The organism is Methyloparacoccus sp. NF-16, from assembly GCF_056880625.1.
On record NZ_CP174130.1, the window covers coordinates 2,725,344 to 2,952,646 of the forward strand.

A 227,303-nucleotide genomic window follows, 5' to 3' on the forward strand; every position below is an offset into this window, starting at 1 on the left:
TTACGTGTACGGGTGGGCCCATGCGTCCGGGCTCGATGGTCGGCGGGATCTGCAAGCCCGCGGCCTGAGCGCGGGACCCTAGATTTCTGGGCCATGTTGAAAGAGGTCTACGCCGGGACCCGCTATCAGCGCTGTTGGTTTTACAAGATAGGCAACGTCCCGAGCCGCCTGCCGAAAGCCTGACAGAGCCAGGCCAAGGCAGCGCTCCAAGGGATCGGGACGGCACCCGGGCCGAGGCCGGCAACGCGCTGATCTGGTCGGGCGAGGACGACCCGAGGGATACCCTGGCGCCCCGCCTGCTGGCCTGCGGGGCGGACATGCGTCGCCTCTACTTCGTGGGCGACGTGCGGGACGGCGACGAGGAGCTTACCTTCGATCCGGCCCGGCACATGGACGCGCTGACCCGGGCAGCGGCCCGGATCGGCGGCTGGAACAAGTCGAGCTGGAGAACCATCCCGGGGTGTTCCCGTCGCGGCTGGTCTGGGGCGAGGCGCTGCCGCCGGAGGAAGACAACGGCGACGACGAGCCGGAAGCGCCCAAGTGCGCCATCTGGCTGCGGGACTTTCTCGCCAGCGGACCCAGGACCGCCAAGGATGAGGGTTGCGGGCGCTGTGCGGAGGGCAATGGGCCGGCAGCGTGCCAGTTGACGGTACAGGGGGCGACCCATAAAAATTATGGGTATGAGCGTGTTAACCTTCCCCATGTCCCCCTTGCATGTGCTGGAGCTGATCCAGCAAGCCGCCCAGGCGGGTCGGATCGTCTACCCCACCTTCGAGCAGGCTGCTGGCTGGTATGCCATGGTGACGCGACGACAGATTCAGAAGTGTCTGCGCGAGGGGCAGCTGGTTGGCAATCCCGCCACCGACCCGAATGGACACATCGACTTCAGCATGAGCGCCTGGTGTGCCGGCCTTGACGTGCGGGTGACAGGGCAGCTACAGGATCAGGGCGGCTGGTACATCATCGTCATCACTGTGGAGAACGTGCTGTGAACGGCTATCACTACCGGGAATGTGGGCTGGATAACGTCTGGCTGCTGAACGGTTACGAGCTGCACGACACGCCCTATGGCAAGGGCGTGTCATTCGTGGATGTGGAGGGCCTGGATGCGGCCATCGCCAAAGCCCTCACGGAGAAGCCCGCGCCGCTGACCGGCCGGGAACTGCGGTTCCTGCGCATCATGCTGGATATGTCCCAGAAGAGTCTCGGGGAACTGTTCAGCAAGAGCGCCCAGACCGTGGCGCTGTGGGAGAAGTCGGAAGCGCTCAATCCCGAGGTGGAGTACCTGATCCGCCACGTCTATCGCCAGACGGCCATCGACAAGAGTGACAGCTACGTGGAGCTGGTCCAGCGACTGAACCAGCGTGACATCCAGGACAATGCCCCCATGCACTTCCAGGCGACTGGGCGGGGATGGGACAAAGCAGCTTGAGGAGGAGGAGGCGGAGATGCTCCACTGGCGGCAGCTGCACGGCAGCGCGGTGCTGAGCGACGAGACGCCGGCCAGGTTGACCATTTTCTGATCTATCCTCCCGCGCCCTTGCCGAATCGGGCAGGCGCCGAGGTTGTCCACAAGGTCATCCACCACAACGGTGGATAACGGGCGTCACCCCAAAAAATGGCCACACTTCGATTTTGTGTGTACCACCAAACTAAAAAGTGCCATGTATGGCCTGATTTCATTGGCTACTTGATATTCATGGCAATATCGAACTGGCAGTCATCGACCCGGTGCTGGCCATTGCCTCGCTGGCGATTCTCGCCGGCGCGATCCTCATGACGATCCTGTTTGCCAGATCGGGCCGGAAGACTGCGGACAACGGATAAGCCTTTGGCCCCTGACCCCGCCTGTCTCAAGACGAACGCGTTCCGGCGACCCTGCCCCATGCCCCCATGAAAACACCGCTCGACCTGCCAGCCCTCGACCCCGCGAACGTACCCGTTCGGACCGCCTCCATCTACCCGACGGAGGCGCAGCGCCAGCGGCTCGCCGGCCGCGCCAAGCAGGCCCTGGGCGATGCCCTGGGATTGCAGAACTTCGGCGTCAATCTGGTCCGCCTGGAGCCCGGCGCGATCTCCGCCCTGCGCCACTGGCACACCCGGCAGGACGAGTTCATCTACGTGCTGGAAGGCGAGCTCACCCTGGTCACCGAGGCCGGCGAGCAAAACCTGCCGGCAGGTGCCTGCGCCGGCTTCCCGGCCGGCCAGGCCGACGGGCATCAACTGGTCAACCGGAGCGACCATGTCGTGGTCTACCTGGAAGTCGGCGACCGGCTGCCGGGAGACCGGTCGCATTATCCCGACGAGGATCTGGAAGCCAGGGCAGGACGGGGCAGCTACGAGTTCCTGCACCGGGACGACACGCCCTACTGAAACCGCCCTGGCGCATGCCCGCACTCCGGCACGGGTTCAGGGCACCGGACCCGGCGCCAGCCCGGGACCGGAACCCCGGCGGGGCATCGCTTCCGTCCGCGCCCTTTCCTGAGCCGGCCCCCCCCCCGGGACAAGCGCCAGCCTGCAGTCAGGGCCGCCAAGCCGGGGCCGCCATGACCATCCCTGCTCCCCTCCCCTCGCCCGTACTCAGGCAGGGCAATGCTGGCGCAGCATCGCGGCCATCCGGTCGATGTTGATCGGCTTGGGCAGGAAGTCGTTGAGGCCGGCGGCCAGCGCGGCCTGCCGCTCTTCCGGCAGGACACCGGCACTCAGGGCGATGACGGGGAGTCCGGCCAGGGCAGGGTTCCGGCGAATCTCACGGGTGGCCGTGAGGCCGTCCATGACCGGCATCTGGATGTCCATGAGCACGATATCGAAACCATCGGGCGTGGCCCGCAGCCGCTCCAGGGCCTGCTGGCCGTCACGGGCGGTGCCGACATGGGCACCTTCGTGTTCGAGGGCTTTCTGTCCGACCAGCAGGTTGATGCGGTTGTCGTCCACCAGCAGGACCCGCAGCCCGGCCAGTCGTGGCTCGGCGGTCGCGGCGGGTGTCGGCGTGGCGCGTACCGGGGACACGCCGGTGGCGGGGTTCACGCGGGCGAAGGGGATTTCGCACCAGAAGGTGCTGCCCTGGCCCGGGGTGCTCTCGGCGCCGAGCGTGCCGCCCATCAGTTCGACCAGACGGCGGCTGATGACCAGGCCCAGGCCGGTGCCGCCAAACCGGCGGGTGATGGAACTGTCGCCCTGGCTGAAGGGCTGGAACAGCCGGCTCAGCGCGTCGGGTTCGATGCCGATGCCGGTATCGCGCACGGCGAAGCGCAGCCGCACCGGCCCGGCCCCGGATGTCACGGGCGTCACGGTGAGCGTCACGCCGCCATGCTCGGTGAACTTGATGGCATTGCCCAGGAGATTGAGGAGTATCTGCTCCAGCCGCATGGCATCGCCGATCAGCCGCCCCGGCAGCTCGGCAGCGGCGACCGTCAGGTCGAGCCCCTTGAGGCGGGCGGCCGGGCGGAGCAGGTTTTCCACCTGCCGCAGGGTTGCCGCAGGCTGAAACGCCTGCTGCTCGACGCGCAGTTCGCCGGCTTCGATCTTGGAGAAGTCGAGGATGTCGTCGATGATGCGCAGCAGCGATTCGCCGGCTTCGCCGATGTGGCGAACCATGACGGCCTGCCCGGGGCTGAGCGGTTCCTGGGCCAGCAGCTGCGCCATGCCGAGCACGCCGTTCATGGGCGTGCGGATTTCGTGGCTCATGTGGGCCAGAAACTGGCTCTTGGCGGCATTGGCCCGCTCCAGCTCGACGACTTTGCCTGCCAGTTCCTCGTTCAGCGACTGGATGGCCCGCTCGGCCTGCTTGCGGGACGTGATGTCGCGGAGGAAGGCGATCATGGTGCGCTGATCGGCATCCGGCAGCGTGCTGACCTCGACATCGATGATCCGGTCGGACTTGGTGCGGTGGCGGGTCTCGATCACCCCCCAGCCCTCGGCCAGGATGCCCCCGACACGCTCGCGGAACGCATCCGGGTCATGCAGGATGTCGATGTCGGATACCCGCAGCCGGAGCAATTCCTCGCGGCTGTAGCCGCTCTGGGTCTCCGCCGCGCGATTGACATCGACGATGCGTCCGGTGCCCGCCTCGACCAGCCAGAAGGCATCCTTGGTGGCGCGCAGCATCCGTTCATAGCGGTCGGCCGCCGCCGCCAGTCGCTGCTCGAATTGCTTGCGCTCGGTAACGTCCTGCATCGCCCCGACCAGACGCAGCGGCTTGCTGGCGGCATCCCGCTGGATGACGCCGCGGGCATAGACGACCGCATACGCGCCGGAGTGGTGGCGGAACCGGTACTGGCTGGTCCAGAGGCCGGCCGTGCTGGCCAGGTCCCCGGTCAACGACGCCAGCACCCCGGCACGGTCCGCCGGATGAATATGCCGCACCCAGTTGTCGTAGGACGGTGGGGTTTCGTTGCGGCGGTAACCGTAGTGCGAGTAGAAGTTATCGTTCCACCACACCTCGTGGGTCTCGATGTTCCAGTCCCAGATGACCTCCGAGGTGGCCTGATTGGCCATGGCGTAGCGCTGTTCGCTGAGCGCCAGCGCGGCGCGGGCGCGGTGACGCTCGATCGCGATCGCCGCCAGCTTGGCCGCCTGCTCGATCAGCTGGATTTCAGCCTCGTTCGGCGTGGCGGGGGCGCGATGGTAGATGGCGAAGGTGCCGAGCACGGCGCCATCCGCGCCGAGAACGGGTTCGGACCAGCAGGCGCCCAGCTGCGCCTGCTGGATCAGCGCGCGGAAGGCCGACCAGTTGGGATGGGTCTGCAAATCGGCGGCGATGACCCGCTGGCCGGTATGGGCCGCCTCACCGCAGGCGCCCGCGCCCGGGCCGATGGCCAGGCCATCGACGGCCCGGTTGTAGAAGTCCGGCAGGCTGGGTGCCGCGCCGGTGGCCAGTCGACGACCACTGCTGTCGAGCAGCAGGATGCTGCACAGCATGCCGGGCTGGGCGCTCTCGACGCCACGGGTGATGGCTTCGAGGATGTCCTTGAGTGGCGCACCGCCGGCCAGCAGTTCCAGCACGGCCGAGCGGGTGGCTTCCTGACGTTCCAGCCGCTGCTGCTCGGTAATGTCGCGCAGGATGGCGAAGTAACTGTCGGCGGTCAGCAGCTGGGCGGTCACATCGGCCACGAATCTGGAACCGTCCTTGCGGACATGCACCCACGGCTCATGATGTCGCCGACTGCCCATGATGTCGCCCACGGCATCGGCGAGGCGGGGATGTTCCTCGGGTGCCAGGATGCTGATCAGCGGTATCTGGCGCAGCGCCTCCAGCTCGTAGCCCAGCAGCCGCAGCGCGGCCGGGTTGGCGTCCAGGAAACGGTCGTTGCCCGTGAGCAGGAGGATGCCGTCCTGCGATTGCTCGAACAGGTGGCGGAACCTCGCCAGGCTGATCCGCTCCGCATCCGCGGCCTGACGCAAGCTGCGCGCATGCTGGTACTGCAGCCCCTTGACCAGGCCTCTCAGAATGGCCGACAGCAGCCCCAGGAACGCGAGCAGCCAGCCGCCCCACAGCCAGGCCTCACGCCGGACGCCGCTCAGGATTTCCTCCATGTCCTGCTTGACGATCAGCATCCAGGGAGTGCCGGCCACGGGGACGGTCGCAACCGCCACGGCGATGCCGCGGTAATCGCGGCCCTCGGTGAGGCCGGTTTCGCCCAGGAGTGCCCGCACGGCGGGCAGGTCGGTCTCGCTCAGCGGGCGCGAGAAGTTCAAGGCGGCATTCGGTCGGTGCCTGAGCTCGCTGAGGCATAGGACGGCGTCACCCTGGCGGCGCACGATGAACGCCTCGCCGCTGCGGCTCGGCAGAGGCAGGGATGCCAGCAGCGGGTAGAGCGCATCGCTGGCGCGGATCAGCAACACGATGGCACCGACCGGCCGGTTTCCGACAAACAGCGGGGCGATGAGGTGCAGGTGCGGATAATCGATGTTATCGTCGCGATGGAGATCGGACAGGATGGCCTGATGGGTCCGCCAGGACTCGGCCAGGTGGGCGCGATCCTGGTCATTCTGGGCAGGAAAGCCGGGCGAGCCCGAGCTGTATCGCGGACGGGCTTCGGCATCGACGATCGTGGCTGCGGCGTAACCATAGTGGCGTAACAGGGCCTCAAGCTGGTCACGGATGGCGGCGGGCAGTGGCCGTCCCTTGTCGCTGGCCATCCACTCGGCCAGGTGATCGGCCAGCAGCGCGTTATGCACCAACACCTCACCGTCGCCCAGGCGTTCATGCCGCCAGAGGGCGAGCTGCTCTGCCTTGATACGCGCGCTGGCGAGCAACGTCGTCTGCGCCTGGGTCTGGGCGCGGCGCAGCCAGCCCTCGTAGACATGCTGCCCGCCCAGCAACAAGGCCAGCGCGATTGCGATGCCACCCAGTCCGATCAAGAGATTACGCATGAAGAAAAGCCATGAGCTGGGCCGCGGGGGAAACCGCCCCGGCCGGATGGGAGCGTCATTGTTCCACTGGATTACCGTCGTTCCGGCCGGCGGCGGGCAACGCCTGCGTGCGGGGCATCGTCCTGAGACCCCGGGCAATGGCGCCCTAGCCGGGTTTCAGGTAGGCGGCCAGCACGCGATGCATCTGTCGCAGGTCGACCGGCTTACCGAGAAAATTGTTCATGCCCGCGGCCAGGGCAGCCTGGCATTCGTCCGGGGTGACGCCGGCGGTCAGGGCGATGATCGGCAACCCCGACAACCGTTCATCCCGGCGGATTGCGCGGGTCACGCTGAGGCCGTCCAGTTCGGGCATCTGCACGTCCAGCAGCATCACATCGAAATCTGCCGGCGCGGCACTCAGGCGGTCCAGGGCCGCCCGCCCGCCCTGCACTGGCGTCACCGAGGCGCCAAGATAGAGGAGCACCTGTTCGATCATCTGCAGATTGGCCGGGTTGTCATCCACCGAGAGCACCCGCAGACCCTCCAGCGAGTGCCGGTTCAGCGGCTCGGGAGAGACCGCGGCGACGGTCTCGCGGGCAGCCGGCGCGAAAGGCACCTCGACCCAGAACAGGCTGCCCTGATCGACCACGCTGGAAACCCCCATGCGTCCCGCCATGGCCTCGACGATGCGTTTGCTGATGACGAGTCCCAGACCCGTGCCGCCAAAACGGCGGGTGATGCTGGGGTCGCCCTGGCTGAACGGCTGGAACAGGCGATCCAGGATATCCGCGGATATCCCGATGCCGGTGTCGCGGACCTCGAATCGCAGCCAGACCGCCGCGCCATCGGCGGGCAGGCGCCGTACCGAGAGGCTCACGATTCCCTGCTCGGTGAACTTGATGGCATTGCCCAGGAGGTTCAGCAGGACCTGCTTCAACCGCTGCGGGTCGCCTGTCAGCTGTCCGAGCTCGGCACCAACGTCCTGGATCTGCAGCGACAACCCCTTGTGGCTGGCCTGATTGCGCAGGATCGACCGCAACTGATCGAACAGGGTCTCCAGTTGAAACCGTTCACTGTCCAGCACCAACTGGCCGGCCTCGATTCTGGTCAGGTCCAGCAGGTCGTTGATCATGCGCAAAAGATCGACGCTTGCCTGGTTGATCGACTGCACCATATCCCGCTGCTCGGGCGAGATGCTGTCCATTTCGAGAATCTGGCCATACCCCATGATGGAGTTCAACGGCGTTCGCAACTCATGACTCATATGGGCCAGAAATTGGGTCTTGGCGGCGTTCGCAGCCTTCAATTGCGATAGCTTCTCGTCGAGCTCGATATTGAGTTCGGAAATGCGGGTCTCGAAGTCATGGCGTTCGGTGATGTCGACCAGGATGCAATGGGTGCGTTCGAAGCGGCCGTCCTTGTCCCGCTGGATTCGCCCGGCGATCAGCACGCTGATCCTGCGCCCGTCCCGCCGGACCAATTGCAATTCCCCCTCCACGTTGTGGGTACGTTTGAATTCATCGAACTTGGCGTTGAAGCCATCGCATCCCGCGATCCAGAAGTCGCCGAAATCGTGGCCCAGCATGTCGGCGGGCGTGGCAAAACCCAACAGATCGGCCATTTGCTGGTTGGCGTCCAGCCAATGGCCCCGGATGTCCAGGGATTGATAGGGAATGGGCAAGTGCTCGAACAGCAGGCGGAAACGTTTCTCGCTGTCCTGCAGGCGGATGTCCGCCAGTTTCCGCTCGGAAATATCGATGACGACCCCCACCAGCAGGCGCCTGCCGTTGCTATCCACCCGGGGCTGGCCACAGGCGTGAATCCAGCGGATGTCTCCGTCCATCCGACGGATGCGGCATTCGACATCCCACATGGCCTGAGTGGAAAGCACCTGTTGAAAGCTTGCGCTCACCCGCTCGCGGTCTTCCGCGACCACATGCTTCATGAAAACCGCGTAGCTCCAGCCGGGATGAGGGCGCTCGTAACCGAAGATCTGGTCATGACGCAATGAGCAGACGGCGGTCAACTGCTCCAGGTCGAGTTGCCATTCGCCGGCCTGCAGGGAATCCAGCGCGAAACGCAGGCGCTCCTCGTTGTGCCGCAGCGTCTCCTGGGCCGCCTTGATGTCATGGATGTCCGTGCAGGTGCCGAACCATTTGTAGATCTTTCCCTCCCGGTCGAAGGCCGGCACGCCGCGCACCAGCCACCAACGGTAGCTGCCATCCGCGCGCCGAAGCTGGCATTCCAGGGCATAGGTGCCATTGTGGTGAAGCGCGTTCTGCCAGGCATCCCAGGCACGCCGGCGATCGTCCGGGTGAAAGGGTATGTTCCAGCCATGACCATGGCTTTGCGCGAGGGTCATGCCGGTATAGTCCACCCACTTCTGATTGAAGAAGATATTCTCGCCCTCGGGATTGGTGATCCACACGATCTGGGGAACGGCCTCGGCCAACAGGCGGAACTCCCGCTCGGGGATGTACTGCGGCAGAGCCTCCCCGGCGGATGGAGGCGTTGTCGGCGCCTTTGGCGGAAACGAGAATGCGTGGCCCTCCGCGGTCTCGAACATGGCCCGATAATGTTGCGCCACATCCGAGGATTTCCGCAGCGCATGGCGCAACTGGACGCGCACCCGGTGATAGTTGTGATGCACGAGGGAGATCAGCCCGCCCATGATGGCAAACATCGCCATGACCACCACCTGAGGCCACTCGGAGACCGCCAGGGTATGGATCGGGTCCATGAAAAAATAGTTGGCCAGCCCGACGGAAAGCAGTGTGGCCGGCAAGCCCCCCATGAGGCCACCATGATGGGCGCTGAAAAAGACGGCCGGGTAGAAGAAAAACCAGATGAACGGCTGCACCAGGGGCCAGAGCAGCAGTTGCAGGATCAGGGCGGCGCCGGGCAGCAGCAGGGCCACCAGCAGGACAGAACCGATAGTGCGGTCGGGGAAAGTGTTGGATGTATCCATTACCGTGTGGCCGCCGAACGGCGAAGCTAACATCATGCTTGGATTTTGGGGGATTTCGGGGAGATTAACCACTCTTGCCTGCGCGACCCAGCCGGTAATTGACAAGCAAACCGTGGAGGCGGATAAACTCCGCCTATAGCGCGAATTATTGGTTTCGATACGGATATTCGAATGCCTTATCCGCCACGACAGATACCACGATCCGGGCTTGCCATAACCGGGTATTGGTTCATCCTGGCCACCGGCGCCCATTCCCCCGTCGGCGGGCCGTCCACGGCGATCAGATCCCGGTGCTTCCGGTCATTGGCTGGCAATCCGGCCGGGTGTTGTTCGGGCATGCTCTCGCGTCTCCTTGCCGAAGGGCGATGCCGGGCAAAGCGACAAGCGCCCGGCATCTATCCGACCGCAGCCGACCGGCTGGCGGAACGGCCCCGCCCCGGGCCCGCACCGATGATGGCCTACGCCCATGAGATCAGCGCCGGCTTGGGCGTACACTATTCCGGTGTGAACGGGGCCGCGCACCAGCCGGAATGGCGGCCCCAAGATAGCCTGATGGCAAGACCCGACTCCGCTTTGTTCTTCCCATGCATAGCAGAACCCTCCTGATCTCGGCAGCCCTCGCGGGGTTGCTGGCCGTCGCCCTTGGCGCCTTCGGCGCCCACGGCCTGAAGGGCCGCCTTGACGAGGCCGACCTGACCCTCTATCGCACGGCGGTCGATTACCACATGTGGCATGCGCTGGGACTGGGCTGGATCGGCCTGCTGGCGGAGCGTCGCCCCGGATCGCGCCTGCTGGCCTGGGCGGGCGGGCTGATGCTGGGGGGCATCGCGGTCTTTTCCGGCAGCCTCTATCTGCTCAGCGCCGGCGGCCTGCGCTGGCTGGGCATGGTCACGCCGCTGGGCGGGCTGGCCCTCATGGCCGCCTGGTTGCTGACGGCGCTGGCGCTGTACCGGCACCGCCCATGAACATCCTGCATGTGCTGCGGCGGGAGTTCGGGCGGGCGCTGCCGCCCACCCTGTTCTTCCTGATCAGCTTCCACATCGGCGTGCTGATCCGTCACCTGGACGAAGAAGGCTACGGCATCACACCCGGCCGCTCGATGATGGCGACGATCAGCGCCCTGGTGCTGGGCAAGCTCTACCTGCTGCTCGACGAGCGGCGGCTGGCCAACCTGTTTGCCGACCGCCCGCTGATCCTGGCGGTGCTCTGGAAAACCCTGCTGTACGGCGGCCTCGCCTCGCTGGCGATCGTGGCCGAGGACGTGCTGCCGCCGATCGTCCGTGAACATGCCTCGCCGGGCACCGCCTGGCGGCAGTACACCGCCGCGATCGTCTGGCCGCTCTTCTGGAGCAACCACCTGTTCATGGCGCTGACGGTGTTCGCGTTTTCGACGGCATCCGAACTGGCGCGGGTCATCGGTCGCCGGCAGATTCTCGCCCTGTTCTTCGGCCCCCGCCGGGCCGGCCACGCCCCGCCGGCGGCGCCGGCGCGGGACCCGTTCCAGGCATCTGCCGGAATAGCCGCCGACGCGCCCCGCCCGCCCGGGCGCCAGCCGCGACGTCCATGAGCGTTCTTCCGATCCCTCGCCCCTTTCCCGATGCGCGTCTTCGTCTGGCAACTGCTGGCGCCCCTGGCCGCGAGCCTGCGGGACCTGGCTCCCATCATCCTGGTCATTGCCGTCTTCCAGCTGCTGGTGTTGAAACAGCCCCTGCCCAACCTGCTCGACCTGCTGTGGGGACTGACCCTGGTGGTGGCGGGGCTGGCCCTGTTCGTGCAGGGGCTCAAACTGGGGCTGTTTCCCATCGGTGAATCGCTGGCCTGGAGCTTCGCCGCCAAGGGCAGTCTCGGCTGGCTGTTGCTGTTCGCCTTTGCCCTCGGCTTCGGCACCACGGTGGCGGAACCCGCCCTGATCGCGGTGGCCGGCGAAGCCGCCGGCGTCGCCGCCAGTGGCGGCTGGATCGCGGATACGCAAGCGGCCCGCCAGGACTACGCGGAAGGGTTGCGCTACACCGTGGCGCTGTCGGTGGGCCTGGCGGTTGTCATCGGCGTGCTGCGCATCCTGCGCGGCTGGCCCATCCAGAACCTCATCATCCTGGGCTATCTCGGCGTGGTCGTGATGACCCTCTTCGCCCCGCCGGAGATCGTCGGCATCGCCTACGACTCCGGCGGTGTCACCACCTCCACCATCACGGTGCCGCTGGTGACGGCGCTGGGCGTCGGGCTGGCCTCCAGCATCGAGGGCCGCAATCCCATGACCGACGGGTTCGGCCTGATCGCGCTGGCCTCGCTGACACCCATGATTTTCGTCATGGCCTACGGAGCGCTGCGGTGACGGCCGGCGACCGGCTTCATGGCCTGTGGCAGACACTACAGCTCACCAGCATCGACGTGCTGCCGATCGCCGGCATCCTGCTGAGCTTCCAGCTCTTGGTGCTGCGCCGCCGGATCGCCAACCTGCCCCAGGTGCTGATGGGTTTTCTGTTGGTGCTGGCGGGCCTGACGTTTTTCCTGGAAGGGCTGGAGCGCGCCCTGTTTCCGCTGGGCAAGCTGATGGCCCAGCAACTCACCGAGCCGGGCTTCATCGGGCCGCGCCAACTCGCCGGGGCAGCGGCCTGGTGGCATTACGGCTGGGTCTATCTTTTCGCCTTTGCCATCGGGTTCGCCACCACCATTGCCGAACCCTCGCTGCTGGCGGTCGCCCTGAAGGCCAGCCAGGTTTCCGGTGGCTCGATCCAGCCCTGGGGACTCCGTATCGCCGTCGCCCTGGGCGTTGCCATCGGCATCACCCTGGGGGTGTTCCGCATCGTCACCGGCACGCCCCTGCACTACTACATCATCGCCGGCTACGTCCTGGTGCTGGCACAGACCTGGTGGGCGCCCCGCAGCATCGTGGCGCTCGCCTACGATTCCGGCGGCGTCACCACCTCGACGGTCACCGTGCCGCTGGTGGCCGCCCTCGGCCTCGGTCTCGCCAGCCACATACCCGGCCGCCATCCCATGCTGGACGGCTTTGGCCTCATCGCCTTCGCCAGCCTGTTTCCGATCATGACCGTGCTCAGCTACGCCCAGCTGAGCCAATGGCGCAGCCGCCGGTCGAAGACATCCGCGGAGACCGGCGAGCCATAACCGCCCCACCCGAGACTCCGGCCCGCGCCGGGCTGGCCATCCCACCCCGAGGAGGACAACCATGCACTTCAAGCTCATCCTGGCCTGTGTCGAGGACCAGGCCACCCAGGCCGTGCTCGACGCCGCGCGCAAGGCCGGCGCCACCGGCTCCACCATCATCGGCCAGGCCCGCGGCGAGGGCCTGGAGAAGACCCGCACCTTCTTCGGCCTGGCCCTGGAGGCGCAGCGGGACGTGATCCTGCTGCTGGTGGAGGAACATCTCAGCCGCCACATCCTGGAAACCATTGCCGAGGTGGCCGGCTTCAAGAGCAAGCCCGGCAGCGGCATCGCCTTCCAGGTCGATGTCGAGGATGCTGTCGGCATTGACCATCAGGTGCGCAGGCTCAGCGGCCGCGTCGAGGAGGAGATCTGAACCATGGGCAGCAAACCGCTGATCCGCGTGCGCGACGTGATGAAGACCCACTTCGACCTGGTGGAGGGCATGGCCACCGTCGCCGCCGCCCTGGAAACCATGCAGCACGTCGAGACCAAGACGCTGATCGTCAGGCCGCGCAATGACCACGACGAGATCGGCATCGTCTCGCTGTCGGACATCTCGCGCGAGGTGCTGGCCAGGGACCGGGCGCCGGACCGGGTCAATATCTACGAGATCATGGTCAAGCCGGCCTTCACCGTGCACCCGGACATGGACATCCGCTACTGCGCCCGCCTGTTCGACCGCTTCGGCCTGAGCCGGGCGCCGGTGGTCAAGGACCGCGAAGTCCTGGGGGTGGTCAGCCTGACCGACCTGGTCATGAAGGGCCTGCTGCCGAACCTCTGACGACCGGCTCCGGCGACCCGCGCGGACTATCGGAATCCGGGTCGGCCGGGGCCGGCAGGGTTTCCAGCAGCCGCTCGGCAAGCTCGATGCCGGCCTCGGTGAAGGGGTGGAACACCACATCGGCCCCGGCACGGTAGAGGGCGGGGTCCTCCTGCGGGCTGAAGGACGTGGTGCCCACCCGTCCCGTGTAGCCCTTCGAGCGCAGCTGCCTGAGGGAAAGGCAGCGGGCGTTGAAGTCCGGCAGCGCCAGGATGATGCCGCTCAGGTTCTCCAGCACCGCCTGCCGCCAGAGCTCCGGGTCCTCGCTGTCGCCGTAGACCACCCGCAACCCCTCCGCCTGCAGGCGGCTGACGCGGGTGGGGTCGGCATCCAGGCCCTGCACCTTGTGGCGGGCACGCGCCAGCGTCTCGTAGGCGGCCCGGCCGGTGCGCCCCATGCCGACCACCAGCCAGGTGGCATTGCCGAAATCGGCCGGCACCTGGTCAGGGTGTGGCACCCGCCGCTCGAAGCGGACCAGCCAGGGCTCCAGGCTGCCGAAGAGGTGGTGCGAATGCCGGTTCAGCAGCGCCGCGATGGCCAGGGAGGCCGCCACGGTGAAGCCCAGCACGGCGCTCCAGGAGCGATCCAGGAGGCCGGACTCGATCACCGGATAGGTCGCGATCAGCGCGAACTCGCTGTAGGTCATCAGCGCCAGCGAGGCGACGAACGCGGTGCGCGCGCGCAGCCCGGTCAGCAGCAGCAGGGTGAAGAACAGCCAGCCCTGCAGGGGCAGCACCAGCAGCAGCTTGAGCGAGGTGACAAGCTCGCCCGCCGTGGGTGTGCCATGCAGGCCGATCTCCAGAAAGAACGCGACCAGCAGCACCTCCTTCAGGCCCCACAGCTTGCGGCCGAGATCGTTGGCATCCGGATGCCCCGCCAGCAGCAACCCCATCAGTAGCGCGCCGAGATCGTCGGCCACGCCGACCGCCTGCGCCAGCTTGCCGCCGGCGAAGGCCAGCAGCACACCCAGCAGCAGCCGCAGTTCGCTGGCCTGGGTTGCCTCGAACAGCCAGGCGGCCAGCGGCCGCAACAGGGGCAGCAGCAGCAGTCCGAGCGCCCAGGGCGACGGCGTCTTGGCGCCGGCGACGGCCAGCAGGCCCACGGCAATCAGATCCTGCAGGATCAGGATGCCCATGACGATGCGGCCGTGGAAGCTCTCCAGTTCCCGGTTGTCCTCCAGCACCTTCACCGCCAGCACCGTGCTGGAGAAGGCAAGGCTTACGCCCAGCATCAGCCCGCCGGTGATGTGCTGATGCTCGACGAAGAACCACAGCCCGGAAAAGACCGCCACCACGAACAGGTGCAGCCCGCCGACGCCCATCACCTCGCGCCGGAAGATGGTGCCGATCTTCAGCTTCAGGCCGACGGTGAACAGCAGCAGGAGTATGCCGATGTGCGACAGCTGCCCGAGCAGCGCTTCGGCATGCACGCCGGCGAGGTTCAGGCCGTAGCCCGCCACCAGATACCCGACCAGCGGCGGCAGGCCCAGCCGGCTGGCCAGCAGGCCGGCAAAGTACGCGCTGGCGATCCATACGATTTCCATCCTTCAGCTCCATGCCTTGAGAAACGTTGCGAGAGACGTTGCGCCGCCGCGCCCGCATCAGCCGTCCAGCACCCGCTGCACCAGCACCCAGGGCGCCACCACGACGGCGCGGAACGCCGGGTTCGCCGGCGCCCACTGACGGGCCAGGGCATCGTCCACCCGTCTCACCTGCCCGGCGGCCAGCCAGTCCCGCAGCCGGGCCGTCTCGTCCCGGGCCATGGCCTCCGCCACCGCCAGCAGGTCCAGGCCCTCCTGCACCACGATCACCGCGCCGCGGGCAAAATGCCGTTGCAGCTCCGTCCAGGCGAGGACGCCGCTCTCGGCGGCGAGTTTTTGCCGGATATCGTTCCCGGCGACTGGCGCGTTCATTCCGTTATTTCCTGTCATGGTGTCTATCCATTGAATCATGGCGGGGGCAGCACGCGGGTGCTGCCCCCGCCTGCGCATGCCGCTCAGCGCGTGACCCGGGCCTGGGCCTCGACGATCTGACCGAAGCTGATGGCGGCGTCGTTGACCGGCAACCGCTCCGGAATCGACACCGCGAAGCCCGCCCGCACCAGCAGCTGCTGCGCCCGGGCCAGCAGGCGGCGGTTCTGGAACACGCCGCCGGTCAGGCCGACCCGGCGGATGCCGTGTTCCTCGCGTACGCGCAGCACCACCGCGCGGATGGCCGTCGCCAGGCTGGCATGGAACTGGCCGGCGCGCATCGCCGGCGGTATGTCCCCGGCCATCAGCCGGGGCAACAGCGGCGACCAGTCGATCCGCCAGAGTCCGTCCTGCCGCATCAGCGGCAGCTCGACGGTGGCGGCCGGCAGATCACAGGCCAGCGCCTCCAGCCGCGCGGCGGCATGGCCCTCGTGGCTCTGCGTCCGGCACAGCCCGATCAGGGCCGCGGCCCCGTCGAACAGGCGCCCCGCCGAACTGCTCACCGGCGCATTCAGGCCACGCCGCCAGGCCGATCGCGCCAGCGCCGCCGCCGTCGGCGCCGCTGGCCAATCGAGGTCTGCCTCCAGGCACAGTGCCAACGCGCAACGCCAGGGTTCACGGCTGGCCTTGTCGCCGCCGATCAGGCGGAAGGGTCGCAGACTGGCCACCCGCTGCCAGGCGCCCGGCTGCCCCAGCAGCGCCTCGCCGCCCCAGAGCGTGCCATCCTCGCCATAACCCAGCCCGTCCCAGGCGAACACCAGCAGCGGCTCGTCCAGCCCGAACTCGCCGCTCACCGCCGCCGCATGGGCCAGATGGTGGTGCACCGTCACCCGCTGCGGCCAGGTGGCGCTGCCCCAGCGGGTGGACACGTAGTCCGGATGGGCGTCGGCGACCACCAGCTCGGGCCGTACCGCAAACAGGCGGCACAGGTCCTCGATCACCTGCCCGAGGACCTGGAGACTCCGCGGCGCGCCAAGATCGCCCAGATGCGGCGAGACGATCACGCGGTCGTCCTGGGCCAGGGCGATGGTGTTCTTGAGATCGGCGCCCAGCGCCAGCATCGGGCACGGTACCGGCCGCCGCAGCCGCAGCTCGACCGGCGCCAGCCCCCTGCCCAGCCGCAGCGGTCGCTGCCGGCCGGCCAGCCGCCGGAACACCGCATCGTCGGCCGGCCGCCGGATGGGCCGGTCATGATGGAGAAAGGCGTCGGCCACGACACCCAGCCGGCTCTCCACGCTGCCCGCATCGGTCAGGACCGGCTCGCCGCTGAGGTTGGCCGAGGTCGCGACCAGGGGACCGCCGAAGTCCGCCAGCAGCAGATGGTGCAGCGGGCTGTAGGGCAGCATCAGGCCGATCTCGTCCAGCCCCGGGGCAATCGCCGCCGACAGGGCAAACTCGCGGGCTTTCGGCAGCAGCACGATGGGGCGCAGCGGCGATCGCAGCAGGCCGAGATCACCGGGCACCGGCACGGCGATGCCCGCCAGGCGATCATCGCCGTCCAGGCCGTCCCCGGGCAGCATGACCGCGAGCGGCTTGTCGGGCCGGCGCTTGCGCGCCCGCAGCCGCCGCACGGCGGCATCCGCGCGCGCGTCGCACAGCAGATGATAACCGCCCACCCCCTTGGCGGCGACGATGCCGCCGGCCCGCAGCAACGCGACGCAGGCCGCCAGGGCCGCCTCGTTGCCGCGCACGGGCGGCGCCCCCGGCACCTGCCAGGTCAGCGTCGGACCGCAGCGCGGACAGGCCAGCGGCTGGGCGTGATAGCGCCGGTCGGCGGGATTCCCGTACTCGGCCCGGCAGTCGTCGCACAGCGGAAAATCCGCCATGGCCGTGTTGGGACGGTCGTAGGGCAGCCGATCGATGAGGGTGTAGCGCGGCCCGCACTGGGTGCAATTGGTGAACGGGTAGCGATGGCGGCGGGCGGCGGGATCGCGCATTTCCGCCAGGCAATCGGCGCAGACGAAATGGTCGGGCGGGATGACGATGGCGTCCCGGTCGGCCGCCGCGCTGGCAAGGATGACGAACCCCCGGCAGCCCTGTGGCGGCACGGCCCGCGTCTCGGGTGTCTCCGGCCGCGCCAGCGGTGGTGCCTCGGCCAGCAGCGCCCGCGCGAAGCGGTCGAGCCCTGCCGAGGGACCCTCGGCCTGAATCTCGACCGCGCCGCCCACGTTCCGGACCCAGCCCTGCACCCCGAGCGTCAGCGCCAGCCGCAGCACGAACGGCCGGTAGCCGACCCCCTGAACCCGGCCGCGCACCCGGATGCGGCGGGCGCTCGCGGGCGCCGCGGTTTCGGCCGGCGTCACCGCGCGCCCCCGGGCAGCAACCTGGCCCGGTTCCGGCCGGCGGGTCTCAGGCGCCGGCGCCCGCGACGGGCCGGAAGGTCACCACCGGCGGCCGGGCATGCAGGCGGCGCCCCGCCGCCTCGACCCGGGGCCGCAGGGTCTGCCGGTCGGCCAGCAACTGCCGGTAGTGCCGGCGCTCGCCTTGCAGCCAGTCGATCCAGGCGTCCAGCCCCTCGCCGGTCCTGGCGGACAGGCGCAGCACCGATGCGCGGGTGGCGAGACGGCGCAGGCAGGCTTCCGCCCGCTCGGGCGAGAACTCCTCCAGGTGGGGCAGCAGGTCGGTCTTGCTCACCAGCATCAGGTCGGCGGCGCGGAACATGACCGGATACTTGGCCGGCTTGTCGTCGCCCTCGGTGACCGACAGCAGGGTGACGTTGCGATGGTGGCCGAGATCGAAGCTGGCGGGACAGACCAGGTTGCCGACATTCTCGATGAACAGGATGTCGAGCTGGCCGAGATCCAGCCGGTCCAGGCCACCCTGCACCAGGTGGGCATCCAGATGGCAGGCGGTGCCGGTGGTGATCTGGTGTGCCGGGGCGCCCAGGGCACGGATGCGGGCGGCATCGTTCTCGGTTTCGAGATCGCCCTCGATGACGCCGATCCGCAGGCGGCCCTGCAAGTGCCGGATGGTGGCCTCCAGCAGCGCGGTCTTGCCGGAGCCGGGCGAGGACATCAGGTTGATCGTCAACACCCCGTGCCCATCCAGGCGCGCCCGGTTCCGCTCCGCCTGGCGGTCATTGTGGGTCATCAGCCCCTCGAGGATCGCCGCCGGACTGTCGCCCGCCACCCGCGCCCTCGGCGCCGGCGCCAGCAGGTGCCGATTGCCGTCGGTAATGTTGCAGCCACAGGTATCGCACATGGATGGTTAGCCTCGTTCTCGGGGAAAGGCCGGCCCGCCGGGGCCGCCGGCCGTCAGGTGTCCGGCTGGAGCAGCTCCACGCGGGCCAGGATCAATTCATCGCCGCCGATCAGTTCCGTGGCCAGGCTGCGGCAATGCGGGCAAGCAAGGTCGCCGGGCGGCGCCTCGGCTTCGGCGCCGCAATCCCCGCAACGCACGCGGGGCGGGGCACTGCGCATGACCAGCTCGGCCTGCGCCGCCACGGTACCCTCGCGCGCCAGCAGGAAGGCGGTCTCCAGCAGTTGCGGCTCGACCCCGGACAGCAGGCCGGCCTGCACCTCGACCCGGCTGACGGCCCGGGCGCCGTGCCGATGGGCCAGTGTCGTCAGCTGTTCGAGCAGATCCTGGCAGAGCGACAGCTCATGCACGCCGGTTACCCGCCGCCGGCATCAGAGCCCGGCCAGCAGATAGACACCGGTCGCGGCAATCGCCGCCCCGCCCAGGCGCGGCAACAGGTGCCAGCGCCGGCTGGAGAGGCCGAGCGCCAGGCCCAGGCCATGCAGGGCGGCCGTCGCCAGCAGGAATCCCGCGGCGTAGGCCAGCGGAGCGGCGGCCTCGGGAATCTCCGTGCCATGGGCGTAGCCGTGGAACAGCGCGAACAGCGCCACCAGCGCCACGCCGGCCGCGCCGGAAAACGCCGTGCGACTGGCCACCAGGAGCCCCAGCACGACCACCGAGAGGGCGATCAGCGGCTCGACCTGGCCCCAGCCCAAGCCCTCGAGCCCCAGCCAGCCGCCGAGGGACATCGCCGCCACGAAGGCCAGCGGCAACTGCCAGAGCGAACGCCCGCCCTGCAGCGCGGACCAGATCCCCACGGCCAGCATGGCCAGCAGGTGATCCGCGCCCAGGAAGGGATGCGCAAAGCCCTGGGCCAGGCCGGCGCCGACGGCGCCGAAGGTATGGGCAGCGGCGCTGCCGCTGGCGATCAGCAGACAGGCCGCGAGCGCGGCCGATGGCATCGAGAGCTTATGCATGGCGTTTTCCTGGCTGCGAGCATGAACCGGTGATCGCGCGACGACGTGGCGCCGTCCGCTTCCGTCGATGGTACCTGCAATGCGGTGACACGACCATGCATTCGGCCGGCACCCGCGTCGAACAGTCCGTTTTTGCCAGGCGATGGCGCGCCGGGGCGAGTTCGGCTAACCTGCCCCGGCACAAGCCGACCCGACCGCGGCAGCGGCCCGGAACCGCCCGGGCTGGCCGCGCACCCATCGCACCGGACATTCCCATCATGCTGGCCCTGCCTCTCAGCTCCCGCCCGGCCCGGCTCGCGGGACAGCGCTTTCAGCCCTGCCCCGACACCCGGCCGCGGCTGGTGTGGACCATCTGCCTGGCGCTCGGCGCCAGCGGAGAGCCCCGGGCGCAGACACCACTCCCGCCGCCCGTCGACGAACCGGCCTCAGCCGCCGCCACCCCGCCCTTGCTGGAAGAGCCCGTCAGCCTGGAAACGATCGAGGTCCAGGGGCGGGAGAGCGACCTGCTGGGCCAGGCGGGCTCGGCGTCCCAGGGCGTGGTCGGCCGCAACCAGTTCCGCACCCGCCCGCTGCTGCGGGTCGGCGAGCTGGTCGAGGTGATCCCGGGCATGATCGCCACCCAGCACAGCGGCACGGGCAAGGCCAACCAGTATTTCCTGCGCGGCTTCAATCTCGACCATGGCACCGACTTCGCGACCTGGATCGACGGCGTGCCGATGAACCTGCCGACCAACGCCCACGGCCAGGGCTACCTCGATCTCAACAGCGTCATTCCCGAGCTGGTGGAGCGGGTCGAGTACGGCAAGGGACCCTATTACGCCGAGATGGGCGACTTCGCCTCGGCGGGCTATGCCCAGATACATACCCGGACGCGGCTGGACGCGGGCTTCGTCAACCTCACCGGCGGCGAATTCGACTACTACCGCGGCGTCGCCGCCAACTCCAGCCGGCTGGGATCGGGCGATCTCCTGTACGGTCTCGCCGTCAACTTCTACGACGGGCCCTGGCAGCAGCCCATGCAGCTGGATCAGTACAACGGCCTGCTGCGCTACACCCTCGACCGCCAGGACTGGGGCCTGTCCTTCATCGGCCAGGGCTACGGCTCCAACTGGATCGCGACCAACCAGATCCCCGAGGCGCTGGTCAAGACCCGTCAGCTGCCGCTCTATGGCACCCTGAACGACACCGACGGCGGCAACACCGACCGCTACACGGGCTCGCTCAACCTCTGGAGCCGGGGCGACGGCTACCGGAACGAGGCCAGCCTCTATCTGGCCTACTACCAGCTCGACCTGTATTCCGATTTCACCTTCTACCTGACCCATCCGACGCTTGGCGACCAGATCTTCCAGGGCGAGAACCGCCTGTATTACGGCGGCAACGCCTCGCAGACCTGGTTCAACCAGCTGTTCGGCCTGCCGATGGACAACACCCTCGGCATCCAGCTGCGCCGCGACCGGATCCGGGGCCTGGAACTGGCCAACAGCTTCCGCCGCGACATCTTCGCGATCACCAGCATCGATGACGTCGACGAGACCAGTATCGGCCTGTACGGCAAGAGCGAAAACCACTGGCTGCCCTGGTTGCGCACCGAGGCGGGTCTCCGGCAAGACATCTTCGTGTTCGAGAACACGGTGGTGGCCGGCGAACGCAACGGCGGCCAGACCGCCGCCAGCCTGGCCAGCCCCAAGCTGAGCCTGATTCTCGGGCCTTGGGCGGAGACCGAGTTCTATCTCAACCTCGGCTACGGCTTCCACTCCAACGACGCCCGCGGTGCCGTCGCCCGGCAGGATCCCGGCGTCCAGCCCATCATCAACCCGGTGTCGCCGCTGTCGCGCACCCGGGGCGCCGAACTGGGCACCCGTTCGCAGTATCTGCCCGGCCTCAATACCACACTGGCCCTCTGGTACCTGCACAGCGACAGCGAACTGGTGTTCGTCGGCGACGAGGGCACCACCGAGCCGACCGGCGCCGGCAACCGCTATGGCGTCGAGTGGACCAACTACTACCGGCCCAGCGACACCGTGACCCTGGACGCCGACGTCGCCTTCACCCGGTCGCGCTATACCGATGCGCCCGGCGATGCCGACCGCATCCCGCAGTCGGTCGGCCAGGTGATCAGCGCCGGCGCCCTGTACGAGGACCCGCAGGGCTGGTTCGCCACCGCCCGCCTGCGGCACTTCGGTGACGTGCCCCTGAACGAGTCCGGCAGCGTCACCCTGGGCCGTACCACGCTGGTCAACCTGGGGGGCGGCTATCAGGCCGGGCCGTTGCGGCTGAGCCTGGATCTCTTCAACCTGTTCGACGCGCGGGCCAACGATATCGCCTATTACTACACCTACCGCCTGCAGGACCAGCCGCGCGAGGGCGTCGACGGCAAGCTCATCCACCCGGTGGAGCCGAGAATGCTGCGCGGAACGATCTCGCTCCGCTTCTGAGACGCACTGCCCCATCCCTGAGGCAGTCCGGCGAGGTGGCGCTATTCCACCCCCGGCAAACCCTGTAACATCCTCTCGACAGCGCCCTGCCACGGGACTTGTTCACCCGTGGCCGTTCCAGGCCCGAACCGGAATAGCTCCCCGATGATCATCCGCGCATTCGCGATCGCCCTGTTGCTGCTGCTGGGCGCCGGCGGCTTCCATTACCTGCTCGACGCCGAACAGCAGGAAGCGCGCCGACAGGCCAGCCGGCACCTGGCCAGCGTGGCCAGCCTCAAGGTCGACCAGCTGACCGGCTGGCGCGGCGAACGCCTGAGCGATGCGATCGTGCTCATGCACAACCCCGGCTTCGCCGACGACCGCGCCATCGCCAGGCTGATGCAAGGGGATGCGCAGGCGCGCGCGGCCATCCGCGAGTTTTTCCGCAGCCTGGTCGATCAGTACGGCTACGAGGACGTGATGCTGGTGAACGCGCAGGGCGACATCCTGCCCGGACTCGGCAACCGGCTCCAGGCGCTGCCGACAGGCACCCGGCCGCTGCTGGAACAGGCCTGGCGCAGCCGGCAGGCGGTCCTGTCCGATCCGCTCGAGGACCAGGCAGGCGCCCCCCCGCGCATGAGCCTGATCGCGCCGCTGCTGGCCGACGGGCAGCCGCAGGGTGCGGTCATCCTGGTCATCGACGCCCGGCGGGCGCTGTTTCCCCTGCTGGAGGCGTGGCCGGTGTACAGCCGGTCCGCGGAGATCCTGCTGGTGCGGCAGCTGGGCGATGAGCTCCTCTATCTCAGCCCGCTGCGGCACCGCCCCGGCGGCGGGTCCGCCCCGCTGCGCATTTCCTTGTCGCGCACGGACACGCTGGCGGTACGGGCGGCCTCGGGCCAGCGGGGCATTCACGAGGGTCCGGATTACCGTGGCGCCCAAGTCATCGCGGCAGCCCTGCCCGTGCCGGGCTCGTCCTGGCTGCTGATCGCCAAGATGGACAGCGGGGAGCTCCATCGCGATGCCTGGCAGCGGCTGCTGCAGAAAACCGGCTGGCTGCTGGCGACGCTGGCCTCGCTCGGCGCCTTGGCCGCCCTGGTCTGGCAACGCCAGCAGGCCCGGGCGCGGGACCGCATGGAGCGCCTGCAAGCCTCCGAGCGCCGTAGCCTCGCGCAGTTCCTGAACCTGTTCCAGCAATCCCAGGACGGCATCTTCCTGCTCACCGACGACCATCGCTTCCACGACGTCAATCCGGCCGCGCTCCGGCTGCTGGGGTATCGGCGGGAGGAGCTGCTGGACCTGCGCCTGCCGGACATCCTCGCGCAGACCGAACACCGGCGGCTGGAAAGCGCCGTCGCGTCGGTGATGGCCGGTATCCCGGCGCACGATGAATGGCTGCACGCGCGCAAGGATGGCTCGACCTTCGTGGGCGATGTGACCGCCATGCAGCTGGATGACACGCACTACTTCGCCACGCTGCGGGACATCACCCAGATCCGCGAGGCCCGGCTGCGGCTAGCCGAAAGCGAGGAACGCCTGCGCCTGGCGCTGGATGCCGCCCAGATGGGCACCTTCGACTGGAACCTGCGCGCCCGCAAGCTGAACTGGTCGCCGCACCACGAATGGTTATGGGGCTTCGCGCCCGGCGAATTTCCCGGCACCTACGAAGCCTTCGCCAGCCGCGTGCATCCCGACGATCTGGCCGGCATCGAGGCGCTGGTGCGGCACTGCATCACCGGCCACGCGCGTTTCGAGCACGAGTTTCGCGTCATCTGGCCGGACCAGAGCCAGCACTGGATACTGGCGCTGGGCGAATTCTGCCTAGACGACGAGGGTCAGCCAATCCAGATGCGCGGCACGGTGCAGGAGATCACCCTGCGCAAGACCCTGGAAAAATCCCTGGCCCTCAACCAGCACTTGGTCGAGCATGCCACCGACGGCATCTTCCTGATGCGCGACAACGGCGGCATCCTGGCGGTCAACCGGGCGGCCTGCCAGAGCCTGGAGTACAGCCGCGAGCAACTCCAGCGGCTGTCGGTATGGGACATCGATCCCGATCTCGACCAGGCCGCCTGGCAGCAGCGCTGGCAGCAGATGGAACATGGCCCGCTGCCCGCCTTCGAGTCGCGCCACTGCAGCCGCACCGGCGCCACCTTCCCGGTCGAGATCAGCGCCACCCGCTTCGCCTTCGGCGGCGAGTCCTATGTCTGCGCCTTCGTCCGCAACATCAGCGAACGCCGGCAGACAGAGCGCACGCTGCGCGAGCTCAACGACCGGCTGGAGCAGCACGTCGCCGAGCGCACGGCCGAGCTGCTGGACAAGACCGCGGAGCTGTCCGAAGCGTCTCGCTACGCCCGCAGCCTGATCGAGGCCAGCATCGATCCGCTGGTGACCATCGGCGCCGACGGACGGATCATGGACGTCAACCATGCCACCGAAAAGGTCACGGGACGGCCCCGTGCCGAGCTGATCGGCAGCGACTTCCCCGCCCTGTTCACCGACCCGGAACGGGCGCGGCTGGGCTACCGGCGCATCTTTGCCGAAGGCGAGGTGCACGACTATCCGCTGGATATCCATCATGTCTCCGGCACGGTGACCCATGTGCTCTACAACGCCTGCGTCTACCGCAACGCCCAGGGCGAAGTGGCCGGCGTCTTCGCGGCGGCGCGGGATCTGACCGACCTCAAGCGCGCCGAGGCGGCGGTCCGCGAGCTGAACCGGACGCTGGAACGCAAGGTCGAGGAGCGCACCGCCCAGCTGGCCGCCGCCAGCGCCGCCAAGAGCCAGTTCCTGGCCCACATGAGCCACGAGATCCGCACCCCCATGAACGCCATCCTCGGCATGGCCCAGGTGCTGGGTCGCAACGCCCTGTCGCCCGAACTGCGCGAGATGGTCGACCACATCACCGAGGCCGGCGACACCCTGCTGCGGATTATCAACGACATCCTCGATCTCTCGAAAATCGAGGCCGGCCAGCTGAGCATGGAATTCCAGGCGTTCCGGCTGGACGCACTGCTGGAACAGGTCGACCGCATGCTGCGCGGCGCCGCCACGGCCAAGAACATCGCACTGGTGATCCACCCGCCGGCGGAAACGCTCGGCGGACTGGTCGGCGACAACCTGCGGCTGGAGCAGGTGCTCATCAACCTCGGCAGCAACGCCATCAAGTTCACCGCCCGAGGCGGGGTCGACATCGCGGTGGAGACGCTGGCGACGAACGCCCGCCGCGTCCGGCTCCGTTTCGTGGTCCGCGATACCGGCATGGGCATCGCCCCGACGGCGCTCGAACGCCTGTTCCAGCCCTTCAGCCAGGCCGACAGCGGCATTACCCGCCGCTTCGGCGGCACCGGCCTGGGGCTGGCCATCAGCCAGCGGCTGGTCGGACTGATGGGCGGACAGATCCGCGTGGAGAGCGAACCGGGGCGGGGCAGCCGGTTCTGGTTCGAGCTGGACTTCGAACGGACGATCGCCGCCATACCGCCGCACCGCATCGCGGCCCCCGGAGAAACGCCGCCGTCGGGGCCGCGACTGGGCGGCCTGCGCGTGCTGGCGGTGGACGACAACCGCATCAACCTCAGGGTGTTGCAGCAGGCCCTGCAACTGGAAGGCGCCGAAGTGGCGCTGGCAACCGACGGCCGCGAGGCGCTGCGGATACTGGAGGCCGATCCCGCCCGCTTCGAGATGGTGCTGATGGATGTGCAGATGCCGGTCATGGACGGGCTGACCGCGACCCGCCGGATTCGCGAGAATCCCGCCCTCGCCTACCTGCCGGTCATCGCCCTGTCGGCGGGGGTATTGGCGGAGGAGCGCAGCGCGGCGCAGGCCGCGGGCATGACCGACTTTCTCCCCAAGCCGATGAACCTGGAGCAGATGGCCAGCCTGCTGGCGGAACTCAGGCGGGCGGAGGCCTGAGCCGGCATGCCGGCTCTGCCCGGTACCCCGGCGGCGGACGACCGCCGGGATGGGAAGCGTCAGCGATTCAATCGTCGCGCTCGATCTTCAGGATCTTGCCATCGGCGCTGTACTCGGCCTCCATCTTCTGGCCGTCCAGCCGGAATTCGACCTCATAGGTCATGCTGCCGTTTTCCGTTTCCTGCTCGTAGCGGGCCTCCGCCGCGTTCGGATAGGCCGCCCTGAACGCCGACAGGACGGCGGCCGGCACCTGGGATTCGTTGAGCGACTGCCCGGCCTGCACCGCCGGCAGCGCCAGCAGCAGGGCCGTGAAACCTGCAAGGCAGGTGGTCAGGTATGTCTTCATGCGCGTTCCTCCGTCTGAATGGAAAAACCAGCCCGCCGGCTGGCGGATTCAGAATTAGGCCAGGACATTTCCACCGGCAATGGAAAAAACGGGGGACGCCGGCAGAGCGGGGCAAGACGGCGCCCCGGCTGGCGCGGCGAGGCTCAGAAATGCCGCGCGCCGCGCGCCTGGCCCGCCGTCGCCAGCAGCTTGGACAGGCTCCAGACCTTGGCGCCATCCCAGCTGGTGGAGACCACGCGGCCTTCCGCGCCGCAGGACAGCGCCTCGATCGGTCCCTCGTGGGCGGCCACATGCGCCAGCGGAACCGGCGAAAGCGCCGGATTCCACAGATACATGCGTCCCGCCTTGGTGCCGACCAGCAGCCGGCCGGTCTCGGTCTCGCGGCAGAAGGCGCTGATGTCTCCTTCCAGGTCGCGCAGCGCGGCCACCTGGCGCAGGGTCACCGGGTCCCAGGTTTCCAGCACCCGGCCGTCGGTATAGGCCAGGACCCGGCCATCGCGGCTGAAGCCCAGCAGCGCGCGATCGGTGTTCACCATGCGCTCCCGGAGCAGCTCGAGGGTGCTGGCATCCCAGTACACCAGGCTTCTGCCGGCTGCCGTCATGAAGAGCGGGCGACCATCCTCGGCCATGCCGAAGGCGATGGACTGGACCTCGGCATGGGTGCTGCGCAGGAATCGTCCGTTGGCCGGGTTCCAGAGGCCGACCGGCCCGTCGCCGCGCCAGCCCAGCCAGGCCCCGTCCGGCGAGAACAGGACGGCCTTGATGTCGACGCCCTCCAGCTCACGATCGGCGATCAGGGTCTCGGTGGTCAGGTCCCACACCAGCAGGTGGCCGTATTCGCGCCCCGCCGTACCCGCGGCAATCCGGCGGCCATCCGGCGCGAAGTCGAGCGCGTCGACCTGAAGCCGGTCGCCGCGCTGGGCGAAGGTTTTCGCGCCATGGGCGATGCGGGTCCCGGCATCGGCATGCCAGAAATCGGGGCCGCGGCCGCCGCTGGCGAGGACGGTCTTGCCGTCGGGAGAGAAAACCGGCAGGGTGATGCTGGCCATCTCGGGAAGGTGCTGCTGGTTGAGCCGGGACAACAGGCCACTGACACGCTGCAACTCGTCCAGCGCCTTCTTGGCGGCCTTCTCCTGCGGACATTTCTGGCACTGGCGCAGGAAGGCAAGATAGGCATCGACCGTGTTCAGCTTCTGCGCCCGCTGCCAGGGATCGCTGTCGTCCTGGCGATGGTTGTTCCAGCGCCAGCCGAGGTAGAGCAGCAGCATCCCGAAGGCCAGGGCGAAAAACCAGGTCAAGATTTTTTCCAGCCAGTCCAGAAAAGCGCTCATAAGCCAAACAGGTTCGATGGGGAGTCGTGCGGCCCGCCGGGGAGCCACCGGATCAATCCTCCCACTGGTAGAGAATGTCGCCGCCGCTGAATTCGCCGGTCTCGGTCTGCACTTTCCAGCGTTGCGTCAAATCATAGCGCAAGCGGAAGACATAAGCGTTCTGGAACAGGCCCATGCCGTACTGGACATAGATCTTCGGCGTCAGGTACTTGCCCAGGAACAGGGCAGTGCTCTGGGTTCCGCCCCAGGGTCCGGAACCGCCATAGCCCTGGGCTATGCCGCCCGCGCCGAGGGAGCCCTGCATGCTGATGTCGACGAAGCCGCCCAGCCCCAGCCGGCTTGACAGCTCCCGGGCCAGCAGGCTGCCGGCGGTGCCGCCAAGGGCGTTGGCCGCCGCCATCATGGCCGAGCCGCTCTGCTGGCCCAGGGGATCGAAGGGCTTACCCATCATCAGATAGGCGAGGATGTCGCTCTGCGACATCGGCCGGTCGGCGAACAGGGTGATGCTCGGCTTGCTGAGCGTGCCCAGCAGCTTGGCGCCGACCCGCACGTCGTCCGACTTGCGCACCGCCTCGATATCCAGGCTGGGGTTGTCCATGGGTGAGCGGGCGAACACCAGCCGCCCGCCGTCGATGTCCAGATCGACGCCATAGAGCGAATACAGGCCCTGATGCAGGCGGATCTCGCCGCTGCCGATGGGGTCCGCGCCGGGCGACTGCTCGATCGTCACCGCCCCGTCGACGCGGCTGCGATAGCCCGGCCCGGTCACCTGGATGCGGTCGCCCAGCCGCACCTCGACCCGCGTCGCCAGCGGGTTGTCGCGCGCCTGCGGCGGAGCCTCGGCGTCGACGATGACGACATCGCGCGAGGGCCGGACCGCCCCCGACTCGTCCGGGATCCGGATGTCCGCCTCGGGGATGTCCAGCCTGCCGCCGAGACGCAGGCCCGCGGCGTCGCGCTCGACCACGAGATCCGGCGACAGATAGACCTTGGCCTCGGGAATGTCGGCCGCGAGGAAACGCTTGCCGCTCAGGTTCAGCCGCAGCGGCCAGCCCTCGCCCGGCTTCAGGGACAGCGAGCCGTCCAGCCGCAGTTCGCCGTTGCCGGAGACTGTCCGGCCGGTCAGCGCCAGGCGGTCGTCGTCGCGGCTGCTGGCGTCGATGTTCAGGCTGCGGACCTGGATGCCCAGGCGCGGAACGCCGAAACCGGCCTCGAGCAGGGCCCCATGCACCTGCAGGCGGGGCGCGCCCACGCTACCGGCGAACCGGACACCGGCCTCGACACGTCCCTGGAGCCGGTCGAGATCGGGCAGCAGCGGCGCCAGCGCCCCCAGGTGCCCGAGCGACAGGCGCGCCTCGCCGGCCCCGGCCAGTTGCCGCCAGTGGCCCCACAGCAGCGGCCCGTCCAGGCGCAGTTCGGCATCGAACCCGGCCAAGGCCGGATCCTCGGCGATCAGTCGCAACTCGCCGCCGCGTGGCGTCAGATCGCCGCGCAGATGCAAGGGCTGCGGCTGCCAGCGCCAGGCCGGGCGCGGGTCGCGCGGCTCCAGCCGGGCCCCGTCCGCCGTCAGTGCCAGGCGCCCCTCGTCGACCCGTTCGCCCCGCCCGGCGAACCGGGCCTCGCCATCCAGCCGGCCCAAGAGCCGCAGCCGGGCGGGCAGCCAGGACTCAAAACGCTCCAGGGGCAGGGCCGCGAGGCGGGTGGCAGCCTGCCACTGCCCGTCGGCAGCCTTGCCTTGCAGGCAGATTTCCGCCGGCGGCAAGGCCCAGCAAGCCGGGCCCAGTTCGGCGGCGGTCCCGCTCAGCCGCAAGGCGGCAGGGGCTTGCAGATACCACTCGCCGAAATCCCGCAGGCTGCCGTCGAACTGCTGCAGCCGGCCGCTCCAGGCGGCCGCGTCCCAGCCGCCCTCGGCCCGGAAAACCAGCTGGCCCGGCCGGCCGCCGGCCTGCAGGCGGGTGTCGATGCGACCGCTCAGGACATGCCGCGCCCGGCTGCCCTGGGCGTCGATGGCTATTCTCACGCCGACGCCCGCCAGCTGCAGATCGGGCACCGCGAGACTCAGGCGCAGCGGTGCGTCCGGCGTCTCGCCCGCCTGCAGCGTCAGCCGCAGCTCGCGTGCCTGCCTCTCGCCCTGTCGCAGCCGCTGGGCCAGCAGTTCCAGCTCCAGCGGCTCGCCATGCAGCTGCCATTCGCCGTGGCGATGGACCATCCCGCCGCGTAAATCCAGCCCGAGCACCTCGACCGCCGCCTCGCCAACCGCCAGGCCGCGCACCGTGACGCGACCAGCCAGTGGCGGCGCGCCCGGCAGCAAGCCGCCACGCGCCTGTCCCTCGATCTCGCGCAGGGCGGCCTCCCGGTAACGCAGCCCGGTTCCGCTCAGATTCAGGTCGATCGTGGCCGCGCCCGGCTCCAGACGGCCGTTGCGCCAGACCACGGCGCCCTGGCAGGCGAGCCTGAGCCGGCCGGCCCGGTTGTCGCCCACCTGCAGGTCCTGCACCATCAGCTCGGCCCGCAGCGGCGGCGCGTCCGGCGTCAGCCCGCCGCTGAGGCGCACGCTCAGTTCCCGGACGCCATCCGCGCGCAGGCGGAGATCCCGCGCCAGCAGCTCGGCCGTGCCCACGGGCCTGTCCCTGGGCCCCTGCAGCCGGCCGCGGCTGCTCAGCTGTCCCTTCATGCCGGGGAACCAGAGTCCCGGGGCATCCGCCCGCAGGCTCCAGCCGACATCCAGTTGCGGCCCCCAGGTTCCGGCCAGCGTCAGCGCGAGTCCGGCCCCCTGGGCGCGGACATCGCGGAACTCGACACGCTCCGGATACAGACCGAGGCGGCCGCCGGCCGTGACCGCCTGATCGGCCAGCCGCGCCGCCAGCTCGATGCGCAGATCGGCGGGCTCGCCCTGGACCGACAGACGCCCCTCCGGACTGCGCCATTCCGGCGGTCCGCGCAGCGGCCAGGCCAGATTTTCCCAGCGCGCCGCGAGATCCAGCCGTGGCCGATCGGGAAGCCCCTCGGCCATGCCGTTCATGGTGAAGCGGGCGCTTGTCGCAGGCAGACCGACGGTCAGCCGCTCGAGCCGCCAGGCGCCCGGCGCCCCGTGGAGCAGCCGGGCATCCGCCTGCACTTCGCCGAGCTCGGCGATGCGGCCCTCCAGGTGACCGTCGATCGTGGCAGCCCGGTCGGTGCCTTCGCCGCGGAGATCAAGCGCCAGCGGCCCGTCCGGCCAGGCGGGATCGATCGAGCGGGGCCGCAGGGCCGGCACCGTCAGCTGCGCCGTCCAGGCCAGCCGGTCGAGCGGATCCTGCGCCACCAGCGACAGCTCGGCGGCGGTCGGCGCCTGCAATCGCTGATGGACCAGGACACGCCCCGGATGGCCGCCCAGCTGGCCTTCGCCGCGGAACACCGGCCGTCCCGCGGGGTGCCAGTACCAGCGGGTCCGCAGGGCGATGCCCGCCAGTCCCCCCAGCGTCACGTGGCCATCAAGCGCCAGGCCCAGGTCGGGCAGGGTCACGTCCAGTTGGCGGATGTCGAGCCCGTCGCGGGTCAGCTCCAGCGCGGCATCGAGGGCCGACAGCGGAATCGGCGCACTGGCGGAAGCCGGCTGCACGGTGCCATCGCGCAGGCTGAGCGCATCGATCGCCAGCGCGAACGGCAGGCGCAGACTCGGCCATGCGATCGGCGAGGAATCGCTGCTCGCGTAGCGCGGCCCGTGCAGGTCGATGCGGTGGAAATGCAGTCGGCCGCGCCAGAGATCGTCGACCGCGAGCCGATATTCCAGGCGGTCGAGATGCAGCCGCTCGGTCGCACCGCGATAATCCAGCCCCTGCACCGCGAAGCGCCCGAGCACGACGCCCTCGACCCGAGCCAGGCTGAACCCGGGCACCCAGGCCCGCGCCTGACGGGCCAGCCAGCGGCCACCGGGCTCGGTCGCCAGGCTCCACCAGCATCCGGCCAGCAGCGTCAGCGCCAGCAGGCAGGCCAGCGCCAGAACATTGGCAAGCGCCCGCATCACAGGTCCGGACCCAGAATCAGGTAGACCTGCACCGGGTCCAGCGCCTTCGACAGCGGCACACCGACATCCAGCCGCACCGGCCCCACCGGCGACCGCCAGCGGGCGCCGATGCCCACCCCGGTACTGACCGGGCCCTCGAAGTCGTTGCCGACATAGCCGACATCGGAGAAGGCCGCCACGCCCCAGTCGCCGAACAGCACGCGATCGTACTCCAGGCTGCCGACCGCCAGATGCTGGCCACCGGTCCGCTTGCCGTAGACATTGACCGGGCTGATCTCGAACAGGCGGTAGCCGCGCACGGTCGGCGCGCCGCCGGCGTAGAAACGCTCGGTGATCGGCATGCGGTCGAAATCGTTGGTGAGCATCTCGCCGAACTGCCCGCGCAGGATCAGGCGGTTGTCGTCATTGAGGCTGTAGACGCCCTTGCCGTAGAGCCGGAAGCGGGCGAAGGACAGCTGCGAGCCCAGCCCCTGGACGCTGCCGGCAAGGTTGGCGTCCAGTCGCACGCCTTGGCGGGGAAAGATGGCGTCGTCGGAGCTGAGCCAGGTGTAGTTGACGCTGGGAATCAGCAGATCGGTGGTCTGGTTGCCCAGGCCGATGTTGAAGGTTTCCCGCAGATAGTCGAGCGAGAGAATCTCGCGCAGGTCCCAGCGGGTCGTGCCATGGCGGATGCCGCCGCGGATCACCTTGGCGCGGCCGGCGACGGTATCCTCCAGGCCCAGCTTGGAGGTAAAGGCCAGCTGGTCCTTCTCCGGATCGTTCAGCGGGATGGCGTAGATGGCATCCAGCTGGTTCCAGATCAGCGACAGCTTGGCACTGGCCTGGAAGGTATGGCCGAGGCTGTTGAGGTAGCGGTTGCGGTAGCCGACGCTGAGGCGGGGTCCGGTATCGGTGCCGTAGCCGCCGCCGAGGTCGATGCGGTTGCGGGGCACCATGTCCAGCGCCACGTCGACGGGCATGCGGCCATCCCTGGCCTGTTCGAGCCGGGGCGTGATGTCGGCACGGGCGAAGTAGCCGCTGTTCAGCAGGCTTTTCTGCAGCGCCAGCACCGCCGAGGCGCGATAGGGCTCATCGGGACTGAAGCGCGCGAAGCGGCGCAGCAGTTCGGGATCCAGCGGGGTCTGGCTGAAGCTCAGCTCGCCGAAGCGGTAGCGCCGGCCCGAGGCCAGGTGCAGGACGATGTCCGCCCGCTGGTCCTTGACATCGACGCGCACCTCGCGGGTGGTGAAACGGGCATCGAAGAACCCCATTTCGGCGGCCTGATCCTGCAGGGCATCGCGGCCCTTTTCGTACTGCCGGTGCTCCAGCACGTCGCCGGGGCGGACTGGAAAGCGTTCCACCAGCGCCCGCATCCCGGGTTCCTGGGCCGCCTCGCCCTCCAGCCGCACATCGACATGCGCCACCCGGACCGGCGGCCCCGGGTCGATGCGGTATTCCGCCAGCCAGTTGGCCTTCTGCCGCTTGAGCGTAGCGGCGATACGCGGCTGGTAGTAGCCATAGGGCTGCAGGGCGGTGCGGATCTCGTCCGCGGCGCGGGCCGCCGCCAGGTCGATGACCGCCTGGCGGGCATCCGCGGTCTGGCGGGCCATGGTCAGGAGGGCGCGGACGTTTTTCTCCAGCGGCTCGTCGAGTCCCGTGATCCGGAGTTCGACCGGCGACGGTTCCGCCGGCGCCGGCCGCGGCAGGCCGGCCAGGCCGACGCACAGGCAGATGGCTGTCCAGGCGCGGCGGCTCCGCTGGTGGACACCCGGCCGGCCCTGGCTGGTGTGGCGCGTGGCGTGACCGTGCGACCCCACCGGGCTGCGGCATCCGCCGGGCTCAGGCCGCCAGCCGCTCGGCGATGGCCTGGCGCCAGTCCTCGAACAAGGGCGCAGCCACTGCCGCGACGATGGAACGCGACAGGGCGCCCGGCGCATAGACCGGCTCGCCTGCCAGCGTGGCGGCGATCCCGCCCGCCTCGGCGAGAATCAGCGCGCCGGCGGCATAGTCCCAGAGCTTCTGCTCGCCGTGGAGATAGACGTGGAAACGCCCCGCCGCCAGCCAGCACCACTCCAGCGAGCCGGAGCCGGTATAGCGCAGCGAGCTGAACGGCGGCCGCGCGACCAGCGCCATGGCCAGCGGCTTGCCGAGACGCTTGAAGTCGACCATCGCCAGGCAGCGGCGCAGCGGCAGGGCGGCAGACGGACAGTCAAGGCGGCGGCCGTTGAGCCAAGCGCCCTGCCCGCGCACGGCGCTGTAGCATTCGTCGGTGTTGGGATCGTAGACCACGCCGAACTGCGCCTCATGGCCGCGCATGAGGGCCAGCGACAGGGAAAAGAACGGCAGCCCCGCGGCGAAGTTGCTGGTTCCGTCGACCGGGTCCAGGCACCAATAAAGATCCGGATGCCTGTCCAGGAAGGCCCGCTGCGCGGCAGGCGCCATCTCCTCGCCCAGCAACGGGATGGCGGGATGGCGCTCCGCCAGCAGCCGGCCGAGCCGGGCCTGGGCCGCCAGGTCGGCCTCGGTCACGATGCTGCCGTCGGGCTTGTAGCGGCGCTCCGCGTGGCGGAAGCGCGGCATCAGTTCCTCGCGCGCCACCGCTTTCACCAGCGGGACGATGTCCTCCAGCGCCGGGACCATGGACCGTCTCCCCCGGGACTCAGCGACCCGGCAATCCGAACAGCTCGGCCAGCCGGGCGCCCGGGTCCTCGGCGCGCATGAAGCTCTCGCCGACCAGGAAGGCGTCGACCCGGTGGCGCCGCATCAGGGCGACATCGGCCGGCGCGAGGATGCCGCTTTCGGTCACCACCAGGCGGTCGGCGGGTATGCCGGGCAGGAGGTCCAGGGTCGTCGCGAGGCTGACTTCGAAGGTGCGGAGATTGCGATTGTTGATGCCGATCAGGGGCAGGTCCAGCGTCAGCGCGCGCGCCAGTTCCCCGGCGTCGTGCACCTCCACCAGGACATCCATGCCCAGCTCGCCGGCCAGGTCCGACAATTGCCGGAGACCGGCGTCGTCGAGAGCGGCGGCGATCAGCAGGATGCAGTCGGCGCCGATCGCCCGGGCCTCGGCGACCTGATAGGGGTCGACGATGAAATCCTTGCGGATGACGGGCAGCTCACAGGCGGCACGGGCCTCCTTCAGGTAGCGCTCGCAGCCCTGGAAGAAATCCCGGTCGGTCAGCACCGACAGACAGGCGGCGCCATGGGCCGCGTAGCTCTCGGCGATCGCCGCCGGCCGGAAATCGGGCCGCATGACGCCCTTGCTGGGCGAGGCCTTCTTGATTTCGGCAATCACGCCCGGCTGGCCCGCCGCGATCCTCTCGCGCAGGGCGCGCACGAAGCCGCGGGGCGAATCGGCCATGGCGGCACGCCGCAGCTGGTCCTCGTAGGAGGTCTGCGCCATGCGCTCGGCGACCTCCTCGGTCTTGCGGTGGAGAATCTTCTTCAGGATGTCCGGCGTGGAAGTCTGCATGCGTCTTTGCGTGAGAAGGTGTGCGGGCGGATGGATTCAGCGGGATGGTTCGAATTGGCGGGCAAAGTCGATCAGCTGGTCGAGCTTGCGGCGGGCGGTGCCGGCATCGATGGCTCCGGCGGCCCTGGCGACGCCCTCCTCCAGGCTGGCGGCGATACCGGACACGTAGATGGCCGCGCCGGCGTTGAGCAGCACGATATCGCGGGCGGGACCGATGCCGCCGGCCAGGACGCCATGGATCATCGCCAGGCTCTCCTCGGCCGAGTCCACCGCCAGCCAGCTGAGCGGCTCGCGGGTCAGGCCGAACTGTTCGGGCGTCAACTGGCGCACGTCGATGCGGCCGTCGCGGAGCTCGGCCACCCGGGTCGGCGCGCCGATGCTGATCTCGTCCAGGCCGTCCTCGGCATGCACCACCAGCACATGGCGGCTGCCGAGCTGCTGCAGGGCCTCGGCCAGCGGCTCCAGCCACTGCTCGCTGTAGACGCCGACGACCTGGCAAGGTGCCGAGGCGGGGTTGGTCAGCGGCCCCAGGAGATTGAAGATGGTCCGGATGCCCAGCTCGCGGCGCGGCCCGATGGCGTGCTGCATGGCGACGTGATGGTTCTGGGCGAAGAGAAAGCCGAGCCCGACCTGCTCGATGCAGTCCTTCACCTGCGCGGGCGTCAGGGACAGGTTGAGTCCCGCCGCCGCCAGCACGTCGGCGCTGCCGGACTTGCTGGAGACCGAACGGTTGCCATGCTTGGCGACCCGGGCGCCGGCCGCCGCCGCGACGAAGGCGGACGCGGTGCTGATGTTGAAGGTATGGGCACCGTCACCGCCGGTGCCGCAGGTGTCGACCAGATGCTCGCCGTGCACCGGCACCCGGGTGGCCATCTCGCGCAGGACCTGCGCCGCGGCGACCACTTCGTCGACCGTCTCGCCCTTGGCCCGCAGCGCGACCAGGAAACCGCCGATCTGGGCCGGGGTCGCCTGCCCGGTCATGATGCCGCGCATGAGCTCGCGCATGGCAGCGGGCGCGAGATCCTGGCCGTCGAGGAGATGGTTGATGGCGGAGGAAATCTTCATCGTGAGAGCAGCGGGCTGAGCGGGAAAGGTGCCAAGGGTCACTCGGAAAGGGCGGGATCGCTGTCGAGAAGCTGGTACAGCTTTTCCTCCTCCTGCACGGAATCCAGGCCAATCATGACTTCCGACAGGTAGTGGAACATGCCGATCAGCATCGACAGCACCGATAGCACGAAGAGCAGCACGGCCACGATCAGCGCGTTCGCCACATACAGGCTGAGCCCCAACACCAGGCAGGTGACCATGACGCCCATGACGCCGACCAGCGTGAAGATGAAGGCGTTGCGCATCTTGGCGGCGCGTATCTCGATCGACTCGATCTGCGACTGCAACACCCGCGCCTCCAGCCGGTTGCCGGTCTTGATGGCGACATGCTTGTCCTTGTGGAAGGCTCGCAGGCGGGTGACGATGCCCATCAGGCGGGTATTGATCGACAGCACCAGCAGGCCGGCGCCGGAAATGAAGATCGCCGGTGCCACGAAGGCTTGAAACAGTTCCAGGTCGGTCATGGGATTGGACGGGTCGCAGCGGGAGTTAACCCGACACGGCAGCAGCCGGCTGGCGGGCCCATTTGCGTGCCAGCAGACCGCGCAGAGCGTCGAGCAGCGGTGCCTCAATCATAAGGTGGACCAGTATCCCTGCCAACACCGACAGGCCTGCCAGCCAGACGGTCAGCAGATTGGCCGCCCAGACAGCCGGCAGTTCCGACCACAGCGGCTGCAAGGGCCGGGACAGGCTCCAGGCCAGCTTGCCGAACGACAGATGCACCAGATAGATCGCATAGGAGGCATTGCCGACCAGCAGCCAGAGGCGCCGGCGAGCCAGCAGGCGGTTGAGCTCCGGGGCCATGCAGGCTGCCAGCATCAGCGCGCTGGAAAATCCGAAACCCAGCAGTGTCAGGGGGTGCGCCGGCCAGGCATCGGACGGCAGGCCTAGCCACGCGTAGATCCGTCCGGTGGCCACGAAACCGGTCGCGCCGAGGGTGAGGCAGGCCAGGCCAATCCGGTTCCGCCTGGCGGGATCCCAGACGCTGGCCTTGAGGTGCACCACGCCGGCGGCCATGCCCATGAAGAACAGCAGGTTCAACGGATCCGCCCAGGGACCGGGGATGATCGCGGTTCCCGGCAGCAACAGCGCCAGCCAGCCGGCAAAAACCAGCAAGCCCCAGCTGCGGCGCAGCAGAAACGCCGCGAACAGCGCATAGAAAAGCATCTCGTAGGCCAGCGTCCAGCTGACGGCAATCAGCGGTGTCGGCCGCCCGCTGAACAGCCAGGCGTTCGACAGGAACTCCGGCACGGCCAGGCCACCGGTAAACACCCGCCAGCCGCCCCACGACAAGAGGACCAGCCAGTACAGGGGATAGATGCGGATGAAACGGCGCGACAGGTAATAGCCGATGCGGCCGGGCCGGCCGATATCGCGTGCATGGGCGATCAGGATGATGAAGCCGCTGAGGACAAAGAACAGGAAGACGCCGGAGAAACCGGTAAGAAAGACGTCGCCGAACGGCGCCTCACCGAGCTTTCGCTTGATGAACTCGCTGGAGTGGAACAGCACCACCAGCAGGACCGCAATGCCGCGGTAGGCCTGGACGCTGGGCAACATGGGCAGTGGCCGTCAGTGGCGGCGTCGGACGGCAGGCAGGGCGGACGCCGCGCCGTCCCCGGCCCTCACCGGCGCAGGAAGTTGGCGAGCAGTTCGTGACCCTGCTCGGTCAGGATGGACTCGGGGTGAAACTGCACGCCCTCGACATCCAGGGTCCGGTGGCGGACGCCCATGATCTCCTCGATGCCGCCATCCCTGTCCTCGGTCCAGGCGGTGATCTCCAGACACGCCGGCAGGCTTTGCTGCTCGATGACCAGCGAGTGGTAGCGGGTGGCCTGGAACGGGTTGTTGAGGCCGTGAAACACACCCGTGTCGCGGTGGTACACCATCGAGGTCTTGCCGTGCATGATCCGCTTGGCGTGGATGATGTTGCCGCCGAAGGCATAGCCGATGCTCTGGTGCCCCAGGCATACCCCGAGGATCGGGTAGCGGCCGGCATAGCGACGGATGGTTTCCACCGAGATGCCCGCCTCCTTGGGCGTGCAGGGACCCGGCGAGATCACGATCTTCTGGGGATCGAGCCGGGCGATGTCCTCGACGGCGATCTGGTCGTTGCGCACCACCTCCACCTCGGCCCCCAGCTCGGCAAAATACTGCACGAGGTTGTAGGTGAAGGAATCGTAGTTGTCGATCATCAGGATCATGGCGGCTTGGAGACCTGGATTTGTCTGGCTTTGCCCACGACCGCAGCCGCTACGACTCCGGTCCTGGTACGGTTTTCTGGCATGCTCGGCCGCTGGCCTCGCGCGGGCGGGAATGGTAGCACGGGTCGGCAGCGGCGCTGGCCCCTCCCCGGAGCGGGCGCCCCGCCCTCACGCCGGGGGCGTGTCGAGGTTGGCCACGCCATGCGGAACATGGCCGGTGGCGACGTGCTGGCTGGCGGAATCGCAATGGCCCTGCTGGTCGTCGAAGAAGATGTCGGCGCCGAAGGCGCTGAGGAAAGGACCCTTGGCCTTGCCACCGAGGAACAGCGCCTCGTCGATGCGGATGTTCCAGGCCCTGAGGGTTCTGACCACCCGCTCGTGCGCCGGCGCCGCCCGGGCCGTGACCAGCGCCGTGCGGATCGGCGACTCGTCGGCGTCGAACAGGGTCTGCACATGGTGCAGGGTCGCCAGGAAGGCCTTGAACGGACCGCCGGACAGCGGCTTGCGCGCCTCGGCGGCCTCGTACTCGGCAAAGGCTTCGAGGCCCTGCTCCCGGTAGATGCGCTCCGACTCGTCGGAGAACAGCACGGCATCGCCGTCGAAGGCGATGCGCAGCTGGCCGGAATCCGTGGCCGGCTTGGCCGAAGCCAGGATGGTGGCGGCGGCATGCCCCGCCGCCAGGGCCTTTTTCACATCCTCGGCGTTGCTCGAGAGGAACAGGTCAGCCCCGAAGGCGGCGATGTAGCCGAACGGCGATGCCCCGCTGGTGAAGGCGGCGCGGACGATGTCGAGTCCATGATGGCGAATGGAATTGAACACCCGCAATCCGGTATCGGCGCTGTTGCGCGACAGCAGGATCACCTCGACGGTCGGCTGGCGCAGGGTATCGTTGATCGCCAGCAGTTTCCTGACCAGGGTAAAGGCGACCCCGGGCGCGAGGGTTTCCTCCTCGTGCTCGATCTGATAGCGACAGAAGGCTTCCTTGCCGCCTTCCTCGAAAATGCGGTGGGATTCGTCCAGGTCGAACAGGGCCCGGGAGGAAATGGCCACGACCAGTTTTCTGGCATCCGTCATGTCTGTGTCTCCCGACTGCTCATCCTGCTGTCCCGACGGCCTCGGGACGGGCGGAAACCAATGGAAAACTCGCTGGTCTGACGGCCCGCGTCCGCACGGTTCGGTGTAACCTAACGAATCCGGCCCGGCCACCGCCCGCGGCGGTCGGGCCACCCATCTGCCCACTGATCATCCAGATAACGAATAAAGGCAAGCAAATGAAAGACTTCATCACCAAAATGATCCGCAGCAAATATTCCGTGCTGTACCTGATCCTCTTCATCGGTGGCCTCTACATGCTGCAGGAGAAGGCCATCATGCCGCTGGTCATGAGCGTGGTGAAGTCAGAGGTTTTCTTCGAGAAGCCGATCGAGGAAAACGAACCGCTTGGCAAGCTGGATGCCAAGACCGAGCGTACAGGATACGCCTTGGCCCATTGTCGCAAGGAGGTCAAGGACAAGGGCGATCTGCCCGACAACGTCGAATTCCTGGATGACCAGTACGAGGCCTGGGCCCTTGGCAACCGCCAGTACCTGATCCGCTCCAGCGTGCGGCTGGTCGAGCCCGGGAAGGGCCCGGTGGTCAAGCTCTACGCCTGCACGGTCCGCATGACCGGCGAGGATCAGGCCAGCCCCGACAGCTGGACGACCCTTGGCCTGGATTTCAATCCCGAGGCGGAGTAAGACCTGCCACCCGATGGGCCGGCCCCTCGCGGGCGGAAACCGGCCCGTCGGGACATGCCGGCGTCACACGACCCCGCTCAGGCTCACCGGCTGATCAGACGCCAGTCACCGTGATCGGCCAGCCCCCCGGACCGCCTGACCACAGCCCTCAGCGCCCGCCCTGCCCGAACAGCCGATAGCCTGCCGCGCGCAGCAGGAACAGCGGATTGCCGAGCACATAGCGCTTCATCATGCGCCGAGGCTCCAGCCAGAGGCGGTAAAGCCACTCCAGCCGGCAACGGCGAAGCCAGCGCGGCGCGCGGGGAATGCTCTCGCTCAGGAAGTCGAGCAATGCCCCGACACCGCAGGCGATGCCAACCTGCAACTGCGCTTGGTGATCGGCGATCCAGTGCTCCTGCAGGGGATTGCCGAGCGCAACCAGCAGCAGGTGCGGGCGGGCGTCGTTGATGGCCTCGAGCAGTTCCGCCTGATCATGGTCCGAGGAATAGCCATCGCGGACCCCCACCACCCGCACGGCGGGATAGCGGGCCTCGATGCTGCGGGCGGCCAGGGCCGCCACGCCGGGCCTGGCACCAAACAGGAACACCCGCAATGCGTCCCGCGCCGCGGTGCGGTGCGCGAAAACGCGGGGAAACAGGTCCGTGCCGTTGAAATTCTCGAGAAACGGGCGGCCAGCCAGGTGCCCGTAGATTTCCAGCCCGACGCCGTCGTTGAGCACCAGGGAAAACCCGTTGAGGACCTCGCGGAACCCGCGGTCGGCATAGGCCAGATTGACGGTATGGGCATTCACCAGGGCCAGCGTGACGGCGGGACCGCCCGGCCGGGTATGGGCGTCGAACCATGCCAGGAATGCCTCGAAGCCGAGGCGGGCAACCCCGATGCCCAAGCAGTCGACGGCCGCGAGCTGCTGTTTGTCCGGCATGGCTCACCCTCCGCAAACGCTATGGATGGATACCCGATGCGGCAGCGGATGCCTGGCACTGCGCCCCATCGCAGCCATCCGGCGGACCGGCACGCCTGTCAGCGCCGCTTCAGCCTGGCGGCCATGTGAGGCGCCGGCCACCAAGCACGTGCAGGTGCAGGTGATAGACCTCCTGACCGGCATCGCCGCGGCAGTTGATCACGGTGCGGTAACCGCCGGCGGCGAGCCCCTCGCGCCGGGCGACCTCCTGGACGGCACCGAGCAGTTGCCCCGCCAGGCCCGGTTCGTCGGCCGGGAAATCGTCCAGGGTCGGAATGTGCCGCTTGGGAATCACCAGCACATGCACCTTGGCCTGTGGGCGGATGTCGCGGAAGGCCAGCACGTGCTCGTCCTCGTAAACGACATCCGGCTGTATCTGGCCAGCCACCATCTTGCAGAAGAGACAATCCGTCATCGCGACCTCGCTGTCGACAAGGAAAACAGGCCCGCTGGCCAATCTACCGCAGGCGGTTCAGAAAACCTTGCGGCCATTGAAGGCATGGGACAGAGTGGCGCTGTCAACGTATTCGAGCTCGCCACCAAGCGGCATGCCGTAGGCCAGACGGGTGGCGGTGATGCCATGCCGCTGCGCCATTTCATGAATGTAATGCGCGGTGGCTTCACCTTCGACGGTGGTATTGGTGGCCAGAATGATTTCGGCAATTTCGCCCGATTGCAATCGCCGCTCGAGCAGATCCAGCCGCAGCTCCGCCGGGCCGATCCCGTCCAGCGGCGACAGCCGGCCGTTGAGCACGAAAAACAGGCCCCGGAATGCGGTGGCCTGCTCGATCGCCTGCGCCTCCGCCGGCGTCTCGACGACGCAGAGCAGCGATCGCTCGCGGCGCGGGCTGGCACAGAGCGGGCAGAGTTCGCCCTCCGTGAGGGTCCGGCACTGGGCGCAGTGGCCGATGGCGTCGAGAGCATGCAGCAACGACTCGGCCAGCTGCCGCGCGCCCACCCGATCCCGTTGCAGCAGGTGGAAGGTCATCCGCTGGGCGGATTTGGGACCGACCCCCGGCAGGCAACGCAAGGACCGCATCAGTCGCGCCAGGGCGCCGGCGGGTGGCATGCGGCACGCCTCCGGTTACGACTCAGAACGGCAGCTTGAATCCCGGCGGGAACTCGATGCCGCCAGTCAGGCCGGCCATCTTTTCCTGCTTGAGATGGCTGACCTTGTTGACCGCATCGTTGAAGGCGGCGGCCACCAGATCCTCCAGCATGTCGCGGTCGTCATGGAGCAGGCTGTCATCGATCTGTACCTGGCTGACCTGGCGCTTGCCGTTCATGGTGATCCTGACCAGCCCGCCGCCCGACTCGCCGGTGATCTGTGCAGCCGCAATCTCGTCCTGGACCTGCTTCAGGTTTTCCTGCATTTTCTGGGCTTGCTGCATCAGGCCTGCCAGGGGACTCTTCATGATCGGTCTACTCCGTTACGTGGGTCGTTCAGGGAATGGGTTTGGTGCTGCCGGGCACGATACGCGCGTCGAACAGTTCCCGAAAGGCACGCACGCTCTCGTCCTGCTCGATCTCCGCCTCCGCCGCCTGCTGGCGCTCGTCCCGCTCGCGCTGCAACTGGATCGCAGGCGTTTCGGCAGCCGCCGCCTCGAGGCGAATCTGCAATCGCAGCGGCCGGTTGAAATGGGCCTGCAGGGCCTTTTCCAGCGCGGCTTCCGAACGCGGGCTGCGGAGATGCTGCAACCTGGGGTCGAGGCTGAGCTCGCACTGCTGCCCTTCGAGGCGCAGCAGCACGGCATTGTTGGCCAGTTCCCGCGTCATCGCCGTCAGGCCCATGGCCCGGATCAGCGCCGGCCAGTCCGGCGCCGCCCCGGGACCGGGCGGTGCCGGCGGAGCCGCTGGCGGCGACCGGGACGCTGCCGGGTTGCCGTCGTCCGGAACGGCCATGGATGCCGGTGCCGGTGGCGGCGCAGACGCCGGTTTGGCCAGTTGGGGCATGGCGGGCGCAGCAGCGACCTCGGCCGGCCTGGCGGGCGCGGCGGACGACGGCTTGCGGGGCGACTCCGGGGAAGCGGAGCGAACGGCGGCAGCCAGCGGCCGGAAGGCCAGCATGCGCAACAGCACCATCTCGAAGCCCAGACGCGGTTCCGGCGCCAACGGCAGATCGCGCTGGCCGATCAGGGCGATCTGGTACAGCAGCTGCAGATCCTCGGCCGGCACGCTGGCGGCGATGCCGAGGAGACGCTCGGCCTCCTCGTCCCGCCGCACGGCATCCGGCACCCACTGGCCGAGCGCGGCGTGATGGAGAATGATCAGCAGTTGCTGGAGCACATCGGCGTAATCGGGCGCGTGCTGATCCATGGCATCGATCAGACCGAGCAGCGCCTCGGCATCGCGGGCCAGGATGGCATCCAGCATCTCGAATACCGGTCGCCGCGCCACAGTGCCGAGCATGGCGGCCACGGTGGCCTCGGCCAGGCTGCCGCCACCATGCACGATGGCCTGATCCATCAGGCTCAGGGCGTCGCGCAGCGAGCCATCGGCGGCCCGCGCCAGGGACTTGACCGCATTGGCGTCAAACGTCACCGACTCCCGGTGCAGGATGTCCTCCAGCTGGCCGCGGATCTGCTCGGGCGTCAACCGCTTGAGGTTGAACTGCAGGCAGCGCGACAGCACGGTGACCGGGATCTTCTGCGGATCGGTGGTGGCCAGCAGGAACTTGATGTGCGGCGGCGGCTCCTCCAGCGTCTTCAACAGGGCGTTGAAGCTGTGCGTGGAGAGCATGTGTACCTCGTCGATGAGGTAGATCTTGTAGCGCCCCTGGGTCGGCGCGTAGAGCACGTTGTCGAGCAGTTCGCGGGTATCCTCGACCTTGGTCCGCGAGGCCGCGTCCACCTCGACGAGATCGACGAAGCGTCCCTCGTCGACATCGCGACAGACCGCGCATTGACCGCAGGGCTCGGCGCTGGCGCCGCGGGACTCGCAGTTCATGGCCTTGGCCAGGATCCGCGCCACGGTGGTCTTGCCCACGCCGCGGGTACCGGTAAAGAGATAGGCGTGATGCAGGCGCTCGAAGCTCAGCGCATGGGTCAAGGCGCGAACGACGTGGTCCTGACCGACGATTTCACCGAACTGACGGGGACGCCACTTGCGGGCCAGTGCCTGATAGGCCATCGCGGTTCAGGGAGAAGAGGGGCCGGGAAAGGCCGCGTGAGGGGTGGCAAGTCGCGCCAGCCACACCCCGGCACACGAATCCGCTGCTACCGTTGCTCCCTTCCGGGCCTGGCGGGGTTTGCAGCGTATCATTGCGAGGGGACCGACACGACTCGCCATTGAACTCTGGCCGGCACCCGCGGAAGCGGGATGCCAAAGGAGGCATTATGCGGGAAGCCGCCCTCCGGTTCAACCCTGCATGCTGTCGGCGACACGGCTCAAGCCGCGGGTGCCAGCCGCTCCACCAGGGCTTCCACGAAGGCGATGCGCGACTCGGGCGTGTCCATGACCTGGACGAAGCGCAGCCTGTCCTGCCCATCCAGCTTGTAGGTCTGCGGCTGGGACTGGATCAGGGTGATCACCTGCAAGGGATCGACGGCGGGAGCCGGACCGAACAGGAAGCGCCCGCCGCCGGGCCCCGCCTCGATCTTGCGGATGCCGAGCCGCTCGGCGTGCAGCTTGAGTCCGGTGATGGCGAACAGCGTCTTGGCGGCGGGTGGCAACAGCCCGAAACGGTCGATCATTTCGACCTGCAAGGCGCGCAGTTCCTCCTCGCCGCGGGCATTGGCGATGCGCTTGTAGAGCACCAGCCGGGCATGGACATCGGGCAGATAGGTTTCCGGAATCAGCGCCGGCGCCTGCAGGTCGATCTCCGGACCCGCATCGTGCGGCAGCAGGTCCAGCGCTGGCTGCTGGCCCGCTTGCAGGGCCTTGACGGCCCTCTCGAGCAGTTCGGTATAGAGGCTCAGGCCGATCTCCTGAATCTGGCCGCTCTGCTCGTCGCCCAGCAGTTCGCCGGCACCGCGGATTTCCAGGTCGTGCGACGACAGCATGAAACCGGCGCCCAGTTCGCCCGAAGCCTCGATCGCCTCCAGACGCTTGACGGCGTCGACTGTCATCAGGCTTTTCGGCGGCACGATGAGGTAGGCATAGGCGCGATGATGCGAGCGCCCTACCCGGCCGCGAATCTGGTGCAGCTGCGACAGGCCCAGCCGGTCGGCCCGATTGATGATGATGGTGTTGGCGCTGGGCACGTCGATGCCGCTTTCGATGATGGTGGTGCACAGCAGCAGGTTGAATCGCTGGTGGTAGAAATCCAGCATGATCTGCTCCAGCTCCCGCTCGGGCATCTGGCCGTGGGCGATGCGGATGCGGGCCTGCGGCACTAGCGTGCCGAGATCGCGGGCCATCTTCTCCATGGTCTCGATCTGGTTGTGCAGGAAATACACCAGCCCGCCGCGCTTGATTTCGCGCAGCACCGCCTCCTCGACCAGCCCGCTGTCCCACTCGCTGACAAAGGTCTTGATGGCGTGCCGGTTGGGCGGTGGCGTCGCGATGATGGAGATATCGCGCAGGCCCGACATGGCCATGTTGAGCGTGCGCGGAATCGGCGTCGCGGTCAGGGTCAGGAAGTCCAGCTCGCTGCGGAGCTTCTTGAAGTACTCCTTCTGCGCCACGCCGAAGCGTTGTTCCTCGTCGATGATGGCCAGGCCGAGCGCCTTGAAGACCACATCCTTCTGCAGGATCTTGTGGGTGCCGATGAGGATGTCGATGCGGCCCTCGGCGACCTCCCGCAGCACGGCTTCCTGCTGCTTCTTGCCGACGAAGCGCGACAGCGTCTCGACCCGTATCGGCCAGTCCGCATAGCGGTCGCGGAAATTCTGGAAATGCTGCTGGGCCAGGAGCGTGGTCGGCACCAGCACCGCCACCTGCCTGCCGTTCTGGACGGCGATGAAGGCGGCGCGCATGGCCACCTCGGTCTTGCCGAAGCCCACGTCGCCGCACACCACCCGGTCCATGGGCTGCGGCGAGGCCAAATCCCGGATGACATCGAGAATGGCGGTTTCCTGATCCGGCGTTTCCTCGAACGGGAAGCCGGCGGCGAAGTTCGCGTATTCCTCGGTCACCGTCGAATAGCTGTGCCCCTGGCGCGCGGCGCGCTTGGCATAGATATCCAGCAGCTCCGCCGCGACGTCGCGCACGCGCTCCAGGGCCTTGCGGCGGGCCTTTTGCCACTGCTCGCCCCCCAGCCGGTGCAGGGGCGCGGTTTCGGGGCTGGCGCCGCTGTAGCGGCCAATCAGGTGCAGGGAGGAAACCGGCACGTACAGGGTGTCCTGATGGGCGTATTCCAGCGTCAGGAATTCCCCCTCGATGCCGCCGACCGTCAACCGGGTCAGCCCCATGAAGCGGCCGACCCCATGATCCTGATGCACCACCGGCGCACCGATTTCCAGCTCCTCCAGGTTGCGCAGCAGCTGGTCGATCTTGTGGCCACCGCTCACCCGCCGCCGGCGCCGCTGCTGGACCCGTTCACCCGACAGCTGGGTTTCGGTGATGATGGCGATATCCGGCTCGGCCAGCCAGAGTCCGTGATCCATGGGCGCCACGACCAGTCCCAGCGCGTCCGCCCCATCGATGAACTGGCGCCAGCCATCGAGCACCCTGGGCTTGATGCGGTAGCGCCCCAGCGTTTCCAGCAAGGCCTCGCGGTGACCGGCGGTTTCGGCTGTCAGCAGCGTGCGCCGGCCCGGCGCCTGCAGGAAGGCGATCAACGCCTCCGCAGGCGTCTTGAGCCGCGCATTCAGGGCGAGATCGGGCAAGGCCCGGCAGCCGTCATCGGTGCTTTCGTCAGCCGCGCCGTCACTGGTCTGCGGAGACAGCACGACCACGGGGCAGCGGGCCAGATGCTCGCCGAGCGCCGAGGGCGGCAGAAACAGCCGCGCCGGAGGCAGGGGCGGACGATCGGGATACTGGCGTCGCAGCTGGTAGCGGGCCTCGGTATCGGCGAAGAACCGTTCCGCCGCGGATTCAATCGCGCCATGCAGCACCACATGGGTGTCGGAGGGCAGGTAATCGAACAGCGTTTCGGTTTGCTCGACGAACAAAGGCAGGTAATAGTCGGTACCCCCCCCGGCGATACCCTTGCTGATCTCCTGATACAGGGCATGCGTGGTGGACGCTTCCGGGAAGGCCTCCCGAAACGCCTGCCGAAAACGCTTGATGGCGGCCTCATCGAACGGATACTCGCGGGCCGGAAACAGGTTGATGGCATCCACCCGCTCGCTGGAGCGCTGCGATTCCGGATCGAAGATGCGGATGGATTCCACCTCGTCGTCGAACAGCTCGATACGGTAAGGCACCTGGCTGCCCATGGGAAACAAATCCAGAATCGAGCCGCGTATCGCAAATTCGCCGTGCTCCAGCACCTGCTGGACGCAGTGATAACTGACGCTTTCCAGCCGCCGGCGGGTTTCCTCCAGACTCAGGCGGCTGCCGGGCTTGAGCACGAAGGTATTGCCCAGAACGTGCTGCCGGGGCGCCAGCCGCTGCATGAGGGTGGCGACCGGCGTCAGCAATACCCCGCGCCGGATGCGGACGAGCTCGGCGAGGGTTTTCAGGCGCTCGGAGACGATTTCCGGCAAGGGCGAGAAGGTATCGTAGGGCAGGGTTTCCCAGTCGGGAAAGTGCAATACCGGCGCGGAACCCCCCAGGAAAAAACCTATCTCATGCTCAAGCCGGACAGCCGTCTGGGTATCCTCGGTGACCACCACATAGAGGCAATCCTCCCGCTGGATGGCCTGGGCCAGGGCCAGGGCGTCGCCGCATCCGGAAAGTCCTGTCCAGGCAATGCGGTGACCGGGACGCCCGGGGGTTAGGGGGGTGAAGACTCGGGACATGGAACTTAACCTGTGCGTTGTCGGTATGGGGCCGTAATGCCTGTGTGGACGACTTACCAAGGGGTGGACCCGCGCTTGGCGCCGAAGCAAGATATACAAGCCTGCCGCGACGGGTTTATCCACCCGGATTTTTTGTTTATACTAGCTGCCGATAAATCGGATATTTATCAGCGAAATACAGTCACAGCCACATTTACAGAGGTAACACATGAACATCGACCTGGAAACGCTATCGGAAACCGAACTGGCCAGCATGATTGCCAATGCCCAGCGGGCCCTCAAGGAAAAGCAGCATGGCAAGCGCCGGGAAGTGATTGCGAAAATCAAGGAACTGGCAGCCTCCATCGGCTGCACCGTCGATATCCACGAGGGAGACAAACCTGCCGCCACGAAGCGCGGCGGCAAGGTGGCGGCAAAATATCGCAACCCGCACAACCCCGAGCAAACCTGGACCGGCCGGGGCATGAAACCGCGCTGGCTGCAGGCCCTGCTCAGCCAGGGTCGCGACATCAGCGAATTCCATATCTGATCTGATCGTCGGAACGACACCGGGGGGGCCGACCCAGGGTTACCCCCCTTTCGCTGCACCCACCGTATCCCCCGGATGCCGCGCGCACGGCGGGATTCCATCTGCCGGGCAAATCCACCCCGAAACCCGCTCCGGGCCGAAAACGCGAGGAACCGGCATTACCGGTTCTGCCACGACCGCATGGCACACGACCGATCGCCGGGCCGCACCGGCCTGTCCGGTCGCAGGCTCAATCGATAAACCTCCGCGTCAAGGCCGCATAGGCATCGATGCGGCGATCCCTGAGGAAAGGCCAGATACGGCGCACGTCCTCCGAGCGCTGCCGATCAATCTCGACCAGCAAGACCTGCTCGTCAGCGACCCCGGCCTGCGCCAGATATTCCCCCTGCGGCCCCACTGCGAAACTGCTGCCCCAGAAGCGGATGCCCCGGGTCTGGCCACCGGGATCGGGCTCCAGCCCAATGCGGTTGCAGGCGATCACCGGCAGCCCGTTGGCAACCGCATGGCCACGCTGGACCGTGATCCAGGCATTCCGCTGGCGCTCCTGCTCCTCGCCGTCATCGTCGGGATTCCAGCCGATGGCCGTCGGATACAGCAACAGGTCGGCACCTGCCAGCGCCATGAGACGGGCGGCCTCCGGGTACCACTGATCCCAGCAGACCAGGATACCCAGCTTGCCGACCGAGGTGGCAATCGGAGCAAACCCCAGATCCCCGGGGGTAAAGTAGAACTTTTCGTAATAACCGGGATCGTCCGGAATGTGCATCTTGCGATACTTGCCCGCCAGACACCCATCGCTTTCCAGCACCACCGCCGTATTGTGATAAAGCCCCGGCGCCCGCCGCTCGAACAGGGAGGCCACGATTACCACTCCGAGTTCGGCGGCGACTTTTCCGAGTTTATCGGTGGTCGGGCCCGGAATCGGTTCCGCCAGGTCGAAGCGCTGCGTATCCTCGGTCTGGCAGAAATAGGGGCCGAGATGCAACTCGGGCAGCAGGATCAGGCTGGCCCCGCGAGCGGCCGCCTCGCGGATGCCGCGCAGGGAAACGTCGAGGTTCACCCGGGGATCAGGGTCCCCGCAGGCCTGCTGGATGAAGGCAAGGGTCAGTTTCGATGACATGGGCGTTCGCTCGGGACAATGGCGGCCGGAAACTGCATGGTCATGCAGTGCAGGCTCCCGTATTGGCGAATCAGCGGCAGGCAGTCGATGGCGATCCGTTCGCGATCCGGGAAGCAGTCGGCCAGACGCTCCAGCGCCACCTCGTCGGCGGGATCGCCGTAGACCGGTATCAGGACCGCGCCGTTGACGATCAGGAAGTTGGCGTAGGTGGCGGGCAGACGGTCGCCCGTCTCGCTGCGGATCGGCCGCGGCATGGGCAGCGGCACCAGCCGGTATGGCCGGCCCTGGCGATTCCTGAAGGTCGCCAACTGCTCGGCCATGGCGGCGAATTCGCCGAACAGGGGGTCGTCCGGCTGATCGCAGGTCGTGTAGGCGATGGTGTCGGGCGAGCAGAAGCGCGCCAGCGTGTCGATGTGGGCATCGGTATCGTCGCCCTCGGCATGGCCGTGTTCCAACCACAGCACGTGATCGGCGCCCAGGTATTCCCGGAGCCGGGCCGCGATCTGTTCCTGCATGCAGGCCGGATTGCGGTTGGGATTGAGCAGGCAGCGGGCGGTGGTCATCACCGTGCCGGCACCGTCGCTTTCGACGCTGCCCCCCTCCAGGACGAAATCCACCGCCCGCAGCGGCGTCGTGCCGAGCACACCGGCGTCGTGCAGACGACGGGCCAGCGCGGCATCGTCGGCATGCTCGTACTTGCCGCCCCAGCCATTGAAGCGGAAATCCAGCAGTTGGGGGCCGGCCGAACCCATCACGCCGAGCGGGGCGGTATCCCGCACCCAGACATCGTTGTAGGGCAGTTCAACGCAACGGACCCGATCGAGATCCACCCCACGCGCCCGCAAGGCAGCCTCGATATTCAGCCGATGCGACGCGGATCGGCAGGCCACGATCAGCGTTTCCCGGGCCGCGACGGCCTCGGCGATGCAGCAATAGGTCGCTTCGACCTCGGTCAGCCAGGGGCTGAAATCCCCATCGGCATAGGGCCATGCCAACAGCACGGCGGATTGTGGCGCCCATTCGGGCACGAGCCGGGTACGCGCGTCTTCTGAAATCACGATCAGGGTCACAACGGGTTGCAAAAGCGGCGAATTCTACCCGAAAAGACGATTCCGGCCGGTCGGGCGGTGGCAACCCCTCAATCCCGGACCCAGTCCTCCACCAGCCGGCTGGGGATATGCGGCGACTCGCTGGACGGCGGATGCGGACGTTTGGCGACGATGGCGGCGCAGACGCGCAGGGTCTCGAACGCCAGAATCCAGGACACGGCGATGAACAGCGCCGTCAGGCCGGCATCCAGATAATCGTTGAAGATGAGCTGCGGCGCCTTGGCGGCCTGCTCGGCGGGCAGCGCGCCGGTCGCCAGTTTGTCGGACAGGTCGCGCGCATGGGCCAGGAAGCCGATGCGCAACTCCGGGCTGAACAGCTTCTGCCAGGCGGCGGAACTGGTGACGATCAGCAGCCAGACCAGCGGCACGCCGGTGACCCAGGCGTAACGGAGTTTGCCGCTCTTGACGATGATGGTGGTCGCCACGCACAGGGCGATGCCGGCTAGCATCTGGTTGGCGATGCCGAATAGCGGCCACAGGCTGTTGATGCCGCCCAGGGGATCGATGACGCCGGTGTAGAGCAGCCAGCCCCAGCCCGTCACCACCAGGCCGCTGGTGAAAATCACCCCGGGATACCAGGACGTCCGGCCCAGCGCCGGCACGTAGTTGCCGAGCAGGTCCTGCAGCATGAACCGCGCCACGCGGGTGCCGGCGTCCAGCGTGGTCAGGATGAACAGCGCCTCGAACATGATGGCGAAGTGGTACCAGAGCGACAGCAGCGTGTCGCCGAAGGCGCTGGCGAACAGCGTGGCCATGCCCACCGCCAGCGAGGGCGCGCCGCCGGTGCGGGCGAACAGCGTGGTTTCGCCCATTTCCCGGGCCAGCGCGTTCATCTGGTCCACCGTAACCGGGAAGCCCCAGCCCGAAATTTTCGCCACGGCGGCGGCCGCGTCCGCACCGACCACGCCGGCCGGGCTGTTGATGGCGAAGTACACGCCCGGGTCCAAGACGGTCGCCGCCACCATCGCCATGATGGCGACGAAGGATTCCATCATCATCGCGCCGTAGCCGATGAAGCGGGCGTCCGCCTCGTTGGCCAGCAGCTTGGGCGTGGTGCCGGAGGAAATCAGCGCATGGAAGCCGGAAATCGCCCCGCAGGCGATGGTGATGAAGACGAAGGGAAACAGCTTGCCGCCGAAGATCGGCCCGGTGCCATCGACGAAGCGCGTCACCGCCGGCATCTTGATCTCGGGATGCAGGACGATGATGGCCACCGCCAGCGCGGCGATGGTGCCCAGCTTCATGAAGGTCGACAGATAATCACGCGGCGCCAGCAGCAGCCACACCGGCAGCACCGCCGCCGCGAAGCCATAGCCGATGACCATGTAGGCCAGCGGTTCCGCGCCGTAGTCGAACACGGCCCGCCAGGCCGGATGATGATCGATGAACCCGCCACCCCAGACCGCCAGCAACAGCAGGCTCACGCCCAGCGCAGTCGATTCGATCACCCGCCCCGGCCGGAGCTTGGTCATGTAGACGCCGACGATCATGGCAATGGGAATGGTCGCGCCCACCGTCGAGGTCGCCCAGGGGCTGTGCTTCATGGCATTGACCACCACCAACCCCAACACCGCGATGAGAATGATCATGATGCACATCACACCCAGCATGGCCGTGTTGCCGCCGACAGGGCCCAATTCGTCACGCGCCATCTGCCCCAGCGAGCGCCCGTCACGACGGATCGAGCAGAACAAGATAACGAAATCCTGCACGCAGCCGCCGATCACTGCGCCGATCAGAATCCACAGCGTGCCCGGCAGATAACCGAACTGCGCCGCCAGCGTCGGCCCGATCAGCGGTCCCGGCCCGGCGATGGCGGCGAAGTGATGACCGAAGACGACCCACTTGTTGGTCGGCACGAAGTCACGCCCATCGTCGAGGCGCTCAGCCGGCGTCGCCCGGGTTCCATCCAGTACCAGCACCCTGGCCGCGACGAAGGCGCTGTAGAAGCGGTAACCCAGCGCGTACACGCACACCGCGGCCGTCACGAACCAGAGGCTGTTGACCGGCTCGCCCCGGTTGAGGGCGATGCCGCCCAGCGAGGCGGCACCCAGCAGGGCCACACCCAGCCAGGCAAGGAGTCTGCGCATATCCATCATGGGTTACTCTGGAGGTCTTTACACGGAATCCGGACAACCGGAACGAAGCGGATCACGGCCACGCGCCACGCGCCACGAACGCGAGACGCCAGTGGCGCGGGCCAGTCGCGGGAAAAACGATCCGTCAGCCGCGGTTCTCGTCCCGCCCGCCCCGCGCCAGGGTATGCAACCGTACCAGGGTCTCCGGATCGGAGATCAGGCTGCGCTTCTCCGCATTGGTCAGATTTTCCGGCCCCTCTTCGATCAGCTGGTAAACCAGCGCCCGCAGCTGATGCCGTTGCCGCTTCCGCACCGGCCGGTTGGGCAGCAGCGCCAGATGCAGGGCGCAGATGCCGGGGTCGGCCACATGCCGGCCTTCGCCGTCGGCCAGGGTCGCGGTCGCGGCTTCCACACGGGCAAGGTTTTCATCGAGCAGTTCAAGGACGCGGGGGGGGCGGTATTCCTCCGGCGTCAGGAACAGGCCCAGACGGCGCGCCGCCTGCCCCACCCAGGCGCTGCTGGAGAGCATGGAAATCGGTATCGACAGCACCAGTCCGGCCAGTACCGGCACCAGCCACAGGAAAAAGCCGGGCACGTAGCGATAGCTGACCCAGCCGGCCACCAGGCCGATCAAGGTATGCTCGCCGTGCGCCTGGATCGCTTCCCACAGGCTGAGCCGGTGATCGTCGCGGTTCTGGGGCGGCCAGCCCACGCTGCGCCGCATCAGGATCGCAAACACGAACTTGCTCTGGTAGATCATCAGCACCGGCGCGGTCAGCATGGAAAAGACGCTTTCCAGGAAAACGCTGAGGCTGGCCCGGATCAGTCCGCCGTACCCCTTGAGCCGGCGCCAGTGCAACAGCCCCAGGATCAGGCTCCAGATCTTGGGCAGGAACAGCATGGCCAGCGTGACCAGGAGGACGGTGGTCATTTCCACCGCGTAGGACTCCGGCCATACCGGGAACAGGTTGTCGCCGAAGAAGTACACCGGCATGGTCTGGCTCATGACGTAGGCTTCAAAGCCCGTCAGCACCAGGAACAGCAGCCAGAGCGGCGAGGACACATAGGACATGATGCCCATCAGGAAATACAGACGGCTCAGGCCGGAAAATCCCTTGGCAAACACCATGCGCAGGTGCTGCAGATTGCCCTGGCACCAGCGACGGTCGCGCTTGGCATAGTCGATCAGGGTCGGCGGCAGTTCCTCGTAGCTGCCCTTGAGCTCGGGGGCGATCCAGACCTCCCATCCGGCCTCGCGCAACAGTGCGGCCTCGACGGTGTCATGGCTGAAGATTTCCCCGCCGAAGGGCTCGCGTCCGGGCAGCTTGGGCAGACCGCAGTGCCTGACGAAAGGCTCGATGCGGATGATGGCGTTGTGCCCCCAGTAGCCGCTGCTCGACAGCTGCCAGTAATTGATGCCCCAGATGAAGATGTCGCCGTAAAAATTGCTGGCAAACTGGAGGATGCGGGAAAACAGCGAGCGATGGTTGGCCGGCAACGGTGGCGACTGGATCAAGGCCACGCCGGGGTGGGCCTCCATCAGGCCGACCATGCTCACCAGCGTTTCGCCGGCCATGATGCTGTCGGCGTCCAGCACCACCAGGTAGCGGTAATGCCCGCCCCAGCGGTGGCAGAAATCCTCGAGATTGCCACTCTTGCGGGCGATGTTCTTCTCGCGGTTGCGATAGAAGATGCGGCCATGGGCATCGAAATCGACGCACATCCGGTACCAGTTGGCCTCCTCCTGCATCCAGCAATCGGCATCCCGGGTGTCGCTGAGGATGAACAGGTCGAAGGCATCGCCCTGCCCGGTCTCCTGCAGGGATTGCCAGATGGCGCGCAGGCCGGCCGTAACCCGCGTCGGGTCTTCGTTGTAGATCGGCATGACCAGAGCGGTGCGGGTCAAGCCGTCGCCCCCGGCCGCCGCTTCAGGGGGCATGCGCCCGATGGAATACCTGTCACCGCCCCGGAGGAGCACCCAGAATCCCAGCGTGGCCGTCCAGAAAGACGTGCTGACCCAGAGGATCAGCAGCGTATAGAGCAGCAGCAGAAGGAGTTCGGTGGGCGTGAGGCCATTCTGCTGGAAGGCGCTGGTGATCATGACCAGCGCGAGGAACGTCGTCAGCACCACCAGCACGAGAAACAGGATGCGCCGGTAGGCGACCACACCCGCGGGCAGAATGTTGGCAGCAGGGGACATAGGTTTTCGGCCGCGACTCATGCGTCGGTGGATTGGAACAGCCAGAAGCGCAGGGGCACCGGCTGCATGGCCACCCGCGCCTCCGGCGGGATAGCCCGGGGCAGGCGGGCCTCCAGGATGGCCTTGAGTTCGCGGGTCGAGTCGTCGTGCCGGAACAGGCAGTCGGCGCACAGGCCCGGTGTCAGCAACAAGGCTGCCCGCGCGGCGGCCAGGGGGTGCGGATCGTTGGAGGGCGGCATGCCGATGGCGGCCGCCAGGGCATGATCGAAGCGTCGCTGGGCCTCCTCGATGGCGCGCCGCGTCAGCTCGGCTGTCGTCCCCCGCCCCAGCAGGCGACGGGCGCGCGTCAGGCAGTCGGCGGTCAGGGCGGCAATCAGCGCCTCGTCGGTCAGCCTCAACGAACGCCAGTAATCGGCGACGGTGTCACGCGCCGCCGCAGCCGCTTCCTCCATATCCGTACCCGCATCGACCGCGGGCGCCGCCCCGGCAACGGTGGCGCTCACGGGGCGTTCCACTGGTAAACCCAGGACTCGGTCAGGATATCCCGGCCACTGCGCAGGATCGCGCGCATCTCGGTAGGGTTCTTGCCCTTTTCCGGCTCCAGCTCGAAGCTGAGGCGCCAGGTGCCATTGCCCTCGTTCTTGTGCACCACGACATTCGAGACCGTGCCCGCCGCGCTGACCTCGGCATCCACCTTGGCCTTCGGGCTCATCAGCCTGAGGGTGGGGCTGGTGAAGTCGACCACGAACTGGCGCCGGCCGCTCTTGCCATCGACCGCACCGACCCGGGTGGCGACAACCTTGCCGCCACCGGGCGCCGTGAATTCGTCGGCGGTGAAATGGAGCCGGTAGTCGAACCGCATGTCCACGCCTTCGCCGGCGGGTCGGTCCGGTACCCAGAAGGCGACGATGTTGTCGTATTTCTCGGCGTCACTGGGAATCTCGATCAGATAGACCCCGCCGGCGCCCCAGTCGCCCAGGGGTTCCACCCAGAGGCTGGGCCGGCGGTGATACTCGGCCTCGAGATCCTGGTAATGATCGAAGTTGCGATCCCGGGCCATCAGGCCGAAGCCGGAGGGCTTGCTGTCCTTGAAAACGCTGATGCGCAGCTGGCGCGGGTTGTTCAGCGGCCGCCACATCCATTCGCCGGTGCTCTTGCCGATCAGGAGGCCATCGGAGTCATGCACTTCCGGGCGGAAATCGTCGATGAAGCGATCGGTGTTCTCGCCGTGCAGGAACATGCTGGTCAGGGGCGCGATGCCGAGGCGTTCGACCGACTGGCGGAAATACAGGTGACTGTAGACGTCGATCCCGAGATCCAGCCCCGGACGGATCACGAAACGATAGGCGCCCGCCACGCTGGGGCTGTCGAGCAGGGCATAGACGGTGAGGGAATTGGCATCCAGGGCCGGTTTTTCCACCCAGAATTCACGAAAGATCGGGAATTCCTCGGCCTTGGCCAGCCCCGTGTCGATCGCCAGCCCGCGCGCGGACAGGCCGTAAACCTGACCCAGCCCCACCGCGCGAAAATAGCTGGCGCCGAGGAATACGGCGAGTTCGTCGTATGTCTCGTCGCGCTTGAGGGGATAATGAAAACGCAGGCCGGCGAAACCCAGGTCCTCCGGCAGCGGCGTCTGGAACGCGTTCTTGCCGTAATCGAACAGGTCCGGCGAATAGCCGATGCGGGTGCTGGAACCGTTTTCCAGCACATTGATGAAAACGCGGTCCTTGAACATGAAGCCGCGATGAAAGGCCTGTATCTGGAAAGGCAGTCCCTCGTCCCGCCAGATGGAGCGTTCGGTCTTGTAGCGAATATCGCGATACTGGTCATAACTCAGCCCGAGCAGGGATTCGGGCATGTCCGCGTCGTCGCGCTGGTAGGCCCGGCCGGCCAGCTCCTTGGCCTTGGCCTCCACCACGGAGAAATCGAAGGTCTGCGGTATGCTCGGCAGCGGCGGCACCGCTTCCGGCGGCGGTGATGCCGGCGCCGGAGGGGGCGCGACCTTGGCGGGCGACGCCAGCAATGTGGTGGATACGAGCAGCGGGGCCATGATCAGGCCGAGCAATGTTCTGATTGTTGTCACTCGATGCATACCACTGGAAGTTGACGGACGGCCGCAGGCGCCAGCCGGACGCGAGATAAATTCCGGCTCATGGGGCAAACTAGTATAACGCGGTGACCCACTTCGCAGAATGATCGTCCCCTGCCGGTGATTGCCATGCTCACACCACTGAAAACCGAGACCGATGCGGCCCGCCGCCGGAACCTGCTCATCGTCCGCCACGCCAAATCGAGCTGGAACGAAGCGGGTCTGCCCGACCATGAGCGCCCCCTCAACCGGCGCGGCGAACGCGATGCGCCATTCATGGGCGCTGTCCTGAGACAGCGCGGGTTCCGGCCCGAGGCCATTGTCAGCAGTCCGGCCCGGCGGGCACGGATGACGGCGGAACGGCTCGCCGAGGCGCTGGGCTACGCCGAGGCGGATATCGCCATCCGTGCGGCGATGTACGAACAGGGGCTGGAGGGCGCATTCAGCGTGGTCCAGTCGCTGGACGACCGCTGGCACCGCGTCATCCTGGTCGGTCACAACCCGGATCTGCTGCGCCTGATCAACCTGCTCGGCGGCGAGACGCTCACTCACCTGCCCACCTGTGGAATGGCCGCGCTCGAATTCGAGCTGGACAGCTGGACCCATGTCTACGAGGGCTCCGGCCGTCTGGCCTATTTCGACTACCCCAAGCGCCACCCGGAACTGCGCTGATCCCGGATCGCCTGGCGGCTATCGGCCCAGGTAATCCTGCTTGATGGCCTGCCCCAGCTGGTGTACCGCCATCGCGTAATAGGTGCTGTGGTTGTAGCGGGTGATGACATAAAAGTTCGGGTAGCCGATGTAGTAGACGTCGCCGGCGGTGGCGCTCAGCTTCAGCAGGCTCACCTCGTCCACCGCGACATCGGACTTGGGCCGGATGCCGTAGCTGGCCAGCTCGGCCAGCGTGTAGCGGGTATCGAATCCCGTCTTCAGGCCCTCCGCCTGGCTGCCGGCCACCTCGGCCGGGCTGGTGACGGGTTGGCCCGGCCGCCAGCCGAATCCGGCAAAGTAGTTGGCGATACTGCCGATCGCATCCTCGGGATCCCACAGGTCCTTGCGGCCGTCGCCATTGAAGTCGACAGCGTACTTGAGGAAGCTGCTGGGCATGAATTGCCCAAGCCCCATGGCACCCGCGAACGAACCCACGGGCCGCGAGGGGTCCTGGTGCTGCTGGCGGGCCATCAGCAGCAGATTCTCCAGTTCGCCCTCGAAATATGCGGCCCGGCGTGGGTAGTCGAAGGCCAGCGTGGTCAGGGCGTCGATGACCCGGTGATTGCCGAGGTTGGCGCCATAGACGGTCTCGACGCCCATGATCCCGAGGATATGCTCGGGACTGACCCCGTATTGCTGGCTGGCGCGCTGCAGGGCCGCCGCATGTCGCGACCAGAAATCGACACCGGCACCGATGTGCCGCTCGTCCAGGAACTTGGCCCGGTAACGGGTCCAGCCACCAGGCCTGGGCGTGACCGTGGGCTTCTCCCGATTCATGTACTCGATGGTCCACGCCTTGCGCCTGGCCTGCGAGAAAAGCCCGTACAGGTATTCGCGACTGAAGCCGTGCCGGGACACCATCCTGTCGATGAACCGCTCGAGGCCGGGGTAGCCGGCATAGTCTCCGCCCAGGCGCAGGGCGTGATAGGCACCCGCGGCATCGCCGACCGCGTCCCGGGTAGGCGGCGGTGCCGGCCTGACGACAGTACCGGTACCGGCCTTCATCTCATGTTCGGCGCAGCCTGAGAGCAGAGTCAGCGAGGTGGCGGCAAGCAGCGTGAGCGGGAGTCTTGACATGATCCATTACCTGGGTGAAAGCCTGTGAAAAGCGGGCCCGTACCGATGCGGTACGGGCCGTTCGGCCGGCATCCTTCGCCGGCCTGGCAGGACGCCCGTCATGCCGCGAGCCACCGATCCAGGCTGGCTCGATCCGGCAGCCCCGGGCGGGCGCCCAGTACCGCGCAGCAGGCCGCGCCGGCCGCCGAGGCGAACCGCAGCAGCTCGCTCCACGCCATGCCCATGGCAAGCCCGGCGGCATAGGCGCCATGAAAGGCATCGCCGGCCCCCGTCGTGTCCACCGGCGCCACGGGAAAAGCCGGCAGTTGGCCGGTCTCGCTGCCGCGCCGCCAGATCAGGCCGCGCGCGCCCAGGGTGATGACGACCGCGGGCGATTGCTCGGCCAGCACCGCCAGCGCCCGCCGCGGATCATCCCCCCCGAGCCACTGGGCAGCGAACGTCTCCGAGCAGACCAGGTGGTCCACGCGGAACATCAGGGTCTCGGTACCCGCATGCAGGGATCCCGCATCCAGCACCCTGGGCACAGCCTGATCCAGCAGCGACTCCGCCAGCAAGGGCTCGTGGCCATCGAACAGCAGCACGCGGGCACCGGGCTTTCCGCCTTCGAGCGAGGCCGGCTTCAGGAACTCCGTCCCGGCCCTGTGGTTGACCAGCGCCCGGGAGCCATCCGGCTTGACCAGGACGACCGATACCGGGGTCGGCCACTCGGCGCGGATGACGTGGCGGACATCCACGCCTTCCCGCACCAGTTCATCGAAGTGCAGCTGGCCATGCAGATCATGCCCGAGATACCCCATGAAACCGGTCCGGCAACCCAGCCGGGCCGCCGTGACCGCCGCGTTCGCCGCCGGGCCGCCGCCACAACCGATACGGACGCTGGCGACAAGCTTTTCATCCGGTCCCGGATGGTGGGGAACAACGAACACATGATCGTAGGAGGCGTGTCCCACGCACAGCACATCCATGGCGCCTACTCCTCCAGGCCGATGAACTTCCAGACCTTCTCGACGGCCGAGGGATCGTAGTTGACGTCCTTGGCCGCCTGGCCGGGCGCGCCCTCGGCATAGTTGAGCTCGTAGATGCGCCGGGCGTCATCCGCCAGCTGCGTCATGCCCAGCTTGCGGTAGGCCTGCTCCATGATCTCCAGCGCCACCGGCACTGCCTGGGTGCGCTGGTACTTGCGGATGACCTCGGCGCTGCGCCGCGCCGCCGCCAGATAGGCCTCCCGGCGCATGTAGAAATCGGCCACGTGGATCTCGTGCATGGCAAGATTGTTGCGCAGGGCGATGATGCGCTTGCGGGAGTCCTCGGCATAGCGGCTGTTAGGGAAGCGCCGCAGCAATTCCTCGAAATCCTTGAAGGAATCCATGGTCGACCCGGGGTCGCGCTGGGACGAGTCGGTCGGCAGGAACCGGTCTACGAAACCTATGCCTCGGTTATAATTCACCAGCCCCTTGATGTAATAGGCATAATCGACATTGGGGTGAGCCGGGTTCAGCTTGATGAAGCGATCGGCGGCGGCGATGGCGGAATCCGGCTCGTCGTTCTTGTAGTAGGCGTATGCCACGTCCAGCTGGGCCTGGGTCGCATATTTCCCGAAGGGGTAGCGGGCCTCGAGCTTTTCGTAGAGCTTGGCCGCCTTGTCGTATTTTTTGTCGTTCAGCGCATCGCGCGCCTCGCGGTAGAACTGCTCCGCCGTCCAATCCGAGTATTCATCCGTCGTTTCGTCCTTGGTGTCGCTGCACGCGCCCAGCAGCAGCCCAATGAGGACGAGTACTCCGATCAGGATACGGCGAAGGGGCAGATGAGACATGGGGCGGCGGCTTGCGGAGGGCGGGGACGGTGACTTTGAAGTATAACGTGATCGATTTGACGGACTGAAGTGAATTCCACCCGCACATTGACGGCGGTCATTCCGGCCGGACTGGCTGGCCAGCGACTGGATCAGGCACTGGGCCAGGTGTTCCCGGACTACTCGCGGAACCGGCTGCAGGGCTGGATTCGCACCGGCTCGGTGCGCCTGGATGGCGCCATCGTTCCCATCCGGCACCGGGTCTGGGGCGGCGAGGCGGTCGCGCTGCAACCGACGCCCGACGCCAGTACCGAGGTGACGCCGGAGGCCATCCCCCTGGCGATAGCGTTCGAAGACGATCACGTGCTGGTGGTCGACAAGCCGGCGGGCCTGGTGGTCCATCCCGCCGCCGGCAACTGGCACGGCACGCTGCAGAACGCCCTGCTGGGCCACTGCCCGGCACTCGCCCACATCCCGCGCTGCGGTATCGTGCACCGCCTGGACAAGGACACCAGCGGCCTGCTGATGGTGGCCAAGACCCTGGAGGCCCACAGGCAGCTGGTGGCGCAATTGCAGGCCCGCAGCGTGCACCGCGAGTATCTCGCCCTGACCCATGGCGCCATGACCGCCGGCGGCACGATCGACGCGGCCATCGGCCGCCACCCGGTTGATCGCAAGCGCTTTGCCGTCCGCCCTGACGGCAAGCCGGCCATCACCCACTACCGGGTCGCCGAACGCTTCCCGCAGCACACGCTGATCCGGGTGCAACTGGAAACCGGCCGCACCCACCAAATCCGCGTGCACATGAGCCATATCCATCACCCGCTCGTCGGCGATCCGGTCTACGGCGGCCGGGCCCGCGTGCCGCTGGGCGCGGACGAGGGGCTGCTGCACACGCTGCGGGACTTCCGCCGCCAGGCACTGCATGCCGCCTGTCTCGGCATCGTCCATCCCGCCAGCGGCGCCGATCTCGAATGGCGCGCGGAACTTCCGGCGGACTTCGCCAAGCTCCTCGACGCGCTACGGAATCCGGCGCCATGAAGTTGCCGGTCATGGTGCCCGACTGGCCTGCGCCGCCGCGGGTCAGGGCGATCAGCACCCTGCGCCGCGGCGGCGTCAGCCAGGGGCCTTACGCCAGCCTCAACTTGGGCGCCCATGTGGGCGACAGACCCGGGCATGTCGCCGCAAACCGCCGGCGCCTGAGTGACGAGCTGGGCGTGCCGCCGGGCATCCAGTGGCTGGAGCAGGTGCATGGCACCCTGACCGTCGCGGCGAACCCCGGGCCCACGCCCGCGGCCGATGCCACCTATACCGCCACGCCCGGCCTGGTCTGCGCCGTGATGACGGCGGACTGCCTGCCCATACTGCTCTGCGCACGGGATGGCTCGGCCGTCGCGGCCATCCATGCCGGCTGGCGCGGCCTGGCAGCCGGGATCGTGGCGAGCTGCGTCTCCGCGCTGCCCGCCACACCGCTGCTGGCCTGGTTCGGCCCCGCCATCGGTCCCGACGCCTTCGCCGTCGGCCCCGAGGTGTGCGAAACCTTCGCGCTGCGGGATCCCGAGACCGAAACCGCCTTCCGGCCGCTGGACGGCCAGACCTTCCTGGCCGATATCTATGCCCTCGGACGCCTGGCGCTGGAGCGCGCCGGCCTCGCCCCACAGGACATCCACGGCGGCGGCCACTGCACCTACCGGCATCCCGCCGACTTCTTTTCCTATCGCCGCGACCGCACCACCGGCCGCATGGCGACCCTCATCTGGCTTGAGTGAACCCGCATGGCCCTGCTGATATGGATCGTCGTCTTTACCCTGATCGGGGGTATCCTGAGCGTGGCCTGCGCCGCCCTGCTGCTGCTGGTGCCGGAGAACCATCACCCGCGGATCCTGCCGCATGGCATCAGCTTCGCGCTGGGCGCGCTGCTCAGCGTGGCGTTCCTGGATCTTCTGCCGGATGCGCTGACCACCGCCGGCAGCGAAGCGAGTGGGGCCATCATGGGTACCGTGCTGGCGGGCATACTGAGCTTTTTCCTGCTGGAAAAGCTGCTGCTCTGGCGCCATTGCCACGCCGACCGCTGCGAGACCCACTCCGAGGAACATTACCACCAGCCCGCCGGCACGCTCATCGTGGTCGGCGACGCCATCCACAATTTCGTGGACGGCATCCTGATCGCCGCAGCCTTCATGACCGACGTGCATCTGGGGATCATCACCAGCCTGGCGGTCGCCGCACACGAGATTCCGCAGGAAGTCGGCGACTTCGCGATCCTGCTGCAAAGCGGCTACGGCAAATGGCGGGCCCTAGCCTTCAACCTGCTGTCCAGCCTGGCCACGCTGGTGGGCGGCATCCTGGCCTATTTCAGCCTGGAGCACCTGCACGGGCTGCTGCCCTACATTCTGGCGCTGGCCGCCTCCAGCTTCGTCTACATTGCCGTGGCCGACCTGATTCCCAGCCTGCACCAGAAGACGTCGGCACGCGCGGCGCTGCAGCAGATCGCACTGATTCTCGCTGGCGTGACGATGATCTACTGGGCCCACGAACAGGCGGAACCGCCCCAGCCGAGCGCGACCCACCACCACAGCAACCTTGCCACACCGTAAGACCACCGACATGACAACCCATCCGATGCTCGAACTCTGCCGGAACCGGCTGGATGCGACGCTGATCCAGACCCTAGATATCGAGGCGCCCGACTTCCGTGAGCGACTCCAGCAGGCGGCCAAGGAGCTGCCGGACGAACTGGCCCGACCCCTGCGGGAGATTGCCACCGCTCACGAGGCGCTGCTGGCGGCAGACAACCCGGACAGCGAGGCCATGGCCGGTTTCTGCTTTGCCTGCGGCATCCTGCACGAGCAGCTGCGCGCGCATGCGCAGGCCCGGCTGGAAGTGGAAAACACGATCATGGGTCCCGCCAGCGTCAGCCCCTCGGCACTGCAACCCGGACAGTCCGACGTGCTGTCGCGCTTCATCGAAACCCGCGACCGCCTGTTCCGCAAGACGGCGGACTGGACGCTGAAATTCCTGCTGATCGGCCTGGCGCTGCTGGCGTTGGGACTCGCCATCGGCGTGATCTAGCCGCCACCCAAGATACGCCGGGGACCGGTCGAATGGCGGTTGCCCGGCACTATTCGGTTGACGATCGCCGAAACATCAGGATAAGATTCTTGGTTTACTGAATTTCTCTCCACTGGAGACGCTCAAATCATGTACGCGGTAATTCAAACGGGTGGCAAACAGTACCGGGTCAAGCCTGGCGAACTGCTCAAGGTAGAAACGCTGGTCGCCGAGGCTGGCCAGGAAATCCACTTCGACAAGGTGCTGATGGTCCAGACCGATGGCGGCATCAAGGTCGGCAAGCCCTATGTCGAGGGCGGCAAGGTCACCGCCACCGTTACCGCGCATGGGCGGCACCCCAAGATCAAGATCCTGAAGTTCCGTCGCCGCAAGCACCACATGAAGCAAGCCGGTCACCGGCAGAACTTCACCGAAGTCAAGATCACCGGCATTTCGGCCTAATTTTCGAGAGACAGCAAGATGGCTCACAAGAAAGCAGGCGGCAGCTCACGCAACGGCCGCGATTCCAATGCCCAGCGACTGGGCGTCAAGCGCTTCGGCGGCCAGCTGGTTTCCGCTGGCAGCATCATCGTCCGCCAGCGCGGCACCCAGTTCCACCCGGGTGAAAACGTCGGCGTCGGCAAGGATTACACCCTCTTCGCACTGACCGACGGTCGGGTAAGCTTCAAGATCAAGGGCCCCCAGGGCAGAAGGTACGTCAGCATCGTCCAGGCGAGCTAGGCGCGAGAGCCAAGGCACCTGCGCCCTCCCTCGAACCAGGAAAAGCCCCGTCCGATACGGGGCTTTTTTGTCAGGACTCCGATGAAATTTGTCGATGAGGCGGACATCCGCGTCGAGGCCGGTGACGGCGGCAATGGCTGCGTCGGCTTTCGGCGGGAAAAATACATCCCCTTCGGTGGCCCCGATGGTGGCGATGGTGGCGATGGCGGCAGCGTCTATCTGGTGGCGTCGGCCAACCTGAACACGCTGGTCGATTTCCGCTACCACGCGGTCTACCGGGCCGAACGCGGCCAGAACGGCTCGGGCGGCAACTGCACCGGCCGCGCCGGACAGGACTGCATCGTGCACGTGCCGACCGGCACCCAGGTCACGGATGCCGAAACCGGCGAGAAGCTGGGCGATCTGACCGTCGAGGGGCAAACGTTGCGGGTCGCCCGCGGTGGCTGGCACGGCCTCGGCAATACGCGCTTCAAGAGCAGCACCAACCGCGCCCCCCGGCAGGCCACGCCGGGCAAGCCAGGCGAGAGGCGGCTGCTGCACCTGGAATTGAAGGTGATCGCCGATGTCGGCCTGCTGGGGCTGCCGAATGCCGGCAAGTCCAGCCTGATCCGGGCCGTTTCCGCCGCGCGCCCCAAGGTCGCAGACTATCCCTTCACTACCCTGCATCCCAATCTGGGTGTCGTCCGCGTCGACGACCAGCGCAGCTTCGTGATGGCCGACATCCCGGGACTCATCGAGGGTGCCGCCGAAGGCGCCGGGCTCGGCATCCAGTTTCTCAAGCACCTGTCACGGACCAGCCTGCTGCTGCACGTGGTCGACGTCGTTCCCTACCCGGGCGAGGACGATCCGGTCGTCTCCGCCCAGAAGGTAATGGCCGAGCTCCGCAAGCGCGGCGAGGGACTGGCCGAGAAACCCCGCTGGCTGGCGCTCAACAAGATCGACTGCCTGCCGCCCGACGAAGTCGAGTCCCGTTGCCGCCATATCGTGGAGGCACTGGACTGGAAGGGGCCGAGCTTCAATATCTCGGCCCTGGACGGCAGCGGCTTGCGCGACCTGACTTTCAGCATCATGGATTTTCTGGAGCAGCAGCGGACGAACGATGCAGAAACGGAGTGACTTTCCCAAGGCCGGACGGGTAATCGTCAAGATCGGCAGCGCCCTCCTGACCGGCGGCGGGCGCGGGCTGGACGTCGAACGGATCACCGGCTGGGTCGAGCAGATCGCCAGCCTCCGGCAACGCGCCATCGAGGTCGTGCTGGTATCCTCGGGCTCGGTGGCGGAAGGCATGCGCCGCCTGGGCTGGTCATGCCGGCCGCACGCCCTGCACGAGCTCCAGGCTGCCGCCTCTGTCGGCCAGATGGGCCTGGTGCGCACCTATGAAACACTCTTCGAGCAGCACGGCATCAAGACAGCCCAGATCCTGCTCACCCATGATGACCTGTCCGACCGGCAGCGCTACCTGAACGCGCGCAGCACCCTGCTGACCCTGCTGTCACTGGGCGTCGTGCCGATCATCAACGAAAACGATACGGTCGCCACGGAGGAAATCCGCTTCGGCGACAACGACACTCTCGGCGCCCTGGTGGCCAACCTGCTCAACGCCGAACTGTTGCTGATCCTGACCGATCAGCAGGGCCTCTACGAACGCGACCCCGGCCTGGACCCCCAGGCACAGCTGGTCCGGGAGGCCAGCATCGACGACCCGCGACTGAGCGCCATGGTCGGCGAGAGCCGCAGCGGGCTGGGTCGGGGCGGCATGGTGACCAAGCTCAGGGCGGCCCGGCTCGCCTCGCGCTCCGGGACGGCAACCGTGATCGCCGCCGGCCGCGAAAACCATGCGATCACGCGCGTCTGCGCCGGCGAGGATCTGGGTACCTTCCTGATCCCTGGCCTATCCCCGCTGCTGGCACGGAAACGCTGGCTGGCGGGGCAACTTAAGCCCAAGGGGCGGCTGACCGTTGACGATGGTGCGGCGCGCGTACTGAGGGAATCCGGCCGCAGCCTGCTGCCCGTAGGCACCATCGGCGTCTCCGGCGATTTCGAGCGTGGCGATCTGGTCGCCTGCATTGATCCATCCGGCCGGGAAATCGCCCGCGGACTGGTCAATTATGGATCAAAGGAGTGCCTGAAGCTGGTGAGACAACCCAGCCAGAATATCGAGACCTTGCTGGGCTACGTCGATGAGCCCGAGCTGATTCACCGCGACAACCTGGTGCTGGTCTGACGAGCCGCGCGCGGCCGGCCGGACAGCACCAGTCGGATTCACATCGCTCAGGCGGCCGCCTTGAGTGCCAGCGCCTTGACGCGGGCATTCAGGCGGCTCTTGCTGCGCGCCGCCTTGTTCTTGTGGATGAGCCCCTTGTTGACCGAGGAGTCGATGATGGGCACCGCCGCGCGGAAGGCAGCCTGCGCTTCTTCCAGATTGCCGGCTTCGACAGCCAGGATAACCTTCTTGATGAAGGTGCGGAGACGGCTGCGCAGGGCAGCGTTGTGGGCGCGATGCTTTTCGGACTGGATGGCGCGTTTTTTTGCGGAAGCGATGTTAGCCAAGGTTAGGACCTCTCAAAGCCTGTGACGGAAAAATCTAACCGCTTATTTTCTTCCCAATGTATCCCAGCGTCAACCTGCTCGACGTGCCATATCGCCGAGCCGCAGTCGGGTCCACCGGCGGGGCGCTCCCCGTGCGGAACTGCCGATACGCCAGGAACGCCTGTTTCAGGTAATATCCGGACGGCACCGTCGGCGCCGGTCCGGTCTCGAAAACTCGAAAACTCGAAAATAAACATGGATCGATCGCCGATCCGGGCAGGTTCAGCCAGAACCCGCCGCCAACCCACGAGAGCGAAAGCCTCCTGCTTGGTCATCCATCGAGGTGAATTCAGTGAACGAAAACACCCCTGCCCTCGGGGCAGACGTCGGAACGCCCACGAATCCACCTCCGCCGACAAAATCCAGGGTCAGCCGCTGGATTGCGGGCGGACTTCTGTCCCTTCTGGCTGCTGCCTTCTTCGTGGGCCGGCAGATTCTGCCATTCGGCATCGAGATGCCCGGATACACGGAAGGACCCGGCAACCAGTCGGTCGACCCGCGCGCAGCGGTCTGGATCGATGGCATCGGCCTCGGCACGAAGCTGGCCAGGGCAGAGCTGCGCGACGCCGACGGCAGGGTTCTGGCCAGCATCGAGCAGCAGGCCAGCTTCCAGCCGGACATCCGGCTGGAATTCGGCAAGCGCTACACCCTGTCGGCCAGCGCCGAGCGTCTTTGGCTGGGCCAGCAACAGAGTCGGGACGTCAGCTTCACGACCGTGGCGATGCCGGTCGTCGAATCCCCCCTGCGCCAGGATCTGGGGGCGGACGGCACGGTACGGCTGGAATTCTCCGATGCCGTCGGCCAGCTGCAACTCGCCGGCGATCTGGCGCTGGACGTCAAGCCCGATGCGCAACGCCGGGCCTTCATCCTGGCGAGCAAACCCGGGCAGTTCCTGCAAGGCCAGACCTACACGGTGGAGGTGAACTGGGAAACCCGCACCGGGGTTCCGCTGCCGCCGTTCAAGCTGGAAGTCAGCACGGCGCCGCCCCTGGGCGTCTCGGTGGCAAGCGCCGGCATGCGCAATCTCGGGCTTGCCATGCCAGTGCAGATCGATTTCAGCGAGCCCCTGCTGGCGCGGGATGCGGTAACGCAGCATATCCAGGTCAGCACCGAGGACGGGCAACCGATTCCAGGCAAGTGGCTATGGTACGGCAAGCAGCGGGTGCAGTTCCGCCCGCAGCCGCTGTGGCCGGCTGAATCCACCATTCATGTCAGCATCGATCCGACCGGCATGCGGAGCCTGCGCGGCGGCTTCCTGCCACATCCTGTCGAGGCGCGTTTCAGCACGGGGCCCGACAAGCGCATCGAGGTCTACCTCGACAAGCAGCGGGTTAACGTGATCGAGAACGGCACGGTCATCAAGACCATGAAAGCCAGCACCGGCAAGTCCAAGACGCCGACCGTGACCGGCTCCTTCTACATTTATGCCAGATTCCCGACCAAGACCATGAAATCGACCGGCAAGAAACCCGGCGACCCCGGCTATTACGAGGTCAAGGACGTCCCCTACGCCCAATATTTCTACGAGGGCTATGCCTTCCATGGCGCCTTCTGGCACAACAGCTTCGGACAGCCCGCAAGCCATGGCTGCGTGAACCTGGCAACCCGCCGCAACAATCGCCGCACGGGCGTGAACGAGGATGCCGGCTGGCTTTACCAATGGGCCTCGCTAGGGGTACCGGTCACCGTCTACAAGACCTCGCCCCAGAGCCATCAGCTCGTGACCGCCAACGAGCCCTGAAGCCGGCTCATCGCCGGGGGATCGACTGAGGCCGGAGCGCCCCAACGCCTCCCGGCGAATCGCCATGCCCCCCGGGACATCCATCCATCCGCACACCACCAACCCCGCGGGAACACCACCCTGAGCAAACAGCTTCTCAAGTCGTCCGGCGTGGTCGGCGGGCTCACCCTGGTGTCGCGCATCCTGGGCTTCGCCCGCGACCTGGTCATCGCCTCGCTCTTTGGCGCCACTGCCGCGACCGATGCCTTCTTCGTCGCCTTCAAGATTCCCAACTTCCTGCGCCGCCTGTTCGCGGAGGGAGCCTTCGCCCAGGCCTTCGTTCCGGTGCTGTCCGGCTATCGGGAAAGCGGCGACAGCGCGGCAACGCAGCGGTTCCTGGCCCGTATCTGGGGCAGCTTCGCCCTGCTGCTGATGCTCCTGAGCGTGCTCGGGGTCGTCGCCGCGCCCGGCCTGATCTGGCTTTTCGCGCCCGGTTTCCATGACCAGCCGGCACAGGCGGCACTGAGCGCCGAATTGCTGCGGATCACCTTCCCCTACCTGCTGTTCATCTGCCTGACAGCCCTGGCCTCGGCCATCCTGAATACCTGGCACCGTTTCGCGGTTCCGGCCTTCACGCCGGTCCTGCTGAATCTTTGCATGATCGGTGCGGCCGTGGGACTGGCACCACGGTTTGCCGAGCCGATCACGGCCCTGGCCTGGGGCGTTTTCCTCGGCGGCGCACTGCAGCTGGCCTTCCAACTACCCCCGCTGCTGCGACTGGGTCTGCTGCCGCTGCCCCGGATCGCGGTCGGCGATGCCGGCGTCCGGCGCGTGCTGACGCTCATGGCGCCCGCCCTCTTCGGCGCCTCGATCAGCCAGCTGAACCTGCTCCTCAACACCCTGATCGCCTCCCTGCTGGAGACCGGCAGCCTTTCCTGGCTGTACTACTCGGACCGTTTGGTAGAATTCCCGCTCGGCATTCTCGGGGCAGGCATGAGCACCGTGATATTGCCGCACCTGTCCCGCAGCCAGGCCCGGCAGGATACGGACGGTTTTTCCCACTCGCTGGACTGGGCGTTGCGCTGCCTGTTGCTGGTCGGCCTTCCTGCGGCCCTGGGCCTGATGCTCCTCGCCGAACCCCTGATGGTCACCCTGTTTCAGCATGATCGCTTCACCGCACTGGATGCCCGCATGGCGTCCCGCAGCCTGATGGCCTATGCCGTGGGCCTGATGGGTTTTCTCGGCGTCAAGATTCTGGTGTCGGGCTTCAGCGCCCGCGAGGACCTGCTCACCCCGGCCCGCTTCGGGGTCTTCGCCGTGGCCGTCAACCTGGCCCTGAGCGTCGTCCTGTCGCTGGCACTGGCCCCGCCCGGCTGGGCGCATGCGGGGCTGGCGCTGGCCGCCTCGCTGGCCGCGCTGTTCCAGACTGCGCTGCTGTATCTCAGGCTGGTCCGGGACAATAGTTATCGGCCGGACGCAGGCTGGCGGATGTTCCTGTTGCGACTGCTGCTGGCCAATCTCCTGCTCGCCGGCATCCTGCCCATCGCCGCTGGCGCCATCGACTGGCAGGGCGCCTCCACGATCGGCCGGGTTCTGTGGCTGGGCGGCTGCGTACTGGCAGGCATGGCGGTCTACGCCGGAGCGCTCTGGCTGGCCGGCATGCGGCCGCAGCACCTGCTGATGAAAGGCTCGCCGGCATGAAACTGGCGCTGGGGCTGAACTCCCGCAAACTTCCGCCCGCCGGCTGTGTCGCCACGATCGGCAACTTCGACGGCGTGCACCTGGGCCATCGCGCGGTCATCGAGCGGCTGGCGATGGCAGGCCGACGGCTGGGCCTGCCGGTCTGCGCGGTGCTGTTCGAGCCGCAGCCGCGCGAATACTTCGACCCGGCCAACGCGCCGCCACGGCTCATGCGCCTGCGGGAAAAGATCGACCGCCTGTCTGAACTGCCGGTCGACTACGCCCTGATCCTCCGCTTCAACCAGGCGCTGGCGACCCAAGCGCCGCGCGCCTTCATCGACCGCATCCTGCTCCAGGCGCTGGGGATTCACTATCTGGTGGTCGGCGACGATTTCCGCTTCGGCCGCCGGCGCGAAGGCGACTTCGCGCTGCTGCAAGCAACCGGCGTCAGCGCCGGATTCGAGGTTGCCGACACGCCGTCCGTGCTCGTCGACGGCGAGCGCGTCAGCAGCACCTTGATCCGCGCCGCCCTGCTGGCGGGCGATCTGGAGCGCGCTGCCCGGCTGCTCGGCAAGCCATACGAAGTCTGCGGGCGCGTCATCCACGGCCAGAAGCGCGGCCGCGCGCTGGGCTTCCCGACCGCCAACCTGCTGATGCAGCGCAAAAACACTCCGGTGCAGGGCGTGTTTGCCGTTACAATGCGCGGCCTGACCGAGGCGCCACTGGCTGGAGTGGCGAACGTGGGCAACCGGCCCACGGTCAGCGGCGATGCGACCACCCTGCTGGAAACGCATCTCCTCGACTTCGACGGCGACCTGTACGGGCGGCGCGTCGAAGTCGAGTTCCATCACAAATTGCGCGACGAACGCCGTTTTCGCGGCCTGCCCGAGCTGCGGGCGCAGATCGAGCAGGATATTCTGGCTGCCCGCGCCTACTTCGCGCGACGCACGAACCCCGAGCCCCAACCATGACCGTCGACTACAAAGCCACGCTGAACCTCCCCGCCACCGATTTCCCCATGAAGGGCAACCTGCCGCAGCGGGAACCGGAACAGCTCGCACGCTGGCAGACGGCCGACATCTACCGCAAGCTGCGCGAACAGCGCAAGGGCCGCCCGACGTTCGTGCTGCATGACGGCCCCCCCTATGCCAATGGCGAAATCCATATCGGCCATGCCGTCAACAAGGTGCTGAAGGACTTCATCGTCAAGAGCAAGGGGCTCTCCGGCTATGACGCCCCCTATGTGCCGGGCTGGGATTGCCATGGCCTGCCAATCGAGCTGATGGTCGAGAAGAAGGTCGGCAAGGCCGGCGTCAAGGTGGAACCGGACGAATTCCGCCGCGCCTGCCGCGAGTACGCCGGCCGGCAGGTCGAGGCGCAACGGCAGGACTTCATCCGGCTCGGCGTCTTCGGCGACTGGCAGGACCCCTACCTGACCATGGATTTCCGCTTCGAGGCGGATGTCGTCCGCGCGCTGGGCCGCATCCACGCCAACCAGCACCTGGTCAAGGGCGCCAAGCCGGTGCACTGGTGCACCGATTGCGGCTCGGCCCTGGCGGAAGCGGAAGTCGAATACGAGAACAAGACCTCCCCTGCCATCGATGTCCGTTTCCGGGTCGCCAGCGAGGAAACCCTCCTGGCCCGCTGCCACCGGGTGCCGGGTCATGCCGGCGCCGGCCCGATCTCCATCGTCATCTGGACCACGACGCCCTGGACGCTACCGGCCAACCAAGCTGTGGCGCTTGGACCGGACGTGGAATACGCCCTGGTCGAATGCCCGGACGCGGGCGAACGGCTGCTGGTGGCCGAGGCCCTGATGAAGGATACCCTGGACCGCTGGGGCATCGGGCACTACCGGGTGGTGGCCTATGCCCGCGGCGCCGACCTCGAGGGGCTGGCCCTGCACCATCCCTTCTACGCCCGGGAGGTCCCCGTCATCCTCGGCGAGCACGTGACCCTGGACGCCGGCACCGGCGCCGTGCATACCGCGCCCGGTCATGGTCAGGAGGACTACGTGGCCGGCCTGCACTACCACCTGCCGGTGGACAACCCGGTGGGCGACGACGGCCGTTTCCTGCCCGCTACCGAGCTGTTCGCCGGCCAGCACGTCTTCAGCGCCAACGACCGGGTCATCGACGTGCTCAAGCAGCATGGCGCCCTGGTGCAGGAAGCCCGCATCGAGCACAGCTATCCGCACTGCTGGCGCCACAAGACGCCGGTCATCTTCCGGGCCACGCCGCAGTGGTTCATCGCCATGGACAGGCATGAACTGCGGCAGCGGGCCCTGCAGGAAATCGGCCGGGTCCGCTGGATACCCGACTGGGGCCAGGCACGCATCGAGGGCATGGTCGGCAACCGGCCCGACTGGTGTGTCTCCCGCCAGCGCAACTGGGGCGTGCCGATCGCTCTATTCGTTCACCGCGAAACCCACGAGCCGCACCCGGATACCGCCAACCTGATCGAGCAGGTCGCCCGGCGCATCGAGCAGCACGGCATCGATGCCTGGTTCGCGCTCGACCCGGCCGAGCTGCTGGGCGACGATGCCGCCGACTACAGGAAGCTGACCGATACCCTGGATGTCTGGTTCGATTCCGGCGTCACACACTACTGCGTGCTCAACCGTCGCGAGGCGCTCGGCTATCCCGCCGACCTGTACCTGGAGGGTTCCGACCAGCATCGCGGCTGGTTCCAGTCATCCCTCCTGGCCGCCGTCGCCATCAACGGCAACGCCCCCTACCGGCAGGTCCTGACCCACGGCTTCACCGTCGACGCCAAGGGCGAGAAGATGTCGAAGTCCAAGGGCAATGTCGTCGCGCCGCAGAAGGTGATCCAGAATCTCGGCGCCGACGTGCTCAGGCTGTGGGTCGCGGCCACCGACTACCGCGGCGAAATGCGCGTATCCGACGAAATCCTCAAGCGCACCGCCGACGTCTACCGGCGGCTCCGCAACACCGCGCGCTACCTGCTGGCGAACCTGGCCGGCTTCGACCCGGCCCGCCATCTCGTCCCGGCCGACCGGATGCTGCCGCTGGACCGCTGGGCGGTCGACCGCGCCTGGCAGTTGCAGCAGGAGGTCATCGAGGCCTACGAGACCTACCAGTTCAACGTCGTCTACCAGCGCGTGCATCATTTCTGCTCGGTCGACCTGGGCAGCTTCTACCTGGACGTGCTCAAGGACCGGCAATACACCTGCCAGGAGGACAGCCCGGCGCGGCGCTCCGGCCAGACGGCCATGTACCATATCGCCGAGGCCCTGGTACGCTGGCTGGCGCCCATCCTCAGCTTCACCGCCGAGGAAATCTGGCGCCACCTGCCCGGCACGCGCGGCGAGTCGGTCTTCCTGGCAACCTGGTACGAGGGGCTGTTCCCGCTCACCGAGCAAGACGCCTGCAACCACCAATTCTGGGAACTGATCCTGAACATCCGCGAAGCGGTCGGCAAGGAGCTGGAAATCCTGCGCGCGCGCGACGGGATCGGCTCCTCGCTGGACGCCGAGGTGGAGCTGCACTGCGCCGACGCGCTCTACCAGCGCCTGGCCCCGGTCGCCGGGGAACTGCGTTTCCTGCTCATCAACTCCGAGACCACCGTGCACCGTTCGGCGGCAGCGGCGCCAGACGACCTCGAAGGGCTGCGGATCGTCGTCAGGCCATCCACGGCGGCCAAGTGCGTGCGCTGCTGGCACCATCGCGCCGATGTCGGCAGCCATGCCGAACACCCGGAACTATGCGGGCGCTGCGTCGACAACGTCGCCGGCAGCGGCGAGACACGGCGGCTCGGATAATCCATATGCGCATCTGGCTCTGGCTTTCCGGTCTCGTCATCGTGATCGACCAGATCACGAAGCGCCTGGTCGACACGCGGATGCAGCTGAACGAATCGATCCCGCTGCTGCCCTCCTTCCAGCTGACCTACCTGCGCAACCAGGGCGCGGCCTTCAGCTTCCTGTCGGGCGCGGGCGGCTGGCAGCGCTGGTTCTTCATCGCCCTCGCCGTCATCGCCAGCGTCTTCATCTTCCTGTGGCTGGGCAAGCTGCGGCCAGGCCAGCGCCGCGAGGCGATCGCCTGGGCGCTGGTGCTCGGCGGAGCGCTCGGCAACCTGATCGACCGCATCCTCTACGGTTACGTTATCGACTTCCTGGACGTGTACCTCGGCCAATGGCACTGGCCGGCCTTCAACGTGGCCGATTCCGCCATCACCGTGGGCGTGGCCCTGCTGCTGCTGGAGTCATTCCGCCCCAACCCGGCGCGGCAGGACACCTGAGCCGCCGCATCGCCGGCTGCCCGCCGTGAAGATCGCCGACCATCGCCTGCTGGAGGCGCGCTTCATTCCCAGCCCGAATCACGACGCGCGCCGCCAGCCGGACGATCTCGGCCTGATCGTCATCCATTGCATCAGCCTGCCGCCCGGGCAATTCGGTACCGAAGGCATCACCCAGCTGTTCACCAACCGGCTCGACCCCGACGCCCACCCCTACTACGCCGGCATCGCCCAGCTGCGGGTTTCGGCCCATCTGCTGATCCGCCGCAGCGGCGAGATCATCCAGTATGTCCCCTTCGACCGCCGCGCCTGGCATGCCGGCGCCTCCTGCTACCGGGGCCGGGAAACCTGCAACGATTTCTCCATCGGCATCGAGCTGGAAGGGACCGACGACAGCCCCTACGAGGCGATCCAGTACCAGCATCTGAATGCCGTCATCGATGCCCTGCTGGCGGCCTATCCCACGCTTTCGCGCGCGCACATCACCGGCCACGAGCACATCGCGCCGGCGCGGAAGACCGATCCCGGGCCCCACTTCGACTGGTCCCGCTTGCGGCAAGCCGGCCGCTAGCCCCCGTCATCGCCCGCAACGACCGACCACCGCGCGGGCCATCGGTGCCATCAACCCGCCATGCGCCGCCGGCCGACAACAGGCAGCGAAAGGCCACCGGGCTGGTTTAGAATCGCGCCGGAAGCCACCCAGGATCACGCGGCGCCAGCAGGCAACCATGGGCACCCGCCACGATTCTTGCAACATCGACAGACCTCATCCAAACCGGTAACCCGCATGAATGCCCCGACCAACATCCTCGAACACCTTCTGGCCGGCATCAAGAAGTTCCAGGAACACTTCTACGAGCTCGAACCCGAGCACATGCGGGAGCTCACCGAACAGGGCCAGAAACCCAAGGTGCTGCTGATCGCCTGCAGCGACTCCCGCGTCGACCCGGCTGTCCTGACCGGCGCTGCCCCCGGAGAGCTGTTCGTGGTGCGCAACGTCGCCAATCTGGTGCCACCCTATCAGCTCGCGGGCCAGTACGACGGTGCCCGCGCCGCCATCGAGTATGCCGTCCGGGACCTGGGCGTCGAACACATCGTCGTGCTGGGCCACGCCCACTGCGGCGGCATCAACGCGCTGCTGCACAGCCTTTCCGGCAAACGCCTGGATCGCGACTTCATCGGTGGCTGGGTGTCGATGGCCCTGGACGCCTGCTTCAAGTACATCCTCAATCCAGCCGGCCAGAACCAGCCGCCGTCCGACGACATGGAGGTCGCCGAGATCGACGTCGGCACCCTCTGCCAGCACCAGCATCTGGCCGAGCGGGCCGCCATCCGCGGCTCGCTGTCCAACCTCGGCACCTATCCCTGGATCCGGGAGCGCCTGGCCGCCGGCACGCTCAGCCTGCATGGCTGGTGGTTCGACCTGGAAACCGGCGATCTCTGGTGCACCAATGAGGACAATACGGCCTTCCTGCCCCGGCTGGACTGAAATCCGGGTCCGAAATGAGGCCGATTTGCGCGACGGACTCGTTTAGAATGCCTGTCGTTTCCGGCCCCCGCGGGGCTGCCATCGTCAATCGTTCCCCTTGAGTGATTCATCATGCTTTCCATCTCGTCGACCCATCAGCAAGATTCCCTGGTCATCAACCTCGACGGGCGTATCGACGCCAACAGCGCCAAGGAGCTGGAACAGCAATGCCTCGGCTGGATCGATGGCGGGGAACGCAAGCTGGTGATGGACTTCAGCCAGGTCAACTTCATCAGCAGCGCCGGTCTGCGCGCCATCCTGCTGGTCGCCAAGAAGCTGGAGCAGGTCGACGGCAAGATCAAGCTCAGCGGCCTCAACGCGACACTCAAGGATGTCTTCGACATCAGCGGTTTCAGCCGTCTGTTCGTGATCGTGCCCAGCGTGGCCGAGGCCCTCTGACATGAGCCCGGAGGGCCAGCCCCAGGGCCAACGGCTCTCCCGCCGGTCGTTCCTTGCGCTGGCGTTCCTCGCGGCAACCCTGCTGCTCGCGGCCGGCATCGGGCTGTTCGAGCGCGAAACGCACCCGCATCCGGTGCGGCTGGGCATCCTGCATGCGCTTTCCGGCCCCATGGCCATCAGCGAGCGGCCCATGGTCGAGGCGGAACAGCTGGCCATCGAGGAGATCAACGCGGCCGGCGGGGTGCTGGGACGCCCCGTCCAGGCCGTCATCGCCGACACCGCCTCGGACCCCGCCAATACCGTCCGCCAAGTGGAAAAGCTGCTGAGCGAGGAGCACGTCGCCGCCATCATCGGCTGCTGGACATCCGCCTGCCGCAAGACCGTCAAGCCGATCATCGAGCGCCACGACTCCCTGCTCATCTACCCGATGGCATACGAGGGGCTGGAGGTCTCGCCCAACATCATCTACACCGGCGCGGCACCCAATCAGCAAGTGCTGCCCGCGGTCAACTGGAGCGTCGAGAACCTCGGCAAGCGCTTCTTCCTGGTCGGCTCCGACTACATCTGGCCGCACACGGTCAACGCCATCATCAGCGACCAGCTCAAGGCACTGGGCGGCGAAGTGGTCGGCGAGGCCTACATCGGTTTCGGCAGCCTCGATCCCGCCGCGGCCATCCAGCAGATCCGCGAGACCCGGCCGGATGTCATCCTCAGCACCGTGGTCGGCGACTCGAATGCCCCGTTTTACCGGGCACTCAAGGCGGCGGGACTGACCGCCCAGGCATCACCGGTCATCTCCTTCTCGATCAGCGAAGCCGAGCTGCAAAGCCTGCCACTGGCCGACCTGGCGGGACACTATTCGGCCTGGCCCTACTTCCAGAGCATCGACCGGCCCGAAAACCGTGCCTTCATCCAGAAGTTCCGCGACCGCTACGGCAGCCAGCGGGTGCTCAGCGACGTCATGGAAAGCGCCTACTTCAGCACCCAGCTCTGGTACCGCGCCGCCGAGCGTGCCAACAGCTTCGACGCCGAGGATGTCACCCAGGCACTGCTCGGCCTCAGCCACAACGCCCCGGAAGGCATCATCACCGTCGATCCCTCCACCCGCCATACCTGGCGCTCGTTCAACATCGGCCAGGTCCGCGAGGACGGCAACATCCAGATCGTCTGGTCCGCCGACTACCCGATCCGTCCGGTGCCCTACCCGCGCTCCCGCGCCATGCGCGACTGGGACGACTTCGTGCGGCAGCTGTTCCAGGAATGGGATGGCAATTGGGTCAATACCGCCACCCAGAAAGCGGTGCCGAGGCAACCATGACCTTCCCGGAAAGTCTGCGATGGCACAACACCAGCCTGGCCCGGCGGCTGAGCCTCTGGTTCATCCTGCTGGTCATGGTGCCGATGCTGGTCACGGCGCTCCTGATCGACCGCAAGGCCAGCAACTCGCTGCGCGACAAGACCCTCCTGCAGCTGACCATGATCGCCAAGGACAAGGCCAGCTCGCTGGAAATCTATGCCTATGAGCGCGCCCGCGGCGCCGGGGTCCTGGGCCGCCTCAAGCGGCTGGCCGACGCCACCCGGGCACTCCAGGACCGTCAGAGCACCCGCGAGACGCTGGCGGAAGCCAGGAGCAGGGTGCGGGAGCTGGTCAATTACTTCGGCCCCAGCCTCGGGTTTTCCGAAGCGATCGTCGTCGACTCCCGGGGCGAGGTCATGTTCCAGACGCTGGCGCATCTCGAGCTCGGCGCCAACCTGCTGTCCGGCCCGCAACGGAGCACGCCGCTGGCCTCCCTCACCAGGCGCACCCTGACGCTGCTGGAGCCCGACATCTCCGACTTCGCCCTCTACCCCGGCAACGACATCCCCCTGGCCTTCGTCGCGGCACCGATCATCCAGGAAGATGGCCGCAAGACCGGACTGATCATCCTGCAGCTGAACACCGAGGAAATCTACGGCATCCTCAGCGACTATTCCGGCCTCGGGCGTACGGGCAACACCCTTGTCGGCAGCCTGGTGCAAAACACCATCTGGGCGGCCGCCCCCATGCGCAAGCGCGACGAGGCGGCCTTCCAGCTGAGCGTGGACATGGGCGACGACCATGCCCAGGACTTGCAGAGCGCCGTCAAGGGCGACCAGGGCGCGGGCGAGGTGACCAATATCCTCCGGCAACGGGTCTACTCGTCCTGGGTCTACGTACCTTCTTTCCGCTGGGGCCTGACCGTCGAGCAGAGCGTCGACGAGGCCATGACGCTGGTCGCGGAACAGCGCAAGACCCTGCTGGCGCTGCTGGCCGCCATCCTCACGCCTGTCCTGCTGATCGCCCTGGCGGTGGCGCGCTCGATCTCGCGGCCGATCCAGACCGCCGTCGAGGCGGCCGAGCGGGTCGCGGCGGGTGATCTCTCCACCACCCTGTCGACCACCCGCGAGGACGAGACCGGCAAGCTGATCAACGCCCTGGGCCGGATGGTGGCCTATCTGAACGCGCTGATCGGCCAGGTGCAGCGCTCGACCATCGACCTGGTCTCGACCGCCAACAGCCTCAGCGCCATGTCCAAGACCCAGAGCGAGGAGGTCAACAACCTCGGCTCCACCACCACCGAGATCGCCGCCGCCACCCAGGAAATCTCCGCCACCTCCGAGGAGCTGCTCGGCACCATGGCCGGCCTGACCCAGGTGGCCGACCAGACCACCGCCCTGGCCAACGCCGGCCAGGCCTCGCTGGGTCACATGGAAGGGGCGATGCGCGCCCTGGCGGAGGCCACCCAGTCGATCTCCGGGCGGCTGGGCCTGATCAACGAGAAGGCCAACACCATCGGCAGCGTCACCACCACCATCACCCGGATCGCCGACCAGACCAACCTCCTGTCGCTGAACGCCTCGATCGAGGCCGAGAAGGCCGGGGAATACGGCCTTGGCTTCGCCGTGCTGGCACGGGAGATTCGCCGGCTGGCGGATCAGACCGCGGTAGCCACCCTCGACATCGAGCAGATGGTCAAGGAAATGCAGGACTCGGTGACCGGCGGGGTGATGGAGATGGACAAGTTTGCCGAACAGGTCAACCGCAGCGTGGCCGACACCGGTGTGATCAGCCAGCGGTTCGGCGAGATCATCCAGCAGGTGCAGGCGCTGCTGCCGCAGTTTGACGCCGTGCACGAAGGCATGCGGGCGCAGTCGGCGGGTGCGCGGCAGATACGCGACGCCATGGTCAGCCTGACCGAGAGCGTGCGGGTGTCGGTACGGGCGCTGGAGGCGACCACCACGGCCACCCATCGGCTGGAGGGGGCCATTGACGAGCTGCGTGGCGAGATCTCGGCATTCCGGCTGCGCGGGGAGGGCTGACGGCGCGGGGCCGGTTCGCCGCGACGGCGATCAGCCGCCCCCGCCGAACAGCCGGCGCCAGAGGGAACGCGGACGGTTTTCCGACGCCGTCCGCGCAAGCCGCGCCTCGGCTTCGGCCAGCGGGTCGCCGGCCGGTGTCCCGCCCTCCGCCTGCCAGGCTTGCAGAGCCTCGCACTGCAAGCCCAGCAGCTCGCCGAGCGCGGGAAACAGGCGGCTTTCGACAATCGCCCGCTCCTGCCCCCGCAGCGAGCGGAAATAGACATCCATTTCCTCGATCCGGAAGGGCGACGCCGCCTTCGGCGATGTCAGCGGCATGTCCATCAGCATCTCGAAATCGCGGCCCAGGCGCGCCTGCAAGGCCGCCTGGTCGGGCGCCCGCAGGTACCGGATCGTGTCGCCGGCCACGACGCCGGGTTCGTGATCGATCACGAAGGTCAGGGTCAGATAGCCGCTGCCATCCTCCCGGTGAAAGGCCGACACCTTGACGATGCCCTCGAGGGCCGGCTGTTGCCCGCTCTGCGGGCGCATGAAGCCGGCAAAGCCGATCATGCGCTCGTCGGCCTTGGTGCTGAGAATGCCGCCCATCAGGTCGTAGGGTTGTTCCATGGCGAAGGCTCTCCGGGGCAAGGGACAGGCTGGGGTAACGCGAAAGCGAGAGTATGCGGGCGGGCCCATCGGGCGACAAGAGCCTCGGCGCCAGGGCCTTTGCTAGAATCGGCGCGGGATTTTCGCGCCAGCGGGGAACTCCCGCGGTCCGCCGCTGTATATCCAGCTTCCATTGTTTTTCCCAGCCCCCAGGAATCCCATGACCTCAAAAACCGGCGTACTGCTGATGCAGCTTGGCACTCCCGACAGCCCTTCGACCCGCGATGTGGCCCGCTACCTTGGCGAGTTCCTCAACGATCCGCGGGTCGTCGACCTGCCCTGGCTGGCCCGGAAGCTGCTGGTCAACGGCATCATCGTCCCCTTCCGGTCGCCGAAATCGGCCAGGATCTACCGGCAGCTGTGGGAACTGGGTGGCGGCCGCTCGCCCCTGCTGACCTACACCGAGCGTGCCCAGACATTGCTGCAGGCCCGTTTCGCGGGCGAACCGGTGGTGGTGGAAATGGCCATGCGCTACCAGAATCCCTCGCTGGAAAGTGTGCTGGAGCGCATGCGCCGCGCCAATTACGCCCGCATCGTGCTGATCCCCCTGTTCCCGCAATATGCCAGCGCCTCGACCGGGTCCGCCATCGACCGGGCCCTAGACATCATCCGCCGCTGGTGGGTGATCCCCGAGCTCAGCACGGTGAGCCAGTTCTACGACCAGCCGGCCTATATCGATGCCGTGGCCGCCCGTGCCGACGGTTTCCGGCTGGACGAATACGACCATGTCCTGTTTTCCTACCACGGCCTGCCGGAGCGCCAGCTCGACAAGGTATACGCCGGCGGCGACCTGTGCGCCGACCAGCCCTGCGAGACCGAGGTCAACGAGGCCAACCAGTTCTGCTACAAGGCGGCCTGCTACGCCACCACCCGCCTCTTGGCCGCCAGGCTGGGGCTGCCGGAATCCCGCTACACCACCTGCTTCCAGTCACGCCTGAACGGCAAGTGGGTGCAACCCTTTTCCGACCAGGTCATCGAGGCGCAGGCCCGGCAGGGCGCCCGCAAGCTGCTGGTCTTCAGCCCGGCCTTTGTCGCCGACTGCCTGGAAACGCTGATCGAGATCGGCGAGGAATATCAGGCGCTGTTCGCCCAGCACGGCGGCGAGAAGGTGCAGCTGGTGCCAAGCAGCAACGATCACCCACGCTTCATCGACTGCCTCGAAACGTTGGTCAGGGAGCGGTTGCCTTCGGCTTGAAGGCCGCCATACGACACGGCAACCGCCAGCACAAAGAAACCAACCAGGGAATAAAACGGCAAGGAATGCCGCCACAATACGTCGCCAAACGTCTTGATGGCACATGACGATATCAGGAATGATGGCACGCCAGACAACATCAGGGACAGAATTAAAAGGAGCCCATAGATTCTTCTGTGGGGACTTTGACTTATGCAACGGATAAAGATCAGGACCGGCACCGCCAACAGAGGAAAGTAATACATCCAGCCCAGGGGCGAGAGCAGCAACATGGAAGGCGTCGACAGCAGGAAAAGCCTGTCCGCCAACTCCGGCCGGGACACACCCAGCAACCTCGCCCTCCAAACGAGACGTGCCACGACAAGCACCACCATCATGCTCGACAAGAAAATCAAGCATGAAGACAGAACCGGCGCGTCGAACCATGCGTTTCCTTCCGCTCCACCGAATAGCTTGGTGTAGAACCCGAAAAAGGACGCATTCCAGCTTGAGGAAAACCAAGATACCTTACCCAGGACAGCAAGATAATCACTGTAACGCTGGAATCCCAGCAGGCCGCCAGAGCAGCTTACAGCGATGACCAGACCAGCCAGCGCCGAGACCAGAACCGACCAGCGGCCTGCACACAGAATGGGCAGAAATAAAAAAACAAAGAACGGTTTAAGTCCAACGAGAAGCCCCAGATAAAGACCCGACAAGCGGTCTTTTCCCATTCTCAGGGCGAACCAGGAAAGCGTCATGGGCAGCATCAACAGGAAAGCGACCTGACCATACTCGAAATTCGCATAGGAAGGGAAATAAGCAAGGAAGACCAGAACCGCCAGAATGGCTCGCCGAGATGAGGCTAAGCCAGGGAAAGCCCGGCTTTTCAGAACCTGCCACCACGCAAGTCCGGCGCAGGCAAGGGAGACCATACAGAACAGGATCCATGCATCTTCATAGCTCAAGTAGGCCAGCGGCATCACCAACATAACCATGGTTGGCGGATTGAGGTTTGGGTGAATGATCTCCTCAATCCGCATAGGAGCCCGAGGCCCGTGGTCCCCGCCCATTGCCGGCTGTGGCAGCGATTGGTTTTGGCACTTTCGAGCCTTGTCTGGAGGCATCCAGTACGACTGCCCGCCCGTCAGCACATTGCGAGATGACAAATAGAACTTATAGAAATCATTCAAAGCCCCGCTGCCATATACCTCTCTTGCCGCACCATAGTAGAACCAGAGAACAGCAAGAGACAAGGCGAAAAACGCGCACCCAACAAGCGCGTTCGCCAGGAAGGGCGACCGACTAGAAATACCATTCAGCATTGTATTCAACACCAACCAAAAGCGCTTCCCTGCCCTTACAGCGCCATGGCAGTAAGGCAGAACTTGTCGCCGCCCATGAAACGGCAATAAAAAGCCCCTACGAGAGGGGCTTTTTGTGCGAAAAATCAGATACTCTGACGAACCATCAGCTGGAGTCTCCACAGGTAGAGGGCTTGCAGCTTGCATCGGAATAGCAAGTCCATTTAATAGGGTCACTGGCCTGGGCTGGCACTACTGGAGTCAGCCTAACTATTTTACCTTGCACACAGGATGCCACCCCTGTGGCTTTCATTGTTGCCGTGATAACACCCTCATCAACAACCAGAGATTCAGCATATTTCCCCGCTCCTGTCGTTGTGTTAGGAGGAATCCCATTTGTATCGCCATCAAGATTGGTCAAGCTCCCCGTATTGATATACGCTTCCGCCACAGCCACTTTCCGACCCGAAGCAATCGCAATGGCATCCCCCAACTGCGCCTTGCCCGTATAGTCCTGATAGGCGGGGATCGCAATCGCCGCCAGAATACCGATGATCGCGATAACGATCATCAACTCGATCAGGGTAAAACCCTGCTGTCTCATGTTTCTGAATTCCGTATTCACGGCAAACCTCCTGACAATGTCTGTCCGTTAGCTATTTTTTTCGTACCCGTCGTGCCCCGGCCAGCCTCCAAGGCCGCTCGCCTCAACGCATTGAGCCCGCCATGGGCCGAGCCCCCGCTGCCACCAGCACACGGGAACTTTAGCAGATTTGCGGATTCGTCATGACGTGCGCGCGGCCAGGCTGGCGGCTTGCGCAAGGGCTGCCCCCATGACAGGCAGCAACTGCCGTCATGCGGCCATAATGCCCGCCCTGTCCACCACGGAGATCGTCCGCATGAAAAGCTACCGCAAGGAACTCTGGTTCGACACGCCCCAGCGCGTGGGTTTCGTCAACATCACGGCCGAGGTGCAGGCGTGCCTGCGCGAAAGCGGCATCCGCGAGGGTCTGGCGCTGGTGAATGCCATGCACATCACCGCCTCGGTGTTCATCAACGATGACGAGTCCGGCCTGCATGGCGATTTCGCCAGCTGGCTGGAGGAACTGGCGCCGCACGCGCCGCTGAGCCGTTACCGGCACAACCTGACCGGCGAGGACAACGGCGACGCGCACCTGAAGCGCCAGCTGATGGGCCGCGAGGTGGTGGTGGCCGTGACCGAGGGCAAGCTGGACTTCGGGCCATGGGAGCAGATCTTCTACGGCGAGTTCGACGGCCGGCGGCGCAAGCGCGTGCTGGTGAAGATCATCGGCGAATAGCCCGGGGCCGGCCGGGGCCGCCGCTAGTCCTCGCCCTCGCCGCAGGGCTGCGGTTTCGAGCCTTCGGGAATCCGGTGGCTGCGGGTGGTGCGCAGCAGGGTCAGGGCGTTGCCGGCGACGATCAGCACCACCAGGCCGAGAGTGATCCAGAAAAGGGTCATGGGTTTGGCTTCACAGGGTCGGGTTGGACGCGCTAGGATAGCCCGAAACTGGGGAGAGCCAGACCCTATGCCCACATCCGCCACCCCGCCGCATCGCCGGGCGCCGTCCGGCCCGACACCATGAGCCAGGCCGCCGTCTGGCGCATCGGCGGCTGGCTGAACCTGATCCAGAGCACCTTCGTCGGCCTGCTGCGGGTCCTGTCGGTGCCCATTGTGCTGATGCTCAGCGTCGCCTCGGGCTACACCACTTACTACGGGCTCAGCTACTTCATCACCCCCTGGATTGCCCTCATCGTCACCGTCGCGGTGCAGTCCATCGTCGTCATCTGCTCGCTGGAGCTGGCCGGCATGCACTGGCGGGCCAACCCCTTGCGCTACCTGAGCGTGGTCCTGTCGCTGCTGGTGGCGCTGACGGTGTCGGTTACCTTTTCCTATTTCAAGTTCTACGAGTTTTCCCGGCGCGACACGCTGCTGATCGAGCGCCAGGCGCGGCTGGCGGAGGACGTCAACCGCTACATGGTCGAAGTGGTGTCCCTGCGCAGCCGGCTCACGGCCGAGCAGCACAAGCGCATCGACGCCGCCGCCCGCGACACGGAGCGGGCCTACCTGAGCACGCATCCGGGCATGGCCGGGCAGAAGGTCGGCAAGGGCCGGATCTGGAGCTACTACAACGAGATCCTGCAAGGCGAGCAGTCGCGCCTGAAAAGACTGGATACCCAGACCCAGCCGCTGGAGTCCGCCCTGGCGGCGACCCGCGCGGCGCTGCTGGCCTTCTCCGCACGCCCGAGCGAGGCCACGGCCCATGCCCGCCTGCTGGAGGCATTCCAGAACCTGGCGATACAGGCCGACCAGCTGGCCGCCAACTACGGGTTGACGCCGGCACAGGGGCCGCGGCTGGCCAGCTTCGCGGAATTCTCGCGCGGTATCACGCCGTCCTTCGCCATGTGGGCCGATCTGTCGTGGTTCGCGCTGGCCTGCGCCTCGATGGTGGACTTCTTCACCCTGGTGCTGTCCTACCGCCTGGAAATGACCGCGCCGGGTCCGCTGACCGAGGAAGAGAAGGAGCTGGCCTTCCAGGGACTGCGCCAATTCAGCCGCTTCACCATCAATCGCAACGACGAGCTGGAATTCCGCCTGGAACGCACGGAGCTGGAGCGCGCCCGGCGGGTTCCGGACTGGCAGCGGATGTTCTCGGTGGCCTTCCTGCTCAATCGCGGCTACCTGCGCAAGATGAGCGGCTCGTCGGTGGAGTTCGCCCCCAACCTCTACCCCATTATCGCCGAACGGCTGACGCGGCAGCCGGCCCCGCCGTCCGGCATGCCGGCCAACGACGCAGCGCTGGCCGAGGCCCTGCGGAAACAGCGGCATGGCTGAGTCCGGTCATGACGACAGCGGCTGGAACGCCGGCTTCGAGGGCGACCGGCGCGTGGTGCTGTCGCGGCTGGGACCCTACCGGCGTGTCTTTCCCCGGCCGCGCGGCTACGTGAAGCGGCTCCATCATCGCGTCTTCGATCTCGTCATCGAGGACTGGGACATCCCCCTGGAACCGCCCTCGCTGGGCAATCTCTGCACCGTCAGGGCGGCGCTCGCGATCCGCTTCCAGCCCACCCTGGCCTTCGCCCGCGAGCATGTCGAGCACCTGGAGGATCTGGGCGGACACATCCGCCGGCAGTATTGCGCGCTGCTGAAGGACACCGCCGAGGCGGCGCTGCGGGCCCTCGAATCGGCCAACTGGCTGAACCAGGGCCATGCCCGGCTGGAGCGGGAGATCGAGGACCTGGCCCAGGAACTGCTGGCCATCCGCGATATCCAGAGCCGTTGCCGCTGCCGCATCGAGGCCACCTTCGCCGCACTCGACGTGGACCAGCTCGACGAGCACATGGCCTCGGCCGACCCGGCCCGCAACGGCATGGCCCTGGAACTCCTGCGGCACCGCCGCGAAACCCTGGCGCGCGTTGCCCGCGAGCGGCATCAGGAAGCCCTGCTGGAACAGCGGCTGCACCTGGAACAGCAGCAACAGCTGCTGGACTTGCTGAAGCAGGAAACCGCCCTGCTGCGCGCCCAGCAACAGGAGCAGACCCTGCAGGCGCGCGAGGCGCTGCTGGCCGACGAGACCCGCGAGTCCGAGAGGATCGACAGCGAGACCCGGCTCAGGCGTGAACGCATCCGCCAGGAGGCCGAACTCAAGCGCCTGGAACTGGAAGCCCGCCTGCTGGAGAAGGACCAGCGCACCGACAGCCATGGCGAGGTGCACGATCACCTGAAGCGGGAGATCGAGCTCCTGGCCATGGAACGGCAGCGGCTGGCGCTGGAGGAGGAAATCCACAGGACCCGGCTGGCGCGGGCCAAGGGCTGGATCATCGGCGCCAAGAAGCGTTTCCCGCTCGGCCAGGACCAGGACAACGCCATCGCCATGGAAGGCCAGATCGCGCGGCACACCGACCCCGGCTGAAGCGCCCTGCCCCCCTGCCGGGTACGCGCAGGCCTGCCCGGCCATCCACCCTGACCATCGGAATGAACCCTGTCGGCATGATCGATCGCAAACCGAACCTGTTGCGCCTCGCCGTCCTCGTCCTGGCGCTGACCACCTCGCTCGCCGAGGCCAATCCCTGGGCGGACGTGCCCAGTCCCAGCGCCGGCCCCTCCCGCGCCATCGGCGACACCAGCGCCGGCTGCATCCGCGGCGCCCGCACGCTGCCGACCGAGGGCAAGGGCTATGTGGTGATGCATCTGGAGCGCAACCGCTATTACGGCCACCCCAGCCTGATCCGCTCGATCCAGGCCTTGGGGGAGCGGGTGGCACAGGGACTGGGCATCATGCACGTCGGTGATCTCGGCATGGCGCGCGGCGGCCCGATGCCGTTCGGCCACCGCAGCCATCAGACCGGCCTGGATGCCGACGTCTGGTTCGACCTCAGCCCCGGCCTGCATCTCAACGCCAACGCGGATCGCTCGGATGTCCGCGCCTACAGCCTGCTGAACCGGACCAGCGACGGACTCGACGACCGGCTCTGGAGCGACAGCCACGCGCAGTTGCTGAAGGCGGCGGCCAGCCTGCCGGCGGTGGACCGGATCTTCGTCAACGCCCGCATCAAGCAGGCGCTGTGCCTCGGCAGCCGCAGCGACCGTACCTGGCTCAGGAAAATCCGTCCCTGGTACCGTCACGAGGATCACTTCCACATGCGCCTGGCCTGTCCGCCGGACAGCCCGGCCTGCAAGCGGCAGGAGCCCATTCCGCCCGGCGATGGCTGCAACGAACTCGACTGGTGGTTCCGGCGGACGCCCGATCCCGCTGCGCCCGCCAAGACGCCACCTCCGCCAAAGCCCCTCATGCCTGCCGAATGCCGGGCCGTGCTGGCGGATGATTGAGCGGCGTTGCCCGCCGGGGCCGCCGCGGGTGGAAGGCCCGATGACGTAGGGTCTGATGGCGGTACGGGACGGCGGCGGGTCGGCAACGCCGCGCGCCGGGGGCGGTCATTTCGGGCCGCTTTCGTCGCTCTCGCCGTTGAGCAGCACCAGCTTGAACAGCTCGACGCGGCGGCTGTCGGTGCGGAGAACGATGAAGCGATAGCGCCCCAGCTCGGCCTTCTCGCCGCGCTTGGGCACATGCCCTAGGTGATGGACGATGAGGCCGCCGATGGTGTCGAACTCGTCGTCCTTGAAGTCGGCGCCGAAGTAGTCGTTGAAATCCTCGATCGGCGTCAGTGCCTTGAGGGCGTATTCGCGGTCGTTCTTGCGGAAGATGTATTCCTCATCGCCGAAGTCATGCTCGTCCTCGATGTCGCCGACGATCTGCTCCAGCACGTCCTCGATGGTCACCAGACCGGCGGCCGCGCCGTATTCGTCGACCACGATGGCCATGTGGCTGCGGGTGGCGCGAAATTCGCGCAACAGCACATTGAGGCGCTTGCTCTCCGGCACATAGAGCGCCGAGCGCATGATGTCGCGGACCAGCTTGCTGCGATCCTTGAGGCTCTGCAGCAGCAGATCCTTGACCAGCAGGATGCCGACCACCTCGGTACGGTCCTCGGCGATCACGGGGTAACGGGAATGGGCGGATTCGGCGACGAGCGGGAAGACGGTCTCGATCTCCGCATCCTGCGGCACGACGACCATTTGCGAGCGGGGAACGGTGATGTCGCGAACGCGGAGTTCGGAGACCTGAAGCACGCCCTCGATCATGGAAAGGGCGTCGGTGTCGATGAGCTGGCGCTTGTGGGCGGTCTTGAGCAGTTCCAGCAGATCCTCGCGGTCCTCGGGTTCGCCGGAGATGAAGTGGGTCAGGCGGGCGAGCCAACTTCGATGCTCGCCCGCGGAATCATCGCTCATGTCTTGGGGGCCTCGTCGATCTCGTAGGGGTTGGGATAGCCTAACCGCGCCAGGATGTCGATTTCCACCGCCTCCATGCGCTCGGCATCGTCGTCTTCGATGTGATCGTAGCCGCGCAGGTGCAGCACACCGTGCACCACCAGGTGCGCCCAGTGCGCTTCCGCCGGCTTGTCCTGCTCCCGCGCCTCGCGCTCGACCACCGGCGCGCAGATGACCAGATCGCCCAGCAGCGGGTTGGGCACGCCGGGCGGCGTCTCGCAGGGAAAGCTGAGGACGTTGGTCGGTCCGGGCTTGTGCCGGTAGGTCTGGTTGAGCTCGGCGCTGCCGGCCTCGTCGACAATGCGGATGAAGACCTCGGCGTCGTCCGCATCGGGTCCGGCGGCCACCGCCCAGCGCTGAAACAGCTCGGCTTCCGGTACCGCGAGGCCCGAGACGTTGTCGACCTCAACGATCATGGGTGTCGGTCGCGGGCCGGGCCCGATCCCAGGCCTCGTAGGCGGCGACGATGCGCTGCACCAGGGGGTGCCGGACGACATCGTGGGCGCCGAAGAAGGTGAAGCTGATGCCCTCGACCTCGCGCAGCACCTCCAGCACGTGGCGCAGACCCGATTCCTTGCTGCGCGGCAGGTCGATCTGGGTGATGTCGCCGGTCACCACGGCCTTGGAGCCGAAGCCGACACGGGTCAGGAACATCTTGATCTGCTCGACGGTGGTGTTCTGCGCCTCGTCGAGGATGATGAAGGATTCGTTCAGCGTGCGGCCGCGCATGAAGGCCAGCGGCGCGACCTCGATGACGTTGCGCTCGATGAGCTTGGCGACCCGCTCGAAGCCGAGCATCTCGTACAGCGCGTCGTACAGGGGCCGCAGGTAGGGATCGACCTTCTGCGCCATGTCGCCGGGCAGGAAGCCGAGCTTCTCGCCGGCCTCGACCGCGGGACGGGCCAGGATCAGCCGCCGGACCTCCTCCCTTTCCAGCGCTGCCACCGCGCAGGCGACGGCCAGATAGGTCTTGCCGGTACCCGCCGGACCGATGCCGAAGTTGATGTCGCAGCGGGCGATGTTTTGCAGGTAGTGCTGCTGATTGGCGCCGCGCGGCCGGATGATGCCACGCTTGGTGCGGAAAACCGGCGCCGGCTCGGTGGCGGCGGCCGTCGCCAGCATCGCCTCGACATTGGCATCCTGCAGCGAGAGATGCACCCGCTCCGGCGTGATGACCTCGTCGCGGCTGGCCGCGAACAGGCTCTGCACCACCCGCGCCGCGGCCTGCACCGCGCGGTCGGCGCCGATCAGGGTGAACTGGTTGCCGCGGTTGGCGATCTCCACGCCCAGCCGGCGCTCGATCTGCCGCAGGTGTTCGTCGAACTGGCCGCAGAGGCTGGCCAGCCGCTCGTTGTCGTCCGGCTCCAGCCGCAGCTGGAGGGTAATGGGGGAATTAAGCAAGTGAGGCCATCTGGGATGAGCCGGACGCCGCCGGGGCCGGCAACCAGCGGCCGCGCAGCGAGTTCGGCATCGCCTCGGTGATCTGCACGTCGACGAACTGGCCGATCAGGCGCGGATCGCCCGGGAAGTTGACCACCCGGTTGTTTTCGGTGCGCCCGCAGAGCTCGCGCCCGTCGCGTTTGGAAGCACCCTCGACCAGCACGCGCTGCACGCTGCCGACCATGCCGCGGGAAATCTCCGCCGCCATCTGGTTGATGCGCGCCTGCAAACGCGCCAGGCGGGCCTTTTTTTCGGCCATGGGCACGTCGTCGGGCAGGTCGGCCGCCGGCGTGCCGGGCCGCGGACTGTAGATGAAGCTGAAGGAATGGTCGTAGCCGAGGGTCTCGATCAGGTCCATGGTCGCCTCGAAGTCCGCCGCGGTCTCGCCGGGATAGCCGACGATGAAATCGGAGGACAGCGAGAGTTCGGGGCGCACCTCGCGCAGGCGGCGAATCCTGTCGATGTATTCCTCGCGGGTATGGCCGCGCTTCATCAGGGACAGGATGCGGTCGCTGCCGCTCTGCACCGGCAGATGCAGGTGGCTGACCAGCTTGGGAATGTCCGCGTAGGCCTCGATCAGGCTGTCGCTGAACTCGACCGGATGCGAGGTGGTGTAGCGGATCCGCTCGATGCCGTCGATGGCGGCCACGTAATGCAGCAGCAGCGCGAAATCGGCGATCTCGCCGTCGTCCATCAGGCCGCGGTAGGCGTTGACGTTCTGCCCCAGCAGCACGACCTCGCGGACACCCTGCTCCGCCAGCAATGCCAGCTCGGCGATGACATCATCCAGCGGGCGGCTGATCTCCTCGCCGCGGGTATAGGGCACGACGCAGAAGGTGCAGTACTTGCTGCAGCCCTCCATGATCGACACGAACGCCTTCGGCCCCTCGGCGCGTGGCTCCGGCAGGGCATCGAATTTCTCGATCTCGGGGAAGGAAACGTCGATGGCGGGCTGCTGCTCCCTGCGCACCCGGTCCAGCAGTTGCGGCAAGCGGTGCAGGGTCTGCGGGCCGAACACGAGGTCGACATAGGGGGCGCGCTTCTGCAGGGCTTCGCCCTCCTGACTGGCGACGCAGCCACCGACACCGATGACGAGATCCGGCCGGCTCTGCTTCAGCGGCCGCCAGCGACCGAGTTCGGAGAACACCTTTTCCTGGGCCTTCTCGCGCACGGAGCAGGTGTTCATGAGCAGCACGTCGGCCTGTTCGGGATCGTCGGTCAGCTCGAAACCATGGGAGGCATGCAATACGTCCCGCATCTTGGCGGAATCGTATTCGTTCATCTGGCAGCCTAGGGTTTCGATATAGAGTTTCTGCGTCATCCCGTTGGGCGATCTTTGCGGCGGCGAGATTCTATCAGACTTCCCGGACTTGTCAGGGCGCCGCGATCCGGCACGGGCGGTTGTCCGGCCGGCTCCCGGGCGGGAGGGCCGAACGTGGCTGGGCGAGCGTTGCGGGAGATATTCCGGGGCGTCCGGGTTGCCCGGAGCGAGTCAGGCAGGCAGGGATGAAGGGGGTACCGGGGCGGCCAAACCCCGGGCCGGCGGGCGTCAGGGCAGCCAGCGGTTGCGCCGGATCAGTGCTTCCAGCCAGTCGCCGTGCCCCCGGGCATCGTCCGGCAGGCTCGGATAGACGAAGCGGTAGAAACGGCTGACGGCGCCCGGCTCGGGTGTCTCGGGACGGGCGGCAACCGGAACGGTCTGGCGGTAGAACATCAGCTGGTCGCGCTCGTCGTTCGCGTGGCGGGGCGAAATCGGTGTCATCGTGCCCATGACCTGGTCCTCTCTCGTGTGCATGTCGTGAGGGGAAAAAGATGGGTATCCGGTCAGCCGGAGGGCGGGCCGGATACCCATAAGCCATTCGACTGAGAAGGAGAAACTCAGCCCGACCTTCATGAAGCAGCTAGCATGCCAGAACCGGTCGCGGCGGCACCAGCCCCGGACCGCCCGATTCGACGCCGGCCCGGCGGGGATTCGCGGCCCGGCCGGCAGCCGCCCCGGGCCCGGCTCACCCCCCATGCTGCCCGATATTGGAGCACGACGGGCGCGCCTTGGGGCATCAGGTACCCGCCCGGTCGCGAAGTTCGGCGCGCAGATGCGAGCGGTCGCCCAACCGAACCAGGCGCGGGCCATGCTCGTGGAACTCGATCACCGCCAGCGAGGCCACCGGCGTGTCCACCCGGTCACGATAGCCGCCCAGATCGATGCCGAGCAACACACAGACCAGGATGCGGATGGTGGCCTTGTGGGAAACCACCAGCACGTCGCCGTCGCAATGGGCTTGCTGGATCTCGTCGAGCACCTCCAGCGCCCGCCGGGCGACATCGATGCCGCGCTCGCCGCCGGTCGGTCCGTTCCAGCCGGCATCCGCCAGCCAGCGCGGATAGTCACGCGGATACTCCCCGGCAACCTGGGCGGCCGACTTGCCCTCCCATTCGCCATAGTCGATCTCGCGCAGCCCCGGCCGCAGCCGCATCTCGTGCCCCGCCAGCCGACACAGCGGCGCCGCCGTGGCCCGGGTGCGCCGCAGGGGACTGACGTAGACGCCGGCCCAGGGATGATCCCGGTAGGCCAGCGCGAAGTCCTCGGCCATCTCCTGGCCGGCCTCGGTGAGATCGATATCGGTCAGGCCGCAATAGCCGCCGCTGGCGCTGGCTTCGGTCTCGCCGTGTCGCAGCAGGAAAAGCGTGAGAGGCATGGGCATTCACCTGTCGGGTGCGAAAAAATCCGGGGCTCGACCCCGCGCCGGCAAGGCGAGCCGGGCGGCCGACACGGGAGCCAATGGGGACCTCAGGAACTGCACGACAGCATCGAGCAGCCGGGCCGGTTGCGGGCCCAGTCGGGGCGCCTGGCGGCAAAGGCCTCCCGGCCCGGCTGGTCCTCGTAAGGGCGGCGCAGGACCTCCAGCAGTTCGTGGATCATGCCCGGGTCACCGGCCTCGGCGCGGTCGATGGCCTGCTGGGCCAGGTAGTTGCGCAGCACGTAACGCGGATTGACGGCCTGCATGCGCACCACGCGCCAGTCGTCCGACCGTCCATCCCGGCGCAGCCGGCCGGCATAGGCCCGCAGCCAGCGGGCAAGACGCTGCCGATGCGCCTCGCCGACCGTCTCCGGCCGGTACCAGACGTCCGCCAGAGGTGCCAGCAGGCTTGGCTCGTCGGCCTCGGCGAGGCCGGGTCCGATGGCGGACAGCTGGCGGAAGAAAAGCGTCATGTCGGTCTCGACGGCGGGCAGGATCTCCAGCAGTTCGGCGCCGAGTGCGTCGTCGCTGGCCGGCTCGTAGGCCACGAAGCCCAGCTTGGCCGCCATCATCTCGCGCCAGCCGCGCTCGTAGCCGGACGGGTACGCATCCAGCGCCGCCTGCAAGGGTGCGACCTCGCCGATCAGCGGATGGATGGCGTTGGCCAGCTGCACCAGGTTCCAGTAGGCGATGCGCGGCTGGTGACCGAAACGGTAGCGCCGGCCGGCGGCATCGGTGGTATTGGGCGTCCAGTCGGGATCGTAGTCGTCCACCCAGCCATAGGGGCCGTAATCAATGGTCAGCCCCAGGATCGACATGTTGTCGGTGTTCATGACCCCATGCACGAAACCGACCCGCTGCCAATGGACGAGCAGCGCCGCCGTGCGCCGGCAGACCTCTTCGAACCAGCGCAGGTAGCCGTCGCGTGCGGGCGCGGCCGCCAGCTCGGGAAAATCGGCGGCCAGGGTGAAATCGACCAGCCGGCGCAGGCCCTCGATATCGCCGCGTGCGGCGAAGATCTCGAAGTGGCCGAAGCGCGTGAAGGAGGGCGCCACCCGGCAGACGATGGCGCCGGGCTCGGGTCGGGGATGGCCGTCGTAGAACAGGTCACGGATCACCGCCTGCCCGGTCTCGACCAGACTCAGCGCGCGCGTGGTCGGCACGCCCAGGTGATGCATGGCCTCGCTGCAGAGAAATTCGCGGATCGAGGAACGCAGCACCGCCAGCCCATCCGCCCGGCGGGAATACGGCGTGGGTCCGGCGCCCTTGAGCTGCAGCGTGCGATAACGCCCGTCGGGGCACAGGGTCTCGCCGAGATTGATGGCGCGGCCATCGCCCAGCTGCCCGGCCCACTGGCCGAACTGGTGGCCGCCATAGCAGGTGGCGTGCGGCACCATGCCGGGCAGCAGGCGATTGCCCGCCAGCACCTCGGCGAAGCCGGGGTCGCGATGGGCGTCATCGGCAAGCCCCAGCTCGGCGGCAACCTCGGCGGCGTGCGCCAGCAGGCGGGGGGCCGGTACCGGCGTGGGCGAGACGCGGGAATAGCATGCGCCCTGCACCTGGCGCGGGATATTGCGGGTATCGGGATCGGCCGGCAGGGCGTCGACGAAACGGCTGCCGAAACGCAGCTCATGCAGGCGTTTGCGGGTATTCATGCCAGGTTGAGTGGCAAAGGCCGGTCCGGGTTCCCGGCGATCACCGCGCGGCGGCGCCGTCCCCGCAGAGCGCCTCGACCACCCGCTCCATCCGCATGAAACGCGAACCCTTCACCAGCAGCGTGGCGCCGGGGCCGGACAGCCGACGGGCCGCCTCGATCAGCGTCTCGATCCCGGCGCAATGCTCGGCCGGACCGCCGAATGCGGCCACGGCGGCGCGGGTCTGCTCGCCCAGCGCCAGCAACGTCTCCAGGCCCCGTTCGCGGGCGTAGCCGCCGATCTCGGCATGGAACGCCGGCCCCTGGTTGCCGACCTCGCCCATGTCGCCCAGCACCAGCACGCGGGTTCCCGTCAGCCCGGCCAGCAGCTCGATGGCGGCGCGCACCGAATCGGGGTTGGCGTTGTAGCTGTCGTCGATGACCGTGGCGCCGGCCGTAGCGCGGCGGATGACGCCGCGGCCGCTGACCGGGGTGAAGGCTTCCAGTCCGCGGCGGATGATGGCGGGCGCGATGCCGGCGGCCAGCGCGGCGCTGGCCGCCGCGGCCGCGTTATGGGCGTTGTGCGCGCCGGCCAGTTGCAGACGACATTCGATCGGACCCTCGGGCATGTTCAGGCTCAGGTGGAGGCCGCCGGGAATCGGCGCGAAGCGGGCGCCGACCGCCGCCGGCTGGCGGAAGCCGAAATCGAGAATCCGGCGCGCCCCCGCCAGCTCGCGCCAGACGGGGGCGCAGTCATCATCGGCCGGAAAGACGGCGACGCCGTCGGCCGGCAGTGCCGCGATGGCGGCACCGTTCTCGTGCGCGGTCGCCTCGACCGTACCCATGAACTCCTGATGTTCGCGCTGGGCATTGTTGACCAGGGCGACGGTCGGCTGGGCGATGCCGGCCAGATAGGCAATCTCGCCAGGATGATTCATGCCCAGCTCGACCACGGCATAGCGATGCTCGGGGCGCAGGCGAAACAGCGTCAGCGGCAGGCCGATGTCGTTGTTGAGGTTGCCGCGGGTCGAAAGGCGCCCATCCTCGCCGGCTGCCGTGAGGAGGATGCCGGCCAGCATCTGGGTCACCGTGGTCTTGCCGTTGCTGCCGGTGACGGCGATGAGCGGGATGTCGAAGCGCGCCCGCCAGCCGGCTGCCGCAGCGCCCAGCGCCAGCCGGGTATCGGGCACGACGATCTGCGGCACGGCGAACGCCAGCGGCCGCTCGACCACCAGCGCCAGGGCGCCGCCGGCCACGGCCTGGTCGGCGAAGTCGTGGGCGTCGAACCGCTCGCCGCGGAGCGCGAAGAAGACAGCCTCCTCCGGCAGGTGGCGGGTATCGGTGCTGATCGCCCGGAACGGCCGTCCGGCTTCGCCGGTCAGCGTGGCGCCGGGCATCAGGTCGGCGAGTTCGCCCAGGGTCATCATGTTGCGGTTCCTCATGAATGTGATCCGTCAATTCAGGCGGCCGGTTCGCAATACTCGACCACGGTGGCGGACAGGCGGACCGGCAAGCCGTCCTGGCGCATCCCCCTCGACAGGCAGGGCGATGGCTGCACGCAGGCTGGATTCCATCGCCTCCAGGCTGGCGCCCATGGTGACGCATCCCGGCAAGTCGGGCACGCAAGCGGGAACGCTGCCCTCGGCTTTTTCGATGATGACGGCGACACGCATGGCTTCAGTTCGTGCTGGCCCTGCCCAGCCGGTCATTGACCGCCCGCCAGGCTTCGTCATCGGGCGGCTGCTCGACGACGATGGTATCGAAGTCCCCGTCATCCAGCCGGCGCAGGCTGGCATACAGTTGCCGGGCAAACTCGGCGGCCCCGGCGGGCATGGGATGCAAATGCAGGCCGGCGGGCAGGTCATCCGCCGAAAGGGCCCGGGGCATCACGGCGATGCGCAGGCCGCGCGCCAGGAGTTCGCGGGTGGTCGCCGCAAGCTGCTCCGGCCGGCACAACAGCAGCCGCGTGTCGGGCGCGTAATGGGATTCGAGCATGCCCGGGGCCCGCACGTCACTGGGGACCGGCTGGCCCGCCAGCGGGGTACCGAGAACGGCTTCCAGCGCGGAGGCGGCGATCGCGCCGGGCCGCAGCAGCACCGGCTGCTCTCCCACCAGGCTGAGAATGGTCGATTCCAGTCCGACGCGGCAATCGCCACCCGCCAGGATCAGGTCGACCGTTTCGCCGAATTCGTCCAGCACATGCTCGGCGCGGGTCGGGCTGACGCGGCCAAAGCGGTTGGCCGAGGGCGCCGCGATGCCGCCGCCGAAGCGGCACAGCAGGTCCAGGGCGACGGGATGGCCGGGAACGCGCAGGCCGACGCTGTCCTGGCCGCCGGTCACTTCCAGCGGCGCCTGGCCGCGCCGGAGAATCAGCGTCAGCGGCCCGGGCCAGAAGTGCTCCGCCAGCCGCAGGGCCGCAAGGGGAATGTCCCGGGCCCAGGCCGACAGCATTCCGGCGTCGCCGATGTGAACGATCAGCGGATGATCGGCCGGCCGGCCCTTGACGGCGAAGATGCGCCGCACCGCTGCCGGATGGGCGGCATCCGCGCCAAGGCCGTAAACCGTCTCGGTCGGAAATGCCACCAGACCACCGGCGCGAAGCCGGCGGACGGCCGCGTCGATGTCATCGGTGATCGGCATGGGCGGGACGATTCGAGGGTGACAGGCTCAGTGCGGTCCGGTGCCTTTCTGGATGAATTCGATCCGGTAGCCGTCCGGATCGGCGACGAAGGCGATGACCGTGGTGCCGTGCTGCATCGGGCCGGCCTCGCGAATGACGCTGCCGCCGCGCTGCCGGACCAGTTCGCAGGTCCGGTAGGCGTCGTCGACCTCGACGGCGATATGACCGAAGCCGTTGCCGAGTTCATAGCGGTCGGTATCCCAGTTGTGGGTGAGCTCGATGACGGCGCCATCCTGCTCGTCCTGGTAGCCGACGAAGGCCAGGGTGAAGCGGCCATCCGGATAGTCCTGCCGGCGCAGCAGCCGCATGCCGAGGACATCGGTGTAGAAGGCGATGGAACGGTCCAGGTCGCCGACCCGGAGCATGGTGTGGAGGATTCTCATCGGTGGTTCTCCTGTGCGTGTCGGGCCCGCCCGGGGGCGGATCATTGCGACGGGGTCTGGTGCGCCCTGCCGTGGCTAGCGGACCGGTGCCTGCATGACGCTGTCGATGGCGCGGCTGCGCAGAAACAGGCGGACCTGGTTGGCATCCAGGATGGTCCGGTAGGGACCCAGCATGACCCGGTACCAGGTCGCGAATTCGAGCCGGATCTGTTCGAGACGCGGCGCGAGCGAGCCGATGCCCTCCAGCCGCGCCTTCAGCGCCTCGGCCTCGCCGAGCTGCGGAAAGGCGCCAACCTGCAGGTAACAGGGGCTCTCGACCGGCGGCTTGCCCAGACGCTTGTCGCGCAACGCGGCATTGATGTCGCCCTCCGCGATCTTGCGCTCGTCATCCGGCATGAGCTGGAAGAAGCCGAACTGCGGCGCCGGCGGGCCTGCCAGCTCGGCGGCGGCCGGCACGGCAGCCTGGGTCTGGCTGCCGTGCCGGAAGATCGCCACCGCCGTGGCGATCAGGATCAGCACGACCAGCAGCGCCACGCCCAGCCGGAGACCGGCCTTGAGAGGTTTCCTCTGGCGGAAGGCGGGAACGCGGTGCTTGAGGTCCTTGGCCATCGCTACATGGCTTCCGGCGCGGAAACGTCCAGCAGGGCCAGGCCGTTGGCGATGACCTGCCGCACGGCGGCGATCAGGTTCAGGCGGGCGTCGCGCAGATCGGCATCCTCGACCAGGAACTGGTGCGAGTTGTAATAGCCATGCAGTTCGGCGGCCAGCTCGCGCAAATAATGAATCAGGTGATGCGGTGCATGCTGCAGGGCGGACTGCTCGACCACCTCCGGATAGCGCGCCAGCGTGGTCACCAGGGCGTTCTCGTGCGGCTCGGTCAGCCGGCTCAGGTGCGCCATGCCGTTCGGCAGATTGCGTGGCAGGCCCTTCTCGTCGAGCTGGCGGAACACGCTGCACACGCGGGCATGGGCATACTGCACGTAGTAGACCGGATTCTCGTTGGTATGCGAGGTCGCCAACTTGAGGTCGAAGTCCATGTGCTGGTCGGACTTGCGCATGACGTAGAAGAAGCGCGCCGCGTCCTTGCCGACCTCGTTGCGCAACTGCCGCAGCGTCACGAACTCGCCCGAACGGGTCGACATCTGCACCTTTTCCTCGCCGCGGTAGAGCACCGCGAACTGCACCAGCAGCACGTCCAGCCTGTCGCGCTCGCCGCCCAGCGCCTCGATGGCGGCCTTCACCCGCGGGATGTAGCCATGATGGTCGGCGCCCCAGATGTTGATGATGCGATCGAAGCCGCGCTCCAGTTTCTGCATGTGATAGGCGATGTCGGAGGCGAAATAGGTCATCTGGCCGTTCTCGCGCACCACCACCCGGTCCTTTTCGTCACCGAGGCGGGTCGAGGCGAACCAGGTGGCGCCGTCCTGCTGATACAGGTAGCCGGCCGCCTGCAGCGTATCGAGCGAGCGCTGCACGGCGCCGGATTCGGTCAGGCCACGCTCGGAAAACCATTCCTCGTAACGGACGCCAAACTCCTCCAGATCCTGGCGGATGTCGGCGAGGATATCGTTGAGGCCGGCGTCGAACACCAACCGGTAGTCGGCCGGGCCGAGCAACGCCTTGGCCCGGGCCACCAGCGCGTCGATGTGGAGCTCCTTGTCGCCGCCCTGCGGCTCGTCGGCGGGAATGTCGCTGAACACCCGGGCCACCGGCCGGTGCAGGCGCTCGCCCTGGGCCTTGTGCAGGTCGAAGGCGATGCTGCGCACGTACTCGCCGCGATAGCCGTTGCTGGGAAACACCAGGCTTTCGCCGCATTCCTCCAGATAGCGCAGCCAGACGCTGGCGGCGAGGATGTCCATCTGCCGGCCGGCATCGTTGACGTAATACTCGCGATGCACCTCGCAGCCGATGGCTGCCAGCAGGTTGGAGACCACCGCGCCGTAAGCCGCGCCGCGGCCGTGGCCGACGTGGAGCGGGCCGGTCGGGTTGGCGGAGACGAATTCCACCTGCACCCGCTGGCCGGCACCGCGGCGGCTCTTGCCATAGTCGTGGCCGGCCTCGTGGATGTCGCGGATGACGCCGAACTGCGCCTGCGGGTCGAGGAAGAAGTTGATGAAGCCGGGACCGGCGATCTCGACCTTGAGGATGACGGGATCGGCCGGCAGCGCGGCGATGATGCTTTCCGCGAGCGCCCGGGGATTGCTGCGGGCGGACTTGGCCAGGGTCATGGCCAGGTTGGTGGCGAAATCGCCATGCTGGGCATCGCGGGCGCGCTCGACCAGGCAGGTGGCCGCGACGTCGGCGGGCAGGCTGCCCGCCTGCCGGAGGGTATCGACGGCGGCGGCGAGCAGGGATTCCAGGCGTTTCTTCATGCGGGAAAATCGGGGAGGCGGGCTGAACGAGGGCGGTATTATCCCCGAATCCCCCGACCGATGACAGCCGCGGACACCGGGGCGGCCGCCTGCCCGTCCCGCCCCGCGACGGTGTCAGCGGGTCCGTCTGTGCCCGGCGGGAACGTCCCGCCGGGCCGGGCCGGTATAGAGCTGGCGCGGGCGCCCGATGCGGTGCTCGGGATCGCTGATCATCTCGGCCCAGTGGGCGATCCAGCCGACCGTCCGCCCCATGGCGAACAGGGCGGTGAACAGCTTGGTGGGAATGCCGAGTGCGTGCAGCACGATGCCGGAATAGAAGTCGACGTTGGGATAGAGCTTGCGCCCGATGAAGTAGTCATCCTCCAGGGCGATCCGCTCCAGCTCCAGTGCCAGGGCGAACAGCCGGTCGTCGTGCAGGTCCAGCTCGTTCAGGACCTCGTGGCAGGTACTGCGCATGAGCCGGGCGCGGGGATCGTAGTTCTTGTAGACGCGGTGGCCGAAACCCATCAGCCGGAAGGGATCGTTGCGGTCCTTGGCCCGAGCGATGTAGGCGGGAATCCGGGACACGTCGCCGATCTCCTCCAGCATGTTCAGCACCGACTCGTTGGCGCCGCCGTGTGCCGCACCCCACAGGCAGGCGATGCCGGCCGAGACACAGGCATAGGGGTTGGCGCCGCTGGAGCCCGACAGGCGCACGGTGGAGGTGGAAGCGTTCTGCTCGTGATCGGCATGCAGGATGAGGATGCGGTCGAGCGCATTCACCAGCACCGGGTTGGGGCGGTACTCGTCGCAGGGCGTGGCGTGCATCATGTAGAGGAAGTTCTCGACATAGCCGAGACGGTTCTGCGGATACATGAAGGGCATGCCGGTGCTGTACTTGTGGCACATGGCGACGATGGTCGGCACCTTGGCGATCAGGCGGATGGCGCTCATCTCGCGGTCCCTGCCGGAACGGATGTCCAGGGCCTCGTGATAGAAGGCCGACAACGCGCCGACCACGCCGACCAGGATGGCCATGGGGTGGGCATCGCGACGGAAACCCTTGAAGAAGTTGCTCAGCTGGTCATGCACCATGGTGTGCAGGGTGATGTTGCGCTCGAACGCCCGCAACGGGTCCGGATCGGGCAGCTCGCCGTGGAGGATCAGGTAGCACACCTCGAGAAAGCGGCAGTGCTCGGCCAGCTGCTCGATCGGATAGCCGCGATAGAGCAGCACCCCCGCATCGCCGTCGATGTAGGTGATGGCGGACCGGCAGCTGGCGGTGGAACTGAATCCCGGATCGTAGGTGAACAGGCCGGTCGCCTGGTAGAGGGCCTGCACATCGATGACGTCCGGGCCCAGCGTGCCCGGATACAGCGGCAGTTCGCACAGGGTTTGCGCTTCCGCCACCAGGGACAGCTTCTGGCGTTTGCTTGTCATGGTTCCACCTTCTCACGCTTGGATGGGAAAAATGGCGGCGGCAGCTGCCGCCTCACTGCATGGACCCCGCGCCCGGCCGGTGCTGCCGGATCAGGCTCACCGCCACCGGCGCCACCTTCCAGATGTCCTCGCAGTACTCGCGAATGGCGCGGTCGGAGGAAAACTTGCCGGATCGCGCCGTGTTGAGAATGGACATGCGCGCCCAGTGCTCGGCGTCCCGGTAGGCGGAACCGACCTGCTCCTGGCACTCCAGGTAGGACCGGAAGTCGGCCAGCACCAGGAACGGGTCGTGATGCAGCAGGTTGTCGAGCAGCGGCTGGAACAGCGCCGCATCGCCGCGCGAGAACAGGCCCGCGCGGATCACGTCCAGCACCTCGCGCAGGGCCGGATCGGCGTGATACAGCCCCTGCGGGTCATAGCCGTGCTGGTAGCTCAACGCCACCTCGGCGGCGTTGAGACCGAACAGAAAAAAGTTCTCAGGGCCGACCTCCTCGCGGATTTCGATATTGGCGCCGTCGAGGGTGCCGATGGTCAGGGCGCCGTGCATCTGGAACTTCATGTTGCCGGTACCCGAAGCTTCCTTGCCGGCGGTCGAGATCTGCTCGGACAGCTCCGCCACCGGATAGATGCGCTGGCCGATGGTGACGTTGTAGTTGGGCACGAAGAGCACCTTGATCTGGTCGCGCAGCGTCCTGTCGCGGTTGACCACCGCGCCGACCGCGTTGATCAGCTTGATGATCAGCTTGGCCATGTGATAGCCCGGCGCCGCCTTGCCGCCGAAGATGAAGGTGCGCGGCGGAATCTCGAGATGGGGGTCGCTCTTGAGCCGCAGATACAGATGGATGATGTGCAGCACGTTCAGGTGCTGGCGCTTGTACTCGTGGATACGCTTGACCTGCACGTCGAACAGCGACTCGGGATCGATGCCGACGCCCAGCTCGCGGCGCGCATAGGCGGCGAAGTCGTGCTTGTTGGCACGCTTGATGGAACGCCAGCGCGCCCGGAAGGCGGGATCGCCGGCCAGGGGTTCCAGCGCCCGGAGCTGCTCCAGCCGGGTGATCCAGCCGGGCCCGACGGCCTCGTCGAGCAGCCGGCCCAGACGGGGATTGCAGAGCTGGATCCAGCGCCTTGGCGTGACCCCGTTGGTCTTGTTCTGGAACTTGTGCGGCCACAGTTCGTGGAAATCCCGCAGCACGTCCGACTTCAGCAGCGCCGTGTGCAGTTCCGCCACCCCGTTGATGGCGTAACTGCCGACACAGGCCAGATGCGCCATGCGCACATAGCGCTCACCGGTCTCGTCGATCAGCGACAGGCGCGCCACCCGCGCCTCGTCGCCGATGAAGCGCATGCGCACCTCCTCCAGGAAGACCGCGTTGATCTCGCAGACGATCTCCAGGTGACGCGGCAGCAGGCGGCCGAACAGCGCCAGGGGCCAGCGCTCCAGGGCCTCCGGCAGCAGCGTGTGATTGGTGTAGGCGAAGGTCCTGCGGGTGATGCCGAAGGCCTGATCCCAGCCAAGACCCTGCTCGTCCAGCAGCAGGCGCATCAGCTCGGCGACGGCGATGGCCGGATGCGTGTCGTTGAGCTGAATGGTGAACTTCTCGTGGAACCGCTCGACCGGAATGTGCTGGACGCGCAGGATGCGCAACATGTCCTGCAGGGAACAGGAAACGAAGAAGTATTGCTGCTGCAACCGCAGTTCCTTGCCGCGGATCTGCTCATCGTTCGGATAGAGAATCTTGGTCAGGTTTTCCGAGATGACCTTCTGCTCCACCGCGCCGTAGTAGTCGCCGCGATTGAAGGTGGCGACGTCGAAGGACTCCGGCGCGCCCGCCTGCCAGAGCCGCAGCGTGTTGGCGGTGTGCGTCCGGTAGCCGGCGATCGGCGTGTCGTAGGGGACGCCCTTGACAACCTGCGCCGGCACCCAGCGGATCAGCATCCGGCCCCGCGGATCCTCGAAGCGTTCGACATGGCCGCCCAGCTTGACCTCCACCGCCCATTCCGGCCGGGCAATGTCCCAGGGATTGCCGAACCGCAGCCACTTGTCGGTGCGCTCCACCTGCCAGCCGTTGACGATGGCCTGCTCGAAGATGCCGAACTCGTAACGGATACCGTAGCCCAGGGTCGGGATGCTGAGGGTGGCCATGGAGTCGAGATAGCAGGCGGCGAGGCGCCCCAGGCCACCGTTGCCGAGGCCGGGCTCGTCCTCCTCCGCCAGCAGGGCATCGAGATTCAGGCCGAGCTCGGTGAGCGCCTGAAGGACGATGCCGGTCATGCCGAGATGGTTGAGATTGTTGCCCAGGTGCGGGCCGAGCAGGAACTCGGCCGACAGGTAGGCAACCGTCCGCGACTTCTGCGCGGTGTAGACCGCGGCGGTGCTGACCCAGTGGTTCAGGAGCGCGTCGCGGACCAGGTAAGCCAGCGCCATGTAGTAATCGTGCTGGGTCGCCAGCGCCGGAAACTTGCCCTGAACGTAGAACAGCTTGTCGAGAAAGGCGCGCTTGATGGCCTCCGTGTCGACGCTCTCGGGTGCGATCCGCGGGGATGGCTCCGGCTTCGGGGTGGCCGGCTCGCGGCCGGCAGGAGGCGGGGGTTTCTTGAACATCGTGCCGGTGTGCTCGGGAGAAAGGTCTTTCGCTGACGAATGCCGCGCAGTCCCGGAGGCCAGGCGGCGGCGTCCCCGCCCGCCGCTCAGGTCCTGAGTCCGGGCGCCGGGAGGTTCATCCAGGAACGGACGCGGCCGGACGCCGCCACCCGCTGCAACGGGCTGCCGGCCGGCCCGCACGGCACGCACGACATGGGATCGGCGCCGATGGTGCCGGTCAGCGTCTCCAGGTATTGGGGATCGCTGACCTCGGCCAGCTGGCGCAGGGCCCGGTCGAGCCGCTCCTGCAGGCGCAGCTTGCGCACATAGTGCCGATGCCCCGGCTGCTCCATGAAATGGCGCAGATAGCGGATATGCCGCTGGCACAGGTCCATGTCCCGCACCTGCTTGACCGCCAGGCGCTGGCGGTACCAGTCGGAAGCCAGCAGGTGCTCGCGGGTGAACAGCCGGCGGATGCCGGGGTGGTGGATGTCCATGCCCCGGTAGTCGCCGGTCGCCATGATCCACAGCAGCGCCTCCAGCGGCGGACAGGCATCCTCGATGCTGCGGTCGTGCAGATAGGCCAGGGCCACCCGTCGCTGCGCCTCGACGATGTTGTCGACGCCATCGACGAAGCAGGCGAGATCCTGGGTCTCGGGCTTGAGCATGGCCTCGGCCAGCACCGTGGTCGAGGCATCGAAGATGGCGCCGCAGAAGCGGTGGACGAAATGCGAATTGATGCGGTAGCCAAGCCGGCTGGCCAGCACGGTCCGGCCCTGGTAGTCGAAATCCTCGACCCGGTCCAGGAAGCCCTCGGCCATCAGCGCCGCCGGATCGCGCAGGGCGGGCGGCAGCCGCGACCAGATTTCCGGCACCAGCAGGCTGATGTCGTGATCGATGCGCATGCCGGGGCCGACATGCCCGGCGGCGCTGCTGAAACCGCCGTAGCCGGTCAGGATCATCGACACCAGGGCGTTGTTGAGGTCGGCCGTGGCCCTGAGCGCGTTGAACGGTCCCTTGGTCAGCGCCCCCTCGCTGCCCGCGCCGGTGGTCGAGGGCGACTTGCCGGTGACGCTGCAGATGAAGTCCATGAACAGCTCGGGCAGTTCCTGGTAGTGGATGGGGTTGTAGACGCACAGAGGGCGCAGGCCGGATTTGGGATCTGGCGGATTGTTGCGCCGGCCCGCCAGGACGGCGGTGACCGGGGATACCACCGGCTCGTGCGCCGGCACCCGGCGCTGCAGGCGCGCGCCCATGACGGCGACATGGCTGGGAAACTCGTCGGCCAGATCGGGCCGCAGCTGCAGGTAGCGCGGATTCTGGCTGGGCCTGCCGCCGACCAGGCGCGGATGGGCGGACGACACGGCATAGCCCTGCCCCGCAGCGGTCGCCAGCCGGAGAAAGTCCCGCATCGGCGCGCTGTAGCGGTCGAAGCCGATCACGTCCTCGACCAGGCCGCGGACCTGGGCGATGCCCAGCGGCTCGAAGTTGGACAGGAAGTTGCCGGGCTCGGCCAGGTCGCGCTCGGCCTGCGCATCCAGCCCCCGGTGCACGGCGTCGTCGGGCCGCTGGAACAGGCGGTACTCGCAGTTCAGGGTCAGCTTGACGCAGGGATTGGGCAGGGCCGGCGGATACCTGAGATGGCGGATGGGGGTCACCACCGCAACGGTGATGTCGTCCTCCATCTGCACCTTCGCGGCCGGGATGTAGTCCTGCCGCAGCTTGAAGACACGCCAGGCACCGTCAGGCTCGAATCCCACCCTGAGATAGGACGCCACCAGCGGACGGTCGTCCAGCTTGAGCTCGTTGCCCGGGCTGCCGTTGATGAAGTCGACGCTGAAGTGCCGGCGCCAGTCCGTCCCCCACTCCGGCTTGTAGAAGCGCTTGATCATGAACACCATCGACTTGATACGGTTGGGGATGCTGTCCAGCCAGGCGTTGTAGTCGGGCGTGTAGCGGTTGGCGGAGGCGGTGAGAACGCGAATGACCGACCCCAGGCTGCGGTCGAGGCTGAGCAGGGGCAGGTCCAGCTGCTCCTCCTCGTTGAGCGCGAGCCCCGGCAGGAAGCGGTCGCGGTAGTCGCGCTCGAAGATCGCCCGCACCTGGTCGAGATCGGCATGCAGGTCGTTGACGAACATGGGGCCGAACAGCACCGCGTTGCCGATCGACTTGGAGATTTCCGACTTGCCGCCACCCGAAACGGTGCAGGGCTTGTGGCAGAACACACCCTCGGCATCGGTGCCGACCAGCCGCCAGGACGGCGCCGAGGGATGCTTTTCCATGTTGAGCTTGTAGCCGCTGGGCAGCATGTAGGTGAACCGCGGCTGTAGCTTGAGGGTATGCGTGAGCCCGTCGCGCTGCCAGCTCAGCAGCTGCCGGTTGAGGTCGAACTGGGTGTTCTCCGGCACGTAGACGAGCGCCGGGAAGCGCTTGTCGATACCGTAGCCCTCGGGCTTGACCTCCATCAGATCGCCGAACAGCGCCGTCACCTCGGCAAAGCTGTGATGCGTCTTGCGGTTGCGGTTGTCGGCGCCGAACTCCTCGCCATGGTTGTGGCGCGGGAAGGTGAGAGCGCCGCCGGCATGCTCCTCCTCGGCCAGCCCGAACAGGTTGGCGGCGAAGCCGATCTGGGTCTTGACCTCCTTCTTGCAGTAGCCGAAGTAGTTGTCGGTCAGCAGGGTCACGATCACGCCCGAGGCGTCGCGCGCGGTGATCTTGAAGGGCCTGCCGTCGTTGTAGGGCTCGTCCGGCTCGCGCCAGAACATGCCGTCGGCGATCTGGCGCGGCGTGGCGCGGTCGGCATGCGGCAGCCCCAGCGCCTTCTTGGTCATGCCGAGGATGTGCGGCGCCAGCAGCACGCAGCCGGTATGCCCGGTCCAGTGGTCGACATCCAGGCCGGCGTCGTTGTCGGGCAGGTAGGGATTGCCGGCATTGCCGAAGATGCTTTCGACGAAATCCAGGTTGGACACCATGCCGCCCGGGGCGAAGAAGCGGATCTCCATGCTCTTCTGCGGCCAGCGGCCCGGCACCTCCGGGCAGACCGGCGGCCGAATCAGCAGCGACACGAAGATCTCCGCCGATACCTCCTCGTTGGCGGTGAAGGGCAGCCGCATCAGTTCCACCGGCGGATTCAGGGCGGCATCCAGCATGCGGGCGAAGGCGATGCCGGGCACCGCCTGCTTGTCGCCGGGAATCGGCAACCCGCCGTCGGCGATGTGAAAGGACCCCTCGGTGGTGCGGCGGTCGCGCAGGGTGTTGTGCAGGATGCCCTGGCGGACCCGGTAGCTCTTGACGATGTCGGAGGCAAAGGTATCGCCGTGGGGCGGCAGCGACAGCTCGCGGGCGATGCCGTAGCGGTGCAGCACCAGAGTGGTGGACGGCAGGCGCGGCACCGACGCCAGTCCCAGGCCGCGGATATAGCGGTCGAGGAAGTCCTGGATGCGCTGGTCGGCCGGGCAGAGGTACTCCGGGATCAGCCGGGCCTGGGCCAGGTAGCTGTCGACCAGGTCGCGGGTCACGCTGAGAAATTCGCCGCTGTCGACCTGCTCGCAGATCGGCTGGCCGACCGCCGCCAGCTTCAGGTTGATGTTCAGCAGGTGGCGGTCGCGGCTGTCCTCGGCGGCGGCAGGATTCGGCGTCTTGAGGCCAAGGGTCGACTTGATGTCCACGGGGCGGGGCTCCGGCAAGCTGTGGGGGGTGACGCGACGCGGGCAGGCCAGCCTTGCGAGCGGCGGTCACGAGGACCCAAGCAGGATTCGGGCCTGCTTCGGATCAGCCCCCGGCGGCAGCTCCCCGGTACCGGCAGGCCGCTGGCGCCGGTGGTCCGACCGGCCGCTGCACGCTTTGCGGGCGGACCCGCCCAGGATTGGGACAGGTACCCGGCCCGGCGATCCCGACGGGGATCAGAACCACTCGGTATGGAAGTGCTCCCCTTCCGGCTTGTCGAGGCGCTCGTAGGTGTGCGCGCCGAAATAGTCGCGCTGGGCCTGCAGCAGGTTGGCCGGCAGTCGCTCCGCCCGGTAGCTGTCGAAATAGGCCAGGGCCGCGGAGAAGGCCGGCGCGGCAACCCCGTGGCCGATGGCCAGCTGGACGACCTGACGCCAGTTGGCCTGGGACTGGACGATGATGTCGCGGAAATAGGGGTCGAGGATCAGGTTCTTGAGGGCCGGATCGCGGCGGTAGGCCTCGGTGATGCGGTTGAGGAAGCGCGCCCGGATGATGCAGCCGCCGCGCCAGATCGAGGCGATGTCGCCGAAATTGAGATGCCAGCCGTACAGCGCCGAGGCCGCGCCCAGTTGCACGAAACCCTGGGCGTAGCTGATGATCTTGCTGGCGTAGAGCGCGTCGCGCACCGCGTCGATCAGCGCCTGCCGGTCGCCGGCATAGGGCGTCACGGCCGGGCCGGGCAACACCTGGGAAGCCGCCACCCGTTCGGCCTTCAGCGAACTGAGGATGCGCGCCTCGACCGCGCTGGCGATCACCGACAGCGGCACCGCCATCTCGGTGGCATGGCCCACCGTCCACTTGCCGGTGCCCTTCTGGCCGGCCTTGTCGACGATCAGGTCCACCAGCGGCCGGCCGGTTTCCGGATCCTTGCGGGTGAAGATCTTCGCGGTGATGTCGATCAGGAAGGAATCCAGCTCGCCCCGGTTCCATTCGGCGAAAATACCCGCCAGTTCATCGGCGCTGGGGTTCAGCGTCGCCTGCAGGATGGCGTAGGCCTCGCAGATCAGCTGCATGTCGCCGTACTCGATGCCGTTGTGCACCATCTTGACGTAATGGCCCGCACCGTCGGTGCCCATGTGCCGGCAGCAGGGCTCGCCTTCGGCCACCGCGGCGATGCGGGTATAGATCGGCGCGATGGCCTGCCAGCCCTCGGCGGAACCGCCCGGCATGATGCTCGGGCCCTTCAGCGCGCCTTCCTCACCGCCGGAGACGCCAACGCCGAAGAAGTGCAGGCCCTTGTCCTTCAGGTATTTTTCCCGGCGCTGGGTATCCGTCCACAGCGAATTGCCGCCGTCGATGATGATGTCACCCGGCTCCAGCAGCGGGATGAGCTGCTCGATCACCGCATCGACCGGCGCGCCGGCCTTGACCATGATCTGCACCTTGCGCGGCCTGGCCAGGGCGCCGACGAATGCCTCCAGCGTTCGGCAGGGCACGATGGCCTTGCCCTTGGCGCGGCCCTCGGCGAACCTGTCGGTTACCGCCGTGGTGCGGTTGTAGACCGCGACGCTGAAGCCCTTGGATGCCATGTTGAGAACCAGATTCTCGCCCATGACCGCGAGACCGATCAGACCGATGTCGCATTGACGCATAAGATTTCCTCGCAATCGCTGTTTTCTGGATAAGGCGGTGGAGCCGGAAGGGACGCCGGCCCGGCTGCGGCCCTTTGCTCGCCGGAATCCGGGTGGCAGGCGCAGGTTACGCCACAGACTACGGGTTAATCGATATTTGTCACGCATTTCCAGGCGGGAGACGATGCCATGGCCGGTTCCCGGCCGGCCACCGCCGTGCCAGGCTGCCGGCCAGACCCGTGGGCGCATGCTGCGATCGGGAACGCCGGCGCATCGGGCGGCCCCGGGGAAAGCCGGTGTGGATCGATATCGGCAGAATTTCAGCGGAGCGCCTCACCTGACGCACCATCGCCGATGCGCCGGCAGGCGTCCCCTATCACCCAATCCAGGAATCACGATGATGAGCCGCGACGACACCCAGCAAAATGCCGCCAGCGCCCTGCCCGACAAAGCCACCGGCATGTCGCGCCGGGGCTTTCTGGCAGCCGGGCCGGTGGCGGCCACCGGCCTTGTGCTGGCGGGCACGCGCGCCGAGGCCGCCGGCAGGCCGCAGCAAGCCGAGACCGGCACGCATGCGGGCCAGCGTCCGCGCACGATGCTGGTCAGGAACGCCAGCGTCATGGTCACCATGGACGCGCAGCGGCGGGAAATCCCCGACGGCGGCCTCTACATCGAGAACGGCATCATCCGGCAGGTCAGCCCCAGCAGCCAGCTGCCGAAGACCGCCGACGAGGTGCTGGACCTCAAGGACCACCTGCTCTTGCCGGGCCTGGTCAATACCCATCATCACCTCTACCAGCACCTGACCCGCGTGGTGCCCGCCGCCCAGGACGGCAACGTCTGGAACTGGCTGAAGGTGCTCTATCCGATGTGGGCCCGGATGCAGCCGGAGGACGTCAAGCTGGCCATCCGGGTCGGCCTCGCCGAGCTGGCCTTGTCGGGCTGCACCACGGTCTTCGACCAGCAGTATCTCTTCCCCAATGGCTGCACGCTCGACGACGCCATCCAGACCGCCGCCGAAGTGGGCGTACGCTTCCATGCCTCGCGCGGCAGCATGTCGCTGGGTGCCTCCAGGGGCGGCCTGCCGCCGGACAGCTGCGTCGAGGCAGAGCCGGCGATCCTCAGGGACTGCCAGCGCGTCATCGAAACCCATCACGACGCCAGACCCGGCGCGATGACCCGCATCGTGCTGGCGCCCTGTTCACCGTTCTCGGTGACGGCCGACCTGATGATCGAGTCCGCCAGGATGGCGCGGCACTACAAGGTCAGGCTGCACACCCACCTGGCCGAATCTCCCGACGAGGAACGCTTCACGCTGGAGAAATATGGCCTGAGGCCGGCGGCACTCATGGAAAGGCTCGGCTGGGTCGGTCGGGATGTCTGGTTCGCCCACGCGGTGCACATCAACGACGCTGAAATCGCCATGTTCGCCAGGACCGGCTGCGGCGTGGCCCACTGCCCCTGCTCCAACATGCGCCTGGCCTCGGGCATCGCCCCGGTCTGGAAATACCGGCAGGCCGGGGTCAACGTGGGCCTGGGCGTGGACGGCGCCTCCAGCAACGACGGTTCGCACATGCTCGGCGAGGCGCGGCAGGCCCTGCTGCTGGCGCGACTGAACCTGTCCCGCACGGCGGGCGGTCCGCCCACCGACAGCAAGCAGTGGCTGAGCGCCCGCGAGGTGCTGGAGATTGCCACGCTGGGCGGCGCGGCGGTGCTGGGCCGGGACGACGTCGGCTCGCTGGAGCCCGGCAAGTGCGCCGATTGCTTCGCCGTCGGCCTCAACCAGATCAGCTTCGCCGGCGGCAGCATGAGCGACCCGGTCGCGTCCCTGGTGTTCTGCGCCCCGGTCCGGGCGGCGTATACCGTCATCAACGGTCGCACCATCGTCAAGGAGGGCCGGATCACCACCCTGGACCTGCCCGGGGTCATGAGCCAGTGCAACCGGGCGGCGCTCCGCGTCATCAACGGCTGAAACGGCCATCGCGCCCACGGCAGCGCGGGCATCCGTCCCGGCGCCGGGGCGCGGCATCGTCGATCCTGATGGCGGCCGAGTTGCCGGGCATCGCCGCCTCGACCGCGCCGACGCCCTCGACCCAGGCCGCCCATGCCCTCTATGATGGCAACCCGGCCGGGGCATCCCCGGCCAGACCGGGATCGGCGGCCGCGACGATCGTCCAGCTAGTCGCACCGCCTTGATGACACGCCCCCGCCACACCCTTGCCGGTCCGCGACAAGAGCCCACGCCGCATGGAAAACACTGACCTGATCGGCACCATCGCCGGCACCCTGACCACCCTTTCCTTCGTCCCGCAGGTGCTGAAGACCTGGCGCTCCCGCTCGGCCGGCGACATATCGACCGGCATGTTCCTGCTGTTCAGCCTAGGCGTGCTGCTGTGGCTGATCTACGGCATCGCCATCCGCGCCGCGCCCATCGTGCTGGCGAACGGCATCACCCTGATCCTGTCTACGGCTATCATCGGCATGAAATTCTGGTTCGAACGTGACCGCTGACCCCCGGAGCCGACCATGACCCCATCCCTGCTCGAACAACTGCGTGCCATGACCGTGGTGGTCGCCGACACCGGCGACTTCCAGTCGATCCGCCAGTACCGGCCACGCGATGCCACCACTAACCCGTCCCTGATCGCCGCCACGGCGCAGATGCCGGAATACCGGGAGCTGGTCGACGAGACCCTGTGCGAGGCGCGCCATACCCTGGGTGCCGATGCCACCTCCCAGGCCGTGGTCGCGGCCGCCTTCGACCGGCTGGCCATCCGTTTCGGCCAGCGCATCCTGGACATCATCCCCGGCCGCGTCTCGACCGAGGTGGACGCCCGGCTGTCCTGGGACACCGAGGGCACCGTCGCCAAGGCGCGCCACATCATCGCCCAGTACGAGGCGGCGGGCATCGACCGCGCGCGAGTACTGATCAAGATCGCCTCGACCTGGGAGGGCATCCGCGCCGCCGAACAGCTGGAAGCGGAGGGCATCCACTGCAACCTGACGCTGCTGTTCGGCCTGCATCAGGCCATCGCCGCCGCCGAGGCCGGGGTGACCCTGATCTCGCCCTTCGTCGGCCGTATCCTCGACTGGTACCGGAAGGAGACCGGCAAGGACTTCGCCCCGGCCGAGGACCCGGGCGTGCGCTCGGTGACCCAGATCTACCGGTACTACAAGAAATTCGGCTACCCGACCGAAGTCATGGGCGCCAGCTTCCGCAACGCCGGCGAAATCCTCGAACTGGCCGGCTGCGACCTGCTGACCATCTCGCCGGCCCTGCTCAAGGAACTGGAATCGGCAACCGGCACGCTGGCGCGCAAGCTTGATCCCGCCGCGGAAGCCGACGCCGAACTGGAGCGCATCCACGTCGACAAGGACACCTTCGACCGCCTGCACGCCGCCGATCGCATGGCCTCCGACAAGCTGGCCGAGGGTATCCAGGGCTTCGCCAGGGCGCTCGAACAGACCGAGGCCCTGCTGGCCCAGCGCCTGCGCCAGCTGGAGGGCGACACCGCCCTGGCCCGGCCGGCCGGCGACCTGTTCGCGATCTACGACGTCAACGGCGACGGTCACGTCAGCCGCGAGGAATGGCTGGGCACCGATGCCGTGTTCGACGCCATGGACGCCGATCACGATGGCCGCATCAGCCTGGCGGAACTGCGCGCCGGGCTGGGCGCGATCGTCAACCTGGCCGTGGCGGCCTGAGCGATCGATGGCCGGCCCCGACCTTCCGCCCTCGCTGACGCGCGCCGGCCGGACGGCAGGCCTCGCCATCCGGCGCCGGGCAAGCGGATGGCTGGCGGCGGTCTGCCTGCTGCTGGCGGCCCATCCCGGCCTGGCCAGGTCCCCGGATGCGGTCGAGACCGAATCCCGTGCCCTGCAGGGGGAGTGGGCGAGTGTCTTCTACGAGGCGCCGCGGGAGCAGCGCTCCGGGCGCTACAAGGGGCTGCTCGACCGTGTCCGCCAGCTCAGGGCCCGGCATCCCGGCCGGGCCGAACCGCGGATCGTCGAGGCCATCATCCTCTGCACCTACAGCGCCTCGGCCCTGGGACTGGACACCCTGGACATGCTCGAACTGGCCCGCGTCCTGCTGCAACAGGCCATCGACCTCGACCCTCCCGCGCTGGACGGCGCTGCCTATGTGACGCTGGGCAACCTCTACCGGCGCCTGCCGGGCTGGCCGATACTCTACGGCGACAAGCAGCTGGCCCGGCAATATCTGGAGGCCGGGCTCCGGCTCTACCCCGATGCGATCGACACCAACTACTTCTACGGCGAATACCATCTCGATGCCGGCGACATGGACAGGGCCCGACACTATCTGGGGAAAGCCAGCCATGCGCCGATCCGCGAGAGCCTCAGGATTTCCGATCTCAAGCTGAAGGAGGAAGCCGACCGGGCGCTGGCCGAGCTGCGCGCCGGGCGGTCCGGGCACTCGGACTTCTTCGGCCTGTTCACGCCCGCCTTCGACGGCCGGTGACGCCACCCGCCCTTGATGCGGACCCCGGTTCCCGACCGATGCCGGCGACCGCCCCACCCCGCCACCCTCACCCAGCCCCTGCCGCATGAGCGAAAACCTGCCCCCCATCGAGAACCTGCCCGAGTCGCTGCAACCGGGCGTCCGGCTGGTCTGGTCGTCCTGGTGCGAGAACGCCGGCGACGACGCCCCCGCGCTGCCGGCGGCCATCCTGGCCAGCCTGCCCGCGGTGTGGGCGGCCAGCCCGTTCGTCGCCGGTCAGTGCATCCGCCGCCCGGCGCTGCTGCGGCAGCTGGTCGACAGCGGGCGGCTGCGGCGTGCCCGGGGCGAGCACGAATACGCCGGACTGCTAGCCGAGGCCCTGGCCGGGGTCGACGACGAGCCTGGCCTGATGGCGACGCTGCGGCGCTTCCGCAACCGGGAAATGGTCCGCATCGCCTGGCGCGACATCGCCGGCTGGGCGCCGCTGAACGAGACGCTGGCGGATGTCTCGCTGCTGGCCGAGCACTGCGTGCAGGCGGCGCTGGAATGCCTGTTCCGGCAGGCCTGCGCGGCGCGCGGGACGCCATGCAACCAGCGCGGACAACCGCAGAACCTGGTGGTGCTGGGCATGGGCAAGCTCGGCGCCTGGGAGCTCAACTTCTCCTCGGACATCGACCTCATCTTCGCCTTCCGCGACGATGGCGAACTCCAGGACCGCCGCCAGACCAGCTATGTCGAGTTCTACACCCGACTGGCGCGCAACCTGGTCAAGGTCATCGATGCCATCACCGAGGACGGCTTCGTCTTCCGCGTCGATACGCGGCTGCGGCCGTTCGGCGATTCCGGGCCGCTGGTCATGAGCTTCGATGCGCTGGAAACCTACTATCAGAGCCAGGCCCGCGAATGGGAGCGCTACGCCATGGTCAAGGCGCGCGCGCTGGCGGGCGACCTCGAGGCCGGACGGGAGCTGGAGGCGTTCCTGCAGCCCTTCGTCTACCGCCGCTACCTCGATTACCGGGCACTGGGCGAACTGCGCGAGCTGAAGCGCAAGATCACCGCCGAGCTGGTGCGCAAGGACCGCCAGGAAAACGTCAAGCTGGGGCCCGGCGGCATCCGCGAGATCGAGTTTATCGGCCAGGCCTTCCAGCTGATCCGTGGCGGCCACGAGAAGGGCCTGCGGGAGCGCCGCATCCAGGCCGTGCTGGCGCGGCTCGGCGAACTCGGCCTGATGCCGGCGGCCTCGGTGGCCACGCTGGCACATGCCTACCGCTACCTGCGCACGGTGGAAAACCGCCTGCAGCAATACGCCGACCGCCAGGCCCATGACCTGCCGACGGCGCCGGAGGAGCGTCTGGCCATCGCCCATGCGCTCGGTCACGCCGACTGGGACGGCTTCAAGGCGGCGCTGGACGGCGTCCGTGAGCAGGTACATGCGATTTTCCGGGAGGTCGTCGCCGGCGGCCAGAACGAGGAAGCCGCCGTGCCGGCCCTGACCGGCGAACCCGGGCAGATCGCCGCCAGCCTGGCCACGCTGGGCTTTGCCGATACGGCCGGGGCGCTGCCGCTGCTGGGCGCCTTCCATGATACGCATGCCATCCGCAAGCTGACCGCGCGCGGCGAGGCGGAACTGCGGCGGGTTCTGCCGGAGCTGATCCGGGCTGCTGCCCGCACGGCGGCGCCGCTGCAGACCCTGGAGCGCCTGCTGGGCCTGATCGAGGCCATCGCCAGCCGCAACGTGTACCTGACCCTGCTGGCGGAGAATCCGCCGGCCCGCGAGCAGCTGGTCAAGCTGGCAGCCGCCAGCCCCTGGATCGGCAATGCCATCGCCCGCCATCCGCTGCTGCTGGATGAGCTGCTGGACCCCCGCAGCCTCTACCGGCCGCTGACCCGCGAGGAACTGCGCCGGGAACTTACCCACCGGCTGGCCTCCATCGAGGTGGACGATCCCGAGGCCCTGATGATCGCCCTGCGCCAGTTCAAGCAGGCCAATGTCCTGCGCGTGGCGGCGGCGGACATCTCCGGCGCCATCCCGCTGATGGTGGTCAGCGATTACCTGAGCTATCTCGCCGAAACCGTGGTCGACAGCGTCATGCGCCATGCCTGGCGCATGACCGCGCAGCGCCACGGCGTGCCCCCCGGCGCACGCCCCGACGAGCCCGACGGCTTCGGCGTCATCGCCTACGGCAAGCTGGGCGGACTGGAGCTCGGCTATGGCTCCGACTTGGATCTCGTCTTTCTCTACGACGGCGACGGACTGGCCCAGACCGATGGCGCAAAGCCGGTCACGGTGGCCGAATTTTTCGCCCGGCTCGGCAAGCGGCTGATCCACCTGCTGACGACCAACACCCCGGCCGGCGTGCTCTACGAGACCGATCTGCGGCTGCGTCCCTCCGGCAGCTCGGGACTGCTGGTCAGCAGAATCGACGCCTTCGCCACCTACCAGATGCAGGAAGCCTGGACCTGGGAACAGCAGGCGCTGGTCAAGGCCCGTTTCGTGGCGGGCGACACCCGGGTCGGCGAACGCTTCGGCAGCATCCGGCAACGCTCGCTGTGCCGCGTCCGCGAGCTCGAATCGCTGCGCCGGGACGTGCGCGAGATGCGGGAGAAAATGCGCGACACCCTGGGCGCCGGCGAGGCGGATGTGTTCGACCTCAAACAGGATGCCGGCGGTATCGTGGATATCGAGTTTCTAGTACAATTCGGCGTTCTTTCGCGGGCCCATGCGTGCGCCGGACTGACGGAATGGACCGATGTGGTGAGACTGCTGGAGAGCCTGGCGACGGCCGGGTTCGTGACGCCGGACGACGCCGCCTTCCTGAAACAGGCCTACTGCCAGTACCGCGATCGCGTGCATCGCGCCGCCCTGCAGGAAACCCCGGCCCGCGCCCCGGCATCCGAGTTCGAAGCGGAACGGTCACGGGTACGGCACATCTGGAACGCCATCATGGTCGGCTGAAAGCGACGCCGCCGGGAATCCGGACCGCCGCGACAACATCCTTTTCCCAACCGATTCGGAGAACCAACCATGTCGATGGATGACAGAGACGGCGTCATCTGGCTGGACGGCGAATGGCTGCCCTGGCGCGAGGCCAAGGTCCACGTCCTGACCCACACCCTGCACTACGGCTGCGGCGTGTTCGAGGGCCTGCGCGCCTACGAGACGGCCAGAGGCCCGGCCATCTTCCGCCTGCGCGACCACACCGACCGACTGTTCCGCTCGGCGCACATCATGGGCATGCCCATGCCCTTCGACAAGGACACCCTGGACCAGGCGCACCGCGAGGCCATCCGCCGCAATCAACTGGCCAGCGCCTATATCCGGCCGATGGCCTTCTTCGGCGCCGAGGCCATGGGCCTGCATGCCAAGGGCATCAAGGTCCACGTGATGGTCGCCGCCTGGTCCTGGGGCAGCTACCTCGGTGAGGAGAACATGGCGCGCGGCATCAAGGTGCGGACCTCCTCCTATACCCGCAACCACGTCAACAGCCAGATGTGCAAGGCCAAGGCCAACGGCAACTACGTCAACTCCATCCTCGCCGTACGCGAAGCGGTGGAGTGCGGCTGCGACGAGGCCCTGCTGCTGGACCACGAAGGCTATGTCGCCGAGGGCAGCGGCGAGAACATCTTCATCGTCCGCAAGGGCAAGCTCTACACCCCGGATCTGACCAGCGCGCTGGAAGGCATCACCCGCGAGACGATCATCACGATCGCCACCGAGCAGGGCCTGGAGGTCCAGGAAAAGCGCATCACCCGCGACGAGGTGTACGTGGCGGACGAAGCCTTCTTCACCGGCTCCGCCGCCGAGGTCACGCCAATACGCGAACTCGACGGCCGCTCCATCGGCAGCGGCACCCGCGGGCCCATCACCGAGAAACTGCAAAGCCTCTATTTCGACTATGTCTACGGCCGCCGCAACGACCATGCGGAGTGGCTGACCTGTTGCCAGTAGGCGAATGGCGGTTTCCGCCACTTTCCCACACGTTGCACAGCCCGGATTCCCCGGGCTTTTTCTTGTCCGCGATTTGCCCGACGTCCCTGAACAGCTGTTTTGATGCCGACATAGCGCTGACAAGGAAAGCAGATATGCGAATGAAGCCGACCATGGCAAGCGTGAAGGTTCAGCTGCCGCCAGAGCCGGGGACCACCAATTACCAGCGCGGCGACAGCCTGGCGCGGAATGACGACCTGCGCGGCTTTGGCACTCTGGTGACGCTGGCGGACGTCAAGCGCTACATCGTCCGGGAGCGTCGGCACACGATTGGGCTGTGCAGCGCGGGGGCGTCCAGCTGCTGGAGAGAGGTTCTGGATGGGCTTTGCCCGTCGGCCGGCCCGCGCCCGCGGCCAGCATGGTCATCACCCATATCCCCTTTGTCTCCGATGTCCAACTGGCCGAAGCGCATGCCAAGGCCGAGCGCCAGCGCCGGGTGGCGGAGCGTCACGTGGCTGTGCTGAAGCGGAGTCGCCGCCACCCTGCCTTGGGGTATCTGTCCCTGCATTACAAAAAGAACTCGACGCCACACGCCGACCGTGGGCCCACGAGCCACAGCGCCCCATGGGGCACAACCCCTGTCCTGGCCAGCGCGCCAGCGCGAGGCCTGCAAGGCGGGCCCATGGTGGGCGGGGAGGCGGCGGACTCAAATAACCATGAGCAACGCGAACACAAGACCCAACGGCGAACCGCGAACCGCCACCGCCTGAACACAACCACCCAGCCAGTCACGACTAGCGCGGCATTTTGCATAACGTGGATTATGCGCGGGCGGAACCGACTCGAAAAGAGCCGGCCACTTTGAACGCTCGCGCATAATCCCCCCACGTTATGTAGTCCGCCCTGAACAATTCAGTTTTCAGCAGCCGACGGATCGGCGGTCACCTTGCGCGGCAAGACGTGCTTCGATGAGCGCTCGGAGGGATAGACCGAACCGGGCGCATAACAGCCGCAGCGCGGCCAGGATCAGGCGCAGGTTGTGCCCGGCCCTACACATCACCGCCTGCAGCGCATCGCCCAACGCGCCCTTGAGTGGATGGCGGCCCAATCTGCCATCCATCTTCATGTGCCCGATCGCCGGCTCAATGGCACTTCGGCGCGTGATCATGGCCTTCAATGTCCTGGTGACGCCGCGTCGTTGTCCCGAGCGCAAGATGCGCACGCCTTCAATCTCCACGCCCCGATAGCCCTTGTCCACGATGGCCGTGGCAGGTCCCCTGTCCGTGCCGGTGAGGATGCCCACTGGCGCCAGCGTCTCGGCCAAGGTGTGGCCGTCATACGGGTTGCCCGGCATGGCGCGCATGCCCACCACCAGACCTTCCTTCAATGGGGTGGCGATGCTCACCTTCACGCCAGATTCGTACGGTGTCCTGGCTTTTCCCTTGCTGATGCATTCCACCTCGGGCGCATGCAAGGCGTACAGCTTGTTCTTGTCCTTCGTCCCTTGGGTCAGGATGCGGCCGGTGCGCTGCAGCAGGTCCTGGACCTTTGCCTTGGCTGCTTCGGGCAGCAGGTGCAACTGGCGCTGCACCTCACGGTGGACTCGGGCGACACGGGTGCGCAGCGTGCGCACGGCCTTCTTCATGCGCTTGAACTGCCTGGCGTGTGCATAGCCTCCGATCTGTGCGGCCAGCCGTGGAGCCACCCGGTTGTAGTGCTGGCGCAGCCGCAGCCCGTTGTCCTCGGCTGCCTTGACCCGATGCTGGCGGCTCTTGTCCAGCAGCCGGCTGTCGGTGGGGTGAGCGATGGCCTTGGGCATGACGGTGGTGTCCACCATCACCTGCTGCAGGCTGGCTTTGCGGATGACGCCACCACGCCGGGCCGCCTCGATGCTGGCCGCCAGCAGTGTCTCCACACCTTCTTCGCCGATGCGCTTTCTCCAGCGCGTGAGGCTGCTGGGATCGATGGGCAATTCGGTTTGCAGGCAGGTCTCGCCGCAGACGTACTGCCAGTATGGATTCTACACCCAGGTGTTGACCACCGCCTCATCGGAGGCGTTGAAGGTGTGCTGCCGATAGAGCAAGCCTGCCACCAGGCGTGGCGGCAAGGCTGGCCGCCCACGCCCTGAAGTGAACGAGACCGTGAACGTGCGCTCGATCTCGGCCCAGTCGATCAGGCCAGCCAGGCGGACCAGCGGGTGCTTCATGTTGATCGGCTCGTCAAGACGTGGACGGAACAACTCACCGGTCTGGGGCAGTGAAGGCTTTGGGCGCATCGGATGTGTCGGAGGAATTTGCAAGAAAACAGGTATTCGCAAAACCATACCTCGCAAATCCTGCGCCCATCAAGGCGAAGACCTGCGAATCAGATCAACAGCTTGGGGGATTTTCAGGGCGGACTACGTATTAGCGAGGTTATCTGCCAGTCAGTCAATTGAACCTGCCAGAGGGCGGGGCCAGACCCGGAACCTGCAAAGAGGCTGCCTCGCGCAGCCTTTTTCGTGGCCAATGCCTGGGATAAGCTCCCCGGCAGCAGACGAATCGCAGCGGAGGTGTCATGCGCGGACTGTTCCTGGATCTGAACGGCGTTCTGTTCGACGACCGGGGACCGATACCCGGAGCGGTGGCGGCGGTGCAGGCCGCCCGCCGGCGCGGTCATGTGCTGCGCTTCGTCACCAACACCGCCACCCGCAGCCATCTCGACATGCTGGCCTGGCTACGCCGGATGGGCTTCACGATCGCGGACGAGGAGCTGTTCACGGCGCCGCTGGCCACCCGCCACTACCTGCTGCGCCAAGGCCTGCGGCCATACTGCCTGGTGCATCCTGCCATCCAGCCATTGTTCGCCGACCTCGCCGGCAATCCGCCAGACTGCGTGGTGCTGGGCGATGCCCGCGATGCGCTCGGCTATGCCGCCCTGAACCGGGTGTTCCAGCTGGTCCGGCAGGGCTTGCCGCTCATCGGCATCGGCATGAACCGCTGCTTCGTCGAGCAGGGCGAGTGGATGCTGGATGCCGGCGCCTTCATCCGCGCCATCGAGTGGGCCGCCGATAGCCAGGCCATCATCATGGGCAAGCCTTCAGCCGACTTCTTCCGCGAACTGTGTGATGTCTGCAACCTGCCGCCCGGCGACTGCCTGATGATCGGCGACGACGTGGAAGCCGATGTGGCCGGCGCCATGGCCATCGGCATGCGCGGTGGCCTGGTGCGGACCGGCAAATTCCAGCCCCGCGATCTGGACCGCCTGCCGCCGGACGCACTGTTGCTGGACGACATCACCGGCATCGCGACGCTGGCGGACGGGTGACGCACCCCAAGGGCACACGCCACCGGTTGCCGCGCGTAGCGAGCCGGGCCTGAAACGGAAAAAGGCGCGGGTATCCCCGCGCCTTTCCGATCCGGGCCAGATCCGGCGATCGCCAATCGCCTACTCGATGAGGAATTCCCGCATCATGCCCATGTCCTCATGCTCCAGATTGTGGCAGTGGTACATGAAGGGCCCCTTGAAGTCCTGGAAGGGCTTGATGATGCGCACCTTCTCGCCCGGCATGACCAGCACGGTATCCTTCCAGCCGGAACTCATGAGACCATCCTTGACGGTGGCGTAATCCTCGGCTTCCTCGGCGCCGATGGTGCGGCTGAGCACCTGGAATTGCTGGCCATGCAGATGGATGGGATGCGCCATGGAAAACATCATCCCCATGCCCCCCATCATCCCGCCGCCCATACCCATCCCGGCACCGCCGCCTTCCTGGCCGCCAGGGGCCATGCCGCCCATCATGCCGTGACCCATACCACCCATCGGGCCGCCCCCCATCATCCCGTGGCCCATGCCCATGCCACCGCCGCCCATCCGGCCATGGCCCATGCCACCACCCGCCATGGGCTGACCGACCTCCGGCGCAGCGGCGCCGTGCCCGGCCGCGCCGCCAGCAGCACCACCGCCGTGTCCACCGCCACCACCGCCATGCGCGTGGAAAATTTCCAGCAGCTGGAGGGTGTTGACCGGAACGCGCTCGAACGGCTGGAAATCATTGCTGGCATAGGGCCTGCCGTTCAGCAGCATCGACATCGGTCCCTCGGAAATGCCGATGGGAATGGGCTTGCCGGGGTTGGCCGTGTCGGCGACGCGGAAGGCACGGATCGTGGAGAGATGCGTCGGCAGATTGGGGCTGTCCGACATCTCGCGCGTGACGCGCACCTTGAGGATGGGAAAATCGCTGCCGACCGGCAGGCCGCCGGCCATCATCCCGTGCCCCATGCCGCCACCGCCCATCATGCCATGGCCCATGCCACCCCCCTGGCCGCCCTGCATCATGCGCTCGGCCATCTTCGGCAGCACGCCCCGGAACGCCAGGCTGCGCAGGGTGAATTCCGCGCCCTTGGGACGCCCGCTGAAGTCGGCCCAGATATCCAGACGCTCGCCCGGAGCCAGCATCACATAGGGCCGATGCTCGGGGACTTCCAGCAGGCCGCCATCGACACCGATCACCGTGATGGGCGTGCCGTCGCTCCAGCCGAGCTTGTAGATGCGGGCCGTGGAACCGTTCATGACCCGCAGGCGGTAGGCTCGGCTGGCCACCTCCAGTTCGAGGTCGGGCCGGCCATTGACCAGAATCCGGTCGCCGTAATAGCCAACCATGCGGTCATGCATGGTCGCGCCGTAGACCAGCTGGTTGCTGGCATCGAAGCGGCGATCCTGGATCACGACCGGAATCTCGTACTCGCCCGCGGGCAGGCCGAGCCGGGCCTCCTCGGCATCGTTGACGATCAGGCCACCGGCCAGGCCGTAATACACCTGGGTGGCCGTCGCCTCGTGGGGATGCGGGTGATAGATGTTCAGGCTGGCCCGGTTCAGCACCTCGAACTCGTAGACCCGCGTCTGACCCTGGCCGATGGCATGCATGGGATGCCCGTCCATGTCGGACGGCACATGCAGGCCATGCCAGTGGGTGATGCTGGACTCGGGCAGCTGGTTGTGGAAGTTGATGCGGACCTTCTGGCCCTTCTGCAGGCGGATGAGAGGGCCCAGATAGCTGTTCGGCAGCTCGGTCAGGGTATCGCGGGGGCCGCTCACCAGCTTGGCGGTATAGCGGAAGACGCGGGTCGTCTGGCCGGGCAGGATGGACAGCGTTTCCACCCGCGCCAGCAGGTCGATTTCCACATCGGGCCTGAAATTCGGGTTGGCCTTGTTGGCCGCGGAACCGCCCTCCATGGCCCGGACCCAGGCGGGCGTGGCGGCAGCGGCCAGCAGGCCCCATCCCGCGCGGCGCATGAAGCGACGCCGGGAATTCTGAAAGTGTGTGCTCATGCTCTACCTCCGTGACATCTTGCTGTTATTCGGGCTCCACCGGAGCGGGCGGATTCGGATCAGTCCACGGTTAACTATAGCCCCAAAACAAATTAGCGAAAGCTGATTATTCTCCCGCCGGATATCCGGCAGCCCATGCTCAAGCGATCCCGGAACCAGACGGCCGGTGCTGCGCCAGCGCCCAGCGCACATGCTCCCGCACCAGTTCGGCGGGATGCTCCAGCCGCTGGCGGAGCGCCTCGACGATGGCGGCGTCCGGCGGTGCGTTGCCCAGCGCCACCGCAAGATTGCGCAGCCAGCGCAGCCAGCCGATGCGGCGGATGGCGGAACCTTCGGCCCGGCGCAGGAACGTGTCCTCGTCCCAGGCGAACAACTCCAGCAGCGTGGCGCTGTCGAGCCGGTGACGGGGCAGGAAATCCGCCTCCCGGGTCAGCTGGGCGTAGCGGTTCCAGGGACAGACCAGCTGACAGTCGTCGCAGCCGTAGATCCGGTTGCCCATCGGTTTGCGGAACACCTCGGGAATGGCGCCCGGCAGTTCGATGGTGAGGTAGGCAATGCAGCGCCGGGCGTCCAGCTGGTACGGCGCGACGATGGCCCGGGTCGGACAGATGTCGATACAGGCGCGGCAACTGCCGCAGTGCGGGGTCACCGGCGCGTCGACCGGCAGCGGCAGGTCGACATAGAGTTCGCCGAGGAAGAAGAACGAGCCGGCCTGCCGGTTGATCAGGTTGGTGTGCTTGCCGATCCAGCCGAGCCCGGCCTTCTCCGCCAGTGGCTTCTCCATGACCGGAGCACTGTCGGTGAAGACGCGATAGCCATAGGGACCGATCAGCGCCTCGATCCGGCTGGCCAGCGCCTGCAGGCGCTGGCGCAGCAGCTTGTGATAATCCCGCCCGAGGGCATAGCGCGAGATGAAGGCCATGCCGGGCTCTTCCAGCCGGGCAGCCAGGTTCGCGCGCGGCTCCGGCAGGTAATCCATGCGCACGCTGATGACACGCAGCGTGCCGGGAACCAGTTCCTGCGGCCGGCTGCGCCGCGTGCCGTGCCTGGCCATGTAGTCCATCTCGCCGTGAAAGCCACGCGCCAGCCAGTCCTGGAGCCGCTGCTCGGCCGCGGCGAGATCAATGTCGGCGATACCCACCTGCTGGAAGCCCAGCGCCTGCCCCCAGGCGCGGATCAGGGTCTTCAGCTCGTCGGGGGAAATGACCGAGGGGTCCATCGCACTGGAGATCACGCGGGGTTTCCGGGAAAATGCGCCATCCGGCGGCAATGCGCGGCATCATACCGGGTATCGCCGCTGCCCCGTCATCCCCTCGTCGCACCGATGCCCCCGACCCGCACGCCCACCGACAGACTGCCTACGGATCTCTATGCCGCCGCCGCCGTGCGGGCCATCGACCGGGCGGCAATCCAGGCCTATGGCACGCCCGGCATCGAGCTGATGGAGCGCGCCGGCAGCGCTGCCTTCGCCGCCATCCGCCAGCACTGGCCCACCGCCCGCACCCTGTCGGCGGTCTGCGGCGGCGGCAACAACGGTGGCGACGGCTACATCCTCGCCCGGCTGGCGCATCAGGCCGGCTGGGATGTCCGGGTCCATCCGGCGAGTCCGCCCGCCGCGCTCGAGGGCGACGCGCGGCAGGCGCAGGCGCGCTTTCTCGCCGCGGGCGGCGCCACCCTCGACTTCATCCCGGAGGATTTCGAGGCGACCGAGATCCTGGCCGACGCCCTGTTCGGCACCGGTCTGGATCGCGAGATCCGCGGCCCGTCCGCCGACATCGTCCGCGCCGTCAACCGCTACCGCGAGCGCGGCCTGGACCGGCGCGCCGTGGTCGCGCTGGACATTGCCTCCGGCCTGCATGCCGATACCGGCGCCTGCCTTGGCGTCGCCGTCAAGGCCGACCTTACGGTCAGCTTCGTCGCCCTCAAGCGCGGCCTGTTCACCGGCGAGGGGCCGGAACACTCGGGCAGGGTGCTGTTCGACGATCTCGGCATCGACCCCCGGGCCCGCCAGGCGGCCACACCCTCGGCCCGGCGGCTCGATCCTGCCGCCTGCCGCCTGCCCCGCCGTACCCGGACCGCCCACAAGGGCCGGTACGGCCATGTGCTGGTGGTGGGTGGCGAGCACGGCTACAGCGGTGCCGCGCGCCTGGCCGCGGAGGCCGCGGCGCGGGTGGGCGCCGGACTGGTGAGCGTGGCCACCCGCGCGGCCCATGCCGGCCTGATCCACCTCACCCGCCCCGAACTGATGGCCCACGCCGTGGAGAGCGCCACCGACCTGGAGCCGCTGCTGGAGCAGGCCACGGTCATCGCCATCGGACCGGGGCTGGGACGCGGCCCCTGGGCCCGCTCGCTGCTGGACCGCGTGCTGGCCACCGAGCGACCGCTGATCGTCGACGCCGATGCGCTCAATCTCCTGGCCGAACATCCCGTGCGCCGCGACAGCTGGGTGCTCACCCCGCACCCCGGCGAGGCCGGCCGCCTGCTCGGCCGCGACAGCCGCGCCATCCAGCAGGATCGCTTCGCGGCGGTCGCCGAGCTGCACGCGCGCTACGGTGGCAGCATCGTGCTCAAGGGCGCGGGCTCGCTGATCCTGGCCGAGGACGGATGCCCGGCGATCTGCACCGCCGGCAATCCCGGCATGGCCAGCGGCGGCATGGGCGATGTGCTCACCGGCGTGATCGCCGGCCTGGCCGCGCAGGGACTGGCACTGCCTGCGGCCGCCCGCTGCGGCGTCGACCTGCATGCCCGGGCGGGCGACCTGGCCGCCGTCGATGGCGAACGCGGCCTGCTGGCGGGCGATCTCATGGCGCCCCTGCGGACACTCGCCAATGGCTCGCCGCCCGGTCCGGTGATGCGATGCCCGGCCTGACCCGCGAACTGCCCGGCGAGCCCGCGACCCTGCAACTGGCGGCCGAGGTCCACGCCGGACTGCCGCTCGGTGCGCTGGTCTTCCTGCACGGCGACCTCGGCGCCGGCAAGACCACCTTCGTGCGCGGCTTCCTGCGGGCGGCCGGTTACGCGGGCACGGTCAAGAGTCCCACCTTCACCCTGGTCGAGGAATACGTGCTGCCGGCCCTGACGCTCTATCACTTCGACCTCTACCGTCTCGGCGACCCGGAAGAGCTGGAGTGGCTGGGCATCCGCGACTACCTGCGGCCGGACGCCATCGTTTTCGTCGAATGGCCCGAGCGCGGCGCCGGCATCCTGCCGCCACCGGATCTGGACATCGAGCTGCACTATGCGCCACCGGGCCGGCGCGCCGTGCTGAGGGGTTCCGGCGCCAGCCTGGCCGGGCCGCAGACCGCGCCGATTTTTCCCGCCAGCTGAGGAGCAGGACCGATGGAACCGACAATGAACGAACTGATGAACCACACCGCCGGCCAGGGTCAGGCGGAGATGTTCTCCAGGGCCTGGTACAACGAGTACTTCCGGCGAGCGGCGGACAGCCCCGCCCATGCCCGGTTCTGCGAGGCGGTCTACGGCCGCGACCTGTGCCAGCACGGCATGATGGACGTCGACGAAATGGCCTTCGTGGCCGGGCTGCTCAAGCCCGGCGAGCGGGTGCTGGAGGTCGGCTGCTCGAACGGGCACATCAGCGAATACCTCCAGCAGCAGTCGGGCTGCCGCCTGCTGGGCGTCGACTATGCCGATGTGGCGGTCGAGCAGGCGCTGCGCCGCACCGCCGACCGCCGCGCGGTGCTGGATTTCCGCTGCGTGGACCTGACCCGTGACGAGCTGCCCGGGACGGACTACGACACCATTCTCGCCATCGACGCCCTGTATTTCATGGGCGACTACGGCGCCACGCTGCGCAAGCTCAACGCCAGACTGAAACCCGGCGGTCGCCTGATCATCGCGGCGTTCCAGGTCCGCGAGGACGGCGATCCGGAGCATGTCCTCGAACCGGCCCATACCCGCCTGAGCCAGGTGCTGCGCACGCTCGGTTTCGACTGTGTCCGGCATGACTTCACGGCTAACGTCCGCCGGCACTGGATCAGGAATCATGACCATTCCCTGAGGCTGCAAGCCGACTTCGAGGCCGAGAGCAACGGCTTCCTGTGCGAGGCCCGCCTGGCCGAGAATGGCTGGTTCCGGGATCACGCGGAGCGGGAAACGCTGGTGCGCTACCTCTACGTGATCGCGCAGAATGCGGCGCCGGGCCCGTGCTGACACCTCGCCCGCCCGCCGGAGGCCGCGCGGGAAACGCCGCCATGCCGGCGCGCCCGGCCCGGCGGCGGCATACAATGTCGACGACGGATATGCCGGCAATCCCTCCCCCAGCGGGCCTGACCCCACCCTTGTAATCCCATGTGCGGCATCGTCGGACAATTTCGCCAGACCGGACCGGTCGACCGCGAGCGGCTGGCAACGGCCGTCAGCCGGCTGGCGCACCGCGGCCCGGACGATCAGGGCCTTCACCTCGCCGGCAGCGTGGGGCTCGGCCATACGCGCCTGTCGATCATCGATCTCGGCGGCGGCCACCAGCCCCTGCAGGCCGCGGACGGCGCGCTGACGCTGATCGCCAACGGCGAGATCTACAACTTCCTCGAGCTGCGGGCGGAACTGGAAGGCCTGGGCCACCGGTTCCGGACACACTCGGACTCCGAGGTCATCCTGCATGCCTACCGCCAGTTCGGCGACGGCTTCCTCGACCGGCTGCAGGGCATGTTCGCCTTCGCCCTGCACGATGCCGGCCACGACCGGCTGATCCTGGCCCGCGACCGGCTCGGCATCAAGCCGCTGTTCCTGGCCGAGCGGCCGGATGGCATCAGCTTCGCCTCGGAGATCAAGGGCCTGCTGCCATTGCTGGAGGCCCCACCGGCGATCGCGGCGCGAGGACTGGCCGAGTATCTGCAGAACCAGTTCGCCACCGGCACCGGCACCCTGCTGCAGAGCATCGAACGGGTACGCCCGGGCGAGGCGGTCTGGGTGGAGGCCGGCCGCATCGCCAGGCGGCAGCGCTACTGGAGCCCGCTTGCCGTCCGCCCGCGCGAGATCGGCTACGAGGACGCCGCGCGCGACTTCGACCGGCTGATGGAGACGGTCATCGTCCAGCACATGCGGGCGGACGTGCCGTTCGGCCTGTTCCTCTCCGGCGGCGTCGATTCCGCCGTCCTGCTGGCCCAGCTGAGCCGCTACCGGGCCGAGCCGATCCGCACCTACTCGGTAGGCTTCCCGGGCACCGCGCTGGCGGACGAGCTGCCGGCCGCGCTGGCCATGTCGCGCCGCTTCGGCAGTCGCCACCGGGAAATCCGCCCGGACTCGCGGGCGATCTTCGAGACCCTGCCGCTGACGGTCTGGGCCGCCGACGAGCTGATGCGCGACAACGCCAACCTGCCGACCTCGCTGCTGGCGCAGGCGGCCGGCGAGGAACTGAAGGTGGTGTTCTCCGGCGAGGGCGGCGACGAGGTCTTCGCCGGCTACGGGCGCTACCGGGGCTCGCGCTGGGAGCGCCTGCTGAAGGGCTGGCTGGCACCGGGATCCGGCGGCTTCCGCACGCGCGGCAGCTTCCGCGGCCCCTGGCCGGGGCGGCTGTTCCGGCCGCCGCTGCTGGAACAGCTGGCCGCCGCGCGCCAGCCGGTCGTCGACGCCTGGCGCGGGACGCCCCCCGACTGGAGCGACCTGCAGCGCATGCAGGCCATCGACCTCGCCCAGGCCCTGCCGGACAACCTGCTGGTCAAGGCCGACCGCATGCTGATGGCCTGGGGCGTGGAGGGACGCGTGCCGTTCCTCGACCATCGCCTGGTCGAGTTCGGTCTGAGCCTGCCGGACCGGCTGAAGATCAGCGGCCGGGACGGCAAGCACTTCCTGAGGCGCTGGGCCGCCCGCGACCTGCCCGAGGACCATCTGCGCGGGCGCAAACGCGGCTTCCATGTCCCCATGGGCGAATGGCTGGACGCGGGCTTCCTCGCGCGGCTGCAGGCGCTGCTGCCGGAGCACCGCCTGCTCGATCCGTGGTTCAGGCCCGAGGGCGTGCGAACGTTGATCGGCCACTGCCACGACACCCGCCAGGGTCCGACCCTGCTCTGGGCCATCGTCCAGTTCGCCCTCTGGCGGCATTTCCTGGAGGAGGGCTTTGCCCGCCGGCCGGATGCCCGCACCCACCCGCTCGATCTGCTCGAAGAGAGCCGCTGACCCCATCCGGATACCCATGACCGCCGTCACCCCCCGTGTCGCCATCTTCGCCTCCTTCTCCGGCCAGGGCGGCGTGGAACACATGCTCGGCAACCTCGCCCGCGGCATGCTGGCTGCCGGCGTCCGCGTGGATCTGGTCCTTGCCCGCGCCGAGGGCGAACACCTGGGCAGCATTCCCGAGCACGTCAACGTGGTGCGCCTGAATGTGCGGCACACCTGGCAGGCCCTGCCGGGCCTGATCCGCTACCTGCGCACGGCGCGCCCGGATGCCCTGCTGGCTGCCAAGGAGCGCGCCATCCGCATCGCCATTCTGGCCCGCTGGCTGAGCGGCGTGCGGGTGCGCCTGGCGGGGCGGCTGGGCACGACCGTTTCCGCCGCCCTGGCCGGCAAGAGCCGACTGCGCCGCGCCGCCTGGTTCGCCGGCATGCGCCTGTTCCATCCGCGGCTGGACGCCATCGTCGCGGTCTCGGAGGGGGTTCGCGACGATATCGTCGCCATCACCGGGCTGCCGGCCAGCCGGGTGACGGTGATCGACAATCCCGTGATCACGCCCGAGCTGGCCGTCGGGGCAGCCGAACCCGCCGCGCACCCCTGGCTGACGGATGCGGGCGTGCCGGTGATCATGGGCATGGGCCGACTGACCCGCCAGAAGGGCTTCCCCGATCTCATCCGCGCCTTCGCCCGGCTGCGTGCGGAACGCCCATGCCGGCTGATCCTGATCGGCGAGGGCAGCGACCGCGCCCGGCTGGAGGCGCTGGCCGCCACGCTGGGTGTCGGGACCGAGGTTGACCTGGTCGGCTTCCGGCACAACCCCTACGCACTGCTCTCGCGGGCCAGCCTGTTCGTGCTGTCCTCGCTGTGGGAGGGCTCACCGAACGCCCTGACCGAAGCCCTGGCCCTGGGCATCCCGTCGGTGGCGACCGACTGCCCCAGCGGTCCCCGGCAGATCCTCGCGGATGGCCGCTTCGGCCCCCTGGTGGCGGTCGGCGACGTGGCGGGGCTGGCCGTGGCGATGGCGCGGACCCTCGCGAATCCCCTGCCACCGGAGGCGCTGCGCGCGGCGGTGGCCGAATATACCTGCGAGCGCAGCGCACGCCGATATCTGGCAACCCTGGGCGTGGCGGTTTGATGCCGACGACGGATTTGCCGCCGGCAGTCCCGGTCACGGTGGACAACGGCATCAGCATCATCGGCGGCGGTCCCGCCGGCCTGATGGCGGCGGAGGCCGCGGCCACCCGGGGCTGCGCCGTCGAGCTTTACGATGCCATGCCCTCGGTGGGGCGGAAGTTCCTGCTGGCCGGGAAAAGCGGCCTCAACCTGACTCATGCCGAAGCCCGGGAGGCCTTCCTGACCCGCTACGGGGAACGCCAGGCCGCGCTCGCACCATTCCTGCACCATTTCGACAACCAGGCGGTGCGCGACTTCGCGGCGACACTGGGTGTCGAGACCTTCGTCGGCAGCTCGGGCCGGGTCTTCCCGCGGCAGAAGAAGGCCACGCCGCTGCTGCGGGCCTGGCTGCGACGCCTGCGCGAGCTGGGCGTGCGCATCCATGTGCGGCATCGCTGGCAAGGCTGGGAAGCCGATGGCCGCCTGCGGTTCGCGACACCGGACGGCATCCTGCGAGTGCGCAGCGCCGCCTGCGTGCTGGCGCTGGGCGGCGGCAGCTGGTCACGGCTGGGCTCGGACGGCGCCTGGCAGGCCTGGCTGCGGGCGCGGGATGTCGCGGTGCGACCACTGCGGCCCGCCAACTGCGGTTTCGACATCGGCTGGCGGCCGGACTTCGCCGCCCGTTTCGCCGGCACCCCGGTCAAGCCGGTTGCCGCCACGCTGACGACACCCGGCGGCGAATCCCTGTCCCGCCGCGGCGAGTTCGTCATCACCCGCCATGGCGTCGAGGGTAGCCTGATCTATGCCCTGGCGGCACCGCTGCGGGATCTCGTCGAGCAGGAGGGAAAGGCCAGCCTGTACCTGGATCTGGCGCCCGACCTGGACCCCGACAGGCTCCGCGCGGCGCTGAACCGGCCGCGGGGGGCGCGCTCCCTCAGCCAGCATCTCCAGCGCGTGGCCGGACTGTCGCCGGTGAAGCTGGGCCTGTTGCGCGAGCGGCTGGACAAGGCGGCATTCCTGGACCCGGACCGGCTCGGCGCAGCCATCCGGGCGCTGCCGCTGCGCCTCGACGCGACGCGGCCACTGGAGGAAGCCATCAGCAGCGCCGGCGGCGTGGCGTTCGCGGCGCTGGACGAGCAACTGATGATCCGGCACCTGCCGGGCGTCTTCTGCGCGGGCGAAATGCTGGACTGGGAGGCACCGACCGGAGGCTATCTGCTGACCGCCTGCCTGGCGACCGGTCTCGCCGCCGGACAGGGTGCCGCGCGCTGGCTGCGATCGCCGGCGCGGGAGCACCCTGCGGGCGTGCCGGCGACACCGCCATTTCCCTGATGCCGCCCATTCGACGATAATGCTTCCCCCGCGGGGACCGGCCGATCAGGCGCTGCCGCCCCGGTCCCTCGCTGCCCGCCGCACGCATGCTCTTCAACTCCCTCGAATTTGTCCTGTTCTTCCTGCCGGTCGTGCTCGGGCTGTTCCTGTGGCTCTGGCACCAAGGCTGGTCGCGGGCGGCCATCAACTGGCTGACCCTGGCCTCGCTGTTCTTCTACGGCTGGTGGAACCCGAACTACCTGCCGCTGCTGGGCGGATCGATCCTGACCAATTTCGGACTGGCCGCCTGGATGAACCGGGGCTTCCGCGAGGCACGGCCGCAGCGGGCGGTGCTGATCCTCGGCATCGTCTTCAACCTGGGCCTGCTGGGTTATTTCAAGTACGCCAACCTGTTCGCCGATACGCTCGACAGTCTGGCCGGCACCGGCTTCCGGCTGGCCAGGATCACGCTGCCGCTGGCGATCTCCTTCTTCACCTTCCAGCAGATCTCCTTCCTGGTCGATACGTGGAAGAAGAAGGGACACCGCTACGGCTTCGAGCGCTACGCCGCCTATGTGACCTTTTTCCCGCACGAGATTGCCGGCCCCATCATCCGCCATCACGAACTGATCCCGCAGCTGTCTCAGAATCCCTGGCGCGAGGGCCTGTGGGAACGTTTCGGCCGCGGCCTGACACTGTTCTGCATCGGTCTGGTCAAGAAGGTGGTGTTGGCCGACAGTCTGGCACGCATGATCGGCCCGATCTTCACCGCCGCCGGCCACGGACCGCTGAATGCCCTGGATGCCTGGACCGGCGCCATCGGGTTTGCCTGGCAGATCTTCTTCGATTTCTCGGCCTACACCGACATGGCGCTGGGCGTGTCCTGGCTGTTCGGATTCCGGCTGCCGGTCAACTTCGACAATCCCTACCGCAGCCGCTCCGTCCGCGAGCTCTGGCAACGCTGGCACATGACCCTGTCGCGCTTCCTGCGCGACTACCTGTTCGTGCCCATGGCCACCAGCCGCTGGCTGCCCTACCCGCGCGTCACCGGCATGATCATCACCATGCTGCTGGCCGGCCTCTGGCATGGGGCTTCCTGGAACTTCGCCGCCTGGGGCCTGCTGCAGGGCGTCGCCCTGGCCGGGTATACCCTGGTCGACAAGCGCTATCCCGCCCGGCTGCCCTGGTTCCTGGGCTGGATGCTGACGCTATGGTTCTGGTTCGAGGGCGCCCCGCTGTTCCGCAGCGAATCCTTCACCGCCGCGCTGGCGTTCTACCGGGCGATGCACGGCGGCGGCCTGCCGGTCGAGTCCGTCAACGCCGCCAATCTGCTGCTGCTGGCGGCGGCGGGCCTGGCCTCGACCCTGGGGCCACCCAGCCAGTCGGTTGCCCTGGAGCGGCTGGCGCCGCGCCGCGCCCTGGCCGTGCTGGCGGGCATCGTCCTTTTCGTGTGCCTCTTCCTGATCGGGAGCGACGTTGAGCAGGAATTCATCTACTTCCAGTTCTGAACCGGACTGGCGCCGCTATGTGGGCCTGATGCTCGCCAGCGCGGCGGCGGCGGCGGGCGTCCTCTACCTGCTGATCCTGATCGTCGACCCCTACGACTCGGTGCACTTTTCGCCCGCCTGGGACCGCTACCCGGCGCGCGGCGACCATCGGCACTGGAATGCGCGGCTGCTCAGGCGGCCGGAGTTCGACAGCCTGGTCATCGGCACCTCGACGGCGATGCTGCTCAAGCCTCCGGAGCTGAACGCGGCCTTCGGCGGGCATTTCGTCAACCTGGCCATGCCGCTGTCGACGGCGCACGAACAGCTGCGCATCCTGGCGCTCTTTCACCATTACCACCCGGCGCTGGCGGCGGTCATCGTCGATCTGGACTTTCTCTGGTGCCATGGCAAGCCGATGCCGGAGCACGGCAACGACATCCTGGCGCGCAGCTATCCGGACTGGCTCTACGACACCAATCCCTGGAACGACCTGCCGCCGTTCAACAAGACCAGCCTGAAAGCGGCCTACGATCAGACACGCGCCATGCTGGGGCTGCACCGGCCCTATGCGCGCTGGCTGGACGGCTACGAGGACATTACCCGTACCCTGCATCGGCAGAACGATCCGGCTGCCATCCGCAGGCGCCTGCGCGAGAGCCATCGGGAAACCCTCAACCGCGATTATGCGACGCCGCTCGCCGCCACCCGCTATCCGGCGCTGGAGCAGCTGGAGGCGAGCCTCTCGGCACTGCCGGCCGGGAGCCTCAAGATCATCCTGTTTCCCCCGATCCACGCCGACTACCAGCCACGGCCCGGCACCGAGCAGGCGGCCCTGTGGGACGGCTGCAAGGCCCGCGCGGCGGCCATGACGGAACGGCTGCCGCGGCTGACCGTGGTGGACTTCCTGATTCCCTCGCCGATCACCCGGGACGACGACCACTACATCGATGGCTACCACTACACCACCGCTGTGGCCAGCCGCGTCACCGAACTGCTGAAACAGGCGATCGAGACCCCGACGGTCGCCAACGATGCCTTCAGGCGGCTGGGGCAATCGCCGGCCGGCAACGCGCGGCAATAGCATTTCGGCCCCTGCCCGCCTGGCCGGCGGAACCGTGCTCGGGCCATGGCGCTGACGGGATACCTTTTCGGGCAGGATGATGGGGAGATGATGGGGAATGGCGCCGGCACTCTCGAAACCCGATATTCCCATAGGTCCGCTATGGCACGGGCATCAGAATGCCCGGCATGACAATCCTTATGGATTTTCCAAACAAAGTGCCGGCTGGAAAACCGAAATGGCGGCAGGCTAAACTACCCGGCCGTTTTTTACTCATGGCGATATTTCCCGTGTGATGGCATCGCCGCCTTCATCCGGGTGATACCCCCCTACCAACCCGAAACGACGCCATCATGAACAACCGCCTTCGAACCCTGACCGTGCTCATGCTGACGTTGCCGACAGTCAGCGCCACGGCGGCCAACCCATACCAGGAACGGGTGACAACGGCCTTCGAAATGGAAGGCGGCCTGAGCGGCATCGCCTACGAGTTGCCCAAACTGTCCGGCAAGACACTGCAGGAACTGACCAGAAAGAAACCGCTGGAAACCTCCACCCGATTCTCCATCCAGTCGGCTGACATCATCGAGAACGGCCTGGGCTGCAACCTTGCCATCGAAATGTGGCTCGAAAGCGGCCGCTACATCAAATACGAGTTGCTGGTGGGACGCCAAGACGACGGCAACTTTGCGTTCACCAAGTTGCACAACGCGATGGGCAAGGATCCCGCTCCGACCGGATTGCCGCTGGCGGATAACGGCGATGTCTACCGGACCCGGGGGCTTTCCCTGGTGATCAGCAGGGTTCCGGGCGCTAGCGGCGCCGACGAGGCCCAGTTCCTGGTCCGGGGTATCCGGAAGACCCTGAATGGAAACGAAAGTCTTGACGGCACCACGTTCACGGATGCGACCCGGATCACGGGCGTCAAGGTCGGTCGCGCCTGCTTCGAGCTGGGCGCCGACGGCGAAAAGGAAAAAGGCGCGCGCTTCAGGACACGCTTCAACAATATTGTCATCAGGAAATAATGGCACGCGCCCGCGCTCCCCGGACGGATCGGACATGAGCGGGAGAGCGCCCTCGCCCTCCCCGGGCCACCAAGGGCGACGGCCGGTTGCCGGCAGCGATGCCCCGGCGCAGCCTGGGGCCCTTCTCCCCGCCCCGGCACCGTGACCTCGCCCCACCAATTTCCGACCGGCTTTGTCTGGGGCGCCGCCACCTCTGCCTATCAGATCGAGGGCTCGCCGCTGGCGGATGGCGCGGGCCCGAGCAACTGGCATCGCTTCAGCCATACACCGGGCCGGACCGAGCGGGACGCGACCGGTGATCGTGCCTGCGATCATTACCGGCGCTATGCGGACGATGTGGCGCTGCTGCGGGACATGGGCCTTGGCGCCTACCGCTTCAGCATTGCCTGGAGCCGCATCTTCCCGGACGGACATGGCCGACTGAATACCAAAGGGCTGGACTTCTACCGCCGCCTGCTGGACTGCCTGGCGGATGCCGGCATCGAGCCGTTCGTCACCCTGCATCACTGGGATCTGCCGGCCGCGCTGGACGATCGCGGCGGCTGGGCACACCGGGACATGGCGGGCTGGTTCGGTGACTACGCGCACCAGCTGTTCCGGGCGTTCAACGGGCGGGTGCGGCACTGGGTGACGCTCAACGAACCCTGGGTCATCGTGCAGGAGGGCTATGTGGCGGGCACGCATCCCCCGGGGCGACGGTCGATGCCCCTGGCGCGGCAGGCAGCCCACAACCTGCTGCGGGGACACGGGCTGGCCGTGCAGGCCTTCCGGGCCGACGGCGGCGAGGGCCGCATCGGGCTGGTGGTCAACCTGGAGCCCAAGCATGCCGCCTCGGAGCGCCCCGAGGACCTGGCTGCGATGCACCGCCTGCATGCCTGGATGAATCGCCTGTATCTCGACCCGGTGTTCCTGGGCCGCTATCCGGACGAACTGGGCGAGATCGATGGCTGGACGGGCGAGGCGTTTCCGGCAGCCGATTTCCGGCTGATCCGCGAGCCCATCGATTTCCTGGGCATCAACTATTACAGCCGCTCGGTGGTGCGAGATGCGCCCGGTCTCGCGCCCTTCGGGGCGGAACGGGTGCTCCAGGCCCAGGCTCCGCACACGGCGATGGGCTGGGAGGTATTCGCCGAGGGGCTGAAAAGCTGTCTGCTGTGGGTCAAGCGCCGCTATGGCGACCTACCGCTCTACATCACCGAGAACGGCGCAGCCTTCGACGACGAACCGCCCACGGGCGGACGATTGGCCGATCCCCTGCGGGTGGATTACCTGCGCCGGCATCTGCTGGCCGCCCATGCCGCCATCGCCGAGGGCGTCGACCTGAGAGGCTATTTCGCCTGGTCGCTGCTGGACAACTTCGAGTGGGCCTTCGGCTATGACAAGCGTTTCGGGCTCATCCACGTGGATTACGCGACCCAGGCGCGCACGCTGAAGGACAGTGCCCACTTCTATCGGCGCGTCGTCGAGAGCCACGGCGCGGAACTGTGGCGCTGAACGTTGCGGGCGGACGGAGTGCCGGCCGAGCGCCCCAGGGCATGCCCGGCCGGCAGTTTGCGGAAGGGGTTCAGCGACCGTTGCCGGGGCGGAACTGGTACAGCCAGGTTTCCGTCATGGCGTCGCCGTTGCCGCGGATGTAGAGACGCAGCTCCGCCGGGTCCTCGGTTTTCGGCGTCAGGTCAAAGATGACCCGCCAGCGGCGGGTGCCGGGAATGGGCTCCAGGAAGGCGCCGCTGATCTCGCCCTGGGAGGTGGTGATGACCGGTTCGGCCTTGACGGTATCGCCCCACAGCACGTCCAGCGCTTCACCGGCAAATTCCACGCTGAATTTGTAGACCCCCTTGGGCCGCGGCTTGCCGGGCTGACCGCCACGGCCGATGCGGGTGGCAACGCACTTGGCCACCTTGGCCGGGTAGGGTTCGTCACCCAGCCAGTGCAGCCGGTAGCGCAACCGGAAACTGGAACCGGCCTTGGCCGGTTCCGCCGGTCGCCAGTAGGTGACGATGTTGTCATGGATTTCGTCGTCGGTGGGCAGCTCCACCAGCTGTACCGCACCCTGCCCCCAGTCGCCCAGCGGCTCGACCCAGAGACTCGGGCGGCGCTCGTAGTTGACGCCGTCCAGGTAGTCCTCGAACACGCGGTCACGCTGCAACAGGCCGAATCCCTTGGGGCTCTGATCGACAAAGCTGGAGGTCACGGCATACGGCTGATTGACCAGCGGCCGCCAGAGGCGTTCGCCGGCGCCGGACCAGATGGCGAGCCCGTCGGAATCGTGGACCTCCGGTCGCCAGTCCTCGAGCCGGCGCTTCTCGGTCTCGCTGAACCAGTACATCGAGGTCAGCGGCGCCAGGCCCAGCCGAGCCACGTCCTTGCGCAGGAACAGGGCGGCGTCGATGTCCATGATGACACCCTCGGTGCGACGGATGAAGAAGCGATAGGCGCCGGTGACGCTGGGGCCGTTCAGCAGGGCATAGACAATTTCCGGCTCCGCTTCCGATTTGGCGCCTTCAATGTAGAACTCGGTGAAATCGGGGAACTCCTCGGGGGTCGGTTCGGCGGAATCGATGGTGACGCCGCGCGCCGACAGGCCATACTGGTTCAGGGCCCCGATTGCGCGGAAGTAGGACGCGCCGAGGAAGGCCACCCAGTCCTGGGTGCGCCAGTCCTCGCGATTGCGCGATTCCTGCAGGCGAAAGCCGGCAAAGCCGGTATCGGCCGGCAGCTTGCGGGCGATACTGTTCTTGGGCATCGAAAAGTAATCGCTGCTGTAGAGAATCTCGCGCGCCTGCCCGTTCTCGACCACATGCATCTTGACCGACTTCTGGAAGAACTGGCCGACATGGAAGAAGGTGGCCGGGAATATCCCCGGGCCATTGGCGAACAGGGCCGATTCCGGCCGGTAGCGGATATTGCCCCAGGTCTCGTAATCGATTTTCTCGACCACTGACGGCATCGGTCGCGGCGGCGCCTCGTAGGTCCCCTTGGCCATGGCCGCGGCGCGATCCACCAGGGCCTCGTAGGAAAACCCCTGCGGGGGTCCAACATTGAGATGCGGCCCGGCCTGCGCGGCCTGTCCCAGGTGCAGGAAACATAGGCCCAGAATCCCTGGCAGCCATTTATTGAATGTGCTCGCGCGGCTGATCAAAACATGCGTCATAAAGATCCGTTCCATCGTCGTTGTTGATACGGATATCGAAGTTCGTATTCTTGCCCCCGCCCGCCGTCTGGCGACCGAGGCGACTTTCGCTACCGGTTGTGGATGAACGCCCCCTCGCGGGGAGAGGCGAATTCTAGACGGAAGCGCCCGGAATGTAATGTGAGCATCATCAGGGCCGTCGCCACCGCACGATACCGGCCAAAAAAGAGGGCGCCAGGGCGCCCTCAAGCACGGGGGATGATCGGCGCAGGCGGAAGATCAACCTTCGGCCAGGACCTGAATCTTTTTCGGCTGTACCGCAGCCTTCTTGGGAATGGTGATCTCCAGCACGCCGCCGTTGCAGCGGGCCGTGATGCCCTCGGCATCGGCGGTGTCCGGGAGCGAGAAACGGCGGTAGAAACTGCCGTAGACGCGCTCGGCACGCTTCAGCCCGTCGCGGCGCTCGGTCGCCTCGGTGGCACGCTCGCCCTTGAGCGTCAGGATGCCGTTCTCCATCATGATGTCGATGGCATCCGGATTGACACCGGGCAGGTCAGCCCAGAGGACATAGCGATCGGCTTCCTCCTTGATATCCACCGCCGGCGTCCATTCGGCCGTTGCGGCCGTCTCGGTGCCGCTGTTCTTGGTTTCGTAGGTCCTTTCCAGTTCGCGTTGAAGCTGGTTCAAAAGACTCCAGGGTTCATAACGGGGCATGTTTCTCTCCTCAGGTTATCGTTCGGGATCGAATATGGCGCCGCCGTGGAACCTTTCAAGATCGGTCTGAAAGATGATCGCCTGCCCCCCCGGGGTCGTTCCGGCATCACCCACCTCGCGGGGAACACTTACCGCAGCGGGTGCCTGGAGACAGGCTCAGCGAAGATCTGTCGCGAGCCGTTCCGCACCGCTTTGGTGCAGGCAGTTCTGGGCCGGCAATAGCGCTGGCTGGCGATCCCAGCAGGGGATGCCTCCGGAACCGCCACCCGAAGCAGGACGGGCGTCACTGTATCCGGCTGTTGCGCGACCACGCCTGCCGGCCTGTACCGGTACCCGCACGAGTTCGGGCCATGATGACTTTTCGCTTTGGAAATCAGCCATGCACAGCCGCACATGGCACCACGCCAGATAGCCGAAAGCCCCGGCTGGCGGGGCTTTCAGGGCGCGAGGCTGTAGTACATGTTCTCCTCTCCATGCCGCGTATTTGCTGGGTTCCTGCCTTACTGCCTTTTGAAAGGCACTCACTGGGGTACCCGCCAGTGGCGTTCATCCCCTGGAATGGGATCTGCTAGGCGACTGGGTGCTGGTCCGGGTCTGGGCTGCTGGCCTCAATACGAACCATGGGTCGTATTTGCCAGTCGGCCGCTCCTCCAGACCTCTGGATTTGAAATCGGAAGCTGGTGGTGGTGAAGACCCGAACCGCGGCGGGGCGCCGGTCCCGCGTGTTATCCACCGTTGCGGTGGATGACCTTGTGGACAACCCACATGCCTACCGGGTCCGGCAAGGCTGGGGGAAGGTTGGCCAGAAACTGGTCAGCCAATTCGATGGGGTAGCGTTTTGCGACCCCATCCCCTTCAGGCCGGCGGCAAAGGGGGTAGCGTTTCGCGACCCCCTGCAACGATGGGGTGGTGAAAAGCCACCCCGTTGCAGGAGCCGGGGATGTGCGGGCAGGCTGCTCTACCGGCTCACGTCCGCATCCAAAAAGCGCATCATTCCCTTATTGTTTCGGAGGCTCCCAACATGAGCAAACCCATCTACGAAGAAAGGCCAGAGTTGTTTGAGGGCATGGACTGCATCGACACCCCTTATCGTGACCCGCGCCAGTCACCGGGGTACGAGCGTTTGCCCGACCATATCAAGGCGGCGCTGGAACGCCGCGCCCAGGCCCAGAAAGATCAGTCAGGACCGGCGCCTGAAAAGACCGCCGAACCGGCCTAATCCCGAATAACACGACCCCTCTCCAGCCTGCACAGGGCCGCCATGGTCATGGATAGATGTGCCAATTAGCCCATCTACAGCCTTGCCGCCTGCATCGGATTTCAAACCGTAAATTTGCGGTTTTATTTCACCCGCCTCGATGCGCTTGGTCCGGGCCTGAATCTCGGCAAGTAGCTCGGGGGACTCGCGGGCTATGCGGTCGAGCCGCTTCTGCGCCATCACCGGCCCGGCTGTATTGGGCCGAATGCGGGTCGCAGGCGGGCATCAGGCCGCCAGCAAGACGGGCATCGGCACCACCGGTTCACCGCCGTCCGGGTCGTCGTCGTCACCGTAGAAACCACCGCAGCCGGGACACAGCACGGCCAGGTGTTCCGCCCCCACAACGTGGTGGCCGGCCTCAAGCCAGAGCAGGGACAGAACCGAATGTTCGGCCAACCGCAGGACCGGAATTCCACACTTGGCGCACGGCGTGACCGGCTCGATGGCGGGGCCGTCACCCTCGAAGCTCAGGCAATGCTGGTCGATAAAGTCATACACCGCATCCTCGGCGCAATCGAAAGAGCAAAATTTCTTCAGTTCATGGGTCTCGCGGACCGTCGGCTCGACCGTATCGCCATCGGGGACCAGCGTCTCGAAGCACTCGTCGATGCTCAAGTAGGCATCATCCAGGTACTCGCCGCAGGTATCGCAGGTCCGCACCCCCAGGGGGATGCCGCGCGCGAATTCATACCCGGCGTCGGTCATTCGTAGGGGGCCCCGAGTGACTCGAACTCGACGGGCTCGCCATCGTAGTCGTCCTCGTCTAGCTCCTCATCGACGAACAGTTCCAACTCCTCAGCGCAGGGGCGGCACAGCGTGGCGAAGTCGAACAACGTGGTCACATCGTCGTCCGTCCCACCAACTTGCACTTGGTCCAGCACCAGATTGGTCACGAGCTGAGTTCGGTCTGTCAGTGTGCCGCATCGGGCACAGCGAGTAACCAGCGACTCGGCGGGTGAGGTCATGGCGATGCCGGCGGATTCGAGCACCTGTGGCGCAGCACGGGCACAGTGGGGCGTGCAGAAGTACACCAGTGGCCAGAACCATGGCCCGTCGTAGTCCGGCTCACCCGCACCGTCGGGCATCAGCCGCTCCTGCACGGCCACCAAGGATAGGGTTTGCCCGCGCAGCCGCTTATGGCAAATGTCGCAGCGGTCGCCAGACCGGGGGTAGCGGGCGTCCTTGCCGTCCAGAGACGGGGGCGTGAAGGATTCGGGGGTCACGGGCTTCAACTCCGATCAGGCAAGGGCGCAGCCTCGCGGTGGACGACGATCAGCTGTCCGCGATGGGTCCGACGGACCATCTCGGCCTCGTCATCGGTCAGGATGCGGTCACGGTAGCGCCAACAGTTCGCGTGCTGCTGAACCAAAACGCCGACGCCGTTGCCCGCGGCGCGGCGGCGCCGGATTTCCAGGGCGGCGGCAGCGCGAAAGGCGGCAGGGGCGGTCATCGGCGGGCCCCGCGGGCGATGGCTTCCAGTTCCTCGTCGGACATGCCGGCGAGATCGGGCACGGCATCCAACTCGCGGATGCGGCGGATGGTCAGCATGGCCTTTTCGTTGGCCTCGGCAATCAACTTGATCTCGCGGGCGTCCTGGGCTTTCGGCACGAACGCCAGGAGGCGCTGAATGCACTGCCGGGCCACGGTGAGGGCGCTTTCCATATCGGCTATGTCGACCTCAGCCGCCGCAACGATGTCCTCGACCGTGGGCTGTACGTCCGCTAACCGGTCCGCCCCGTCCCCGCCAGTGAAATGGTCGACAACACGCTGGCGCTTCAACTCGACCGCCGGGCGAATCATGAACCCGCGCGCTTTGAGCACCCGACGCAACGTGCCCTCGGACACGCCAAACGTGCGGCAGCATTCCAGAACGGACGGGGCCTCCGGGCTCAGATAGTGTTTGACGGCGGCTTCGATGGCTGCCAGGTCGACGGTACTCATGCAGCTCGCTCAAAACGATGACGTGGCGCCTGCCGGCCAATCTCAGCCGCATTCAGGACCTCCAGCGGCATCGGTCGGCCGTGGCAGACGAGGCGGTCTGCGGTCAACAAAGCCTCGCGGAAGGTGGCGGCGGTGATGCTCAGGGTCTTGCCGTCCACGCGCACGATCACGGGGAATACCGCCGGGATGGCTTGTGGCTCGCGCCGGGTTTCGCGCCCCCACAGGTAGATGTGAGTGTGGGGCGAACGGCCGCGCCGGTCCTTGCCACGCAAGACTTCCAACTGGCGGTTGTAACAAGGCACGCACAGGAGACCGCGCACCAGCTTGGGAGCCCATTTGCCGCAGCGCACGCAGTCCGAGGGTGGCTTAACCTCGGCAGGCTTGCCGGCATGGGCGGCGCCAATCGGGCAGTAGCGGCAGCGACTGAAATCATCCCGAAAGGGGTTCTTTGCATCGCGGAAACGGGCGGCGCAAGCGGTGGGCGTCAAGTCGGCGTGATGCACCTCGCAGCGGAACAGGCGGATAGTCTGCCCGCCCGCTTGCACCTCGAAATAGCGAACCCCCGGCGCGTCCACGGCTCAGACGATGCTGCGGGCGCAGGCTTGCCGCATGGCCGCGCTGGGCGAGTACCGATGCTGGGTGTCAGCCAGACCAACATCCGCGGCGACGGTATGTGCCGTGTCCAGCAGCCGGCCTTCCAGCTCGACCATGACGCGACGCAGGGCACCGTGCCGCGCAGCCGCCTGAGCCCGGCGCCAGTCGCGTTCCAGGCCGCTCAAGTCCGGGAACACCAGCGCCTCCTTCTGCGCCTCGGCGGCCTCCATCAGCGCCCGGATGTCGGCCCGGTCTAGCAGCAGGAAGTGGGCGGCACCGTTGTCGGCTTCGGTGCGGGAGGGCTTGGCTTGCAGGGCGGACAACTGGGTTTCCACATCCGCCAGCCGGGCACGCAAGGTGTCCAGGTCGGCATCGAGTTCATCCCGTGCGGCGACCACATCCGCGTGCCGGCTACGGGCCTCCAGCAGCAGGGTCAAATGGTGACTCTCGATGGCCACAGCCGGCTCGAAGCCAGGGAGCACGCCTTGGCACTCGGCCATGATGGCCGCCCGCAGTTGTGCGCAGTCCGTCTGCACCTGCTTGGCGATGGCGTCGGCGCGGGCCTTTTCCATTTGCGACAACACGCGGTCATTGGTCTCGCGCTCCTTGGCCTCGGCGGCCTCAGCGGCGCTAAGCTCCTTGCGGGCCTTGGTGGTGCCTTCCCCGCGTCGGAGGGCGGAGTTGAGCAGATTTCGCGCAGTCTCTACGGCTACCATTGGATGCGTTCCTCAAGTCGGTGGATTCGGGCGGACAAGGCTTCGGCACGGTTCCGGTCGATGGCGCCGGCGCGGTACAGGTCGGCCACCAGGGTCTTGGCCTGGACGACCTTCTCGGTCTTGCGGATGCAGGCGGCCTTGAACATGAGCAGTTCGGTCAGCAGCGCGCCGGTGCCGGGATGAATCACTTGATTGGCACCACCTGAACGGGCCGCAGGTTCATCAGCCGGCGCCAGGCTTCGTCGGACTGCGCCTTTGTCAGCAAGCCAGCACGGTCGATGTTGCGCAGGGTCTGCTCGGCCTTCACCAGGTCGATGCCGGCGGCAGCCGGTGCACGGTCGGGAGCGGGCTTGCCGAAATCCGGGCGGCGGCGAGTATTGCCGCGTGGCCGCCCAGCGGACAGGGACTTCCGCATCGTGCGGGCACTGCGAAGGTTGCTGGCGTGAAGCTGCTCCAGCTCCTGGAGAAGGGTTTCGTACTCGGACATATCAGCAGGCTCCGATTTTGAGGGTGAGATAGCGATGAACAGGCAAACCCGCCGCATGGGCGCGGCTTTTCAGCGCGGCGTGCAGGCGGGCGGGGATCTGGAGGGTTTGAAACTGGCCGGCATGGGCCTGCCGGTAGCGGGCCTGGCGGGCAGCGCCCAGCGCACGGCGGCGGGCAAGGCGGTCATCACTCATGATTGACCACCGGGAAAGGTGCCGTCGCCCGATGAGTGGCGGGCAACGGCGGTCTCAGGCGGAGAGACTGAGACATGACACGACGAGTTGCTGAACGGAATCCATGCTCAAAGCATGGCGTCACGACAATAACGCGGGGGGCGAATTGACGCGCATAATTATTGTACATACAGTTTTGTCGTATGCGGATTGAGCTCGACGCGGCCAAAGACCAACGCAACCTCGAAAAGCACGGGGTTCCCCTGAGCGCGGCGGTCTATCTGGAATGGGACGACGCCTTGACCTGGGACGACACCCGCAAGGAATACGGCGAGCCGCGTCAGGGATGGGGGTGGTCCATCATCGCATCCATGCAGTTTAGGTAGCTTGTCTGATAGTCCCAATGTGACTACATTAGAACTTCAGAATCCGACACAGGGGTAATGACCATGACGACTGCCGACACCTACGTGCGTGCCCGTATCGATGCGGACACGAAGAAGCGGGCCACGGATGCCCTGCAAGCGATGGGCCTGTCCGTCTCCGATGCCATCCGCTTGCTGATGCTGCGGGTCGCTGATGAGCGCAGGTTGCCGTTCGATGTGAAGGCCCCCAATGCCACGACTCATCAGGCCATGACAGAGCTGGAAGATGGTCAAGGTGTACGGTTTGCCAATGTCGACGACCTGATGGCCGATCTGCATGCGGACGATTGAACGGGCAACGGCCTTCAAGCGAGATTACAAGCGTGAAGCCAAGGGGCCGCACCGGGCCACCCTGGATGAGGTTTTAAGGCCGATTTTGTTGGCCTTGGTCACCGATCAGCCTCTGGAGGCCAAACACCACGATCATGAACTGATTGGCGATTGGTTGGGCTATCGTGAGTGCCACCTCAAACCGGATTTGCTGCTGATCTATCGCAAACAGGGTGCTGACATATTGCGACTGGCCCGACTCGGTTCACATAGCGAGTTATTTGGGTGAGCGAAGCGGACTGGGTCAGTGCGGGCTTGTGCCCATTGGCACCAGGCTCTACCACGTGGCGTTCGTGGAGAGAAACGGGCAGCGACGGATTATCAGCTTGCGAAAAGCCAACCGGCGGGAGGCAAGGCGATATGCAGATCAGGACTAGACACGGGCGCGTCATCGACATGCCCACCCCTCTGGAAGATGCCCGCATCACGGCGGCGGCGGAATCCGACGAGGACGCCCGCCCGCTGTCCGAGGCGGAATGGGCGGCGGTTCGCCCAAGGCGCGGACGCCGACCAGCGACAACCACCAAGACGCGCATCACCATCCGACTGGACGCGGACACGGTGAAGATCTACAAGCACCATGCCGCTGCCATCGGGGCCAACTACCAGAGCCTGATGAATCAGGTATTGCGGCAACATGCGGATGAATTGGACGACAAGGAGCCGGCGTGACCCGGCGCCAGACCCAGGCCCTGATGCTGGCACCGGCTGGAATCCGAGCGCGGCGGGCTTAGGACAGGGCCTGGGCGTCCTGCCGATGATGGAAATGTTTCTAATAGAAACATTAAGACCAAGGGCGGCACCAATCTCGACTACACCCTCCGCCGCCTCGCCCGCGACCGACCGGATTTGCATGAGCGGGTGGTTCGGGGGGACGCGATAATACTTGCTTCCATTTGATATGCCGCCAAGACGGGGCAGCAACGGTAGCAGTCGATTTCCTGCCGTGGATCATGAAGGAAGCCAAGGAAAGGCAAAGGGCAGATGCGAGAAACCCGCCGCGCGGCGGGTTTCTGTGTCTACAGCCACTAATGGCGGCTTGTCCATGGTGAGACAGCATCATGGAGAGCAGGCACCGACACCATAAACACTGATGCGGCTAGCTGAGGTTGAAGCCTATCTTGGGGAGTGGCCGCAACCCTCGACCACTCCCCCCAGACCAGCCATTACGGACTCATTACGGAGTCACCGCTTGCTCCTCGCTAAACCGGGAGGGAGCCGCCTTATCTCAGGCTTGGTTGACTGTTCTGGCACTCTGAATATAGGTCAGATGGCCAATAAGTCAAATCACCAGCCGCGAAGAGACCCGCGCCGCCATCGAGACCTTGCTGACCCAGGCCGACCAGCAAACCACGCCAGGGGCTGAGGGTGAGGTGAAGCCGGGTGGGGCGAATAACCCGCTGGGGCTGGGTGGCAAGTCGGGGAAAACGGCTGAGGAGGCTGGGATTGTCAATCCGCGCAATACGCGGAATGACAAAGATGACAAGCCACACCACGATGATGTTTCTGGGGTGCTCCGCCGCCTGACCCGCGCCGCCAAGGGCCAAAAGTCCCACGGGGTCCCGGCGTGGCTCATGAGGCGCGCTCAGTGGACCCTTGAGACCAGCTCGCCATTCGCCTCGGCAGCAACCTCCGCCGCCGGCAGGCCCAGCGTGTCGGCCACGGCCTCAGCTGCGTAGACAGGCCGCCCATCGGCATCGAACCCCGCCGGCTCGGGCAGCAGGTCCAGCTCGCGCATTTTGGCGTTCATCATGTCGAGGAACCACTTCGGCGCCACCCGGATTAGCCGGTCCCAGGCCCGGCGCGCCTCCGGAGTTTCGCATTGGCCGCGCTCGGTCAGTTCGTTGAACGCGGTCAGCGCGGCGAGGAATTCGTTTTTTTTGCTCATGGCTCCTCCGGTCAGAAAGTAATGGCGTCATCAAAATCCTGTCCGCCTGGCCGGCCATAGGTCCTGCCCCATTCGTCGGGCGGTGGGGCGGTTGGGGCGGATTTTTCGGCGGGTGCACGGTCGGTGTCGCCGCGCTTTTTTCGGAGCTGATAGGCCGACAGCAGCGCATTGGCGATGATTTCCATGCCGTGCCGTATCTCGCCGCTTTTTGCCTGATACTCGGTCGGCTTGAGGTTGCCGGCGACGGAAACCGCATCGCCGGCATCGAGCCGGGCTAACTGGTCGGCCACATCACTGAACGCCAGAATCGTAACGAAGGCGGACAGCGCCGCGCCCTCCTTGTCCTGGCCGCAGGGCACGCGAAGGGTGGCGTTGCACCAGCGGGTGCCGCTGGCGCTGGTACCGGATTTTGGGGTGCGGACGAGTGTGCCGCTTGCGAGTGCTGAAAGCATGGTGGTTTTCCTCGTGGTCAGCCGGAAGTCCCGGCCGTCGCTGCCCGCTGGGGTGAGTGGTCAGCCGGCCGGAACCTCGCGGCGCGGCATGGGGTTTCTCGCCAAAGGGATGCCAGCAAATGTATTGCGCGGCATTGCGCGGACGATTTTTGCCTGCTCCGCGCAATAGCCGGGAAACCCTGGACAGAGCACTCGCGCCTATTGCGCGATTGCTCGGTTCCTATAGGGCCGCGCAATAGAACCGCGCAATACATTTCGGCCGGTGGGATGCCGGATTTGGCCACCATTGCGCGGCAATGCGCGGGGCTCATTGCTCACCCCGCGCAATAGGTAGGCGCTTCACGGGATGCAGGTAATGCGTCCTCCGACCCTGGCGTTCATCCTGCGGCAGGTCGATTTCAACCACCCGACCCTCGGCCTCAAGCGCGGCGAGCAGTGCCTTGATGGCGTCTCGGGGGATGCCCGGCGGCCTATCATCCTCAAGGTTTCGCTTGGTGTAATACCTCCGCGGCGTGGCGTTGAAGCCGGAGACGATGCAGTTTTCGAGCTGGTCAGCCATCGCGCGCTTTTCGGCCTCCGGGTTGTATGCGGGCCGATAGGTCTCAACCACGCAGCATGACGACTTCGGGTGGCCACACTGGTTGGTCCTCACTTCGTGCACCGCCAGCCCAAACTCGTGCCCCTTGCCATCCTCGGCATCCTTGGCCTTCACCGTTCGCCAGCTTTTGGCGCCAGCCTCGTCCTTGTGCACAAAAATGGAAGCGTCGAGACTGCCGCGATAGCTCGAGTGCCCCATCTCCGTGGCACCGACCGCATTGCTCTTGATGGTGGCGTGGTAGATGCAGACCACCAGACAATCGCCCTCGCGGCGGATGCGGTCGATGGCCTTGATGACCCGCCCCATATCTCCCCCGTTGTTGAGGTCCATCCCCGGCGTGGCCCGCGTCAAGGTATCGACAAACACCACCGGCCGGACGCAGCCACGAATCAGCACCAGGAGGTGGCCAATATCATCGGCATCGCCGCACAGCTCGAAGGGCGCCTCGATGACCTTGAACGCATCGGGAATAACTTTGCCGGCGCCGTTGGCATGCGCCTTAAGCCGGTCGACGATGCCGCCTTCGCCCTCCAAGGCCAGGTACAGGACTTGGCGCTGCGCCACCCGGTAGCCGAACCAGTACCGGTCTCCTCGGGCAATGGCCAGCGCCATATCCAAGGCGAGAAAGGTCTTGCCTGCGCCGCTCTGCCCATAGACGCAGGCGGAACCTGTGGCGGGCAGAACGTCCTCGATGGTTTCCTCTGCCGCCGGGCGCTGCAAAAGCTGCGGATAGGTCAGCGGCACAAAGCGACAATCGGGCGCGCGTGCCTTGCCCAGCGGGTCGAAAGCGATGACAGTCGGCTCATCCATGGTGCGCCTCCCCCAAAACGGCAAGGTCATTCCAATCACTGCCACTCACACCCTGCGGAAACTCGGGGATGCTCAACTCCGCCCGCGCCGCCCTGGCAGCGGCTTCGGCCTTTTCCCGACCAGCCGGGTCGGCATCGCCTGCGATGATGATGCGGCGGCCGGGGAAGATGTCGCGGAGCTCCGTTGCCACCGCGAGCAGGTTGCCAGCGCTAAACGCGACATAGGCGCCGAATCCCGTCCGCTCAGCCAACGTGGCGGCGGTCGCGTAGCCCTCGGCGACGAAGAAGGTTTGCGTGCCACTGCCGACCCAGTGCATACAGCCTTTCGTACGGCCGCCAGTCATGAACCGCTTGGCAAACCCGGTGCTATCCGGGGTGATGCTTTGAATACTCCAAAGCCGGCCCCATGAATCCCGAAGCGGAATCAGCAGGCTGTCGCCCCGGACACGCACGCCCCATGGCTTGACCCGCTTGTGTGCCAAGTACAAATGGCCCTCGCACTCGGTCGCCTGTTCCCAAATCCGGGCCGCGCGCCGGGCGGCCTCAAGGTAGCGCAATTGCTCCTCGGCCTCCCGTTGGGCGCGAGCTGCGGCGATGCGCTCGCGGGCGTGGGGGTCGGCCTGTGGGCTGCCAGCGGCCCTCCAGGTCCCCCTGGCCCCGCTCGTGTAGTCCATATACCACCCGGCGGGGTGGCAGTCGGCGTGAAGGGTGTAGGCCCCATTCCGCGTGCCGCGCTTGTGCCCATCCACGTGAACCCGATGCAGCCGGCCATCAGCAATGATGGGGTCATCTGTTGCGACGCCGGCCCCGGCCATCGCGGCGCGGAACTCGGTCTCAATGTCGCTGGCCGTCGGGATGGCATACTGGCCTCGCACTCTGGGGTAGACCCTCCCGTTCCCGGCGCTGGCGGCGTCGGGGCGGGGGCTGCGCACATCAGAGGTCATGACTGGTTCCCTCCTGCTGCAGACCAGCGCGCAGGAACTCCTCCACGTCGACCTTGCGCCAGCGGATGGCGCGTCCAATCTTCAGCGGCGGCGGGAATTCGCCGTCCCTGATTTTTCGCCACGTCGTGGTCCTGCCCCACTTCATGAGCCCCATAACTGCCTGAACCGTCACCAAACCTTCTTCCGGTAGCTCCCGATATCTGCGCAGGGCTTCAAGTTGCTTGTATTCGCTCATCGCGGCACCTCGAAAAAACTAGCTGAACACGACGAAAATTTGGGCGTCACGACACTTTTGCCGCAAACCGGCAACCGCCAAGTCGTTGTTTTTGCTGGTTTTCATGCCGGCCTCCCGCCGGGGGAGCTGACTCTAGGGGCTCGCTGATTTCTTGCGCAGCCGCCCGCGCAGCTTCCGCGCTACTGAAGGGGCCGGCTATATGGTCGATGTACTGCACGCCTTGGTGGAACCTGGCGCAGGTAACAAAAAACTCGTCGCGGTCAGGGCCGAAGAATGTGGCGACCCCAATGCGGATGGCGCGGTCACGCATGGCGGCCCCCCAGCAGGCCCGCGAGCTCGCGCAGGCTGTCTTGAACAGCGGCCAGAACGTCAGGATCGGGGCCATGGACGAGCAGCTGCTCGACCAGATCGGCAGCCGCCTCAAGCTCAACAAGGGCGCCTTGAAGGACTTCGGGCGAGGGAGAGTAGGCGCGAGCTGCGCCGGAGGCTGGGCGGACGACGCCCTTGGGGTTGGCGTTGATAGCCATTGCGGTTCTCCGTAGTGCTGGATAACCGCCACCGTCGATTGCTACGTCGATTGGGTGGCGACTGATGCGGGGGTAGCAAACAGGCCTACGGGAAGCCTGCCACTCCGAAGAGTGCCCCGCACCAATCGCCATAGAGGAACGATGGGCACGAAAAAAGCGCTCATGCGGAATGGCGCTCTCAGATGCGCCGTAGTTTACCGGGTTGCTACGCCCTGCCCGTGATGCGTCACGGGATACATTCGAGTCTACCGCCTGGCGCTGGCGCGTCGAATCAGTATTACTGATGGATGACGCGATTATGGCGGCGTGTGGTTTATGCATCGCCCCGGACGACGATCGGCAAAGGCGAAGCGTGCTTCGTATTTGCTGGCATCAGGCCACCCTCCCCGTCCGCTTGGCTGCCGCGCCACGCGGGAGGGAGGGGGCGGACGCCTTGGCCGCCAGATAGTCGGCCACGGAGTCGCCGTCCACGCGCGTCATCTTGGGCGACAGCCGGACAGCCCGAAAGACTCCTAGGCGAATCTGGCGGTCGACAAAACTCAGGCTGGCGTCCAGGTGTTCCGCTATGCGCTGTTTGGCGTGCAGTTTGCCGCGTAGGTCATCATTCGACATCGTTGGGCTCCAGATGGAAGGAGCCCCAGACGATAGGCCGGGCGGCGGTAATCAAGCGGCCCGGTAATGCCCGGTAATGGGCTAGATTTCCACCTTTTTTCGTTGCGGGCGCAGAATCTGGCGAATGCGGCTATCGGTTAGCCCATACCGAATGCCAAGCGCATGCGTGGGCGCGGCGTGGCCGGCGGCAACCATTGCCAGATAATCTCGATAGATTTGCTCGTCGCGGCCTGGAGCCGGCTTCACGAGGCCACCTTTGCGGCCAGCCGCCGACAGCTTTGCCGCAATCTCGACCTTCGCGGCCTCGGCTTCCCGCGCACGCTGGCGTCGGCGGACATCGCGCAGATCGTCGACATGGAACAGCCAGGCCGAGGCCGGGACGATGAGGCACGCCGGGGTCAGATCATCGGCCAATGGGGCGACATAGCCATCCACATCCGCGAGAATATGCCACGGCGGGGCGCACTGGCTGAACTCGGCGGGGACCACGGTGAGGGGCTCAAGGAAGTCGACCTTGTGCCGGCGCCCGTCGAGCGTCATGGATTGCCCCAGTCGTGGCGGATTCAGTGCCCGCAGATAGCCGTCGAAGTACCCACGCCGATCCGGTATCGGGCGATAGGCGGGGCCATCAGGATCGCCAAAATCCAGAACGTCGGCAGGCGGCCGATGCGGGAAAACCCCCACCAGACCCTGATAGCGAAAGCAGACGGGTATCTCGCCCAGTTCGGCGAGGCGACGGACATCCAGTGGCGTACATTTGTCGCCGGATTGCTCCGCAAGCCACGTGGCAGCCTCGGCAGAGGTAAAGAAGATTGACATGCCACCCCTTCACGGCAGCGCTTTATGGTGTGAGCGGGCAGCGGATGAAGAGGTCCGTGTTCGGCTGGCCGGCCTAGCCCGTGGGCGGGATTCTAACGGATCGGCACAACTTTGCGGCCCGGCACCTCCGATTCCAGCCGCGACAGATGCGCCAGGAGGCGGCGGGCCGCATCAGCCTTCTGCGACAGCAGGTCGGACTTGTCGTAAATCCGATCCATCGCGGAATCGAGCGCGTGGTCAAGGTATCGCTGCCGGGTCTCGTAATCGACGCGCAGCTCGGTCAGCAGGCTCTTGCAGGTTGCGCGCAGGTCGTGCGGCGTGACCCGCCGCCACTGGCCATGCTCCCGGTGCAGTCGGTCCATCGCGTCGGCAAAGGTCTGACGTTTGCTCCTCGCCGTGCGTCCATGGACATGCCGCCGCCCCTCCTGATGGAACAGATAGCCGGACCGGTCGGCTATCGCCAGCAGTTCCCTAACCCAGTCGACCGCCTCGGGCGGCAACGGCATCTCGTGTGGGCCTTGGGTGAACCGCCGGTTCTTGCGGCGCTCGGGCGGGATGCGCCAGACCCCGGCGGCCAGATCGAATTCATCCACCTTGGCCTCGGACAGTTGCGAAACACGCACCCCGGTCAACAGCAACAGCCGGACGGCCAGTTCATAGGGACGCGGAATGGCGGGCAAGGCTTTGAGGAAAGACCGCAGTTCGTCATCCTTCAGGGCCGTGCGCTGTTTTGGTGCAGCCTCCTTCTGACCGACAATCGCGCTGGCCCTCAGATCACGGCACGGATTGGCGGGAACCATGCCCTGACCCACAGCCATGTGGAAGAACTGGGTCCACAGGATCAGGACGTTCCGCGGCAGGGTCTTGCCAGCCTGTGACGACGCTCGCACACAATCGCCGATGTCGGCCGGCTTGATCTTGTCGACCGGGACGCTGCCATAGCCCGGCCTGACGTATTTCTCGTACAACCGGACCCGCTGGGCATGGGCGTGGGCCGCCAGGTCCTTTTCCGCCATCGTCAGGTAGTGCCTGGCCAGATCCTCGACCGTCCAGGCGCTCCGGGCTTCCTGCTTCCGTCGGCGCTTCTCAAGCGCCACGTCAGTGCCTGTGTCGACCTCCCGCCGTAGCCGCTTGGCCTCCTCTCGCGCGTCCGAGATGCCCCAGGCGGGGTACTGGCCAATGACGATCTTCTTGCGCCTTGTGCCCACGTAGTACCGAAGCATCCAGGATGCGCCGCCACCAGGACTCGCCACGAAGGTCAGCCCCGGCACCACGCCGTCGGCCTCGGCGATCTTCCGCCCCTCCCGTTTCGCTCGACCGATAAGCGAATTGATTTTCGGTTGCGTGATGGACATAGATGAAATCCGCTGCAGGCCACGCCACACAAGGGCTTGAGGGCATTTTGGGTACCTTTTGAAATGGCCCTCTACAAAAGGTACCCACTGGGGTACCCATGAATTATGATATGCATGGCTCCATTTGGCAGCAATCGGATAAACGAAAGCCCCGGCTGGCGGGGCTTTCAGAGGCTTTTGCGATGCCTATGGCATCACATGGATATGCATTTATGCACTAGAGGCTGTAGTACATGTCGTACTCGACCGGATGGGTGCTCATGCGCAGACGGGTCACGTCTTCCATCTTCAGGCTGATGTAGGCGTCGATCATGTCGTTGGTGAAAACGCCACCACGGGTCAGGAACTCGCGATCCTTGTCGAGGGCTTCCAGCGCCATGTCGAAGGAATGGCAGACCTGGGGGATAGCCTTTTCCTCTTCCGGCGGCAGGTCATAGAGATCCTTGTCCATGGCGTCACCCGGATGGATCTTGTTCTGGATGCCGTCCAGGCCTGCCATCAGCATGGCGGCGAAGGCCAGGTAGGGATTCGCGGTGGAGTCCGGGAAACGCACCTCGATGCGGCGCGCCTTCGGGTTCATGACATAGGGCACGCGGATGGAAGCCGAGCGGTTGCGGGCCGAATAGGCCAGCATGACCGGCGCCTCGAAGCCCGGCACCAGACGCTTGTAGCTGTTGGTCGACGCATTGCAGAAGGCATTCAGGGCCTTGGCGTGCTTGATGATGCCACCGATGTAGTACAGCGCGGTCTCGGAGAGCCCGCCATACAGGTCGCCGGTGAACAGGTTCTTGCCGTCCTTCGCCAGCGACTGGTGCACATGCATGCCACTGCCGTTGTCACCGACCAGGGGCTTGGGCATGAAGGTCGCGGTCTTGCCGAAGGCATGGGCGACATTCTGGATGACATATTTGAGGATCAGCACTTCGTCGGCCTTCCTGACCAGGGTGCCGAACTTGACGCCGATTTCGCACTGGCCGGCAGTGGCCACCTCATGGTGATGCACTTCGACCACCAGCCCCATGTCCTCCAGCGTGTTGCACATGGCCGAGCGCAGATCCTGCATGGAGTCGACCGGCGGGACCGGGAAGTAGCCACCCTTGGTGCCCGGACGATGGCCGATGTTGCCATCCTCGTAGACCTTTTCGGAGTTCCAGCCGGCCTCTTCGGAGTCCACCTTGTAGAAGGAACCCTGCATGGAGGCGCCCCAGCGCACGTCGTCGAACACGAAGTATTCGTTCTCCGGCCCGAACAGCGCGGTATCGGCGATACCGGTGGATTTCATGTAGGCTTCGGCGCGCTTGGCGATGGAGCGCGGATCACGTTCGTAGCCCTGCATGTCGGCCGGCTCGATGATGTCGCAGCGCAGGACCAGCGTGGCGTCATCGAAGAACGGATCCATGACGGCAGTGGTGGCATCCGGCATCAGGATCATGTCGGATTCGTTGATGTGCTTCCAGCCGGCAATGGAGGAGCCATCAAACATCTTGCCTTCCTCGAACATGTCTTCATCCACGGTGCTCGCCGGAATGGTGACATGCTGCTCCTTGCCGCGGGTATCGCAAAAACGCAGGTCCACATAGCGGACTTCGTTTTCCTTGATCATATTGAGCACGTCTTTCGGGGACATTCTTAATCACTCCTCGCAGGTTGTCAGAACGGGTGGGTTGAAAGCAGCAAATCGTTTCGATGGAAAAGCAAAAGTCAGACCAATGCCGAGGGTTTGACACCATGCGGGCAACACCCCGAGTACCGGGCCGACCTGCACCATATTTGACCACGAATGAATCATTTCGGTGCAATCAGGCCAAGAAAGCGCGTATCGCCGCCAGGCCTTGCGCCCCCGAGGCCTTTGCCAGGGCCATATCGCTCTCCCTCAGCCCTCCCAGAGCGTAAACAGGCAGACAGGCGGCGTCCACCAGCTGGCTGAAGGCCGACCACCCCAACGGGGTCGCCTGCGGGTGGGTGGCGGTGCTGGCCACCGGGCCGAGCACGGCAAAATCCGCCGCCACCCGGTGGGCCTGGGCCAACTGTGCCGCATCGTGGCAGGAAACGCCCAGCCAGGAGGAGCGCACGACATCCGGCTGGGACGCCAGCACCATCAACTCATCCGTACGCAAATGGATGCCGCTGGCACCGGCTTCCAGCAGCGCCGCGGCCCGCGCCTCCACCAGCAGGGCAATACCGGCCTTTGCGCAATAGGCCGTGGCCTGACGGCCCAGCGCCAGATAGTCCGCCAAGGAGAAATGGGCAGCGCGCAGACGTGCCAGGCGGATACCACGCAGGCTCAGGCTGGTCAGTTGCCTTTCAAGCAAGTCGGGATCCGGCTTCTCCGGCGCGAGGATGGCGTAGCGATCCGGCAGGCGGGCGGCGGTGACGATGGGACGGTTGGCAGCCGGAAACCGGTAGGCCGGCAACTCATCTGGCTTCACCCAGCGTATCGGCTGACCTTCCAGGCCCGTCGGCAGGCCCGAGAATGCGGTAACCCGCCAGACATGCAGACGGACACGCCGGTCGGGGTAATCGTGGCGCAGCGTGATCAGGGGGTCCGCCGCAACCACCGCGATGCCCAGTTCTTCGCGCAGCTCGCGGGCCAGCGCCGCGCGGGGACTCTCGCCACGGTCCAGCTTGCCGCCGGGAAATTCCCACATCCCGCCCTGGTGGCGATGATCGGCTCGACGGGCAATGAGCACCCGACTCGCCGTATCCTGGATGACGCCGGCAGCGACCTCCAGGACGGCCTCTTGGCCGGCCATCAGAGGGTCAGGGTCCGTGGCCATGCCGGCATCAGGCGGTTCATCCGGGGCATGCTCGGGGATGGCGCCGGCCTCAGGTCCGGTATTCCGCGTTGATGCGCACGTAGTCGTAGGAGAAATCGCAGGTAAGCACGGTCTCGGTGGCGCTGCCACGCCCCAGCACGACCCGGACGAGGATATCGTCCTGCGCCATGACCGCGGCGCCGGACGCCTCGGTGTACCCGACAGCGCGACAGCCCTGGTCGACGATCTGTACGCTGCCGAGCCAGATCGACACCCGGTTGATGTCCAGATGCTGGCAACCCGCCCGGCCGATCGCCGCCAGGATGCGGCCCCAGTTGGGGTCGCTGGCGAAGAAGGCGGTTTTCACCAGCGGTGAATGCGCGATGGTCTTGGCCACGGTCCGCGCTTCCCCACCATCCGCCGCCTGCTCGACGCGGATGCGGATGAGCTTGGTGGCACCCTCGCCGTCGCGGACGATGGCCTCCGCCAGTTCGGCGCAAACCTCGAACACGGCCTGCTCGAAACCCGCGAACTCCGCCGTGCCCGACACCAGCCGCGGAGCCGGCGACATGCCGGAGGCCAGCAGCACGCAGGCATCGTTGGTGGAGGTGTCGCCATCCACGGTGATGCAATTGAAGGTTCTGTCGACGCAACGCGCGAGCAGGGATTGCAGGTCGGCGGCGTCGATCCGCGCGTCACTTCCGAGGAAGGCCAGCATGGTGGCCATGTCGGGATGGATCATCCCCGCGCCCTTGGCAATACCGGTGACCGTGAGCGTGTCGCCCGCGACCGGTATCCGGCGGCTGGCCATCTTGACCCGGGTATCGGTGGTCATGATGGCGCGCGCGGCACGCTCCCAGCCTTCCTCGTCGAGGGAGGCCAGGGCCTCCGGCAGGGCCTGCTCGAGCCTGTCCAGCGGCAGATATTCGCCGATCACACCGGTCGAGAACGGCAATACCTGCCGCGCATCGCCACCGGCAAGGCCGGCCAGGCATTCGCAGGTCTGCCGGGCATCAGCCAGCCCGCGTTCGCCGGTACCGGCATTGGCGTTGCCGGAATTGACCACCAGCCAGCGCGGCGCGGACGCGAGATGTTCGCGCGCCACGATCACCGGCGCCGCACAGAAGGCGTTGCGCGTGAACAAGGCCGCGCAGCTGGCATCCGCCTGCGTCTCGATGACCAGGAGATCGTCGCGTCCCTGACGCTTGATGCCCGCCTGGGCGACGCCCAGACGGATGCCGGGAACAGGAAAGGGCTGGCACATGCCGGGCAGGAGGGCGGTCATCCCTGGCGTCTCCTCAGTCCAGCTTGCCGTGGCAATTTTTGAATTTTCTGCCGGAGCCGCAGGGGCAGGGGTCGTTGCGGCCGACCTTGGCGCTGTCGCGGACAAACGGGCGCGCCGCCGGGGGGGCGGCGGGTTCGCCGGTGTCGGCGTCGTCGGCCGCCTCCGCCGCCGCCTCGCCGAGGGCGCTGACCTCGGCATGCTGGTACTCGAACTGCTGCGGCGCGCGGTTCTGCTCCTCCATCTGGTTCACGTCCTCGTCGGAGCGCACCTGTACCTTGGAGACGATGCCGATGACTTCATGCTTGATGCCGTCGAGCATGGAGGTGAACATCTCGAAGGCTTCCTTCTTGTATTCCTGCTTGGGGTCCTTCTGGGCGTAGCCGCGCAGGTGGATGCCCTGGCGCAGGTGATCCATGGCCGCCAGGTGCTCCTTCCAGGAGTCGTCCAGCACCTGCAGCATCACGGTCTTCTCGAAGTGCCGCATGACCTTGGGGCCGATGGCGTCGGCCTTGTCGCGGTAGAGCCGTCCCAGATGCTCGACCAGGCGCTCGCGCAGGCGGTCCTCGTCGAGCCGGGCGTCGTCGTCCAGCCATTGCTGGACCGGCAGGCGGACGCCGATGTCGCGCTCCAGCGCCTCTTCCAGGCCCTTGACGTCCCACTGTTCCTCCAGCGTCTGCGGCGGGATGAACTGGGTGAACAGCTGGGCCACGCTGTCGCCACGGGCGGCGTCGATGGTGGCCGAGATGTCGTCGCTCTGCATCAGCTGGTCGCGCATGTGGTAGATGACGCGGCGCTGGTCGTTGGCGACGTTGTCGTATTCCAGCAGTTGCTTGCGGATGTCGAAGTTGCGCGATTCGACCTTGCGCTGGGCATTCTCGATGGCCCGCGTGACCCAGGGATGCTCGATGGATTCGCCGTCCTTCATGCCCAGTCGCTGCATGAGCGCGGCAACCCGGTCGGAGGCGAAAATGCGCATCAGCGGGTCTTCCAGCGACAGGTAGAAGCGCGAGGAGCCGGGGTCGCCCTGGCGGCCGGAGCGGCCGCGCAGCTGGTTGTCGACACGCCGCGATTCATGCCGCTCGGAACCGATGACGTGCAGGCCGCCGGCGGCGGTGACCTGCTGGTGCCGGGCTTCCCAGGCGGCCTTGGCGGCGGCCAGGGCCGCCTGGTCCCCGGGGTCGAAGCCGGCGGTATCCTCTTCCAGGCTGCCGCCGAGAACGATGTCGGTGCCGCGACCGGCCATGTTGGTGGCGATGGTGACGGCGCCGGGCTTGCCGGCCTGGGCGACGATGTGGGCTTCCTGCTCGTGATGCTTGGCGTTGAGCACCTGGTGCGGGATACCCTGCTGCGTGAGCTGCTGGGAGATGCGTTCGGAGTTCTCGATCGAGGTGGTGCCGACCAGCACCGGCTGGCCGCGCTGGTGGCAGTCCTTCACGTCTTCGACGATGGCCTGGTATTTCTCGCGCACGGTCAGGTAGACCAGGTCGCCGAGATCCCGGCGCGCCATCGCCCGGTTAGGCGGAATGCAGACGACTTCCAGGCCGTAGATCTGGTGGAACTCGGTGGCTTCGGTGTCGGCCGTGCCGGTCATGCCGGACAGCTTGGCGTAGAGGCGGAAGTAGTTCTGGAAGGTGATCGAGGCGAGGGTCTGGTTCTCGTTCTGCACCGCCACGCCTTCCTTGGCCTCGACGGCCTGGTGCAGCCCCTCCGACCAGCGGCGGCCGGGCATGGCGCGGCCGGTGAATTCGTCGACGATGATGACCTGGCCGTCGCGCACGATGTAGTCGACATCGCGCTGGAACAGGGCATGGGCCTTCAGCGAGGCGTTGAGGTAGTGCAGCAGGCGGATGTTGACGGCGTCGTACAGGCTTTCGTGGGGCTGGATCAGGCTGCTCTCGACCAGCAGCCGCTCGATGTGCTCGTGCCCGGCTTCGCTCAGAAACACCTGGCGCGATTTCTCGTCGACCGAATAGTCGCCAGGGCCGTCTTCGATCGCCTGCCGGGTCAGCCGCGGCATCAGCACCTGGATCTTCTGGTACAGGTCGCTGCGGTCCTCGGTCGGGCCGGAGATGATCAGCGGCGTCCGCGCTTCGTCGATGAGGATGGAGTCGACCTCGTCGACGATGGCGAAGAACTTGTCGCGCTGGACCCGCTGGTCCAGGCTGAAGGCCATGTTGTCCCGCAGGTAGTCGAAACCGAACTCGTTGTTGGTGCCGTAGGTGATGTCGGCGGCGTAGGCCGCGCGGCGTTCCTCGGTGCCGAGGTTGCTGACGATGCAGCCGACCGTGAGGCCGAGAAAGCGGTAGATCCGGCCCATCCATTCGGAGTCGCGGCGGGCCAGGTAGTCGTTCACGGTGACCACGTGGACACCCTTGCCCGGCAGGGCGTTGAGGTAGGCGGCCAGGGTGGCGACCAGGGTCTTGCCCTCGCCGGTCTTCATCTCGGCGATCTTGCCGTCGTTGAGCACCATGCCGCCGATCAGCTGCACGTCGAAGTGGCGCATGTTGAGCACCCGGCGCGAAGCTTCCCGCACCGTCGCAAAGGCTTCCGGCAGGATCTGCTCCAGCGTCTCGCCCTCGGCGAGGCGCGACCGGAACACCTGGGTCCTGTCCTGCAGCTCGGCGTCGGACAGCCCCCGGTACTCCGCCTCCAGGGCATTGATGCGCTTGACGATCCTGCGTTTCTTGTTGACGATGCGGTCGTTGCGGCTGCCAACGACCATCTTGACCAGCTTGCCTAGCATTGAGGTTGACCCCAGAAGTCCGGTGGACGGTAAATCTTGGGGATGATACCGCAAATGGGGCATCCTGACGCAGAGCCGGGTTTGGCGCTCCTGCCGCATACCCTCCGCCATGCGAGAAGATCACAACGCCACGCCAACCCTCAGAATCCAGATGGCCAGGAAACCACGCCCCCTCTCCAGCTTTCTTGGCGGCTCCTCCACGCTCGAATCCCTGGTTGCGGAGGCGCATCGGCATGGACGACTGCTCGAGCAGGTGCACGCCTGCCTGCCGGCAACGATGCGGCTCCACTGCCGGCACTGTCTGATTCGGGGCAGAACGCTGGTCCTGCTGGTGGACTCACCGGGAAGCGCGACACTGCTGCGATTCCAGCTGCCGGCGCTGCTTGATCAGCTGCGTGCCCGGGAGGGGCTGCCCATTCAGGACATCCGCCTGCGCAACCTGCAAGCAGTGCGGGACATCACGGACAACCGGCGCAGGCTCCCGCGCGTTGGGCGAGCGGTGCCGGAGTCCATCCGCCAGGCCGCCATCGGCAGGGAGACCAGCGAGATCGGCGCCGCCCTGCTGCGACTGTCGCGAACGCTCGCCCGGGTCGAGCGTCAGGGCAGCGGCCAGACCGGTTTCCCGCAGCGGGGGCGCGGGACCGGGGACACGTCCTGAACCTGAAGCCCGGCATGATGCAGAGGGCGACGGCACGCCATCGGCAATCCGGGGCCCGGAAAAGTCACGGGGCATCGGGCGGGCGCCACGATACCCCGTGCTCGGGAGCGAAGGCGATGACGCCGCTCAGGTCGCGACGGCGAGACGGCTGTAGCAGATCGGCAGCGTGGCTTCGTCCTCGAAGGTCACGGACTCCCAGGCATCGACCTGGGTCAGAAGCCGCCGCAACAACTGATTGTTGAGACCATGCCCGGACTTGTAGCCTTCGAAAGCGCCGATCAGGCTGTGGCCCAGCAGATAGAGGTCACCGATGGCATCGAGGATCTTGTGCTTGACGAACTCATCGGCATAGCGCAGACCATCCTCGTTCAGGATCCGGTAGTTGTCGACCACGATGGCGTTGTCCATGCTGCCGCCCAGCGCCAGCTTGCGCTTGCGCAGCGCCTCGATGTCGCGCATGAAGCCGAAGGTCCGGGCACGACTCACCTCCTTGACGAACGAGGTGGAGGAGAAGTCGATACTGGCTGTCTGCACGTCGTCACTGAACGCGGGATGATCGAAGTCGATGGTGAAGGTGACCTTGAAACCATCGTAGGGGGTGAAGCTGGCCCATTTGTCACCCTCTTCCACCCGGATGGGCTTCCGGATGCGAATGAATCGCTTGGGCGCATTCTGCTCCTCGACACCGGCCGACTGGATCAGGAACACGAAGGGACCGGCGCTGCCATCCATGATAGGCACCTCCGGCGCGCTGACATCGACATAGGCATTGTCGATACCCAGGCCAGCGAGGGCCGACAACAGATGCTCCACCGTGGACACCTTGACATCACCGCGGATCAGGGTGGTCGACAGCGTGGTGTCGCCAACATTCTGCGGTGTCGCGGCGATATCCACGGGCTCAGGCAAGTCCACCCGGCGAAAGACGATACCTGTGTTGGGAGCAGCGGGACGCAGCGAGAGGTAAACCTTCTCGCCCGTGTGCAGGCCCACTCCCGTTGCCTTGATCACATTCTTGAGCGTTCTTTGCCTGATCATCGATATTCTCCTGATCTGGTTACGATGCCGCCAGGCCACTCCCGCCCGCCGGGCATGAATGACCTGACCCGCATCACGAGGCCCGTTTCGATCTGAACGAGCCCTTGAGTCGTCCTGCGGCCTGGTGTCAATCAGCCTGGCGGCGCAGGAAAGCCGGGATATCCAGGTATTCGAGGTCCATCTCCTTTTCCTTTTTGGCTTCCGCGCGCGGTTCCAGTTGGGAGTGCTTGCGCGCGACGGCGGGGCGCCGGGTCATCTCGCCATAGTCGATTTCACCGGTGTTTTTCTGCACCAGCTTGAGGGTGGGCTCACTGGTCTGGCGCGCACCGGACAGGCCGGTGGCGACAACGGTGACCCGCAGTTCGTCATGCAGATCGGGATCGATGACGGTACCGATGACCACGGCCGCATCGTCGGAGGCAAACTCCCGCACCACATTGCCCACCTCGTCGAACTCGCCGATGGCCATGTCCATGCCCCCGGTGATGTTGACGAGGATGCCGCGGGCGCCCTGCAGGTTGATGTCCTCCAGCAGCGGGCTGGCGATGGCCGCTTCGGCCGCCTCGCGGGCACGGCTCGGACCATGACCGATGCCGGTCCCCATCATGGCCATGCCCATTTCCTGCATGATCGTGCGGACGTCGGCGAAATCGACGTTGATGAGACCGGGACGGGTGATGAGGTCGGCAATGCCCTGTACGGCGCCCAGCAGCACATCGTTGGCCGCCGCGAAGGCGCTCATCAGGCTGACATCGCGCCCCAGCACCGGCAACAGCTTTTCATTGGGGATGGTGATCAGCGAGTCAACGAACTGACTGAGTTCGTCGATACCCTTTTCCGCGGTTTCGCGACGCTTTTTGCCTTCGAACGCGAATGGCTTGGTCACGACGGCAACCGTCAGAATGCCGGCCTCCTTGGCAATCTCGGCAATCACCGGCGCCGCGCCGGTACCCGTGCCACCGCCCATGCCGGCGGTGATGAAGACCATGTCGGAGCCCCCGAGCACCTCGAGGATGCGGTCACGATCGTCGAGCGCCGCCTGCCGGCCGATCTCCGGGTTGGCACCCGCGCCCAACCCCTTGGTGAGCGCATTGCCCAGCTGGATCACCGACCGGGCCTGCAGACTCTTCAGGGCCTGGGCATCGGTGTTGGCGCAGATGAAGTCCACACCCTCGACCTGGCTGTTGACCATATGGTTGACGGCATTGCCACCGCCGCCGCCGACGCCGATCACCTTGATGACGGCGTTCTGACTATAGGAATCCACGATTTCGAATTTCATCGGACCACCCCCTTGATTGATTGCCAACGCTTAAAAATTCCCCGTAAACCAGCTCTTCATGCGCGCCCACAGGCTCCGGAAGCCGGGCCCCACCGAGCCCTGGTGCTCGCCATGCAGGTGCTGTTTGCCAAACAGCAGCAAGCCGGCCCCCGTTGCATAGGCCGGGTTGCGCACCACCTCGCCGAGACCGCTCACGGATTGCGGCATGCCGATGCGTACCGGCATGTGGAAGATCTCCTCGGCGAGCTCCACCAGACCTTCCACCCGCGCGCTGCCGCCGCTGATCACGACACCCGCGGCGATCAGGTCCTCGAAGCCGCTGCGCCGCAGTTCGGCCTGCACCAGCAGCAGCAGTTCCTCATAGCGCGGCTCGACGATCTCGGCCAGATTCAGCCGGGAAATCTGCCGTACGGGCCGCTCACCGATGCTGGGCACCTCGATCACGTCCTCAAGACTCGCCAGCTGCGTCAGCGCACAGGCATGCTTGATCTTGATGTCCTCGGCAAACTGGGTCGGCGTGCGCAAGGCCACGGCGATGTCGTTGGTGACCTGGTCGCCGGCGATGGGGATGACCGCAGTATGCCGGATGGCACCATCGGTGAACACGGCGATATCCGTGGTGCCACCACCGATATCCACCAGGCAGACGCCGAGATCCTTCTCGTCATCGGTGAGCACCGCGGCACTGGAAGCAAGCTGCTCCAGGATGATGTCCTCGACTTCCAGCCCGCAACGACGGATGCACTTGACGATGTTCTGCGCGGCACTCACCGCACCGGTTACGATGTGTACCCGCGCCTCGAGGCGGATGCCGGACATGCCGACGGGCTCCTTGATCCCCTCCTGGCGATCGATGACATATTCCTGCGGCAGGATATGCAGGATCTTCTGGTCGGCCGGGATCGCGACGGCCCGGGCCGAGTCGATCACGCGGTCGACATCGCCCTGCGTCACCTCCTTGTCTTTGATGGCAACGATGCCATGCGAATTCATGCTGATGATGTGGCTGCCGGCGATGCCGGCAAACACGGAATTGATGCGGCACCCGGCCATCAGCTCGGCCTCGTCGACCGCTCGCTGTATCGACTGGACCGTGGTTTCGAGATTGACCACGACCCCTTTCTTAAGACCCCGCGATGGATGGGTGCCCAGGCCGACAACCTCGATGTCGCCCTCCGGATTGATTTCGCCGACGATGCAGGCCACCTTGGACGTGCCGATATCCAGTCCGACGATGAGATTGCGGTCGGATTTCTTAGCCATCGCTCAAGCGTCCATTTGTCATAGTTGGGTCTAACTGTATCAAGACGGTATAAAGTTTGTTCATCAGCCGGCGTCTTGCCCGGAATCATCGGGAGCCGCCGGCGACGCGGCGGGCTCGTCCTCCCCGGCCACCGGCTTCCAGGTGACGGCAAAACCGCGCGGATAGCGCAAATCCAGCGTCCGCAGGGCGGCAAACCGCTGCATGCCGAGCCTGGGCAGCAGGCTCAGGAAGTGCTCGGTCGCCCTGACCGGCTCCTGGTTACCATAAGCAATCTTCAGGCCATTACTCAGTTCGACGGTCAGGGCCAGACGCTCGCTCAGCGTCAGCCGGGTCACCTGCAACCCTTGGGGGGAAAACTGGCTGCCCAGCGCCCGCAGCAGGGCCAGCGTTTCCGCTTCCCGGCCCCGGGGACCGGACAACTGCGGCAGGTGGTCAAAGCCTTGGGTCTGGGATGACACGCGGAAGACCTCGCCCTCGTCGCTGATCAGGCTGCCATCCCCCCAGCGCGCGGCCGGCAGTTGCTCGCGCAGCTCGACGACCAGCGTATCGGGCCAGACACGGGCCACGCGCACCGACCCCACCCAGGAAAGATCGGCGAGCGTCCGTTCCAGCTGTTGCAGATCGACGGCGAAATAGCTTCTAGCTACTTGCGGAAGGATGCCCCGGCAGAGCTCGTCGGGGTCGACATTGGAGAAGTCCCCCTCGAAACGGACATAGCGGATCGGCAGACAACGGTCGATTTCGCGGGCGATCGCCTCCCGCTGGACATAGAGCGCAACCCCCGCGCCCATCACCCCCAGCACCAGCAGGGCTCGACGGAGCCAAGGATGATGGCGCCTTCGGGGACGGGATCTGGATCGTGACCTGACCATGGTGCTAGCGTTCCCGACAGCTGGTTTCCAGGATGCGCCAGACCAGTTCATCGAAGTCGATACCGGTCGCACGGGCGGCCATGGGCACCAGGCTATGGTCGGTCATGCCCGGCACGGTATTGACCTCGATCAGCCAAGGTTGGCCACCCTCGTCCACCATCAGGTCGACACGCGCCCAGCCGGCGACACCCACGGTGTCACAGGCGGCCCCGGCCAGTGCCTGCAGGCGTTTCTCATCGGTGGCGGAAAGCCCGCAGGGGCAGTGATAGCGGGTCGTCTCGGCGCGATACTTGGCGTCGAAGTCATAGAAGGCGTGCGGTGTTTCGAGGCGAATCAACGGCAGCGGGGCGCCCGCCAGCACGGCAGCGGTATATTCCCGGCCCACGACCCAGGATTCGGCAAATACGTCGCAATTATACATGGCCGCATTGCGCCAGGCCGCCCTGAGTTCCGCGCTGTCCTCGGCCCGGCTCATGCCGATGCTGGAGCCCTCCTCGGCCGGCTTGATGATCACCGGAAAACCCAGCGTAGCCTCGCAGACAGCCAGGTCCGCCTCGCCGGCCAGCTTCATCCAGCGCGGCGTCGGCAGACCGGCGCCCATCCAGCACAGCTTGGTCCTCAGCTTGTCCATGCTGAGCGCCGATGCCAGGACGCCGCTGCCGGTGTAGGGCATGCCCAGCGCCTCCAGCGCTCCCTGCAGCACGCCATCCTCGCCGCCGCGGCCATGGATAATGTTGAAGACCCGGTCGAATGCCGGAGACGCCTGCAGCAGGGGACCCACCATGTCCCTGCCCACATCCAGTCCCGTGGCATCGACCCCGCGGTTGAGCAGCGCCTGCAGGACGGCCTTGCCGCTCTTCAGGGATACTTCACGTTCCGCCGCCATGCCGCCCATCAACACCGCGACGCGGCCGAAATCAGCCGCGCTCTCAACTCTTCTGGACTGCATCCTGCCCTCCTGATTTTGCCATCCCCACCATCCTTACCTCCGGCATCAACTCGACACCCTGCCTGTTACGCACCTCGGTCTGCACATGCAGCACCAGGGCCTCGATGTCGGCTGCGCTGGCGCCATCGATGTTGACGATGAAATTGGCATGCTTTTCGGAAACCTGGGCACCGCCGATGCGATATCCCTTGAGGCCACAGGCCTCGATCAGCCGGGCCGAGAAATCACCGGACGGGTTGCGGAAGACCGATCCGCAGCTGGGCAGATGGGTCGGCTGGGTTTCGCTGCGGCGCGCCAGCAGGCGCCTGATCTTGTCGCGGCTCTCACTGACGTCGCCTATCCGCAACCCCAGCTCGCAGGCCACGAACCACTCCTCGGCCGGACCGCGAACGCTTCGGTAGCCGACCCGGAAATCCTCCGGCGGGCGCTGCCGCAAGCAACCGCGGCGGTCAATCGTGGTCACCTGCCGCACCAGCGGCCAGGTCTCGCCACCGAAGGCGCCGGCATTCATCGCCAGCGCTCCGCCCATGGTGCCGGGGATCCCGGCCAGGAACTCGGCACCCACCAGCCCGTGCTCGGCACCGAACCGCGCCACATGGGCGCAGGGTACACCCGCCTGCACCCGGATCGTATCCGGGACAGCCAGCGTCATCTCCTTGAGACGATTGCGGGTACAGATGACGGTGCCACGGATGCCACCGTCCCGTACCAGCAGGTTGCTGCCCAGGCCGACCCACACCAGCGGCTCGTCCGGCGGCAGCGCGGCGAGGAAGACACCCAGGTCCTCGAGATCGGCCGGCATGAAGAACCGGTCGGCGGAACCGCCCGCACGCCAGGAGTTATGCGCCGCCATCGGCTCGTTGTAACGCAGTTCACCGCGAATCCGGGGCGTGGCGGCCACACCGAAGACTTCCACTGAGCTCATGCCCGGCCCCGCGCCAGGGTCTGCCGCAAGCGTGCCGGCAGCTCCGCCGCGACCTGGCCGATGCTGCCCGCACCCAGCGTCAGGATCACATCGCCCGGCTCGAGCAGACCCGGCAGAACATCCACCAGCTCGGCCGGCTGCTCCAGGAAAATCGGCTCGATCTCGCCACGCACCCGGATGGCCCTGGACAGGGAGCGCCCATCGGCACCGGTGACCGGTTTCTCGCCGGCGGCATAGACCTCGGTCAGGATCAGCAGGTCGGTCTTCGACAGCACCGTGACGAAGTCCTCGAACAGGTCACGGGTGCGGGTATAGCGGTGCGGCTGGAACACCATCACCAGACGCCGCCCCGGATAGGCCTGGCGGGCGGAATCCAGGGTGGCCTCGATCTCGCGGGGATGATGGCCGTAATCGTCCACCAGCGTGACCGACCCATCGCCCAGCGGCAGTTCGCCATTGACCTGGAAGCGCCGCCCGATCCCCCTGAACTGGCTCAGCGCCCGCTGGATGGTGGACTCGTCGATGCCGAGTTCGTCGGCCACGGCGATCACGGACAGCGCATTGAGAATGTTGTGCCGGCCCGGCAGGTTGAGCCGAACCTCGAAGTCCGCGCCACGCCCCGCCCGGTGCACGCGAAAGACGCTGCACATGCCTTGCTGGCGTATGTCAACTGCCGAGATATCGGCCTGGGAATCGAAGCCGTAGGTTCGCACCGGCTTGCTGATCTGGGGCAGGATTTCCCGCACGCCGGGGTCCTCGATGCAGAGGACGGCCAGACCATAGAACGGCACGTGGTGCAGGAACTCGACGAAGGTCTGCTTGAGCCGCTCGAAGTCCCCCTGATAGGTCTCCATGTGGTCGCGGTCAATGTTGGTGACCACCGCGATCATGGGCTGCAGGTGCAGAAACGACGCATCACTCTCGTCGGCCTCGGCCACCAGGAAAGTGCCCTGCCCCAGCTGGGCATTGGTACCAGCGCTGTTCAGCCGTCCGCCGATGACGAACGTGGGGTCGAGCCCGGCTTCCGCCAGTACGCTGGCGGCAAGGCTGGTCGTCGTGGTCTTGCCGTGGGTGCCCGCCACGGCGATGCCATAACGAAAGCGCATCAGCTCGGACAGCATCTCGGCACGGGATATCACCGGGATCTTCAGCGACAACGCCGCGCTCAGCTCCGGATTGCCGCGGTCGATGGCGGTCGACACGACCACAACCTCCACGCCCTGCACATGGTCCGGCGCATGACCCCGGTAGACCTGGGCGCCCAGGGATTGCAGGCGACGGGTCGCGGCATTGTCGCCGACATCCGAGCCGGAAACCTCGTAGCCCAGGTTGAGCAGCACCTCGGCGATGCCGCTCATGCCGGTACCGCCGATGCCGATGAAGTGTATGCGGCGTATCCGGCTCATGCCGTGATGGCCACCGCGATCCGTGATGGGCCTCATGCGGCATCCTCCGCCGCCCGGTCGCGCATGCAGCCCAGGCAGATGTCGGCCACCTCCCGCGCCGCCTCCGGCCTGGCCTGGGCACGGGCGGCCTCGGCCATGCGCGCCAATTGCCCGGGCGCCTGCAACAGCTTGCCGATGGCTTCCGTCAGCCCGGCGGAGGTCAATTCGGTTTGCGGCATCAGCACCGCCGCACCGGCGTCCGCCAGATAGCGTGCGTTGGCGGTCTGGTGATCGTCAATGGCATGCGGGTAGGGAATCAGGATCGCCGGCAGGCCGGCCGCCGCCAGCTCGCTGACCGTCATCGCGCCGGCCCGGCAGATCGCCAGATCCGCCCAGCGGTAGGCGGCGGCCATGTCCTCCAGGAAAGCGCTGGACTCGGCATCGAGGCCCAGCTCCGCATAGCGGGCCTGGGTCTCGGCCAGCATGGCCTGTCCGGTCTGGTGGCGGATATGCAGGGGCTGTCCGAGGCCGGCCAGCGCTGCCGGCACGTTCTCGTTCAGCGCCTTCGCCCCCAGGCTGCCACCGACCACCAGCACCTTCAGCGCCGGCCCGGTCGCGGCCATGCGGGGCTGCTGCGCCAGCTCGGTGATCGCCCGCCGCAGGGGATTGCCGGTCGCGCGAGCCGCCATGGCAGGGGGAAAACTGCCGGGGAAGGCCTCCAGCACGGCGACAGCCCGCTGGGCCAGCAGCCGGTTGGTGGTACCCGGTATGCGATTCTGCTCGTGTATCACCAGCGGGATGCCCAAGCGGCTGGCGACCCAGCCGCCGGGACCGGCAACGAAGCCGCCCATGCCCAGCACGACATGCGGACGGATGCGCCGCAGGATGGCGAGGGACTGGAGCAGCGCCCGCAGCAGCATCCATGGTGCCTTCATGAGCCCCGCCAGGCCCTTGCCGCGAACGCCCGCCACCGACAGCCACTCGACCGGAAAGCCCGCGGCCGGCACCACGCGGCCTTCGAGTCCCTTGCGGGTGCCCATCCAGACCACCTCGTGCCCATTGGCTCGCAACATCTCGGCCACCGCGAGCGCCGGGTAGACATGACCGCCGGTCCCGCCGGCCATGATCATCACACGCCGGCCCATGAAGCCTTCACCCGGGGCTTGGCGGTGACCGCCGCGATGGCCTCGCTGCGGACCCGGAACAGAATGGCCAGCGCGGCGCACATGACCATGATGCTGCCGCCGCCATAGCTCATCAGCGGCAGGGTCAGGCCCTTCGTCGGCAGCAACCCCATGTTGACCCCCATGTTGATGAATGCCTGCAGGCCAAACCAGGTACCGATGCCATAGGCCAGAAACGCCGAGAAACGGGTCCCGGAAGTCTCCGCCAGGCGGCCGATCACGAAGGCCCGCCAGACAAGGAGCATGAACAGCAGGATGACCGAGGTCGTGCCCATCAAGCCCAGTTCCTCGCCGATGACGGAGAACAGGAAGTCGGTATGGGCTTCCGGCAGGTAGAACAGCTTCTGGATGCTGGAGCCAAGGCCGACGCCGCTCCATTCCCCGCGACCGAAGGCGATCAGCGCCTGGGTGAGCTGGAAATCGCTGTTCAGGGGATCATCCCAGGGATCGAGGAAGCTGAGCACCCGCCGCAGGCGGTATTCGGCCGTCATGATCAGCAGTGCGCCGGCACCGATGAAGACGCCGATGAGGGCGCCGAACTGCCAGAGGCTCGCACCGGCGAGGAACAGCATGCCCAGCGCCACCGACATGATGACCGCCGTGGCGCCGAAATCCGGCTCCTTCAGCAGCAGCAGCGCCGCGACACCGAGCAGCAGGAACGGTCGCAGCATGCCCTGCACCGAGGTGCGCACCACCGTGATGTGCCGATCGATGAAGCTGGCCATGTAGATGACCGCAATCAGCTTGAAAACTTCGGAAACCTGTATGCGGACCCCGAGCAGATTGATCCAGCGGGCACTGCCGTTCACCACCTTGCCGATACCGGGGATCAGCACCAGCACCAGCAGGAACAGGCCCACGAAATAGAGCGGCAGGGAAATCTCGCGCCAGGTTTCCAGCTTCACCGACGCGGCCCACAGGCCCACGACCAGACCCAGCGCAATGTGGATCAATTGGTGGCGCGGAAAATAGAAACTGTCGTCGGCGAACTTGTCGCCGAGATGCAGCGAGGCCGAGGCCACCATCACGTAGCCGAACAGCAGCAGCGCCAGCGAGGTCAGCAGCAGTGGCGTATCGATATAAAAGCGGTTGCCCCGCCATTGCAGGATGAGACCACGACTCGGCGTCGACAGGATGGCACTCATACGCTCAACCCTCTCACTTCATCGGCGAACATCCTGCCGCGCTCCTGATAGTCCTTGTACTGGTCCAGACTGGCGCAGGCCGGCGCCAGCAAGACCACATCGCCAGCCGCAGCCAGGCCGTGCGCGGCCTGCACCGCCTGCTTCATGTTGACAACCGTCACCGTCGGCGCGATATCGCCAAGCGCCTGCGCCAGCAACGGGGCGTCGCGGCCCATCAGCACGGTCGCCTTGACCTTGTCGGCCACCACGGGCCGCAGTACCGTGAAATCGGCGCCCTTGCCATCCCCGCCGGCGATCAGCACCACCGGCCGGGTCATCCCCGCCAGCGCCGCCATGCAGGCGCCGACATTGGTCGCCTTGGAATCGTTGATCCAGGTAACGCCCGCCACCTCGGCCACCCATTGGGCACGGTGATCGAGGCCGGTGAAGGTTTCCAGCGCCCGGCACATGGCGGTGCGCGACAGGCCCGCCGCATCGCCCAATGCCAGCGCCGCCAAGGCATTGGCAAGGTTGTGGCGACCTTGCAGCCGGACGGCGCGGGTCGGCATCAGCGCCTGACCCTGCGCCAGCAACCACTCCTCGTCTCCCACCTGCCCCAGCCGATAGTCTGCCGTCGGCGACTCCAGACTGAACCAGACACTTGTCCGCTCCGGTGCGGCCATGGCCGCCACGCAGGCATCGTCCCGGTTCAGGACCTGGACGCCGTTGCCATGAAAAATGTGCTGCTTGGCCCTGGCATAGGCAGCCAGGTCGGGATAGCGGTCCATGTGATCGGGACTGAGGTTGAGCACGGTCGCGGCCAGGGGCTCCAGTATCCGCGAGCTCTCCAGCTGGAAACTGGACAATTCGAGGACATACAGGTCCGCGGCGGCATCCAGCAGGTCCAGCATCGGCGTGCCCAGGTTGCCGCCCACCCGGGTCTCGCGCCCGTCGGCCTGAGCCATCAGCCCCAGCAGCGTGGTCACCGTGCTCTTGCCGTTGGAGCCGGTTACCGCCAATACCGGGGCCTGCGCCATGCAGGCGAACAGGTCCACGTCGCCCAGCACCGGCACGCCGCGACGGATCGCGGCCTGGATCTGCGGTGATTCCAAGGGTACGCCCGGGCTGACGATGAGGTGGGTGGCAGCCTCGAAGGCGGCCGGCTGGAAGGCGCCCAGAAAAACGGCCGCATCCGGCAGGGACTCGCGCAACTGGTCCGCGAAGGGCGGATCGGCGCGCGTATCGGTCACGGCAAAACGGATACCGTGCCGGGCCAGAAACCTTGCCACCGAAAACCCGGTCTTGCCGAGTCCGACGATCAGGACGGCGGCCTGCCGGTCGAGGCCGAGCCGAGCCAGCCCCTGGGTGGCCAGGTCGACGGGACGGGGTTGCTGCAGGGTGGCCATGGACTATCTCAGCTTCAGCGTCGCCAGGCCGCACAGCACCAGGATCACCGAGATGATCCAGAAACGGACGATGACCCGGGGTTCCGGCCAGCCCTTGAGCTCGAAGTGGTGGTGTATCGGCGCCATGCGGAATACGCGCCGCCCGGTCAGCTTGAAGGACAGCACCTGAATCATCACCGACAGGGTTTCGATGACGAACACGCCGCCCATCACCACCAGCACGACTTCCTGGCGGACCAGTACCGCCAGTATGCCGAGCGCGGCCCCCAGCGCCAGCGCCCCCACATCGCCCATGAACACCATCGCCGGATAGGCGTTGAACCAGAGGAAACCCAGTCCCGCGCCAACCAGGGCACCGCAGAACACCACCAGTTCACCCGCCAGCGGCACGAAGGGGATGCCGAGGTAATCGGCGAACACGGCGTTGCCGGAAACGTAGGCGAAAATGGCCAGGGCACCGGCCACCAGCACCGTGGGCATGATGGCAAGGCCGTCGAGACCGTCGGTCAGGTTGACGGCATTGCTGGTGCCGACGATGACGAAATAGGTCAGCACGGGATACGCCAGCCCCATGTTCCAGGCAAACTGCTTGAAAAAGGGAATGATGAAGGTGGTCTCGGCAGGTACCGTGGCGCTCACATAGAGAAAGCTTGCCGCCGCGACGCCGATCACCGACTGCCACAGATATTTGTGCCGCGCGGCCAATCCCTTGCTGTTCCGCAGAACCAGCTTCTTGTAGTCATCGATGAAGCCGATCACCCCGAAGCCGAGCGTGACCAGCAGGGTCGCCCAGATATAGCGATTGCCGAGGTCCGCCCACAGGAGCGTGCTCAGCGACACCGCCACCAGAATCAGGGCCCCCCCCATGGTCGGGGTCCCGGCCTTGGAAAAATGCGTCTGCGGCCCATCATCGCGCACGCTCTGGCCGATTTTGTACTTGCTGAGCTGGCGAATCATCGACGGACCGACGATGAAACAGATCAGCAGGGAGGTCAGGATGCCCAGGATGCCCCGAAAGGTCAGGTACTTGAAGACACGAAAACCTTCCAGGTAATTGGTCAGCCAATCGGCCAGACTTAACAGCATTCAACCCCCATGCAACATTGATTCATGCGTTCCGTTTGGCTCTCGCCAGAACGGTGGCGGCGCCGAGCACCGCTGCCCGCCGCACGCTCGGGCATGACGGCAGCAGATATATGTGGATGTGATGACTCGGGCGACAAGACCGGCATCAGGACACCGGTTCCGGTGGGTTCAGGGCGTCCCGAAGCACCTGAAGATCGCTGAAGGGATATTTCACACCCCGGACTTCCTGGGTGCTTTCGTGCCCCTTTCCGGCGACCAGGACCAGATCACGGCTGGTGGCCGCCGCGAGCGCCTGCTCGATGGCGGCCCGGCGATCGCGGACCACCGCGACCGGTTTGTGCACAATCCCCTGAAGAATCTCGCGAATTATAGCGCCGCCGTCTTCGCCACGCGGATTGTCGTCGGTGAGCACGATCTCATCGGCCCACTGCTCGGCCACCGCCCCCATCTGGGCACGCTTGCCGCGATCGCGATCGCCGCCGCACCCGAATACCACCCAGAGCCGGCCCGGGCAGTGTTTTTTCAGGGTGGAGAGTGCGCTCGACAGCGCATCGGGCGTATGGGCATAATCGATGACCGCCTGCTTGCCGGCGCCGGCAACGGGCTGCATGCGTCCCGGCACGGGGAGCACCCGCGAAAGCGCCATGGCGGCCTCCGCCAGGAGATGTCCCAGGCAGACCAGGACCGCCAGCGTCGCGACGAGATTGACGGCGTTGAAGTCGCCGAAAACCGGTGCCCGGACCCTGGCCGAATACCCTTGGTATTGGACCTCGACGTCGATCCCGTCGGGCCGGTGCATGACCTCGCCGTAGGTCATGAGCGGAACCCCGAGCCCTGGGTCACGACCAGCGGCGCAAAAACCGATGCACGGCATGCCCGCCGGCTTGCGATCGACCACTGGCGCAGCAATGGGATCGTCGGCATTGAAGACCACGAACGCCAGACCGGGCGCATCCAGCAACCTCAGCTTGGCCTTGAGATAGGCCTCCATGGTTTCGTGATAATCCAGATGATCGCGCGAGAGGTTGGTGAAAACCGCCCCCCGAAAGCGGACGCCATTCAGCCGGCCCTGATCCAGACCATGCGAGGAAGCCTCCATCGCGGCCACCCGGAAACCCTCGGCGCCCATTGCCGCCAGAACCCGCTGGGTCTCGATGGCATCCATGGTGGTGTGGCTCGTTTCCCTCAATGCCCCCGGCAGCCCCCAGCCCAGCGTGCCGACGACCCCCGCCTTCTGCCAGGCTCCCAGCACCTCGGCCAGGAAATGGCTGCACGAGGTTTTGCCGTTGGTTCCGGTGATACCGATCACCGCCATGTCTGCGGAGGGATGGCCGAAATACGCGTCGGCAATCCCGCCCAGATGCTTGGCGAGGTTTTCCAGGGCTATCACGGGAAGCTCACCCGCGACGGCATCGGCCAGGGAGCCGGCGCCAGCGGGATCGTAGAGTATGGCCGCGCAGCCCCGGTCGATCGCCTGCCGTGCAAACCGGAGGCCATGCGCATGCCGGCCGTTGAGCGCCACGAACAGGGCGCCGGGCCGAATGCTGCGACTGTCGAGCTGGAGATCGGTCACGGAGCACGATCCCGCCACGCCGGGATCGACCAGGCCGGCCAGCAGTTGCCGCAGCGGCATCGCCATGGGGGGACAACCCGAACCCGGCCGCAGGATCATGCCGGGCTGTCGGTGCGGGCCGCGATCAGGGGCGCGTCGGGCTGATCGGGAGCAATGTTGAGTATTCTCAACGACTCCTGCATCACCCGCGAAAAGACAGGAGCGGACACCACGCCACCATAGTATTCGCCGGCAGAGGGCTCATCGATCATGACCACCATCACCAGGCGCGGGTTGCTGGCGGGCGCCATCCCGGCAAACACCCCGATGTATTTGGAGGTCGTGTAGCCGCGGGCACCGAGCTTCTTGACCGTGCCGGTCTTGCCGGACACCCGATAACCCGGTATAGCCGCCTGTATCGCCGTACCTTCCCGGGAGACGACCTTTTCCAGCATGGCGCGCACGGATGCCGCCGTCTTGGGCGACATGATGCGATGCGTTTCGACATCGCCCTCGAGACGGGTCAGGCTGGCCATGGGCATGGCACCATCGTTGGCGATCGATGCATAGGCCCGCGTCAGCTGCAACACGGACGTGGAAACGCCGTAGCCGAAGGACAGTGTCGCCTGCTCGAAGGCGCTCCAGCCATGGTAGTCGGAAAGCCGACCGCGCGCCTCGCCGGGAAAGCCGGTCTCCAGGGGCTGACCGAAACCCAGATTATGGTAGAAGGCCCAGAATTTCCGCGGCGGCACGCTCAGGGCGATCTTGCTGACACCGACATTGCTGGACTTCTGCAGGACCTTGGTGACATCCATGACCCCATAGCTATGGACATCCTTGACCACGTTGTGGCCGATGTACATCGTGCCACCCTGGGTATTGATGATGGCCCGGGGATGCGTGAGCCCCAGCTCCAGTGCGCAGGCCACCGCCATCGGCTTCATGGTGGAACCCGGCTCGAACAGATCCGTGATGGCGCGGTTGCGGGAAATGCCGGGCATCACCCGGCCGCGACTGTTGGGATTGAAGCTGGGCTCGTTGGCGACGGCGAGGACTTCGCCGGTGCGCGCATCCATGAGGACGAGACTGCCCGAGCGGGCGCGATGACGACTGACGGCGCTCTTGAGCTCGCGATGGGCGACATATTGCAATCGCGCATCGATGCTGAGCTGGAGATCCTGACCCGAGACCGGTGCGCGGATCTCCTCGATCTTCTCGATGATGCGGCGCTTGCCGTCACGGATCGCCCGGCGCGCACCGTCGATGCCGCGCAGGGTGCCGTCATAGGCCAGCTCCATGCCTTCCTGTCCCTTGCCGTCGATATTCGTCAGCCCCAACAGATGGGCGGCTACCTCGCCGGTGGGGTAGTAGCGCTTGTATTCCCGATCGACGTAGATGCCCGGCAAGCCCAGCTGCATGACCTGATCGGCGTGATCCGGGCTCATCTTGCGCTTGAGATAGGCAAATGCGCGACGGTCATCGTCGCCGACGCGGCGCCGGAACTCCTCGACCTTGATGCCCAGGTAACCGGCAGCAGCCCTGAGCTTGCCCTCCGGAACATCGGCCTTGAGAAATTCACTCGGGTTCACCCAGAGGGACTTGACCGGCGTACTTACCGCCAGGGTTTCGCCATAGCGGTCGGTGATACGCCCGCGATGCGCCAGAATGGGCATGATGCCCACATGGCGGAGGTCGCCCTGGTGCTTGAGGAACTGCTTGTCGAGCACCTGGAGATAGACGGCCCGGCCGATCAGGATGGTCAGCGAGGCCAGCATGATGCCCAACAAGGCACGCCACCTTGCCCCGCTGTCAGGCTTGGATGATGTCGGTCGAATGATGATCATGGCAGCCCCCGCTCAAGGCCTGATGGATATGATGGCCGTCGGCTCCGGCAGGATCATGTGCAAGCGCAGCTGCGACTCACGCTCGACCCGCTCTCTTTCGGACCATTTGTTCTGCTCAAACTGGAGACGCGCCATTTCCTCGTCATAGGCTTCGTTCTCCGTCTGCAGCCGTTGCACCTCGGAGAACATCAGTCGTGTGCGGTATTTCATATGCACGACGCCCAATGCCGAAATCACCGTAATGACAACCAGTACCAGCAAAAACTTCATGCTTGCAATTTTTCGGCAACCCTCAATACGGCGCTGCGCGCCCTGACATTCGCCTCAAGCTCCTCCGCCCCCGGCTTGATGGCTCGCCCCAGCCGTCTCAACCGCGGCGACTGGCTGGGAGACGGCAGCCCCCGGGGCACGGGGGCAGAAAAACCTCGCTCCTCGTCGCGCAGGAAGCGTTTCACCATACGATCCTCCAGCGAGTGGAAGGCGATGACCGCCAGACGCCCACCCGGCCGCAGCACGGCAAGCGCCTGCGCCAACCCCGACTCCAGCTCCGCCAGCTCCTGATTGATGACTATCCGTATCGCCTGGAAACTGCGCGTGGCCGGGTGCTTGCCGGGCTCACGCCCGGGCACCGCCGCCTCGATGAGCTGCGCCAGCTCCCGCGTCGTCGTCAACGGCGCCTGGGCCCGCCGCCGGGTAATCGCGCGGGCGATGCGGCGGGCGTGACGTTCCTCGCCAAACTCGAACAGCGCACCCGCCAGCTGTGCCTCGGGAACCCGGGCCAGCCACTCGGCAGCCATCTCGCCTTCCGAGCCATCCATGCGCATGTCGAGCGGACCGTCCCGCAAAAAGCTGAATCCCCGGAACGACTGGTCCAGTTGCGGCGAGGACACGCCAAGATCCATCAGGACCGCGGACACCTTGCCGACCCAGCCCCGCCGCATGGCCTGAGCCTGCAAATCGGAGAAACGGCTGTGCACCAGTTCAAAACGCGGATCGCCCGCCAGGGCGATGGCTTCCGGCGAACGAATCGCGTCTTCATCACGATCTATCGCCAGCAATCTCCCGGCGGGCCCCAGGCATTCGAGGATGCGTCGACTGTGTCCACCGCGCCCGAACGTGCAATCGATGACCCGATCATCACGATCGAGCTGCAACGCAGCCAGCACCTCGGCAAGGAGAACCGGCCGGTGACTCGGGCCTTGGCTAGTTTCCATCAAAGGGAGAGGGAATCCAGCTCCGGCGGGAGCATCTCGTCATCGGTCTGCTCCTCATCGATCCACTGGACCCGGGCCCGGGTCCAGGCATCCTCGTCCCAGATCTCGAACTTGTTGCCCTGACCGACGAGAGTCACCTTGCGCTCCAATCCTGCGAAACGACGTAACGGTTCGGGTATGAGAAAACGCCCTTGCGCGTCGATCTCGCACTCAGTGGCGTGCCCAATGATGAGCCGCTGCAAACGCTTGGCTTTCTTGTGCAGGGCCGGCAGCTTCACCAGCTTGCGCTCGATCTCCTCGAATTCCGGCAAAGGGTAAAGAGAAAGACACTTGTCAAGACCGACAGTGATGACAATCTGGCCATCGCACGACTCGATCAATTCGGACCTGTAGCGAGCCGGCATGGATAACCGACCCTTGTCGTCGAGATTGATCGAACTGACGCCCCGGAACATCCCCCCTGCCCCACATCACACCACTGCCTTCCACTTTCCACCACCTGGAGGCGAATATATGAAGCCTATTCAAGCAAGTCAAGGGGCTTCGCAGGAGAACGAAAGCCCCGCTCCGGGCAACGGAAAATGCCAGCCGGAGGGATACAGAAACCAAGGCCATAAAATTACCTAAGCGATTGACCGGCGGAAAAATGCCAACGCCGGATAAAGAACGGGAAAGACGGGGTCAGTGCGCGCGCCCATGACAGCGACACAAGGCGTGCCAGCGGGAGCAGAAGCTGCGATCAAGCCGTTGGCGTGAGGCCCGCGCAGGCGCGAACCTCACCCTGGCGGGCAGCGGACTCCGCGCAAGGAGCCCGCAGTGGGTATGACAGGAACCGGAAACCTCAGTGATCGCCAGCGACGGGCGGGGGCTCGCCCGGGTCGACGCTGGATTTGCCCAGCCCCGAGTAGACCGGACACCATTGCAGCTTGGCGGTGACCACCAGCACGACGCCGATCAGCAACAAGGGAATGTTGGCCAGGAATACGGAGACCAGCAACATGGCGATCCCCGCGCCGTAACGCAGGCGCTGCTCCTTGCCACCCACATTGAACTCGCGCCGCATGGCGCGCTTCAGATCAAAGCTCATCGTCTTGTCCTCCAGCAGTTACAGAAAGTTCGGCGGCGAATTGTCACGGCTCGGGACCGAGTGCGCAAGGCGATTCAGCTAGAATGACGCGCATGGATGTGACACCCATTATCGAGCCTCTTAACGCCGAACAGCGCGCCGCCGTCTGTTCATCCAATCCGAATCTCCTGGTACTGGCCGGCGCCGGCAGCGGCAAGACACGGGTTCTCGTGCACCGTATCGCCTGGCTGATCCGGGGGCAAGCAACCCCCCCGCAGCGCATCCTGGCCGTCACCTTCACCAACAAGGCCGCACTGGAGATGCGCACCCGCATCGAGACGCTGCTGCGGATATCGACCCGCGAACTCTGGGTCGGCACCTTCCATGGGCTCGCCCATCGCCTGCTGCGCCGTCACGCCGCGGAAGCCGGCCTGCCGGCCACCTTCCAGATCCTGGATGCCGATGATCAGCAGCGGCTCATCCGCCGCCTGCTCAAAACCCTGGAACTCGACGAGAACCGCTGGCCACCGAAACAGGCACAGTGGTACATCAACAGCCACAAGGAGGAGGGCCGCCGCGCCCGCCACCTTCACGAGGCGGCCGACCCGTTCGAGCGGCAGATGCAGAAGGTCTACCTGGCCTACGAACAGCTTTGCGAACGCTCCGGCCTGGTGGACTTCACCGAGTTGCTGCTGCGCGCCTTCGAGCTCTTGCGCGAATCGCCGGAGTTGCTGGACTTCTACCGGAGCAAGTTCCAGCACATCCTCGTGGACGAATTCCAGGACACCAACCGCATCCAGTATGCATGGCTACGACTGCTGTCGCAGGAGCAGCAGAACCTTTTCGCGGTCGGCGATGACGACCAATCCATCTACAGTTGGCGCGGCGCGGTCGTCGAGAACCTGCAACACTTCCAGCGCGACTATCCCGGCCACGACCTGGTCCGTCTGGAGCAGAACTACCGCTCCACCGGCAACATCCTGGCCGCCGCCAACGCCCTGATATCGCGCAACGAGAACCGTCTGGGCAAGCAGCTCTGGACGGAGTTCAAGGCGGGCGACCCCATCCAGATCTACAGCGCCTTCAATGAACAGGATGAGGCCTACTTCGTGGTGAACCGCATCCAGCAGTGGAGCGAGGAGGGTCACGCCCGCAGCGAAGCAGCCATTCTCTATCGCTCCAATGCCCAGTCCCGGCAGTTCGAGGAGAAACTGATGGCGCTCGGCATTCCCTACCGGGTCTATGGCGGCCTGCGGTTCTTCGAGCGGGCGGAAATCAAGGATGCGCTGGCCTATCTGCGCCTGACCAGCAACCGCCAGGACGATGCCGCCTTCGAACGCATCCTCAATACCCCCACGCGCGGCATCGGCGCCCGAAGCCTGGACACCCTGCGCCAGCTTGCCCGGACGGAGGAGTGCTCGCTCTGGGAAGCGCTGGTCACGCTGTGTCGCGATGACGGCGCGCCCGCCCGCGCGCGCGCGCGCCTGCAGGCATTCAGGCAACTCATTGATCGGCTCGCCGGCGCGGGCGGCGACGGTGATCTGGGCGAAAAGGTGGCGCACATCCTCGAGGGGTCGGGGCTGCTGGCACATTATCAGGCGCAGCGTGGCGAGCAGGGCGAACAGCGACTGGAGAACCTCAAGGAACTGGTCAACGCCGCCCGCCAGTTTACCCACGAACCGCATCTGGACCCGGAGCTGCCGCTCCTCGATCAGTTCCTGGCCCAGGCCGCCCTGGAGGCGGGTGACAATACCCAGGGCGATACCCAGAACTGCGTGCAGCTGATGACCCTGCACGCCGCCAAGGGCCTGGAGTTCAAGCTTGTGTTCCTGGTGGGACTGGAGGAAGGCCTGTTTCCCAGCCTCCAGTCCCTGGAAGACCCGGGCCGGCTGGAGGAGGAACGACGTCTCTGCTACGTGGGCATCACACGTGCCCGCCAGCAGTTGTACCTGACCCATGCGGAGTCACGCCGGCTTTATGGGCGGGAGACCTACCCCCGTCCCTCCCGGTTCATCCGCGAGATACCGACCGAATACCTGCAAGAGGTCAGATTGAGAGGGAACGGCAACGCGCGGCTCGTGCAACCCGCGCCCCTGGCCGCTGCCCGGAATGAGAGCGCCGCGCACACCGGCTTTCGCATGGGGCAACGGGTACGCCACGCCAAATTCGGCGAGGGCATCATCCTGCAGGCGGAGGGGGAGGGCAACCAGGCCCGCATCCAGGTCAACTTCCAGGATGCCGGATGCAAATGGCTGATGCTGGGGTACGCCAAGCTGGAACCGGCCTGAACCACACCATGCGGCATCGCGCGATCATCTTTGACTGCGACGGCACGCTGGTGGACAGCGAGCGCGTGGGTAACGCCGCCATCGTCGAATACCTTGCCGAACTGGGGCTGCGGATCACCCTCGACGACGCCCTGACACACTTTGCCGGCCGCAAGATGGCCGACACCCTGAGCCTGATCGAACACTGGCTGGGCAGCCCCCTGCCGACGGATTTCCTGCCGAAAATGAGGCTGCGCATGGCGGCGGCGTTCGAAGCGGAGCTGCAACCCATGGCAGGTGTCCCCGACCTGCTGCAACGCTTGCCCCTACCCTACTGCGTGGCGTCCAATGGTCCGCACGACAAGATGCAGGTCAGCCTGCGGGCAACCGGCCTGCTCGGTTTCTTTGCCGACCGCATCTACAGCGCCTACGATTGCCAGAGCTGGAAACCCGAGCCGGGACTGTTCCTGCACGCGGCGAGATCGATGGGCATGGCGCCTCGGGACTGCGCGGTCGTGGAGGACAGCGCCCTGGGGATAGAGGCCGCCATCGCGGCCGGCATGACGGCCTATGGCTATGCACCCCACGACGATGGCGCCAGGCTGGCGGCATTGGGCGCTCGCGTCTTCCACGACATGCGGGAGCTGGAAATGCTGCTTTTTCGGCGATCGTGAGTCGACCGCCAGCCCGCCCTGCCCGGTTCTCGACCCGGTCGCTGCGAACCGCCCCGCACCTCGGCGCCGTATTCCATTTGCCCCATGCCGACCTTATACTAGGGCAGCTCAAAAGACCGCTCCCTGCCCCGCCGGGGCCATAACCACTTCCAGAAAAAAACTCTGAGGGGAATAACGTGAAACTCCGTAACCTGACTCAAAGCGTACTCGTTGCCCTGGTGTTCGCCAGCCCGCTAGCAGGCGCTGAAACCCAATACCCAGCGGCTGACTTCCAGCCTGAAATCATCAAACAGGACGCCGAGCTGATCGCCAAGCATGCGGAGGCCTCCAAGAAAGTTTCGAACTCCACCCCGGCAGCACGCACCAGCGCACCGGCCACGGCGGCGACCACCCCGAGCGAAGCCAAGGCCGAGCCGGTGCTCACCAGCAGCAAGCCCGAGGAATCCTCGAACCTGCCGCTGATTCTGCTGGGTCTCGGGGGTGCGGCAGCGGCCTTCTGGTTCCTGCGCAAGCCAAAGTCCGCCTCCTGCCCGGCCAGCGCCCCGGCGCAACCCATTGCCGCGCCAGCACCCGCCGCCGCAGGCACCACAGGCGTCGCCCGTTACATCGGCAGCCTGCCGGAGACCGCGCCGGCAAACGAAACCAGTGTTGCGCGCTACATCAAGTCACTGCCGCCGTCTGCGCCGCGCAAGCCGGAAACCGGCGTTGCCAAGTACCTGAAGGCCGTTGCCGCCACCGAAACGACGGCCGCCGCGCCAGCGCCTGCCGCCAAAGGCCCCACAGGCGTCGAGAAATACCTCAGCGCCCTGCCGCAGCTGAAAAAGCCCGCCGCCGAAACCGGCGTTGAGAAGTACCTGAAGGCCAACGGCCTCGCTGCCTGAATCCACGGGCATTCGGCCTTTCTCCCGACGGCATCCCGCAAAACCCGGCGCCAGGGAGATTCGAGTTTACGCGTTCTTTGTCTGGCCTCGGTCGTGGTGTCTGCGGCCAGACGATTCCACCCCTTTCGCGTGTTGACACCCATCCGTTTTGTATCTTATCGTGCGAAATAGTGCATTTCGTGAATGCATGACACGCGAGCAATTCAACCAACCATAACCAATCGGAGAAAAACCATGGCAAGACCATTAATTCAGTTGGCTCTAGACTCCCTGGATAACGCTACCACCTTCAAGCTCGCTACCCTGGCAGCCCCCTATGTCGACATCCTGGAAATCGGCACCCCGAATATCAAGGCCAACGGCTTGCCTCTGGTCAAGGAGCTGAAGCGGAAATTCCCGAACAAGCTGCTGCTGGTCGATCTCAAGACCATGGATGCCGGCGAGTACGAAGCCGCCCCGTTCTACGAAGCTGGCGCAGACATCTGCACCGTACTGGGCGTCTCCGGCCTGCCGACCATTGCTGGCGTCATCAAGGCTGCCAACAAGTACAATGCCGAAGTCCAGGTCGACCTGATCAACGTGCCGGACAAGGCTGGCTGCGCGCGCGAATCCGCCAAGCTGGGGGCGCAGATCATCGGCGTGCACACTGGTCTGGATGCTCAGGCCGCCGGCCAGACGCCGTTTGCTGACCTGAATCTGGTTGCCAAGCTGGGCCTGCCGGTCCGCATCTCGGTTGCCGGAGGCATCAAGCAGGCCACCGCACAGCAGGTTGCCCGTTCCGGTGCCGGCATCGTGGTCGTAGGCGCCGCCATCTACGGCGCACCGTCCCCTGCCGATTCCGCTCGCGAGATCCGCGAACTGATCGAGGCGGCATAACATGGCGCATCGTCGGCTCATCATAGACAAGATCACCAGCATCCTGGATGCCACGGAATCGAGCTATGACCAACAGTTGACCAACATGCTCGACAAGGCATCGCGCATCTTCATTGCCGGTGCCGGACGTTCCGCCCTCGTCGCGCGTTTCTTCGCCATGCGCCTGATGCATGGGGGTTACAACGTATTCGTGGTCGGCGAAATCGTAACGCCCAGCCTGCAGAAGGGTGATCTCCTGATCGTCATCTCGGGCTCCGGCGAAACCGAAACCATGATTGCCTTCGCCAAGCGGGCAAAGGAACTGGGTGCCGAGATCGTGCTGATCTCGTCCCGTACCCAGTCCACCCTGGCTGATATGTCCAGCACGGTCATCTCGATCGGCAAGCCGGACATGTATGGCAAGGTTGTCGGCATGCCCATGGGCACGGTTTTCGAGCTGTCGACCCTGATCTTCCTGGAAGCCATCATTTCTCATATCATCCATGAGAAAGGCATTCCGGAAGAGGAAATGCGCGCCCGCCACGCCAACCTGGAATAATCCGGTAGCCCAGGGCGGCAAACCCCAAAAAGCCCGGCCATGGAAATGGCCGGGCTTTTTTATGCCGACTTTCCCATGCGGACACCAGGCATCCCTGCACCGGGAAATCCAATACTTGCGGACACAAAAAAGGCGGGACTGGCCCGCCTTTTTGCCGTAGGTACCGAACCGGCCTACTTGATGACCGGATCCAGCTCACCCCTGGCGTAACGTTCGGTCATTTCAGCCAGGCTGATCGGCTTGATCCTGGAGGCATTGCCAGCGGTACCGAAAGCCTCGTAACGATCCTTGCAGATCTGCTTCATGGCCTTGGTGGCCGCCGTCAGGAACTTGCGGGGGTCGAACTCCTTCTTGTTTTCGGCAAAGAACTTGCGCATCGCGCCAGTGGAGGCCATGCGCAGATCGGTGTCGATGTTGACCTTGCGGACGCCATGCTTGATGCCCTCGACGATCTCCTCGACCGGCACGCCATAGGTCTCGCCCATGTCGCCGCCGAACTCGTTGATGATCTTGAGCCACTCCTGCGGGACCGAGGAGGAGCCATGCATCACCAGATGGGTATTGGGAATGCGGGCATGGATGGCCTTGACACGGTCGATCGCCAGAATGTCACCGGTCGGGGGGCGGGTGAACTTGTAGGCACCGTGCGAGGTACCGATGGCAATGGCCAACGCGTCGACCTTGGTCTTCTTGACGAAGTCGGCGGCTTCCTCGGGGTCGGTCAGCAGCATGGAGTGATCCAGATTGCTGCCGCCATGTTCTAGCGAGCCCAGACAACCCAGTTCGCCCTCGACGGAGACCCCGCAGGCATGTGCCAGTTCGGCCACCTTGGCGGTAACCTCGACGTTGTACGCGTAGGAAGCCGGGGTCTTGGCGTCTTCCTGCAGGGAGCCGTCCATCATGACCGAGCTGAAACCGCTCTGGATGGAGCGGAAGCAGACGGCCGGAGAGGCGCCATGATCCTGGTGCACACAGATCGGAATCTCCGGATAGGATTCCAGAGCGGCGAAGACCAGATGACGCAGGAAGGGCTCACCCGCGTATTTGCGGGCGCCGGCGGAAATCTGGATCAGCGCCGGGCTGTCGGTTTCCTTGGCGGCGTCCATGATTGCCTGGAGTTGCTCCAGGTTGTTGACGTTGAAGGACGGAACGCCGTAGTTGTGCTCAGCGGCGTGATCCAGCAGCTGGCGGAGTGAAATCAGGGCCATGTTTGATCCTCTCTCAATGGTTCGCACACCCCGGCCGGCTTTGCGGAGACCGACCGGGATCAGGGTTATCAGAACAGTCCTTCGACTGCCTTGACGACATTCTCGACGGTGAAGCCGAACTCCTTGAAGAGCTCGCCGGCCGGAGCGGACTCGCCGAAGCGATCCAGACCAACGATCTTGCCACCAAACCCGACATACTTGTACCAGCCGTCGGTGACGCCCGCTTCCACCGCGACGCGACGGCTGACGGAAGGCGGCAGGACGGAATCCTTGTAAGCCTGGCTCTGGGCCTCGAACACGTTCGTGGACGGCACGGACACAACCCGAACGTTCTTGCCCTTTTCAGCCAGGGCTTCCTGAGCCTTGACCGCCAACTCGACCTCGGAGCCGGTAGCAATGAGGATGGCATCAGGGGTACCGGCACAGTCACGCAGGATGTAGCCGCCCTTTTCGATGGCAGCGATCTGGTCCGCCGTGCGGCTGACATGCATCAGGTTCTGACGGGAGAAGATCAAGGTGCTGGGACCATCCTTGCGCTCAATCGCCGCCTTCCAGGCCACGGCGGATTCCACCGCGTCGGACGGACGCCAGACCTGCATGTTGGGAATCATGCGCAGGGTAGCGGTCTGCTCGACCGGCTGGTGCGTCGGGCCGTCCTCGCCCAGACCGATGGAGTCATGGGTGTAGACGAAAATGCTGGGGATCTTCATCAGAGCCGCCATGCGCAGCGCATTGCGGGCATACTCGGAGAACATCAGGAAGGTGGCGCCGTAGGGAATGAAACCGCCATGGACGGCGACCCCGTTCATGATCGCGGACATGCCGAATTCGCGGACGCCGTAGTACACGTAGTTGCCATTATGACCCGAGGCGCAGACATCGCGGCAACCGGACCACAGGGTCAGGTTGGAACCGGCGAGGTCGGCCGAGCCGCCCAGCAATTCCGGCAGCAGCGGGCCGTAGCCATTCAGGGTGTTCTGCGAGGCCTTGCGGCTAGCAATGGTTTCACCCTTCTCGTTGACCTTGGCCACGAACGCGGCGGATTTCTCGGCCCAGTCACGCGGCAGTTCACCCGACATGCGGCGCTCGAACTCGGCGGCCAGCTCGGGGAATTCGCGACGATAGTGCTCGAAACGGTCGTTCCAGTCGCTCTCGACCTTGGCGCCGATTTCCTTGCCGTCCCAGCCCTCGTAGATTTCCGCGGGGATCTCGAACGGCGCGTGATGCCAACCCAGATTCTCGCGGGTCAGCGCGACTTCGTCGTTGCCCAGCGCGGCGCCATGGCACTCTTCCTTGCCCTGCTTGTTGGGGGAGCCGAAGCCGATGATGGTCTGGCAGCAGATGATCGACGGCTTGTCGGTGACGGCACGGGCCTCCTCAATGGCCTTCTTGATGGCTTCCGGATCATGGCCGTCGACCTTCGGGATGACATGCCAGCCGTAGGCTTCGAAGCGCTTCGGCGTATTGTCGTGGAACCAGCCCACCACATCGCCATGGCCGCGCACTTCGCCGTCGATGGAAATGTTGTTGTCGTCGTAGAAGGCAATCAGCTTGCCCAGCTTCATGGAACCCGCCAGCGAGCAGGCCTCATGCGAGATGCCTTCCATGAGGCAGCCATCGCCCAGGAACACATAGGTGTAATGATCGACAATGGCGTGACCCGGGCGGTTGAACTGCCCGGCCAGCGTGCGTTCGGCCAGTGCCATGCCCACGGCATTGGTGATACCCTGACCAAGCGGACCGGTGGTGGTTTCCACGCCCGGCGCATAACCGTATTCGGGGTGGCCCGGTGTCTTCGAATGCAGCTGGCGGAAACGCTTCAGCTCTTCAATCGAGAGATCGTAGCCCGTCAGATGCAGCAGGGAATAAATCAGCATCGAGCCGTGCCCGTTCGACAGCACGAACCGGTCACGATCCGGCCATTTCGGGTTGGCCGGGTTGTGGCGCATGTAATCGTTCCACAATACCTCGGCAATGTCGGCCATTCCCATAGGCGCTCCCGGGTGACCGGAATTGGCCTTCTGTACGGCGTCCATGCTCAAAGCGCGGATGGCGTTCGCAAGTTCTCGGCGCGAGGGCATGATGGTCTCCTTAAAGATTGAAGAAAAATTGTTGATGAATACTGAACTTTGAATTATCCAACAGAGCCATCGGCTTTGTCACGATCTTCGGCCTCCAGGCTCCAGGTGACCCTGCCTGACGGCTGGCGACAAGCCGGCGGACGGCGGGAAAGCCATGCAAGCCAAGGTGACCGCACACTGTAACGGTGTCTCAACATAAGGAAAAGTCAGTTTTTTTTACCGACCTGATAAGATCACCTGATCCAAAGATCGCATTCTCGCGGCATGAACATCACCTTGAGGCAGCTGAAAGTCTTCGAGCGGGTCGCCCGGCGGCTCAGCTTCACCCGTGCGGCGGAGGAGCTGTTTCTGACCCAGCCTGCGGTCTCGATGCAGATCAAGCAGTTCGAGGAGGCGGTCGGTCTTCCCCTGTTCGAGCGGCTGGGCAAGAAGATTTACCTGACCCGCGCCGGCGAGGAACTGTACCAGCTGAGCCGCAACATCGCCCGGCAGCTCGATGAGGCCGAGCAGATCATCGAGGAACTCAAGGGCACCGAGAGCGGCCGACTCAATGTTGCCGTCGCCAGCACGGTGCATTATTTCGCGATTCGCATGCTGGGTGAATTCTGCCGTCGCCACCCCAAGGTGCGGGTCAGCTTCAAGGTCACCAACCGCAAGGGACTGCTGCAAAGCCTGGAGGACAACGAAGCCGACCTCCTGCTGATGGGTCAGCCCCCCGAGAGCCAGGAGCTTATCGCCGAGTCCTTCCTGATCAATCCGCTGGTCATCATCGCGCCAGCGGGCCACCCGCTGTCAGGGCAGAAGAGCCTGCCCCTCAAGGCGCTGGCCGGGGAAACCTTCATCATGCGCGAAATCGGCTCCGGCACGCGCAACTCGGTGGAGCGATTCCTGGCCGATCGCGGCATTCACCTGACGGTGAGCATGGAGATGAACACCAACGGCGCCATCAAGCAGGGCGTCGAGGAAGGTCTGGGACTGGGCATCGTCTCCCTGCACACCCTGGAGCGGGAGCTGGACAGCGGTGGCGTGGTCGTGCTGAATGTGGAGTCTTTCCCTATCCTGCGCCAATGGTTCATGGTGCACCGTGCCGGCAAGCGACTATCCACCATCGCCACCGAATTCGCCGAGTTCGTGCGCCAGGAGGCGCCTCACTTCGTCCGCAACGACATCATCGAGGCAGCGCTGGGACACCCGCTCAGTGACCTCAAGCTGCCGGAGCGAGGCAAACCCTGATATTGTCGATCAGCCGGGTTCTGTCGAGGCGCGCGGCAACCAAGACCACCAGATCGGTGTCGCCCTCGTCCGGCGCCTGCAGATCACGGGCGCGACGAATCGCAACATAGTCGACGGCGAAACCGGCCTGCGCCAGCGCCTCACTGGCGCCCGCCTCAAGCCCGGAAAAATCCCGATCGCCACCCTGCAGGGCCTCCGCCAAGGTTCCCAGCTGGCGGAAGATCAGCGCCGCCACCGACCGCTCCTCGGCGGAGAGATACGCGTTGCGGGAACTCATCGCCAGGCCGTCAGGCTCGCGCACCGTCGGCACGCCGACAATCCGGACGGGCAGGTCGAGATCGTCGACCAGGCGACGGATGACGGTGAGCTGCTGATAATCCTTCTCGCCGAATAGCGCGAGATCGGGCTGAACCTGATGGAACAGCTTGAGCACCACGGTCGCCACGCCGCGGAAATGTCCGGGCCGAAACTGGCCGCACAGCCTGTCCGCCAGCTCCGGCACCTCGACATAGGTCATCCCGGCGGCCGGCCGCGGGTACATTGCCTCGACAGAGGGCATGAACAGGAGATCCGCGCCAACCGCCTCCAGCTGCCGGACATCGTCCGCCGGCGTTCGGGGATAGGCGGCGAAGTCCTCTTGCGGACCGAATTGCGTCGGATTGACGAACACGCTGACCACGACCCGATCGGCTCGCCGCCTCGCATCCTCGACCAGACTCAGGTGGCCCGCATGCAGGTTACCCATGGTCGGCACCAGCGCCACGGTCTTCCCCGCCACCCGCCAGGCGGCCACCTGCCGGCGCAGGTCCCCAATCGTCGCCGCGATGTTCATGAGGTGACGGTAGCGCCGGTCAGAGCGCGTGTTCCGGAGCCGGAAAGGACCCTTCCCGGACGGCGGCCACGAAACGGTGGAAAGCCTCGGCAATGCCGCCCCCCTCCCGCAGGAAATCCCGACAAAACCGGGGGCGCCTGGCCGTCAGTCCGAGCATGTCGTAGGCAACCAGCACCTGGCCGTCACAATCAGCGCCCGCGCCGATGCCAATGGTGGGAATGGACAGCGCGGCGGTGATCTCTCCCGCCAGGGACGCCGGCACGCACTCCAGCACCAGCATGACGGCGCCGGCCTCCTGCAGGAGCAGCGCATCCTCCAGCAATTGCTGGGCACTGCGGTCGTCGCGCCCCTGCGCCACATAGCCCCCCAGGCGCCGCACCGACTGTGGCAGCAAGCCCAGATGGGCACAGACAGGGACATCCTGCTGCGCCAGGACGCGGACGATATCCACCCGCTGACGACCACCACCCTCCAGCTTGACCAGATGCGCGCCACCCTCGGCCATCAGCTGCGCGGAGACGCGCAAGGCCTGCTCGGGGGTGGCATAGCTCATGAAAGGCATGTCGACCACCAGCATCGTATTCGGTGCCCCCCGGGCGACGCAGCCGGCATGGTAGACCATCTGGTCGAGGGTAACGGGCAGCGTGGTCTCATGCCCCTGGATCACCATGCCCAGGGAATCGCCCACCAGAATGATATCGACGCCCGCCGACTCCATCGCCGCGGCAAACACCGCATCGTAGGCTGTCAACACGGCGATCCGCTCCCCCATGGCCTTGCGCTCGGCCAGCCCGGGAACCGTCAGGGGCCTGCGCTCAGGGGTCATGCCTCCGCCTCCGTCAGCAGCGGAATCTTGCTCAGGCCGCGCTGCGGACAGCGGGCCACCAGATCGGACAGGGCCCCATGTCCCGGCACTTGCAGCTCGCCGGCCACCTCCTGCAGGGGATAGAGAACGAACTCACGCCCGGCGATGCCGGCATGTGGCACGATCAGCCGCTCGGAGCGGATCATCTGGTCACCGTAGAGGAGCAGGTCGAGGTCCAGCGTACGCGGCCCCCAGCGCTCCCCCTGGCGAACCCGGCCGTGCCGCGCCTCGATGGCCTGCAGGCCGTCCAGCAAGGCGAGCGGCGACAATACCGTATCGATGGCCATGACGGCGTTGACATAGTCCGGCTGCGCCGAGGGTCCCATCGGGGTACTGCGGTAGAGGCTCGAGAAACCCGTCTCACGGATCCCGGCCATGTCCCGGATCGCCTGCCGTCCCGACAGAACCGTGCGGACCGGATCCCCGAGGTTGCCGCCCAGACCGATATAGACCCGCGCCGGGCGAGTGCCATCAGGAAGCGGGGGCATTGGGAGCGCTGCGTTTGCGGGTCCGGCGCTTGCGCGTCCGCGTACGCGCGGGGGACCGGTTGCCGGTGCGAACCATCGCGCGCTGCTCGGCCTCGGACGCCACCTGGAAACGCGTCCACCAGGCCGCCAGTTCGGGATCGGCCTCCCCCGTCTCGGCCCGCAGCAACAGGAAGTCATAGGCAGCCCGGAAACGCGGGTGTCCCAGCAGGCGGAACGGGCGCCCGCCCTGTGTCATCTCGAAGCGCGGTTGCAGGGACCAGACCTCGCGGACCGGCAGGCCTATGCTTTTCGGCAACGCGATCAAGCGCAACTGGCGGGTGATGATCTCGTTGCCGGCATCCTGGTAGGCCAGCGCGCTCTGGTGGCCCGACTCGATCAGCCGCCGCGCGCGCGCCCTGACCGGCTCCCACAGCAGGGCGGCGAACAGGAAGTAGGGGGCCACCGGCTTATCGTCGGCCAACCGCCGGTCGGTCTGCTCCAGAGACTTGGCCAGGAAGGTCAGCGGAAACCCATCCGGCTCGCGCGCCAGACAGCGCTCCGTTTCCGGAAACAACGCCCCGAACAGGCCGTAGTGCCGCAGCTGTTCGAAGGTCTGCACGGCATAGCCGGACAGCAGCAGCTTGATGACCTCGTCGAAAAGCCGCGCCGGCGGAATTTCATGCAGCAGGCCGGCCAGCTTCGGTATGGGCGCGGCGGAGTCCGGGTGAATCGTGAAACCCAGCTTGACGGCGAAGCGCACGGCCCGCAGCATGCGGACGGGATCCTCGCGGTAGCGCTGCTCGGGATCGCCGATCAGCCGCAGGCGGGCGGCCTTGTGGTCATCCATGCCGCCGACATAGTCGACGACCGAGAAATCGCTGATGTTGTAGTACAGCGCGTTGACCGAGAAATCGCGCCGGAATGCGTCCTCCTCGATCGTGCCATAGACGTTGTCCCGCAGGATGCGGCCGTTTTCCAGTACCCGCTCGCCGTGCGGCTGGTCGGACTGCAGGGCCCTGAAGGTGGCCACCTCGATGATGTCCTGACCGAAGTGCACATGCGCCAGGCGGAAACGGCGACCGATCAGCCGACAATTCCGGAATACGGCGCGAATCTGCTCGGGATGCGCGTCCGTCACGACGTCGAAATCCTTGGGCTCCCGCCCCAGGAGAAGGTCGCGAACGCATCCGCCCACCAGATAGGCCTCGTAGCCGGCTTTTTTCAGCCGATAGAGCACCTTGAGCGCGTTCTCGCTCACCAGCGATCGTGAGATCGCATGCTCGGCGCGGGCGTAGATTCGGGGCAATTGCGTCTCCGCGGGCGGCTCGACTGCCGCCGGGGCCGGCACGGCGACAACCGGCGGCCGGGAGACGGGCTCGATCAGACGCTTGATAAAAGTGAGGATGGACAGGGAGGACACACTGAAGAAGGGTTGAAAATGGCTGGAATGGTAACGTACCCGGGCATGGCTAGGCAAAAGCAGCCTGCCGGCAGCAAAAACCGGCTATGATGCGGACTCAACTTCACGCAGATCGAGACATTCATGCAGATTGCCAATGAAAAGGTGGTTTCCATCCACTACACGCTCACCAACGATGCCGGCGAGACCCTGGACAGCTCCGAGGGTCAGGAGCCGCTGGCCTACCTGCACGGCTTCGGCAACATCATCGCCGGGCTGGAGCGGGCGTTGACCGGTCGCTCGGTCGGCGACAAGTTCACCGTCGCCATCGCGCCGACCGACGGCTACGGCGAGCGCGACGACGAGATGGTGCAATCGGTGCCGCGCAGCGCCTTCCAGGGCGTCGATGAAATCCATCCCGGCATGCAGTTCCAGGCCCAGTCACCGGAGGGCATGCAGCTGGTCACCGTGATCGGCGTGGAAGGTGACGAGATCATTCTGGACGGCAACCATCCCATGGCCGGCATGACGCTGAATTTCGCCATCGAAGTCACCGAGGTCCGCGAGGCAACGCGCGAGGAACTCGACCATGGCCATGTCCATGGCCCGGGCGGACACCATCATCACTGAGGCCTGACACGGGCGGGAGCGGGCCACCGCCCGGTTCCCGCCCTCCCACCCGACCCGATCAGGGCAGCAGGTGGGCCCACATATCGTGTTCGTCCGCCTCCTCGATCTCGACCTCCACCAAATCACCGACCTGCAGCTGGGTCGCGCCATCGATGAACACCTGACCGTCGATCTCCGGTGCATCGGCACGACTGCGACCGACAGCCCCCTCCTCGACCACCTCGTCGATCAGCACCATTTCCCGTCGCCCGACGCGGGCCGCCAGACGGTCGGCGCTGATCTGGGTCTGAAAAGCCATGAAGCGCGCCAGACGCTCTTGCTTGATCTCCTCGGGCACGGTGCCGGGCAACTCGTTGGCGACCGCCCCCTTGACCGGGGAATAGGCAAAACACCCCACCCGGTCCAGTTGGGTGATGTCGAGGAAGTCCAGCAGCCGCTCGAAATCCTCCTCGGTCTCGCCGGGAAAGCCGACGATGAAAGTGCTGCGCAAGATCAGATCGGGACAGATGTCCCGCCAGCGACGTATCCGCGCCAGCACGTCCTCGGTCGCCGCCGGCCGCTTCATCCGCTGGAGGACGCTCTCGCTGGCGTGCTGGAAGGGTATGTCTAGGTAGGGCAGAATCCGCCCCTCCGCCATCAGCGGCAGTACCTCATCCACGTGCGGATAGGGGTAGACGTAGTGGAGCCGCACCCATACCCCCAGTTCCCCGAGGGCGCTGGCCAGATCCAGGAAACGGGTCTTCAGGGGCCGGCCATGCCAGAAATCGGGCCGGTAGCGACGATCCACGCCGTAGGCACTGGTATCCTGGGAAACGACCAGCAACTCCCTGACCCCCGCCTCAACCAGCCGTTCGGCCTCGGTCATGACTTCGCCGATGGGGCGGCTGACCAGATCGCCCCGCAGGGAAGGAATGATGCAGAAGGTGCAGCGATGATTGCAGCCCTCGGAAATCTTCAGATAAGCGTAATGCCGGGGCGTCAGCTTGATGCCTTGCGGCGGGACGACCTCCAGGAAAGGATCGTGGCGGGGCGGCACATGCTCGTGCACGGCGGCCACCACCGCCTCGTAGGCATGCGCCCCGGTAACCTTGAGCACCGCCGGATGGCGCGCGCGGATTTCCGCCTCGCGCGCGCCGAGGCAGCCGGTGACGACGACCTTGCCGTTTTCGTGCAGCGCCTCGCCGATGGCGTCCAGCGACTCTTCCACCGCCGCATCGATGAAGCCACAGGTATTCACCACCACCAGATCGGCGTCCCGGTAGGTCGGCACCAGCTCGTAACCCTCGGCGCGCAGCTGGGTCATGATGCGCTCACTGTCGACCAGGGCCTTGGGGCAACCGAGACTGACGAAACCGATGCGTGCTGCGCTCATGGGTAAGACATTCCAGAAAAAGGGCGGTGGATTTTAGCCGAAGCCGGTCTCTCGCTCAGGGACTCTCGGCGATGAAGATCGCCCGGCGCGGAGCCGGCAGCCCCTCCACGGTCAGCGCCGGATTGCGCGGGTCGAGAAAATCCGGCAGGGACTGAAAGCACATCCAGTCGGTCGAGCGCTGCTCGGCGGACGTCGTGACTGACACATCGACACACCGGATGGCGCGATAGCCGCAACGCGCCAGCCAAGACTCCAGCGTGAGGCAGGACGGAATGAACCAGACATTGCGCATCTGCGCGTAACGGTCCTCCGGCACCAGAACCTCGCCCCGGCCGCCTTCGATGACCAGGGTTTCGAGCACCAGCTCGCCGCCCTGGCGCAAACAGCCCTTCAGCTCCAGCAGATGGTCCAGCGGCGAACGGCGATGGTAAAGCACCCCCATGGAGAACACCGTATCGAAGCAGCGGAGATTGCGGGGCACGTCATCGATGCCGACCGGCAGCACGGACACGGGATGGTCGCCGGCACAGTGCCTGACGGCCAGGAACTGCGCCACGCTCAGCAGCGTGGGATCGATACCGATCACCCGCCCGGCCCCGGCACCGAGCATCCGCCAGGCGTGATAGCCGCTGCCGCAGCCGACATCGAGCACCAATCGCCCGGCCAGTGGACTGATGGCATCGGCCAGTCGGTCCCACTTGAGATCGGAGCGCCATTCGGTGTCGATCCGGATGCCGAACAGCGCATAGGGCCCCTTGCGCCAGGGATGTAGTTCTCGCAGAAGCGCTTCCAGCAGCGCCCGGCAGCCGTCCTCGCAAGCGCCCGTCACGGTAACGGCCGGCCGGTTCAGCTCGACCCGCCGGGCCACAGGGCGCGGCAGGCGCCCAAGCACCGACTGCCAGCGCGGCCAGTCGCCATGCCGGCCGCCGCCGAAGGCTTGCAGCAACTGGGGCCTGAGCTGGTCCACCCACGCCCGCAGCCCCGTATCGCACAGGAACGCCAGCACGCTCTCATAATGCGCCGCCTCCGGGCCGGGCCAGGCCAGCCTCCGGGTCATCGACGATGCCCTGCGGCGGCCCGGGCGGCCGCCGCGAACGGCGGCCTGGCACACCCGAAAAACCCTGCCCCCCATGCTAGAATCCGGCCGATACCGGGCGCCGCAGGCCTTGCGGCAGCCCGCTGACACATCCCGCGACCCACCCGACAGGAAGAACCATGAGCGCTCCCGACATCAACGCCGTCAAGGCCTATCTGCTCGACCTCCAGGACCGCATCTGCCAGGGACTCGAAGGGGAGGAACCGGAAGCCCGGTTCCAGGAGGACAACTGGACCTACGACAGCGGCATCGGCGGCGGCCGGACCCGCGTTCTGGCAGGAGGCAAGCTGCTGGAGCAGGGCGGGGTGAACTTCTCCCATGTCATCGGCAACACGCTGCCGCCCTCGGCAACGGCGCACCGCGCCGATCTCGCCGGCCGGGGATTCCAGGCCCTGGGCGTCTCGCTGGTGATTCATCCGCGCAATCCCTATGTGCCGACCTCGCATGCGAATGTACGGTTTTTCATTGCCGAAAAGGAAAACGAGCCACCGGTCTGGTGGTTCGGCGGCGGCTTCGACCTGACCCCCTACTATCCCTTCGAGGAGGATGCGGTAGCCTGGCACCGCGCCGCGCGGGATGCCTGCGTGCCGTTCGGCGAGTCGGTATATCCCCGCTTCAAGCAATGGTGCGACGAGTATTTCTATCTGAAACACCGCCAGGAAACGCGCGGTGTCGGCGGGCTGTTCTTCGATGACCTGAACGAATGGGGGTTCGACCGTTGCTTCGACTTCCTGCGCAGCGTCGGCGACCACTACCTGAGGGCCTACCTGCCCATTGTGCAGAAACGGAAGGGCACCCCCTACGGGGAACGCGAGCGGGATTTCCAGCTGTACCGGCGCGGCCGCTACGTCGAATTCAACCTTGTCTACGACCGCGGCACCCTTTTCGGCCTGCAGTCGGGGGGCCGGACCGAATCCATTCTCATGTCGCTGCCTCCCGTGGCGCACTGGCGCTACAACTGGAAGCCGGAGCCCGGCAGCGCCGAGGACAATCTCTATCAGAACTTCCTCAAGCCCCGCGAATGGCTATGAACTCATAGCCGGCTCTTGCCGGCGGAGGTGGCGTCATTGCCGGAGCCGACCGGCTCCCGCATGGCGCCGGAATTGCGCTCGGACAGGTGTGCGATCAGCTGGTCCAGCGACCCGGTCTGCTCCACCTCGTCGTTGAAGCTGGTGCGATAGTTCTGCAGCAGGCTGATGCCCTCGATCAGCACGTCATAGACCTTCCAGTCGGTCCCCTCCCGCACCATGCGGTAATTCACCGCGACCGGCTGGCCGCCGGATTGCAGGATCTCCGTCTTCACCAGCGCCTTCTTGTCGGAGGCCTCATCGAGCGGCAGGTAGCGGATCTTCCAGTTGGCATACTCCGTGAATGCAGTGGTGTAGGTCCGCACCAGCAGCATGCGGAATTCCCGCTTGAAACGCTCGCGCTGTTCCGGAGTCGCGCTGCGCCAGTGTTTGCCCAGCACCAAGATGGATACCCGGTCGAAGTCGACATGCGGATAGATGATCTGATCGACCAGCGCCGTGGCCTTCTTGAAATCGGCCTTGTATTCAGGCTTCTGCAGCGAGACCTGCAACTGGTCCGCGGTCTCCTGGATCACCCGCTGCGGCGCAGCCAGGTGTTCGTCGGCAACCGCCCTGCCGAGGGTGAGCAACCACACGAGCGCCAGCCCATAGGCCAGCCAGAATTTTGTTTTCGTCGAATGCATCTTCAGGTCACTCCCGTTTCATACCACTCCAACTATCATAACCCGCACGCCTCGAATACACTATGTGGATGCCTCTCCGCAGCCCCCGACCAGCACCATGCCTCATTCTGCTCACGGCCACCATCCCCGGCTGAGGCCGCGCCGGCTGCGACGCGACGAGTTCAGCCGCCGGCTGGTGCGCGAACACAGGCTGTCCGCCGACGACCTGATCTACCCCTTGTTCGTGCTCGAGGGGCAACAGCGGCGCGAACCGGTAGCCTCCATGCCCGGCGTGTACCGGCTCAGCCTGGATCTGCTGCTGGCCGAGTGCCGGGAAGCGGCGGAGCTGGGTATTCCGGCGATCGCCCTGTTCCCGGTCACGCCGGCCGAACGCAAGAGCCTCGACGCGGCCGAAGCCTACCATCCCGACGGCCTGGCGCAGCGGGCCGTGCGCGCCATCAAGGCGGAGCTGCCGGAGCTTGGCGTCATCACCGATGTCGCGCTCGACCCGTTCACGACACATGGCCAGGACGGCCTGATCGACGAGCGGGGCTACGTCATGAATGACGAGACGGTGGCGGTGCTGGTTCGCCAGGCCTGCTCGCATGCGGCGGCCGGCGCCGACATCGTCGCCCCCTCCGACATGATGGATGGCCGCATCGGTGCCATCCGCGACGCGCTGGAGGCATCCGGCCATGTGAACACCCGCATCCTGGCCTATTCGGCCAAGTATGCCTCGGCCTTCTACGGCCCCTTCCGCGACGCCGTGGGCTCCGCCGCCAATCTTGGCGGCGGCGACAAGTCCAGCTATCAGATGGATCCCGCCAACAGCGACGAAGCCCTGCGCGAGGTCGAGCTGGATCTGGCCGAAGGCGCCGATCTGGTCATGGTCAAGCCCGGCCTGCCCTATCTGGACATCATCCGCCGCATCAAGGATACGTTCGCCGTGCCGACCCTGGCCTACCAGGTCAGCGGCGAGTATGCGATGCTCAAGGCCGCCGCCCAGCAGGGCTGGCTGGACGAGCGCAAGACCGTTGTCGAGGCCCTGCTCGCACTGAAGCGCGCCGGCGCCGACGCCATCCTGACCTATTACGCCAAGACCGCAGCCCAGTGGCTGCGGGACAGCCGCCCCTGACCGGCATGGCCACCCCCGACCGCTATGCCGTCTTCGGGCATCCGATCAGCCATAGCCTGTCGCCGCGCATCCACCGCCTGTTCGCCCGGCAGACCGGCCAGCCGCTCGCCTACGACGCCCAGGATGTGCCCGCCGATGCCTTCGAGGCTGCCGTCACAAGCTTCCTGTCGGACGGCGGACAGGGACTCAACTGTACCGTTCCCCTGAAGGAACTGGCCTTCCGCATCGCCGACCGGCTGAGCCCCCGCGCACGCCGCGCGCAGGCGGTCAACACCCTGGCCCTGCAGGCGGATGGCTGCCTGCTGGGTGACAACACCGACGGGGCCGGCCTGGTGCGCGACCTGACCGCGAATCTCGGCCTCCGGCTGAGCGGCCAGCGCCTGCTGATCCTCGGTGCCGGCGGCGCCACGCGCGGTATCCTGGCGCCGCTGCTTGAACATGCCCCGGCGGCGGCGGTCATCGCCAACCGCACGGCAGCCCGCGCGGTGACGCTGGAGCACGAATTCAGCGATCTGGGCCCCGTCACCGGCTGCGGCCTCGAAACCCTGGCCGACGCGGCGCCGTGCGACCTGATCCTCAACGCCACGGCCGCGAGTCTCAGCGGCGAGCTGCCACCCCTGCCACCGGGCATCCTGGCGCCCGGCGGCGCCTGCTACGATCTCGCCTACGGGCAACGGCCGACACCGTTCGTGCGCTGGGGACAGGCGCACGGCGCGCGCCTCAGCGTCGACGGTATCGGCATGCTGGTCGAACAGGCCGCCGAGGCATTCGCCCTCTGGCGCGGCATCCGCCCCGAGACGGGGCCGGTCATCGCCGCCCTGACGGCCGACCAGGAGCGCTGAAGCCCGTCAGTCGGGACGGCCCAGCGCCAGTTGATGCTGGGTCTTGAGCCGGACATAGCCATCCCTGGAATAGCCGAGATATTCGAGCTCCTCATCGCGCAGGGTGCGAGACGGCCGGGCGGGGCTGCCGACATAGAGGTAGCCGCTCTCCAGCCGCTTGCCGGGCGGCACCAGGGCACCGGCCCCGAGCATCACGCGATCCTCGATCACCGCGCCGTCCATGACGATGGCGCCGATGCCGATCAGGCACAGATCGCCGATCGTGCAACCGTGCAGCACGACCTTGTGCCCGACCGTCACACCACGGCCCACGAGCAACGGATAGCCTTCGGGATGCGTCTCGCTGCGGTGTGTCACGTGCAACACGCAACCGTCCTGGATATTGGTCTCGTCGCCGATGACGATGCTGTTCACATCGCCGCGCAGCACGGTCATCGGCCAGATCGAGACATCCCGCCCGAGGCTGACATCGCCGATCACCACCGCGGTCTGGTCCACGAAAACGCCCGCCGCCAGGCTGGGCGTCATCCCCTTGAATGGTCGTATGTTGCTCATGGCCTCTCACGCTTGCTGAACGGCGCCCCCGCGGAGCGCCGTCGTCATGTACTAAAATCGGCGCCGGGCGGCCGTCCGCCCGGCATTTCCCCCTTTCCGGAGCACCCGTTCATGATCATCGCCGGCTTCGTTCTTCTTGGCCTTGTGATCATCGCCATCGGCTACGTCATCCTGATCTACAACCGGCTGGTGAACCTGAAGCACGAGGTGGCCAGGGCCTGGTCCAACATCGACGTGCTGCTCAAGCAGCGCCACGACGAGCTGCCCAAGCTGGTCGAGACCTGCAAGCAGTACATGCGCCACGAGCAGACCACCCTGGAATCCGTCATGCGGGCCCGCGCCAACGTCTCTTCGGCCCGCGAGCAGCATGATCTGCGGGCGCTCGGTGATGCCGAAAGCCGGCTGCGCCAGGGGCTGGTGCAGCTGTTCGCCACCGCCGAGGCCTATCCCGATCTCAAGGCCAACAGCGCCTTCCGCAGCATCGAAGCCCGCATCACCAGCCTGGAAAACGCCATCGCCGATCGCCGGGAGTTCTACAACGACTGCGTCAACAGCAACAATATCCGCATCGAGGAATTCCCGGATATCCTCATCGCCCGCTTTTTCGGTTTCGAATCCCTCGATCTGCTGGAATTTTCCGACCAGGAGCTGAGCGACCCGGATCTCCGCGGCCTGTTCGGCGCCTGACCCTTGCGGCCATCGCCGTGCCCTACCCGACGCTCATCCGGGAGCTCCCGTCGCAGGAGTTCTGGACCGGCTGGACCCTGGCCACGCTGGTCGCCGCCACCAGCCTGGCGGGCCTGTTCCGCTACCTGTCGCAGCTCCGCCTGATCGAGGACACGCCCAGCGCCTTCATCCGCTCCGCCCCGCAGGGGTATGCGGAATTGCAGGGCATCGTCCGCATGATGCCGGGCGAGCCGGTCACGGCCCCGCTCAGTGGCCGACCCTGTGTCTGGTACCGCTATACCGTGGAGCAGAAGCAGGGGAGCGGCAACAAGCATGATTGGACGGTCATCGAGCGCGGCATCAGCAGCGCCATTTTCCATCTCGACGACGGCACCGGGCGCTGCATCATCGATCCCGACGGCGCCGCGGTGATGCCCTCGCGCACCCGTCGCTGGCGGGGCCACACGCGCCGGCCCGGCAGCATGCCGGAAGAGACCGCAGGCCTCTGGGAGCGCCTGAACCAGGGCTGCGACTATCGCTACACGGAGAGCCGCATCGACGAGTTCGAACCCCTCTATGCGATCGGCTTCCTCAAGGCGCTCGCCAGCGGCGATCCCGGCACCGTAGAGGAGCGGGTCGGCCAGCTGGTGCGGCGATGGAAGCAGGCTCCGGCGGCACTCAGGCAGCGATTCGACACCGACCGGGATGGCCAAATCAGCCCGGCGGAATGGGAAACAGCCCTGGACCTGGCCGAGCAGGAAGTCCTGAATGGCTGGCACGAGACCGCCCATGACGCCGACATGAACCTAATGCACAAGCCAGCCGATCGCGGCCGGCCGTTCATTCTCTCCACCCTGCCCGAACGCGAGCTGGTCCGGGTCTACCGCCGACGCACCCGGGTGGCGGCGATCCTGTTCCTGTTGTTCGGCAGCGCATCGGCCTGGGCGCTTTACCTGCGCTTCTGGCCAACCGGCGCCGGAGGGTGAGGTCAGGGCTCGCGCGCAGCCTTTTCCGCCAGGCCCGACAGGCCGAAACGACGCTGCAGCTCGGCCAGCACCTGATCTGGACCCAGCCCCTGATGGGCCAGCAGCACCAGGCTGTGGAACCAGAGATCGGCCACCTCGTAGACGATCTTCTCGGCCACACCATCCTTCGCGGCCATGACCGTCTCGGTGGCCTCCTCGCCGATCTTCTTGAGAATGGCGTCCAGGCCCTTGGCGTAGAGCCGGGCGACATAGGACGACTCCGGATCCTGCGACTTGCGCTGCTCCAGTACGGCGGCCAGTTCGGCCAGAATGTCCTGATTCATGTCGGATAGATGGATGCGGGGGATTTCAGCACCGGCTCCACCGCCTGCCACTGGCCATCTACCAGGCGGCGGTAGAAGCAGTGATGGCGGCCGGTGTGGCAGGCGATGCCACCCGCCTGCTCGACAGTCAGCAGGACCACGTCCTCGTCGCAGTCCAGGCGGATGTCCAGCACCCGCTGCCGATGGCCGGATGCCTCGCCCTTGCGCCACAGTTTCCGGCGCGAGCGGGACCAGTAGGTGGCAAAACCTTCCGCCGCCGTCAGCGCCAGCGCTTCCCGGTTCATCCAGGCCAGCATCAGCACGGTACCGCTGCCAGCTTCCTGGGCGATGACCGGCACCAGCCCCTCGCCGTTCCAGCGCACGCTGTCCAGCCAGTCGTTCACAGGCGCACCTCGATGCCGCGCCGGGCCATGTGCGCCTTGGCCTCGCGGATGGAATGCTCGGCGAAATGAAAGATGCTGGCGGCCAGCACGGCGTCGGCCTTGCCCAGTGTGACCCCATCGGCCAGGTGATCGAGCGTGCCCACGCCGCCCGAGGCGATCACCGGAACCGGTACCGCCTCGGCGATGGCACGGGTGAGCTCCAGGTCGAAACCGGACTTGGTACCGTCGCGATCCATGCTGGTCAGAAGGATTTCCCCGGCACCATAGGCCACCATGCGCCGCGCCCATTCGACGGCGTCGAGACCGGTCGGCTTGCGCCCGCCGTGGGTGAAGATTTCCCAGCGCCCGGGCGCGTCGGCCACCTGCTTGGCGTCGATGGCCACGACGATGCATTGGGAGCCGAAACGCTCCGCCGCCTCGCGCACGAACTCCGGGCGCGCCACCGCCGCGCTGTTGATGCTGACCTTGTCGGCACCGGCGTTGAGCATCCGGCGGATGTCCTCGAGGGTGCGGATGCCGCCACCCACGGTCAGGGGGATGAAAATCTCGCCGGCCACCTGCTCGACCACATGCACCAGGGTATCGCGGTCATGGGCGCTGGCGGTGATGTCGAGGAAGGTCAGTTCGTCGGCGCCCTCCCGATCATAGCGGCGCGCGATTTCCACCGGATCGCCGGCGTCCTTGATCTCGACGAACTTGACGCCCTTGACGACGCGGCCATTGTCGACGTCCAGGCAGGGAATGATGCGCTTGGCCAGCATGACTCAGTATTGCTCGGCGACCTTGCGGCCTTCGGCGAAATCCAGCGTGCCCTCGTATATGGCCCGCCCGGTGATGGCCCCGGACACGCCCTCGCCGACCACCGCGCCGAGGGCATGGATGTCGTCAAGGGTGTGGATGCCGCCGGAGGCAATCACCGGAATGCGGATGGCGCGCGCCAGCCGGGCCGTGGCCTCGACGTTGACCCCCTGCAGCATGCCGTCGCGGCTGATGTCGGTGTAGACGATGGCCTCGACACCGTCATCCTCGAACTTCTGCGCCAGATCGATGACATCATGATGGGAAAGCTTCGACCAGCCGTCGATGGCCACCTTGCCGTCCCGGGCGTCCAGCCCGACGATGATGTGGTTGGGAAACTCGGCCGCCACCTCGCGCACGAAATGCGGGGCACTGACCGCCTTGGTGCCGATGATGACGTAATCGACGCCGGCATTCAGGTATTCCTGGATGGTGTCCTCGTCGCGGATGCCGCCGCCCACCTGGATCTGCACCTCGGGATAGGCCTCGCGGATGGCATGGATCACCCCGCCGTTGCGCGGTTTGCCGGCGAAGGCACCATCGAGGTCGACCAGATGCAGCCGCTTCGCCCCATCGCCGATCCAGCGCCCTGCCACGGCCACGGGATCATCGGAGAAAACCGTATCGTCTTCCATGCGGCCCTGCCGCAGACGGACACACTTGCCATCTTTGAGATCGATAGCAGGTATCAAAAGCATGGGAATATCCTCGACTTGGGGTGGATGAAGCGCGCGCGAAACCGGCGATCAGGGCGACCAGCTCAGGAAATTGGCCAGCAGGCGGAGACCGGCGGCCTGGCTTTTCTCGGGATGGAACTGCACGGCAAAAAGATTGCCCCGGGCCAGGGCGGCGGCAAACGGGACCGGGTAGTCCGCCGTGCCGGCGATGTCGGCGGTCTCCGCCGGGACCGCATGGTAGCTGTGTACGAAGTAGAACCAGCTGCCGGCCTCGATGCCGGCCCAGACGGGATGACCGATGCGCGGTTGCACCCGGTTCCAGCCCATATGCGGGATTTTCAGCGGCTGGCCGCGGGCGTCCACCAATCCGTCGGCGAAGCGGACGACCCGGCCGGGCAAGAGCCCCAGACAGGCCGTGCCCTCGTTTTCCTCGCTCGCGTCCAGCAGCGCCTGCATGCCAAGGCAGATGCCCAGCAGTGGCCGGCTGGCGGCCGCCTCGCGCAGCACGGGTGCCAGCCGGCGGGCGCGTAGCGCTTCCATGCAGTCGCGGATGGCGCCGACGCCGGGAAAAACGACACGATCGGCCCGCAGGATGGCGGCGGGCTCATCCGTCACCATGACCGCGACCGAGCGGTCGGCATGCTGCAGGGCCTTGGCAATGGAGTGCAGATTCCCCATGCCGTAATCGATGATTGCAACGGAAGACATCGGCAAACGGGATGATCGGGCCGGAAGGGTGGTTAGAGGCTGCCCTTGGTGGATGGAATCGCGCCCTGCATGCGCTCGTCGGGCTCCAGTGCCATGCGCAGGGCGCGGCCGAAGGCCTTGAAGATGGTCTCGGCGACATGGTGGGCATTCTGCCCCTTCAGGTTGTCGATGTGCAGGGTCACCCGGGCATGATTCACGAAGCCCCGGAAAAACTCCCCGAACAGGTCGACATCGAAATCGCCGATCCTGGCGCGGGGAAATTCGACCCCGTAGGACAGGCCGGGCCGGCCGGAGAAATCCACCACGACGCGCGACAGCGCCTCGTCCAGCGGGACATAGCTGTGTCCATAGCGGCGGATGCCGGTCTTGTCGCCCACCGCCCGCTCGAAGGCCATGCCCAGGGTGATGCCGATGTCCTCGACCGTGTGATGGGCATCGATGTGCAGATCGCCATGGGCGATCACATCGAGATCGATCAACCCATGCCGGACGATCTGGTCGAGCATGTGATCGAGAAAGGGAACGCCGGTCTCCAGCCGCGCGCGGCCGGTGCCGTCGAGCGCGAGGCGAACCCGGATCTGCGTCTCGGAGGTGTTGCGCTCGATCTCGGCGCTGCGGGGGTTCATGTGGAAACAGGAAGGACAGGGCGGCACATGGCAGAACATCATATAACGGCGGAACCGCAATTGCTAAGCCGGCCCGCGCGAGGGCCGTCGGCACGGGCGCGAACGCGGAACCTTGCCCATGGCGCGCCGATACCGGGTAAAGTCCGCACCGGAGCCCTGCCCCGGCGGGACTCGGATTTTCGCCAGGAGACCACCATGAACGACCGCGTATCCGTCATCACCGTCAACCGCCCCCGGCGTGTCGAGCAGCGAATCACCGGCCACCAGACCTCGGACGGTGCCGGCGTCAAACTGACCCGCGTCATCGGCCAGGCCCTGCATCGCCGGCTCGATCCCTTCCTGATGCTGGACGCATTCCGCAGCGATCATCCCGAGGATTACATCGCCGGTTTCCCGGACCACCCGCACCGCGGCTTCGAGACCCTGACCTACCTGGTTGCCGGCCGCATGCGCCATCGTGACAGCGCCGGCCACGAGGGACTGCTGCAAAGCGGCGGCCTGCAGTGGATGCTGGCCGGCCGCGGCGTCATCCATGCCGAACTGCCCGAACAGGAACAGGGTGAGATGGAGGGCTTCCAGCTGTGGCTGAACCTGCCGGCGAACGCGAAGATGTCGGCCCCCGATTACCGCGACGTGCAGGAATCCGAGATCCCCGGCTTCACGACGACCGAAGGGGCGGCCGTGAAGGTGTTGATGGGCAGCAGCCATGGCGTCGCCGGCGCCATTGCGCGTCCGGTGACGGAACCGCGTGTCCTCGACATTCGCCTGCCGGCGGGCAGTCGTTTCGACGACCGGCTGCCCCCCGAGCATCACGCCGCGCTGTACGTCTATCGTGGTACCGTGGCCATCAGCGGCTCCCCGGTGCACACCAGGCAGCTGGCCATCCTCGAACAGTCGGCGGACAGCGACGGCCTTGCCCTGACCGCCGAGGCCGACAGCCGCGTCCTGCTGATCGCCGGCCGGCCGCTGCACGAACCGATCGTGGCGCACGGCCCATTCGTGATGAACACCGAGGCAGAGATCCGGCAGGCCATCGCCGATTACCAGGCCGGGCGACTGGCCGCCTGAGGCGGGGCAACCCCTGCCGCAGGCCACCTGCCCGCCACAACTAGCGACAACCCCCTCGCAGAGAACCGCCATGCACAAACTGACCCTCGCCCTGCTCGCGTCGTTCGCGGCCGCCGATGGACTGGCCGCGGAAACCTTCACCATCGACCCCGACCACACGCTGCCCCTGTTCGAGGTCAACCACCTCGGCTTCTCCACCCAGCGCGGCCGATTCGACCGCACGGCGGGCAGGATCAGCCTGGACACCGCCAAGCAGACGGGCTCGGTGGAGCTGACCATCGCGGCCGATTCGATCAACATGGGCCAGGCGAAGTGGAACGAGCACATGCAATCGGCGGACTTCTTCAACGTCGCCCAGTACCCGACCATCACCTTCCGGTCCGACAGGCTCCTGTTCGAGGGCGGCAAGCCGGTCGCGGCCGAGGGCCAGCTGACCCTGCTGGGCACGACCCGCCCGGTATGGCTGAAGATCGAGCGCTTCACCTGCGGCGAGAACCCCATCGTCAAGAAGCCCCTTTGCGCCGCCGACATCGAGGCCACGCTGAAGCGCTCCGAGTTCGGGATGACCAAATACCTCCCGGGCGTCGGCGACGAGGTCCGCGTGCGGGTGCCGGTCGAGGCCTTTCGCGACTGATTGAGTCCGCCGTCGGCGCTGTCTACAATCGGCGCCTTTACCCCAGAAGCCACCGGATGTCAGACGACTTTCCCCCGCGCGCCCAGGAACTGATCGAGGCCGGGCGCTTCATCGACCGGCGCGGCTGGGTTCCGGCCACCAGCGGCAACTTCTCCGCCCGGCTGGCGGATGGCCGCATAGCCATCACGGTCTCGGGTCGCCACAAGGGGCGGCTGGTGGCCGACGACATCATGCTGGTCGATGCCGATGGAAACTCGCTGGACGACCGCCGCCCCTCGGCGGAAACCCGTCTGCACACCGCGCTTTACCGCCGCTATCCCGGCACGGGTTGCGTCCTGCATCCGCATTCGCCGGGGGCGACGCTGGTCTCGCGGCTGTGGCCGGACGAGCTGATCCTGGAGAACTACGAACTGCTGAAGGCGCTGGGCGACATCCGCACGCACGCGACCCGCGTGCGGATACCGATCTTCCCCAACGATCAGGATATCGACCGCCTCGCCGCCCGGGTCGACGACTGGCTTGACCGGCATGGCGACACCCATGGCTATATCATTGCCAGCCATGGCTTCTACACCTGGGGCGCAACGGTGGCGGCGGCCCTGCGCCAGGTCGAGGCCCTGGAATTCCTGTTCGACATCGAATCACGCCTGCACGGAGTGAAAACCCCATGAGTCACTTGACGATTTGTCCCGCGGACCGGCCGGAAGCCGCAACCATCACCAGCGACCCCGCCGTCATGGCCGACTGGCTAGGGGAAGCCGGCGTCCTCTTCGAGCGCTGGACCACCGAGCAGCCACTGGCGGCGGACGCCAGCCAGGAGGCGGTGATCGCGGCCTATCAGGGCTCGGTCAACCGGCTGATCGACCGCTATGAGTTTCGCTCGGTCGATGTCGTCAGCCTGCGGCCCGACCACCCGCAGAAGGACGAACTGCGCTCCAGGTTTCTCAACGAGCACACCCATGCCGAGTACGAGGTCCGGTTCTTCGTCGAGGGCCGGGGGCTCTTCTACCTGCACCCGGACGAACGGGTGTTCATGGTGCTGTGCGAGCAGGGCGACCTGCTGAGCGTGCCGGCCGGCATGAAACACTGGTTCGACATGGGCGAAAACCCGCACTTCAAGTGCATTCGCCTGTTCACCAACCCGGACGGCTGGATCGCCGACGTCACCGGCGACCCGATCGCCGCGCGCTTCCCCAACTTCGATCAGCACCTGGCAAGCCTCGCATGATCCGGGCCATCCTGACCGACATCGAGGGCACCACCTCGTCCCTGTCCTTCGTCAAGGAGGTGCTGTTCCCCTACGCACGGGCGCATCTTGGCGACTTTCTGGAGCGGCATGCCCAGGAACCGGCTGTCGCCGCCGAGCTGGCGGAAGTGGCCCGGCTGTCCGGGCGCCAGCTGACGCTGGCGGAGACCACCGCACAGCTGCTGGCATGGATCGACGCGGATCGCAAGGCGACACCGCTGAAGTCGCTGCAGGGCATGATCTGGGAGGCGGGCTACCGGCAAGGGGATTTCCTCGGCCATCTCTACGAGGACGCCGCGCGCCAGCTGCGGGCGTGGCGGGCGGATGGAATCCGGCTGTACGTGTTCTCATCGGGCTCGGTGCAGGCCCAGAAACTGCTGTTCGCCCATACCGCCTTCGGCGACCTGACACCGATGTTCAGCGGCTATTTCGATACCCGCATAGGCCCCAAGCAGGAAACGTCGTCATATCAGGCCATCGCCCGGGAGATCGACCTGCCGCCCGCCACCATCCTGTTCCTGTCGGATATCGAGGGCGAGCTCGACGCGGCGCGGGCGGCGGGCCTCGCGACCACCCGCCTGATCCGCGAGGACCCGGCAAGCGATGCATCCGCTCATCCGGTCGCCCGGCACTTCGACGACATCCAGGTTTGCCGTTCACAGACAAACCCTTTACCGGACCAAGACCCTTGATCCCAAGCGCGCGCACCCTGCCCGGGCACACGCACTCCCGCAAAACAAGCCCATACGGCACGAACCTTGCTTTGCAAAAAAGGCAAATAATGCTTGATCCTTGACCGTGGGATCAGTACATTGGGCGGCGACATGGGAATCCATTCCCGCCCTTGCATCGAGAAATTCCCCACCTTCTTCAGCGCCTGTTCGCTTCCGGCACCTGGAGAATTCCTCGATGCTCATGCGCAAACCCAACGACTATCGTCACCGGAGGTAAGCCTGTGAGTCATCAGCCGCGTCTGATTGCCACCCCCTCGTCCCTGCCCCGCCCCGTCGGCACGATCTCCCGCCGCAGTTTCCTGACCCGGGCCACCCTGGCCGCGGCAGGTGCCCTGATCCTGCCACCAAGCCGGTCGGTCGCCAGCCTCCTCGGCACGGAGCGCACCCTGAGCTTCCACAATGTTCACACCGACGAGGAACTGACCATCCGCTGCTGTCCGGAGCAGGATTACGACCGCGAGACCCGCCTGCGCTTCAGCAGCCTGCTCCGCGACCACCACGCCGACGAGATCCGGGAAATGGACCCGGGCCTGATCGACATCTTCTTCGCCATGTCGGCGTTCACCGGCTCCAGCGGCCCCTTCCGGATACTCTCCGGCTACCGCTCCCCCGAAACCAACAGCTGGCTGCGCCGCTTCAGCCATGGCGTCGCGGAACACAGCATGCACATCGAAGGCAAGGCCGTGGACATCCGCATGGACGACGTCAGCACCCGCGAAATACGTCAGGCCGGCCTGGCCCTGGCCATGGGCGGCGTGGGCTACTATCCGCGCTCCAATTTCGTGCACCTCGACACCGGGCGGGTGCGCCACTGGTAGGTGCTGCCGGCCGACCACCGATCATGGGGCGCCATCCAGGGTGTCCCCAGCATCCATCCCACCACCCTAGCCCACCCCCTGCCCCATGCATATCGACGCCGACGGCAACATGGAATTGTCCGCCGAGGAAAACCAGCGCCTGATGGACCAGCTGGAAATCGACCCCGAGGACTACGACGATCCGCCCGTCGAGATCGAGTGCACCGGGATGGAGGAAGCTGCGGCCACCTTCCGGGCCACCAACACGCGCACCGGCAAGTCAGTGACGCTGGTCTTCGACATGGTCGGCGACGAGGACTGAGCCCGCGCCTCAGCGCGGGTAGGGAAAACCGCGCGCCAGCAGCACCTGCAGCGTGCGGTCATGGCCGTAGATGTCCTCGAAGAAACTGATGGTGCCATCCGGATCGGCCATCACCGTCGAGTAGAGGATATAGACGGGGATCGGCTTTCTGAGGTTGATGGTCCTGGTCGCCTCGCCCTGCATGGTTTCCTTGATGCGCACCAGCGGCCAGTCGCCGTTATCCGCCAGCACCCATTCCGCCAGCCGGGCGGGTTCCTGCACCCGTATGCAGCCATGGCTGAAATCGCGCCGGTCGCGGCTGAACAGGCTCTGGCTGGGCGTGCCATGCAGGTAGACGTTGTTGTTGTTGGGAAAGGAGAACTTGATCGGCCCCAGCGCGTTCTTGGTGCCGGGTTTCTGGCGAATCTTGTAGGCGCCCGCGGCGACCTGGTCGAGCACCGCCTGGCTGACGGCCTGCGGCTTGGCCTGCGGAGCGAAGCTCGACACGATCTCCATGTCGTTCCTGGCGAGATACTTGGGGTTGCGCAGGATCGCCGGCACCAGTTCCTTGGCCGCGATGCCCTCCGGGACATTCCAGTAGGGCCGGAAGGTAACCATGGTCATGTCGGAATGGAAGACCGGGGTGCTGCGCCCATCAATCGCCTCGCCGACCACCACGTTCATCTCGATGTCATAGGACCCGGGTCCCTCGCCCGTGCGCGCGCCGTATAGCTTGAAGGAGGGAATGTTGACGATCAGGTAATGCCCGCGCACATCGGGCAGCCAGCGCAGGCGCTCCAGCCCCAGCTGGATCTGCTTGAGCCGGTCGGCGATCGGTGTCGACAGGCGCGCCAGCGTGTTCCTGCCGATGATGGCGTCGCTGCCGAGCCCGTGCCTTACCTGATAGCGCCTGACCGCCTCGGCCAGCGCGGGGTCGTAGAGCTCGGACGCCGCCAGCGCGGGATCGACATCCCTCAGATCACCCAGCGCCACCAACAGCTTGCGCAGCGCCGGCACGTCCTTGTGGCTCATGCCGGGGGTGAACTTGGCCGGGAAACCGAAGCGCAGCCGCGGCACCTCGCGCGCCAGTTGCCGATAGCGCAGCAGGCCCTCCTTCAGCGGGCGATACATCGGAAAACGCGGCTCCAGCGATGCCAGCACCTGCTCGGGATGCGGGCTTTGCGTCAGCTCGCGAACCCGCTTCGGCACATCCAGCCGCTTGGGCTCGACGTTCAGGCCGAAACCCACCGTGCGCGGATTGATCCGCCCCAGGTAGACATTGCTCACATAGCGGGTGGCGGCCACGCTCAGCGCGACGTCGAAATCGGCCACCGCGGGCGGCTCGCCCGCCTGTAGCGCCGGCCCCGCCAGCCACTGGGCCAACAGGTCGGCATCGTAATCGACGGCATTCAGACCAAGATCGTCGGCGCCGGCAAGACTCTGCACCAGCAGCCGCGCCTGATCGGTCGGCTTGCCGTCGCGATACCACAGCGGCGCCGGCGTCGCCGGGTCATAGAGTTTCGCCAGCGCCTTGGCCACATCGGAAAAGTTGCCCCAGCGCAGGGCCGGATGCCTGCCGGCGGCCAGCCGTTGCCGGATTTCGGTGGCCACCACCGCACCCTCGGCGGCCAATGCCGGTACCGGTGCCGGTGCCGCGCCGGCGAGCATGACCCAACCCCACAACACCAGCAGCCCCAGCCCGCTGACACCGCGCATTTCCCGCATCCGCCGACGACGACGATACATTCCCAGCACGTCCACCCTCTCTCTATTAACCCGGCCATTTTTTATCGAACGGCCACAAACCATGGAAGCCTTGTGTGGCGCGGCAACTGACCCCATGGCCGTACGTTTTATTGTGGCCGGAGTAATAGTTAGCCGAATCTCTGGTCAGGACAATCCGGCAGCCGGACCATCCGCAAGGGCGCCAGTATAGGACGGGACTCGCTCGCCCGCCCGCAGCGGATGCCGCACCGCCTCCGGCAAAAGCCTAGTTCTTTACTTGGTTATTAAACAGGACTAAAATGGTCCCCAATGAGTGGGAGCCATCGTCCATGCTGCGCATCAGCAAACTGACCGACTACGCCATCATCATCCTGGGTTACATGGCCAAGACGCCCGGCAAGACCTATACCGCCGGCGAACTGGCGGATTCCGCCGGTGTCGCGGCGCCAACCGTCAGCAAGGTGCTCAAGGCCCTGGCGCGCGCCGAGGTGCTGCGTTCCACCCGCGGCTCGCGCGGCGGCTACCAGCTGGCGCTGCCGGCGGAGGAAACCACGGTGGCCGCCATCATCCGCGCGCTGGAGGGGCCGATCGCGCTGACGGAATGTGGCCTGGAAAGCGCCCAGTGCGAACAGTCGGCGTCCTGCCATATCCGCGGCAACTGGTCGGTGCTGAATCGCGCCATCCAGGCGGCGCTGGATGCGGTCACGCTGGCCGACATGGCCAACCCGATGACGCGCGCTCCGGACGGTTTCAACATCCCTCTCGGCAGCATCACCATCCAGCCACGACGCAACATGGAGTAAGACCAATGGCGGCGACTGCAGAAGCACTGGAAAAAATCATCCACAAGGAATACAAGCCGGGCTTCGTGACTGACCTGGAGGCGGACACCCTGCCGCCGGGCCTGAACGAGGATGTCATCCGCGCCATCTCGGCGCGCAAGCGCGAACCGGAATGGATGCTGGAATGGCGCCTGGCGGCCTATCGCCACTGGCTGACCATGACCGAGCCGACCTGGGCCTACGTGCATTACGAGCCGGTCGACTATCAGGCCATCAGCTACTACTCGGCGCCGAAGACCCAGGAGGCGCCCAAGAGCCTGGACGAGGTCGATCCGAAGCTGCTGGAAACCTACAAGAAACTGGGCATCCCCCTGTACGAGCAGGAGCGGCTGGCCGGCGTGGCGGTGGACGCGGTATTCGACAGCGTCTCCGTGGCCACCACCTTCAAGGACAAGCTGGCGGCGGCGGGCGTGATCTTCTGCTCGATGTCCGAAGCCATCCAGGAGCATCCCGACCTGGTCCGCCAGTACCTCGGCTCCGTGGTGCCGCCGTCCGACAACTTCTTCGCCGCGCTCAATTCGGCGGTCTTCTCCGATGGCTCCTTCGTCTTCATTCCCAAGGGCGTGCGCTGTCCGATGGAGCTGTCCACCTACTTCCGCATCAACGCCGCCAAGACCGGCCAGTTCGAGCGGACCCTGATCATCGCCGAGGCCGGCAGCCACGTCAGCTACCTGGAGGGCTGCACCGCGCCCATGCGCGACGAGAACCAGCTGCATGCCGCCGTCGTCGAACTGGTGGCGCTGGACCATGCCGAGATCAAGTATTCGACCGTGCAGAACTGGTACCCCGGCGACGAGGAAGGCCGTGGCGGCATCTACAACTTCGTCACCAAGCGCGGCGACTGCCGGGGCCGCCAGTCCAAGATCTCCTGGACCCAGGTCGAGACCGGCTCGGCCATCACCTGGAAGTACCCGAGCTGCATCCTGCGCGGCGACGATTCCGTCGGCGAGTTCTATTCCGTCGCGGTCACCAATCACTGCCAGCAGGCCGACACCGGCACCAAGATGATCCACATCGGCAAGAACACCAAAAGCACCATCATCTCCAAGGGTATCTCCGCCGGCCGCGCCCAGAACAGCTATCGCGGCCAGGTGAAGATACTCAAGAGCGCCGAGAACGCCCGCAACTATACGCAGTGCGACTCGCTGCTGATCGGCGACCGCTGCGGCGCGCACACCTTCCCCTACATCGAGGTCAAGCAGCCCACCGCCCGCCTGGAGCACGAGGCCACCACCTCGAAGATCAGCGACGACCAGCTGTTTTTCTGCCAGCAGCGTGGCCTGTCCGCCGAGGATGCGGTGTCCATGATCGTCAACGGCTTCTGCAAGCAGGTATTCAAGGAGCTGCCGATGGAATTCGCCGTGGAAGCGCAGGCCTTGCTGGGCATCAGCCTGGAAGGGAGCGTCGGATGAAGCGCACGCCATGGAGCCGCGCTCGGTCATTACCTGCCCCCGCTGCGGCCATCGCCGCGAGGAGACCCTGCCGCTGGATGCCTGCTGGTATTTCTATGAATGCACGGCCTGCCGGGCCCTGCTGAAACCCAGGCCGGGCGATTGCTGCGTGTTCTGTTCCTACGGCACGGTCAAGTGTCCGCCGGCGCAAGCCGGAGAGTCTTGCTGCCGGATGGCCCAATCCTAGTGTTTAGCGTGCGCGTGCCGCACATCCCCAAGGTGAAATCATGCTGAAGATCGAAAATCTCCACGCCCGCGTCGACGACAAACCCATCCTCAAGGGGATCAGCCTGGCGGTGAAGCCCGGCGAGGTCCACGCCATCATGGGGCCGAACGGCTCCGGCAAGAGCACCCTGTCGCATGTCCTGGCCGGTCGCCCCGGCTACGAGGTGACCGGCGGCAGCGTCACCTATCTGGGCAAGGACCTTCTGGACATGAAGCCCGAGGAGCGTGCCCGCGAGGGCGTCTTCCTGGCCTTCCAGTACCCCGTGGAGATTCCCGGGGTCAGCAACATCTACCTGCTCAAGGCGGCGCTCAACGCCATCCGCAAGCATCGCGGCGACGGCGAGGTCGACGCCATGGATTTCCTGCAGCTGGTCAAGTCAAGGATCAGGGCGCTGAACCTGGACGAACAGTTCCTCTACCGCGGCGTCAACGAGGGTTTTTCCGGCGGCGAGAAGAAGCGCAACGAAATCCTGCAGATGGCCATCCTCGAACCGCGCCTGTGCGTGCTCGACGAAACCGACTCCGGCCTCGACATCGACGCCCTGAAGATCGTCGCCGACGGCATCAATGCCCTGCGCTCTCCCGATCGCGCCTTCATCATGGTCACGCACTACCAGCGCCTGCTGGATTACATCAAGCCCGATGTGGTGCATGTCCTGGCCCAGGGCCGCATCGTCAAGTCCGGCGGGCCGGAACTGGCGCACGAACTGGAACAGAAGGGTTATGGCTGGATCGACCAGAGTGTTGCCGCCTGAGGAAGCCGTCATGGATTACGCCGAACACTATCGCGATCTTGCCACGGACCTGCCCGGCCAGGACCTGCCCTGGCTAAGAAGCCTGCGCCAGCAGGCCGAGGCGGTCTTCTCGCAGCATGGCTTCCCCTCGCCCCGCGAGGAAGCGTGGCGCTACACCAACGTCACGCCGATCGAGAAGAAGCGTTTCCTGCCGCTGACTGCGCATCCGTCCGAACCGGACTGCGGCGAACTGCTGGCGCGTTACCGGCTGCCGGAAGCCTGGGTGCTGGTCTTCGTCGACGGCCTGTTCAGTGCCGGACACTCGGACCTGGCCGGCCTGCCGGGGGGCGTGCTGGCCATGCCGATGGCGGAAGCCCTGGCGCACCACCCCGACCGGGTACGGGCCAGCCTGCAAGCCGAATCCGACGGGGCCGATTCCCGCTTCGTGGATTTCACCAATGCTTATTTCCGCGACGGGGCGTTCCTCCACATCGGCGCCGGCATCGCGTTGCCAAGGCCCGTGCAGCTGCTGCACCTGTCGACCCGTCCGGAGGGGCTGTCGGTGCTGCGCCATGCGGTGATCCTGGAGCACCACGCCGAGGCCAGCGTGATCGAGACCTATGCCGGCGAGGACAGCGCGGGCTACCTGACCTCCACCGTGACCAGCCTGCATCTCGGCGAGGGCGCCCGCCTCGAACACGGCAAGTTCCAGGTCGAAAGCCCCAGGAGCTACCACTTCGCCAGCCTGGTGACGACCCAGCAGGCAGCCTCGCAACTTCGCCAGCAGCACCTGGCCTTCGGCGGCCTGATCGCCCGCACCGACATCCACAGCTGGCTGGGCCGGGACACCGACTGCACACTGGATGGCCTGTTCATGGTGTCCGGGCGGCGGCACCTGGACACGCATTTCCTGCTGCGGCATGGCGCGCCGCACGCCCGCAGCCGCGCGCATTACCGCGGCATCGCCGCGGAACGCGGGCGAGGCGTGTTCGCCGGCCGCATCGTGGTCGATGCCGGCGCCGAGAAGACCGATGCCGACATGAGCAGCCGCAACCTGCTGCTCTCCGAGGACGCCGAAATCGACTGCCAGCCGCAGCTGGAAATCCTGACCGATGACGTCAAGTGCTCCCATGGCGTGACCATCGGGCAACTGGAGGCGGAGGCGGTGTTCTACCTGCAATCGCGGGGTCTCGACGAGGTCGCGGCCCGCAACACCCTGACCTTTGCCTTCGCCAACGAGCAGGTGGAGAAAATCCGCTTGGCCACCCTGCGCCAGCAGGTCCGCGACACCCTGCTGCGGGCATTGCCGCAGGCCGACATACGGGCGGACTGGCTATGAGCAGACCCGCCCCCCGCTACGACCTCGCCAGCATCCGGTCGGATTTCCCGATCCTGGGCCGGACCATCAACCGCCACCCCCTGGTCTATCTGGACAATGCCGCCTCGACGCAGAAGCCGAGGGCGGTGATCGACTGCATACGGCGCGTCTACGAGGAGGAGTACGCCAACGTCCACCGGGGCGTCCATACCCTCAGCCAGCGGTGCACGGACCTGTTCGAAACGGCACGCGAGAAGGTGCAGGGCCTGCTGCATGCCCGGCACGGACACGAAATCGTCTTCGTCCGCGGCGCCACCGAAGCCATCAACCTGGTGGCACAGACCTATGGCCGGCAGAAGGTCAGCGCCGGCGACGAAATCCTCATCACCGCCATGGAGCACCATTCCAACATCGTGCCCTGGCAGATGCTGTGCGAACAGACCGGCGCGGTGCTGAAGGTCATCCCCATCACCCCGACCGGCGAACTCCGGCTGGAGGGTCTCGACGCGCTGCTCACGGAACGCACCCGGCTGTTGTCGGTCGCGCACATGTCGAATGCGCTGGGCACGATCAACCCGGTCGAGACGATCATCGCCAGGGCGCACGCGAAAGGCATCCCGGTGCTGCTGGATGGCGCACAGTCCGTGCCGCACCTGCGGGTGGACGTGCAGGCGCTCGACTGCGACTTCTACGTCTTCTCCGGGCACAAACTCTACGGCCCTTCCGGCATCGGCGTGCTGTACGGCAAGGAAAGCCTGCTCAAGGCCATGCCCCCCTGGCAGGGCGGCGGCGACATGATCCGCCGGGTGACGTTCGACAGGACCGAGTACAACGACCTGCCCTACAAGTTCGAGGCCGGCACGCCGAGCATCGCCGATACCATCGCCCTGGGCGCCGCCATCGACTACCTCGACGGTATCGGCCTGGATGCCATCGCCGAGCATGAGCATGGCCTTTTGCGCCATGCCACCGAGCAGGCGCTGGAGATCCCGGGGCTCAGGATCATCGGTACTGCACCGCAGAAGGGCGCGATCCTGTCCTTCACCCTGGACCACATCCATCCGCATGACATCGGCACCCTGCTGGATCAGCTCGGGATCGCCATCCGCGCCGGCCATCACTGCGCCATGCCGGTCATGGACTTCTTCGAGGTGCCGGCCACGGCCCGTGCCTCTTTCGGCCTGTACAATACCTACGAGGAAGTCGATATCCTGATGAACGGCATCCGCGAGGTCATCCGCCTGTTCGGCTGACGTCCGCCCTCCGCCCCCAACCCGCCCATCACCACCCGCCATGCTGGACCAGATCCGAGACCTCTACCAGGAAGTCGTCTTCGACCATAACCGCAACCCGCGCAACTTCCGCGTCATGGAAGACGCCAACCGCAAGATCGAGGGCTTCAACCCGCTCTGCGGCGACCGCATCACTCTCTACGCCAAGGTCAGGGACGGCATCATCGAGGATGTCAGCTTTCAGGGTTCTGGCTGCGCCATCTCGACCGCCTCGGCCTCGCTGATGACCGAGATCGTCAAGGGCCAGACCGAGGCGGAGGCCGAGCATCTGTTCGAGCTGTTCCACCGCATCACCACCGGCAAGGATGGCGACACCGTCAACCTGGAGGAGATCGGCAAGCTGGCCGTGCTCGCCGGGGTCCGCGCCTATCCGGCACGGGTCAAGTGCGCGACGCTGGCCTGGCACTCGCTGCAGGCCGCCCTGCGGAACGAAGGCGACAGCGTCAGCACCGAATAAGCCCGCGCAACGAGGTCAAGCATGAGCGAGTGGAGAGATGTCGGCCGCGAGGGCAGCCTTGCGCCCGGCGAACATCTGGTGGCGGATGTCGACGGATATGAAATCGCCGTGTTCAATCTGGACGGCAACTATTACGCCATCCAGGACGCCTGCACCCATGACGGCGCCGAAATCGCCAGCGGTGCGGTCGAGGGCTGCGAGATCGTCTGCCCCCGCCACGGCGCACGCTTCTGCCTGAAGACCGGCAAGGTCCTGTCGCCACCGGCCTACGAGGATCTGGCCACCTATCCGGTGCGCGTGGAAAACGGCCGGATTCTGGTCGACTGCGAGTGAAGCCCGCGCCCGGCGAGGACACCGCGGGCCATGCCCTTGCCTGTATAATCGCCGGTCTTTGTCCGGGTACCAGCGATGCGCGAACTCAATCCACTGTACAACCAGATCAAGGATCTCAAGGGGCGCGAAGAGTCCCTTAGGGGGTATCTTTGACTTCGAAACCCGGCAGGAACGGCTGACCGAGGTCCTCCGCGAACTCGAGGACCCGAAGATCTGGGACAAGCCCGAGCTGGCCCAGGCGCTCGGCAAGGAACGCACCCAGCTGGAAGGGGTGGTCCACAACCTGACCCGGCTGCGCCAGGGGCTGCAGGATGCCGAGGAGCTGCTGGAGCTGGCCGTCGAGGAGAACGACGCGGACAGCGTCGACTCGGTCGCCGCCGACCTGGAGCGCTACGAAACCACGATCGCCGGCCTGGAATTCCGCCGCATGTTCTCCGGCGAAATGGACCCGAATAACGCCTTCCTCGACATCCAGGCCGGCTCCGGCGGCACCGAGGCACAGGACTGGGCCGCCATGCTCGAGCGCATGTACCTGCGCTGGGGCGAACGCAAGGGCTTCAAGACCGAGCTGGTCGAGGAATCCGCCGGCGAGGTCGCCGGCATCAAGAGCGCCACCATCCGCTTCGAGGGCGAATACGCCTACGGCTGGCTGCGCACGGAAACCGGCGTGCACCGCCTGGTGCGCAAGTCGCCGTTCGATTCCGGCAACCGCCGTCATACCTCGTTCTCGTCGGTGTTCGTTTCGCCCGAGGTCGACGACAACATCGACATCGACATCAACCCGGCCGATCTCAAGACCGACGTCTACCGCGCCAGCGGCGCCGGCGGCCAGCACGTCAACCGGACCGAGTCCGCGGTACGCATCACCCACCTGCCCTCCGGCGTCGTCGTCCAGTGCCAGAGCCAGCGCTCGCAGCACGCTAACCGCGACTGGTGCATGAAGCAGCTGCGCGCCAAGCTGTACGAACTGGAAATCCAGAAGCGCAACACGGAAAAGCAGAAGCTGGAGGACTCCAAGTCCGACATCGGCTGGGGCAGCCAGATCCGCTCCTATGTGCTCGACCAGTCGCGCATCAAGGACCTGCGCACCAACGTCGAAACCAGCAACCCCCAGCCCGTCCTCGACGGCGATCTGGATATGTTCATCGAAGCCAGTCTGAAAAGCGGTTTGTAATCATGAGTGATCCGAATTCCGACCCGAACGCCGCCGAGGGAACCGCCCAGAGCGGGCTCGAGGGCGACGAGAACAAGCTCACCGCCCAGCGCCGCGAGAAGCTGGCCGCCATCCGCGAGCGCGACGCCGTCGCCTTCCCCAACGACTTCCGCCGCGATGCCCTGGCCGCCGATCTGCACCGCGATCACGGCGAGGCCGACGCCGCCGCGCTGGAAGCGCAGCCGGTCGCCGTCAATCTGGCCGGGCGGCTGATGACCAAGCGCATCATGGGCAAGGCCTCCTTCGCCCACCTGCAGGACATGTCCGGCCGCATGCAGGTGTTCCTGCAGCGCGACAGCCTGCCCGAGGGCCAGTATGAGGCGTTCAAGAGCTGGGACCTGGGCGACATCATCGGCGTCGAGGGGCAGTTGTTCCGCACCAAGACCGGCGAGCTGTCGGTGCGCGTCGCCAGCGCCCGGCTTCTGACCAAATCGCTGCGGCCGCTGCCAGAGAAATTCCACGGTCTGACCGACGCCGAAACCTGCTACCGCCAGCGCTACCTCGACCTGATCATGAACGAGGACTCGCGCCGGGTGTTCCGACTGCGCAGCGCCATCGTCCACTACATCCGCGAGTTTCTCACCGATCGCGGCTTCCTGGAGGTCGAGACGCCGATGATGCAGGTCATCCCCGGCGGCGCCCGCGCCCGGCCCTTCATCACCCACCACAACGCGCTGGACATGGACCTGTACCTGCGCATCGCCCCCGAGCTGTACCTCAAGCGGCTGGTGGTGGGCGGCTTCGAGAAGGTATTCGAGATCAACCGCAGTTTCCGCAACGAGGGACTGTCGACCAAGCACAATCCCGAATTCACCATGATCGAGTTCTATCAGGCCTACGCGGACTACCGCGACCTGATGGACCTGACCGAGGCGCTGCTGCGCGGCATGGCGCAAAAGCTGCTGGGCGGCACCGTGGTCACCTACCAGGGCAGCGACTACGACCTGGGTCAGCCGTTCCGGCGCATGACCGTGCTGGAATCCATCCTGCACTACAACCCGGACATCACGGCGGCCGACCTGGCCGGGCGTGAATCGGCCGCCGCCATCGCCCGACGGCTGGGCATCAAGGTGGAAGCCAACGACGGCCTGGGCAAGATCCAGACCGAGATATTCGAGAAGACTGTCGAGGATCGGCTGTTCGAGCCGACCTTCATCACCGCCTACCCGGCCGAGGTCTCGCCCCTGGCGCGGCGCAACGATGCGGACCCCTTCATCACCGACCGCTTCGAGTTCTTCGTCGGCGGCCGCGAGCTGGCCAACGGCTTCTCCGAGCTGAACGACCCCGAGGATCAGGCCGAACGCTTCCGCAAGCAGGTCGAGGACAAGGCCGCCGGCGACGAGGAAGCCATGCACTACGACGCCGACTACATCCGCGCCCTGGAACATGGCCTGCCCCCCACCGCCGGCGAGGGCATCGGCATCGACCGGCTGGTCATGTTCCTCACCGACTGTCCCTCCATCCGCGACGTCATCCTGTTCCCGCACCTGCGGCGGGAGGGCTGACAGCCTCAGGCAGGGCAACAGCGGCAAATCTCCCGCCGCGATGCCTTGCCCCGCGGCCAGGGACAGCGACCGGACAACGGGACCGGCCACGACCGCTGCCCCGGCCGGACCGGCACCCTCGCCGCCAGAATGCGCTGAACGCCGGTGTCGAGCGGGCGCAGGTCCCACCCAGCGGCGGGAATTCCTCCTGAATTACGCCGTACCACCCGCCGTGCCTTGACGCCCCTGCGGGTGATCTCCTACCCTGCGGGCCGAACGTTGAAGCGGTGTTGGCGTATCTTCCGGCGCCACGCCGGGAACCTCGAAAACCCGCCCCTTGCTGCCCGGTACCGACGCAACGGCAAGATCTGTTGCACCGGAGCGCTGACCGGCCGGCCGGGCACATGGCACGCCGTGCAACCGCCGCGACTTTCCCGCCGACCATCGGCAAGGAAGATGCCGGTTTCCGGGCACGGATTCATGGGCCAGCCCACGCCCCACGGCGACGTCGCGATCGGCCAGGACGGTCCCGCGCCCCTGCCCCCCCGGGGGTCGGCACTTCGCGGCAGGCGTTTGTGACCCATTGCCCTGATTTCGACTCGAACATGATCAATACGCCTGGCCGACAGCGTTGGCGGGATCCGTCCCGGTCCCGGAGCAAACCGCCGCTCGGCCTGCAAACCCGGCTGAACCTCACCCTGGGCCTGGCAATGGCGGTGATCGTCGGCATCGGCTTTCTGTTCGCGATTCACGATGCCCGCCAGTCAGTGCGGAACGAGGCGCGATCGACGGTCAGCCTGGCCCTGCAACTGCTGGAGGCCGGTTTCGCCGGAGAGGACGGGAACGGCAAAGCCCTGTCGGGCTGGATGAGCCGGCTGGGCGGGCTCGACAAGATCCGGCACCTGCGGATCAGCGTGATCGGTCCGCAGGCATCCGCCATCAATTTTTCCGGCCATCATCCGGCAGCCGCCAGGCAGGAAGCGCCCGGCTGGTTCCGCTGGGCGGTGACCCCGGAGCCCATCCGGGTCGAACGACTGCTGCACGACGACCGGCAGCAACCCCTGACGATCCGGATCGAAGGCAGCGCCGATGACGAAATTCTGGAAGCCTGGTCCGAGACGCAGGGTTTCCTAATCCTGCTGCTGTCGCTGGCCGGCGCGGTCTACGCCCTGGTGAACCTGCTGGTCGGGCGCGCCTTCGGCCCGGTGGTCACCATTCTGGAGGGACTCGCGCACATCGAGCATGGCGAGTACGACAAGCGGCTGCCGGCGTTCCCGCTGCCGGAATTCGACGGCATTGCCAGCGCCTTCAATCTCATGGCCGGCCAGCTGGAAAAGACCCGCGACGAGAATCGCGCCCTGGTACGGCATTCCATGCTGATCCAGGAGGAGGAGCGCCGGCACCTGGCGCGGGAACTCCATGACGAGCTGGGCCAGTCGCTGACGGCCATCAAGGCCATGGCGGCGACGCTGCTGTCCAGGAACGGCGAGGCCAACACGCCCGCCCGGCAGATCGTCGCCATCTGCGACCATCTGTTCGGCGTGGTGCGCTCGATGATGCGCCGGCTCAGGCCCAGTGTGCTGGACGAACTCGGCCTGTCGGCGTCCCTCGAGGATCTGGTGGAAAGCTTCCGGTCCCGCCATCCCGAGCTGAAGGTCCATCTGCGCTGTGCCGCCGGGGTCGATGCCCGCTGTCCGACGTCGGCCATCGACCTGTTCCGCATCACCCAGGAATGCCTGACCAACACCGTCAAGCATGGCCAGGCACGCGAAGTGGCCATCGATCTGGGGGTCGTCCGGAGCGGGGCAACCGAATGGGTGGTTCTGCACCTTCGCGACGATGGCTGCGGTTTCGACCCCATGCTGCCGCAGCGCGGTTTTGGCTTGCGGGGCATCCGCGAACGGGTGGCCGGGTTGGGCGGCGAGATGGCCATCCGCACCGGCGCGGGCAAAGGCGTCGACATCGACATCCGGGTACCTGCCGAAGGAGCGCCATCATGAGTCAGCGCATCACTGTCATGCTGGTTGACGACCACGCCGTGGTGCGCACCGGCTATCGCATGCTGCTCGGCCAGTCCGCGCGCATCGACGTGCTGTGCGAGGCCGAAAACGGCGAGGCGGCCTGCCAGCTCTATCAGGAGTGGCAACCCCAAGTGGTGGTCATGGATCTGAACCTGCCCGGCATCGGCGGCCTGGCCGCCGCCCGGCGCATCATCGGGCGCGACCCCTCCGCCAGGATCCTGATCTTCAGCATGTACGACGAGCCGGTCTACGCGGCCCGGGCGCTGGAGGCGGGCGCGAAGGGCTACATCACCAAGAGCAGCACGCCCGCGATGCTGGTCGACGCCGTGCTGCGCGTGGCCCGCAACGAAACCCTGGTCGAGCCCGAGATCGCCCAGCGGCTGGTGACGCGCCGGTTCTCGAAGGAGGAGAGCAGCGCCTTTGCGCTGGATGTCCTGTCGGCCCGCGAATTCGATGTCTTCTGCCTGCTGGCGCGGGGTTACAGCACGCGGCAGGCGGCCGACGAGCTCAAGCTGAGCTTCAAGACGGTTTCGAACTACGCCTCACTGATCAAGGACAAGCTGAATGCGCAGACCAATGCCGATCTGGTGCTGATCGCCATCCAGCATGGACTGATCCAGTATTAAACCCCGCAACATGAAAACGGGGCGCCCGGTTGCCGGGCGCCCCCTCGCATCGGCCGGCGCTGGATCAGCGATGGCAGATATACATCGTGACTTCAAAGCCGAAACGCAGATCCTTGCAGACAGGTTTTTCCCAGATCATGTCGGTCTCCTCGATAGGGCTGGATGGCAATAAGATCGCCACGGTATCCGTGGCGACTGGATTCTAGGCCAGCACGGATGCCGGCCGATATGGCGGCCTACCCGAACCGGCACGGGAAAGCTTCCCGCCCGCACGGTTCCTGGGCCCGGCGCGCTGGCGCCAGGACCCGGCTCAAGGCGCAGCTTCCGCTTTGGCCTTGAGCTCGGCCAGGCCGGTGGCGAAGAACTGCTGCAGGGCCTGGGTGACCGCCTCGTCGCTGAGCGATTCCGGTGGTTCGTTGCCGGTATCGCCACGATAGGCGCGGCTTTTCCATTCGACCCGGGTGCCCTGCTCCGCCGCGCTCACCCGCAGGATGGCCGAATAGGAACTGGCCGGCAACGCCTTCACGTTGGCTTCGCTCATCCGGTACTGATATTCGTGCTTGTCCGCGTCCCAGGCATCCAGATCCTCATGCAGGACCTCGCCATTGGCGAACACCAGGGTGCGGCGCGCGCCCGGCTGGTTGCCGTTGCTGGATTCGCTGGACTTGAGTCCGCGGTGCCAGCGGCTGATGGCGCCGAAATCGCCCGCCAGGACCCAGACGCGATCCACGGGGGCGGCAATGTCGATGGTTGCGACGATCTTCTGCGGTGTGGGGCCGTGCGCCATGGCGACCGGGGCCAGCAGCAGGGTCAGGGTTGTCAGACCGGTTCGAAAACGCGTGAGCATGTAGGTTCTCCAGACAGGTGATGGGGAAAGGCCATACGGGGTCATGGGTCGGCGGCGGACAACCGGCCACGTCGCCAGGGCAGCGCCGCCCGCCAGAACCCTGCGGGCCGGGCGCGAGTCGCGACACCGGCGGCACGGAAACGCCCCTGCCGATAGGCGAGCACCGTGAGCGCCAGGGCCAGCGTCGCGGGTATCCAGCGCAGATCGACGAACACGCGCGCGGGCCTGGCGTACTCGGGCTGCAGCAACGTCTCGGCGAGGGTGCCGACCTCCAGCCGCCGGTATCCGAGCCCGCTGGCCCCGGCCAGCTCGCGGAGGTAATCCTCCCGCAGGGCCGAGAGATGCTCGGTGCCGCCCGAGGGTGCACTGCCGAACGGGGCGTTGCGGGCGTGGTAGCCCTCGATGTCCTCGGGCGCCATGTCCGACAGGCCAAAGGTCGAGCGCTGCGGCACCTCGTCCTCGGCCACGAACCCCAGCGGCCGGCCGGTTTCGTCGAATTTGGGAATCGGCATCGGCGTGTTGCCGCCGACACCGACCAGCCATCCGCCCAAGCGGCCGCGAACCCCTTCGAAGCGCGTTCGGTAGCGGGGATTGACGGGCGGCGCCTCCTGCCCGTCCGTGAAAAACAGCACGTCGGCCTGGTAGCCGGCCAGGGACTGGAAGGCATCCAGCAGACCCGCGGCGATCCGGCTGTCGGCGGCCCAGGCCATGCGCCAGTCCAGCCGCTCCAGCGCCCCGGCGATGTCCTGAAACCCGGTGCACACCTCGATCGGCTCGAACAGCAGCGTGCTGCTGCGTTCGGTGAAGACGCCCAACCCCAGCTGCGAACCGCAGGGCAAACCGGCAATGGCCTCCCGCAGCGCCTGGCGGACGACATCCAGCCGGCTGACCATGCGGTTGCCGAGACGATAATCGGTCACGGTCATGCTGCGCGTGATATCCACCACGGCCAGGTAACGGAAGACGGCGCCTTGGGTGGCCATGCCCAGAGGCAGGCAGGCCAGCAGGGCCAGGGCGCAGGCACCGGCCAGGCAGCGCGTGGCAGGATCACCGGGCAGCCGCCGCCAGGTCATGGCAGTCCCCGCGGGAAGCCGGGCACACGAGTCCAGAGTTTACGGGCGGCGTCTTCCTCCGGCTGCGGTTGCGGCTCCGGTTCGCTGTCGACCCGGTCGAAATCGGGCATCAGCCGGGCCGCGACCTCGTAGTTGTACTTGGCGGCCCAGTCGTCCGGACGGCGACGCAAGGCCCGCCGGTAAGCCTGCTTGGCCAGTTCCGCCAGCGTGCCGGCCTGGGTCGGCTGCGCGTGCTCGACGGCGACGATGGCGCGACGGAGGTAGACATTGCCGAGGTTATACAGGGCCTTGGTGCCGATAGCCGGGGAGGAGGACTGGGCGAGTTCCGCCAGCACCGCCTCCGCATCGCGGTAATCCTCCCGCCCGGCCAGATACAGGGCATGGGCCAGACGCACGCTTTCCGGAGCGCCGAAGCGCCGTTCGGGACCGATATCCCGCCCGGCCAGCAAGGTTTGCAGCGCGGTGCCGACGAGCCGGTTCTCGCGCCAGCGCCAGAACTCGGCGGCAAAGGCCGCCAGGGCCAGGACGGCAAGCAGCAGCGCCGTTGTCTGGCGGAGGGAGAAGGTCGGCCTCACAGGCGGATTTCCAGGCGCTTGACCATCAGCAACGCCAGCAGCGCCCACGCGGCCAACCCGTAGCAGAGTCCCCGCAGGTCCTGGCGCGGGTGGATTTCCTGGTAGCGCAGCGGGGCCTTCTCGGCGCGGTCGATGTCGGCGATGGCCTGGCGCACAGCCTCGGGGTTCTCGGCCTGATACGCCTTGTAGGGAATGCCGAGACTTTCGAAGAACAGATGCAGGTACCGCTCGGGCCGTGCCTGCGGCGTATCCTCGCTGGGCGGCGGAATGTCGAACAGGCCGGGATTGCCGGCAGTGCGCAGGAAGATCCAGTACACATGCGGGTGCCATTGCTGAAAGCTGCGCCGCAGCAGCGCCTCGCTGTCCGGATCGATGACCGCCGCGCCATCCGAAACCAGCACGATGCCGCGGTTGCCGCCGGCGGGATCGTCGGGGAAATAGGACAGCGCCATGGCCAGCCCCTTGGCGATATGCGTCTGCGCCAGCCCCGGCAGGGCGGACGCCCTGACGGCGGCAGCCGCCGCCTCGCGGTTGGCCGACAGCGGCAGGACGAACAGCGGCGAGGTGCTGAAGGCGGCGACGCCGATGCGGTCGTGGGGGCGGCTGCCGATGAACGCCTCCAGGAAACGGACGGCGGCACGGGACTTGGACTCCTCGCCGCCGGCCGGCGAGCGCCCGGCGAAGCTGTCGTCCATGCTGCGGCTGCGGTCCAGCAGCAGGACCAGGCTGGCGCCATGACCGGTCCGCTCGACCGCGTACTGGCCGCGGAACAGACCGGCGAGCCCGGCCACCAGCAACAGGATGGCCAGCGCCCCGGTCACCTGGATCGCCAGGTGCAGACAGCGGGAGAGCGCGTCGCCGGGCAGGAGAACATGCCATGAGTAAGCATTCCCATGGTGCAGGGCGCTCAGGAACGGCAGCAGGGCGAGCGGCGCGAGCCATAACCAGAGGGGCTGGGCAAACGACATGGCTAGCGCCGCTGCCGTTCCAGCCGCAGGCAGGCCAGCGCCAGCGCGTCCAGCCGCTCCAGGCCGTAATCCCCGCTCGATCCCGCGGCACCGAAGAACAGGCGGTAGGAGGCCTGGAACCAGGCCCCGATCTCGCCCCGCAGCGGGTGATAATCGGGATGCTGCTCAATGAAGCGCGGCAGGTCCTCGGCGAACAGGGGCCTGCCAAGGGTTCGCTCGAAGGCCCGGTGCAGCAGCAGGAAACCGGCGCGCACGGTGTCAGGCTTCTGCGGCTGGCGCATGAGCGCGCGCAGTTCCCGGCGAGCCGCGCGGAAATGCCGGCCCTGCCGGCCAAGGGTGAGATAGCCGCCCAGATGCCCCAGGTAGGCCAGCGCTACCAGCGCCAACGCCAGGAACAGCGCCATGTTCCTGGCCGGTCGGCGCGTGTCCGGGCGCTCGGGCGGCGCATCCGGCTGCATCAGGCGCATGCCGCCCTCGGCCATGACCGCGGGACCATGGATAGGGGCCACGGTGATGGGCCAGGCCGGCACATCGATGGGCTGGCGACCCCCATCCGGCGCCAGCCGTTGCAGGGTCATGGCCGGGATGGTGAGGGTCTTGACCGCCAGCGGCACGTAGAAGACCTGATATTCCAGGTGCAGACGGAGCAGCTGGCTGCCGCGCGGTTCCGTCCAGACCCGCCGCAATTCCAGCCAGCGGTTCACCGGACCGGGCCGGGGCAGCGTCCCGGTATCGAGC

213 protein-coding genes, 1 other RNA gene and 3 pseudogenes (2 of these 217 cut by a window edge) are annotated in these 227,303 nt (G+C 66.5%); 93 read left to right on the forward strand and 124 right to left on the reverse strand.

Features of this window, described 5'->3' with window-relative positions; translation table 11 throughout:
- From ACH5N8_RS12910 to ACH5N8_RS12925, 4 genes and pseudogenes are all read left to right on the forward strand, one after another.
- Positions 1-180, forward strand: a pseudogene (locus ACH5N8_RS12910) (transposase); its annotated part reaches 308 nt to the left of the window's first position; the annotation flags it as partial.
- Positions 181-701: 521 nt separating this feature from the next.
- Positions 702-992: a hypothetical protein gene (locus ACH5N8_RS12915; protein WP_483281604.1), complete on the forward strand. Its 291-nt coding sequence runs from the start codon at positions 702-704 to the stop codon at positions 990-992.
- Positions 989-1,432, forward strand: a complete 444-nt coding sequence (locus tag ACH5N8_RS12920) for a hypothetical protein (RefSeq protein WP_483281605.1) — start codon at positions 989-991, stop codon at positions 1,430-1,432. Before ACH5N8_RS12915 ends, ACH5N8_RS12920 begins: the two co-directional genes overlap by 4 nt.
- A gap of 461 nt (positions 1,433-1,893) precedes the next feature.
- The gene (locus tag ACH5N8_RS12925) at positions 1,894-2,373 is read left to right on the forward strand and encodes a cupin domain-containing protein (RefSeq protein WP_483281606.1); all 480 of its coding nucleotides are present in this window, start codon (positions 1,894-1,896) and stop codon (positions 2,371-2,373) included.
- Positions 2,374-2,580: 207 nt separating this feature from the next.
- Here the strand turns inward: ACH5N8_RS12925 and ACH5N8_RS12930 are convergent, their stop codons facing one another.
- Both ACH5N8_RS12930 and ACH5N8_RS12935 read right to left on the reverse strand, forming a co-directional pair.
- On the reverse strand, positions 2,581-6,375 hold the full coding sequence (locus ACH5N8_RS12930; protein WP_483281607.1) for a PAS domain S-box protein: 3,795 nt from the start codon (positions 6,373-6,375) through the stop codon (positions 2,581-2,583).
- 145 nt (positions 6,376-6,520) lie between these two features.
- On the reverse strand, positions 6,521-9,322 hold the full coding sequence (locus ACH5N8_RS12935) for a PAS domain S-box protein (RefSeq protein ID WP_483281608.1): 2,802 nt from the start codon (positions 9,320-9,322) through the stop codon (positions 6,521-6,523).
- 584 nt (positions 9,323-9,906) lie between these two features.
- Here ACH5N8_RS12935 and ACH5N8_RS12940 point away from each other — a divergent pair.
- From ACH5N8_RS12940 to ACH5N8_RS12965, 6 genes are all read left to right on the forward strand, one after another.
- Complete coding sequence (locus ACH5N8_RS12940; RefSeq protein WP_483281609.1) at positions 9,907-10,287, forward strand: DUF423 domain-containing protein; 381 nt, start codon at positions 9,907-9,909, stop codon at positions 10,285-10,287.
- Entirely contained in the window at positions 10,284-10,889 is a 606-nt protein-coding gene (locus ACH5N8_RS12945) for a hypothetical protein (RefSeq protein ID WP_483281610.1), read from the forward strand. The genes ACH5N8_RS12940 and ACH5N8_RS12945 overlap by 4 nt, the downstream gene beginning before the upstream one ends.
- A gap of 30 nt (positions 10,890-10,919) precedes the next feature.
- The gene (locus tag ACH5N8_RS12950) at positions 10,920-11,654 is read left to right on the forward strand and encodes a DUF1538 family protein (RefSeq protein ID WP_483281611.1); all 735 of its coding nucleotides are present in this window, start codon (positions 10,920-10,922) and stop codon (positions 11,652-11,654) included.
- Positions 11,651-12,448 (forward strand): DUF1538 domain-containing protein, encoded by a 798-nt coding sequence (locus tag ACH5N8_RS12955; protein ID WP_483281612.1) that lies wholly within the window; start codon positions 11,651-11,653, stop codon positions 12,446-12,448. The genes ACH5N8_RS12950 and ACH5N8_RS12955 overlap by 4 nt, the downstream gene beginning before the upstream one ends.
- A gap of 61 nt (positions 12,449-12,509) precedes the next feature.
- The gene (locus tag ACH5N8_RS12960) at positions 12,510-12,860 is read left to right on the forward strand and encodes a P-II family nitrogen regulator (protein ID WP_460026811.1); all 351 of its coding nucleotides are present in this window, start codon (positions 12,510-12,512) and stop codon (positions 12,858-12,860) included.
- Between the two features lie 3 nt (positions 12,861-12,863).
- Positions 12,864-13,268 (forward strand): CBS domain-containing protein, encoded by a 405-nt coding sequence (locus tag ACH5N8_RS12965; RefSeq protein ID WP_460026810.1) that lies wholly within the window; start codon positions 12,864-12,866, stop codon positions 13,266-13,268.
- Here ACH5N8_RS12965 and ACH5N8_RS12970 read toward each other — a convergent pair.
- The 6 genes from ACH5N8_RS12970 to ACH5N8_RS12995 all read right to left on the reverse strand — a co-directional run bounded on the left by ACH5N8_RS12970 (position 13,240) and on the right by ACH5N8_RS12995 (position 19,490).
- Positions 13,240-14,850: a cation:proton antiporter domain-containing protein gene (locus ACH5N8_RS12970; RefSeq protein ID WP_483281613.1), complete on the reverse strand. Its 1,611-nt coding sequence runs from the start codon at positions 14,848-14,850 to the stop codon at positions 13,240-13,242. The genes ACH5N8_RS12965 and ACH5N8_RS12970 overlap by 29 nt on opposite strands.
- A gap of 57 nt (positions 14,851-14,907) precedes the next feature.
- A complete protein-coding gene (locus ACH5N8_RS12975; RefSeq protein WP_483281614.1) occupies positions 14,908-15,219 on the reverse strand; it encodes a DUF2288 domain-containing protein in 312 nt (103 codons plus the stop codon).
- Positions 15,220-15,302: 83 nt separating this feature from the next.
- Positions 15,303-17,579, reverse strand: coding sequence for a carbamoyltransferase HypF (gene hypF / locus ACH5N8_RS12980; RefSeq protein WP_483281615.1), 2,277 nt, complete (start codon positions 17,577-17,579; stop codon positions 15,303-15,305).
- A 46-nt stretch (positions 17,580-17,625) separates the two neighbouring features.
- The gene (hypB, locus tag ACH5N8_RS12985) at positions 17,626-18,477 is read right to left on the reverse strand and encodes a hydrogenase nickel incorporation protein HypB (protein ID WP_483281616.1); all 852 of its coding nucleotides are present in this window, start codon (positions 18,475-18,477) and stop codon (positions 17,626-17,628) included.
- 53 nt (positions 18,478-18,530) lie between these two features.
- Positions 18,531-18,884: a hydrogenase maturation nickel metallochaperone HypA/HybF gene (locus ACH5N8_RS12990; protein WP_460026805.1), complete on the reverse strand. Its 354-nt coding sequence runs from the start codon at positions 18,882-18,884 to the stop codon at positions 18,531-18,533.
- Positions 18,885-18,905: 21 nt separating this feature from the next.
- The gene (locus ACH5N8_RS12995; RefSeq protein ID WP_483281617.1) at positions 18,906-19,490 is read right to left on the reverse strand and encodes a HupE/UreJ family protein; all 585 of its coding nucleotides are present in this window, start codon (positions 19,488-19,490) and stop codon (positions 18,906-18,908) included.
- Between the two features lie 257 nt (positions 19,491-19,747).
- Here ACH5N8_RS12995 and ACH5N8_RS13000 point away from each other — a divergent pair, with 257 nt between their 5' ends.
- On the forward strand, positions 19,748-21,928 hold the full coding sequence (locus tag ACH5N8_RS13000; protein WP_483281618.1) for a TonB-dependent receptor: 2,181 nt from the start codon (positions 19,748-19,750) through the stop codon (positions 21,926-21,928).
- A gap of 144 nt (positions 21,929-22,072) precedes the next feature.
- Entirely contained in the window at positions 22,073-25,816 is a 3,744-nt protein-coding gene (locus ACH5N8_RS13005) for a PAS domain S-box protein (protein ID WP_483281619.1), read from the forward strand.
- 67 nt (positions 25,817-25,883) lie between these two features.
- Here ACH5N8_RS13005 and ACH5N8_RS13010 read toward each other — a convergent pair whose 3' ends face one another.
- The 11 genes from ACH5N8_RS13010 to ACH5N8_RS13060 form a co-directional block, all read right to left on the reverse strand.
- The gene (locus tag ACH5N8_RS13010) at positions 25,884-26,162 is read right to left on the reverse strand and encodes a PepSY domain-containing protein (protein ID WP_483281620.1); all 279 of its coding nucleotides are present in this window, start codon (positions 26,160-26,162) and stop codon (positions 25,884-25,886) included.
- Between the two features lie 143 nt (positions 26,163-26,305).
- Complete coding sequence (locus ACH5N8_RS13015) at positions 26,306-27,493, reverse strand: WD40 repeat domain-containing protein (RefSeq protein ID WP_483281621.1); 1,188 nt, start codon at positions 27,491-27,493, stop codon at positions 26,306-26,308.
- A 52-nt stretch (positions 27,494-27,545) separates the two neighbouring features.
- On the reverse strand, positions 27,546-31,496 hold the full coding sequence (locus ACH5N8_RS13020) for a translocation/assembly module TamB domain-containing protein (RefSeq protein WP_483281622.1): 3,951 nt from the start codon (positions 31,494-31,496) through the stop codon (positions 27,546-27,548).
- Positions 31,496-33,295: an autotransporter assembly complex protein TamA gene (locus ACH5N8_RS13025; protein ID WP_483281623.1), complete on the reverse strand. Its 1,800-nt coding sequence runs from the start codon at positions 33,293-33,295 to the stop codon at positions 31,496-31,498. Before ACH5N8_RS13025 ends, ACH5N8_RS13020 begins: the two co-directional genes overlap by 1 nt.
- Before the next feature lie 22 nt (positions 33,296-33,317).
- Entirely contained in the window at positions 33,318-34,118 is an 801-nt protein-coding gene (locus ACH5N8_RS13030; protein ID WP_483281624.1) for an inositol monophosphatase family protein, read from the reverse strand.
- A gap of 19 nt (positions 34,119-34,137) precedes the next feature.
- Positions 34,138-34,950 carry an indole-3-glycerol phosphate synthase TrpC gene (gene trpC / locus ACH5N8_RS13035; protein WP_483281625.1) on the reverse strand — a complete coding sequence of 271 codons (813 nt, stop codon included), beginning with the start codon at positions 34,948-34,950 and terminating at the stop codon, positions 34,138-34,140.
- A gap of 36 nt (positions 34,951-34,986) precedes the next feature.
- On the reverse strand, positions 34,987-36,015 hold the full coding sequence (gene trpD / locus ACH5N8_RS13040; protein ID WP_483281626.1) for an anthranilate phosphoribosyltransferase: 1,029 nt from the start codon (positions 36,013-36,015) through the stop codon (positions 34,987-34,989).
- A gap of 38 nt (positions 36,016-36,053) precedes the next feature.
- The gene (locus tag ACH5N8_RS13045) at positions 36,054-36,521 is read right to left on the reverse strand and encodes a DUF2721 domain-containing protein (RefSeq protein ID WP_460026795.1); all 468 of its coding nucleotides are present in this window, start codon (positions 36,519-36,521) and stop codon (positions 36,054-36,056) included.
- Between the two features lie 25 nt (positions 36,522-36,546).
- Entirely contained in the window at positions 36,547-37,617 is a 1,071-nt protein-coding gene (locus ACH5N8_RS13050; RefSeq protein WP_483281627.1) for an acyltransferase family protein, read from the reverse strand.
- Positions 37,618-37,682: 65 nt separating this feature from the next.
- Complete coding sequence (locus ACH5N8_RS13055) at positions 37,683-38,261, reverse strand: anthranilate synthase component II (RefSeq protein WP_460026793.1); 579 nt, start codon at positions 38,259-38,261, stop codon at positions 37,683-37,685.
- A gap of 168 nt (positions 38,262-38,429) precedes the next feature.
- Positions 38,430-39,335, reverse strand: a complete 906-nt coding sequence (locus ACH5N8_RS13060; protein ID WP_483281628.1) for a 5'-nucleotidase — start codon at positions 39,333-39,335, stop codon at positions 38,430-38,432.
- A 197-nt stretch (positions 39,336-39,532) separates the two neighbouring features.
- On the opposite strand from ACH5N8_RS13060, the gene ACH5N8_RS13065 reads away from it, so the two are divergent.
- Positions 39,533-39,997, forward strand: coding sequence for a hypothetical protein (locus ACH5N8_RS13065; RefSeq protein ID WP_483281629.1), 465 nt, complete (start codon positions 39,533-39,535; stop codon positions 39,995-39,997).
- A gap of 148 nt (positions 39,998-40,145) precedes the next feature.
- On the opposite strand, the gene ACH5N8_RS13070 is transcribed toward ACH5N8_RS13065, so the two are convergent.
- The 7 genes from ACH5N8_RS13070 to mfd form a co-directional block, all read right to left on the reverse strand.
- Positions 40,146-40,919 carry a WecB/TagA/CpsF family glycosyltransferase gene (locus ACH5N8_RS13070; protein ID WP_483281630.1) on the reverse strand — a complete coding sequence of 258 codons (774 nt, stop codon included), beginning with the start codon at positions 40,917-40,919 and terminating at the stop codon, positions 40,146-40,148.
- A 109-nt stretch (positions 40,920-41,028) separates the two neighbouring features.
- Positions 41,029-41,373 carry a histidine triad nucleotide-binding protein gene (locus ACH5N8_RS13075; RefSeq protein ID WP_483281631.1) on the reverse strand — a complete coding sequence of 115 codons (345 nt, stop codon included), beginning with the start codon at positions 41,371-41,373 and terminating at the stop codon, positions 41,029-41,031.
- A 57-nt stretch (positions 41,374-41,430) separates the two neighbouring features.
- Positions 41,431-42,027, reverse strand: a complete 597-nt coding sequence (gene recR, locus ACH5N8_RS13080) for a recombination mediator RecR (protein WP_483281632.1) — start codon at positions 42,025-42,027, stop codon at positions 41,431-41,433.
- 22 nt (positions 42,028-42,049) lie between these two features.
- Positions 42,050-42,373, reverse strand: a complete 324-nt coding sequence (locus ACH5N8_RS13085; RefSeq protein WP_460026787.1) for a YbaB/EbfC family nucleoid-associated protein — start codon at positions 42,371-42,373, stop codon at positions 42,050-42,052.
- Positions 42,374-42,401: 28 nt separating this feature from the next.
- Entirely contained in the window at positions 42,402-44,087 is a 1,686-nt protein-coding gene (gene dnaX, locus ACH5N8_RS13090) for a DNA polymerase III subunit gamma/tau (protein WP_483281633.1), read from the reverse strand.
- A gap of 51 nt (positions 44,088-44,138) precedes the next feature.
- Positions 44,139-44,235, reverse strand: an RNA gene (gene ffs, locus ACH5N8_RS13095) — signal recognition particle sRNA small type.
- A gap of 109 nt (positions 44,236-44,344) precedes the next feature.
- Positions 44,345-47,803, reverse strand: coding sequence for a transcription-repair coupling factor (mfd, locus tag ACH5N8_RS13100; protein ID WP_483281634.1), 3,459 nt, complete (start codon positions 47,801-47,803; stop codon positions 44,345-44,347).
- A gap of 208 nt (positions 47,804-48,011) precedes the next feature.
- Here mfd and ACH5N8_RS13105 point away from each other — a divergent pair, with 208 nt between their 5' ends.
- Positions 48,012-48,332 carry an H-NS histone family protein gene (locus ACH5N8_RS13105; protein WP_483281635.1) on the forward strand — a complete coding sequence of 107 codons (321 nt, stop codon included), beginning with the start codon at positions 48,012-48,014 and terminating at the stop codon, positions 48,330-48,332.
- Between the two features lie 229 nt (positions 48,333-48,561).
- Here ACH5N8_RS13105 and ACH5N8_RS13110 read toward each other — a convergent pair whose 3' ends face one another.
- From ACH5N8_RS13110 to ACH5N8_RS13135, 6 genes are all read right to left on the reverse strand, one after another.
- Positions 48,562-49,452, reverse strand: a complete 891-nt coding sequence (locus ACH5N8_RS13110; RefSeq protein ID WP_483281636.1) for a carbon-nitrogen hydrolase — start codon at positions 49,450-49,452, stop codon at positions 48,562-48,564.
- On the reverse strand, positions 49,437-50,510 hold the full coding sequence (locus tag ACH5N8_RS13115) for an agmatine deiminase family protein (protein ID WP_483281637.1): 1,074 nt from the start codon (positions 50,508-50,510) through the stop codon (positions 49,437-49,439). The genes ACH5N8_RS13110 and ACH5N8_RS13115 overlap by 16 nt, the downstream gene beginning before the upstream one ends.
- Positions 50,511-50,590: 80 nt before the next feature.
- Complete coding sequence (locus tag ACH5N8_RS13120) at positions 50,591-52,651, reverse strand: carbon starvation CstA family protein (RefSeq protein WP_483281638.1); 2,061 nt, start codon at positions 52,649-52,651, stop codon at positions 50,591-50,593.
- A gap of 133 nt (positions 52,652-52,784) precedes the next feature.
- Positions 52,785-54,839: a glucans biosynthesis glucosyltransferase MdoH gene (mdoH, locus tag ACH5N8_RS13125; RefSeq protein ID WP_483281639.1), complete on the reverse strand. Its 2,055-nt coding sequence runs from the start codon at positions 54,837-54,839 to the stop codon at positions 52,785-52,787.
- Positions 54,840-54,856: 17 nt separating this feature from the next.
- On the reverse strand, positions 54,857-55,342 hold the full coding sequence (locus ACH5N8_RS13130; protein WP_483281640.1) for a hypothetical protein: 486 nt from the start codon (positions 55,340-55,342) through the stop codon (positions 54,857-54,859).
- Entirely contained in the window at positions 55,339-56,889 is a 1,551-nt protein-coding gene (locus ACH5N8_RS13135) for an OpgD/OpgG family glucan biosynthesis protein (RefSeq protein WP_483281641.1), read from the reverse strand. Before ACH5N8_RS13135 ends, ACH5N8_RS13130 begins: the two co-directional genes overlap by 4 nt.
- Before the next feature lie 168 nt (positions 56,890-57,057).
- Between ACH5N8_RS13135 and ACH5N8_RS13140 the strand changes: the two genes are divergently transcribed.
- Complete coding sequence (locus ACH5N8_RS13140) at positions 57,058-57,600, forward strand: SixA phosphatase family protein (protein WP_460026777.1); 543 nt, start codon at positions 57,058-57,060, stop codon at positions 57,598-57,600.
- Between the two features lie 18 nt (positions 57,601-57,618).
- Here ACH5N8_RS13140 and mltB read toward each other — a convergent pair whose 3' ends face one another.
- The 3 genes from mltB to ACH5N8_RS13155 all read right to left on the reverse strand — a co-directional run bounded on the left by mltB (position 57,619) and on the right by ACH5N8_RS13155 (position 60,529).
- Positions 57,619-58,716 (reverse strand): lytic murein transglycosylase B, encoded by a 1,098-nt coding sequence (gene mltB / locus ACH5N8_RS13145; protein WP_483281642.1) that lies wholly within the window; start codon positions 58,714-58,716, stop codon positions 57,619-57,621.
- 98 nt (positions 58,717-58,814) lie between these two features.
- Entirely contained in the window at positions 58,815-59,681 is an 867-nt protein-coding gene (locus ACH5N8_RS13150) for a carbohydrate kinase family protein (RefSeq protein ID WP_483281643.1), read from the reverse strand.
- A gap of 5 nt (positions 59,682-59,686) precedes the next feature.
- A complete protein-coding gene (locus tag ACH5N8_RS13155) occupies positions 59,687-60,529 on the reverse strand; it encodes an outer membrane protein assembly factor BamD (protein ID WP_483281644.1) in 843 nt (280 codons plus the stop codon).
- Positions 60,530-60,598: 69 nt separating this feature from the next.
- On the opposite strand from ACH5N8_RS13155, the gene rluD reads away from it, so the two are divergent.
- The 8 genes from rluD (at position 60,599) to proB (ending at position 66,524) form a co-directional block, all read left to right on the forward strand.
- A complete protein-coding gene (gene rluD, locus ACH5N8_RS13160; RefSeq protein ID WP_483281645.1) occupies positions 60,599-61,549 on the forward strand; it encodes a 23S rRNA pseudouridine(1911/1915/1917) synthase RluD in 951 nt (316 codons plus the stop codon).
- A complete protein-coding gene (pgeF, locus tag ACH5N8_RS13165) occupies positions 61,546-62,277 on the forward strand; it encodes a peptidoglycan editing factor PgeF (RefSeq protein ID WP_483281646.1) in 732 nt (243 codons plus the stop codon). Before rluD ends, pgeF begins: the two co-directional genes overlap by 4 nt.
- A 6-nt stretch (positions 62,278-62,283) precedes the next feature.
- Positions 62,284-63,105, forward strand: a complete 822-nt coding sequence (locus ACH5N8_RS13170; RefSeq protein ID WP_460026771.1) for a ZIP family metal transporter — start codon at positions 62,284-62,286, stop codon at positions 63,103-63,105.
- Positions 63,106-63,115: 10 nt separating this feature from the next.
- Positions 63,116-63,580, forward strand: coding sequence for a hypothetical protein (locus ACH5N8_RS13175; protein WP_483281647.1), 465 nt, complete (start codon positions 63,116-63,118; stop codon positions 63,578-63,580).
- 129 nt (positions 63,581-63,709) lie between these two features.
- Positions 63,710-64,021, forward strand: coding sequence for a 50S ribosomal protein L21 (rplU, locus tag ACH5N8_RS13180; RefSeq protein WP_460026769.1), 312 nt, complete (start codon positions 63,710-63,712; stop codon positions 64,019-64,021).
- Between the two features lie 18 nt (positions 64,022-64,039).
- Positions 64,040-64,300, forward strand: a complete 261-nt coding sequence (gene rpmA, locus ACH5N8_RS13185) for a 50S ribosomal protein L27 (protein ID WP_460026768.1) — start codon at positions 64,040-64,042, stop codon at positions 64,298-64,300.
- Between the two features lie 81 nt (positions 64,301-64,381).
- Entirely contained in the window at positions 64,382-65,416 is a 1,035-nt protein-coding gene (cgtA, locus tag ACH5N8_RS13190) for an Obg family GTPase CgtA (RefSeq protein ID WP_460026767.1), read from the forward strand.
- Positions 65,400-66,524 carry a glutamate 5-kinase gene (proB, locus tag ACH5N8_RS13195; protein WP_483281648.1) on the forward strand — a complete coding sequence of 375 codons (1,125 nt, stop codon included), beginning with the start codon at positions 65,400-65,402 and terminating at the stop codon, positions 66,522-66,524. Before cgtA ends, proB begins: the two co-directional genes overlap by 17 nt.
- Positions 66,525-66,571: 47 nt before the next feature.
- Here the strand turns inward: proB and rpsT are convergent, their stop codons facing one another.
- Positions 66,572-66,850: a 30S ribosomal protein S20 gene (rpsT, locus tag ACH5N8_RS13200; RefSeq protein WP_460026765.1), complete on the reverse strand. Its 279-nt coding sequence runs from the start codon at positions 66,848-66,850 to the stop codon at positions 66,572-66,574.
- Positions 66,851-67,343: 493 nt separating this feature from the next.
- Between rpsT and ACH5N8_RS13205 the strand changes: the two genes are divergently transcribed.
- The 10 genes from ACH5N8_RS13205 to ACH5N8_RS13250 all read left to right on the forward strand — a co-directional run bounded on the left by ACH5N8_RS13205 (position 67,344) and on the right by ACH5N8_RS13250 (position 79,812).
- Entirely contained in the window at positions 67,344-68,630 is a 1,287-nt protein-coding gene (locus ACH5N8_RS13205) for a L,D-transpeptidase family protein (RefSeq protein ID WP_460026764.1), read from the forward strand.
- Positions 68,631-68,750: 120 nt separating this feature from the next.
- The gene (murJ, locus tag ACH5N8_RS13210) at positions 68,751-70,310 is read left to right on the forward strand and encodes a murein biosynthesis integral membrane protein MurJ (protein ID WP_483283195.1); all 1,560 of its coding nucleotides are present in this window, start codon (positions 68,751-68,753) and stop codon (positions 70,308-70,310) included.
- Positions 70,307-71,260, forward strand: a complete 954-nt coding sequence (ribF, locus tag ACH5N8_RS13215) for a bifunctional riboflavin kinase/FAD synthetase (protein WP_483281649.1) — start codon at positions 70,307-70,309, stop codon at positions 71,258-71,260. The genes murJ and ribF overlap by 4 nt, the downstream gene beginning before the upstream one ends.
- The gene (ileS, locus tag ACH5N8_RS13220) at positions 71,257-74,070 is read left to right on the forward strand and encodes an isoleucine--tRNA ligase (RefSeq protein ID WP_483281650.1); all 2,814 of its coding nucleotides are present in this window, start codon (positions 71,257-71,259) and stop codon (positions 74,068-74,070) included. The genes ribF and ileS overlap by 4 nt, the downstream gene beginning before the upstream one ends.
- A 5-nt stretch (positions 74,071-74,075) precedes the next feature.
- The gene (gene lspA / locus ACH5N8_RS13225) at positions 74,076-74,549 is read left to right on the forward strand and encodes a signal peptidase II (RefSeq protein WP_460026761.1); all 474 of its coding nucleotides are present in this window, start codon (positions 74,076-74,078) and stop codon (positions 74,547-74,549) included.
- 25 nt (positions 74,550-74,574) lie between these two features.
- Positions 74,575-75,117: a 1,6-anhydro-N-acetylmuramyl-L-alanine amidase AmpD gene (ampD, locus tag ACH5N8_RS13230; RefSeq protein ID WP_483281651.1), complete on the forward strand. Its 543-nt coding sequence runs from the start codon at positions 74,575-74,577 to the stop codon at positions 75,115-75,117.
- Between the two features lie 216 nt (positions 75,118-75,333).
- Entirely contained in the window at positions 75,334-76,035 is a 702-nt protein-coding gene (locus ACH5N8_RS13235) for a carbonic anhydrase (protein WP_483281652.1), read from the forward strand.
- A 111-nt stretch (positions 76,036-76,146) separates the two neighbouring features.
- Positions 76,147-76,473 (forward strand): STAS domain-containing protein, encoded by a 327-nt coding sequence (locus ACH5N8_RS13240; protein ID WP_483281653.1) that lies wholly within the window; start codon positions 76,147-76,149, stop codon positions 76,471-76,473.
- 1 nt (position 76,474) lies between these two features.
- The gene (locus ACH5N8_RS13245) at positions 76,475-77,791 is read left to right on the forward strand and encodes an urea ABC transporter substrate-binding protein (RefSeq protein WP_483281654.1); all 1,317 of its coding nucleotides are present in this window, start codon (positions 76,475-76,477) and stop codon (positions 77,789-77,791) included.
- Positions 77,788-79,812 (forward strand): methyl-accepting chemotaxis protein, encoded by a 2,025-nt coding sequence (locus tag ACH5N8_RS13250; protein WP_483281655.1) that lies wholly within the window; start codon positions 77,788-77,790, stop codon positions 79,810-79,812. Before ACH5N8_RS13245 ends, ACH5N8_RS13250 begins: the two co-directional genes overlap by 4 nt.
- Before the next feature lie 30 nt (positions 79,813-79,842).
- Here the strand turns inward: ACH5N8_RS13250 and ACH5N8_RS13255 are convergent, their stop codons facing one another.
- Positions 79,843-80,418, reverse strand: coding sequence for a hypothetical protein (locus ACH5N8_RS13255; protein ID WP_460027216.1), 576 nt, complete (start codon positions 80,416-80,418; stop codon positions 79,843-79,845).
- A gap of 199 nt (positions 80,419-80,617) precedes the next feature.
- Here ACH5N8_RS13255 and hemH point away from each other — a divergent pair, with 199 nt between their 5' ends.
- Positions 80,618-81,652 carry a ferrochelatase gene (gene hemH / locus ACH5N8_RS13260; protein WP_483281656.1) on the forward strand — a complete coding sequence of 345 codons (1,035 nt, stop codon included), beginning with the start codon at positions 80,618-80,620 and terminating at the stop codon, positions 81,650-81,652.
- Here the strand turns inward: hemH and ACH5N8_RS13265 are convergent.
- The 3 genes and pseudogenes from ACH5N8_RS13265 to pilA5 form a co-directional block, all read right to left on the reverse strand.
- Positions 81,592-82,956 carry a glycosyltransferase family 87 protein gene (locus tag ACH5N8_RS13265; RefSeq protein ID WP_483281657.1) on the reverse strand — a complete coding sequence of 455 codons (1,365 nt, stop codon included), beginning with the start codon at positions 82,954-82,956 and terminating at the stop codon, positions 81,592-81,594. The two genes, hemH and ACH5N8_RS13265, sit on opposite strands and share 61 nt — an antisense overlap.
- A gap of 145 nt (positions 82,957-83,101) precedes the next feature.
- Positions 83,102-83,392: a pilin gene (locus ACH5N8_RS13270; protein WP_483283196.1), complete on the reverse strand. Its 291-nt coding sequence runs from the start codon at positions 83,390-83,392 to the stop codon at positions 83,102-83,104.
- A 50-nt stretch (positions 83,393-83,442) separates the two neighbouring features.
- A pseudogene (gene pilA5, locus ACH5N8_RS13275) lies at positions 83,443-83,539 on the reverse strand (type IV narrow pilus major component PilA5); the annotation flags it as partial.
- Between the two features lie 295 nt (positions 83,540-83,834).
- Here pilA5 and ACH5N8_RS13280 point away from each other — a divergent pair.
- Positions 83,835-84,254, forward strand: a complete 420-nt coding sequence (locus ACH5N8_RS13280; protein WP_483281658.1) for a secondary thiamine-phosphate synthase enzyme YjbQ — start codon at positions 83,835-83,837, stop codon at positions 84,252-84,254.
- Between the two features lie 23 nt (positions 84,255-84,277).
- On the opposite strand, the gene ACH5N8_RS13285 is transcribed toward ACH5N8_RS13280, so the two are convergent.
- Complete coding sequence (locus ACH5N8_RS13285) at positions 84,278-84,415, reverse strand: hypothetical protein (protein WP_483281659.1); 138 nt, start codon at positions 84,413-84,415, stop codon at positions 84,278-84,280.
- 120 nt (positions 84,416-84,535) lie between these two features.
- On the opposite strand from ACH5N8_RS13285, the gene ACH5N8_RS13290 reads away from it, so the two are divergent.
- The 3 genes from ACH5N8_RS13290 to mepA all read left to right on the forward strand — a co-directional run bounded on the left by ACH5N8_RS13290 (position 84,536) and on the right by mepA (position 87,784).
- Positions 84,536-85,789, forward strand: a complete 1,254-nt coding sequence (locus tag ACH5N8_RS13290; RefSeq protein ID WP_483281660.1) for a hypothetical protein — start codon at positions 84,536-84,538, stop codon at positions 85,787-85,789.
- Positions 85,782-86,867, forward strand: coding sequence for a hypothetical protein (locus ACH5N8_RS13295; RefSeq protein ID WP_483281661.1), 1,086 nt, complete (start codon positions 85,782-85,784; stop codon positions 86,865-86,867). Before ACH5N8_RS13290 ends, ACH5N8_RS13295 begins: the two co-directional genes overlap by 8 nt.
- A 77-nt stretch (positions 86,868-86,944) precedes the next feature.
- The gene (gene mepA, locus ACH5N8_RS13300; RefSeq protein ID WP_483281662.1) at positions 86,945-87,784 is read left to right on the forward strand and encodes a penicillin-insensitive murein endopeptidase; all 840 of its coding nucleotides are present in this window, start codon (positions 86,945-86,947) and stop codon (positions 87,782-87,784) included.
- A gap of 105 nt (positions 87,785-87,889) precedes the next feature.
- On the opposite strand, the gene ACH5N8_RS13305 is transcribed toward mepA, so the two are convergent.
- From ACH5N8_RS13305 to gnd, 17 genes are all read right to left on the reverse strand, one after another.
- Complete coding sequence (locus ACH5N8_RS13305) at positions 87,890-88,744, reverse strand: HlyC/CorC family transporter (protein WP_483281663.1); 855 nt, start codon at positions 88,742-88,744, stop codon at positions 87,890-87,892.
- On the reverse strand, positions 88,741-89,199 hold the full coding sequence (ybeY, locus tag ACH5N8_RS13310; RefSeq protein ID WP_483281664.1) for an rRNA maturation RNase YbeY: 459 nt from the start codon (positions 89,197-89,199) through the stop codon (positions 88,741-88,743). The genes ACH5N8_RS13305 and ybeY overlap by 4 nt, the downstream gene beginning before the upstream one ends.
- Positions 89,189-90,184 (reverse strand): PhoH family protein, encoded by a 996-nt coding sequence (locus ACH5N8_RS13315; protein WP_483281665.1) that lies wholly within the window; start codon positions 90,182-90,184, stop codon positions 89,189-89,191. The genes ybeY and ACH5N8_RS13315 overlap by 11 nt, the downstream gene beginning before the upstream one ends.
- Positions 90,177-91,544 carry a tRNA (N6-isopentenyl adenosine(37)-C2)-methylthiotransferase MiaB gene (miaB, locus tag ACH5N8_RS13320; RefSeq protein ID WP_483281666.1) on the reverse strand — a complete coding sequence of 456 codons (1,368 nt, stop codon included), beginning with the start codon at positions 91,542-91,544 and terminating at the stop codon, positions 90,177-90,179. The genes ACH5N8_RS13315 and miaB overlap by 8 nt, the downstream gene beginning before the upstream one ends.
- Positions 91,545-91,772: 228 nt before the next feature.
- The gene (locus tag ACH5N8_RS13325) at positions 91,773-91,994 is read right to left on the reverse strand and encodes a hypothetical protein (protein ID WP_483281667.1); all 222 of its coding nucleotides are present in this window, start codon (positions 91,992-91,994) and stop codon (positions 91,773-91,775) included.
- Between the two features lie 286 nt (positions 91,995-92,280).
- Positions 92,281-92,919 (reverse strand): histidine phosphatase family protein, encoded by a 639-nt coding sequence (locus ACH5N8_RS13330; protein ID WP_483281668.1) that lies wholly within the window; start codon positions 92,917-92,919, stop codon positions 92,281-92,283.
- 92 nt (positions 92,920-93,011) lie between these two features.
- Entirely contained in the window at positions 93,012-94,616 is a 1,605-nt protein-coding gene (locus tag ACH5N8_RS13335) for a protein adenylyltransferase SelO (RefSeq protein ID WP_483281669.1), read from the reverse strand.
- Between the two features lie 40 nt (positions 94,617-94,656).
- The gene (locus ACH5N8_RS13340) at positions 94,657-96,036 is read right to left on the reverse strand and encodes a UDP-N-acetylmuramoyl-tripeptide--D-alanyl-D-alanine ligase (protein ID WP_483281670.1); all 1,380 of its coding nucleotides are present in this window, start codon (positions 96,034-96,036) and stop codon (positions 94,657-94,659) included.
- A gap of 12 nt (positions 96,037-96,048) precedes the next feature.
- The gene (locus ACH5N8_RS13345; protein WP_483281671.1) at positions 96,049-96,267 is read right to left on the reverse strand and encodes a type II toxin-antitoxin system HicB family antitoxin; all 219 of its coding nucleotides are present in this window, start codon (positions 96,265-96,267) and stop codon (positions 96,049-96,051) included.
- 4 nt (positions 96,268-96,271) lie between these two features.
- Complete coding sequence (locus ACH5N8_RS13350) at positions 96,272-97,234, reverse strand: L-threonylcarbamoyladenylate synthase (protein ID WP_483281672.1); 963 nt, start codon at positions 97,232-97,234, stop codon at positions 96,272-96,274.
- 27 nt (positions 97,235-97,261) lie between these two features.
- Positions 97,262-97,657, reverse strand: coding sequence for a lactoylglutathione lyase (gene gloA, locus ACH5N8_RS13355; RefSeq protein ID WP_483281673.1), 396 nt, complete (start codon positions 97,655-97,657; stop codon positions 97,262-97,264).
- Between the two features lie 75 nt (positions 97,658-97,732).
- Positions 97,733-98,266 (reverse strand): SPOR domain-containing protein, encoded by a 534-nt coding sequence (locus ACH5N8_RS13360; protein WP_483281674.1) that lies wholly within the window; start codon positions 98,264-98,266, stop codon positions 97,733-97,735.
- Between the two features lie 2 nt (positions 98,267-98,268).
- Positions 98,269-100,029, reverse strand: a complete 1,761-nt coding sequence (argS, locus tag ACH5N8_RS13365) for an arginine--tRNA ligase (RefSeq protein WP_483281675.1) — start codon at positions 100,027-100,029, stop codon at positions 98,269-98,271.
- Positions 100,030-100,143: 114 nt separating this feature from the next.
- A complete protein-coding gene (gltA, locus tag ACH5N8_RS13370) occupies positions 100,144-101,448 on the reverse strand; it encodes a citrate synthase (RefSeq protein WP_460027236.1) in 1,305 nt (434 codons plus the stop codon).
- A gap of 52 nt (positions 101,449-101,500) precedes the next feature.
- Positions 101,501-104,053, reverse strand: a complete 2,553-nt coding sequence (locus ACH5N8_RS13375; protein ID WP_483281676.1) for a glycogen/starch/alpha-glucan phosphorylase — start codon at positions 104,051-104,053, stop codon at positions 101,501-101,503.
- A gap of 86 nt (positions 104,054-104,139) precedes the next feature.
- Positions 104,140-107,700 (reverse strand): PPi-type phosphoenolpyruvate carboxykinase family protein, encoded by a 3,561-nt coding sequence (locus ACH5N8_RS13380; RefSeq protein WP_483281677.1) that lies wholly within the window; start codon positions 107,698-107,700, stop codon positions 104,140-104,142.
- A gap of 234 nt (positions 107,701-107,934) precedes the next feature.
- Positions 107,935-109,350, reverse strand: coding sequence for a decarboxylating NADP(+)-dependent phosphogluconate dehydrogenase (gene gnd / locus ACH5N8_RS13385; RefSeq protein WP_483281678.1), 1,416 nt, complete (start codon positions 109,348-109,350; stop codon positions 107,935-107,937).
- 376 nt (positions 109,351-109,726) lie between these two features.
- Here gnd and ACH5N8_RS13390 point away from each other — a divergent pair, with 376 nt between their 5' ends.
- The 6 genes from ACH5N8_RS13390 to ACH5N8_RS13415 all read left to right on the forward strand — a co-directional run bounded on the left by ACH5N8_RS13390 (position 109,727) and on the right by ACH5N8_RS13415 (position 117,737).
- Positions 109,727-111,301: an 8-oxoguanine deaminase gene (locus tag ACH5N8_RS13390; RefSeq protein WP_483281679.1), complete on the forward strand. Its 1,575-nt coding sequence runs from the start codon at positions 109,727-109,729 to the stop codon at positions 111,299-111,301.
- A 275-nt stretch (positions 111,302-111,576) separates the two neighbouring features.
- Complete coding sequence (locus ACH5N8_RS13395; protein WP_483281680.1) at positions 111,577-111,840, forward strand: SemiSWEET family sugar transporter; 264 nt, start codon at positions 111,577-111,579, stop codon at positions 111,838-111,840.
- A 15-nt stretch (positions 111,841-111,855) separates the two neighbouring features.
- Positions 111,856-113,034, forward strand: coding sequence for a transaldolase (locus ACH5N8_RS13400; RefSeq protein ID WP_483281681.1), 1,179 nt, complete (start codon positions 111,856-111,858; stop codon positions 113,032-113,034).
- A 7-nt stretch (positions 113,035-113,041) separates the two neighbouring features.
- Complete coding sequence (locus tag ACH5N8_RS13405) at positions 113,042-113,809, forward strand: tetratricopeptide repeat protein (protein WP_483281682.1); 768 nt, start codon at positions 113,042-113,044, stop codon at positions 113,807-113,809.
- Between the two features lie 85 nt (positions 113,810-113,894).
- Positions 113,895-116,744, forward strand: coding sequence for a bifunctional [glutamate--ammonia ligase]-adenylyl-L-tyrosine phosphorylase/[glutamate--ammonia-ligase] adenylyltransferase (glnE, locus tag ACH5N8_RS13410; RefSeq protein WP_483281683.1), 2,850 nt, complete (start codon positions 113,895-113,897; stop codon positions 116,742-116,744).
- A 69-nt stretch (positions 116,745-116,813) separates the two neighbouring features.
- Positions 116,814-117,737 (forward strand): branched-chain amino acid transaminase, encoded by a 924-nt coding sequence (locus ACH5N8_RS13415; protein WP_483281684.1) that lies wholly within the window; start codon positions 116,814-116,816, stop codon positions 117,735-117,737.
- Positions 117,738-118,635: 898 nt separating this feature from the next.
- Here the strand turns inward: ACH5N8_RS13415 and ACH5N8_RS13420 are convergent.
- A pseudogene (locus tag ACH5N8_RS13420) lies at positions 118,636-119,991 on the reverse strand (IS5 family transposase).
- A gap of 281 nt (positions 119,992-120,272) precedes the next feature.
- Between ACH5N8_RS13420 and ACH5N8_RS13425 the strand changes: the two are divergent.
- A complete protein-coding gene (locus tag ACH5N8_RS13425; protein ID WP_460027247.1) occupies positions 120,273-121,022 on the forward strand; it encodes a TIGR01458 family HAD-type hydrolase in 750 nt (249 codons plus the stop codon).
- A 120-nt stretch (positions 121,023-121,142) separates the two neighbouring features.
- Here the strand turns inward: ACH5N8_RS13425 and ACH5N8_RS13430 are convergent, their stop codons facing one another.
- Positions 121,143-123,026, reverse strand: a complete 1,884-nt coding sequence (locus tag ACH5N8_RS13430; RefSeq protein WP_483281685.1) for a multicopper oxidase family protein — start codon at positions 123,024-123,026, stop codon at positions 121,143-121,145.
- A gap of 139 nt (positions 123,027-123,165) precedes the next feature.
- Positions 123,166-124,245, reverse strand: coding sequence for a tRNA epoxyqueuosine(34) reductase QueG (gene queG / locus ACH5N8_RS13435; RefSeq protein ID WP_483283197.1), 1,080 nt, complete (start codon positions 124,243-124,245; stop codon positions 123,166-123,168).
- A 105-nt stretch (positions 124,246-124,350) separates the two neighbouring features.
- Between queG and ACH5N8_RS13440 the strand changes: the two genes are divergently transcribed.
- The 10 genes from ACH5N8_RS13440 to ACH5N8_RS13485 all read left to right on the forward strand — a co-directional run bounded on the left by ACH5N8_RS13440 (position 124,351) and on the right by ACH5N8_RS13485 (position 136,645).
- Positions 124,351-125,895 carry an NAD(P)H-hydrate dehydratase gene (locus tag ACH5N8_RS13440; protein WP_483281686.1) on the forward strand — a complete coding sequence of 515 codons (1,545 nt, stop codon included), beginning with the start codon at positions 124,351-124,353 and terminating at the stop codon, positions 125,893-125,895.
- A complete protein-coding gene (gene tsaE / locus ACH5N8_RS13445) occupies positions 125,883-126,353 on the forward strand; it encodes a tRNA (adenosine(37)-N6)-threonylcarbamoyltransferase complex ATPase subunit type 1 TsaE (protein ID WP_483281687.1) in 471 nt (156 codons plus the stop codon). The genes ACH5N8_RS13440 and tsaE overlap by 13 nt, the downstream gene beginning before the upstream one ends.
- Before the next feature lie 12 nt (positions 126,354-126,365).
- The gene (locus tag ACH5N8_RS13450) at positions 126,366-127,196 is read left to right on the forward strand and encodes a class I SAM-dependent methyltransferase (RefSeq protein ID WP_483281688.1); all 831 of its coding nucleotides are present in this window, start codon (positions 126,366-126,368) and stop codon (positions 127,194-127,196) included.
- Positions 127,197-127,334: 138 nt separating this feature from the next.
- Entirely contained in the window at positions 127,335-129,161 is a 1,827-nt protein-coding gene (gene asnB, locus ACH5N8_RS13455; RefSeq protein ID WP_483281689.1) for an asparagine synthase (glutamine-hydrolyzing), read from the forward strand.
- Between the two features lie 16 nt (positions 129,162-129,177).
- Positions 129,178-130,290, forward strand: coding sequence for a glycosyltransferase (locus tag ACH5N8_RS13460; RefSeq protein ID WP_483281690.1), 1,113 nt, complete (start codon positions 129,178-129,180; stop codon positions 130,288-130,290).
- The gene (locus ACH5N8_RS13465) at positions 130,290-131,600 is read left to right on the forward strand and encodes a TIGR03862 family flavoprotein (RefSeq protein ID WP_483281691.1); all 1,311 of its coding nucleotides are present in this window, start codon (positions 130,290-130,292) and stop codon (positions 131,598-131,600) included. The genes ACH5N8_RS13460 and ACH5N8_RS13465 overlap by 1 nt, the downstream gene beginning before the upstream one ends.
- 86 nt (positions 131,601-131,686) lie before the next feature.
- Positions 131,687-133,087 (forward strand): MBOAT family O-acyltransferase, encoded by a 1,401-nt coding sequence (locus tag ACH5N8_RS13470; RefSeq protein WP_483281692.1) that lies wholly within the window; start codon positions 131,687-131,689, stop codon positions 133,085-133,087.
- A gap of 28 nt (positions 133,088-133,115) precedes the next feature.
- Positions 133,116-134,147, forward strand: coding sequence for a hypothetical protein (locus ACH5N8_RS13475; protein ID WP_483281693.1), 1,032 nt, complete (start codon positions 133,116-133,118; stop codon positions 134,145-134,147).
- A gap of 332 nt (positions 134,148-134,479) precedes the next feature.
- On the forward strand, positions 134,480-135,151 hold the full coding sequence (locus ACH5N8_RS13480) for a hypothetical protein (RefSeq protein WP_483281694.1): 672 nt from the start codon (positions 134,480-134,482) through the stop codon (positions 135,149-135,151).
- Between the two features lie 141 nt (positions 135,152-135,292).
- Positions 135,293-136,645, forward strand: a complete 1,353-nt coding sequence (locus ACH5N8_RS13485; protein WP_483281695.1) for a GH1 family beta-glucosidase — start codon at positions 135,293-135,295, stop codon at positions 136,643-136,645.
- A 70-nt stretch (positions 136,646-136,715) separates the two neighbouring features.
- Here the strand turns inward: ACH5N8_RS13485 and ACH5N8_RS13490 are convergent, their stop codons facing one another.
- Together ACH5N8_RS13490 and ACH5N8_RS13495 are read right to left on the reverse strand one after the other, a co-directional pair.
- Entirely contained in the window at positions 136,716-138,305 is a 1,590-nt protein-coding gene (locus tag ACH5N8_RS13490; protein ID WP_483281696.1) for an OpgD/OpgG family glucan biosynthesis protein, read from the reverse strand.
- Positions 138,306-138,563: 258 nt separating this feature from the next.
- Positions 138,564-138,998 (reverse strand): Hsp20/alpha crystallin family protein, encoded by a 435-nt coding sequence (locus ACH5N8_RS13495; RefSeq protein WP_460027260.1) that lies wholly within the window; start codon positions 138,996-138,998, stop codon positions 138,564-138,566.
- 1,021 nt (positions 138,999-140,019) lie between these two features.
- Between ACH5N8_RS13495 and ACH5N8_RS13500 the strand changes: the two genes are divergently transcribed.
- Positions 140,020-140,217, forward strand: a complete 198-nt coding sequence (locus ACH5N8_RS13500; RefSeq protein ID WP_483281697.1) for a hypothetical protein — start codon at positions 140,020-140,022, stop codon at positions 140,215-140,217.
- A gap of 264 nt (positions 140,218-140,481) precedes the next feature.
- Here the strand turns inward: ACH5N8_RS13500 and ACH5N8_RS13505 are convergent, their stop codons facing one another.
- The 8 genes from ACH5N8_RS13505 to ACH5N8_RS13540 are packed head-to-tail and all read right to left on the reverse strand — an operon-like array spanning position 140,482 to position 143,994.
- Entirely contained in the window at positions 140,482-140,961 is a 480-nt protein-coding gene (locus ACH5N8_RS13505; protein ID WP_483281698.1) for a hypothetical protein, read from the reverse strand.
- Complete coding sequence (locus ACH5N8_RS13510) at positions 140,958-141,479, reverse strand: hypothetical protein (RefSeq protein WP_483281699.1); 522 nt, start codon at positions 141,477-141,479, stop codon at positions 140,958-140,960. Before ACH5N8_RS13510 ends, ACH5N8_RS13505 begins: the two co-directional genes overlap by 4 nt.
- Positions 141,480-141,484: 5 nt before the next feature.
- Entirely contained in the window at positions 141,485-141,706 is a 222-nt protein-coding gene (locus tag ACH5N8_RS13515; protein ID WP_483281700.1) for a hypothetical protein, read from the reverse strand.
- Complete coding sequence (locus tag ACH5N8_RS13520; protein ID WP_483281701.1) at positions 141,703-142,197, reverse strand: hypothetical protein; 495 nt, start codon at positions 142,195-142,197, stop codon at positions 141,703-141,705. The genes ACH5N8_RS13515 and ACH5N8_RS13520 overlap by 4 nt, the downstream gene beginning before the upstream one ends.
- Positions 142,194-142,772, reverse strand: coding sequence for a hypothetical protein (locus ACH5N8_RS13525; protein WP_483281702.1), 579 nt, complete (start codon positions 142,770-142,772; stop codon positions 142,194-142,196). Before ACH5N8_RS13525 ends, ACH5N8_RS13520 begins: the two co-directional genes overlap by 4 nt.
- Before the next feature lie 3 nt (positions 142,773-142,775).
- Complete coding sequence (locus ACH5N8_RS13530; RefSeq protein WP_483281703.1) at positions 142,776-143,507, reverse strand: hypothetical protein; 732 nt, start codon at positions 143,505-143,507, stop codon at positions 142,776-142,778.
- A complete protein-coding gene (locus ACH5N8_RS13535; protein ID WP_483281704.1) occupies positions 143,501-143,695 on the reverse strand; it encodes a hypothetical protein in 195 nt (64 codons plus the stop codon). Before ACH5N8_RS13535 ends, ACH5N8_RS13530 begins: the two co-directional genes overlap by 7 nt.
- Positions 143,692-143,994, reverse strand: a complete 303-nt coding sequence (locus tag ACH5N8_RS13540; protein ID WP_483281705.1) for a hypothetical protein — start codon at positions 143,992-143,994, stop codon at positions 143,692-143,694. Before ACH5N8_RS13540 ends, ACH5N8_RS13535 begins: the two co-directional genes overlap by 4 nt.
- Before the next feature lie 34 nt (positions 143,995-144,028).
- Between ACH5N8_RS13540 and ACH5N8_RS13545 the strand changes: the two genes are divergently transcribed.
- The 5 genes from ACH5N8_RS13545 to ACH5N8_RS13565 all read left to right on the forward strand — a co-directional run bounded on the left by ACH5N8_RS13545 (position 144,029) and on the right by ACH5N8_RS13565 (position 145,593).
- Entirely contained in the window at positions 144,029-144,193 is a 165-nt protein-coding gene (locus ACH5N8_RS13545; protein ID WP_483281706.1) for a hypothetical protein, read from the forward strand.
- Between the two features lie 176 nt (positions 144,194-144,369).
- Positions 144,370-144,552, forward strand: a complete 183-nt coding sequence (locus ACH5N8_RS13550; protein ID WP_483281707.1) for a BrnT family toxin — start codon at positions 144,370-144,372, stop codon at positions 144,550-144,552.
- Positions 144,553-144,615: 63 nt separating this feature from the next.
- Positions 144,616-144,882 carry a type II toxin-antitoxin system RelB/DinJ family antitoxin gene (locus ACH5N8_RS13555; protein WP_483281708.1) on the forward strand — a complete coding sequence of 89 codons (267 nt, stop codon included), beginning with the start codon at positions 144,616-144,618 and terminating at the stop codon, positions 144,880-144,882.
- Positions 144,869-145,150, forward strand: coding sequence for a type II toxin-antitoxin system YafQ family toxin (locus ACH5N8_RS13560; RefSeq protein WP_483281709.1), 282 nt, complete (start codon positions 144,869-144,871; stop codon positions 145,148-145,150). Before ACH5N8_RS13555 ends, ACH5N8_RS13560 begins: the two co-directional genes overlap by 14 nt.
- Before the next feature lie 131 nt (positions 145,151-145,281).
- A complete protein-coding gene (locus tag ACH5N8_RS13565; RefSeq protein ID WP_483281710.1) occupies positions 145,282-145,593 on the forward strand; it encodes a BrnA antitoxin family protein in 312 nt (103 codons plus the stop codon).
- A gap of 913 nt (positions 145,594-146,506) precedes the next feature.
- Here ACH5N8_RS13565 and ACH5N8_RS13570 read toward each other — a convergent pair.
- The 13 genes from ACH5N8_RS13570 to secA all read right to left on the reverse strand — a co-directional run bounded on the left by ACH5N8_RS13570 (position 146,507) and on the right by secA (position 159,944).
- Complete coding sequence (locus tag ACH5N8_RS13570) at positions 146,507-146,809, reverse strand: hypothetical protein (protein WP_483281711.1); 303 nt, start codon at positions 146,807-146,809, stop codon at positions 146,507-146,509.
- An 11-nt stretch (positions 146,810-146,820) separates the two neighbouring features.
- Positions 146,821-147,261, reverse strand: a complete 441-nt coding sequence (locus ACH5N8_RS13575; RefSeq protein WP_483281712.1) for a single-stranded DNA-binding protein — start codon at positions 147,259-147,261, stop codon at positions 146,821-146,823.
- A 307-nt stretch (positions 147,262-147,568) separates the two neighbouring features.
- Positions 147,569-148,669: an AAA family ATPase gene (locus tag ACH5N8_RS13580; RefSeq protein WP_483281713.1), complete on the reverse strand. Its 1,101-nt coding sequence runs from the start codon at positions 148,667-148,669 to the stop codon at positions 147,569-147,571.
- Positions 148,662-149,612, reverse strand: a complete 951-nt coding sequence (locus tag ACH5N8_RS13585; RefSeq protein ID WP_483281714.1) for a toprim domain-containing protein — start codon at positions 149,610-149,612, stop codon at positions 148,662-148,664. Before ACH5N8_RS13585 ends, ACH5N8_RS13580 begins: the two co-directional genes overlap by 8 nt.
- Positions 149,602-149,847, reverse strand: coding sequence for a helix-turn-helix transcriptional regulator (locus ACH5N8_RS13590; protein WP_483281715.1), 246 nt, complete (start codon positions 149,845-149,847; stop codon positions 149,602-149,604). Before ACH5N8_RS13590 ends, ACH5N8_RS13585 begins: the two co-directional genes overlap by 11 nt.
- Before the next feature lie 302 nt (positions 149,848-150,149).
- Positions 150,150-150,374, reverse strand: a complete 225-nt coding sequence (locus ACH5N8_RS13595) for a hypothetical protein (protein WP_483281716.1) — start codon at positions 150,372-150,374, stop codon at positions 150,150-150,152.
- Between the two features lie 372 nt (positions 150,375-150,746).
- Positions 150,747-150,986, reverse strand: coding sequence for a hypothetical protein (locus ACH5N8_RS13600; protein ID WP_483281717.1), 240 nt, complete (start codon positions 150,984-150,986; stop codon positions 150,747-150,749).
- 81 nt (positions 150,987-151,067) lie between these two features.
- Positions 151,068-151,805, reverse strand: a complete 738-nt coding sequence (locus ACH5N8_RS13605) for a hypothetical protein (protein WP_483281718.1) — start codon at positions 151,803-151,805, stop codon at positions 151,068-151,070.
- A 92-nt stretch (positions 151,806-151,897) separates the two neighbouring features.
- Positions 151,898-153,160 (reverse strand): tyrosine-type recombinase/integrase, encoded by a 1,263-nt coding sequence (locus tag ACH5N8_RS13610; protein WP_483281719.1) that lies wholly within the window; start codon positions 153,158-153,160, stop codon positions 151,898-151,900.
- 217 nt (positions 153,161-153,377) lie between these two features.
- On the reverse strand, positions 153,378-154,787 hold the full coding sequence (glnA, locus tag ACH5N8_RS13615; protein ID WP_483281720.1) for a glutamate--ammonia ligase: 1,410 nt from the start codon (positions 154,785-154,787) through the stop codon (positions 153,378-153,380).
- A gap of 172 nt (positions 154,788-154,959) precedes the next feature.
- On the reverse strand, positions 154,960-155,913 hold the full coding sequence (locus tag ACH5N8_RS13620; RefSeq protein WP_483281721.1) for a Nudix family hydrolase: 954 nt from the start codon (positions 155,911-155,913) through the stop codon (positions 154,960-154,962).
- Between the two features lie 73 nt (positions 155,914-155,986).
- On the reverse strand, positions 155,987-157,201 hold the full coding sequence (gene argJ / locus ACH5N8_RS13625; protein ID WP_483281722.1) for a bifunctional glutamate N-acetyltransferase/amino-acid acetyltransferase ArgJ: 1,215 nt from the start codon (positions 157,199-157,201) through the stop codon (positions 155,987-155,989).
- A gap of 13 nt (positions 157,202-157,214) precedes the next feature.
- A complete protein-coding gene (secA, locus tag ACH5N8_RS13630; RefSeq protein ID WP_483281723.1) occupies positions 157,215-159,944 on the reverse strand; it encodes a preprotein translocase subunit SecA in 2,730 nt (909 codons plus the stop codon).
- Between the two features lie 109 nt (positions 159,945-160,053).
- Here secA and ACH5N8_RS13635 point away from each other — a divergent pair, with 109 nt between their 5' ends.
- Positions 160,054-160,602, forward strand: coding sequence for a DciA family protein (locus ACH5N8_RS13635; protein ID WP_483281724.1), 549 nt, complete (start codon positions 160,054-160,056; stop codon positions 160,600-160,602).
- Between the two features lie 126 nt (positions 160,603-160,728).
- Here the strand turns inward: ACH5N8_RS13635 and lpxC are convergent, their stop codons facing one another.
- The 17 genes from lpxC to ACH5N8_RS13720 all read right to left on the reverse strand — a co-directional run bounded on the left by lpxC (position 160,729) and on the right by ACH5N8_RS13720 (position 178,814).
- Entirely contained in the window at positions 160,729-161,640 is a 912-nt protein-coding gene (gene lpxC / locus ACH5N8_RS13640; protein WP_460026583.1) for a UDP-3-O-acyl-N-acetylglucosamine deacetylase, read from the reverse strand.
- A gap of 127 nt (positions 161,641-161,767) precedes the next feature.
- A complete protein-coding gene (gene ftsZ, locus ACH5N8_RS13645; protein ID WP_483281725.1) occupies positions 161,768-162,922 on the reverse strand; it encodes a cell division protein FtsZ in 1,155 nt (384 codons plus the stop codon).
- A 30-nt stretch (positions 162,923-162,952) separates the two neighbouring features.
- Positions 162,953-164,185, reverse strand: a complete 1,233-nt coding sequence (ftsA, locus tag ACH5N8_RS13650; protein ID WP_460026581.1) for a cell division protein FtsA — start codon at positions 164,183-164,185, stop codon at positions 162,953-162,955.
- A 63-nt stretch (positions 164,186-164,248) separates the two neighbouring features.
- Positions 164,249-164,989, reverse strand: a complete 741-nt coding sequence (locus ACH5N8_RS13655) for a cell division protein FtsQ/DivIB (RefSeq protein WP_483281726.1) — start codon at positions 164,987-164,989, stop codon at positions 164,249-164,251.
- Between the two features lie 73 nt (positions 164,990-165,062).
- Positions 165,063-166,007: a D-alanine--D-alanine ligase gene (locus tag ACH5N8_RS13660; RefSeq protein WP_483281727.1), complete on the reverse strand. Its 945-nt coding sequence runs from the start codon at positions 166,005-166,007 to the stop codon at positions 165,063-165,065.
- Positions 165,988-166,932 carry a UDP-N-acetylmuramate dehydrogenase gene (murB, locus tag ACH5N8_RS13665; RefSeq protein ID WP_483281728.1) on the reverse strand — a complete coding sequence of 315 codons (945 nt, stop codon included), beginning with the start codon at positions 166,930-166,932 and terminating at the stop codon, positions 165,988-165,990. Before murB ends, ACH5N8_RS13660 begins: the two co-directional genes overlap by 20 nt.
- Positions 166,929-168,374 carry a UDP-N-acetylmuramate--L-alanine ligase gene (murC, locus tag ACH5N8_RS13670; protein WP_483281729.1) on the reverse strand — a complete coding sequence of 482 codons (1,446 nt, stop codon included), beginning with the start codon at positions 168,372-168,374 and terminating at the stop codon, positions 166,929-166,931. The genes murB and murC overlap by 4 nt, the downstream gene beginning before the upstream one ends.
- Positions 168,371-169,462, reverse strand: coding sequence for an undecaprenyldiphospho-muramoylpentapeptide beta-N-acetylglucosaminyltransferase (murG, locus tag ACH5N8_RS13675; protein ID WP_483281730.1), 1,092 nt, complete (start codon positions 169,460-169,462; stop codon positions 168,371-168,373). The genes murC and murG overlap by 4 nt, the downstream gene beginning before the upstream one ends.
- Positions 169,447-170,646, reverse strand: coding sequence for a putative lipid II flippase FtsW (gene ftsW, locus ACH5N8_RS13680; RefSeq protein ID WP_460026575.1), 1,200 nt, complete (start codon positions 170,644-170,646; stop codon positions 169,447-169,449). The genes murG and ftsW overlap by 16 nt, the downstream gene beginning before the upstream one ends.
- Entirely contained in the window at positions 170,643-172,031 is a 1,389-nt protein-coding gene (gene murD / locus ACH5N8_RS13685) for a UDP-N-acetylmuramoyl-L-alanine--D-glutamate ligase (protein ID WP_483281731.1), read from the reverse strand. The genes ftsW and murD overlap by 4 nt, the downstream gene beginning before the upstream one ends.
- 3 nt (positions 172,032-172,034) lie before the next feature.
- Positions 172,035-173,117: a phospho-N-acetylmuramoyl-pentapeptide-transferase gene (gene mraY / locus ACH5N8_RS13690; protein WP_460026573.1), complete on the reverse strand. Its 1,083-nt coding sequence runs from the start codon at positions 173,115-173,117 to the stop codon at positions 172,035-172,037.
- Positions 173,118-173,262: 145 nt separating this feature from the next.
- Positions 173,263-174,756: a UDP-N-acetylmuramoyl-L-alanyl-D-glutamate--2,6-diaminopimelate ligase gene (locus ACH5N8_RS13695; RefSeq protein WP_483281732.1), complete on the reverse strand. Its 1,494-nt coding sequence runs from the start codon at positions 174,754-174,756 to the stop codon at positions 173,263-173,265.
- A gap of 29 nt (positions 174,757-174,785) precedes the next feature.
- Positions 174,786-176,456, reverse strand: a complete 1,671-nt coding sequence (locus tag ACH5N8_RS13700; RefSeq protein ID WP_483281733.1) for a peptidoglycan D,D-transpeptidase FtsI family protein — start codon at positions 176,454-176,456, stop codon at positions 174,786-174,788.
- Positions 176,457-176,525: 69 nt separating this feature from the next.
- Positions 176,526-176,783, reverse strand: coding sequence for a cell division protein FtsL (gene ftsL, locus ACH5N8_RS13705; protein WP_483281734.1), 258 nt, complete (start codon positions 176,781-176,783; stop codon positions 176,526-176,528).
- Complete coding sequence (rsmH, locus tag ACH5N8_RS13710) at positions 176,780-177,727, reverse strand: 16S rRNA (cytosine(1402)-N(4))-methyltransferase RsmH (protein WP_483281735.1); 948 nt, start codon at positions 177,725-177,727, stop codon at positions 176,780-176,782. Before rsmH ends, ftsL begins: the two co-directional genes overlap by 4 nt.
- A complete protein-coding gene (gene mraZ / locus ACH5N8_RS13715; protein ID WP_483281736.1) occupies positions 177,727-178,182 on the reverse strand; it encodes a division/cell wall cluster transcriptional repressor MraZ in 456 nt (151 codons plus the stop codon). Before mraZ ends, rsmH begins: the two co-directional genes overlap by 1 nt.
- Before the next feature lie 386 nt (positions 178,183-178,568).
- The gene (locus tag ACH5N8_RS13720) at positions 178,569-178,814 is read right to left on the reverse strand and encodes a YgaP family membrane protein (RefSeq protein ID WP_460026567.1); all 246 of its coding nucleotides are present in this window, start codon (positions 178,812-178,814) and stop codon (positions 178,569-178,571) included.
- 92 nt (positions 178,815-178,906) lie between these two features.
- On the opposite strand from ACH5N8_RS13720, the gene uvrD reads away from it, so the two are divergent.
- The 5 genes from uvrD to hxlB all read left to right on the forward strand — a co-directional run bounded on the left by uvrD (position 178,907) and on the right by hxlB (position 184,029).
- Positions 178,907-181,081 (forward strand): DNA helicase II, encoded by a 2,175-nt coding sequence (gene uvrD / locus ACH5N8_RS13725; RefSeq protein WP_483283198.1) that lies wholly within the window; start codon positions 178,907-178,909, stop codon positions 181,079-181,081.
- A gap of 8 nt (positions 181,082-181,089) precedes the next feature.
- Positions 181,090-181,734, forward strand: a complete 645-nt coding sequence (locus tag ACH5N8_RS13730; protein WP_483281737.1) for an HAD family hydrolase — start codon at positions 181,090-181,092, stop codon at positions 181,732-181,734.
- A 176-nt stretch (positions 181,735-181,910) separates the two neighbouring features.
- Complete coding sequence (locus ACH5N8_RS13735; protein WP_483281738.1) at positions 181,911-182,615, forward strand: hypothetical protein; 705 nt, start codon at positions 181,911-181,913, stop codon at positions 182,613-182,615.
- Between the two features lie 234 nt (positions 182,616-182,849).
- Positions 182,850-183,491: a 3-hexulose-6-phosphate synthase gene (gene hxlA, locus ACH5N8_RS13740; protein WP_460026564.1), complete on the forward strand. Its 642-nt coding sequence runs from the start codon at positions 182,850-182,852 to the stop codon at positions 183,489-183,491.
- A gap of 1 nt (position 183,492) precedes the next feature.
- Complete coding sequence (gene hxlB / locus ACH5N8_RS13745) at positions 183,493-184,029, forward strand: 6-phospho-3-hexuloisomerase (RefSeq protein ID WP_460026563.1); 537 nt, start codon at positions 183,493-183,495, stop codon at positions 184,027-184,029.
- 173 nt (positions 184,030-184,202) lie between these two features.
- On the opposite strand, the gene fba is transcribed toward hxlB, so the two are convergent.
- On the reverse strand, positions 184,203-185,237 hold the full coding sequence (gene fba, locus ACH5N8_RS13750; protein WP_460026562.1) for a class II fructose-bisphosphate aldolase: 1,035 nt from the start codon (positions 185,235-185,237) through the stop codon (positions 184,203-184,205).
- Positions 185,238-185,305: 68 nt separating this feature from the next.
- Positions 185,306-187,318 (reverse strand): transketolase, encoded by a 2,013-nt coding sequence (gene tkt, locus ACH5N8_RS13755; protein ID WP_483281739.1) that lies wholly within the window; start codon positions 187,316-187,318, stop codon positions 185,306-185,308.
- A 264-nt stretch (positions 187,319-187,582) separates the two neighbouring features.
- On the opposite strand from tkt, the gene ACH5N8_RS13760 reads away from it, so the two are divergent.
- On the forward strand, positions 187,583-188,551 hold the full coding sequence (locus tag ACH5N8_RS13760) for a LysR substrate-binding domain-containing protein (protein WP_483281740.1): 969 nt from the start codon (positions 187,583-187,585) through the stop codon (positions 188,549-188,551).
- Here the strand turns inward: ACH5N8_RS13760 and panC are convergent.
- From panC to pcnB, 4 genes are read right to left on the reverse strand one after another with little or no spacing between them, the layout of a single operon-like run.
- Complete coding sequence (gene panC, locus ACH5N8_RS13765) at positions 188,523-189,383, reverse strand: pantoate--beta-alanine ligase (RefSeq protein WP_483281741.1); 861 nt, start codon at positions 189,381-189,383, stop codon at positions 188,523-188,525. The genes ACH5N8_RS13760 and panC overlap by 29 nt on opposite strands.
- Before the next feature lie 19 nt (positions 189,384-189,402).
- The gene (gene panB, locus ACH5N8_RS13770; RefSeq protein ID WP_483281742.1) at positions 189,403-190,209 is read right to left on the reverse strand and encodes a 3-methyl-2-oxobutanoate hydroxymethyltransferase; all 807 of its coding nucleotides are present in this window, start codon (positions 190,207-190,209) and stop codon (positions 189,403-189,405) included.
- The gene (gene folK / locus ACH5N8_RS13775) at positions 190,206-190,736 is read right to left on the reverse strand and encodes a 2-amino-4-hydroxy-6-hydroxymethyldihydropteridine diphosphokinase (RefSeq protein ID WP_483281743.1); all 531 of its coding nucleotides are present in this window, start codon (positions 190,734-190,736) and stop codon (positions 190,206-190,208) included. The genes panB and folK overlap by 4 nt, the downstream gene beginning before the upstream one ends.
- Positions 190,720-192,021 carry a polynucleotide adenylyltransferase PcnB gene (gene pcnB, locus ACH5N8_RS13780; protein ID WP_460026556.1) on the reverse strand — a complete coding sequence of 434 codons (1,302 nt, stop codon included), beginning with the start codon at positions 192,019-192,021 and terminating at the stop codon, positions 190,720-190,722. Before pcnB ends, folK begins: the two co-directional genes overlap by 17 nt.
- A gap of 237 nt (positions 192,022-192,258) precedes the next feature.
- On the opposite strand from pcnB, the gene ACH5N8_RS13785 reads away from it, so the two are divergent.
- Complete coding sequence (locus ACH5N8_RS13785) at positions 192,259-192,744, forward strand: FKBP-type peptidyl-prolyl cis-trans isomerase (protein ID WP_483281744.1); 486 nt, start codon at positions 192,259-192,261, stop codon at positions 192,742-192,744.
- A 58-nt stretch (positions 192,745-192,802) separates the two neighbouring features.
- Here the strand turns inward: ACH5N8_RS13785 and rimO are convergent, their stop codons facing one another.
- Positions 192,803-194,116 (reverse strand): 30S ribosomal protein S12 methylthiotransferase RimO, encoded by a 1,314-nt coding sequence (gene rimO / locus ACH5N8_RS13790; protein ID WP_460026554.1) that lies wholly within the window; start codon positions 194,114-194,116, stop codon positions 192,803-192,805.
- Positions 194,117-194,171: 55 nt separating this feature from the next.
- Positions 194,172-195,173: a tRNA 5-methoxyuridine(34)/uridine 5-oxyacetic acid(34) synthase CmoB gene (gene cmoB / locus ACH5N8_RS13795; protein ID WP_483281745.1), complete on the reverse strand. Its 1,002-nt coding sequence runs from the start codon at positions 195,171-195,173 to the stop codon at positions 194,172-194,174.
- 158 nt (positions 195,174-195,331) lie between these two features.
- Here cmoB and hemF point away from each other — a divergent pair, with 158 nt between their 5' ends.
- Positions 195,332-196,243 (forward strand): oxygen-dependent coproporphyrinogen oxidase, encoded by a 912-nt coding sequence (hemF, locus tag ACH5N8_RS13800; RefSeq protein WP_483281746.1) that lies wholly within the window; start codon positions 195,332-195,334, stop codon positions 196,241-196,243.
- 2 nt (positions 196,244-196,245) lie between these two features.
- On the opposite strand, the gene ACH5N8_RS13805 is transcribed toward hemF, so the two are convergent.
- Positions 196,246-196,923, reverse strand: a complete 678-nt coding sequence (locus tag ACH5N8_RS13805; RefSeq protein WP_483281747.1) for an MlaC/ttg2D family ABC transporter substrate-binding protein — start codon at positions 196,921-196,923, stop codon at positions 196,246-196,248.
- 97 nt (positions 196,924-197,020) lie between these two features.
- On the opposite strand from ACH5N8_RS13805, the gene hemB reads away from it, so the two are divergent.
- On the forward strand, positions 197,021-198,037 hold the full coding sequence (gene hemB / locus ACH5N8_RS13810) for a porphobilinogen synthase (RefSeq protein ID WP_483281748.1): 1,017 nt from the start codon (positions 197,021-197,023) through the stop codon (positions 198,035-198,037).
- Positions 198,038-198,042: 5 nt separating this feature from the next.
- The gene (aroE, locus tag ACH5N8_RS13815) at positions 198,043-198,879 is read left to right on the forward strand and encodes a shikimate dehydrogenase (protein ID WP_483281749.1); all 837 of its coding nucleotides are present in this window, start codon (positions 198,043-198,045) and stop codon (positions 198,877-198,879) included.
- Between the two features lie 6 nt (positions 198,880-198,885).
- On the opposite strand, the gene ACH5N8_RS13820 is transcribed toward aroE, so the two are convergent.
- Positions 198,886-199,434 carry a gamma carbonic anhydrase family protein gene (locus tag ACH5N8_RS13820; RefSeq protein WP_483281750.1) on the reverse strand — a complete coding sequence of 183 codons (549 nt, stop codon included), beginning with the start codon at positions 199,432-199,434 and terminating at the stop codon, positions 198,886-198,888.
- 111 nt (positions 199,435-199,545) lie between these two features.
- Here ACH5N8_RS13820 and ACH5N8_RS13825 point away from each other — a divergent pair, with 111 nt between their 5' ends.
- Together ACH5N8_RS13825 and ACH5N8_RS13830 are read left to right on the forward strand one after the other, a co-directional pair.
- Positions 199,546-200,121 (forward strand): LemA family protein, encoded by a 576-nt coding sequence (locus ACH5N8_RS13825; RefSeq protein ID WP_483281751.1) that lies wholly within the window; start codon positions 199,546-199,548, stop codon positions 200,119-200,121.
- A 17-nt stretch (positions 200,122-200,138) separates the two neighbouring features.
- Positions 200,139-201,086: a GIDE domain-containing protein gene (locus ACH5N8_RS13830; protein WP_483281752.1), complete on the forward strand. Its 948-nt coding sequence runs from the start codon at positions 200,139-200,141 to the stop codon at positions 201,084-201,086.
- 2 nt (positions 201,087-201,088) lie between these two features.
- Here ACH5N8_RS13830 and ACH5N8_RS13835 read toward each other — a convergent pair whose 3' ends face one another.
- Genes ACH5N8_RS13835 through hisB form a run of 6 tightly spaced genes read right to left on the reverse strand, consistent with a single transcriptional unit; the run spans position 201,089 to position 204,601 of the window.
- The gene (locus ACH5N8_RS13835) at positions 201,089-201,409 is read right to left on the reverse strand and encodes a phosphoribosyl-ATP diphosphatase (RefSeq protein WP_483281753.1); all 321 of its coding nucleotides are present in this window, start codon (positions 201,407-201,409) and stop codon (positions 201,089-201,091) included.
- The gene (gene hisI / locus ACH5N8_RS13840; protein WP_483281754.1) at positions 201,406-201,792 is read right to left on the reverse strand and encodes a phosphoribosyl-AMP cyclohydrolase; all 387 of its coding nucleotides are present in this window, start codon (positions 201,790-201,792) and stop codon (positions 201,406-201,408) included. The genes ACH5N8_RS13835 and hisI overlap by 4 nt, the downstream gene beginning before the upstream one ends.
- Positions 201,789-202,553 (reverse strand): imidazole glycerol phosphate synthase subunit HisF, encoded by a 765-nt coding sequence (gene hisF / locus ACH5N8_RS13845; RefSeq protein WP_483281755.1) that lies wholly within the window; start codon positions 202,551-202,553, stop codon positions 201,789-201,791. The genes hisI and hisF overlap by 4 nt, the downstream gene beginning before the upstream one ends.
- Positions 202,554-202,556: 3 nt before the next feature.
- Positions 202,557-203,288 carry a 1-(5-phosphoribosyl)-5-[(5-phosphoribosylamino)methylideneamino]imidazole-4-carboxamide isomerase gene (gene hisA, locus ACH5N8_RS13850; protein ID WP_460026542.1) on the reverse strand — a complete coding sequence of 244 codons (732 nt, stop codon included), beginning with the start codon at positions 203,286-203,288 and terminating at the stop codon, positions 202,557-202,559.
- Positions 203,289-203,336: 48 nt separating this feature from the next.
- Positions 203,337-203,975 (reverse strand): imidazole glycerol phosphate synthase subunit HisH, encoded by a 639-nt coding sequence (hisH, locus tag ACH5N8_RS13855; protein ID WP_483281756.1) that lies wholly within the window; start codon positions 203,973-203,975, stop codon positions 203,337-203,339.
- Positions 203,976-204,007: 32 nt separating this feature from the next.
- Positions 204,008-204,601: an imidazoleglycerol-phosphate dehydratase HisB gene (gene hisB / locus ACH5N8_RS13860; RefSeq protein WP_460026540.1), complete on the reverse strand. Its 594-nt coding sequence runs from the start codon at positions 204,599-204,601 to the stop codon at positions 204,008-204,010.
- A gap of 195 nt (positions 204,602-204,796) precedes the next feature.
- On the opposite strand from hisB, the gene ACH5N8_RS13865 reads away from it, so the two are divergent.
- From ACH5N8_RS13865 to ACH5N8_RS13895, 7 genes are all read left to right on the forward strand, one after another.
- Positions 204,797-205,669, forward strand: coding sequence for a pirin family protein (locus ACH5N8_RS13865; protein WP_460026539.1), 873 nt, complete (start codon positions 204,797-204,799; stop codon positions 205,667-205,669).
- A gap of 70 nt (positions 205,670-205,739) precedes the next feature.
- A complete protein-coding gene (locus tag ACH5N8_RS13870) occupies positions 205,740-206,303 on the forward strand; it encodes a YceI family protein (protein ID WP_460026538.1) in 564 nt (187 codons plus the stop codon).
- A gap of 56 nt (positions 206,304-206,359) precedes the next feature.
- Positions 206,360-206,974 carry a methylthioribulose 1-phosphate dehydratase gene (locus ACH5N8_RS13875; protein WP_483281757.1) on the forward strand — a complete coding sequence of 205 codons (615 nt, stop codon included), beginning with the start codon at positions 206,360-206,362 and terminating at the stop codon, positions 206,972-206,974.
- The gene (locus tag ACH5N8_RS13880) at positions 206,971-207,531 is read left to right on the forward strand and encodes a 1,2-dihydroxy-3-keto-5-methylthiopentene dioxygenase (RefSeq protein WP_460026536.1); all 561 of its coding nucleotides are present in this window, start codon (positions 206,971-206,973) and stop codon (positions 207,529-207,531) included. Before ACH5N8_RS13875 ends, ACH5N8_RS13880 begins: the two co-directional genes overlap by 4 nt.
- Positions 207,528-208,241 (forward strand): acireductone synthase, encoded by a 714-nt coding sequence (mtnC, locus tag ACH5N8_RS13885; protein ID WP_483281758.1) that lies wholly within the window; start codon positions 207,528-207,530, stop codon positions 208,239-208,241. The genes ACH5N8_RS13880 and mtnC overlap by 4 nt, the downstream gene beginning before the upstream one ends.
- Positions 208,242-208,504: 263 nt before the next feature.
- Entirely contained in the window at positions 208,505-209,101 is a 597-nt protein-coding gene (locus ACH5N8_RS13890; protein WP_460026534.1) for a YcbK family protein, read from the forward strand.
- Between the two features lie 85 nt (positions 209,102-209,186).
- Positions 209,187-209,402 carry a hypothetical protein gene (locus ACH5N8_RS13895; RefSeq protein WP_460026533.1) on the forward strand — a complete coding sequence of 72 codons (216 nt, stop codon included), beginning with the start codon at positions 209,187-209,189 and terminating at the stop codon, positions 209,400-209,402.
- Between the two features lie 9 nt (positions 209,403-209,411).
- Here ACH5N8_RS13895 and ACH5N8_RS13900 read toward each other — a convergent pair whose 3' ends face one another.
- Positions 209,412-211,097, reverse strand: a complete 1,686-nt coding sequence (locus ACH5N8_RS13900; protein ID WP_483281759.1) for a L,D-transpeptidase family protein — start codon at positions 211,095-211,097, stop codon at positions 209,412-209,414.
- Positions 211,098-211,435: 338 nt separating this feature from the next.
- Between ACH5N8_RS13900 and ACH5N8_RS13905 the strand changes: the two genes are divergently transcribed.
- From ACH5N8_RS13905 to ACH5N8_RS13960, 12 genes are all read left to right on the forward strand, one after another.
- A complete protein-coding gene (locus tag ACH5N8_RS13905) occupies positions 211,436-211,909 on the forward strand; it encodes an SUF system Fe-S cluster assembly regulator (RefSeq protein WP_460026532.1) in 474 nt (157 codons plus the stop codon).
- 5 nt (positions 211,910-211,914) lie between these two features.
- On the forward strand, positions 211,915-213,360 hold the full coding sequence (gene sufB, locus ACH5N8_RS13910; protein ID WP_460026531.1) for a Fe-S cluster assembly protein SufB: 1,446 nt from the start codon (positions 211,915-211,917) through the stop codon (positions 213,358-213,360).
- A gap of 10 nt (positions 213,361-213,370) precedes the next feature.
- Positions 213,371-213,586: a GDCCVxC domain-containing (seleno)protein gene (locus ACH5N8_RS13915; protein WP_460026530.1), complete on the forward strand. Its 216-nt coding sequence runs from the start codon at positions 213,371-213,373 to the stop codon at positions 213,584-213,586.
- 40 nt (positions 213,587-213,626) lie between these two features.
- Complete coding sequence (gene sufC / locus ACH5N8_RS13920; protein WP_460026529.1) at positions 213,627-214,379, forward strand: Fe-S cluster assembly ATPase SufC; 753 nt, start codon at positions 213,627-213,629, stop codon at positions 214,377-214,379.
- 10 nt (positions 214,380-214,389) lie between these two features.
- Entirely contained in the window at positions 214,390-215,697 is a 1,308-nt protein-coding gene (gene sufD, locus ACH5N8_RS13925) for a Fe-S cluster assembly protein SufD (protein WP_483281760.1), read from the forward strand.
- Positions 215,694-216,929, forward strand: coding sequence for an aminotransferase class V-fold PLP-dependent enzyme (locus ACH5N8_RS13930; protein WP_483281761.1), 1,236 nt, complete (start codon positions 215,694-215,696; stop codon positions 216,927-216,929). The genes sufD and ACH5N8_RS13930 overlap by 4 nt, the downstream gene beginning before the upstream one ends.
- 40 nt (positions 216,930-216,969) lie before the next feature.
- On the forward strand, positions 216,970-217,425 hold the full coding sequence (gene sufU / locus ACH5N8_RS13935) for a Fe-S cluster assembly sulfur transfer protein SufU (protein ID WP_460026526.1): 456 nt from the start codon (positions 216,970-216,972) through the stop codon (positions 217,423-217,425).
- Between the two features lie 21 nt (positions 217,426-217,446).
- Positions 217,447-217,758: a non-heme iron oxygenase ferredoxin subunit gene (locus tag ACH5N8_RS13940; protein WP_483281762.1), complete on the forward strand. Its 312-nt coding sequence runs from the start codon at positions 217,447-217,449 to the stop codon at positions 217,756-217,758.
- Between the two features lie 75 nt (positions 217,759-217,833).
- Positions 217,834-218,932, forward strand: a protein-coding gene (gene prfB, locus ACH5N8_RS13945) for a peptide chain release factor 2 (protein WP_460026524.1) whose coding sequence is annotated in 2 segments (ribosomal slippage) — positions 217,834-217,908 and positions 217,910-218,932 — 1,098 coding nt in all. Because the reading frame shifts where the segments join, the coding sequence is not laid out codon by codon here.
- Between the two features lie 2 nt (positions 218,933-218,934).
- Entirely contained in the window at positions 218,935-220,476 is a 1,542-nt protein-coding gene (gene lysS / locus ACH5N8_RS13950) for a lysine--tRNA ligase (protein WP_483281763.1), read from the forward strand.
- A gap of 584 nt (positions 220,477-221,060) precedes the next feature.
- Entirely contained in the window at positions 221,061-222,455 is a 1,395-nt protein-coding gene (locus ACH5N8_RS13955) for a histidine kinase (RefSeq protein ID WP_483281764.1), read from the forward strand.
- Complete coding sequence (locus ACH5N8_RS13960; RefSeq protein WP_460026521.1) at positions 222,452-223,102, forward strand: response regulator; 651 nt, start codon at positions 222,452-222,454, stop codon at positions 223,100-223,102. Before ACH5N8_RS13955 ends, ACH5N8_RS13960 begins: the two co-directional genes overlap by 4 nt.
- A gap of 64 nt (positions 223,103-223,166) precedes the next feature.
- Here the strand turns inward: ACH5N8_RS13960 and pqqA are convergent, their stop codons facing one another.
- From pqqA to ACH5N8_RS13990, 6 genes are all read right to left on the reverse strand, one after another.
- Positions 223,167-223,241 (reverse strand): pyrroloquinoline quinone precursor peptide PqqA, encoded by a 75-nt coding sequence (pqqA, locus tag ACH5N8_RS13965; RefSeq protein ID WP_460026587.1) that lies wholly within the window; start codon positions 223,239-223,241, stop codon positions 223,167-223,169.
- Between the two features lie 171 nt (positions 223,242-223,412).
- Positions 223,413-223,949 carry an SRPBCC family protein gene (locus ACH5N8_RS13970; RefSeq protein ID WP_460026520.1) on the reverse strand — a complete coding sequence of 179 codons (537 nt, stop codon included), beginning with the start codon at positions 223,947-223,949 and terminating at the stop codon, positions 223,413-223,415.
- 41 nt (positions 223,950-223,990) lie between these two features.
- A complete protein-coding gene (locus tag ACH5N8_RS13975; protein ID WP_460026519.1) occupies positions 223,991-225,022 on the reverse strand; it encodes a vWA domain-containing protein in 1,032 nt (343 codons plus the stop codon).
- Positions 225,019-225,597 carry an MxaK protein gene (locus ACH5N8_RS13980; RefSeq protein WP_460026518.1) on the reverse strand — a complete coding sequence of 193 codons (579 nt, stop codon included), beginning with the start codon at positions 225,595-225,597 and terminating at the stop codon, positions 225,019-225,021. The genes ACH5N8_RS13975 and ACH5N8_RS13980 overlap by 4 nt, the downstream gene beginning before the upstream one ends.
- On the reverse strand, positions 225,594-226,565 hold the full coding sequence (locus tag ACH5N8_RS13985) for a vWA domain-containing protein (protein ID WP_460026517.1): 972 nt from the start codon (positions 226,563-226,565) through the stop codon (positions 225,594-225,596). Before ACH5N8_RS13985 ends, ACH5N8_RS13980 begins: the two co-directional genes overlap by 4 nt.
- Before the next feature lie 2 nt (positions 226,566-226,567).
- A protein-coding gene (locus ACH5N8_RS13990; RefSeq protein ID WP_460026516.1) for a nonribosomal peptide synthetase MxaA crosses the window boundary here: on the reverse strand, positions 226,568-227,303 show its 3' portion. Its footprint extends 170 nt past the window's final position; the window shows 736 of its 906 coding nt (coding positions 171-906); its start codon lies off the right edge, out of view; its stop codon occupies positions 226,568-226,570.

Bases quoted from the DNA above. Each gene is read 5' to 3' on its own strand.
- hisH (WP_483281756.1), bottom strand. From the start codon at position 203,975: ATGTCTTCCGTTGCAATCATCGATTACGGCATGGGGAATCTGCACTCC.
- ACH5N8_RS12975 (WP_483281614.1), bottom strand. From the start codon at position 15,219: ATGAACGCGCCAGTCGCCGGGAACGATATCCGGCAAAAACTCGCCGCC.
- hisA (WP_460026542.1), bottom strand. From the start codon at position 203,288: ATGCTTTTGATACCTGCTATCGATCTCAAAGATGGCAAGTGTGTCCGT.
- ACH5N8_RS13470 (WP_483281692.1), top strand. From the start codon at position 131,687: ATGCTCTTCAACTCCCTCGAATTTGTCCTGTTCTTCCTGCCGGTCGTG.
- ACH5N8_RS13550 (WP_483281707.1), top strand. From the start codon at position 144,370: ATGCGGATTGAGCTCGACGCGGCCAAAGACCAACGCAACCTCGAAAAG.
- ACH5N8_RS13285 (WP_483281659.1), bottom strand. From the start codon at position 84,415: ATGACCCTTTTCTGGATCACTCTCGGCCTGGTGGTGCTGATCGTCGCC.
- ACH5N8_RS13345 (WP_483281671.1), bottom strand. From the start codon at position 96,267: ATGCGTGTCGCCGTCATCATCGAAAAAGCCGAGGGCAGCGTTCCCGCT.
- ACH5N8_RS13460 (WP_483281690.1), top strand. From the start codon at position 129,178: ATGACCGCCGTCACCCCCCGTGTCGCCATCTTCGCCTCCTTCTCCGGC.
- sufC (WP_460026529.1), top strand. From the start codon at position 213,627: ATGCTGAAGATCGAAAATCTCCACGCCCGCGTCGACGACAAACCCATC.
- folK (WP_483281743.1), bottom strand. From the start codon at position 190,736: ATGCCCCCGCTTCCTGATGGCACTCGCCCGGCGCGGGTCTATATCGGT.
- ACH5N8_RS13500 (WP_483281697.1), top strand. From the start codon at position 140,020: ATGAGCAAACCCATCTACGAAGAAAGGCCAGAGTTGTTTGAGGGCATG.
- ACH5N8_RS13505 (WP_483281698.1), bottom strand. From the start codon at position 140,961: ATGACCGACGCCGGGTATGAATTCGCGCGCGGCATCCCCCTGGGGGTG.
- ACH5N8_RS13760 (WP_483281740.1), top strand. From the start codon at position 187,583: ATGAACATCACCTTGAGGCAGCTGAAAGTCTTCGAGCGGGTCGCCCGG.
- rimO (WP_460026554.1), bottom strand. From the start codon at position 194,116: ATGAGCGCAGCACGCATCGGTTTCGTCAGTCTCGGTTGCCCCAAGGCC.
- rplU (WP_460026769.1), top strand. From the start codon at position 63,710: ATGTACGCGGTAATTCAAACGGGTGGCAAACAGTACCGGGTCAAGCCT.
- ACH5N8_RS13875 (WP_483281757.1), top strand. From the start codon at position 206,360: ATGTCAGACGACTTTCCCCCGCGCGCCCAGGAACTGATCGAGGCCGGG.
- ACH5N8_RS13985 (WP_460026517.1), bottom strand. From the start codon at position 226,565: ATGTCGTTTGCCCAGCCCCTCTGGTTATGGCTCGCGCCGCTCGCCCTG.
- ACH5N8_RS13415 (WP_483281684.1), top strand. From the start codon at position 116,814: ATGTCGATGGATGACAGAGACGGCGTCATCTGGCTGGACGGCGAATGG.
- queG (WP_483283197.1), bottom strand. From the start codon at position 124,245: ATGGACCCCTCGGTCATTTCCCCCGACGAGCTGAAGACCCTGATCCGC.
- ACH5N8_RS13940 (WP_483281762.1), top strand. From the start codon at position 217,447: ATGAGCGAGTGGAGAGATGTCGGCCGCGAGGGCAGCCTTGCGCCCGGC.
- ACH5N8_RS13870 (WP_460026538.1), top strand. From the start codon at position 205,740: ATGCACAAACTGACCCTCGCCCTGCTCGCGTCGTTCGCGGCCGCCGAT.
- ACH5N8_RS13430 (WP_483281685.1), bottom strand. From the start codon at position 123,026: ATGAGCACACACTTTCAGAATTCCCGGCGTCGCTTCATGCGCCGCGCG.
- ileS (WP_483281650.1), top strand. From the start codon at position 71,257: ATGACCGTCGACTACAAAGCCACGCTGAACCTCCCCGCCACCGATTTC.
- ACH5N8_RS12965 (WP_460026810.1), top strand. From the start codon at position 12,864: ATGGGCAGCAAACCGCTGATCCGCGTGCGCGACGTGATGAAGACCCAC.
- ACH5N8_RS13075 (WP_483281631.1), bottom strand. From the start codon at position 41,373: ATGACGGATTGTCTCTTCTGCAAGATGGTGGCTGGCCAGATACAGCCG.
- trpC (WP_483281625.1), bottom strand. From the start codon at position 34,950: ATGCAGACTTCCACGCCGGACATCCTGAAGAAGATTCTCCACCGCAAG.
- ribF (WP_483281649.1), top strand. From the start codon at position 70,307: ATGAAACTGGCGCTGGGGCTGAACTCCCGCAAACTTCCGCCCGCCGGC.
- ACH5N8_RS13360 (WP_483281674.1), bottom strand. From the start codon at position 98,266: ATGGCCAAGGACCTCAAGCACCGCGTTCCCGCCTTCCGCCAGAGGAAA.
- uvrD (WP_483283198.1), top strand. From the start codon at position 178,907: ATGGATGTGACACCCATTATCGAGCCTCTTAACGCCGAACAGCGCGCC.
- ACH5N8_RS13820 (WP_483281750.1), bottom strand. From the start codon at position 199,434: ATGAGCAACATACGACCATTCAAGGGGATGACGCCCAGCCTGGCGGCG.
- hemF (WP_483281746.1), top strand. From the start codon at position 195,332: ATGAGCGCTCCCGACATCAACGCCGTCAAGGCCTATCTGCTCGACCTC.
- ACH5N8_RS12970 (WP_483281613.1), bottom strand. From the start codon at position 14,850: ATGGAAATCGTATGGATCGCCAGCGCGTACTTTGCCGGCCTGCTGGCC.
- ACH5N8_RS13240 (WP_483281653.1), top strand. From the start codon at position 76,147: ATGCTTTCCATCTCGTCGACCCATCAGCAAGATTCCCTGGTCATCAAC.
- hypB (WP_483281616.1), bottom strand. From the start codon at position 18,477: ATGTGCGATACCTGTGGCTGCAACATTACCGACGGCAATCGGCACCTG.
- ACH5N8_RS13425 (WP_460027247.1), top strand. From the start codon at position 120,273: ATGCGCGGACTGTTCCTGGATCTGAACGGCGTTCTGTTCGACGACCGG.
- ACH5N8_RS13205 (WP_460026764.1), top strand. From the start codon at position 67,344: ATGCCCGGATACACGGAAGGACCCGGCAACCAGTCGGTCGACCCGCGC.
- ACH5N8_RS13695 (WP_483281732.1), bottom strand. From the start codon at position 174,756: ATGGCGATGCCGCTGCGGCAACTGCTGGCCGGCCTGGTCGATCCCGGC.
- ACH5N8_RS13280 (WP_483281658.1), top strand. From the start codon at position 83,835: ATGAAAAGCTACCGCAAGGAACTCTGGTTCGACACGCCCCAGCGCGTG.
- trpD (WP_483281626.1), bottom strand. From the start codon at position 36,015: ATGAAGATTTCCTCCGCCATCAACCATCTCCTCGACGGCCAGGATCTC.
- ACH5N8_RS12960 (WP_460026811.1), top strand. From the start codon at position 12,510: ATGCACTTCAAGCTCATCCTGGCCTGTGTCGAGGACCAGGCCACCCAG.
- ACH5N8_RS13915 (WP_460026530.1), top strand. From the start codon at position 213,371: ATGGAGCCGCGCTCGGTCATTACCTGCCCCCGCTGCGGCCATCGCCGC.
- dnaX (WP_483281633.1), bottom strand. From the start codon at position 44,087: ATGGCCTATCAGGCACTGGCCCGCAAGTGGCGTCCCCGTCAGTTCGGT.
- ACH5N8_RS13880 (WP_460026536.1), top strand. From the start codon at position 206,971: ATGAGTCACTTGACGATTTGTCCCGCGGACCGGCCGGAAGCCGCAACC.
- ACH5N8_RS13660 (WP_483281727.1), bottom strand. From the start codon at position 166,007: ATGCAGTCCAGAAGAGTTGAGAGCGCGGCTGATTTCGGCCGCGTCGCG.
- mepA (WP_483281662.1), top strand. From the start codon at position 86,945: ATGATCGATCGCAAACCGAACCTGTTGCGCCTCGCCGTCCTCGTCCTG.
- gltA (WP_460027236.1), bottom strand. From the start codon at position 101,448: ATGACAAGCAAACGCCAGAAGCTGTCCCTGGTGGCGGAAGCGCAAACC.
- ACH5N8_RS13785 (WP_483281744.1), top strand. From the start codon at position 192,259: ATGCAGATTGCCAATGAAAAGGTGGTTTCCATCCACTACACGCTCACC.
- glnA (WP_483281720.1), bottom strand. From the start codon at position 154,787: ATGTCCCCGAAAGACGTGCTCAATATGATCAAGGAAAACGAAGTCCGC.
- ACH5N8_RS13580 (WP_483281713.1), bottom strand. From the start codon at position 148,669: ATGGATGAGCCGACTGTCATCGCTTTCGACCCGCTGGGCAAGGCACGC.
- ACH5N8_RS13005 (WP_483281619.1), top strand. From the start codon at position 22,073: ATGATCATCCGCGCATTCGCGATCGCCCTGTTGCTGCTGCTGGGCGCC.
- lysS (WP_483281763.1), top strand. From the start codon at position 218,935: ATGAGTGATCCGAATTCCGACCCGAACGCCGCCGAGGGAACCGCCCAG.
- ACH5N8_RS13575 (WP_483281712.1), bottom strand. From the start codon at position 147,261: ATGCTTTCAGCACTCGCAAGCGGCACACTCGTCCGCACCCCAAAATCC.
- lspA (WP_460026761.1), top strand. From the start codon at position 74,076: ATGCGCATCTGGCTCTGGCTTTCCGGTCTCGTCATCGTGATCGACCAG.
- ACH5N8_RS13330 (WP_483281668.1), bottom strand. From the start codon at position 92,919: ATGCCTCTCACGCTTTTCCTGCTGCGACACGGCGAGACCGAAGCCAGC.
- ACH5N8_RS13290 (WP_483281660.1), top strand. From the start codon at position 84,536: ATGAGCCAGGCCGCCGTCTGGCGCATCGGCGGCTGGCTGAACCTGATC.
- aroE (WP_483281749.1), top strand. From the start codon at position 198,043: ATGGCCACCCCCGACCGCTATGCCGTCTTCGGGCATCCGATCAGCCAT.
- ACH5N8_RS13530 (WP_483281703.1), bottom strand. From the start codon at position 143,507: ATGGTAGCCGTAGAGACTGCGCGAAATCTGCTCAACTCCGCCCTCCGA.
- ACH5N8_RS13495 (WP_460027260.1), bottom strand. From the start codon at position 138,998: ATGCCCCGTTATGAACCCTGGAGTCTTTTGAACCAGCTTCAACGCGAA.
- ACH5N8_RS13390 (WP_483281679.1), top strand. From the start codon at position 109,727: ATGATGAGCCGCGACGACACCCAGCAAAATGCCGCCAGCGCCCTGCCC.
- murC (WP_483281729.1), bottom strand. From the start codon at position 168,374: ATGAGGCCCATCACGGATCGCGGTGGCCATCACGGCATGAGCCGGATA.
- ACH5N8_RS13565 (WP_483281710.1), top strand. From the start codon at position 145,282: ATGCAGATCAGGACTAGACACGGGCGCGTCATCGACATGCCCACCCCT.
- ACH5N8_RS13375 (WP_483281676.1), bottom strand. From the start codon at position 104,053: ATGTTCAAGAAACCCCCGCCTCCTGCCGGCCGCGAGCCGGCCACCCCG.
- ACH5N8_RS13555 (WP_483281708.1), top strand. From the start codon at position 144,616: ATGACGACTGCCGACACCTACGTGCGTGCCCGTATCGATGCGGACACG.
- ACH5N8_RS13835 (WP_483281753.1), bottom strand. From the start codon at position 201,409: ATGAATCAGGACATTCTGGCCGAACTGGCCGCCGTACTGGAGCAGCGC.
- hxlA (WP_460026564.1), top strand. From the start codon at position 182,850: ATGGCAAGACCATTAATTCAGTTGGCTCTAGACTCCCTGGATAACGCT.
- ACH5N8_RS13055 (WP_460026793.1), bottom strand. From the start codon at position 38,261: ATGATCCTGATGATCGACAACTACGATTCCTTCACCTACAACCTCGTG.
- murD (WP_483281731.1), bottom strand. From the start codon at position 172,031: ATGGCCACCCTGCAGCAACCCCGTCCCGTCGACCTGGCCACCCAGGGG.
- ACH5N8_RS13930 (WP_483281761.1), top strand. From the start codon at position 215,694: ATGAGCAGACCCGCCCCCCGCTACGACCTCGCCAGCATCCGGTCGGAT.
- ACH5N8_RS13970 (WP_460026520.1), bottom strand. From the start codon at position 223,949: ATGCTCACGCGTTTTCGAACCGGTCTGACAACCCTGACCCTGCTGCTG.
- ACH5N8_RS13295 (WP_483281661.1), top strand. From the start codon at position 85,782: ATGGCTGAGTCCGGTCATGACGACAGCGGCTGGAACGCCGGCTTCGAG.
- ACH5N8_RS13340 (WP_483281670.1), bottom strand. From the start codon at position 96,036: ATGAGGAACCGCAACATGATGACCCTGGGCGAACTCGCCGACCTGATG.
- ACH5N8_RS13450 (WP_483281688.1), top strand. From the start codon at position 126,366: ATGGAACCGACAATGAACGAACTGATGAACCACACCGCCGGCCAGGGT.
- ACH5N8_RS13395 (WP_483281680.1), top strand. From the start codon at position 111,577: ATGGAAAACACTGACCTGATCGGCACCATCGCCGGCACCCTGACCACC.
- ACH5N8_RS13600 (WP_483281717.1), bottom strand. From the start codon at position 150,986: ATGTCGAATGATGACCTACGCGGCAAACTGCACGCCAAACAGCGCATA.
- ACH5N8_RS13255 (WP_460027216.1), bottom strand. From the start codon at position 80,418: ATGGAACAACCCTACGACCTGATGGGCGGCATTCTCAGCACCAAGGCC.
- ACH5N8_RS13585 (WP_483281714.1), bottom strand. From the start codon at position 149,612: ATGACCTCTGATGTGCGCAGCCCCCGCCCCGACGCCGCCAGCGCCGGG.
- panB (WP_483281742.1), bottom strand. From the start codon at position 190,209: ATGACCCCTGAGCGCAGGCCCCTGACGGTTCCCGGGCTGGCCGAGCGC.
- ftsW (WP_460026575.1), bottom strand. From the start codon at position 170,646: ATGAGTGCCATCCTGTCGACGCCGAGTCGTGGTCTCATCCTGCAATGG.
- ACH5N8_RS13490 (WP_483281696.1), bottom strand. From the start codon at position 138,305: ATGACGCATGTTTTGATCAGCCGCGCGAGCACATTCAATAAATGGCTG.
- ACH5N8_RS13175 (WP_483281647.1), top strand. From the start codon at position 63,116: ATGACAACCCATCCGATGCTCGAACTCTGCCGGAACCGGCTGGATGCG.
- ftsL (WP_483281734.1), bottom strand. From the start codon at position 176,783: ATGAAGTTTTTGCTGGTACTGGTTGTCATTACGGTGATTTCGGCATTG.
- ACH5N8_RS13465 (WP_483281691.1), top strand. From the start codon at position 130,290: ATGCCGACGACGGATTTGCCGCCGGCAGTCCCGGTCACGGTGGACAAC.
- ACH5N8_RS13865 (WP_460026539.1), top strand. From the start codon at position 204,797: ATGAACGACCGCGTATCCGTCATCACCGTCAACCGCCCCCGGCGTGTC.
- ACH5N8_RS13350 (WP_483281672.1), bottom strand. From the start codon at position 97,234: ATGCCGATCACCGATGACATCGACGCGGCCGTCCGCCGGCTTCGCGCC.
- ACH5N8_RS13955 (WP_483281764.1), top strand. From the start codon at position 221,061: ATGATCAATACGCCTGGCCGACAGCGTTGGCGGGATCCGTCCCGGTCC.
- ACH5N8_RS13245 (WP_483281654.1), top strand. From the start codon at position 76,475: ATGAGCCCGGAGGGCCAGCCCCAGGGCCAACGGCTCTCCCGCCGGTCG.
- ACH5N8_RS12925 (WP_483281606.1), top strand. From the start codon at position 1,894: ATGAAAACACCGCTCGACCTGCCAGCCCTCGACCCCGCGAACGTACCC.
- ACH5N8_RS13140 (WP_460026777.1), top strand. From the start codon at position 57,058: ATGCTCACACCACTGAAAACCGAGACCGATGCGGCCCGCCGCCGGAAC.
- ACH5N8_RS13020 (WP_483281622.1), bottom strand. From the start codon at position 31,496: ATGCGGGCGCTTGCCAATGTTCTGGCGCTGGCCTGCCTGCTGGCGCTG.
- ACH5N8_RS13635 (WP_483281724.1), top strand. From the start codon at position 160,054: ATGCGAGAAGATCACAACGCCACGCCAACCCTCAGAATCCAGATGGCC.
- ACH5N8_RS13045 (WP_460026795.1), bottom strand. From the start codon at position 36,521: ATGACCGACCTGGAACTGTTTCAAGCCTTCGTGGCACCGGCGATCTTC.
- sufU (WP_460026526.1), top strand. From the start codon at position 216,970: ATGCTGGACCAGATCCGAGACCTCTACCAGGAAGTCGTCTTCGACCAT.
- mraZ (WP_483281736.1), bottom strand. From the start codon at position 178,182: ATGTTCCGGGGCGTCAGTTCGATCAATCTCGACGACAAGGGTCGGTTA.
- ACH5N8_RS13155 (WP_483281644.1), bottom strand. From the start codon at position 60,529: ATGTCTCATCTGCCCCTTCGCCGTATCCTGATCGGAGTACTCGTCCTC.
- ACH5N8_RS13720 (WP_460026567.1), bottom strand. From the start codon at position 178,814: ATGAGCTTTGATCTGAAGCGCGCCATGCGGCGCGAGTTCAATGTGGGT.
- gloA (WP_483281673.1), bottom strand. From the start codon at position 97,657: ATGAGAATCCTCCACACCATGCTCCGGGTCGGCGACCTGGACCGTTCC.
- ACH5N8_RS13895 (WP_460026533.1), top strand. From the start codon at position 209,187: ATGCATATCGACGCCGACGGCAACATGGAATTGTCCGCCGAGGAAAAC.
- ACH5N8_RS13250 (WP_483281655.1), top strand. From the start codon at position 77,788: ATGACCTTCCCGGAAAGTCTGCGATGGCACAACACCAGCCTGGCCCGG.
- argS (WP_483281675.1), bottom strand. From the start codon at position 100,029: ATGAAGAAACGCCTGGAATCCCTGCTCGCCGCCGCCGTCGATACCCTC.
- glnE (WP_483281683.1), top strand. From the start codon at position 113,895: ATGAGCGAAAACCTGCCCCCCATCGAGAACCTGCCCGAGTCGCTGCAA.
- rpmA (WP_460026768.1), top strand. From the start codon at position 64,040: ATGGCTCACAAGAAAGCAGGCGGCAGCTCACGCAACGGCCGCGATTCC.
- pgeF (WP_483281646.1), top strand. From the start codon at position 61,546: ATGAAGTTGCCGGTCATGGTGCCCGACTGGCCTGCGCCGCCGCGGGTC.
- ACH5N8_RS12915 (WP_483281604.1), top strand. From the start codon at position 702: ATGTCCCCCTTGCATGTGCTGGAGCTGATCCAGCAAGCCGCCCAGGCG.
- ACH5N8_RS13325 (WP_483281667.1), bottom strand. From the start codon at position 91,994: ATGGGCACGATGACACCGATTTCGCCCCGCCACGCGAACGACGAGCGC.
- mltB (WP_483281642.1), bottom strand. From the start codon at position 58,716: ATGTCAAGACTCCCGCTCACGCTGCTTGCCGCCACCTCGCTGACTCTG.
- ACH5N8_RS13015 (WP_483281621.1), bottom strand. From the start codon at position 27,493: ATGAGCGCTTTTCTGGACTGGCTGGAAAAAATCTTGACCTGGTTTTTC.
- ACH5N8_RS12935 (WP_483281608.1), bottom strand. From the start codon at position 9,322: ATGGATACATCCAACACTTTCCCCGACCGCACTATCGGTTCTGTCCTG.
- tsaE (WP_483281687.1), top strand. From the start codon at position 125,883: ATGCCCGGCCTGACCCGCGAACTGCCCGGCGAGCCCGCGACCCTGCAA.
- hxlB (WP_460026563.1), top strand. From the start codon at position 183,493: ATGGCGCATCGTCGGCTCATCATAGACAAGATCACCAGCATCCTGGAT.
- ACH5N8_RS13475 (WP_483281693.1), top strand. From the start codon at position 133,116: ATGCTCGCCAGCGCGGCGGCGGCGGCGGGCGTCCTCTACCTGCTGATC.
- ACH5N8_RS13065 (WP_483281629.1), top strand. From the start codon at position 39,533: ATGAAAGACTTCATCACCAAAATGATCCGCAGCAAATATTCCGTGCTG.
- murG (WP_483281730.1), bottom strand. From the start codon at position 169,462: ATGGGCCGGCGTGTGATGATCATGGCCGGCGGGACCGGCGGTCATGTC.
- ACH5N8_RS13825 (WP_483281751.1), top strand. From the start codon at position 199,546: ATGATCATCGCCGGCTTCGTTCTTCTTGGCCTTGTGATCATCGCCATC.
- ACH5N8_RS13900 (WP_483281759.1), bottom strand. From the start codon at position 211,097: ATGCGCGGTGTCAGCGGGCTGGGGCTGCTGGTGTTGTGGGGTTGGGTC.
- mfd (WP_483281634.1), bottom strand. From the start codon at position 47,803: ATGTCCCGAGTCTTCACCCCCCTAACCCCCGGGCGTCCCGGTCACCGC.
- hisB (WP_460026540.1), bottom strand. From the start codon at position 204,601: ATGAACCCCCGCAGCGCCGAGATCGAGCGCAACACCTCCGAGACGCAG.
- ACH5N8_RS13060 (WP_483281628.1), bottom strand. From the start codon at position 39,335: ATGACGGATGCCAGAAAACTGGTCGTGGCCATTTCCTCCCGGGCCCTG.
- ACH5N8_RS13590 (WP_483281715.1), bottom strand. From the start codon at position 149,847: ATGAGCGAATACAAGCAACTTGAAGCCCTGCGCAGATATCGGGAGCTA.
- recR (WP_483281632.1), bottom strand. From the start codon at position 42,027: ATGCCACCCGCCGGCGCCCTGGCGCGACTGATGCGGTCCTTGCGTTGC.
- ACH5N8_RS12995 (WP_483281617.1), bottom strand. From the start codon at position 19,490: ATGCATAAGCTCTCGATGCCATCGGCCGCGCTCGCGGCCTGTCTGCTG.
- ACH5N8_RS13335 (WP_483281669.1), bottom strand. From the start codon at position 94,616: ATGAATACCCGCAAACGCCTGCATGAGCTGCGTTTCGGCAGCCGTTTC.
- ACH5N8_RS13120 (WP_483281638.1), bottom strand. From the start codon at position 52,651: ATGCGCAGACTCCTTGCCTGGCTGGGTGTGGCCCTGCTGGGTGCCGCC.
- ACH5N8_RS13595 (WP_483281716.1), bottom strand. From the start codon at position 150,374: ATGGCTATCAACGCCAACCCCAAGGGCGTCGTCCGCCCAGCCTCCGGC.
- hemB (WP_483281748.1), top strand. From the start codon at position 197,021: ATGCCTCATTCTGCTCACGGCCACCATCCCCGGCTGAGGCCGCGCCGG.
- ACH5N8_RS13520 (WP_483281701.1), bottom strand. From the start codon at position 142,197: ATGAGTACCGTCGACCTGGCAGCCATCGAAGCCGCCGTCAAACACTAT.
- ACH5N8_RS13515 (WP_483281700.1), bottom strand. From the start codon at position 141,706: ATGACCGCCCCTGCCGCCTTTCGCGCTGCCGCCGCCCTGGAAATCCGG.
- ACH5N8_RS13620 (WP_483281721.1), bottom strand. From the start codon at position 155,913: ATGGCCGGCCAAGAGGCCGTCCTGGAGGTCGCTGCCGGCGTCATCCAG.
- rsmH (WP_483281735.1), bottom strand. From the start codon at position 177,727: ATGGAAACTAGCCAAGGCCCGAGTCACCGGCCGGTTCTCCTTGCCGAG.
- ACH5N8_RS13010 (WP_483281620.1), bottom strand. From the start codon at position 26,162: ATGAAGACATACCTGACCACCTGCCTTGCAGGTTTCACGGCCCTGCTG.
- mdoH (WP_483281639.1), bottom strand. From the start codon at position 54,839: ATGTCCCCTGCTGCCAACATTCTGCCCGCGGGTGTGGTCGCCTACCGG.
- ACH5N8_RS13560 (WP_483281709.1), top strand. From the start codon at position 144,869: ATGCGGACGATTGAACGGGCAACGGCCTTCAAGCGAGATTACAAGCGT.
- ACH5N8_RS13730 (WP_483281737.1), top strand. From the start codon at position 181,090: ATGCGGCATCGCGCGATCATCTTTGACTGCGACGGCACGCTGGTGGAC.
- ACH5N8_RS13605 (WP_483281718.1), bottom strand. From the start codon at position 151,805: ATGTCAATCTTCTTTACCTCTGCCGAGGCTGCCACGTGGCTTGCGGAG.
- ACH5N8_RS13135 (WP_483281641.1), bottom strand. From the start codon at position 56,889: ATGGCCCCGCTGCTCGTATCCACCACATTGCTGGCGTCGCCCGCCAAG.
- ACH5N8_RS13305 (WP_483281663.1), bottom strand. From the start codon at position 88,744: ATGAGCGATGATTCCGCGGGCGAGCATCGAAGTTGGCTCGCCCGCCTG.
- ACH5N8_RS13030 (WP_483281624.1), bottom strand. From the start codon at position 34,118: ATGGTCCCGGCGCTGGAGGACATCGTCCCGCTGGTGAAAGCGGTGGCG.
- ACH5N8_RS13265 (WP_483281657.1), bottom strand. From the start codon at position 82,956: ATGCTGAATGGTATTTCTAGTCGGTCGCCCTTCCTGGCGAACGCGCTT.
- cgtA (WP_460026767.1), top strand. From the start codon at position 64,382: ATGAAATTTGTCGATGAGGCGGACATCCGCGTCGAGGCCGGTGACGGC.
- ACH5N8_RS13960 (WP_460026521.1), top strand. From the start codon at position 222,452: ATGAGTCAGCGCATCACTGTCATGCTGGTTGACGACCACGCCGTGGTG.
- ACH5N8_RS12945 (WP_483281610.1), top strand. From the start codon at position 10,284: ATGAACATCCTGCATGTGCTGCGGCGGGAGTTCGGGCGGGCGCTGCCG.
- ACH5N8_RS13150 (WP_483281643.1), bottom strand. From the start codon at position 59,681: ATGGATGTGCTGTGCGTGGGACACGCCTCCTACGATCATGTGTTCGTT.
- ACH5N8_RS13000 (WP_483281618.1), top strand. From the start codon at position 19,748: ATGCTGGCCCTGCCTCTCAGCTCCCGCCCGGCCCGGCTCGCGGGACAG.
- ACH5N8_RS12950 (WP_483281611.1), top strand. From the start codon at position 10,920: ATGCGCGTCTTCGTCTGGCAACTGCTGGCGCCCCTGGCCGCGAGCCTG.
- ftsZ (WP_483281725.1), bottom strand. From the start codon at position 162,922: ATGAAATTCGAAATCGTGGATTCCTATAGTCAGAACGCCGTCATCAAG.
- ACH5N8_RS13545 (WP_483281706.1), top strand. From the start codon at position 144,029: ATGAACAGGCAAACCCGCCGCATGGGCGCGGCTTTTCAGCGCGGCGTG.
- sufD (WP_483281760.1), top strand. From the start codon at position 214,390: ATGGATTACGCCGAACACTATCGCGATCTTGCCACGGACCTGCCCGGC.
- ACH5N8_RS13050 (WP_483281627.1), bottom strand. From the start codon at position 37,617: ATGTTGCCCAGCGTCCAGGCCTACCGCGGCATTGCGGTCCTGCTGGTG.
- sufB (WP_460026531.1), top strand. From the start codon at position 211,915: ATGGCGGCGACTGCAGAAGCACTGGAAAAAATCATCCACAAGGAATAC.
- ACH5N8_RS13400 (WP_483281681.1), top strand. From the start codon at position 111,856: ATGACCCCATCCCTGCTCGAACAACTGCGTGCCATGACCGTGGTGGTC.
- ybeY (WP_483281664.1), bottom strand. From the start codon at position 89,199: ATGATCGTTGAGGTCGACAACGTCTCGGGCCTCGCGGTACCGGAAGCC.
- ftsA (WP_460026581.1), bottom strand. From the start codon at position 164,185: ATGGCTAAGAAATCCGACCGCAATCTCATCGTCGGACTGGATATCGGC.
- ACH5N8_RS13440 (WP_483281686.1), top strand. From the start codon at position 124,351: ATGCCCCCGACCCGCACGCCCACCGACAGACTGCCTACGGATCTCTAT.
- ACH5N8_RS13085 (WP_460026787.1), bottom strand. From the start codon at position 42,373: ATGAAGAGTCCCCTGGCAGGCCTGATGCAGCAAGCCCAGAAAATGCAG.
- gnd (WP_483281678.1), bottom strand. From the start codon at position 109,350: ATGCGTCAATGCGACATCGGTCTGATCGGTCTCGCGGTCATGGGCGAG.
- secA (WP_483281723.1), bottom strand. From the start codon at position 159,944: ATGCTAGGCAAGCTGGTCAAGATGGTCGTTGGCAGCCGCAACGACCGC.
- argJ (WP_483281722.1), bottom strand. From the start codon at position 157,201: ATGACCGCCCTCCTGCCCGGCATGTGCCAGCCCTTTCCTGTTCCCGGC.
- ACH5N8_RS13070 (WP_483281630.1), bottom strand. From the start codon at position 40,919: ATGCCGGACAAACAGCAGCTCGCGGCCGTCGACTGCTTGGGCATCGGG.
- ACH5N8_RS12930 (WP_483281607.1), bottom strand. From the start codon at position 6,375: ATGCGTAATCTCTTGATCGGACTGGGTGGCATCGCAATCGCGCTGGCC.
- ACH5N8_RS13480 (WP_483281694.1), top strand. From the start codon at position 134,480: ATGAACAACCGCCTTCGAACCCTGACCGTGCTCATGCTGACGTTGCCG.
- cmoB (WP_483281745.1), bottom strand. From the start codon at position 195,173: ATGACCCGGAGGCTGGCCTGGCCCGGCCCGGAGGCGGCGCATTATGAG.
- panC (WP_483281741.1), bottom strand. From the start codon at position 189,383: ATGAACATCGCGGCGACGATTGGGGACCTGCGCCGGCAGGTGGCCGCC.
- ACH5N8_RS13170 (WP_460026771.1), top strand. From the start codon at position 62,284: ATGGCCCTGCTGATATGGATCGTCGTCTTTACCCTGATCGGGGGTATC.
- ACH5N8_RS13405 (WP_483281682.1), top strand. From the start codon at position 113,042: ATGGCCGGCCCCGACCTTCCGCCCTCGCTGACGCGCGCCGGCCGGACG.
- ACH5N8_RS13235 (WP_483281652.1), top strand. From the start codon at position 75,334: ATGAATGCCCCGACCAACATCCTCGAACACCTTCTGGCCGGCATCAAG.
- miaB (WP_483281666.1), bottom strand. From the start codon at position 91,544: ATGACGCAGAAACTCTATATCGAAACCCTAGGCTGCCAGATGAACGAA.
- tkt (WP_483281739.1), bottom strand. From the start codon at position 187,318: ATGCCCTCGCGCCGAGAACTTGCGAACGCCATCCGCGCTTTGAGCATG.
- fba (WP_460026562.1), bottom strand. From the start codon at position 185,237: ATGGCCCTGATTTCACTCCGCCAGCTGCTGGATCACGCCGCTGAGCAC.
- ACH5N8_RS13110 (WP_483281636.1), bottom strand. From the start codon at position 49,452: ATGTCATCGAAACTGACCCTTGCCTTCATCCAGCAGGCCTGCGGGGAC.
- ACH5N8_RS13610 (WP_483281719.1), bottom strand. From the start codon at position 153,160: ATGTCCATCACGCAACCGAAAATCAATTCGCTTATCGGTCGAGCGAAA.
- mtnC (WP_483281758.1), top strand. From the start codon at position 207,528: ATGATCCGGGCCATCCTGACCGACATCGAGGGCACCACCTCGTCCCTG.
- lpxC (WP_460026583.1), bottom strand. From the start codon at position 161,640: ATGATCAGGCAAAGAACGCTCAAGAATGTGATCAAGGCAACGGGAGTG.
- mraY (WP_460026573.1), bottom strand. From the start codon at position 173,117: ATGCTGTTAAGTCTGGCCGATTGGCTGACCAATTACCTGGAAGGTTTT.
- hemH (WP_483281656.1), top strand. From the start codon at position 80,618: ATGACCTCAAAAACCGGCGTACTGCTGATGCAGCTTGGCACTCCCGAC.
- ACH5N8_RS12940 (WP_483281609.1), top strand. From the start codon at position 9,907: ATGCATAGCAGAACCCTCCTGATCTCGGCAGCCCTCGCGGGGTTGCTG.
- ACH5N8_RS13540 (WP_483281705.1), bottom strand. From the start codon at position 143,994: ATGTCCGAGTACGAAACCCTTCTCCAGGAGCTGGAGCAGCTTCACGCC.
- hisF (WP_483281755.1), bottom strand. From the start codon at position 202,553: ATGCTGGCCAAGCGCATCATTCCCTGCCTGGACGTCGACAATGGCCGC.
- ACH5N8_RS13105 (WP_483281635.1), top strand. From the start codon at position 48,012: ATGAACATCGACCTGGAAACGCTATCGGAAACCGAACTGGCCAGCATG.
- murB (WP_483281728.1), bottom strand. From the start codon at position 166,932: ATGAGCTCAGTGGAAGTCTTCGGTGTGGCCGCCACGCCCCGGATTCGC.
- ACH5N8_RS13975 (WP_460026519.1), bottom strand. From the start codon at position 225,022: ATGACCTGGCGGCGGCTGCCCGGTGATCCTGCCACGCGCTGCCTGGCC.
- ACH5N8_RS13570 (WP_483281711.1), bottom strand. From the start codon at position 146,809: ATGAGCAAAAAAAACGAATTCCTCGCCGCGCTGACCGCGTTCAACGAA.
- asnB (WP_483281689.1), top strand. From the start codon at position 127,335: ATGTGCGGCATCGTCGGACAATTTCGCCAGACCGGACCGGTCGACCGC.
- proB (WP_483281648.1), top strand. From the start codon at position 65,400: ATGCAGAAACGGAGTGACTTTCCCAAGGCCGGACGGGTAATCGTCAAG.
- ACH5N8_RS13805 (WP_483281747.1), bottom strand. From the start codon at position 196,923: ATGCATTCGACGAAAACAAAATTCTGGCTGGCCTATGGGCTGGCGCTC.
- ACH5N8_RS13905 (WP_460026532.1), top strand. From the start codon at position 211,436: ATGCTGCGCATCAGCAAACTGACCGACTACGCCATCATCATCCTGGGT.